Below are 230,686 nucleotides of genomic sequence, written 5' to 3'. Positions count from 1 at the left end.
AGTATTCGTATTGGATAAAGACGATGTGATCCAATATACTGAGCTTGTTCCGGAAATTGCAAGTGAGCCGAACTACGAAGCAGTGATCAACGCTGCAAAAAAATTAGTTTAAGATTTCTTAATGCTGGCCCGGAACGGATGAGTTCGGGCTGGAATTCGTGCTTTAAGGAGAAAGAATTTGGACTGGACCAAGACGATCAGCGTTCTTACAGGTTCCGTTCTATTCTTTCTCTCCTCACTTCATATTTTCTGGGCGTTCGGGGGAAGGATCGGATACTTCTCCGCAATTCCTGAAATCGGCGGCAAGCCCGCATTTACTCCCAGCAGGAGCTTAACTCTTTTAGTTGCTCTGGCTCTTTTCTGTTTCGGAATGGTGGCATTCTGGTCGGGCGGATTCCTTTCTCTCGAAAATTCGAATAGCAGGTGGTTTGCCTTCGGGATCTCTCTCCTATTTTTCGGAAGAGCCATCGGGGATTTTAAACTCGTAGGTTTTTTTAAGAAGATACGATCGACTCGATTTGCAAAGAACGATGACTATCTCTATTCACCAGTTTGCATTTTGCTAAGTATCGCTTACTTCTTTTTAGGTGCTTCTACACTTTTCCCTTGAATTCATCTTTGGATTCTCTAGAATCAAAGCTAACCACAGGTAAACAATGAAAGACTCAAGCCATTCTTTTGAAACAGTAACGGACGCAGTAAACAGCTTAAAGGCGGAAGGCTATTCAGAAGATTATAATTTGCATTGGAATAAGAATAACAAAGAATGTAGAATATACGTCAGCACTTCCGAATTTAAAGTAGATCGGTTTTATCGATTCGAAGGCGATACGGACCCTGCAGACGAAGCCATTGTCTACGCAATTTCCTCGGATACATTCAAAGAGAAAGGGACCCTAGTAGACGGTTATGGGATCTACTCCGAGCAAGAGGTAAGCGAACTCGTTGCAAAGCTGATCCCTCTTTGATTCGAAAAAGATCTCATCGCCTGAATTAGTTCCATTCTTACCAAGCTTTCTGCTGTCGCATAAAAAAGCCCTCTCTCGACTCCGAGAAAGGGCTCCTCTATTTCTAAGAAACTTCTGATTAAACGAAGAACTTCTTAGTCAATTGGATCATTCTATCCACGAATCCTGTATAAGGAGGATAGAGCATTTCTATCGAAGAGAAAGCGGCTTGTTTAAATACCGACTTCTCATGAGAGAATGTCTTGAATCCCCACCAACCATGATAACTTCCGTGGCCGGAGTGATTGATCCCTCCAAAAGGAAGATTCGGGTTTGCAAGATGAATGATCACATCGTTCACTGCTGCACCGCCGGAAGAAGTTTCTTTCAAAACCTTATTGATGGCTTTAGAATCGCTTCCGAAAACATAGAGCGCGAGTGGTTTCGGTTTAGAGAGAACTTTTTCGACTGCTTCATCCAGATTCTTATAGGTAAGAATCGGCATAACAGGTCCAAAGATTTCATCTTCCATGATCCTTGCATTATCAGGAATGTTTGCGATGAGAGTAGGCTCGATATAATTCTCAGAAGAATCTGTTTCTCCCCCCATTACGATCTTACCGCCCTTTTCAACTGCTTCGTGAATGTATCCGGAGACTCTCTGGAAATTTCTTTGGTTCACTAAACGGCAGAAGTCCTTATTGCTTTTTATATCTGCAGCAGAATCTCCATAATAAGACTTAACTGCGTCCTTAGCATGCTTCACGAATTCTTCGGTCTTTCCTTCTGGCAAGAGAAGATAGTCAGGAGCAACACAGGTCTGGCCTGCGTTCATGATTTTTCCCCAAACCAATTTCTTAGCAGCCTTCTTGAGATTCGCTCCAGGAACTACGATAGCAGGAGATTTTCCTCCCAGCTCCAAGGTCACTGTAGAAAGATTCTTAGCGGCAGCAGCCATCACAATCTTACCTACATGAGTACTTCCTGTGAAGAAAATATGATCGAAAGGTAACTCCATCAGAGCGGTAGAAACAGTATGATCTCCTTCGAATACGGCAACTTCTCCTTCTTGGAAGGTTTCTTTCACTAACTTGGAAAGAAGCTTAGAAGTCTCAGGAGTAAACTCGGAAGGCTTGATGATCGCGGTATTTCCCGCAGCGATAGCCGCAGTCAAAGGAGCAATCGCAAGATAGAAAGGATAGTTCCAAGGAGCAATGATCAGAGTCACTCCCTTCGGCTCGTATACTACAGTGCTAGTCGCTCCGAAAAGTGAAACTGGAGTTTTTACTCTCTCAGGTTTCATCCAACTTTTTAAGTGGCGGATCGCGTCTTTCAATTCCGCAACGGAAGGCATGATCTCGGTAAGATCAGTTTCATGAGGAGCCTTTCTGAAATCCTTTTGCAAGGCGGCCTTGATCTCCGGAGTCAATCTTTCGACAGATGCGAGAAGTTTCTTCAAGAGTTTGATTCTATCATTTGCCTTAGAAACTTTTAACACCTGATGAAAATGGCGCTTTTGAACATCGAATACTCTCTGCATTTCTTTTGGATTAGCAGAAGGGAACGCGGTCACTCCGGCAGAAGTGGGAGCTGTCGCGGTGGATTGGGTAGCTGTACTGGACATTGGATCAATATCTCCTAAGTTCGAACGATTTCTTCCGGAGTCCGGGACGAGTCGGGAACCAGGGTATTATTCCATAGGATTTAGGATTTTGCTGCAACCTTTTTATTGAATGATCATTCCGTAACTTTTTCCAAAAAAAGTCCGAGGCTCAAACCATTTTGGTTTTTCTCCAACCCGTTATATAAAGAAAATTTACACTTAAACAAGGGATAAACTAATCCATAAGGGTTAGCCTTTTCTCGACGCGAGTATGAAATTTTTTCTTACAGGTTCTTACGGATAAATAAGCCTTTCGGTTTTTTTTTGTCTCTTTGATCCGTATAATTCGCTTAGTAACGACTTATTTTTAACGAAGAAGTCGGAGCAATTTCTTGACATAGACCGCTAACGTTTTTCAGAGTTATATAGTATGAGCCAAGGGAAAACCCTAGAACTTTTCCATCACAAAGATCTCGGTTTATTCAGTAATCTAAAGGATCTGAACCAGCCGATCACGGAAAATCTTCCGTTCCATTTTAAATTTTTCAATCTTACGGAGAATGTGGACAATATTCTCGCAAAGACTCTGGACCGCTATCTTCTTCATTTGGATATCATTTTTGTTCGGGATTCAGTTCTTGCGGCTCTCAAAGAAACGATCACTAACACGATAAAGGCGAATATCAAGCGCATCTATTTCAGGGAATTGCAGGCGGATATCCAAAATCCGAGCGAATATCGCAGCAAGATCACCGGCTTTAAAAAAACATACCTGGACAATAAGGAAAAATACGAGGACCTACTCTTTAAGAATAATTATGTGGTTCTGGTTTCCTTCATTCATAACAAGGATACGATCCGCATCCGGGTCATGAACAATGTAAAACTCAGTCCCGAAGAAGTGACTCGGATCAACCAGAGGATCGAAAAGGCAAAAACCTACAACGATCTAGCCGAAGCCTTCATGGAAGAAGGGGACGAAACCGAAGGCGCGGGTCTCGGACTCATCATGACTCTCATGATGCTCAAGAACGACGGACTCGGTGCGAGTTCTTATCGAATTGAAAGTCAGGGCAATAACACTTCCGTAATTATAGATATCCCGATCCAGATCCAAAAAGAAAATATTCAGATCCAAAAGGCAGAAGAGATCATCAAGGAAGTCGATCAGCTTCCTACCTTCCCTAAGGCGATTCAGGATATACAACTAGCGATCGACAAACCGAACTCCAGCATCGGTCAGATCGCAGAGATGGTAAAAAAGGACGTGGCGCTTTCTGCAAACATCCTGAAATTATCCAACTCGGCAGCCTTCCGCAGAGGTGGAAAGGTGGAATCTTTGGACAGAGCGATCCAGCTCATCGGTCTGAAAGAGTTGCAAGTTTTATTATATTCTCTTGGAACCAAGCAGATCCTGGAGAACAAGTTCCCAGCCTTCTTGACAATCTGGGAAAAGTCCAACCAATGCGCATACTATTGCAAACTGATCGCTCAGAAGTTGACCATGCCTAAGGACGTGATGAGTAATCTGATGTCTGCGGCCCTTCTTCATGATATAGGCGAGATCATTCTTCTTTCTTTGGAAGAGAATCGTATGAATAAGATCCAATCCTATTCTGCGTCCAAGGAAATCGCTTCTTCTATCTCTATGGAAGAAGCTGCATTCGGAATTACTCATACTAAGATCGGTGCATTGATCGCAGAGAAATGGAACTTCCCTGAACTTTATTCCAGAGCAATGGAATACCATCATAGACCTCAACTTGCAGACGAGCAGTACAGAGATATTATCTATCCGATCTATCTCGGAGATATGATGATCAAGATCAATAACGAAGAAGCTAAGTATTCTGAAATTCCTGACGAAGTCTTGAAGTTCTGTAAATTTTTCTCTTCGGGCGATTTTCATTCCTTCCGAACCAAGGCTTTAGAGAGTTTCCAAGCGACTGTGTAATTCGCCCTGCTACGGGCAATTAACAGTTTTTACCTCACAAACAATCAAAAATATACCTAACCGAAGGTTGTAGTAATCTACACCTTCGGGCGTATTGCCTATTCATGGGATCTCTGGTCATAATCAAGTCACCGTACGGTGCTTATATGAACCAAACAAAGAAAATCCTTTCCAGCTTGTTACTCGCTCTTGGCGTTACCTTCTTCTCTTATTGCTCCTCTTCGAGTGATCCGAACTACGCATGGCTTATGAGCCTTGCCTCGGGATCAACCGCAGTGACGGCCCCGACCGGAACAACGGACTTCGGAGTGGACATTAACGACGAAACTACTCCGGTAGATTTTGTTTTCGATACGACTCGGACAATTACTGTCAACATACAGGTGTTAGATCCGGTTGCTCCCGTGGACGGAAGCATGGTGCAGGTCACAGTCCCTTCTGCCACACCTGGCGCGGCTAATAATAAATCGGTATTTAAGGCTTACTCCAATACAAGTGGAGAGGTCACAGGAAGTTTTACGATCGATGGAGATACGAACACCGTCCATCTCCAAGTAGAAGCGTATGGAAAATTCTACGACGCTGATATCAATATAGTCAGTGTGACTTCTATCAGTAGAAGGATCTCTATCAGCTTCACTGCGAATGTGACACAAATCGTAGACTCTGACGGAGACGGAGTTCCTGACTCGGAAGATCTATATCCTTTGGATCCAAGTCGTGCGAGCACCATTCGTATTCCCGCCGAAGATTATTATACGATCTCATTCGAAGACTTATTCCCTAAACAAGGCGACGCCGACTTCAACGACTATGTAGTCCGTTCTTATTTTGAAGAAGATTTGAATGCTGCAGGCGAGGTAGCGCGGATCCGAGGATACTTCACTCACGTAGCGAAGGGAGCCGGCTATAACCACACTCTTCACTTCGGGATCCCAGGAGCTAGTGTTACTTCCTATTCACTCATCCATATCGGATTTGATGGAACCACTGTGGAAGAAAATCTGAGCGGCGTCGGTCCTACGATGACTGATCTGCAAGTATTGGGAAATAGTTCTACAACCATTCCTTCTTCTAACGCATCCAGATCGAATACCACTTTTGTTAAGGGTAAGACTGCAAAACTAGAAGTTATCCTAGCGAGCCCTATTTCGAAACTGATCCTTGGCTCGGCTCCGTATGATACATATCTAAGTGTGATCAATACCGGTAAGGATATCCATGCGGCAGGCAAATACTTCGACGCAAACGGCAAGGATATCTATAGAGATGCCACCGGATTCCCTTGGTATCTACTCGTCCCAGGCAATTTCCAATGGCCTTATGAGGCGACCGACATTCGCAAGTCCTATACTCAATTCCAGCCTTGGTATCAATCTCTCGGAACCGTAGACACAGACTGGTTCCGCAATCCGATAACTTCGGAGGTTTTTCCATCTACGCCCTAATTTGGGACTCCTGAAAGAGTAAAAGCAACCTCACCCTTCCCCCATTCGGCCGGGGGAAGGGGTTTTTTTCCTTTTCGGAACATGAGTAGAAATGTAGTCTTGATCATAAGGTGTCTAGCGGACTACTCAAACGAAAAGACAATAAACTGAGAGGCTCGTATTCGGAAAAAGACAAAGCCTCGATGTATTTCCTCTCTCTCGTCGAAGAGATCTCCCCAATTGTAGCCTTGGACGAGAACAATATCGTATTATTCGCAAACGCCTCCTTTAAGAAAGAATTCCGTCTTCGCTTCCAAAGCCCAGTCGGCAAGAATCTATTCACCCTATTAAAACTGGATTCCAAAGAAGAAGCGAATCTAAGAGAGAATCTCCACAAGGCTCGCAAGACCAAACTCCAGAACCAGGAGTTTAAGAAAGAAAAGAAATTCTACGGTTATTCCATCTTTCGTGTCCAAGATAATTTGGGAATGATCATGAAGGACATCACCGAGAATAAAAAGCTGGAAAAGAAGATCGCAACTCTGCATACCCAAGTGCTTGCCTCTCAGGAAGAAGAAAGATCAAGACTTGCCAGAGAACTTCACGACGGTGTAGGACAATTGATCCTGGCTGCTAAATTACATTTTCAAGCTCATCAAAAATCGGAGAAGGAACATCCTGAATCCTTCTCCTCCGGCCTCGGGCTCATTGATAGAGCCAGCCAAGAACTAAGGGAAATTTACACAAATTTGCAACCTTCTTCATTGAAAGAACTCGGTTTGGAGGCTGCTCTCAGTTCTCTCGCGAACCAGATCTTTCCTTTACAAAAAATAAAAGTGAAGTCTGAATTCAAAGTTCCCGAAAAACTTCCACAGGAAATCCAAAACCAAGTCTTTAGGATCCTTCAGGAAATCTGCGCGAATATTCTGAAGCATTCCCAGGCAAACAAAGTCGAGCTGCGGATTTATTCCGAGAAAGATACTTTGATTGTTTCCGCCAAAGATAACGGAAAAGGATTTAAAGAAAAAGAAGCCAGAATAAAATCAACCGGATACGGCCTGGAAAACATCCGTAGAAGAACGGAGGACCTAAATGGAACTCTGTTTTTGGAAACGGAACCCGGTAAAGGCACCAAGTATGTGCTTAGGATCCCTCTGAAGAAACGTTCCAAGGAGAATGTATGAACGCAACTGTTTGCAAACTCTATCTAGTAGATGATCACGCAATTTTAAGGGAAGGTCTGAGATTAATCATCTCCGGCCAAAGCGATCTGCAGATCATAGGCGAGAACGGAAACGCAGAACAAGCATTAGACGAGATCGGTAAATTAGAGCCTGATATTTTGATCACTGATATTTCTATGCCTGGCGTAAGCGGAATAGATCTGGTCAAAGGTGTGAAGCGCTATTATCCGAAAGTTCAGGTCATCATTCTTTCCAGACATGATAATGAGGAATATATCCAAAAGCTCGTGGATCTGGGAATCAACGGCTATGTCCTAAAGGACGATGCAGGAGAAGATCTACTCAGAGCCATCGATGCGGTTCGTAGAAAGGAAACCTATCTTAGCCCTAGAATTGCTACGAGAGTACTTTCCGGAATTGGCAAGAAGAAGAATGGAGAACCGGAAGACGGTCCTTCTGTTTTCTCTGTGCTTTCCGATAGAGAGAGACAGATCCTAAAGCTTATCTCCGAAGGAAATTCCAACGAGAAGATCGGAAAACTTCTGCATATTTCCCCTGCTACCGTAAAAGTGCACCGAGCAAATATCATGAAGAAGTTGGATCTACATAAGGTAGCCGATTTAGTAGTCTACGCTATCCGCGCCGGGATCGTAGAGAGTTAATTTCTTACACAAAGAAGATTCAAAGTAGTATCGCAGGTATTTGAGAATCCCTGATTGAATGCACCAATCGTGGGATCGCCTGTGACTCCGTAATCCCCTCCGCTAGGATCAGTAAATAGCCCGCTTGTCCAACCGGCGCAATTTCCACCTCCAGTGGAACTGAGAGTGCCATCCATTCCAGTCCAATACGTTCCCGAACCAGGGATCCCTGAACCACTGTCCATTGGAAATACTGGGGTGGCAGCTCCGCTTGTGTGGAACACCAGAGTATTCGTTGCGGGTGTATTTGTGTAATACTTCGTATTTCCAAGCAAGGGCCAACCGAATCCTCCCGGAACTCGACCTGGGCCTTGTATCAATGCAGCATATTCAATCCCGATCCCAGGAAGTGTAGGAGCATCCGTAGCTTTAGAAGCAGCGCATTTTGCATCCGCTCCGCCAATTCCGCCTAACGCGCCATCGTATGTTGCGGTTGTTACGAAAACATAGCGCATCTTTCCAACCAGCCCCAGAAGTATAACTTCATCTGAACCAGGAAACGGAATGGAGCAAGAGCCGAAGAGCAGACTAATGCAAAGAATTAGAGTTGAAGAAAATTTACGATATCTCATAAGACCTCCTCAAAAACTCCTAGAGTATTGCAGATCCCATCTGCTTTGAGAAAGTCCTGTGAACATGGAGCCGTTCCCGAGTCCCATGATATCCGGCCGGACCTTGACTTGCACTGTATCTCCCTGAGGCAGTTTATTTTCCAGCCATAGAGAAATAGCTACGCCTATGATTGCGAGTCCACCCAACATAACCTGGTTCTGCTGGTGGATATCATACTGATGCTTGTCCTTTTCTCTAGATTGCCAGAGATAAACAGTCGCCTGGGTGGGAAGATTGAATGCAAGTATGCCGATCATCTTGGGATCATTCAAGGACTTAGAGGCAAGTTGATTCCCCGCCACTCTTTCCGAATTTCCAAGGTAGGCTAGGGCAAAAAAACCTGCCCAGATCCCGTAAGCAGTCCTACGATCCCCCTTAGAATAATAACCCGTTCCGGGAATCCAAACATATTGAGAAGTTTGCTTAGAGATCTTAGCTGCTTCTTCCTTCTCCGCAAGTGCGACTGCCTTAGGTCTATCCTGCTCTACTTTAAAGTTCGTCCAGACTGTATAAGAGGAAGGTTTACCGAATCGATTCAAAGCAGCAATCCGATACTCGTAAACTCCCGCTTCTAAACTGAATTCTATTTCGTTCTCTGTGACCTTCTTTTCTACTACGAGGTCTTGGGGAGGTTCTGACTTACGTACTTCGACCACATAACCTCGACTCCCCTTCACTTCGGTCCATTCGATATAGTAAATAAAGCTTTTGCCTTCTGCGAAAACACTTCCGCCGACGGAAAGGAATAGTACATTAAAATAAAATAATATATAAGGAATTCGACCGTAGAAACGGGACATGATCTCTCCTTAAGGGCGAGCGCCGCTGGCCTTAGTTTCAGGCGCAGCCAGATCTTCCCTAAGTTGTATTCTAAAATCCGCTTCCGATTTTAAATTGGGCTCTAAGTCTGATTCTACCACCCAATGAAAGGTTCCTACATCCAATTTTTCCAAATCTCTAAAATACAATCGGTCGCCCTTTGTTTTCTTTTCGTAGATTAATTCGTCGGAAGATCCCTTCCTAAATAAAAGACGAAATTTCCACTCGGTTTGCTTCCGTTTGGCGGAAATTTTCCAGCGAAAAGAGATACCTTCTTTTCCTGTCATGTCCACCAAAGTGCCGTTTTTCGGATATTCCAGAACTAAATCAGGATTATTTTGCGACTCCGTAGTCGAAGCGTTTGGTGTTTCCGTCTTCGCGGTTGCAATCTGCTCTTGAGCGACCGAGATGGAAAATTTTCTCACCTCCGAGAATGTTTCCGTTCCAGGTAGATTCGTATAGGATTGAATTCTCCAGTAATAGGTGCCTGGTGAAAGAGTAAGGGAAAAATTCGTCCGGAACAATTGCGTCTCTGACACAGAACCAAAATTTGGATCTGTGGAGATCTGCAATTTGTATCCGCTTGCAATCTTTTGTTTTACCCAAGCGAAGGAAACGGTTCTATCTTCCTGCATGAGATCTCTCTTAGGATATTGTAACTCTACTGGAAAATTTGGAAGCACTCTGAACTTTCTAACTTCGGAGATCTTCTTTCCATCTTTAGAATTGATCCTCCAGAAGAATATTCCCTCATGGAACTTTTGCTTGTATTGCATTTCTCTGATAGCTCTCTTAGTGATCGGACCGGAAAAATCTCTCTTGGCAGAAATTTCCAAGATACCGTCCTCTCCTCCTTCCCAACGAAAATCTATAAGCTGTTCCGGCTCTTTTGGAAAATATCTACTAGAATCCTCAGGAGAGATTAGATTCCAATTTGCAGGTATCTTATGCGCATTGAGCGCAACATCCCTCTCGCCTAATACTTGTTTAACGGTACCATCTTCGTTCCACTCTACTTCTCCTCTTTCCACATTCACTCTGGTTCCATTCTGATCTCGAGTGACTTGGAATTTGGAATCGGATCCGGCGTTCAAACCCACGGTTCCTGCGATAACGGATAGTACCTTCTTACCGCTTTCTACTAGAATATTTCCTTCATTCAGATCCAGGTTTTCCTTACTCTCTTTAAGTTGTAAGACTACCATGGACTGAGGATCCAATTCAATCTTGGTACCTGATTTTAAGAATACGATCGCTTCCGAGGCCTCGTCGGTTCTAATAGAATCCCTGTCATAAACCGGCATTCCCTGCTCAACATCTTCCCAAAGCATTCTGTCCGGAAATTTTCTTTGTGCGGTCTTATATCGAAAGGAAACAGTTCCCATGATTTCCTTTCCGCTTCCACCACCTGCCCTGGATTCATAATACAATAAGTACAAGGAGAAGAAGAGCACGACGATGCACGCCGTTCCCACCTGCCATTCTCGTTTGTAAACTCTCCAATCCATTCTATTTTTCTAATGTGCAATCGACTTGGAAGGAGCTTCCGGTTCTGCGATCCCGCAAATTCTGCGGACTTCGGCAAGGCTTGTAGGACAATCCGGATCTTCCAACCAACCTAATACCGCATAGAGCTGTTGCGGTTTTTCTTTTCCCCGGATCCAAACAGGAGGAAGGTTCTCGAATCTGTAATGATCCTTTACTTGCTCATAAGAAGATTCCGAAATCAATATATCCGTCCCAAATTCTTTAGTAAGATATTCTATCCTAGAAGCAAGGTTGACTGCATCTCCGATCACAGTGAATTCCAGTTTTTTTTCGGATCCAATTTGTCCCACAACCACAGGACCTGTATTGATTCCGCATCCGAATCTTGCCTGGGGCCTTCCTATTTCTATTCCTACCCGATTGAATTCTAAGAGGGCGTTTCTCATGAGAAGAGCAGAATTCACTGCATTCCTTGCATCATGTCCTCCTGAATACAGAGCACCCCAATGCGCCATGATCGCGTCCCCGATGAATTTATCTACGATACCTTCCGTTAAATAAATGCATTCCACCATCTCGGTGAAATAAGCGTTTAAGAAATCCACTACCTCGCTAGGTTTCAATTTCTCGGACATTCCGGTAAAGTTTCTCAAATCGGAGAAGAAGACTGTGATATCCTTAGTGACTCCTCCCAAGGGCATATCTCCGGCCAAGGCTCTTTCGGCGATTTCTTTGTTTACGAATTTACCGAATGTATCTTTGATCTTTTCTCTTTCTTCTAATCCGTGAGCCATTTTTAAGAAGGAATTGGTTAGAACCCCTACCTCATCTCGAGTGACAGGCTTGATTCCTACCTTATAATTTCCTCTTTCTAACTGCCTAGTGGCACTTAAGAGATTGATCAAAGGAACGGTTAACGTTCTAGAAAATAGAAACACTACAAGAAAGGCCACACTCAGGACGGAGACAAGAATGTAAAAATTCTGCCTTCTAATCTTATACACCGCTTCAAAGGCCTTATCCGCTTCTATCGAAGATACGACTGCAAGATTTCCATCCTCCAACTGTTGGAAGGAGCCTAGAGTTTCCTTTCCTTCAAACACGGACGTTTGGGAACCGTTGTCTGCAGGGTTTCGCAATAGAAATTGCACTAAAGGGTTCTTGGAATAATCCTTTGCCGAGAGAGTCTCGTTTTCATCCGTATGAGCGACAAGCCTTCCCTGAGAATCTACTACCCAGATCGCAAACAATTCCGTCTGCAATGCAGAACGAGCGGATTCCCAAAGATCATGAGGAGAGATCAAAAAGAATCCCAAGGTCTTATTTGTTTTACTCGTTTCTGTGAATAATACCACAGGAAATCCGAATCGGTAACTGATATTCTTGAGCTGCAAGGACTCGAATTCGGAGGAGAAGAATTTTTCCTTTTCTTCTTTAGGTATAGAGGCCCAAGACTTTCTGACCTCTTCTTCTTCTTTCTTTAAGTCTCGAATAAACCTAGGGTTATAGAAAACTATAGAATTTCCTTTTTCGTATTTTCCCCAAGCGAGTATCTTAGGTTGAGACTGCAAGTAAGAGGAAAGGTAAGTCGGAAGATTTATTTTCTTCAGATCGGATCCTTCTGACACAGGATCTCTAGACTTATCCAAGAATTCTTCGGACTTAGAGGACAACTCTTTGATCCGGATCCCTACTTGTAGCCCTGTAAGTCTCGCCAAACTCAAGTTGTATTCTTGGATCAAGGAGACGGAATAATTCCGGAATAGATTGGTTGCGAGCCCGATGACGAGGCCCATACTCACCACTACGATTGCACTTACGATTGCGAGAAGTTTTACTCGGATTGTGATTGGAGAAGCCTTGAAATCTTCCGGATGATTTTTAGGACTCTCTTGTTTAGGCTCTTTTTTAGAAGAAGAGAGATCCGGAGAATAAGGAACGTACGGCTTGGGCTCTTCTTTCTTAAAGCTTTCTTGCAGTAATTTTAAAAGACCAGCTTCTTCGTTCTCCGAATAACATAGCATTACGGAATTCGTATACGAACTCAGAAATCTCTTTAGCTTTCTTGTGGAGTCGAATGAAGATCTGAATTTCGCTCCATCCATCGTGGAGAGATGGATCCTGGCTTCTTGGAGTTTTTTCACCAAATCCACGAAGGCGGGCTCCGATTTCCATCCAGCTGCTTCGGATTTAGTTCCCCAAAAAATTACTTCTTGGATCCCTCGGGTATGAATTTCCTCCAAGAGCAGCGTAGGAACTCCTACAAAAGGAGTAAGCCTCTTGGCGTAGACCGACATGGAGTTCGTCAAAGGAACTTCTAAAATCTGATTCGGAGAAGGCTCCTCGTCCATGGGGATAGGAGTCTCCTAAAACAGTCTAGTTTGTCATTACAAAATCCATTTTTCCTCCCGCAACCTGCAGAGTTCTTTTCTGATCTTGCCGCGGGTTTGACACATAATTCAGGTCGCATCATTTTTTCTTTTCATCGAATTCCTAAATCTTAATTTGGAGTCCATGAGCGAACTCAGATTGATTTTAGAATCTCATTGGATACTCGGACTCGCATCCGTCGCGTCCGGAATACTTCTGGGTTATCTCTTCGGTGGTTTCATCGTCCCTCGTTTGGCCAGATCTCTTACGAAAGATGCTTTAGATACCGAACATCCTTTGTATCTGGCCCTTCTTTCCTTTGTGAGACTCTTGTTTTTAATATTCGGTTTATATACAGCTCTGCGAGTCGTTCCACTAGGACCGGATACGAAGGAAAACTTTTCACTCTATCTGAAGGTATTCTCTATTCTGATCTTCACAGTGTCTTTAGCTAGAGTGGGATCGGGAGCATTTGCACTCTATTCAACTAAGACAGAGGGACTTCTTCCATCCGCGTCTATTTTAAACAATATAGTTCGGATGCTGATCTTTTCCACTGGAGCATTAGTCGCTCTTCAAACGTTGGGAATATCGGTGACCCCAGCATTAACTGCATTGGGCGTCGGTGGTCTTGCGTTTGCCTTAGGACTACAGGAAACATTATCCAGTTTATTCGCAGGCTTAGGAGTTCTCTTAGGAAAGAAGGTCTCGGTAGGAGATTATATTTCGTTAGAAACAGGAGAAGAAGGTCTGGTAGAAGATATCAACTGGAGAACTACTTCTCTCAAGAAAGGAAACGGAAGCACGATCATCATTCCTAATGCAAAGATGTCCAAGACAACATTTACAAATTATAGTCTTCCTAATTCGGGGCTTTGGATTACGATAGAGTTCAGTGTGGATCCGAGGATTGAAACGCCGAAATTAGAAGAAGTGGTCTTGGATTCCGCAAGACAAGCTTCCGATCAAATTTATCCAAAGAAAGAATTTGGATCTCAAGTGAATCTCATTTATAAATCTTTAGGATCGACTAATATGGATTTGGCGGTGAATATCTCGGTCCAAGATATAAAACATTCTCAGCAAATTAGATCCTTCTTCATAAAATCCTTGCACTCTAAATTCAAATCGGAGGGAATCGGTATCGTATCTCCGGAAACTTCCAAAATAAAAGCAAAGGGAAGCTAATCTAACCTACAGATTTTGTCGTAAAGTAAACGTATGCTCCATTTCTTCGAAAACAGGGTTTGGTTCTATATCCACGTTCTTAGTCTGGATATTTGCTTAGGAGTGCTCGGCTCAGGAGCATTGGCGACTGCAGTCACCGGCGCTCGTATGAAAACCGCATGGTGGCTTCTTCTTCCCTTAAGCGTTTGGGTAATCTACACTTTGGACCATCTCTTGGATGGAAAGAAGGTAGGCGCAAATTCGGTGAATCCTCGTCACAAATTTCACTACGACCATTTTAGGATCCTAAGCCTTCTCTGCGGGATTGCCGCAGTCGTCTCCTTGGTACTTGCCTTCTTACTCTTAAGAGAGATCGTATTGTTGGGAGGAGTACTACTCTCTATATTAGCTTTTCTGCATCTAGGTTTAGCTCGTTGGGGGAAGGTCCGCTTCGGAAAAGAATTCTCCGTAGCTCTGATCTATACCTTGGGAGTTTGGTTCGGCCCTCTTCTAATCGTAGGATTTCGTTCTTGGACGGTCCCCATTCTTCTCTTCCTATTCTTCTTAGGAACCATCTTAAATCTGATTATGAATTCTCTAATGGAAGCAGAGTTAGACGCTAAGGAAGGTCAGGTCTACTTATTAGGGGCTCTTTCTCCCAAGCTTGCCAGAGAATGGGTATTACGATTGTCCTTGCTTGGATTCTTAGTCGCATTAGTATTGGCCGCCGGAATACGAAAGCTTGCGCCGGGAGGTTCGATCACCTCTGCCTTAGTGGTCGCCTTACTCTGCGCAGTCCCGGGCTGGATATTACGTTATGCGGATAAATTCCAAGATTCCTCCAAATACAGAATCTTGGGCGAGGGAGTTTTTATCCTCGGGCTGATCCCTTGGCTCTTGAATTGGTAAGATTTTCCGGGAAATAGAATACGGTTCAATTTCTAATATTGGAGACTGACATGTCAGATTTTTTTAAGGACAAAGTAGTTTGGATCACTGGAGCTTCTTCCGGGATCGGCGAATGCTTGGTAAAAGAAGCAGCAAGAAGAGGAGCGAAACTAGTTCTTTCCTCCAGAAGAGAGAAGGAGCTGAAAAGAGTTCGAAAAGATTACGGTCTGACGGACTCGAACAGCATGATCCTTCCTTTAGATCTGCAGGAATATAAAAAGCTCGGAAAGGTCCCTACTCAAGTAATCAAAAAGTTCGGGACCATAGACGTTCTGATCAATAACGGAGGGATCAGCCAAAGATCCTTGGCCCATGAAACATCATTAGAAACTTATGAAACTCTAATGAAGGTGAATTATTTCGGAAATATCGCACTTACATTGGCCGTTCTTCCTTATATGAGAAAAGCGAAGAAGGGATGGATCTCTTCTATCGCAAGCGTTGCGGGTCTTATCGGAGTTCCTCTGAGAACAGGATATTCTTCTACAAAATTTGCACTTACAGGTTTCTTTGAAGCACTGCGTGCAGAAAACCATAAAGAAAACATTAAGGTTACCTTAGTGTATCCTGGTTTCGTGCGCACGAATATTTCGAATAACGCTCTTAAAGGAGATGGAACTCCTCAAAAGAAAATGGATAAGGTGATCGAGAACGGGATTGATCCGGACGAATGTGCGCGCAAGATCCTAGACGCGATTGCCGCCGAAGATTTGGGAGTGATTATCGCCGGAGGCAAAGAAAGATTCGGATTATTCCTCAGACATTACTTCCCGAATTTCTTTGCGAAGTTTTTAGCAAAGACCTCAGTGACCTGAGCGAGTTGAAATAAAATTTTCGACCAAGCACGGAATATTGATTCCGTTTGAAATTCGCGGAGGGTGTTCCCCACCCTCGTTTGGGTGGGGGCCGGTGTGGTGGTACCCCAAAAGCCTTACCACAAATCCACTTCTTTGACAATGAATTTTTTCAACTAAGCCTTTCTGTGGGAACTCTTGCAGAAAGGCTTTCTATTATTTTCTCATCCGCCAAACGGAACGGATCTTCTCGTTCCTAAAATCTTCAGGGTGAGTTTGTTTAGTTAGATCCACTAGATCTTCCCAAAGGAGTTCGTCGGGATCTATTTTAAATTTTCTGAAATTAGTGGAAAAGAAGAGAATCGCTCCCGGTTCCGAAAAATCCTTAAAGAGAGAATTCAATAGAAAAGGGTAATCCCTTTGTATATCGAATATATCTCTCATCTTCTTACTATTTGAAAATGTAGGAGGATCCACCATAATAAGATCATACTTGTTACGACTCGGGTTCGTTCGTTCTCTCTTCAGCCATTCCCCGATATCTTCTCTTAGAAATTCATGCTCATCGGGATCGATCCCGTTGAGTCGAAAATTCTCCCGAGACCAATCCAAATATTTCGGCGACAGATCTACGCTTGTGACTTGCTTAGCTCCTCCGGAAGCGGCATACACGGAGAAGGAGCCGGTATATGAATATAGATTGAGTACTTTTTTACCGAGAGCTTCCTTTCTAAAAAGTTCTCTCGTTACTCTATGGTCCAGAAAAAGACCCGTATCCAAATAATCGCTTAGATTCACCTTAAATGCGAGACCTCCCTCTTTGACTTGCAGGGAAATCTCTTCGCTACTTAGTTTTTCATATTGCTGGTTCCCTTTTTTCTGTTCTCTTTTCTTCCAAAACAGTTTTTCTTCAGGAAGTTGCAGTATTTCTAATATAGAATTTCGAACTGCAATCCTTTCCGTTTCTCTTTCCTCTTCGGACAGGGGATAAGAATTCAGGTATTCGGAAACCTGGCAATAATCCTCATAGAGATCTATAGAAATAGGAACTTGGGGAATGTCCCGGTCATAGATGCGAAAGCAGGTGATTCCCCTTCTTCTCGCCCATTTTTTCCAATGCTTGCTCATACGTGCCAAGCGATTGGAAAACATTTCAAGATGCTTCATTGATCCCGTTCTTTCGGATTCCAAGCATTGTTATGCAAGACATTCCTGATTTCATCTCCGATCATTTCGGAGCCCAGGAGAAGAATGTCAATCCTTAAGAAGTCTTACAATCTGCCGGCAGATACGAAACGGGTTTTATAGTAGGGCTCGTCGAGAGAATTGACTGTGACTCCTCTGACTACGGAAGCATGCACAAATTTTCTATCCTTGAGATAAACTCCTACGTGGCTGATCTTTTCTCCGTAAATATTGAAGAAAACAAGATCTCCTTCTTTCAGATCTGATTCGGAGATTTTCTTGGCTTGCTTGGCTATACTTTCGGAGGAACCGGAAACATTCTTGGAGTATGCTCTTTGCACGAGCTTAGAAGTCAGAGTGGAACAGTCGATCCCTGATTCATCTTTGCCGTTATCCTTATGAGGAGTTCCATACCAATAGTAAACTCCTCTGAAAAGTTCTTCATTATCGGAAGAACTGATCTCTAAGTTCCATTTCTCAGTAAAGAATCTATTTAATTCTTTGGGGGAAGGATGATTGGACTGTTCCGCGACAAGCACTAAGGCAAAGAACGGAAGGGCTATAAATGTAAGCCCTTTCGTCTTCGCACTGACAAATTCTAAAATCTGGATTAGTCTTGCCTTGATCGCGGACATGCGAATGAGACCTGCAATGTCCGGATCGGTTTCCTGATTACGAAAAAATTAACCGATCTCCCAAACGAATTCTCGTATTCTTTCGCTCACTGTATCAGGCATGGTTCTTTGGATCCAGTGATTGCTATCATAAGAATATTCCTTATACGAATCACAGATCCTTTCGTGTAATTTGTATAACTCCGGTCGGATCGCAAAATCTTTCAGCGGGATCAGCACCTGCACAGGAGGCTTAATATGCAGAGGCTCAGGATACTTCTCTCCTCTTAATAACTCTCTATACAAATTGATCGTATGAGTTGAAGAGTCTATGATCTCCGACTTAGTCTTGTTTCTAAGAATGTCTCCCTTGGGAACTCCACCGATATTCATGGTGAACTTCCAAAAGAATTTTGCAAAGGTCTTCCAGATCCATTCCGGAAGGAAAGGAATTTGGAAATACAAGATGTACCAAGATCTTCTTAACTGAGAGAGTGCCTTAAAAAGAGAGATTGGATTTCCAGAAAGAGCCAATTGGAACGCGCTGGATCTTCCCAGAATAGGATGAGGTCCTCCCATTGCAGTATACGATTTCGCCCAAACAGATTTCTGTTCGTCCGCAACAAATGCCCAACTGATCAACGCTCCCCAATCATGGGCAACAACATGCACAGGCTTGTCATTCCCCACGAATCGGATCACTTGTACCAGGTCCTCAAAGATGCGACGAACGTTATACGCCTTTTGCTGAGAAGGCTTACTGGACTTACCGGAACCTCTCAGATCCAAAGCAGCAACATTATAATCTTCTTTCAAAGATTCCAATTGATAGGACCAGATCCTATGATCATCCGGATATCCGTGAACAAAGAGTATCGTAGGACGATTCGGTCTTTCCTTTGAAGTGTGATTGTACTTCACATACAGGGAAATATCTCCGTTGGATACGAATGTCTCTTTGAAGTTTTCCGTTTTGGTTTTTGTTTCTTCCGTTTGGGTCGCAGTCATATTTTTCGCCTCCTTTGATGATCAAGAAAAGCTTTGGGCAAGCCTTTCCATTCCTCTTAAGAACCCTGGAGAGAGCCTCGTTAGAAAACGAAGCATCTTCGCAGTGAATCCAGGGAATACGTGCATCTTTCTCTTTTCCATTCCTCTAACGATCGCGCGCACTACCATCTGAGGACTGTCTAAAATGGCAGAAGGCACTACCTTCTGTTTATCCGATCCGAATTGTTCCGATTTTAAGATATTCGTATCCGCAAAGAAAGGATACACGTTAGTCGTGTATACACCCTGTCTTCTATAGCCTGAATCTAAGGCTTCGCCTAATGCCCTAATACCGAATTTAGAAACGGAATAATAGACCAATTCGCCAGGAGCAGTAATGCCTGCGCAGGAGGATAGATTTACGATCTGGCCGTATTTTCTTTCCAACATTGCAGGAAGAAATAAACGGCTTAAGTAGATAGGAGCGTATAAGTTCACATCCAGGATCAATTTCCATTTTTCCATAGGAACATCCAATAATCTTCCCATGAATGCAAGGCCGGCGTTATTCACCAGAATATCGACTTTCGGATTGATCTTGGTCGCTTCTTTGAATGCCTTACTACAACCAGCTTCGTTACTAAGATCCGCTGCAAAGGATCCAAGGATTTTTCCGGATACAGTCTTTGCATCTCCGAGATAAAATTCCGCCTTAGTTTCAGGAGCCTTCATATCCGTGAGAATGAGATTTGCTCCCTTCTTCAATAATTGTCTGGTTAACTCTTTTCCGAAACCACCGCTTGCTCCGGTGATTAAAATATTTTTACCGCTTAATCTGCTCATGCAATTTCCTTATATCTATGTTCAGGCGCTTCGAATATGGCCTTACTCAATTCCAAATTGTCTTCCTGTTCCGGATGAAAGCCGGGACGGAAGTATCTGAAGAATGCCCCAAGCGCATGAAAGAAGACCTTTTCATCTATGAAAATAAAACGGAAAGCGTCTTTTCTAGTTTTCCATTTAAAAGTCAGGCCTTCTTGCCATAGAAGTATCTCCGCACCAATAAATGTTGCGGCCCAGAAAACCACCGTAACTCCTAAGAATGCAATGATCCTTCTGAAATAATTACCGCTTATATCTAAGAACACATCGTATGCAGCTGACTTATGCTCAATCTCTTCGGCAGCATGCCATTCCCAAAGACGTTTCATCTCGGACTCTGCCTTATCCAATGCACGGATCTGAAGACCGATCGTTGCCACGAGAGAAGTATAATGCTCCGCGCCGGCAGTGATCGCCAAACACATCTTAGAGGAAGAGAATCTTTCTACGAAGTTTATAAAGAAGGAATTCACAAAATCGGTAAACGCGCTGATCTTGAAACCTTGATCCTCCAGGATCTTCCAGGTTTTCTTATGCTCCCCAGCATGCTGCGCTTCCTGACCGATGAATGCTTTCGCATTTCTAAGAACTCTAGGATCTTTGATGCTTGGTAGGAATTTTTGGATGCTTCTGATAAAGAACCTTTCTCCATCCGGAAAGAAAAGAGTCCAAGTATTCAATACATGGGTCTTGTATGCAGAATGGTCCATCCAATGTTTGCTCGTACCATTCTCGCTAAATTCGAATTTAGGCTTTCTCACCGGATAAAAATGAAAATCCTTATCCTGTAAAATTTCACTCTTCATCTTTTTAACCTTTAGATTTTTATAAAATACGATTCTAAGGATTAAGCGGGCACTTTTATCTTAGAAGCTTTGGCGTTTGTCTTTCCGGATTTCTTTTCTTTCCAAAGACGAACATGAGGAAGATCCTCATCCAACCAATACGCAGTGGATTCAGTAACTACTAAGATCTCTTCCCATTTGGCACCGAAGGATTGAGATTCCTTGCTTCCGGTATAGATCTTTCCGATATGAGGCTCCACTGCCCAGAGTCCTGGCTCTGCTCTGAAATCGGAACCTTCTCCCCAAAGAGGAGAGTGACCGGAAACTCCCGGGACTAAGTCTCTTAACATTTGTGGGAACAGATAAGCGAAGGTTTGGAAAGGGAATCCGTTGATCCTTCCCCCTGGAATATTGTAAGCAGGCAGTCTTCCTACCTTGTGACCTAGAACTCCTTGGGGATAGATCGCATGACAATTCACATAACCGGAAGCACGAATACGAGCATCCACTTCCAAGTAGATCTCGGATAAGGTTCTTTCTTCCAAGACTCTTCTTAGGATCAGCTCTCTATATTCTTCTAGATGAAGAAGTGCTTGATCATGTTCCTTATTCTCTCCGAAAGAAAACGCATAACCTACGTCAGCTGCTCTTCCTGCGAATGTGGGAGCCACATCTAGGATCACCGCCATCCCTTCTTCCAGTCTGCGATTGGATGGTTGGAACTTTCCTCCGAAATGAGGAAGTATCCCTTCTCCCTTTCTGAGATAGTTCAAGGAAAGAGGTCGTTTGAATCCTCTGAATGCGGTTCTGTCTCCAAACCAGGCAAAGCCGTAATGAAAGAAAGAAGTGCCGCCTGCGCGTAGAACGTACTCGTCAATCTTCTTTGCTGCTTGCTTCTCCGTAATGCCGGGAACCAATTCTTTTCTCACAGCTTCTACTGCTTCGTAAGCAAGAGCTTGGACTTTTCTGTAGGATTCTAGTTCTTCTTTCGGATAGGTTTCCACGGACATACTGTCTTCTCCGCAAACCCGCTAAATTGCGGGGAAGGTTTTATCCTAACCGATATGTGAAAACGGATCGTCCGAACTTATAGTTTGCTACCCTTTTTTCTCCATTCTAAAGGAGTCATGCCTGTGATTTTTAGAAATTGAGCGTTGAATGTGGACTTAGTATTGAAACCTACATCGTACGCGATCGAGAGAACTGTCCTTTCCAGATCCTCAAGTAATAGAACTTTTGCTTCTTCCACCCGATACGAATTCAGGAACTCGTTGAAATTCTTTCCGTAAGTTTCGTTCAGAATCCTAGAAAGTTGATGAGGAGAGATCAAAAGTTTCTCCGCAAGATCTTGGATCTTCAGAGCTTCTTCTCTATAAAGCTTATCCACTTCTACCAATTCCCGAATTCTGGTATGAACTCCGTCCAGATCCAATCCGTGGATCTGGGTCTTCTCGTATCTTTTCTGACGGATCTCCGATTTGAGAGAAATAAAGAAGTTCGGATAGCGAGCTGTGAATAAGAAAACCAGAACAACGCCAAGAGTCTGGAAAGAAGAACCCGTCGCGAGAAGCACCTGGCTCTTTAGAAAATATCCGAACCAACAGAGCTGGATCGTCGCAAAGATCACAAAAAGGATGGTATATACCAGAGAAGAAAGAGGGATCTCAGTCTCTTTAGAGATCTTACGAAAGAAAAGCCAGATGCCGATCGAGTAAACAGTTTGGTGAATGGAACCCAAGATAGTGACCCCGGTCAGAATATCCACCTTGGAGCCTAACATCGCATTTCGAATGTACTCTCTCAGAGTCTCTGCCGGAAGAAATATATAAGAGATGATCTCTCCCAAAAGCAAGATACCCGCTGGAAGATAATGAAGACGGATCTCTATCTCCCGGTCCAAGGCGAACTGCACCATATTTCTAGAGACTAGCAGAATCGTCGGCCCGACAGCCCAGACTGCAGGAAAGAAAACCGGCCAAGCCCAGATATATTCTGCCGACTCCGGCACTAAACTTAAGCCCAATCGACTCTCGACCAAGGCGAGAATGACTGCTAAGAAAAAAAGTCCTCCCGGTAAAACGCTATCTCTCTTTTTCGCAAGCTCCATTGCCGCGAGAAGAAGACAAAGACCGGTCCCAAACTGGATCCAAAAATGAAGTAAAAATGTGGGAAGAAGCTGCAAGAAGGAATTCCCCGAAACTGCAGGAAAGAAAAACCTTCGCACCTAGTTTTGTCCAGTCGAAAGGGAAAATTCATAAGAACGCCGGAAGGAAGGTTGACTCTTCTGCCCTTCTCAAGTTTCCTAACGGTATGAGCGACTTCGTGGAATTGAAAGTTGGGGACCAGGTCCACCGCCTTCCCTTGATCACCGGAACCGATGGCAAGAAAGGCATCGATATCAGAGAACTACATAATAAGACCGGGCTTACTTCCTACGATCCCGGTTTCTTTAATACGGCTTATGCCCAGAGTAAAATTTCCCGCAGAGATCCTTTAACCGGAGATCTGCATTATAGAGGCTACGATATAGCCGAGCTAGTGCACTATTCTTCCTTTGTGGAAACCAGTTATCTTCTGATCTATGGAGAACTTCCAACAGAGAAGCAACTCAAAGAATTCTCCATGAAGCTTTCTAAGCACAGCTTGATCCACGAAGACATGATCAATCTCTTTGACGGATTTCCGGGCAAGGCTCACCCTCTCGCAGTTCTTTCCGTAATGGTTTCCTCTCTTTCTAGTTATTACCAAGACGAGTACGAAGAGTATCTGGATAGAGGGATAGATCAAGCAGCCAGGCTTCTCGCAAAGATCCGCACGATTTCCGCATTCTCATATAAGAAGATGATCGGACAACCTTTCGTATATCCTTTGGATCGTCATCCTTACTGTACGAATTTCTTATACATGTTGTTCTCCCTTCCTTCCTTAAAGTATCAACCTACGGAAGACCATGATAGGATCCTAAATCAGCTTTGGATCCTGTATGCGGATCACGAACAGAACGTTTCCAATACGACTGTCCAGCTCATCGGTTCCACTCAGGCAAATATTTTCGCCTCGGTATCTTCTGCCATCAATGCTCTCTGGGGTTCTAGAGAGGGAGGAAGACAGGTCGCAGCAGTTGAATTGATCGAAGACATCATCAAGTCCAAATTGAGTGTACCTGAATTCTTCGAAAGAATGAAGAAGGGAGAACTCGCGTATCATTCTACTTGCTTTGGTCATGACGCATACAAGGTAAAAAGCAAGCGCTCCACTATCGCTCAAAAGCTATTCGTTGATTTCTACAAACAGAAGAAATTGGATCCGATCGCAGAGATCGCATTGCAAGTAGACGAGTATGTAAGCAAGGATCCTTTCTATCTAGAAAAGAATCTGTATCCGAATCTGGAGTTCTATAGCGCTATCTTATTTCATAGTTTAGGAATTCCTAAAGAACTCTTTACCGCTATGCAGACGATCGGAAAGCTTCCTGGTTGGTTGGCTCACTGGAGAGAGCAAAGATTGACTGTAGATTCTTCGAACAAAGTACGTCCGAAACAGATCTATACCGGCGAAACTCCTAGAAAGTACAGACAGATCTTAGAAAGATAATTCGAATCGAAAGAAATAACGCGAAAGCAATCTTTTCGCGTAACTCTTTTCATTCATTCCGATCGAGCGCGGGAGATTTCCGAAAGAAGAAGTCACCGCGCTTTTTCTATTAGAGCGTCCAAACAGGTAGGCAAAAAAAAACCGATCCCTCTCGGAATCGGCCTGAATAGGTTTCAATTCTGTAAGTTCGATTGTATTCGATCTATAATTAATTAGACCGATTTTTATCCGATAATGCCTTCAAGAAAGATACTATCGAACCAGCCTCTTCGGAGGAAAGCTCTTTTCCGAGCTGCAAATATGCCATTTTTTTCACGGCATCCTCTAAAGTAGCTACCTTTCCATCATGGAAATACGGAGCAGTAAGAGCAATATTTCTGAGAGAAGGTACTTTGAAGAAATAGAGATCTGCATTATTCTTAGTAACTACAAACCGACCCTTGTCTTCTGTATTCTCATACGGATGAACTTGTCCAAGTTTGCGGAAGCTATTTCCTCCCAAAAGTGGTCCATTATGGCATTGGATACATCCGGTATTGATAAAGGTCTCTAATCCTTTTTGCTCATCGGAAGTTAAAGCGCGATGATTGCCTGCTTGGAACTCGTCAAAGCGATCCTTTGTGATCAAGGTTCTTTCGAAGGAAGCAATCGCTTCTGCCAAATTGTCGTAAGTGATTTTCTTTTCCTGATCCGGGAATGCCTTAGCAAATGCCTCTACATACTCAGGGATTTCGGAAACCTTCTTCTCGACTGCAGCCTCGGAAGGCATTCCCATCTCCACCGGATTGAGGATCGGACCTTTTGCTTGCGCCTTCAGGTCAGCCGCTCTTCCATCCCAGAACTGAACGAAATGAAATCCTGCATTGAGAGAAGTAGGAGAATTCCGATCTCCATTCTTACCCAAGGCTCCGGGAGAAGTCGGTAGATTATCCACTCCCGCAGACTTGCCTTGGATCCCATGGCAGGAACTACAAGACTGAGAGTCATTGATAGAAAGACGTTTTTCAAAGTAGAGTTTCTCTCCTAAAGCGATGCGCTCAGGAGTATCCTTTTCTGAACCTGGCATTTTAGCCGGAAGGACTCCGAAGGTCCTTTTTGCATCTTCCATTAGCTGTTTTGTCTTCTCGGAGGGGCCACAAGCCACCAATAGAGCCAGGAAAACCAGGCCTAAGGGGAATAATCGTTTTGGATTCATTGTTATCACCACAGATTAGAATGATTCTAATTCTGTGTAGAATCTACTTTTTCGGCACCGAGGCAAGTCTTTTTCCGAATTCGTTCGGGAGATGGACGAAATTTAGACAGGAATCGGTGGAATCCGAAGTTCAAACTCGAATTTCGACGACTCACTCAGTAAAAAGAACCGCGCACCTAACTTCTCTGCCCTGTTTTTCAGATCCGCCTCGAGTTGCTCCGGAATATCTTCTTTAGATTGGCTTGGCCCAGACATAAAGATACGAAGAAGAATAGCGTCCCCTTCCTTTCCCCAAAAGATCTTAGATTCACCTTCTCGAGCCGAACCGATGCGGATCGCGTCCTTGAAAATCCTCTGCATTTGGAGACACTGATCTATTCTTAAAAACTGAGAAACGGAATGGATCTCGGAATGAGCAAAGTTCGGAGTTCTTTGGATGAAGCGTTTCATCTCCAATTCCACTAACTCTTCTTTTCCACCCTGATGATGCATTAGATCCAAAATATCTCTTACACCTGTGAGTGTTTGGCTGAGTTCGTTCTTCAATTTTCCAAGAGATTTATCGGATCCGTCCTTAGCTTCCAATTGATTCATGAGGGAATGAAATCCTTTATCCAAGGATTGATCGACTAACGCAGCATACTTAGATTTTTCTTCAGCGTTTAATCTCAATTGTTCGTTGTACTTGGATTGGAGCTCTACGAATTCCTCCGCTTTTTCCAGATCCTGAGTGAATCGCAAAGATATAATATAGGAGTTGAATGCTATAAAACCAACGAGAGCGATCGGAAAACTATAAGGGATCAAGAAGTAAAACTCGGAGATCCCATAGATCACATCATTCATCATAGAAACTGCGAGAATGATCCCGGAAAGGAAAACAGTTCTTGCTCTGGTCTCATTTGCTTTCCAAGCAAATCCTAAAGGGATCATCAGTGCTAAACTATAAAAAGGAGGAACATGCATGAAGAAGGAATACACGTAGATCAGATTCTCTTCGTCCAAAACAAAAATGGAAAGCAAGAAGACAGACATGCTGGACATGAGGATTGCGAGCCACTTATGACTGAATTGTTTCGGATACATGATCCTCAGGATCAGATAAACGGAAGGAACGAGCATCACCTCGCAGAAATATTCCAATCGGATCCTTAAATCCAAGGAAAGTTCCGGGGTTAGAAAATATTGCAATCCGGAAGTAACAAAAGTATAAAAGGAAACCAGAAAACAAAAGAACGCAAAGAATAAGGGAGTGGTATCCTTTCGATACGATGCGAAGAAGATCAGATGGTACAATCCTACCGCGAAGATAATCGTAATGAGTGCAGTCTCATAGATATTCTCCAGCTTGATCTTATTCCGGACAGTATCCAGATCGCCTAATATGAATTCGTTACGTATCCCTCCTTTGAGGAAATTTCCCTTATAATTAGAAACATTTACTACAAGTTCCGAATTCGTTCCGCTTTCTACCGGATAGATCTGTGAGCTTGGATGAGCAAGAAACTCAGTACCATTTCTATCTGTTCCGTTGATCCCATTCGCAAAGATCAATTTCTTATTTAAATAAACAGAATATACTCCTGGAAGCCTAGGCACCAAAATTCCTAAACTACTTTGTTCAGGAGAAGTGCGAATAAAAAGACGATAGGTTCCGTGCCCTTGTTTGGTAAACTGAGGAGAATATTCCCTCCAGATCCCAGGAACGGGAAAATATTCTCCGGTAGAAGGATAACCTTTTTCGGGAGAATACAAACTTGCCCAATGGAATTCCCAATCTCCCTTTAAGGGAAAGGCCTTTCCCCAATGAGGAATAAAGCGAATATCGAACTCACCTTTGTAAGCTCTGGGCATCTCTCTGCCTTCTTGCCTACAAGAAATAAGGATCGCGAAAAGGCAGATCAAAATAGGAAATAATTTATACCTGTATATTCGCACGGAAAGTCCACTCACAAAGTATATTCAAAAAATTCTAATTAAGGAAATCAAATGAAAAACATCGCCTAAGATCCACTATACTAGGTTCTGAATCGATGCAAGAACTTTAAGCAGATTTAATACTTAAGGGATGAGGATCACTTAACTGACTTTCTAGATCTTTCAATCTTGAAAGCGATCCCTTGTGCATTGATCTGTGCATCGAAGCCTATAAACCTTTCTTCCTTCTCACCAAAAGGAAGTTTACGAATCCGGATCTGATTTTCCAAATAAGAACGAACTCTAGTTTCGCAAAAAGCAACCAAGGTCTCTCCCTCGAATCCAGTCTTGATCGCAGAAGTCCATATATTCTTCATCGCGATAATCCCTTCCTTCATTTGAGAAGCTCCTGACCTGATATCTTCCCAGACTCCGAAATGAGTCAGATACGCCTTATCCGCTCCCGTACCCAAGATTTTATCAATGGAGAGCAACGCTTCTTCCGCATCGAAATCAGTGGGCGTGGTGGAAGGATATAAAAGAGAATCCTTATCCTTTCTGAACAAAGTGTATCCTAGACCGAATGTATCTCCGGTAAAGATACCGTTCGTAAGAGAATCATATATACAAAAATGATGATTTGCATGTCCTTTTGTATGAACGAATTTGAATGTTCTTTTTCCCCAGGAAAGTTCCTCTCCGTCATTCATGTTTCGAACTCTTTCTTTCGGAACAGGTTTGATCTCTCCGTATAACTTATAAAAATTCTCTTCTCCATAAACTTGGATGGAGCTTTTGATCAGTCTGCTCGGATCTATGAGATGAGGAGAAGCTTTCGGATGAGAGAGCACTGTCGCGTTCGGACAATGAGAGAGCAATTCTCCAGTTCCTCCCGCGTGATCCAAATGAACATGAGTGATGATAATATAGTCGACCGCGTCGAAGCCAAGACCTTCTTCTTTCAAAGCGTCCAATAATAGAGGAACCGCAAAATTCGTATTATTCTCCACAAATGTGGCACGATCTCCGTCTATCACAAGATAGGCGCAGGCAAGGCCGGACTCTACATATCCGCAATCAATGGTCCGAATTTTTTCCAAGGGATTCTCCGAAAGAATGGTTCGAAGAGTTAGACGAGAAAGCTACAATCAAACCACAGATTCTAGGGCAGTAAGAGAAAGAGACTCTTCCGTTTCCAATCTTTGATCCATATATTCAGGAGAAATGGACTCCAATGCCTCGAGCAAAAGCTTAGGACCAGGATTAGAATGCATCTTTTCGGTAAGGATGCGGCGATAAGAACGAGCCCCACGGACCTCATGGAAAGCGCCTAATAGATGTTTTAGGATCCGACTCGGCTTTTCTCCTTGCTCGGTCTTTTTAGAGACGTATTCCTGCATGGTATCGAAGACTTCTCTTCTCGTGATCATACGAGGGGATGCTTGGTAAAACAAACGATCCACATTCGAGAATAAAAATGGATTCTCATACGCCGCCCTACCGATCATGATTCCATCCACTTTCGTTAGGTGAGAAGAGATATCCTCGAGGGTCTTCACTCCCCCGTTCAATTCAATGACTAGATCGGGATATTTTCTTTTGATCTCGTATACGTCTTCATAGCGAAGAGGAGGAACACTACGATTCTGAGCTGGACTCAAGCCTTCTAATATTGCGATTCTTGCATGTACTGTGATCCGTTTTGCCCCTGCCAGACTCACTTTTCGAACAAACTCGGAGAGGTCCTCAATGCTTTCTTTTCCAGGAACTCCAATCCTGCACTTTACTGTGACAGGCAGAGAAGTTTTGGAATCCATTGCGGATATACAATCTGCAACACGATCCGGATCCTTCATCAAGCAAGCTCCGAAATTCCCTTCCTGAACTTTATCGCTCGGACAACCTACGTTTAGATTGATCTCAGAGTATCCGTACCCTTCTCCTATGCTGGCACATTCTGCCAATGCATTCGGATTATCTCCACCTAACTGTAGAGAGAGCGGAGCTTCTTCAGGAGAAAATAAAAGATGTCTGTCCTTATCTCCTCTTAAAATGGCTCCCGTTGTAACCATTTCAGTGTACAATAAGGAATACTTGGAAATCAATCTGAGGAAAAAACGAAAATGCTTATCCGTCCAGTCCATCATAGGAGCCACGGAAACGGGATACAGAATAGGCTTTTCTTTCTTTGAATTCATGGAAGGCCGGATAGTACGATCCTCAGTTTTGGGCTCAAGCAGTCAAGCCCCATGAAATCGACTTGGTTTGATTTGCAAAGATTTCATTTTGGTCCTGCGATGTATCTTAAGAGACGAAATACGTCTATCCTGCTTTCGATTTGGATTCTTGGGTCCGTATTCTTTTCATTTTCCTGCAAGAGTGTGAGCCAGGTATTTGATACGATCGTAATCAATGCCGGAGCGGAGTATACGGCTCTTAATTTCTTCACTCATCCCGCAACGGTAGAAGGAGCTCCTGTTCGTAAATTTACGGATAGAGCCTCCGATCCAGAAAGCAATGTAGTGAGTAGGGATTCCAACGTTACGAGAGCTTATTACTCTATAGGTTCGGTCCCAAATAGGATCCCCGGCACCAAGGATATAAAAGGATTCTTTTCTTTTTTGAGCGGACTTGCCTGGTCCTTTAACCTGACTTCTCCTCGTACTTATCGAGGTAATTTAATCAACTATCCTGACGACGGAAGACATTATAAGACTCCCGAAGAATATTTGATGAATCAGTTATTTCCTCTTCCTTCTCAACTTGGAAGGAATATGGAATATGTTTATGAAGATTATCAGATCTATTTCACTTTGTATCTAGGCTATTACGAAGGACAAAATGTTCATTTCGGGGTTGGACCAGTTTATGGTCTCGCCTTCTATCGGATGGATATACTTCAGAATGATACTAGAATATCTAGCGTAAAGAATGAGGTCCAGGATCTAAAGGGCCTTAGAGTATTATTCGAATATAATATAGGTCAGTATTTTCCGGATACTATTCTATACAATGCTTACTTCTTCGCAGAGATCACAAGCTTAGGTAGCATGGATGGAAGAGGAATGCAGATCAGAAACCAAGTTACTACAGCGAACAATCTTCCTGCACCTTCTCTCTATATGACAATGACAACATACAGATTCGGTGTCAGAAAGGAATTACAACTTTCGAAAGAAACTCCCAAAAAGGAAGAAGGACCTGCCTACCCTCCTCTCAAGAATCTTCCCTCTGCAGGATTGCCCAAGAAAGAAGGGGATATACAAACCACTTCCTCCGAAACGGAAAATCCAGGATGATACATTGGAAGGACAACGGGACTCCTGTCTCGGCCCAATTTGATGATATCTATTTCTCTCCGGAGAATGGACTAGAAGAGACCAGACATGTTTTCTTAAGCGGAAATCAATTAGAAGAAAGATGGTCCTCTTTTACTTCGAATTCTCATTTTTCTATTTTAGAATTGGGTTTTGGCACAGGCTTGAATTTTTTAGCAGCATGGCAGCTCTGGAGAAGATCGAGAGAAGGTTCCGCCATTTCCGTTCTTAGATTCGTTTCTTACGAACTATATCCATTAGAAATCCATGAAATTCAAAAAGCAATCGAAGTATTTCCTGAACTTTCGGAGATACTGGAACTTTTTTTAGAAAAATATAAACTACTCGTTCCTGGCTGCAATTCCTTTGTCTTTGAAAAAGAAAAACTAATACTGGATCTTTGGATTGGAGACGCAAGAGAACTTCTCCCGGAAACATCCGGAAAATTCGATGCATTCTTCTTAGATGGATTCGCTCCTTCCAAGAATCCGGAACTTTGGGAGGAAAAAATAGGAATTGAGATCGGAAGATTAGCAAATCGGAATGCTACCCTCTCCACATTTACCGTAGCAAGAGCGGCCAAAGAAAGCCTTACCAACGCAGGATTCACTCTCAGAAAAGAAAAAGGCTTCGGAAGAAAAAGAGAAATGCTAGTCGGGAGTTTCGGGTCCGAAATCGTTTCGGAAAAGAAAGAACTTCCATTTTTACATCGCAACTTCGATCCGATTCGACCTAAGAAAGTATTGGTCGTAGGAGGAGGATTAGCCGGCGCCGCAGTTGCAAGAGCTCTTGCCTGGAGAAACATCCAAGTAGAAATCTGGGACGAAGAAGATGAGATGCGTGCTTCTTCCATTCCAAATGCAGTTTCTCATCCTCATCTTACAAAATATCCTACACCTACCAGCCTCTGGACTCTTAGAGCACTCGGTCATTCCCTACGTCGCTATCCGGATCTATTAGACAGTCATTCCTATTCTATTTCGGGAACAATCCAACTTGCAGGAGAGGATCTTCCTTGGGATCGATTGGAATCAGGGATCAAGAATCATTCTCTTTCCCAAGAGATTGCTCAAGAATTAGAAGAAGACTCTCCTCAGATAAAGCAGAAACTTCCGGAAAACTCCAAAAGCGTTCTGTATCCTTCCGGATTCTGGACAAACACACCGGATCTAGTGAAAAGTTTATGCAAACATTCTAATATACTTTTTCAAAAAGGAAAGGTCGCCAAGATCTCTCGCAGAGAAACTTCTTGGTCCTTACTCGATTCCAATGGGAACGAACTTGCCTCTGGAGATGCTTTAATTCTTGCGAACTCTTTCGGGATAGAACCGTTACTATCCACTCTCTGGGAAAATCTTCCATTCTCCCTCACCAAAGTACGGGGACAATTGGAAGTATTAGAAGATCCGAATGTGATTTCTCAAAACTCTCCTATACTCGTAGGAGAAAAATATCTGACTCCTAATGTAAAAGGCAAAAGGGTTTTAGGCTCAAGCTTTGACGAATTCCATTTGGATCCGAATCCTAGCGAAAAGGACAAGGAAGAACTTCTAGAATACGCTAAAAAGACTTTCTTGGATACTGAATGGGAAAAGGTGAAAGTGAGCGCAGAATTTGTAGGCTTACGTTCCCAAACAAAGGATAGATTTCCGATCTTAGGCCCTGTCCACGAAACCGCAACTTTTGAAAAAACATATTCTGGCATCGGACTCCCTAAAAACCAAAAGAAAGAATTCCCAATTTTAGAGCCGGAAAAGAACCTGTATGTGTTCGGCGGTTTAGGTTCTAGGGGAGTATTGACTTCCTTATTGGGGGGTGAGGTCTTGGCGGCAATTCTTTTGGGAGAACCATTACCGATCGAAAATAGCTTGTACTCTTCCTTATCTCCTGCCAGATTTCTATACCGTAAGATCCGAAACTTGGAAACAAAGGGAGAAGTCTAAGTTTGCCTTCCGAAGTAAGAAACGCATTCTCTTCTAAAGAAGAAGATTGGAAAAAATTGCTACTAGAGCATTTCGGATTTTCTAGTTTCCGAAAAGGCCAATGGGAATCAATCCGAGCAATCGCTTCCGGAAAAGATGTATTGTCCATCCTTCCCACCGGAGGAGGAAAATCACTCATCTACCAACTTCCTTCCTTCTGGAACGAAGATAAACTTACCATAGTGATCTCTCCACTCATCGCTCTCATGAAAGACCAAGTGGACGGACTAAAAGCAAGAGGGGTACAAGCAGCCTATTGCAATTCCAGCCAAGATGAATTGGAGCAGGTCAGGATCTTATCCGCTGCCGCCACCGGAAAGATTAGAATTTTATATATTTCTCCTGAAAGAGCAGTCTCTCGTTCTTTCTTAAACCTTCTTCCTAAATTGCCTGTAGCACTTATCGCAGTAGACGAAGCGCATTGCGTCTCTCAATGGGGACATGATTTTCGTCCGGAATACAGAAAGTTGCATAGCCTTCGTTCTTCTCTTCCCGAAGGAACACCCTGGGTAGCGTTAACCGCCACAGCAACTGATAGAGTAAAAAAAGATATCTCGGATAGTCTTGGGCTCAAGGAACCTTCTCATATACAAGGAACCTATGCCCGTGAAAATCTAAAATTCTCCGTTCTTTATCCGGAGTCCGAAAGAGACAAAGAAAGCACTCTATTATCCATATTAGAAAAAAATCATTTTCAAAAATCCACTTCAGGAAAAGCAATTATCTATTGCGCAACCAGAGCTAAAGTAGACGAGCTATACGATCTACTTCGAAAATCCGGCTATAAAGTGGGAAAATACCATGCAGGCAGAACGGATTCCAGTCGAGAAAAGGCGCAAGACGGATATAGTACCGGAAAAACAAACGTGCTTGTGGCAACTAACGCGTTTGGAATGGGATTAGACAGTCCGAATGTAAGGCTGGTCTTGCACTACCAAGTCCCTTCTTCCTTAGAAAGCTATTACCAAGAAGCGGGTCGCGCAGGAAGAGACGGAAAGCCTTCCGATTGCGTCTTATTCTTTTATCCGGCAGATCTAAGCGTTCAAAGTTTTTTACTCTCCAAAGAAGCCAACTATAAAGGCGGAGAAACATTACTCTCTCATGTAAAATCGTATGTAAGCTCTTCTGATTGCAGACAAAAGATACTTTGCAATTATTTTGGAGAAGAAATCCATTCTTGTGGATCCTGCGATGTTTGCCAGGACTCCAAAACTTCTTCCGTGGGTCGATTGGCTTATATGGAAAGAGAAAGGATCAAATCCGAGAAGAAGAAGGAGAGAGAATCTCATTCTTTCAGCTCCGATGAACAAAGATCCATAGAGGGATTGATCGCAGAGTATCCTGCGAAATTCGGAAAGAAGATCCTGGCCAGCGCGCTCAGAGGTTCAAAATCTAAAGATGTTTTAAGAAGAAGGCTAGACAGATCCGAATTCTATTCTTCATTGCAACATGTTCCTGAAGAATCCATCCTCAAACTATTAGAAGATTGGCTCCAAGCCAAGAAGCTCTCCATCAAAGGGGACAAATATCCTAAGATCTATCTAACTTCCGTTGGAAAACCGAAGCCTAATAAAAAAGATACGGAATTCGCTCCTAAGAAGAGCCCATTATCGGGAGACAAACTTCTTCTGAAAGAATTGAAGAACTTCCGAGACAAAATCGCTCGCAGAAAAAAATGGAAGAAGTTCATGGTATTACAAAATCCTGTTTTAGTTCGTATCGCCTCGCAAAAGCCTGAAACTTTAGAGGATCTCATCCTAATCAAAGGAATGGGAGAATCGAAAGTGCAACAGTATGGAAAAGAGATCTTGGAGATTTTAGAAAAATTCTGAGAGCAAAACTTCTTTCAAAAGAGAGAAGGAAACAGATCCTCTTCTTCCGATTTGAAGATTGCTTTAGAGTTCGTTTCTGGATGAGAAAGACTTAAGCCAAGTAAACGGATAGGAAACACTGATTTACCGGTATCGAGTAGAAATTCTTCTAACAACTTACTTCCGATCCGATACAATTCATTCTTGTCCAAGTAAGAATAATCCGCAGTGATGCTTCTTGTCTTTTGGGAGAAATCGGAAAATTTTACCTTCAGAGTGATTGTCTTTCCCGCAAACGGTTTCTTGAGAAGTCGACTTTCCAATTCTTCTGCGATATCCGCGAGTTCTCTTAGCAATTCGGAACTGGTCTCCAGATCGCTTGCAAAAGTAGACTCCGCTCCTAAAGATTTTCTTTCTCGCAAAGGCTCTACAGGCCGATCATCCAAACCTCTGCAAACATAGTAAAACCATCTACCCGACTTTCCGAAATTTCTTTCTAGCGTTTCCAAGCTCTTGGACTTGAGATCCTTGCCGCTGCGAATGCCAAGTTCATTCATTTTTTTTAATGTAACCTTGCCCACTCCGGGAAACACTCCCACATCCAAGGCTTCGATAAACTGATCCACTTGCTCCGGACGCACAATCGTCATCCCATTCGGTTTGTTTTGGTCGGTGGCAACCTTGGCTAAGAACTTATTGATGGAAACTCCCGCAGAAGCAGTGAGTTGCGTCACTTCCCAAATCCTTTCTCGGATCTCTTTGGCAACTACACTCGCATACTGGATATTCTTTTTGTTTTCGGTAACATCTAAGAATGCCTCATCCAGAGAAAGCATTTCGACTAAGTCGGTGTATTCTAAGAAAATACTCCTGATCTGCGATGATACCTTACTGTATGCTTCGAATCTAGGAGACACAAAGATCCCGGAAGGACAAAGTCTCGCAGCCCTAGAGCAAGGCATTGCGGATCGAACTCCAAATTTGCGCGCCTCATAACTGGCTGCAGATACGACTCCCCTAGAATCAGGAGGACCTCCTACGATCAAAGGCTTTCCTCTATAATCCGGATTGTCTCTTTGCTCGACCGAAGCATAGAATGCGTCCATGTCTACATGTAGAATCTTTCGAAGCATCCAAGATCTATACTAAACGGATATATAGATTCGTCAAGTTCAATCTACCGTTCTAAGGTAGGTCAAAACATAGACCGACTTGGCCCCGTTTTGCTTTAAGACCCTACTCGCCTCATTCACACTTGCACCGGTTGTGAAAACATCATCTAGAAGAAGGATCCGTGAAGGACATCGATTCTCCCAACTTGGATGGATCTTCCAGGACCTATAAGCATGAAAGAATCTCTCCGAGAAACTCTTTCCAGCCTGCTTTTCTGCACTCGATTTTAATAGAGGTTGTATAAAAGGAATTCCTAATATATCCCTTGCTTCTTTGCAAAGCCTGGAACTCGCTAAAAATGGTCTTTCCTTTCCAGAACTCCAGCTTCTCTTCTTGAAGGAAGGAAGAATCACACAGGCGTCAAATTCCAATTCTTTCAATTTCCTTAATATCTTTCTGGAACCTGAAGAGAGAAATATCGAAAGAGTGAACTCTTTTCTGGACTTTAGGCGGTTTAGAATTTCGCTTAACAGATCATTTCGATCCCGAATACTGAGTGCCCTATCAAAGAATATATTACGAGAATCGCAAAAAACACATGCCTCTTTTCCCTTCAATGGGGAAGAACAAACATTGCATCGGGAGAAGGCACCGATTCCTCTCGTTTTTCGAATGCATTCCCCGCATAAACCTAATCTTAAGGAAAAGAAATCCTCCTTTCCGCAAATCCCGCAAAGGATCGGGAAGAATATATTGAGCAAACGTTCTAATACTTTTATCTTCATGCACAAACAGGTAGGAGAGAAATAAGTCTGCTCGTCTTTTTATTATATATAATTAAATAAATTATTGAGATATTTATAATATCTGTTGCGATTTGGTCCAATGTTATCCTCTCGAGTGAAGCTAACTGTAATTGTAATATTCTTTCTTCTTCCTTTTATAGGATTAATAGCTGAGTTGCAAACCATCTATCTGAGAAACGGCCAGATACTGAGAGGAGAAGTGATCCAGCAAACTGCGACTTCTATGCAGATCAAGTTAGAAGACGGTAAGATCCTTAAATTAAATAAATCTGAAATACAAAGAATTAGCTTCAAAGAACCGACCGCTAAAGAAAAGAAAGACGCTGAAGAAAAGACAAAGCAAATCGCTCCGACCCAACCGGAAGTAGTACAGGAACCTTTGCCTACTCCATCTTCTTCTCCTGCAATTGCAGCGATCCCGATCACAGAAAGTCCATACTATATTGACCAAGCCAAAAGAAATGATCTTGAGCTCTATTTCGGAGTCGGAATGGGAAAATACCAGCCCGCTCCTGCTGATTTCTTAGACAAGGTGCAGAGCGTCGTGAATCTTATTTCGGGAGGCGGCGCTACCGTGGTGGGAAATCCTTCCATACATGCGATGCCTGCTGAAGTATACGGAGCGAATTATACTTGGAAGAGATTCAGCGGAGGATTGAGCGGGATGCACGTCCAAAGCAAGGGATCGCATCGAACTACAAGTTACACCTCGACGGATACAGTGGATATTTATGGAAGTTATCCGGATAAACAAAGTTCCTTAAAGGGAGATCTTTCCTTTTTGGCGTTTACAAGTTTGCGCGTGGATCTTCGGCCAACGATCGGATACCAATATTTTTGGGCCAAAAGCCAAGACCCTGGTTCTACTGTACAAGATACCGATGCAGCGGGCCTAAGTTTTTTCGGGAACTACCAGCAAAACTTTACCGAACATCTTAGAGGATATTCCTACGGCTTAAAGGCTTCTGTGCGTATGAGAGAAAGATGGGAAAATAGATTTGAGGTCAATGCGCTCTCACTGAACGGAGACCAGAATGGTAATGTGACCATCACCCTTCTACATCCAACCAATCCCGCCGCCAATGATATCCAGCAATTAAACCAACCTGCTTTCTGGAAGGCGAAAGGATTCCAATTCTCTTATAGACTTTATTTTAAATACACTCCTACGCTTTCTTTTTGGACGGGGTTCCAAGCATACGAATGGAAATACAGTTTGGATTCTTATACCTTGAATATTTACAGCGCTGCGGGGAGCGGATCTTCTCCTCCCGACCAAGTCCTTCTTCAATATTTCATAATAGGCCAAGCCGCCAAAAGTGTGTCCGCTTCTAGCAAGACAACCATTCTGGAGTTCGGGATTACAAAGCGATTCGAATTCTCTTCAAAATAATTCCGCTAGTTTGCTTCTTGAGAATTTTGATTAGATTATTTCTTCTCCAAGGCTCTGCGAATAAAAGATAGAATTCCTTTCACGACCTTCTCATCGTTATCCACATCCTTACCTAAATAGATATTCATTCTTTCTCTATAATATTCAGTAGCATAAGAAAATTGAAGTGTCATAAAAAGATTATCGATACAGAAGGCAAAGACTTTCTCGTCAACTTCCTTCCCAACGACTCCTGATTTCTTAGCATTCGCAATCAAAGAAGTATAAACTTTTGCGGAAATACTTTCTAACTCCGAAGAGAGTCCACGGATCAGATCGGAATTTCCTTCTGCGGTGATCTCATTGTATAATCGAATGATATCTTGATTTTCTCTGGAATGCTTTTGGATGATTCGAAGAATGCTTTCAATCTTTCCAAAGAGATCATTCTCATCGTTTAAAACTTGCTCTAAGGTTTTTTCTAACTGATTGATCCCGTATCCAACTGCAGTGAGAAAGAAATCCTCTTTCGTATCGAAATACTTATAAAGAGAACCGACACTGATGCCTGCCTTCTTCGCAATAATATTCGTATTCGCGTTATTAAATCCGCGGTTTGCAAATTCAGCAATCGCCACGGATAAGATCCGAGTTCTTTTTTCCTCGGGGATTTTATCGAAAGTTTCCCTATTGTATTTAGAAGGAGTAAATTCTGTCACAGTTTGTGCCTATATACTGTCATTGAGTGACCGATCTCCTGGGAAACGATGGAAAATTTCCTCGCCTTCGCCTTTCAGAGATTTTCTAGTTGACAGTGAGTGAGTATTCACTCACTGTCAACCTATATTCCCGAACGAAAAGGAAAAATCGCATGTCTACCGGCTTCTCAATCAGCAAATATCCAGACGTTAAAGAAATCTATAAGCAGCTGCATGATCTGATCCATCAGCCTATACGTTCTATCAAACCGGTAGAAATGGAAAAATACCTGAAGGATTACTATGAGAAGAAATGCGCAAAATCCAAAGTAATGATCGCAGAAGCTTCGGAATATATTCCGGGTGGAGTGCAGCATAATCTCGCATTCAATTATCCTTTTCCTTTGGTGTTTACAAAGGCTTCCGGCGCCTATCTGAACGATTTAGATGGGAATAAGTACATAGACTTCCTACAAGCGGGCGGTCCTACAGTTTTGGGAAGTAACCCTCTTAGTGTTCGCAAAAAGGTAATTCAACTCTTGGAAAGCACCGGTCCTGTAACTGGTCTCTTTCATGAGTATGAGCTCAAACTTGCGGAGAAGATCGTGGAGCACATGCCTTCCGTGCAAATGTTCCGTATGTTAGGATCCGGAACGGAGGCATGTATGGCTTCTATCCGTGTTGCAAGACTCGCTACCAAGAAGAAGAACGTAGTGAAAATGGGAGGGGCTTATCATGGCTGGAGCGATCAACTCGCTTACGGACTCCGACTCCCTGGCACTAGACATTTCGAATCCCACGGGATCCCTAAACATGTATTTAAATATACCCAAGAATTCTATCCGAACGATTTGAATGCTCTCGAAAATACTTTAAAAAGAAATCGTTGGAGAGGAGGCACAGCTGCGGTCATCTTAGAACCAGTTGGCCCTGAGAGTGGAACTCGTCCTCTGGATTTCGACTTCAACAAAGGAGTCAGAGAGCTTTGCGATAAGTATGGAGCATTATTAATCTTTGATGAAGTCGTTACCGCATTTAGGATCGGACTGAGCGGAGCCCAAGGATATTTCGGAGTCACTCCTGACCTTACTGTCTTCGGAAAAGTCGTAGCAGGCGGGTATCCATCTGCCGGTGGTCTCGGAGGTAAGAAAGAGTATATGAAATATCTTTCTGCAGGTCTTCAAACCGGAGTGAAGAAGGCTCTGATCGGAGGGACTATGGCCGCTAACCCACTCAGCTCAGCTGCTGGATACTATACCCTTCTCGAAATCGAAAAACAAAAGGCCTGCGAAAAAGCAGGAAGAGCCGGAGATAGGATCACTGCCGGTTTACAAAAATTAATTAAGAAGTATAATCTTCCATTCGTAGCCTTTAACCAAGGATCCATCTGTCATTTGGAAACAGTGGGAACTATGCTTTTGGAAATCGATATCAAGAAATTCTGGAAGATCAAGTCCACGATCAAAGAAGCTCATTTACGTAAAAAGGCAATGGAAGAAATGGGAGCGGCTTATATGGCAGAAGGGATCGTAACCCTGGCAGGAAGCCGCTTATATACAAGCGCTGCAGATACGGATGCAGTTGTAGACGATGCATTGAAAAGATTCGAAAGAGTCTTCCAAAAAGTAGAAGGCGTCGCTTAAACCGAATAGCGGAGAAGAGAATATGGAACTGGAAAAGGCAAAGAAAATTGTAAGAGATACTGGAATTCGTTTATTAAAATCCGGATTGATCGCTCGCACTTGGGGAAATATAAGCCAGAGAATAGATGAGGACTACTTCGCAATTACTCCGACCGGTAGAACATACGATGATCTAACTCCGGAAGAGATTGTGCAAGTGAATCGACACGATCTCACCCATATCGGAAAGATCAAACCGTCCTATGAGAAAGGATTACATGCAGCGGCCTATGCTCTTCGCTCTAATATAGGCGCCGTCATCCACACTCATCAATTGCAAGCAGCAGTGGTCGCTGCCGCAAGAAAAGATGTGCCTGTACTAAATTCTCAAATGAAGAAGATCATAGGTGGGCCTGTTCTTTGCACAGATTATTCCCTTCCGGGAACCAAGAAGCTGATCCGTATGGCGATTGAAGCCTTGGATAAATCAGGAAGCAAAGCAGTCCTACTCGCTAATCATGGAACGTTGTGCGTCGGCAAAGACATGGAAGATGCATTTCAAGTTGCTTTAGAATTAGAAAAAGCCTGCCAAGCGTTTATAGAGAAGGAATTCGTCCGGATCTCTGGTGCCAAGAAAGGAGACAGAGAGTCCATCCGAGCCTGGTATCTTAAAAATTATTCTTTGGAGAAAAGCGCATGAAGGCACCGGAAAGCCCTCTCGAACTTCAGAAATTCCTTCCTCAATTGGTGAAAGAAGGTATCTTAACGAAGAATGGATGCGCAAGCGTAAAGATCGGCAAAAGCATTTGGATCACTCCTAAAAAAGTAGATCTGAATGCGATAGGAAAGAAATCCAAAAATGCTCTATTAGAAATTCCTTTAATAGCGGATCAGATTTTTCCTAAAGACGTGCCGGATGAAGCAGCAAAGCATCTTTCTCTTTACTTGGCAAGACCGGAATTCAACGTTATCCTTCATTCTACTCAAGAAAATGTTCAAACCTGCTCTATGGCGGGAGAAACCGTTCGCCCCTTCTTGGACGATATGGCTCAAATCGTAGGACCAAATGCAAAAGTAGTCTCCAACTCTAACGATGAGAAGTCCCTCAAGAAATTAATCTCAGCGATCGGAAGAAGGAATGCAGTCTATGTGAAAGATGCAGGAGCTCTCTGCGCTCACAAGAGCCTGGATGATGCCCACGCAGTTTGCATGGTACTCGAGAAAGCGAGCAAGGCTTTTGTCGAATCAAGAATCCTAGGTGGTGGTAAACCGGTTCCTTGGTTAGAAGCCGAAGCGATCCGATTCGTTTACCAGAGAAAATATTCCAAGCAAGCAGAGAAGAATCGCTAAGAAAGAAGCTCTGCAAGTGCACACCCCGCCCTTTCGCAGCGACAATAGGAGCTATAAAACGACCGCAAGGCGAGTCGATGACCGAAGGTCAAACGAGTCTGTTATCCAATTGATAGGCTAACTCTATCGAAAGAAGTCATCTAAGTGCACACCCCACCCTTGTGGGTGGGGGCCGGAGCGAAGCGGTGGTACCCGCCCTGCCGTTCAACAAAATCCCCATACCACAATCTGCCATCTCTCACAACGAAAATTTTCATCGAACTATGTGGGAACTCTCATGTAGATACCCTTCGCACTTCGAAATTATCTAAGTTGAAAATAAGTTTCTTCAAACTCTATCCATTATAAATCACTTTCAAAAAACTTAATTCGTCTTAAATTATTTTATATCGAACAAAATATAACACGCTTCTTTTGAACATGTTCAAAGTAAATTCTATATTTAACGCTTGGCATATAAAAGAATTTGCATATTCTTTTCGCCGATGAAGAGAACACAAATATATATCACTTACTTGCTCTTACTTATATTTAGCGCATGTAGCCCCGATCAAAGCAAGAATTGGGCTCCTACATTGCAGCTTATTACTCCGCATGCGTCCGAATTCGGTAACCAAACTCAATTCCATGCGTTTTCTACGGATGCTTCTATAATTCACTCTCTGGATTATGCGAATTCAGATTTAGAACGTAAAATCTTCACCGGGGACAAAAACTATAACGGTACCGTGGATAAGATCTTTTTAGACGGCCTTGGTAGAGAGGTCGGTTTCCGAGGCTTTAATATCTCCGGAAATACCAAACTTGCTCAACATGGGTTCAAACCCTTCGCCAACGATTCAGATGCAGATGTAGCATTTGCAAGACTTGCAAAAACGAACGGATCTAATTTGGTCCGATTCACAATCGCGTGGGAAGGAGTTCATACAGCAGTTGACACGATTAACTATGCGTATCTAGACGCAATCATCGCTCAGATGAGAAAGGCAATCTCTAAGAGAATGTATATCCTAGTCGACTACCATCAGGATCTTTTCTCCAGAAATCTTTTCAATAAGAGCTCTTGGTATACTGGCAATGGAGCTCCTGCTTGGATTATTTCCGGAGGCTCTTATCCTTCCGAATATTGCGGGATTGTTTGCGCCAACTGGAGCCAAAACAATCTAACAAATGAAGCGATCCGTCGAGCCTTCAGAAATTTCTGGAATAACGCAAGCCTTTCCACTTCTTCTGGGACTCGATATATGCAAACAGAATATCTTTGGCAGGTAGGAAAGGCAGCGGCATATATCAAGGCTAATCTAAGCGATCAGGAATTCGATTATATCGTAGGATTAGATCCTTTTAATGAACCTGTAGATGGGGGAATGGAAGGACTCACTGCTGCGCAATGGGATAACCAAAAACTCTGGCCATTCCATTATAAGATAAGAGATGTTCTCAATCAAAATGGCTGGGACAATAAATGGGTCTTTGCAGAACCTTTGGTATTTTGGAATACGAATGTAGGCTCTGCAATTGTTCCGGCTACTGGAGGAGGACATTTGTTAACGCAGCCTGGCTCCGGATTCGTATTCAATTCTCATTTCTACGATGCTGCAAGAATGGGGACTGATCTCACCGGCATTGATAACGCGACTTATTTCAAATACTTGGATGATATCCGAACCGAGGCCCGCTTCTTAAATATTCCGGTTTTCTTAAGTGAATTCGGAATGTGGTTAAAAGGAACCGGAGCGAAGGATACTCCTCGAATGATCAATGCAGTCTATCAAGCCATGGAGATCTCCGATAAAAGCCAAAGTAATAAAACTAGATTTGCTGATCTCTATAATCCGGCAGTTTCAGGGACTCAATGGCATTGGGATTACTACTATAACAATCACAAAGAATACATGAACGGAAACACGTCCAAACTGATCACTACGAAAGATGCCTGGAACGACGAAGACTTTTCCGTAGTTGGGAATTATGGAGCAAACTTTAACGTAGACTATCATGTAATCCAGAGAGCTTATTTCAGAAAATCCCAAGGAAGAGTATTCAGCTCTCATTATAATGCAATCGGCTACGATACTTGGAATAATATATTCAAGTGGGCGGCAATCCGGACGACAGATACTGGAACTAAATATTTCGGAGACCAAAGATTCTTATTCATAGTTTGGAAAGGAAGGAATTCAGAAGCTCCGACCGAGATCTATCTTCCTCCTCATTTCAGCAAAGGCGATACTTTACTCATTACGGAGAAAAAGATTTATAACAAGCTGATCCCTTCTTCCTTAAATCAAGATCCGAACGAAGCAATACTTATCGACGACAGAAATAGAGACTCTGGATCGGGAATGCTTACATTAATTTGGGACGATCTCGACTCTGACGAAGATGCAAACGATTCAATGCATTACGCTTTGCTTGTGGATGGACAAGGAGTTTCGTTTGATTCCCAAGTATTACAGACAATACAATCAGGATTAAACCAAAGGATCAACATAGATAAGAAAAGCCCGATCTACTTCACAGGAAAAATGACTTACTCCGGATATCCGGCCGAACAATAAAATATTGTAAGAAATTACCAGAGTGTTTTTAAAATGATTACTTACTTTTCTCTTATATTTCTTCGTCTTAACTAGTATTCCCTTAATTTATATTTTCATAAGACATTCCAATTTAGTAAAAAATTTGTGGATGATAGGTTCGAAAATATATTCACTAATCCAAATACTATAATATAGGGCGATTTCCAAAAGAGGCCGGATAAGGGATGGAAGAAAAAAAAGAACTCATCACGGAGAGAATTATAGCCTCCGGTCCACTGACGATCAATCGGATTCGATTCGGTTTAGCAGGATTATTCCTGCTTTCCCTCGCTGCCGCTTGGACCCAGAGTTCGGCAGTTCAAAATGCAGCGTATTTGATTGGAACAGGCTCGATGCTTGGTTACGCTTACTATAACCATTATTGTAATAAGAAATATGGAAAGATACCGGCTATGGTCGGCAAAGTTTCCGTATTGGCGGACATTACCATCTTATCAATAGTCATGTTCGTCGCTTCCTGGACTGATAGGAACATGGCTTCTGGAGTCATCCGCCAGATCATTCTATATGCAATCAACATGATCTTCATCGTGTATTCAGTATTACTATTATCTCCTACAGTCGCAAAGCTTTCCGGAATATTCAGCGTAGTTGGACAAGGACTCGTGATCCTAAATACAATCTTCAGAGGAGTTGAATTCACTGAGGATGAACTCAAGGTTATTTCTCCGGGATACGCCTCCATTTCGGAACAGTCCTTAAAACTGGTCTTTTTAGCGGTGGTATCCTATATCACTCAAAGTGTGATTTTGATCTTCCGCAAGATAGGCGCGGTAGAGGAAGAATACGCCAACACACTAGAACAGAAAGTCGACGAAAGAACGATAGAAGTCACCAAGAGAATGGAAGAGATCCAGGCTCTCAAGGTGCAACAAGACGGAGATTATTATCTAACTTCCTTATTGAGTAAACCTTTAACTACGAACTGGAATACTTCTCAAGATGTTAGCACCTTATTCTATATAGAACAAAAGAAGAAGTTCACCTTCAAGAACCGAGAGTCGGAGCTTGGAGGAGATATCTGTATTAGCGGGAACCTTCTCTTCGGGAATGAGAAAACAAAATGGACCTTCTTCTTAAATGGAGACGCGATGGGCAAATCTCTGCAGGGCGCGGGAGGAGCGATCGTACTCGGGACGGCAGTGAACAATATCATGACACGTTCTGCAAGTCATGGAAGGGTAATTGACATTACTCCTGAAGCTTGGATGCTCCAAACTCATAGAGAGTTGGACGATATCTTTCGCACCTTCGATGGAACAATGATGGCATCCGCTATCTTCGGCTTAGTGAATGATAAAACGGGAAGAATACTGATCTTAAACGCGGAACATCCTTGGCCCGTATTATTTAGAGACGGGACTGCTTCCTTCTTAGCACCCGAACTTTCTTCTTGGAAACTTGGTTCTCCTTTCGGAGCAAATCTAAAAGTTCACGAATCTCTTCTACAGCCTGGTGATGTGATCTTTTTAGGATCCGATGGAAGGGACGATATCAATATCTCCAACGATGGTTCTCACTGGAGAATGAACGAAGACGAAAATCTATTCGTTAGAATTGTAGAAGAATCGGAAGCAGATCTAGACAAAATCGCAGACAAATTGCACTCAGTAGGTGCGATCGCTGATGACCTTTCTTTGATACGTATCGGATACAAAGAAGTCATAGATCCGGAGCATCCCAAATATACACACGCAATCGAAAAATACAATGAAGCAAAACAATATCTTTCTAATAAAGAATTTGCAATCGCAACCGAACTATTAGAAACATCTTGGAGCCTTGCACCTAACTTTAAAGAATCCGCAAGACTATTAGGCCAAATCTACTACGATAAAAAAGAATATGCCAAGGCATCCAAATGGCTAGAACGTTATTTGAACTTGGATCCAGGATCTCAGAACATTTGGTTTCTATTATCTCTTTGTTATAAACATCTGAAAGACTTCAAGCGCGCAGCAGAAGCCGCAGAGAATGTTCGTAAAACACAACCTCATCGACTCGCCAACCTGATCAATCTCTCGGATAATTATAGATTGTTGAATAAATTCGAGGATGCCCGCTCCGTTCTTGAAAAAGCAAAAGAGATAGATGGAGAGAGCGCTCTTGTAGAAAAATTGGATGAATATTTGAAAGCCAAAGGATTTTAAGATATTCCCTTCCTAAATTATTTCTTGACCACCTCCAAAAGATAGCTGCAGATACATTTCAATGTTTTCGCTAACGAAAGCATGATCTTACTTTCTATATACGTTGGGAAATTCTTTCTATGTTTCGAATCAATTGGGTAAAGTTCGCGATGGGGCTATCTATATTCCTAGGCTTCGGTGCCTACGCAGTTTGGACTGGTTTACGTTGGATGCACTGGCCAACCACACCGGTAGATATGACCATCAGCGAAGCAATCATGAAGTCCGAGGAAAATCCTTGGATTCGTTTGACTGATGGAGAATGGCATTGTAGGTATGCGTATACGGAGAAGACGTTTTCCTATATCTCTCTTACTGATGGAAAGGCAGTCGTATTAGTTGGTTATGAAGACGAACCAAAATGTCCTCCCTCAGAGCGACCTTCCGGTGCATTCCGAGAGATCGCAAGTCCGTTATTAGAACAGTTAGTCTCGATAGGCTTCAAACGAGAAGCATTGGTTGCACCAGAAACAAAAGAACAGAGAATCTTTGTACTTTTCACTCACGAAGGACCTGGCAATTTCATGATCACTGTACCGGTCTTAGTAATTCTTTCCCTAATAGGATTAGCTTATCTTCGCACCGGCATAGAAAGAGTAAGCTAAGCGCAACTAACGTAGTAACTCGAAATAAACCTACAAATAAAAAACCCCGATGCTGTTTCCAACATCGGGGCCCATATTCACCCATCTCTAAGGGGAATTTATATTATTTTTTCTTAGGTTTCGCTGCAGTCTTCTTCTTAGCTGGTTTTTTAGGAGCAGCTACTGCTTTCTTAACCGGCTTCGCTTTTGGAGCGGCTACTTTTTTAGGAGCCTTTTCTTTTTTCTCCGGAGCTGGAGCCGCAGACTTAGCTTTCTTAGAATCGGAAACCGCTTCTCTCTTATCTTGGATTTCTTTCAAGAGAGTAGGACGATCTTTTCTGGTGGTTAATTCCAGAATCCCGACTTCAGAATTATCAGAAGGACGATTTACCTTCTTCAAAATACGAGTATATCCACCGTTGATGCTTGCGTAACGAACAGCGATATCTTCGAAAAGTTTAGTCACGATATTACGATCCTTAACTCTTTTCAAAACTTCGCGTTTGTTATGAAGAGCAACAGCTGGAGCGATATCAGTCGCCAAATTTCTTTTTGCTCTGGTGATGATCTTTTCCGCGTGAGAACGAACCACTTTCAATTTAGCTTGAGTGGACTCGATTCTCTCATACTTGAAAAGGCTGGTGATCATGTTATTGATCAACGCATCTCTATGGCCTTTTTCGCGGTTGAGATGTTTTACTTTATTTCTCTTATTCATATTAGAAATCTCTCATTCCGAACGAAAGACCCAAACCAGCAAGTTTGGACTTCAGTTCTGCGAGGCCTTGCTCGCTATAATGTTTAGATTTGGACATCTCTTCTTCGGATCTCTTAACAAGGTCTCCAACGAAATCGATTTCCAAACTGCGAAGAACGTTCAAGGAACGAACAGAAAGCTCTAGCTCTTCCACGTGCTTGGAAAGAGAAGCTTTCAATTTCTCGTCAGCTTCATCTAACTCGTCTTCTTCTTCCTCTAGTTCTTCTTCAAAGTTAATGAATACCGTGAGGTGCTCTTTCAGGATCTTAGCCGCTTGCGCAACCGCGTCCTCAGGAGAAATGGATCCGTCTGTCCAAACTTCTAAAGTCAGTTTCTCGTAGTCAGATCTTTGAGCCACGCGGGTCTCGGAGATCTCGAAAATGACTTTTTGAACAGGAGAGAAGATAGAATCGATAGGAATAGTTCCTAAAACTTCGATATCTTTCTTCTTATCTTCTGCAGGAACGTATCCTCTTCCTCTTTGGATCTCGAGATCCAGGACCAGATTCGCATCTTCGTTCAAAGTTGCGATATGAAGATCCGGATTCATGATCTCGATAGAAGAATCAACTGCAAGGTCTCCGGCTCTAAAATAACCAGCACCTTTCAATTCAAGGTGAATGACTTTGCTTTGGTCCTTGTCCTCAGGCTCGTATTTAATACGAACTTGTTTGAGGTTTAGAATGATACGAGTAACGTCCTCAGCAACTCCTTCGATATAAGAGAACTCATGATTCACTCCTTCGATACGGATCGCGGAAATAGCCGCGCCTTCGATGGATGACATAAGAGTTCTACGAAGAGAGTTTCCGATCGTGGTTGCAAAACCGCGCTCGAAAGGTTCCGCTACGAATTTTCCGTAATTCGGAGTATTCGCTTCGGTCGTAAATTCGATCTTTTTGGGACGTTTAAATCCTTTGAGTAAGCTTTTTAGAGACACTGGAAAACCCTTCCCAATAAATTACTTGGAGTACAACTCCACGATCACCTGCTCTTTTACTGGAATGTCGATATGATGACGTTCCGGCAAAGACAGAATTTCTCCCGAGAACTGAATGAAGTCGGAAGACAACCAAGAAGGAATATTGTTCAAAGACTGAGCCAACTGGATGTTCTGAGTGATGAATCCAGAAGTCCTGAATTTAGGTTTGATCTCGATCTTATCGCCTACTTTCAAACGGAAAGATGGAATATCCACTTTGTCTCCGTTCACTAGGATATGATTGTGAGCGATGAAGTTCCTAGCTTGACGTCTTGTCACCGCGAAACCGAGGCGATACACGACGTTATCCAATCTTCTTTCCAGAAGTTGAAGAAGGATCTCACCGGTTACACCGTGAGCGTGAGAAGCTTCTTCGTACAAGCTACGGAATTGTTTCTCTAACAGACCGTACGCTCTTTTCAGCTTTTGTTTTTCACGAAGCTGAGATCCGTACTCGGAAATTTTCGGTTTCCGTTTAGGCTGCATTCCAGGAGGTCCCTTTTTGTGGAACTTATCCCTATTAAAAGTAAAACTGGATTTGAGGTAGAGGTTAACTCCCTCTCTCCTCATTAGTTTAACGACAGGTCCTCTATATCTTGCCATATTATTCCTACCTTAAACCCTTCTTCTCTTACGGGGACGACAGCCGTTATGCGGTAAAGGAGTAACGTCCTTGATCATTTTAATGGAAAGTCCGCGTGCTACCAGGGAACGGATCGCAGATTCACGTCCGATACCAGGACCGGAAACGAGAACATCTACTTCTGCAAGTCCTGTGGAATCAATTGCCTTCTCGGCAGCGTTTCCTGCTGCGATCTGAGCAGCATACGGAGTGGACTTTTTAGATCCGCGGAATCCCATAGCTCCCGCAGTAGACCATGCTAAGGTATTTCCCGCAAGGTCGGTGATTGTGATAATCGTGTTGTTAAAAGAAGCGGTGATATAGACCTTTCCGCGAGGAACGACCTTCTTTTCCTTCTTCTTAACTTTTTTCTCTTTTTTGCCTTTCTTATCTTCTGCCATGATTACTTAGTCACCTTCTTCTTATTGGCAACGGTCTTCTTAACACCCTTACGAGTGCGGGCATTGGTTCTAGTTCTTTGACCACGAACTGGAAGACCCTTTCTATGACGCAGGCCTCGGTAGCATCCGATATCCATCAATCTCTTGATGTTCAATTGGTTTTCGGAGCGAAGATCTCCTTCCACCTTGATGCTTTCTTCAATCGCCTTTCTGATAGCAGCTTCTTGAGTATCGGAAAGATCCTTTACTCTCACCGCTTCAGGAACTCCTGCTTTCGCGAGAAGTTTGCGAGAAGTGGATCGGCCGACCCCATAAATATAGGTCAGACCGACTACGATTCTTTTTTCTCTAGGAAGATCGATACCTGCGATACGAGCCATGATTATGCTTGCCTTTGCTTGTGTTTAGGGTTGGTGCAGATCACTCTGATCACACCTTTTCTTCTGATAACTTTGCAGCTAGTGCAGATTTTTTTAACGGATGTTCTTACTTTCATAACGTTGTCCTATTTTTTGCGGTAGGTAATTCTACCCTTGGTCAAATCATAAGGAGAAAGCTCCACGGTGACTTTGTCTCCCGGAAGAATTCGGATATAATGCATTCTCATTTTGCCGGAAATATGAGCTAAAACCTTATGCCCGTTTTCCAGCTCAACGCGGAACATTGCGTTTGGAAGAGGTTCCAGAACGGTACCGTCCACGGTGATTGCATCTTCTTTTGCCAAGTTAAGCTAACTCCTTCTTTATGAGTTCTGTGACTTGCTCCAGGTTCCCTACTCCGTTTACACGAGAGAGATTTCCTTTTGCAGAATAATAGTCCAATAGCGGAAGAGTCTTTTTGTTATACGTTTCCAAACGACTCTTGATGGTAGTCTCATTGTCGTCGGAACGTCCTTCGATCTCCGCGCGTTTCAGCAAACGCTGAAGAAGCTCCGCATCCGGAACTTCTAAATTGATCGCTCTCTTAATCTTAACGCCTTCTCCGTTAAGGATTTTGTCTAACGCGTCAGCTTGCTCTACGGTTCTTGGAAATCCATCCAAGAGGAATCCGTTCTTGCAATCCGGTTCGACGAGACGATCTTTGATAATGCCGATCACTACTGAATCCGGAACTAAATCTCCGGCATCCATGAATTTCTTCGCTTCTAATCCCATTGCAGTTCCATTCTTCACTGCTGCGCGAAGAATATCTCCCGTAGAGATCTGAGGGATACCCAATGTATCGCAAAGAATCTTAGCTTGGGTACCTTTTCCAGCACCCGGTGGCCCCATGAAAATGATAGAATTCATTTTCTTAAGACCTTCCCTTGATCTTGGATTTTTTCAAGAAACCATCATAGTTTCTCATTAGAAGTTGGGATTCTAATTGCTTCAGAGTTTCCAGAGCTACCCCTACCATGATCAAAAGAGAGGTACCACCGAAAGTATAAACCAAGGATCCGCCACCAGAGTTGGTTCCGAGATCCAAGAAGCGAATAATGATATAAGGAGCTAACGCCAACCCAGCCAAGAAAACCGCACCAGGAAGAGTAATCCTATTCAACACTTTCTCGATGTATTCCTTAGTGTGAGAACCTGGGCGAATACCCGGAATGAATCCGTTGTATTTACGAAGATTTTCAGCAAGCTCAGTCGGATTGAATTGGATCGCAGTATAGAAATATGCGAAGAATACGATAAGAGCGATATACACGAAGAAGTAGAAAGCTGCGTGATACCAAATCTGAGAGAAAGGATTCAAATAATCTAATAGAACAACCCAGCCCGCCCAGTTCGGAAGCTCCGCAATCTGTTGAATGATAGTTTGCGGGAAAAGCAACAGAGAAGAAGCGAAGATGATCGGCATTACGCTCGCACCGTTCACTTTGAAAGGAATGCTCTGAGACTTGGCTTGGACCATTCTTCTTCCGACCATCTGCTTTCCGTATTGCAGAGGCACCTTGCGAACTCCTTGGGTCAAAAGAACAGTCAAGGAGATCAAAAGAATGAATAAGAGAAGAAGGATGATAATGTTCAGTCCGTCTACGAAATTCTCGCGGAACAATTGAGCCACGGAAACTGGAAGACGTCCTACGATACCAGCAAAGATCAAAAGAGAAATACCGTTACCGATCCCTCTCTCAGTGATTTGCTCTCCGAGCCAGATCAAAAGAACGGTCCCGGTAGTAATAGAAAGTAATGCAATAAAGAAGAACCAAGACTCTACAGAAGAGTGGATGAGTCCCGGGTGAAGAGCAGGAGTATTGTCCGCTCCGTAAGACCAACGTTGAGCTAAACGGATCACAGCCAAAGACTGAACTCCGCAAAGAAGAATAGTTCCGTATTTAGTGTACTGTCCGATCTTCTTACGACCTTCTTCTCCTTCTTTTTGCAGTTTTTGCAAAGAAGGAACAAGCACCATGACTAACTGCATGATGATGGAAGAAGAGATATAAGGCATGATCCCCAATGCGAAGATGGAGAAGTTCAGAAGAGCTCCACCGGCAAACATGTCGAACATTCCGACAAGTCCTTCGGCAGCGTTAGCATCCAGAGCGATTGCAGAAACTACCTTGGGATCGATACCGGGGATGGTAATATGAGTTCCAAGACGGAAAAGCAAAAGCATGCCAAGAGTGAAGAAAACCTTGTTTCTTAACTCTGGAATTTTGAAGATATTTGCAATCGAAGTCAGCATGCGGCTTTATTCTCTGTCCTTATTTCCTAACGGCCCTAAGGCCTTTTTCGGGCAAAAGGGACCCAACATTTGAGTCCCTCCTGCTAACACAAAATCGATTCAACCAAACAAAGGCTAAACGATCCGTTTATGCCTCTTTGGAAGCAATTTCGGAACGAAGTTTGACGGAACCGCCCGCTTTCTCTATTTTCTCTTTAGCGGAAGCGGAAAAGCCGTCTGCCACGATATGAATGGCTTTAGTGATTTCCCCGGTACCTAAAATCTTGAAAAGAGTGCTCTCGTTATCAAGAATCTTCGATTCAACCATAATTTTGGCATCTATGTTGCCGGTCAATCCGCTTTTCTCAAGGTCTCTCAGGTTGATTGGGAAGAAGTCCTTGTGAAAAATAGAAGTAAAACCGCGCTTAGGAAGTCTTCTGTGGATGGGCATCTGACCACCTTCGAAACCTCTGCGAACGGTATTACGAGCATATTGCCCTTTGGAACCACGACCTCCGGTCTTACCGGTCTTAGAACCGATACCGCGACCAAGGCGCTTTTTGTTCTTAGTAGAACCAGCAGGAACAGGGATAATGTTTTCTGCAGGCTTGTTACCCTTTTCTGCGCGCTCTTTTCCGAATGCGAGAGCAGTTTTAATTCTTTCTTTAGCCATCTTCCCTTTCCTTAGGCCTTATCCACTCGAACCAGGTGTTGAACGTCATTGATCATTCCTTGCACCTGAGGGGTAAGAGTATGCTTTCTTTGTTGCCCGGTCTTGCGGAGCCCCAAAGCAGCCAGAGTCAATTTCTGGCCTTTCTTGATTCCGATATTACTTTTGATCTGAGTAACGATTACGGTTTCCATGTTCTTATCCTACGTCGTTTCCGAAGAGGCGAGCGAGGGTAATTCCTCTCTTGCGAGCTGCAAGAACAGGAGTCTCTAACTGCTGGAGAGCGTCCAGAGTCGCCTTTACGATATTCACTGGATTCGAAGAACCCCAGGATTTACTGAGAATATCTTGGATCCCTACTTTTTCCACAACAGAACGGACAGATCCTCCGGCGATGATCCCAGTTCCCGCAGTGGACGGTTTCAAAATCACTCTTGCTGATTTGAACTTTCCGATCACTTCGTGAGGAATGGTATGACCTCTAAATTGGATCTTAACGAGATTCTTCTTAGCAGACTCGATAGATTTACGGATCGCATCAGGAACCTCATTCGCTTTACCGAATCCGATTCCTACTTTACCCTTGGCGTCTCCAACCACGGTTAGAGCGTTGAAGGAGAAACGACGTCCCCCTTTTACCACCTTGGCAACGCGATCGATCTTTACGACCTTCTCGTTAAACTCTTTTTGTTCTTGTTCTTGTTCGTATGCCATTATTAGAACTCCAATCCAGCTTCTCTAGCTGCGTCCGCGAAAGCGGCAATCCTTCCGTGGTAGATCATTCCGGAACGATCCAACATAACCACTTTAACGCCTTTAGAAGCGGCTCTTTCTCCGATCGCTTTTCCCAAAGCCTTAGCAGCTTCTTTGTCTTTACGGCTTTTACCTGAGAAAGTTTCTTCTAGGGTAGAAGCAGCAACCAGAGTAATTCCTTTAGAATCATCTACGATTTGGCAGGAAAGATAACGATTTGATTTGTTGAAAACCAATCTTGGACGCTCTCCAAACTGTCTCAGTTTGAATCGAGAACGTTCCGCTCTCCTGTTTTTGGCTGCGATTTTTTTCAGTTTATTAATCATGGCCTACTTCTTACCGGTTTTTCCGGCCTTTCTCTTAATGAATTCGTCGTTGTACTTAATTCCTTTACCTTTGTAAGGCTCAGGAGGCTTCTTGGAGCGAATATCCGCTGCAACTTGTCCTACGAGTTGTTTGTCGATCCCAGTAATCTTGATCTTTACTTGCTCGATTACTTCGATCTTGATCCCTTTCGGAGTCTTATACACAACCTCGTGGGAGAATCCTAAGTTCATCACTAAGTCTTCACCGCGTTTTGCCGCACGATAACCAACCCCTGTGATCTCCAGATTCTTTTCCCAACCGGCGGTAACACCCTTTACGCTATTCATAAGAAGAGCGCGGGTCAATCCATGAAGAGCTACAACGTTTTGCTCTTCGCTAGATCTTTCTAATTTTACGGTTCCACCCTCGTTTTTCAGAGAGATTCCCGCAAAAATAGGAGTTTGTAACTCGCCTAGAGGACCTTTCACTTTGATTACGGTGCTGTCCTGTTTTACTTCCACTTTATCCGGAAGTTTGATCTCTGCTTTTCCAATCCTGGACATAGGTCTTTATAAGTTTTCCTTAAACTACTCTTAAGAGAGTTTGCAGATCACCTCTCCTCCTACGCGTAATTTCCGAGCTTTTTTGCCGGTCATAATTCCTTTGGAAGTAGAGAGGATCATAGTTCCCATATTGTTTTTGTATGGGCGGATCTCTTCACTTTTCATGTAAACCCTACGACCAGGCTTGGACACGCGAACTAACTCGCGGATCACTGGTTTTTTGGTTACATCGTATTTCAAAGCTACTTTGAAATCTTCGAAACTTCCATTAGTCACCGGCTCATAGCCGTTGATGAATCCTTCTTCTTTTAATAATTCCAGAATAGAACGTTTGATCTTACTTCCTGGAATCACACAACTTTCATGTTTCGCACGACCAGCGTTACGAATGCGGGTCAGCATATCACCTATTGGATCAGATAAACTCATATTATATATCCTCCTCCCTTACCAAGATGCCTTAACTACTCCCGGGATCTGTGCTTGGCTAGCAAGCTTCCGGAAGCAAATTCTGCACATGTCAAATCTTCTTAGGTAACCGCGAGGGCGTCCGCAGAGAGGGCAACGGTTGTGAACCCGTACTTTGAATTTCTTTTTTTTCTTATGTCTTTCGATTAAAGAGGTCTTAGCCATGATTACGGGCTCCTTATCTCAGGTTCCGGAACGGCATACCGAAAGCAGCGAGAAGGCTATAAGCTTCTGCGTCCACCTTGGTGTTCGTTACGAAGGTCAGGTTCATCCCGTAGAGAGTGTTGATCTTATCCACTTTGATCTCTGGGAAAATGATTTGTTCTTTGATGCTGAAGTTGTAGTTTCCGCGTCCGTCGAAACCTTTTTCGGAAACTCCCTTAAAGTCACGCACCCTTGGAAGAGCCACGTTCACTAAGCGATCCAGGAACTCATACATATAGTTCCCACGCAAAGTAACTGTGGTTCCGAGGCTCATTCCCTCGCGGAGTTTGAATCCTGCAATGGATTTCTTCGCCTTTGTTTTAACCGGGCGTTGTCCGGTGATTAAACCTAATTCTTCCACAGCTGCTTCGAGAGCCTTAGGGTTGGTATGAGCCTCGCCCATTCCCACGTTTAGAACGATTTTTTCTAGGCGGGGAACCTGCATAATGGACTTGAAGCTATATTGTTTTTGAAGAGCGGGAACAATTTCCTTCCCGTATTTTTCCCTCAGTCTTGCTGCCATGGCTTAGATCTCTTTCCCGTCCGCTTTTGAAACACGGACTTTTTTACCTTTATTCTCTTGGTATCCCAAGCGAACTCCCTTCTTCTTCTTGGAGTCGTAAAACATTACGTTGGAAATATGCATAGGAGCTTCTACTTCTACTACGCCACCTTGCGGATTTTCCTGAGTAGGTCTTAAGAAACGTTTACGTTTATTGAGTCCTTCGACTACGACACGATCTCTCTTCTTATCGATTACTAAGATCTTGCCTTTCTTTCCTTTCTCTTTGCCTGCGATAACGATAACTTCGTCATCTTTGTGCAAACGAACGGATTTGAATTTTGTATATTCGGATCCCCGATACGTCAGCTTGGACATTATAGAACCTCCGGCGCTAGGGAGATAATTTTTGCGTATTTCTTATCGCGAAGTTCGCGAGCTACTGGCCCAAAGATACGAGTTCCTTTCGGATTTCCCTTATCATCGATGATTGCTACTGCGTTATCATCGAATCTGATATAAGAACCGTCTGGACGACGAATCTCTTTCTTAGTTCTAACGACTACTGCGCGTTGAACGGCCTTGTTATGGACCTTCTTCCCCGTGGAGTCTTTCAACCCGTAAGCGGGCTGTGCATCTTTAACGGCGACGATGATCTCGTCTCCTACGGAAGCGTAACGTTTCTTAGAGCCTCCGAGGACCTTGATACACATAACTCTTTTAATTCCGGAGTTGTCGGCGACTTGGAGGATGGTTTCCTGCTGGATCATCTTACTTTGCCTTTTCTACGATCTTAAATAGACGGTGACGCTTTTCACGAGACAGAGGGCGAGTTTCAATCGCGAGGATCTTGTCTCCTACTTGGCATTCATTTCTTTCGTCATGAACCTTCATTTTAACGGTTCTACGAACGATCTTCTTGAACTTAGGGTGAGTCTTGCGTGTTTCCACGATCATCACTAAGGTTTTATCCATAGCGGTGCTTACGACTCTACCTTCGCTAAGAAGGGATTTCTTTATATGCTTCTTTGCAGTTTCCATAATCAGTTCTTAGCCTTCGCAGCTTTCTTAGCGTTAGCGTTTACTTTCGCCAAAGCTTGAGCTTTGCGAGTAGCTCTAGAATAACGCTTGGTCTTAGTGGATCCCGGTTTTGCCGCCAACTCTCTGTTTTTTTGAATGGTGAGAAGGCGAGCGATCTTTCTCTTAGCGTTAGCGATGATCTTAGGATTTTCCAAAGAACGAGCTACTCCATATTGGAAGCGAGCCGTACGGATAATCTTATGAGCGTCTTCTAACTGCGCTAAAATCTCAGCGTCTTTCAATTCTGCGAGTTTGATCTTTTTCACAGTGCAGACCTCTTCACGAATTCGGTTTGGACAGGAAGTTTATAAGCTGCCAGATCCAATGCTTTCTTAGCAGTTGCCTCATCGATTCCGCTCATTTCGAACAGAACGCGACCAGGTCTGATCTCAGCGATCCAAAACTCTGGGTTTCCTTTACCTTTACCCATACGAGTTTCCGCAGGTTTCTTGGTAATAGGAAGATGAGGAAAAATCCTGATCCACAATTTCCCGCCTCTTTTTACTTGGCGGTTGATGGTGATCCTTGCTGCTTCTATCTGTCTTGCAGTCAAGCGACCGGAAGTAACGGCCTTAAGACCGAACTCACCGAAGGAAACTTTAGAACCACGTTCGTCGGTTCCTTTCAGTCTACCCCTTTGTCTCTTTCTGAACTTAACTCTTTTAGGTGATAACATCGTTTTTTACCTGTGGATCATCAAAGACGATCAGTTGGTCCTTCTCTTAACGGCGTATTTATCTTCTTCGGATTCTTCTTTATTGTTAATAAAGTCACCGGTATAGGTCCAAACTTTCACTCCAATCTGTCCGAAAGTAGTGCTAGCTTCGCGGAATCCTAAATCGATTTTCGCTCTTAGGGTATGAAGAGGAATTCTTCCTTCTCTATAACCTTCGCGACGAGCCATATCCGCTCCATTCAAACGTCCGGAGATTAGGATTTTGATCCCTTCTACTCCACCTCTCATCGCACGACGAAGCTCTTGCTTCATTACACGACGGAACGGTTGACGCTCTTGGATTTGGATCGCGATAGATTCTGCGATACACTGAGCGATAGTCTCAGGCTTCTTAACTTCGATAATGTTAAGATTAAGAGGCTTCTCAGTCATAGTTTTAAGAACTTTTTTAACGGCTTCGATATTCGCACCGTTCTTACCGATCACAACACCTGGCTTAGCAGTATGAAGGTTTACATTGATCTTCTCTGGGAAACGCTCAACTACGACTTTCACTACGCCAGCTTCTTTGAAACGGCCTTGGATAAATCTGCGAATTCTAATGTCTTCGTGCAGATTCTTTTTGTAATCCGCTTGCGAGAACCAGATGGAATCCCATCCGCGAGTGATCCCGATACGAAGTCCGATTGGGTTAACTTTCTGTCCCATGATTTCCCCTATTAATCCGAGATTACCACGGTTACGTGGCTGGTTCTCTTACGAATCCTTGCAGCTCTACCGCGAGCACGAGGACGGAAGCGTTTTAGAATTGGGCCTTCGTCCACGAGGATTTTCTTGATGAACATTTTTCCAGGATCGGCACTCTCACTTTTCACGACCGCATTTGCAGAAGCAGACTTGATCAGTTTGAAGATAGGCTCAATCGCTCTCTTGTTCGTATATTTAAGAATGTCCAGAGCTTCTGCTACTTCGTAACCGCGGATCTCATCAGCGACGAGACGAAGTTTACGAGGAGACATTCTGATGAATCTTGCTATCGCTACGGCTTCCATTATTTTTTCGCCGCCTTCTTATCCGTATTTCCGTGACCACGGTAAGTACGAGTAGGAGCGAATTCTCCCAACTTGTGACCAACCATATTGTCATTGATGTAAACCGGAATGAACTTGTTCCCGTTATGAACCATGATGGTGTGACCGATCATGTCCGGGAAAATCGTACTTCTACGAGACCAGGTCTTGAAGGGTTTCTTTTGATTTTCAGAGTTCAGTTTGATCACCTTGCTCATGAGGTGACTGTCGATGAACGGACCTTTTTTAGAGGATCTCATGATGATTACCTGCTCCTATTTCCCTTTCTCTTCTGGATGATGAACTTGTCGGAAGGTTTAGCCCTACGACGAGTCTTGTAACCTTTGGTAGGAATACCCCAAGGAGTCACTGGGTGACGACCTCCGGAAGTACGACCCTCACCACCACCATGCGGGTGATCCACAGGGTTCATCACGACCCCTCTGACTTTCGGGCGCTTTCCTAACCATCTGTTTCTTCCGGCTTTACCGATAGAAACCAGGTTATGATCTTTATTACTGCAAATCCCAACGGTAGCGTAGCAGTTCTGGTGAACTTTACGAACCTCAGAGCTTGGAAGCTTGAGAAGAACATACTCTCCGTCTCTACCTGCGATAGTAGCGAAGGATCCTGCAGTTCTTGCGATTTGCCCGCCTCTTCCAATTTTCAATTCCACGTTATGCACGTTAGTGCCTGGAGGAATTTTTCCGAGTGGAAGTGCGTTTCCAACTTTGATTTCAGCGGCTTCTCCGTTGGAAACTTTGTCTCCAACTTTCATGCCCTCTGCATTTAGGATATAAGCGTATTCTCCGTCAGAATAACTAACGAGAGAAATAAACGCTGAACGGTATGGATCGTATTCTACAGTTTTTACTGTAGCGGTAATCCCTACTTTGCGGCGTTTGAAGTCGATGATACGATATTTACGTTTTACTCTTCCGCCTTTTCTACGAACTGCGATCTTACCACCTTCTCCGCGACCAGCTTTGTAGTTTAAGCTGATAGTTAAAGGGCGATACGGCTCTGTTTCGGTGATCTCATCAAAAGTAAGAACCGATTTGAAACGGCTGGCGGAAGTAACGGGTTTAAACTTTTTAATTCCCATTTCTTATGCTTCCTTTCCGAAGTCGATGCTCGCTCCGTCTTGGAAAGTCACGATGGCTTTTTTCCAATGTGCTTTCGGAGCAGGCAAATGACGGAATCTTTTCACCTTTCCACGGTAAACTTGAATGTTTACAGAAGAAGGAGTTACATTATAAATTTTGCGGAAAGCTTCCTTCACCAGAGTCTTGTTCGCTCTAGGATGAATTTCCACAGTATATTTTACGGTTCTTTTACCGGTCTTTTCGCCGATAGTCTCAAGATCTTGAGACTTCTCAGTGATGATCGGAGATAAAATTACTTCGTTCAGGTTCATTTGCTTTCTCCGTAATGCTTAAGAATTTCTCCCAAAGCTGCTTCGGTGATCACCAGATTTCTATTATAGAGAATATCACGAACCGCGATACGTTTAGAGTTGATGTATTTTACAGTAGGAATGTTGCGAACCGACTTCTTCAGTACTTCGTTCTCTCCTCCTACCAAAAATCCGATCACTCCAGTGTTCTTTAATCCGATATTATTGAATAGAGTCGCGAAAGCCTTAGTGCTGAATTCTTTCGGATCCAGATCCTCAACTACTTTGATGACAGCGTCTTGCGCCTTTTTGTTCAATACGGATAAAACCGCTCTGCGTTTTACTTTCGGAGAAACATTGTACGAATAATCTCTCTTGCGAGGTCCGTGAACGGTACCACCGCCCACCCAGTGAGGAGCGCGGATGGAACCTTGGCGAGCGCGACCAGTTCCCTTTTGGGACCATGGCTTCTTACCACCGCCCGATACTTCGGAACGGGTCTTCGTATGATGATTCCCGGAACGGAGGTTCGCGTTCTCCGCCTTGATGGCGTCGTAAATCGCGCCACTGCTATACTTGGATTCGAACAACGCTGCAGGAAGTTCGATTTCCGAGAGCAGTTTTCCTTCTTTTGAGTACTTCTGTGCTTTCATGACTCTACCGGACTTTATATCTTCTCAATAGTTATGATGGAGTTTGCAGGTCCTGGAACGGAACCGCTTACAAAAACCAAATTCTCAGCTTCGTGGATACGAACTACTTTTAGATTCAATACCGTCTTTGTATCGAAACCGGTACGTCCTGGCAGCTTGCGACCTTTGAACACTCTACCTGGAGTAGTGTTGGATCCCATGGATCCAGGGTGTCTATGGAAACGAGAGCCGTGAGCTCCTGGTCCACCATGGTGTCCGTATCTTTTGATAACACCTTGGAAGCCTTTTCCTTTGCTAGTTCCCGTAACTTTTACTACGTCAGAAACCGTGAAGACGTCTTGCGCCTTTAACTCGGATCCAGCCGCCGGCTGATCGCCGAAATTACGAAATTCCTTCAACACTCTTTTAGGTTTCAGCCCGGCTTTTGCCAAATGGCTGGTTTCAGCCTTGGTCAGGTGTTTTTCTTTATCGTCCTGAAAAGCCAATTGAATCGCGTCGTAACCGTCCGTAGATACGGACTTGACTTGGGAAACTGCGCAGGGACCTACTTCTAAGACGGTTACAGGAATGATATTTCCTTGTTCGTCGAAGATTTGGGACATCCCTATCTTTTTACCGATTAATCCCTTTGCCATTTCTTCTTCCCTTAGGATTTAATATCCACGGACACACCGGCTGGTAGTTGCAATTTCATTAATGCTTCTACCGTATCCTCGTTGGTGTCTAGGATGTCGATAAGCCGTTTGTGAGTTTTCATCTCAAACTGCTCTCTTGATTTTTTATTTACGTGTGGAGAACGGAGGACTGTGTATATTTCCTTCTTCGTTGGAAGAGGAATCGGACCGGAGACAGTAGCTCCGGTCCTTTTGGCAGTCGCAACGATCTCGTAAGTTGATTGGTCGATCAACTTATGATCGAAAGCTTTAAGCTTTACTCTGATCTTTTGGCCAGCCATTCCCTTTCTCTTACTCGGTGATCTCAGCCACTACGCCAGAACCGATAGTCTTTCCACCTTCGCGGATCGCGAATTTAAGACCTTTGTCCATAGCGATCGGGTGAATCAACTCGATGCTCATAGTAACGTTGTCACCAGGCATTACCATTTCCATACCGTTAGGTAGGTTACAGACGCCAGTGATGTCGGTAGTTCTAAAATAGAACTGTGGACGGTAGTTATTGAAGAATGGAGTGTGACGTCCACCTTCGTCTTTGGTAAGAACGTAAACTTCCGCGTTGAACTTTCTGTGAGGAGTGATTGATCCTGGCTTAGCAAGAACCTGTCCTCTCTCGATGTCTTCTTTCTTAGTTCCGCGAAGAAGAGCACCGATATTGTCTCCAGCTTGTGCAGAATCTAAAAGTTTACGGAACATTTCAATTCCGGTAACAACAGTCTTAGTAGTAGGACGAACACCAACGATTTCAACTTCGTCGTTGATTTTCAAAGTTCCTTGCTCTACTCTTCCAGTTGCAACAGTTCCACGACCAGTGATAGAGAACACGTCCTCTACTGGCATTAGGAAAGGTTTGTCAATAATACGCTCAGGATTTGGAACGTAAGTGTCCAGAGCTTCCATTAGTTTCACTACAGAAGGAGCTCCTAACTCAGACTCATCGCCTTCAAGAGCTTTCAAAGCGGATCCGTAAACAATAGGGGTGTCGTCGCCAGGGAAATTGTATTTGTTCAAAAGATCGCGAACGTCCATCTCGACCATTTGAATCATTTCCTCGCGCTCGTCAGCAGCAAGCATATCAGCTTTGTTGATGAATACGATGATATAAGGAACACCAACCTGACGTGCGAGTAGGATATGCTCTTTAGTTTGAGGCATTGGTCCATCAGTTGCAGAAACAACTAGGATCGCTGCGTCCATCTGAGCCGCACCGGTGATCATGTTCTTAACATAGTCAGCGTGACCTGGGCAGTCAACGTGTGCGTAGTGACGGTTCGCAGTCTCATACTCTTGGTGAGAAGTAGCGATGGTGATACCACGAGCCTTTTCTTCAGGCGCGTTATCAATTTGGTCGTATGCTACGGCTTTGTTTTTTCCACCCAATACTTTTGCAAGCGTAGTGGTGATTGCTGCCGTTAGCGTGGTTTTTCCATGGTCAACGTGTCCGATCGTACCAACATTCAAGTGCGGTTTGGACCTGTCGAATTTCTCCTTAGCCATAGCGTTTTAAACTCCTTACTTTATTAACAAACCCGAATACGGGTCGGTTTCTTAAAACAATACAGAATGGTTATCAAAGTCAAAAAGGGAGTCCAAAGATAGGACGCCCCTTCCCTGAGCCATATTTCTAAGGACACCGCTAAAGCCAAGCAAGTTTTGCGTCGCAGCGCTTGCTTGGATCAATTGGCGTCCATCAGTCACCGAAGTGACCTTACGAATCCTCGCATCTCTCTTGGCCAAACTTGCCAAGATATCTCCGAGATAAAGATCAGGTGTAAGTATCTCTAACTCGGATCGAGGACCAATGAGTTCCGAATAATCCGGAATTATGTCTTTTAAACCCTTGATGACAGCTACTTTGATCAAAGAAGACAGTTCATCCACGTTTGCTCCCGGAGGAGATTCGTAGGATTCGATGATCATGGAAAGACCGAGAACTTCTTCTCCATCTTTTCCCCTCGCCATCACTTCATCAAATGCGGAAGTGATCGCTTCTTCAACTGAACTGGGTAGCTGAACATTAAACCGCACTCCCTTAGAAAAGCTGTGAGAGCTTTCCAAGGACGCGAGCACCTGTCCGCTCGAGATTTTATGATCGAACGCGGTATGCTGAAATGCGACCTTTTGAACCAAATTTTTCCATAGAGCGAATCTTGCAACCTTGATTCCACTTGTTTGAAAGCTTTTTAGAAAACTCTCCTTTAAGCGTGAGAGTGAGATCTCTAAATGCAATTCTCCGGTGCCCGATAGACGAAACTGCCCCGTTTCTGAGAGAATATCCACGGCAACCGATTCATCGAGCCAGGCCAAATCTTGTAGTGCTCTCCAGAGTTCTTCTCTATCTTCGCCCTTCTCCGGTTCGAGTAGGATCTGGAACTGTCTTCTGATAGGAGACAATAAGCTGGCTTTTGGTATATTATGTCTTGTAAGAAGATCTCCGGGCCTAGGAAAGAAGAAGGAATCGGTGGCGAGTAATTCTCCAGCCTCCACCTTGGTTGTTTCTTCATAGTCTCTTGCGGAAATTCGATAGAGGTTCTGGATTTTATATTCTGTTTCTCCAAAAAAGATAGAATCCCCTGTTTTTATGGGCGCCAACGCTTGGAAATGAAGAAGCTTGCCCAGATCCGGATGAACTTCTCTTTTGAATACGATTGCGATCCCTTCCTTGCTTTGAGAAGAAGCCGGCTTCTTTCCTTTTGCTAATATTTCAAGAAGAGTGAGAAGCTCATGAACTCCCTTACCTTGCAGTGCGGAACCGCCGAGCACAGGGAATAAATTTCCGGACCAGAAACCCTTTAGCAATCCCTGAAGAGCAAGCTCCGGAAGAAGAGAATGGTCCTTTAGATATTCTTCGGAAAGTTCAGGATCCCATTCGATCAAAGGCAAGAACTCCCCTTCTTGTCCTTCTTTCTGTAAGATGGGAATGCTGCCGTCTTCTCTAAACAGAAGGACCGGTTCCTTTCCTAAAGCCACCTCAAGATCCACGAGAGAGGTGAGTATATCCGCGCCAGGCCGATCCAGTTTATTCAGAAAAAATAATATTGGTTTTCCTGATTTTCGAAGCGCTTCCACGTTTTGGAAGGTCTGAGATTTGAGTCCCTCGAATGTGTCTATCAGCACAAGCCCAAAATCGCTTACGAGCAAGGACGCATTTGCCTGAGATTGAAAATCCAAATGCCCAGGATTATCCACGAATTGTAAAAGCAGCCTTGCCTTCTCCGAGTTTGGATAAGGAATACAGGCCACTGTGGATTGTATGGAAATCCCTCTCTCTATCTCCTCAGCAAGATAATCGGACTCAGTGGTCCCTTCTTCTATCCTTCCGGGAGCACTGATCTTTCCCGTCTCGAAAAGAATCCTTTCTAGAAGAGTGGTTTTTCCTGCGTCTATATGCGCGAAGATTCCAGGGTTTAAATGAGGAAGGGACATGGTGGATTGCGCTTAGGTTTGCGGCGAGGGGTTAGGAGGCAAAGTTTTTTCTCCCCACCCTACTTAGGGTGGGGGCCGGTGCGGTGGTACGCGACACCCTTACCACAAAATCAAAATTTCTACAATCAGGAATTTCATCCGAGATTTATGTGGGAACTCTTCTGAATGACCTCAGATTGCCACTCGAAAATCCGAGAAGAAGTCCCTAATAAGTCTGGACTTCGCAAGTATTCTTAATAGCCGGCGATGATCGCACCCATCACTGCCATGACAAGAAGGGAACATCCACATTCGAACAACCAAAGCGCACGCTTTCTGCCCATCCAGATCACTTCCATAGAGGTCGAGGTCACGATGAAACCTAACCAGACCCAAATGCCGCAGATCACTCCTTTCCAAATGTCGCTACCGGTTAAATAAGGAGAAGAGGACGCGAATAAATATACGACAGCAAGTACGTATGCAGTCACGAAGTTCGCAACTAGGTTCCAAAACAGGTTCGGGAGCATATCCGAGAACTTTTCATTTCCCGTGGGCACGATATTCGCGAGCCTCATCCAAGCCTTACCCAGAATGGGTCCGTGCAAAAGAAACCCTAAAACCATAGCGGCAAGTGTAGCCAGCAAAACTGAAATTAAATTGATAGGTAACATACTATTATCCAGTAGATTTTTCCGCCGACCAATATCCTGGCCGACGGATCATTTGATTAACATACCATTTAGTATGTTACAAGAAAAATATTTCCTTTTATCCTTTTTTGTTGCAGATCCGGCATAAAAGCCTCATGTAGTAAGAGAGTTCCCACTGATTGGAAGATGAAGAAAGCAGCAAAACAACCCGCTAAGACCAGGGATCTGCAAAAAACAAGAGAGCGTATTCTCTATACCGCTTTTAAGAAATTCTTCATGTACGGATTCCAGGCAACTAGCATGGACGAGCTAGTCAAAGAAACAGACCTGAGCAAAGGAGCATTTTATCACCAGTTCCCAACCAAATTCCTTTTGGGTTATGCAGTAGTGGAAGAAGTGATACGCCCTCTGATCTTGGATCGATGGATCCTGCCTCTTAGAGATTATGAAAATCCTTTGCAAGGTATACTGGACTTGATGCAAATGCATATCTGCGATACAAAGCCGGAGTTGCTTCGTTACGGATGTCCGTTGAATAATTTTATGCAGGAGATGTCTCCTGTGGACGGAGGATTTCGTACGCGACTAAGATCAGCGTTAAGACTCTGGGTGAAAGGATTAGAAAAAGAACTTCTTAGAGCAAAAGAAATTGGATTCGTCCGCAAAGATGTAAATGCAAAGGAAGCGGCCTCATTTATAGTAATGTTTCATGAAGGAGTCTACGGCTTCTTGAAAGGCTCTGGAAATCCGGAATTGTCCCTATTCTTTCGGGAGAAGATGAAATCTTATTTGGAATCCATCTCTAAGGAAGGGACACTCTTGGCCTGAAACATGTTTTTCTCTTAAGCGTAAAAATAGCAAGTATCGGGTTTTTCGAAACCCGGTTTTATCTTATTATCATTCGTATGAAAGACCAAGAAATTACAGACTTCAATCGGATAGAGAAAGCGATTTCCTTTATTCGCAAGAATTTCAAATCCCAACCTTCTTTGGATAAGGTTGCCAACGAGCTGCATCTCAGCCCCCATCATTTCCAAAGAATGTTTACCGAATGGGCGGGAGTAAGTCCTAAAAAGTTCCTACAATACACTACCGTTGAATACGCGAAGAAAATTCTGAAAGAGAATAAGTTCTCTCTTTTGGACACTGCTTTTGAATCGGGGCTTTCCGGGACGAGCAGGCTTCACGATCTGTTTATGAATATTGAAGGAATGACTCCTGGCGAGTATAAGAACGGGGGAACGAGCCTCTCAATCAATTATAGCTTTGCGGAAACTCCTTTTGGCAGACTGTTAGTTGCCTCGACTACTAAAGGAATTTGTTATATTTCGTTTTCTGAAAATGATACGAAGTCGTTCAAGGACCTCCAGACAATTTTTCCGAATGCAAATTACACTCAGACCGTGGATATGATCCAGCAAAATGCTCTCTTCATTTTCACTCACGATTGGAAGAAGCTGAATAAGATCAAACTCCACCTGAAAGGAACTGATTTCCAAATCAAGGTCTGGGAAACACTTCTTAAGATCCCGATGGGAAAACTTTCGACTTACGGAGAGATTGCAAAGAGACTAGATCGGCCAAATGCATCTAGAGCAGTTGGTACTGCAATCGGAAGCAATCCGGTGGCGTTTCTCATCCCTTGCCATCGAGTGATCCAATCTTCGGGAGAATTTGGAGAATATCATTGGGGAAGTTCTCGCAAGGTAGCAATGATCGGCTGGGAAGCAAGTCGTATGAATTTGAACGATGCGGATCAAAACGATCTATGATTCTGAAAATCGACCGAATCGACTGGCGAGATTCATTAGATATTCTGAATGAAAAAGGTTTTGCTTTGATTCCGCAGATCTTATCCCATCCCGACTGCGAGCAACTGATCAGGGATTACGGATCTGCTGAATTATTTCGTAAAACAGTTTCCATGGAACGATTTCGATTCGGCTCCGGTGAATACAAATACTTTCATAAACCGGAGCCGGAGATGATAGGATCTATTAAAGAACAATTCTATTCGAAACTGGTTCCGCTTGCAAATCACTGGATGGAACTTCTGAATTCGGACATTCGATTTCCGAATTCCATCGGCCAACTGCAAGAGCTTTGTGAATCACACGGGCAAACTTTGTCGACCGCATTGCTTTTAAAGTATCAAACCGGTGGATTTAATACGTTACATCAGGATTTATACGGAGAAGTATATTTTCCTTTCCAATTGGTTTTCTTCCTTAGCGAACCGGAAAAAGATTATACGGGAGGCGAATTTGTCCTGACCCAAACCAGACCCAGAGCACAATCGAAAGCTATCGTTTTAAAACCTCGAAAAGGTGATATGCTGATCCTTACTACGAATTTTTTACCCGTCAAAGGAAGCAAAGGATTTTATAAATCGCAAATGCGACACGGCGTAAGCGAAGTTCTGAGCGGAAACAGATACGCAATGGGTGTCATTTTTCATGATGCAGTTTCGTGATATGATTATACATACCGATTTGGACCGATTGCATCTGCTGAGATTGATCCGCACCAAAAAGATCATATATGCAGGAAACTTAAAATTAAAAATATACGGGACCTTGCGTTGCAAATCCGGGAAAAGAATGAAAATTGGAAACCGTGTCTTTTTCGAATCAGAGAGAGAAGCCTTAAAAAACGGCTTTCGTCCCTGCGGCCATTGTTTAAAGGAAAAATACAAGGTCTGGAAGAATGGAATTATTTAAACAAGATCATTCTACAAATCTTTTACCTTACGACGGGATTGTGAATTATTATGGATCGATTCTCAATCCTGATCGATCTGATATTTTTTTGAAAATCCTTCTTCAAGATATTGTCTGGCAAAACGATGAGGCCGTTATCTTCGGCAAAAGGATCATTACGAACAGAAAGGTTGCTTGGTACGGAGATTCAAGCTACGAATACACATATTCGAATTCTACAAAGAAAGCGCTTCCATGGACGGAGAGCCTTATATTCTTAAAAAATCTCGTGCAAGAAAAATCTGAATTCGTTTTCAATTCCTGTCTTTTAAACTTATATCATAACGGGAACGAAGGAATGGCCTGGCATAGCGACGATGAAAAATCGCTGGGGAAAAATACCATAATCGCATCCTTAAGCTTTGGGGCAGAAAGAAAGTTCTGCTTCAAACATAAAAAATCGGGCGAACAGATATCTTTGTTCTTAGAACATGGAAGCCTATTAATTATGAAAGGAGAAACTCAAACGAATTGGCTGCATTCCTTGCCTAAATCTAAAAGAATTCTTACGCAAAGAATCAATCTTACATTTAGGACCATACTCGATCCTTATTAAAGAATAAAACTTTGATAAGGATCGAAAGCTGAAATTAACCTGGTTCTTATATTATCTTCTTATTAAGTAGATGATTTGGCCTTAAACGCATCCAAGGCTCGAGTAGAATAAACGAGTGCTGCACCAGCGTTTACCGTAATTGCCACACTGAGTGCTTCGGTAATTTCCTCCTTTGTGGCCCCGTGTTTCATAGCGGCATCCACATGAGTTACGATGCATCCATCGCATTGACGAGTGACCCCAACTGCAATTGCGATCAATTCTTTCGTTTTTGGATCTAGTAAGCCGGTCTTTGCGCCAGCCTCACTCAAGCCTCTATATCCTCGGATGATTTCAGGATTCAGATGAGCTACTTCGGTCATAGCCGCCTTGAGTTGAGTTTGGTAATCGTTCCAATCGAGCATCATATATAAGATACCTTCCTATGAATATTAGGTTGGACATCCTACAAAGCCTCCTTGGAGAATTCTATAAGGATTTCTTTGTAACCGATGTAAAGAAATGATTAAAATAAGAGAATACTTCCGAATCCCCTTAAGATATTGAACTGGATCCCATCTTGGGAGGTTCGTCGGATCATATACTCCATTCCCTTCTTTACATCGTCGCCTATGCTCAAATTCGGCTCCAATGGTTCGGTAAGCGGTTTGAAAAAATTATCCCAGTGCACTGGAACTACGATCTTAGGATGAACAGTTCCTACCGTTTCCGTATAATATTTGTCCTGAAAATCTTGGTCTAATTTTCCGAGCATTGCGACTCCCAAAAAGAGAACATCTGCTTTTAGGTCCTTCCATGCACCTTCGATATAGTTTGTGCTGCCCTTGATCAAAATTGAATTCTTTCCATGCTCGACAAGAAAATCGTAAGTCCCTCCTTCAATATAATCTTCTGCCTTTACAGGTTGCTTTAGAGGCTCGGTCAAGTGAGGTCGATTCGGGTCGGAAGCATTTGTTTTTCCTAATATACGAAAAGGAGGAGTGTGCCTGGATTCTAAAACCGTGATCTTAAACTTTCCGATCTGAATCTTTTGTCCCGGCTCGAAAAGGATTAACTGCTCTTCAGGAACACCTTCCCCTCTACCAATCATTAGAGTGGAAATAGAACCGTATAATTTTGCATTCGTTTCTTTCGCGATGAAAGGAGCGTCCATAGAATGATCATAATGCGAATGACACACTAAAATTCCCTTTAGCTTTTTTATGCCTGCAAGAAGCATCACATATTTTATCTCACTCCCATTAGATGAGATCTTTGTAAAGGCGGTTCTGAATAAAGATGGTCTAGAAAAGAACCCGTCGGTTAAGACTTGAGTTTCTCCATCGTCCAAAAGAAGAGAACTCGTTCCTAAGAATGTAACTCTAACTTTTCCTAAGGGAATCTTAGAACTTAAGATCTCCGGATCATTTGCCGCAAAATGTTCTTTGTAATCTAAAATGTTTCCGGAAGGAGTTAAACAATTTTGTAATAGGAGTAGAGAGATGGCAGGGATCCAGAAAAATCGAATATAAAATTTACGCCTCATTCTTCGGACACCTCTTGTAAAAACTCCCACAGGTTGATAGTAGGTAGCAGTTCTGCCAAGTAGAATTCAAGAATGCATTTCTTTGGATCGACGGATCAGTTCGATTCCGAATTTCCGGGCAATGTAAAATAAAAAGTAGTCCCCTCTCCTTCTTTGGATTCTGCCCAGATCCTTCCCCCGTGACGAGATACGATCCGTTTAACAATCGCTAACCCTACACCTGTGCCTTCAAAATCCATATTGGAATGCAATCTTTGAAAGACCCCGAATAGTTTATGGTAATATTGCATATTGAATCCGGCCCCGTTATCTTTAACAAAGAAAATCACTTCTCCTTCCTCTTCTTTGTAGCCGATCTCGATCTTAGCGTTTTCTTTCTTGCGAGTATACTTGATCGCATTTGAAATGAGATTCACCCATAATTGCCGAATAACGGATTGATCCCCTTTGATCGCAGGTAAATTAGAAATTTCGAATTCTATCTCTCTCTTAGATTCTGCATTCTTTAATTCATTGAATATGAAAAGAGCCAATTCCTTCATCTGAATGTCTCTCTGGGTCAATTCAGTTCTTCCCAATCTAGAGAATTCCAAAAGATCATCCACGAGTTGGCCCATTTGCCTTGCATTCTCTATGATCTTTCCGATAATCCGTAAGCCCTCCGCATCTAATTGCGGACCATAATCTTCTAACAAGATCTGAGTAAATCCGCTGATCCCTCGGATGGGAGCACGTAAATCGTGAGATATGGAATAGGAAAAAGATTCGAGTTCCTTATTCGCTAGCACCAACTGTTCAGTTCTTTGCTTCACTCTTTCTTCTAGATCGTTATTTAGAGAACGGATTTGATTTTCTGCCTCTTTGCTCGCAGTGATATCTTGTTGCACCGTAATCACTTCTAGCAAGACACCTGCAGTGTTCTTAATTGGATGAAAGATCAACTGTAACCAACGAGGTCTTCCGCCCTTCCCAATCCCTTGAGGATCGTAAACAAATGGTTCAGAGACAGCCGGCTCCCCATTAAACGCCATTTCTACCCAGCGAAGTAAACCGGAAGATTTTATTTGAGGATCATTTATTATATTATAATCTACTAAATTATCTCTTCTCGCCTCCCACATGTCCTCCCAAGCAAGATTTGCGCCAGTACAAACTCCTTCAGGAGTATAAGTTAGAACCGGATAAGGAAATTGTTCTATGATTGTACGAAAGCGATTCTCGCTTTTATAGAGATCCATAGTCCTTGTTTGGATCATTCTTTCTAAGTCCTGGTTCAAACTTGAAAGCTTCTCTTCTGCAGTTGTCCTAGCTAAATCGGTCTTATTTAATTCCGAAGAAATAAACCAAACTAGAGTAAAAAAGGAGAGAATGATCCCGGTCATTAGGATCCCTACTCCAAGCTCCACGCTTATCGGATGCAGATGCTGCAAATAAATTCGAATGAAACCGAAGATGACAGGAACAAGGATCACGAAAGGAGCAAGGAATCTTGCGATCCTTCCCCCAGAATAAGTACTCGTAAATACCCGCATGAACCCGTAATCCCCATTCTGAAACAAAAAAGCAAGAGAAGCTACGATAAAGCAAATCGCAGTATGGATCGCCATAGGCTTAAAGGAAAAAATTCCGTAGAATTCTTTTACCTGGTACAAATATCCCATAACTGAGAAGACGCCTACCAACAGAGCTACGAATGAAAAATAATTTGCCGTCGATTTAAGATAACGACTATTGAAAGAGGCTAATAGAAAAGAGAATCCTAATAAACAGAAATCGAATGCAGTGTTTGGTGCCATTCGATTCGGGACCCCACTCATAATATCCTTTGCTAATTCCTTTGAGAAAAGGATTTGATCGATTTCTAAATCCCAACCTCCTAAAACGGCGATCAGTCTGCTCAAACCGATTCCAATCAGAAAAAGAGAAATAATCCGCAGAAGAAAGGCATGTCTCTTCTCAGCCTTAAATTTCGAAAATAATAATAAGATCAGGCTAATCACAATGAAAGCGAAAGCCGACATAGGGTTCATGGCTGCCCAGGTTGGCCTTGGTCTCTTTAAAAGTTCCAAATCGAAGGCCCAACCGAGAATTACAAGAATCCCCACAAGGGCAGGAACGGAGAGAATTGCTTTATGCCATTTTTTTAGAGACAATCGAGAGGAACCGATCCAAAGAATAATTGGATTTTCAATTGTAAGTTTCGATTTAAGAAGCGAAGAAAGATCCGAAAGATATAACTTCGCCTCTTTGATTTTCAGAAACTATTTGGCCAAATGGCCAAAAGAATATACGTTATGCTATTTTAGGCAGGCCAAACTGCAAGTATGAAACTCATTGCAGAAAGAGAAACCAGATAGTAGAAAGCGTTGATAAAAAACAATTTCCATGATTTTCCTTCCCAGGTAACGGATCCTAAAAGCAAAGGAATATAGAAACCGATCCAAGTAAAGACTGCTGCATAAGCTCCGTAAATCCAAGCCGGCGCATCTGCTTGTAAATTCCAAGAGGATGGTTTCCAAACTAAAATACTATGAGACAATACGAAAGCAGTTAAGAAGGAACCGAAAATCATAAAACCTAGAGACTTAAACATCTCTTTAGTATTCGGTTCCATATTCTCTAAACCCATTTCCTTCATCCATGGCTTACCGAAAAGCGGTCCATACCATAGGAATCCTATGATAACATTGGAAACAATACCCGCTGCAATAGCTAAATAATTTATGTGAATTACGGGAAGCATACATTCTCCTTTTTATAAGCCCGAGTTTTTAGCCTGTAAAAGGAGAAGGTCAAGTATTTTCGATACTCCAAGATCGAATTGTATTTTAAGAATGCTTTTTTATGCTCGAAACCGACTTCTCTATCGCCGAACGAAATTCTGGAAACAGTTCGAGAGACCGATTAAAATCCATTTTATTCAGAGTATAGATCTCACAGATTGAATTCGTTCGAACCGTAGCTGCCCTCGGTTCTTCTGTAATCAATGCAAGTTCTCCGAAAAACTGCCCTTCTATAAGAGTTAGGAATATAGTGTTGTCGTCACTCATGATATCCACGGAGCCTTCGCTTAGAATATATAAGCTATCTCCCATATCTCCCTTTCGAAAGATAGTGTCCCCCTTCAAATAGATGGCCGGTCTTAATAAGAAGATGAGATTTGTGACCAACGCGGGATCCGCTCCTTTCAAGAAAGGCACTTTCTCCAATAGACCTCTATGCAACCGGATCTTTACTTCTCTCTTTAACGAGATGGGAAGATCGTTCAATAGATGATTTTCATCTTCTCCCCAGCCCCTGTCGATCACGTACATATAATAATCTCGAACCTTGCGTCGCAATTCCGACGATACCCCTCTTGCCCTTAAGAAAGAATCCACCTGAGCCATTTTTTTAAGTTGAGCCGCTTTTGCCAGATCAAGATTTCCTAATATACTTGCTATATTACCGATTACGGTCGCGTAAACACCAGCTCCCAAAATCATTACAAAAATAGTATATATCCTTTGCACCGTATTCGCAGGAGTGATATCACCGTAACCCACAGTGGCGATCGTTGTAACCGTCCAATACAAAGCCTTGATATAATCTTCCGTTCCTGTTTGGTAGTCCGCTCGATCGTCCACGAATAGCCATCCAACCGCACACCAATGCGCGATCACAGTCGCCCAAAAAGAGAATAGGACCAAACGTAAGATACCGGGAGTAGGCTGAAAGGCCAGATTGATCCTATGTAAGATATCCGATATTCGGAATATCTTTAAGATTCGAGTGATCCCGAGTACGAGATAAAGATAAGGATGAGTGGATTGTTGGATCCCGAATATCTTGAAAGTTGCATATTCCAAAGGAAGAGCTGCAATCAGATCTAATAGAAACCAAGTCTTAAAATAATCTTTTAAGATCTGAGGTCTTGCAAAGATCCATTTTCCTTCCTTATATTCCGGAGTGAAACAGTTCCATAATATATCTAAGGCAAAGACTGAATCTACAAAGAAGTAGATTCCTGTGAGAACTATATTCTGGTCGTAAGATAAGACGATCCTTAATGGAGATTCCAGAGAAGCCCAGAATATGCAAATAAATACAAGTATATCCCAGTAGACTCTGACTCTATTATTCTCACTTAACATCTTCGGATCTCCGAGGGCTAAGTAGAATATCGGAAATGCGGGAGGTCCTTCTACAGAACTTTCCTATTTTAATAAGGGAAAGAAGAAATTAACCTAAATATTCTAGGACGACTAATGCCATATCGTCGTGAGAATTTTGCTCTTCTTCAGTGAAGTCTTGGATCTTACGGATAACGGTAGTGCAGAAGCGTTCCGGCTCAAATTGGGAATTTTCCTTGAGTAAGGTCCAAAACCTATCCTCTCCATAAAACTCTCCGGATTTAGACCTCGCTTCCGGCAATCCATCCGTATATAGGACAAGTTTATCTCCTGCCGAAAGATCAGTTTGCACGGTTTGGTAGCGAGGCGTTGATAGAAATTCGTTGATCGCCACTCCGGAAGGTCTATACATTTCGTGATTCCCAGTGGACTTGCGGATGATAATCGTCTCCGGATGCCCCGCATTTGCAATCAACAGACGACCCGACTCAGGAAAGACAGTGATCATGGTTGCAGTTAAGAAATTCCCGTTTAACTTTCCTACTAGCTGCGCTCTCATTTTAGAAAGCATGTGCCCAGGATCACTTAGATAATCCACCCATTCTGCAAGTGCCATCTTGACCATCGCGGCAACCATAGCCGCTCCAGTTCCGTGACCAGTAACATCGCAAATAAAAATACCGAAGGCCCTACCAGTTCGATCCGCAATCAATTCAACAAAGTCCCCGCCTACATGAAGCATAGGGATACAGCGATACGCGATCCGAATATTACGAGACTTAGGAGGATCCGAAGGAAGAAGGGAGATTTGGATCTTTGCCGCAATCGCTAGATCCTTTTCGATCATCTTAGCCTTTCTTTCTATTTCCAACTTTTGTTCTTCAATCGTCTTAGTCCGTTCATGAACAAGTGTTTCTAAAGAATCATTCAGGGTCTTTTGGATCTGCAAGGTCTTGGCCTGAGCCTCTTCTTTTTCCTTCTCAATCATCTTGATCCGAGAGGCCAAGGCAAAGGAAAACAATACCGCTTCCAAACCGGCACCGAGTTGCCATCCATAACTCGTCGCAAATATATCCGGAACGATCGCAAAGGACTTCAATCCGTATAGAAGCGCGCCCACAAGAAGGGTCAGCCAGCCCACCAAATAATAAATAGCAGGCTTATAACCTTTTCTTAATGTATAAACTGCAAAGGCAAGCAAAGTTGGAACGATATGCATCGCATACAGAGCGATCAACCAAAGTATAGAAGATATTTTAGCGAAAACGGAAACGAAAGTAAGAGCAAATCCGAATATACTATCGATCAAAAGGATCCGATTGACTCTCGGCATATACTCCGACATGGTCAAGAAGTGACGAGAGAACATGATCGCGAGCGCAGTCACAAGTGGGATTAGAAAAGTAGGAGCGTAACTTGCCAGCCAGATCGAATTGGGCCAAACATATTGAAATGCAAGACCGTTCAAGCTCATCTGCAAAAGTCCGAACGCAGTGATATAAACTACGTAATAAAAATAACTCAGATCTTTTACGGTAAAGAAGATGAATAAATTATAGAGAGCCATTACGAAGATGAGCCCATAGTAAATCCCGAATATGAATTGTTCCGTAGAATTCAGATTAGAAAAAGTCTTTTCACTTAGAATATGAATGGGCAGAGAGACAGTGCTTTCCGACTCGGAGCGGATATAAAAAACAGTCTCGCCTTTTCCTCCATCATTCTTAAGAGGAAGTTCGAATATAAAATTTCTATGATTGATTTCTCTTTTTCGGAATGGAACCTTATCGCCGGAAAGTTTCACAGAGTAACCTTCCGTTTCAGGTGAATAAAAATCCACATGATCAAGAACAGGATGACTAACTTCTAAATACCAATTGCGAACATTTTTGGAATTATTCCGAATTGGAATACGGACCCAATATGCAAAATTCGTAATTCCAAAATTGGTCTTTTCTAATTTTTGAAACTTCTTCTCCCCATCTAAACGAAGAATGTCTTCGATCTTCAGTGTCTTCTCCTTATCTATATAAAAAGAAACAGAATGGGTTATATCATATTGCTCTTGCTCATCTGTCAGATGGATATCGCTCAACTCTCCCTGGTCTGAAAAACTAGGATGAGCCAAAAGCATGAGAAGAGAAAGTAGAAGGATCCGAAAGAGATGGGCCATGTGATTACAACCCAACCTCTCCACAGAATAAGAGAGAAGCGTTTTGAAAGCTCGACGCGGAGGAGAAAACCGATGAAAATTGCGTTAGAAACATCACCATGATAGCCACGTCTGTGTGCAGGATTTACATATATATTCCTTGGGAAAGAACAAAATTGCTCTTTCTTCGGAACATAAGAGATTTCACAAAGACGAGGGCCGATCCAAGCCCACCAAACGGAGGATCGCTTATTTGAGAATCAGTCTTCGATTTCTTCTACTGCTTTTGCAGTATGAGTCACCGGGAATAGTCTTTTTAAATAGAGTTGAGTGGCCTTATCATCCGGAAAAAGGGAGATCACTTTCTCGAATTGGATCTTTGCCTCGTCGAAAGCGTGAGCATAGAATGCCTTCACACCTTTTTCATACGATTCTCTGGTTTTAATTTTCAGGTCCTGTTGCTCAGGCTCGTCTCCATCAAAGACTTCATAAACCGAAACAGGCTTTTGCTTTCCCTTTACCTTCACCCGATCCAAGAATCTGAAATTAAACCTTCCCTCTTTTTTAACCTCTTCGATGGTACTTTCACTCACCGCTATCCTAGATCCATAGACCTTAGTTAAGCTTTCGATCCTAGAGGCTAAATTCACAGTATCAGAGATAACAGTTCCTTCTAATCTTTCTTCGGCGCCTATTGTACCGAGCATCAAAGAACCCGAATGTATCCCCACTCCGATCTGAATGGGCATATAGCCTTGTCGATTACGATGTTCATTATATACCTTTAGGTATTTTTGCATCTCCACTCCGGCAGAAACGGCGTCTATTACATTTCTTTGAAATAGAGCCATGATCGCATCACCGATGAACTTATCTATAAATCCGTTGTGACGCTGAATGATCGGGCTCATTCTACTTAGATAAGAATTGATGAAGTTAAAATTCTCCGCTGGTGTCATCTGCTCCGATAAGGTAGTAAAGGAACGAATATCGCTGAAAAGCACCGCCATTTCCTTTTGGATCTGGTCTCCCAACCTTACATCCAGAATGGATTCCTTTCCCAAGTTCGCTAAGAAATCCTTGGGAACGAATCTAGCATAAGATTCCGTCAGGATCTTTTGCATCTCTAAGGTCTTAGCTTGTGCCTCTTCTTTCTCCTTTTTGATCATGTTGATACGAGAAGCTAACGCAAAAGAGAGAAGGATTACTTCCAATCCGGCACCAATCTGTAAACCGTAGTTCGTTAAGAAGATATCAGGCAAGATACCAAACGCTTTGAGACCGTAAAGAACCCCTCCGAATAAGAGAGTCAGCCAGGCTGTCAGATAATAGATCGCAGGTCTATAACCTTTTCTTAATGTATAGATAGCACAGCCCAAGATCAGAGGAATATTCAACATTGCAAAGACTGCAAGGATCCCCAAGACAGAAGATATCTTAACGAAGATAGAGATGATAGTCAGTATTAATCCGACCGCACTGGAAAGAAGAAGAACCTTATCCATTCTAGGCAGATATTCGAATGTAATCAGAAAATATCTGGAGAACAAGATCACAAACGTGGGCAAAAGAGGAATGAGGAAGGTAGGAGCATAACTCGCCATCCAAACCGAATTCGGCCAGATAAATTGAAATGCGATCCCGTTCAAACTCATCTGCAAAAGCCCAAACGTGACAATATAGAACACGTAGAAAAGATAACTTAAATCCCGAACGGTAAAGAAGATGAACAAATTATACAGTGCCATCACGAAGATAAGCCCGTAATAAAGCCCAAATACAAATTGCTCCGTAGAATTTCGGTTAGCAAATGTCTTCTCACTTAATATCTCAAGAGGAAGAGAAATCGTACTCTCTGATTCTACTCTTAGATAAAAAACTCCTTCCGAAGACTCGTTCTCGTCATGACCAAAAGGCAATTCGAATATAAAATTACGATGATTGATCTCTCTCTCGTGAAACGGCAATTTATCTCCCGAAAACTTCGGAATGTATCCTGAGGCAGATGGAATATAAAAGTCAACGTGATCTAAAACCGGATGGCTGATCTCCATGTACCAGTTTCTGACTTTCTTGGATCTATTCATGACTGGAATGCGCACCCAATATGCAAAATTCGTAATTCCGAAATTCGTCTTTCCGAACTTCTGAAATTGATGACCTTCGTCAGCCTTTAAAACGTCCCGTATAGTTAGATTCTTTTCCTTATCCACTAAAAAGGACACAGCATTTCGAATATCGTACTGGTCCTGCTCATCCGTTAAAACTATGTCCGAGGACGTATCCGGCTCGGAAAATATAGGAGAAGAAAGTAGAGCTAAGGAAATGAACAAAAGTATACGGGCCGAGTAAGTCATATTAAGTATGAATTCCTAATGCTTTTGAAATTAATTTATCGAAGATCCGAGTCGGAAGGAATTTGGGCAAAAAGGTGTCGGTAAGGAAACTACTTTTTAAAAAATATCGAGTTTTCGGATGAGAGCTGTGAAGCGCATGTAATATTGCTGCAATCACCTTTGACATTGGCACTCCCGAGTTCGCCTTCTTCTCGTTCACTCGAATAAAAGCCAAAAGTGAGTCTCTGTATACTGAACGATTCGCTAATTCTCTAACTGTATCGTTGATCTTATCCGTTAAGGGGGTCAAAATCGCTCCAGGAAGAATAGAGATCACGTCCACACCATAAAGACTCAACTCTCTACGAAAACCATCAGTCAATGCTTCGAGCCCATGCTTTGAAACCGAGTAAGCAGATAAAAATGGAAAGGTACGAACTCCGCTCAGCGAACTCACGTTAATGATCCGACCGGGAGGAAACTTGTGATCCTTAGCCGCACCTAACAGAGGAAGAAATTTTTGAGAAATAAGAAAGGGAGCGATCAAGTTGATCTCTATCTGTTCTCTAAAAGAAGAGACGGGCATTTCCATTAAAGGACCCGGGACAACTACTCCCGCATTGTTCACAAGAGCGTTTAAGCTTTTTCCATTTAATACCTTCGCAACTTCTTGGACTGCATTGCTGATAGCAGCCTCATCAGTTACATCAAAGTATAAAGGATAGAATGATTTTCCAAATTTGGTAGCGAGAGCCGCTCCCTGATTTTTCGAACGTACGCTGCCGAATACAAAGGAACCTTCTTGGATTAACTTTTCGGTTAACGCAAGTCCGACTCCTGAGTTCACACCCGTAATAAGTATGTGTTCCATGGCCAAATTTTTCAAACTTTACATACTTAAGCAAATTATTTATTGCATATAATATTGTTTTTAATATCTTTCGTCACCAATGACAGGCATCGGACACTTATCATCAGCGTTTTTAGTTAAATCAAAATTCAAAGACGTTCCTCTTTGGATCTTATTGATCTCAGCAGAAGTAGTGGAGTTGGTTTGGATCGTATTGAATCTAAATCCTTTCGGCTTCTCCCCTCCTTTAGAATTTATGAAAGTAGAGTTACCTTTTCTTTACATCGGTAATATGAAACTACTTAGCCAACAATACTCTCACTCTCTCGGCGGTGGGATCATCATCGGCATCATATTCTTCTTACTTTTGAAATCACTGAAAGTATCCACGGCAACACGTTATATCGCGATTGCACTTGCTGCAACAGGACATTGGATTCTAGACCTGCTTGTTCATGACCATGACTTAAAGATCCTTCCTTTATCGAGTGCTCCTATCATCGGACCAATCGTATCCTTGGATCCTGCAAACCCAGAATTGGGGATCAGTGCCGCAGCTCCTTTGTTAGGCTTTGCTATCCAAGCGGCTCTTTCTGCAATCGGTACTTATATTTTCTTAAAGAACTTCGAGTTCCCTGCTCCAAACGGAAAGAGAAACTTCGTGATCGGGATCATTGTTCTGAACCTATTCTCTCTTCCTATCTTTGTGAAAGGAATGATGACTTTCGTGATCCGATCCGAAGCATGGATGGCAGGTCTCGTATTTGCAGACATGCTATTCGCTGCAATCGTGATCCTCTATCTCTCCAAATCGGTGGTAGCAACGGAATCGAGCCGATAATCGGCTCGATCCTGGATCGCCAAGAGCGTTAAGAGTGTTTCTTTAGGAATTCAAGAATTCTCGGAAAAATATCCTTATCGCTCTTCTTGCCCATCAAAGTATCCTGGTGACCATACCCCTTCGCAATAAAAAGCTCATTCTTATTCCCTGGATTTAAACGACCGAAGGTTTCATAAGCTACAATATTAGAATCTTTGAATACTTTATTCTTGTCCCCTGTCATGAACAAGATAGGCGTCTTTACCTTGGAAGCCCCATCTAAATAAGTATTAGGAAGAGATTCATATCTCTTATCCGTAGGTTCATACTTAATCATAGATTTTCGGCCTACTGCCTTGCGAATATGCCTATAATAGTTCAAAGAAGTCGCTCCAAACAAATCCCCTACCCTTCTATGAGTAATATCAGGTAGATTCTCATGTTCGTAGCAGGCAGGCCAGCCAGTTCCCCACATTAAACTGAGCATATGACAGGCAGGCTCGTCGCATTCGTGGTGAAATAGGCTTACAAATTTAGCCAAAAGTTTACCAGAAGCGAAGCCGGGAAGATAATGCCAGCGAGGATTTACATTCGGAAATCTTAATACTCCTTCCATCAAGAAAGGTGCGAAAGACAATTTGATCCTGGACCAAGTAGGAACATTCGGGGTCAAAGAAACACTATTCGAAACCACACTAGTGATTCCTTCTAATTTGCCGGCAAGCAAACTCATGAAGAATGAAATAGAGCCCACGCAGTGAACCACAAAATGGATCCTTTTTCCAGGACCTACCGCTTCTCTGACTAACTTCAACGCTGCAGGAACATCATATAGAGCGATATCATCTAAATTATATCTATGGGGGAATAGATTGTAGCTGAAGCGCATACTTCCTCGCCAATCGAAACTCCATACATCTCCATAGCCGTTCTCATGTAGATATGTAACTAGATTCTTATGCTCCGGCATAACAAACATATCAGTCGATGTAGTAAGGCCGTGCATTAAAATAACTACGTCCTTACTTTCCTTTTTCTGAAAGCGGATCAGTCCCACCGAGATCTTATCTTCCGTAACGAAAGGATGATGAGAGATCTTAGCTCCTTTCACTCCTTCTAGAGTAAATACAGGAATGTCTCGTTCTCTCCACAGTTCAGGTTCTGCACCTCTGAATTGCGCTCCGTAAATTTCCCAAAGATTTCCGAGGAATAATTCTCCAAATCGGAGAGCTGCATCCTTTCTTTCCGAAAATGTCCTTCCGTTCGAACGGATTGTGGTCATTTGCTTGATAAAATCTTTTTCAAGAATTCTTAATATACCTGTTCCAAGTATCTTTGCCTTAGGCTCGGCCTTTTCTTCCACATAACCTTCATACACAGTAGTGTATAAAGTAGAAGTGTCTCTCCAGATATTCAAGAGACCGTCATCCACGACCTTCTTGAATCCGTTTAGAGTGATCTTAGTACCCGCCTTGTTCTTTAGGAACAGACGGTATTTCATGTGCTTCTCATTTGCAGAAGGTTTGCCGGAATCCACAAACAGATTGAAGACTCCCTTCTCTACTTCAAATCTTCCACCCAATGGCTGACATTCCACCCAACCGATCGCCTCACCCGTTTCATTCGGATCATAAACGAAGAACTCGGTATCAGGAATTCGGATCGTGAGGTGGAACATTAAATAATTGCCGGCCTTCTTACCCGCCTCGTAATCCTCATGATAAGAAGAAGTGCCAGGTAAAGAGATAAAACCCTTCATCTCTTCGGTGAATTGTATACTCACCGGATGAGGCTTTGGCCCAAATTTTACTTTGCTAGTTTTGCTAGGACGCGCAGATGTTTTCTTTTTAGTCGCAGTTGCCAATCGATCACCCTACCTTAAATTCGAATTCGGTTTTCTTCCTGTTATTCCTTCTGCTACCATCTCAGAAAGAGCGGAGATGGTCATGGACGGGTTCGCTCCTACGGCAGTAGGAAGAAGACTACCATCCGCAACGTACAGACCCTCGTAGCCGAAAACCCTACCGAAAGTCTTATACTCCGAAGAACAAACTCCTTTAGATGGCGAAGGTCCCAAGACGCATCCTCCTAAAGGATGCACTGTCACATTATTTCGAACAGGCCAAGAATAGGTTGGCATCGGAAATCTAGTCGCTGCATTCGTGAACTTAGCAAAACGCTTATTCACATCCATTATGCTATCATAAAGCGTGTTGTTTTCAGCCTGAGGCCAATTGATCTGCAAATTGCCTTTCTTATCCAGATACATCTTTCCGTCTGAAGTATCAATTCCCATACAAAGGAGGACTGCAGAAGTATAAGAAAGATCTCCTTTCAATGCTTCGCTTAATAGAAAGCCCACCTTACCGAAAATCTTTCCATCAAGGATACTTTTAAAGAATTCTCGAATGACATGGAAGACAAACTTCAACCTGAAAATGATAGGCAAGGCGCCAGATACAAAGTAGGACGCGAATACAGGATAACTTGCATCTTCCAACAAGAAGGCTTTCTTGCGATCGAAGCCTTGGAACAAATTATAATCCGTATATTGAGTGATTACAGGACCATAATTCGGGTCTGCAGGCTTCGTGCCTTTCGCAGTAAAGGATAGAAAATCACCATTTCCGGAGAACTGAGTTCCTATCTTGTCCGAGATCTTGGGCAGGGTCTTGTATTTGGTCTTACATCTTAGAAGAAGTTCCGTACTACCCAATGTTCCTGCAGAGACTATGACTCTTTTAGTATCCGCATACGTAGCATTGCTTTCACCATTCTGCAAATTCAGTATATGGACCCGATATCCATATTCTCCATTTGCATTCGGATCTTCTTCGCCCTTTGGCCCGAGAGGAACGATCTTAGTAGCAAGATGTTCCGTGCGAATCTCGGCTTTATTCGAATTCTTTGCAACGAATAGATAATTTAAATCTAATGTATTCTTAGAGTGAGTATTGCAGCCTACATCGCATTCTGCACAGTATGTGCATGAAGTTTGGATCGCACCGAAGCGATTCTTTTCCTGCACTCCGATCGGAGTAGGTTTCTTAAAATCATTTCCGAAGAATACGTTGATATCCGCTCTTTTGGAAATACGAGTCTCTTTAACCGCGAATTGTTCGTACAATTCAGTCCTAACGACTCTTCTCCTTTCATCTCCGTTGTCAGGAATTGGACGAGATCCTAAAACATCTTTTACGATTTTATAATAAGGTTTTAAATTACGTTTCTTACATGTATCCGGCCAACGATCATCGAATATATGTTCAGGAGGCTCCAAGAAAACGTTTGCGTAGATTAGAGATCCGCCACCTAAACCTGCAGATAAAACGACGTCTAACTTAGGATAATTCCGAATATCGAATAGTCCGGTTTGACGACCACTCTTCTTGAACTTAGAAGAGCGAGGAATGGAACCTTCCTCAGGAACATTCCAAAAATTCTTGGACATTCCTTCCGGAGAGCGAGGAAAAGATCCCTTAGGATACTCTTTGCCTCGTTCAAGCACTAAGACTTTGCCTGGCCATTTTTTAGACAGCCTACACGCGTTAATCGAACCGCCGAACCCTGTACCTATAACGATGGCTTCATAGAACTTCAAGAAGATCCCCCTATCGCCGAAAAATCTACTTATTTGCAGCATTTGCCTAAAAATAGCAATAATTAATTGATTTTATTAACGTTTTTCGAATGATTCACAACCCAAATGGCTACTAGTAAAATCAAATACGTAGTAATATCGGATGTTCATTTCGGAGCATATAACAGTTTACTTACATACATTGAAGAGTTCCCCGATCCAGTACGGAAAGAGGATAAATTCAAAGTAAATTCGCAAAAAACTTCTCCAGCATTGATAGAGCTGTTGGCTTGTTTAAAAATTATCGTCCAAAGCGTTAATGGAGCAAGCAATGCTCCCCAATTTATCTTATTAGGTGACATTCTAGAATTAGCGTTAGGAGATATCAACGAAGCGTCCATGACCTTCGAGCGCTTTTTAGAAGTTGCTTATAAAGAAAAGAAGCCAGTCTTTTCGGATAAGATCATCTATATACCAGGCAATCACGATCATCATCTCTGGGAAACTGCAAGAGAAAGACAATACATCGACTATATCGCCGGTCTTAAACCGAATCAGTATATCGAGGATGCTTGGTATACAACCAAGATGGTGGATCCCGACTTCGTAGAATCTCATCTGTTAACCGGCATTCTAAGAAGAAACTCAAAACTAAAGAAGGGTAAAGCTGTCATTGCTTATCCGAATTACGAAATAGTCAGCAAGAAAGGAGATCATTCCGTTTTCCTTTCTCATGGAAATTATTTAGAGAATATCTATGCTCTTATGAGCACGATCCAAAGGATATTGCTTCCTGAAATAGATGAGGATAAGAAGAAGCCGAAACCAAGACCAAATTTCTGGCAAAGACTTTTGAGCCTAAATCCATTCCAATCTTTTACAGTAGTACCGAATTCTAAATCCATCACTGTTCTAGAGAAAGAGAACTTTGCTTGGATCGACTTCTTTTGGTCCACTTTAGGAAGGTCCGGAAAAGTAGGAAAAGGCATCGGGTTACTTTATGATATGCTGCAAGATGAAAAGGCTATGGGTAAACTAACTAGCAACATCACTAGTTATATATTCAGTAAGATCAAAACGAATATGTTCCTGAAATCTATTCTCTTCTGGCCAGTGAGCAACACTCTTAAGAATATTGTTTTAAAAGTCGGACAGGACGAAAGAGGAATGTCTGACAATATTCTAAGCGAAGAAGTGATCACGAATCTAAACACTTACTTAGAAGATACCATTCCCCACCAATGGGAAGAAGAGATCAAAAATAAAAAGCGAACCTTTCCGAAGGACTATACATTCATCTTCGGTCACACTCACAAACCCTTCGCTTCCCTTTCTCAGAACATTGGATTAAGAATCCAAGATAAGCTGATATTCAATACTGGAGGCTGGGTAGTAGATACCATCCAGATCATGAAATCGCATGGAGGATCGATTCTACTCATAGACGATGATGCAAACGTGGTTTCTTTCCGCGCCTATATGGAGAAGGATATAAAACCTAGCTTTATCGTTCCAGAAGGAAGAACCAATCCTCTTTACGAAACAGTTACCAAGAAAGTAAACTTCTCCGATCGTAGATTTCAGGCCATGACGAAAGCCTTCGAAGACGAGATCCGCTTACGAAGACAAGTCCTAAAAGTACGAGTGCAAGAATAGCGCTAAGCAGACTTTTGTAAAGAAGCCTCCGGACTCGTAAGATTAGAAGTCCGGAGCTCTCTCGCAATCACACCTTCTTCAAACTTTTCGGAGTAGTCCGTAAAATTCGTGCCCATAATCCTATCCCAGAAATTAAAATACAAACTGTAGTTCCCATGAAATTTCTGATGATGAAGATTATGATGAGTAGAAGTGTTTAGCCATTTCAGAACCGGATGAGTAGTCCATCCTTTTGGAAAGAACTCATATCCAAGATGCCACCAAATATTCATGATCATCGCATAAAAGGTGTGAAATAAAATCAGATAGGTATACAAAGGAAGAAAGCAAACGATCGGAACAATATACACTCCTTCAATGAACGCCTCCAACCAATGAAAATTATAAGCAGCAAGAGGAGAAGGGTTCGTAGATCTATGATGCACCGAGTGCACATACGGATAGATCTTCTTATGATGCATGAATCTATGAAACCAATAGAACCAAGTCTCATGCCAAACAGTAAGAATTGCGAAACTGAATAAAATATAAGGCCATCCACCATAAAGAGAAATGTCTGAATAAGTTTTAACCGGAAGAATATGCAATCTTCTCAGAACAAAGACAGACATAGCAATAGAGCAGAACATCAAAAGAGTTACAGCAGATTGTTTGATCTCAAAGATTACTCGATCTCTTTTCGGAAAATTCTCTTGGATCCTAAACCTCTGGAAGTAATTCTTCTTCCAAAACCAAAAGATAAAAAATGCGAGACCGGCAATCGGATAATATCTCACAAAATTCATTTTCAATTGATACAAAAGCAAATCGAAAAGGCATTGTTCCCAACTCAGCTCGCAGACAAATCTCATCCCGGATCTCCTTGGCCTAATAATATCAGTGTTTTAGGTTTCAGTCTTCCAAAAAAATCTGCAGATCATTGAATACTTCAGTCGTTATATGATTTATGTGGGTGTCATTCTCGCAATAATTCCCTTATACGCCTTGCTCATGTATTAAGAAATAATAAATTACCAAACACGACTATACAGACTTTAATCAAAGTCTTTCTTAGCCCAACCTACTTGACGTTTTGCGAGCCTTTTAAATACGGTTAAAGTAGAAGGTAGACCACTGTATGGAACAGGAAATCGAATCCGAAACCCAAGAGTTTATAGAGAAAACAGATTTAAAGGAGCTTCTAAGTCAGTACAAAGACGCAATTGATAAAAGTACGATCGTATCGATGACAAACTTGCATGGAAAGATCACGTATGCAAACGATGAATTTTGCCGCCTCTCTAAATACAATCGAGATGAATTAGTCGGCCAACCGCATAATATTGTAAGACATCCGGATATGCCCAAGGAAGCATTCCGAAATATGTGGGCTACGATCAAGGCAGGCAGAATCTGGAAAGGAGTTGTAGAGAATCGAGCTAAAGACGGAAGCAAATACATAGTTAATACAACAATCATTCCGATAAAAAACCCTGACGGAACCAACAAAGAGTATATAGGAATCCGCAGCGATATATCCGAACTCGTCTTTTCTCAGAACAAGGTTCGCTCTCTATTAGAGGCAAGTTCCAAATTCGTACCATCTCAATTCCTAAACGAATTAAAATCCACCGACTTAACTTCGATTCATCCTGGAGAAGCGACCAATCTTAAATTGACAGTATTGTTCGCAGACATCCGAGGCTTTACTTCCATATCCGAAAAATTTTCTTCCGCTGAGATCTTTCGAAACTTAAACAGATACATTGCTCATATGGAACCTGTAGTAACAAAGAATTCGGGATTCATAGACAAGTTCATCGGAGATGGGCTCATGGCTCTCTTCCATAATGGAGAAGACGCTGTCCGTGCTGGAAAGGAAATGTTAGAAGAGTTAGAACAATTTAATAAAGAATTTACCAAAGAAGGGAATGATAAAATTCGCATAGGGATCGGGATTCATACTGGACCAGTCGCCTTAGGAACTGTTGGAACCGAAGCAAGAATGAATACAACGGTCATAGGAGATACGGTAAACGTCGCCGCTAGAATGGAAAAGCTGACAAAGAAAGCCAAGGTGCCATTGCTATTTACCGAAGAGACTTTCGGTGAACTTTCTTCTACATTTTCAGCAAAGAAGGTTGGTAGATCGGTTCTTCGAGGAAGGATAAACGCGACTACTCTCTATACTTTGGATTAAGAATATATAAAATAAAAAAGGGATTCTTTCGAATCCCTTCCATCGCAATTCCGTCTTATAAAATCCAAGACGGTTGAAAAAAGATGCTGATTACCAGCGATAGTGACTGAATGCCTTGTTAGCATCCGCCATTTTACGGATATCTTCTTTCTTCTTAATTGCTGCTCCAGTACCTTTTTGAGCTTCGATGAATTCGGCAGCCAACTTATTCGCCATGCCTTTTTCATTTCTATCTCTAGAATAACGGATCAACCATCTGATTCCCAAAGCAAGACGTCTTTCTGGACGAACTTCTATAGGAACTTGGTAAGTCACCCCACCCACACGACGAGATTTCACTTCCACTTGAGGCTTCACATTTTCTAATGCCTCAGTAAAAGTTACATAAGGATCATTGCCTGTCTTCTTTTGGATCAGTTCCAATGCATCGTAAAACAATGACTCAGCTACTGATTTTTTTCCATCCAACATCAAGCAGTTGATGAATTTAGCTATGTTTACGTCTCCGTAAACTGAATCCGCTTGGATCTTACGCGGTTCTACTTTTCCTCTTCTTCTAGACATCCCTAATCTCCCTTACGCCTTAGGTTTTTTCGTTCCATATTTAGAACGACTCTTACGACGTTTATCGATACCTAGAGTATCCAAAGTACCGCGGATAATATGATAACGAACCCCTGGTAAATCTTTTACCCTTCCACCGCGGATCAATACCACGTTGTGCTCTTGGAGGTTATGTCCCTCTCCCGGAATATAAGCAGTAACTTCGATACCGGTAGTTAAACGAACCCTTGCAACTTTTCTAAGAGCAGAGTTCGGTTTTTTCGGGGTGAACGTGGTCACCTTTGTGCATACTCCTCTTCTTTGAGGACTGCTTTTTAACGCAGGAGATTTGGATTTGTTTACCTGTTTCTTCCTGCCATGTCGTATAAGTTGGCTAATTGTAGGCATGAGTTTCTTCTTTCTTTAGCAGGTTGGTGACCTATTTTACCAGTTCTCCCCAACCTGCTCTATTGTAAAGCTTTCCTTTAATTCTCGTTGTCTTCCGGTATGGCCATCGGAATTTCTTCTTCTTCCACTTCCAGAGGACGGTCTAGATCCCCGTAGGTTTCTTTGAATACCGCGACGTCGCGGTATTTTCTCATTCCGGTTCCCGCAGGAATCATGTGACCGATAATCACATTTTCCTTAAGTCCCATTAGGTTATCCGTTTTACCTTTGATAGCAGCGTCGGTTAATACCTTCGTCGTTTCCTGGAAGGAAGCGGCGGAGAAGAACGACTCCGTGTTCAAAGATGCTTTTGTTAAACCTAAAAGAATAGGAACGCATTGAGCGGGGGATCCACCTTCCGCTACCACTCTCTTGTTCTCTTCCAAGAAAGCGAAGCGATCGACTTGTTGTTGGTTCACGAAGGAAGTGTCCCCGGAATCGGTGATCAAAACCTTACGCATCATTTGGCGAACCACAACTTCGATGTGCTTATCGTTGATATGCACCCCTTGGAGTCTGTAAACCTCTTGGACCTCTTGCACCAGATACACTTGAAGAGCGGTTACACCTTTTACTCTCAAGATATCGTGCGGATCTAGATTTCCGTCGTCCATCTGGTCTCCGCGTTTTACGAAGTCTCCATGACGAACACGTAATTGTTTACCGATTGGGATCGTTACTTTTACTTTTTCTAGTTCGTCGTTATCCGGAACGATGTACAGAACTCGTTTTTCTTTTACGATTTCTCCGTTGTCCTCGATCTTTCCATCGGTTTCAGCCAGAGTGGTTGCATCTTTCGGGCGACGTGCCTCGAAGAGCTCATCCACACGAGGAAGACCTCCGGTAATGTCTCGAGTTTTCTCGGCTACGGTTGGGATCTTGAACAGAATGTCCCCAGCCTTCACCTTGTCTCCGTTTTGAACGGAAATGATCGCGTCCACAGGAACAAGATATTCTTCTTTGCTTCCGCCAGAAGATACTACGATCCTTGGGATTAGTTTCTCCCTACGTTGTTCGATCACTTTATAATTAACGTTAGACGTTTTTACGTCCTCGTCGCGTCGGACGTTCTTACCGACTTCCAGATCTACCCAAGCAGCAGTTCCTTCTACCTCGGAAACTCCGATCTCGTTGAACGGGTCGAATTCTCCCAAAGCTTGGTTCGCCTCGGTGATCTGAGCAACTTTCACATTCAGGGAAGTTGCAGTTTTCACTGGAACAACTGCTTCTTCTCCCAGGATCCTGAATAGACCGTCAGCGATCTTGATGGTTCCTGGTGCTTCGGAAGTTACGTTCTCTCCAGACGCAAGAGTTGCAACCAACTCTCCCTTATCCACTTTCTGTCCGTTCTCAACACGAAGGTTGGTCAGTTCAGAAGAATTGAATTGTTGGATCAACCTTTGGACCACGATAGATCCACGGCGAGTGAAGATCAGACCTCTATCAGAAGTTTGTAAAGTTCTACCGTTGATCGCGTTAACTACCGCGCGGTATCCGACTTTGTGTTCCTTCTCTTGTACTTTTGCAGAAGCGGCACCACCGATGTGGAAGGTTCTCATTGTTAACTGAGTTCCTGGCTGACCGATGGACTGAGCTGCGATAGTTCCCACAGCTTCTCCGATCTCCGCAGGAGTCAGACGAGCCATGTCCATACCGTAGCACTTAATGCAAATTCCCCAACGGGATTCGCAAGTCAGAGGAGAACGAACTTTGATTTTTTCATAACCAAGGTTCTCCAGTTTTTGTCCTACTTCGCGAGTAACCAGAGTTCCTTTCGGATACACTACGTTCTCAGAAACAGGGTCGATGATGTCCTCAGCGGTATAACGTCCGAATACTCGATCAGAAAGAGAAACGATAACGTTCTCTCCTTCTTTCACGGTTCCGAGAGTAATATGCTCTTCGGTACCGCAATCTTCTTCAGAAACGATAACGTCTTGGGAAATATCCACTAAACGACGGGTTAGGTAACCTGCGTCCGCAGTTTTCAAGGCGGTATCCGCAAGACCCTTACGAGCACCGTGAGTGGAGATGAAGAATTCAAGAACGCTCAATCCTTCGCGGAAGTTCGAACGAATTGCAAGTTCGATAATCTCTCCGGATGGTTTCGCCATCAGACCACGCATCCCTGCCAACTGACGGATCTGTTGTTTAGATCCGCGGGCGCCGGAAGCGGCCATGATGAAGACAGGGTTATATCCACCCTTGTCTTTTTCCAATTCCTTGAACATGGAATCAGTGATGAGGTCGTTGGTCTTAGTCCAGATCTCGATCACCTTCTTCTTACGTTCTTCGTTGGTGATAATACCTTTGCGATACTCTCCATCGGCTCTTTCTACTTCTTTGTTAGCATCGCCAACAAGAGTGACTTTACCCGGAGATACGCGAATATCTTCGATGGAGATAGTCGGGCTAAAGATGGTAGCGTAACGGTATCCTAATTTCTTGATATCGTCTAGCATCAGAACGGTTTGAGCCGGTCCGTATTTCTCATAAACTTCCGCAATGATCCTGTTCGTCTCTTTGTCAGAGAGAGCACGGTTCACATAAGGATATCCTTCCGGCAGGACAGTATTGAAGATCAAACGGCCCGCAGTTGTTTCCAGGATCTTACCTTGGTGAAGTACGGAGATCTTAGTTCTATACTCGATCACTCCTCTATCGATCGCGTAAGTAACCTCGTCCAGGTTCGCGAAAGACTTAAGAGGAACTCCAGGCTCGGTAGGAAGCTCAGAAGTTAGATAATAAATTCCTAATACGATATCCTGAGTAGGCCCGCAGATCGGGTGACCGTTCGCAGGGTTTAAGATATTGTGAGGAGAAAGCATGAGCATCCATACTTCCAACTGAGCTTTAGGAGTCAGTGGAACGTGGATCGCCATCTGGTCACCGTCAAAGTCCGCGTTGAATGCGTGACAAACGAGAGGGTGAAGCTTGATCGCTTTACCTTCTACCAATACTGGCAAGAAGGCTTGGATCCCTAAACGGTGAAGGGTCGGAGCACGGTTCAACATGACCGGATGCTCTTTCACTACTGTTTCAAGAACGTCGAAGACTTCTTTTTCTTCTGCTTCTACTTTCTTCTTAGCGGATTTGATGTTAGGAGCCAAGTCCAGATCCACCAAACGCTTCATTATAAAAGGTTTAAATAGTTCGAGAGCCATCTTCTTAGGAAGACCCATCTCGTGGTATTTCAACTCGGGACCGACTACGATCACGGAACGACCGGAGTAGTCCACACGCTTACCAAGAAGGTTTTGGCGGAAACGTCCCTGCTTTCCTTTCAGCATGTCTGAAATGGATTTAAGAGGTCTGTTACCTTTACCTTTTACGGTACGTTTGCGGCGGCTATTATCGAATAACGCGTCAACCGCTTCTTGGAGCATACGTTTTTCGTTACGAACGATGATCTCAGGAGCTTTTAACGCGAGAAGACGTTTCAAACGGTTATTACGGTTGATGACTCGGCGATAAAGGTCATTCAAGTCGGAAGTAGCAAAACGTCCACCTTCCAACTGAACCATTGGGCGAAGTTCAGGAGGAATGACCGGAACTACATCCAATACCATCCACTCTGGACGGTTTCCTGAATCACGGAATGCCTCGAGAACTTCGAGACGCTTCAGGATTCTTTTATCGGAGATTTTTTCTTTCTCTTGGATTTTCTGACGAATGATACGAGCTTCTGCATCCACATCGATACGAGAGAGAAGTTCTTTAATCGCATCTGCGCCGATACCAGCTACGAATTTGTCGCCGTATTCGTCTAGGTATGCGTGGTATTCTTCTTCGTCGATAAGCTCGCCGCGGTTTCTTCCGGTATCAGCCGGATCGATGATCACATATTTCTCGAAGTAAAGAACGCTCTTGAGCTGATTGATGGTCATGTCCAAGAGAAGTCCCATTCTGGAAGGAACGGAACGATAGTACCAGATATGAGAAACAGGAGCTGCGAGTTCTATATGACCCATACGCTCACGACGAACTTTGGAGTGAGTTACCTCTACACCGCATTTGTCGCAAACCACGCCCTTGTATCGGATGGACTTGAACTTACCGCAGTAGCATTCCCAGTCCTTTGTGGTTCCGAAAATTTTCTCGCAGAAGAGACCGTCTCTTTCCGGTTTTAGAGTACGGTAGTTGATCGTTTCCGGCTTTTTAACCTCTCCGTAAGACCATTCCTTGATCCTTTCTGGAGATGCCAGTCTGATTGTGATTGATTCGAAGTCGTTATTGGATCTCATGCTACCTTTCCCTTAGGCGTTTTCGATTGTCTCGAATTTAATCTTCTTCTTGCTCTTGGAATATTCATCCTCGTAGTCGGAGATATCAACGCTGTTACCTTCCGAGTCGGTGATGACGATATCCAGGGCAAGTCCCCTGAGTTCCTGCACCAATACGTTGAAGGATTCCGGAATTCCAGGTTTAATGGAATGGATCCCTTTAACGATGGCTTCATAAATTCTAGCTCTTCCCAACATGTCATCCGACTTGATGGTAAGAAGTTCCTGAAGAGTATGAGAAGCGCCATAAGCTTCGAGAGCCCAGACCTCCATCTCTCCCAAACGCTGACCACCGAATTGAGCCTTTCCTCCCAGAGGTTGTTGAGTAACCAAGGAGTAAGGTCCGGTAGAACGAGCGTGGATCTTGTCGTCCACCAAGTGAGCGAGTTTCAACATGTAGATGTAACCGCAGAATACCTCGTTCATGAAAGGTAATCCGGTACGTCCGTCGTATAATTTGAATTTAGAGCTGAGTGGAAGGTTTGCTTCTTTGCAATACTTCTCAACATCTGCTTCGGTTGCTCCGTCGAAGACCGGAGTTTCGAAATTGATACCAAGTTTGCTTGCAGCAAGTCCCAGCTGAGTTTCGAAGATCTGTCCCAGGTTCATACGAGAAGGAACGCCTAACGGGTTCAGAACGATATCCATCGGAGTACCGTCTTCCATGTAAGGCATGTCTTCTTCTGCCATGATACGAGCGACGACACCTTTGTTACCGTGGCGTCCCGCCATTTTATCTCCGACCAGAAGCTTACGCTTACGAGCTACGAAGACTTTTACCATTTCTTCAACGCCCGCAGGAAGTTCGTCGCCTCTTTCACGAGAGAAGCGTTTGATATCGATTACGGTTCCTTCGAATCCGTTCGGCATACGAAGAGAAGAATCTCTTACTTCTTTCGCCTTCTCTCCGAAGATGGAATGAAGAAGTTTGTATTCCGGAGTCAGGTCAGTTTCTCCCTTCGGAGTTACCATTCCCACCAGGATGTCTCCCGGTTTCACTTCGGCACCAACACGGATCACACCGGTTTCGTCCAGGTCTCTGAACGCTTTGTCAGAAAGGTTCGGAATATCTCGAGTGATCTGCTCTTGTCCCAATTTGGTTTCACGAGCTTGGATCTCGAACTCTTCGATGTGAATAGAAGAGAAGATATCGTCTTTGACTACTTTTTCGGAGATTAGGATCGCATCCTCGAAGTTGTAACCTTCCCAAGGCATGAAAGCCACGAGAACGTTACGTCCGAGTGCGAGAGTTCCGTTGTCCACAGCAGGACCATCAGCGAGCACCGTACCCTTCTGAAGGATATTTCCGTTCTCGTCCATTCTCTCACCGAGAACGATTTGTCCTGCGAGAGTAGAACCTCTGCGAACTTCTTCTCCGTTATTCACGATCGGCTGGTATTGTTTGAGGCCGGAAACAAGAGAATATTCTCTTACGTTTCCATTGTCTGCGGTCACTTCGATCTTCTCTTTGCTGACCTTGGACACTCTTCCGTCGATCTCGGAATGAACTACTCCTACAACAGGAGTTTGGTTGAAACAAGTACCTTGGTTGGTCTTCTTGAATTTCGTAAGATCGTAAGTGTCGGATTCTTTTCCGCCCTTACGCTCGATAATCACCTTCTCCGCATCCACGTATTTTACTACACCATCATGTCTGGAGATGATGCAAATACGGGAATCGTAAGCGGCACGAGTTTCCATACCAGTTCCCACATAAGGAGCCTCTTGGCGAAGAAGAGGAACTGCCTGACGTTGCATGTTGGAACCCATGAGTGCGCGGTTCGCGTCATCATGCTCCAAGAATGGAATGAGAGCAGTAGAAACGGAGACTACCTGCATAGGAGTCAAGTCCATGTACTGGATCTCGTTCGGGCTACGGAAAGGATAATCAGATCTATGACGAGTAGAGATCAGTTTGCTTTTGAACTCACCCTTCTCATCCACAGGAGAAGAAGATACTGCGATAGAATGATATTCTTCTTTGTCTGCAGTTAGGTATTCGATGTGATTTCCGACTCTGCTGTTCTTAACAGTACGATATGGAGTCTCTAAGAATCCGTAATCGTTCACTCTCGCATAAGAAGACATGGAGAGAATGAGTCCGATGTTTGGACCTTCAGGAGTTTCGATCGGGCACATACGACCGTAGTGGCTGTAGTGAACGTCACGCACTTCGAATCCTGCTCTATCTCTGGAAAGACCTCCAGGTCCGAGAGCGTTCAGACGACGTTTGTGAGTGAGCTCTGCCAGAGGGTTGGTCTGGTCCATGAACTGAGACAATTGGCTGGAACCGAAGAACTCGTTGATCACCGCTGTGATCGGTTTGATGGAGATCAGAAGTTGAGGGGTTTGAGTTCCCACTTCTTGTACTGTCATTCTTTCTTTGATGACTCTCTCCACACGAGTGAAGCCTACTTTCAATTGGTTTGCGATCAACTCACCAACCGAACGGATACGACGGTTTCCTAAGTGATCAATATCATCCGGATAATAGTTCTCTGTTTCAGAGATCAAATTGAGAAGGTAACGTACAGTCTCGATGATATCTGCAGGTCTTAAGACTCTTTCTTTCGCACTAGAGAATTCTTTCGGGTTATTGAACTCGAATTTGCTATTGATCTTATAACGACCAACATCACCTAAATCGAAAGTCTTAGGAGAGAAGAAAAGGCGATTCAATTCCGCTTCTGCGTTCTCAATAGTAGAAGGCTCGCCTTGGCGCATAATGCCGTGGAATTTCAAAACTGCGTCTTCGTAATCGTTGACGCCGTCTTTCTCCAAGCAATTGACCAGAACAGGATTATCCTTATCACGAGGATACTCTACCAGTTCTACTTCCTTCACTTTCATCTCTTTCAAGATGGAAATATTGTCTTCGTTGATCCTGGAACCGGCATCGAGCATTACCTCTCCGGTTTCCATATTGATCACGTCCGCGATCACTCTGCGTCCGATCAATCTCTTGAGTTCTTTAGAAGAAGCTCCGCCGATTTTTGATTTGGAAGATTTGTAGAAAAGACGAAGAACTTCTTCGTTAGTTCCGTGTCCTAAGGACTTAACAAGAAGAGTAGCAGGGAATTTTTTCTTACGGTCGATCTTCGCAACCAGAATCCCTTTATTGTCCATCTCGAATTCCAACCAGGATCCACGATACGGAATCACTCTGGCAGAATAAGTATCTCTCTCTTCATCATAGGAGAAGAAGATACCAGGAGAACGGTGGAGCTGAGAAACAACTACGCGCTCTGCTCCGTTGATGATAAAAGTCCCCTGCTCGGTCATCACAGGAAGGTCGCCCATATAAACGACCTGCTCACGGATCTCACCGGTTTCTTTGATAATGAGTCGAATAACTGCTTTTAAAGGAAGCGCGAAGGTTGCATCGGTATCTTTGCACTCTTGCGGGTTTTTCTTAGCCTCTCCCAAAACATAGTGGCTGTATTCCATCACCATGTCGTTGTTTGGGCTCTCGATCGGGAATGTTTCCCTGAAAACCGCTTCTAAGCCTTGGTTCTTTCTTTTAGTGGGGTCCTTAACTTCAGATTGAAGAAACCAATCGAAGGACTTCTTCTGAATCTGAATCAAGTTAGGAAGGTAATCCAGATTGGTGATCTTACCGAAGTTTACCCGTTTTCTCTCTACTTGACCGTACATTCGTGTTGCCCCCTAGGGTTGTGGAAAATAATTACGCGAGCGGAGAAAATACAATTAGGCAAGGAAGTCCGCTGGCCTCCCTGCCTGAGTGAAAGGATTGTAATCAGATATCGAGGAGACAAAGCCTCGGCTCCTGATTAGACTGCCTTAAGTTCGATTTGAGCGCCGACAGCTTCTAATTTCTTTTTAAGATCGTCAGCTTCTGCTTTCGCAACGCCTTCTTTAACGGATTTTCCGCCAGCTTCAACTAAGTCTTTAGCTTCTTTCAAGCCAAGACCGGTGATCTCGCGAACAACCTTAATAACTTCGATTTTCTTGTCTCCGAAGCCTTTCAAGATTACGTTGAAGGATGCAGGCTCATCCGCTGCTGCCGCTCCGCCAGCTGCTGGTGCCGCAGCTGCAACTGCTACTGGAGCCGCTGCGGAAATTCCGAACTTCTCCTCCATTTTTTTGACTAGGTCAGCTGCTTCCACGAGGGTAAGTTTGCCGAGTTGCTCTAATAACGCTTCAGTGGTAGACATTTTGTGCTCCTTGATTCCGTTTGGTCCTTTAAACTACTTACTAAAATTGGTTCTACTGATTGTTCTTTTCTGCGACAGCTTGGATAGCTCTTGCAAGTCCTGCGATAATTTGGTTCATACCGGAAGCGATGCTTCTTGCTGGACCGTTGATACCGCCTGCGATCTGAGCCAAGAGTTGCTCTCTTGACGGAAGACCTGCGATTGCTTCCACTCCTTCTCCGTTCAGGACGGATCCGTCTAAGTATCCTGCTTTCAGAATAAGGTTCTTATTCGTCTTAGCATACTCTTTCAGGATCTTCGCTGCAGCGGGAAGGTTCGAGTCTGCGAAAATTGCCGCTAAAGTTCCCTGATATTCGGGACCAAAAGCGATGTTCTTATCCTTATGCTTCTCGGATTCCTTAAGTGCGAGAAGAAAGAGATTGTTCTTGATCACTTTCATCTCGGACCCTTCTTTGCGAAGTTTCGCACGAAGGTCGGTGATTTCAGCCACCGTGAGTCCGCTGTAGCTGGCTAGGATGAAGTCGCTACGTTTTTCTAATCTGCCTTTAAGATCGGCTACTGCTTCAAATTTTTCCTGGCTGGGCATTGTTCCTACTCCCGTCTACTACGGCCCTTAGAGGGACGTGTTGACCAGTTCCTTAACGTCTACTTTCACACCGGCACCCATAGTAGGAGACACGGAGAAAGTTTTCAGATAATCACCCTTAGCATCCGAAGGTTTGTCCCGGAGAAGAGTTTGAACTACTGTGCGAATGTTTTCCACGAGTTTGGTTTGATCGAAACTGACCTTGCCCACTCCAAGATGCACGACACCGCCTTTATCTGGGCGATATTCGATACGTCCTGATTTTAACTCTGCAACCGCTTTCGCTACGTCATTGGTAACGGTTCCGGCCTTAGGCTTAGGCATTAAACCTTTGCGTCCTAAGATCGGTCCGAGCTTACCTACTTCCTTCATCATGTCAGGAGTAGCGACGCAAGCATCGAAATCGGTCCAACCACCGGCTACTTTCTCGATCAAGTCGATATCGCCCACGAATTCAGCTCCCGCATTCTTCGCGTCGTTCTGTTTGTCTCCTTTGCAGAAAACAAGGACTCGAACCAGTTTACCGGTTCCGTGAGGAAGGGAAATAGTCCCTCTCACGTTCTGTAGAGATTTATAATTTACTTTGGTAGAGATCTCAATCGTTCCATCAAACTTAGTGTAAGAAGTAGCCTGAGCTAATTCAACAGCCTTCTCGATAGGATACACTTTAGTTGCGTCGACTTTCTCTTTTGCTGCGCGATATTTCTTTCCGCGTTTCATAATTAACCCTCTACCGTAACGCCCATGGAGCGACAAGTTCCCGCGATGATTTGAACGGCTGCGTCCAGATCATTTGCGTTTAGATCTTCCATTTTGGTTTTAGCAATTTCTTCTAATTGCTTGCGAGTGATCTTCCCAACCTTAACGGTGTGAGGAGTTGCGGAGCCAGACTCTAAACCGATTGCCTTCTTAACAAGAAGAGCCGCCGGAGGAGACTTGGTGATGAATGTAAAACTCCTGTCGGAGAATACTGTGATTACAACAGGAAGCTTGTACCCGATTTGGGATTTACTTCTCTCGTTGAACTGCTTGCAGAACTCCATGATGTTCAATCCTGCCTGACCGAGAGCCGGTCCGACTGGAGGAGCAGGGTTGGCCTTTCCGGCTTCAACCTGGAGCTTAATCTGCTTTACTACTTTTTTTGCTGCCATTGGCGAAACACCTTATTTGTTTCTCCCGGTTTCCCACCGGTCAGGGTTCGGTTTTAACCTGTAGATAATCTAGTTCTACAGGAGTGGAGCGACCGAAGATCTCCACTTTCACTCTGAGTCTTCCTTTATCAGGGAAGATCTCATCTACGACTCCGGTAAAATTAGCGAAAGGCCCGTCGATAATCTTCAGGTTGTCTCCCACTTTGAACAATAAACGAGGGCTTACAGGCTCCTCGGATTTGTATTCACCAGTTTCCGCGAATAGGTTTTTTACCTCGTCTACGGAAAGAGGCTCTGGCCCTCCATCTTTCGATCCCACAAAAGTGGAAACGGAAGGAAGACTCTGGATCATGAAGCGAAGGTCCTCGTCCATATCCATCTCAACAAGAACGTAACCCGGCATGAGTTTCTTCTTAGTGACCTTCTTCTTGCCGTTCTTCATCTCGGCGACTTCCATGGTTGGAATACGCACTTGAGAAATCTTCTCCTCCAGCTTGCGCTGTTGGACTAGTTTCTCCAGATTTTTCTGGACCTTATTCTCATGACCGGAATAAGTCTGTAACGCATACCATTTCAAATCACCCATAGTTACCACACTAGTCCTCTGCCCTTACAGATTCCAGAATCCGGTCAGGAGTTTTACAAACGCAGTATCCGAAAGAAAAAGAAATGCGGAGAAAAATAATACGGTGCCCAACACTACAAAAGTAGATTGCATCACTTCTTGTCTGTTCGGCCACTGAACTTTCTTCAGTTCCTCTCTACATTCTTGTATAAATGCGCCTAACTTCACTTAATAAATCCTTCCTACATTCTAGGTTCCGGAGAAGAGCTCCAGGTCTGGAGAGAATCGAACTCCCACCAAGGACTTTGGAGATCCTTGTTCTACCATTAAACTACAGACCTATTAGAACTAAGCCCTCTACCAGGCTTGAACTGGTGACCCCTTCCTTACCATGGAAGTGCTCTACCGCTGAGCTAAGAGGGCATGTCTCACTACCCGGCTCCCGGAAGAGGAGCTAGAAATACACAGTATTTTTACCCAGGGTCCCCGGTCAAGGTTTTAGCCAAGATGTCGAGGAAGATGGCATTATTTATGCAAGGGGGAAGTCTTTTAGAAGGATTTTTTCCAGGTCCCGAGAATTTCAAACACTCATATGCGACATAAGTTAATGGCCCAAGCTTCGAAATTCTGTCTCTTCTTCTAATTTGTAAGATAGATAAGAAGTGAGAAGCCATTTCTATTTCTCGGAACCACTTTTCCGGCCCTGGAGCTTGACATTACATCCATATTCACCATATAATACCATATATGTTAGCTGTCAAAACCACTCTTTATATTCCGGACGAGCTGATCCATAGCGCTCAAATGTACACCGGCATCCAAGAAAAAACTCGTCTAGTGCAGGAAGGTCTACGCGCCCTGATCCGAGAAAAATCTGCGGAAAGACTAGCCCTTTTAGGAGGAAGTGATCCAAAAGCGGAAGGACCGACTCGCAGAAAAGGCGTTAAATGAGCGGAGTGCTGGTAGACACTTCTGTTTGGATCAATCATTTTCGTAAATCGGACCCAAAGCTCGTCGAACTACTCCAATCGGGTTTGGTTCGACGCCATCCCATGGTGGAAGGAGAACTGAGCCTGGGAAATTTTAAGAATAAGAGTGCTTTTTTGACCGAGTATTCCCAATTGATAGAAGTTCCCACGGCGAATCACCAAGAGGCCATGATCTTTTCCGAAAGAAATTCCTTAGCGGGAAATGGGATTGGCTGGATAGACGCTCATCTTTTGGCAAGCTGCGCATTAGGTAGCGCCAGATTGTATTCTGCAGATTTGTACTTAAACAAGGCCGCAGAAAAGATCGGCATCGGCGAAGTTTGATCTGATATGGCGAATTTTTCACCTACATCCTTATTCCTGGCTTTCTCGATCGGTCTCGCTTTTCTATTTTCTTTAGGGGAGATCTTCTCCTCTCCCAGAGGAGAAAAACAAAATTTACTCGCTTTCATTTTCTTCTTAGTCGGGATCTTTCTCACTCACGCATTCTTACTTACTTGCAAGATGATCGTATTCTTTCCGGGTCTGTATCTGACCCATCTTCCTATCTCAGCATTGATGGGCCCCTTTCTAGAACGTTATCTTCTTCTTGCCATGGGAAATCCTCCCGAACCTAAAAAGATCCTATATCTAAAGACGCTTCCTGCACTCGGAGTATTACTTTGGATGCTTCCGTTTTATCTTTCCAACGGCCCCGAAAAGATCGCGCTCTTACAAAATATGCAAAGCACTGGTCTTCCATTATTCTTAAAGATCCCAGTGCTCAGCACCATGGGCGTAATGTTTACTTTCTTGTTCTCTATATTATTCAAACTGTTTACAGAAGTTAGATACTGCGTCGTCTATAAGGACGCCAGAATGCTGACGATCTTCGGAGTTGCTTCTTTTACTCTATTTATTCTTCTCTATGGATTCTTTTCAGTGCTTATCGGATCCATAAGAGGATTAGAAGGAGTCGGCTCTCTGATCGGGATCTTTTTATGCGCTCTCTATATTCTTCGCCAAGGATTTCCAGAATTCTTTTTGGAAGTCAGAAAAGTGGTAGAAGAAGAGAAGAAATACAAAGCTTCGCAGTTGAACGGATTGGATCTAGAGAGTATCAAGCGCAATTTAGAGAATCTCTTCCAAAACGAAAAGGTTTTCCTAAAGGAAGATCTTACCCTCGGATTCTTAGCGAGCAAACTCGAGATCAGCACCCACCAACTTTCCGAATATCTGAACAATGAAATCGGAAAGAATTTTTTTCAATTATTGAACGAGCATAGGGTAGAAGAGGCAAAACAAAGAATAGAATCTGATCCGCAGGAAGTTTTGCTTTCCATCGCCTACTCTTCAGGATTTCGCTCCAAATCCACTTTTAACGATGTTTTTCGCAAGGAAACCGGCTTCACTCCTTCCGAATACCGAAGTAAAATCCGTAAAAAAAAGAGCAAATAAGTCCGGTTTGATCGGTCCGGACCTTTATTTCCTTCCGATCCGATCGGAGAGGACGACTCTTTTCAAGACCCGAGATACAATTTCCTCGATCATTCGGAGGAAGCATGAGTATCAACGCTTGCGATTTTGGTTGGGAATGTGTCCGAAACTTCGGGCTTTTTCAACTTAGTATGAATTTTATTAGGTATTACCCTCTTGCGGGACTCGCATTTTTTATCTTTTGGGTCTGGAAGAAAGGATACTTCGATAAGTTCAGGATCCAGAAAAGTTTCCCTAAATGGGAAAAGGTAGTCTTCGAGATCAAACAGTCCGCTGTGACTATGGTAATGTTCAGTCTGGTTGCAGTGATTTCTTTCAGTCTTCAAAAGTTAGGATATATTCCTAAGGCCTTATATTTTAAGATTTCAGATTACGGTTGGGCTTACGCGATCTTGAGCTTTGTTCTGATCACTATCTGGCACGAAACCTGGTTCTACTGGGCTCATAGACTTATGCATCACAAAAAGGTCTATACCTTCGTACATGCAATTCATCATAAATCGGTAAACCCTTCTCCCTTGGCAGCTTATAATTTCCATTGGGCTGAGGCGTTTTTAGAAGCAGTATATGTAGTCCCGTTTATCAGTTTGGTTCCGATCCATTTCGGAGTCTTCCTGTTCCATACATTCTATGCGATGGTCATGAATATCTGGTGGCATCTTGGATATGAATTCTTGCCTAAAGGATGGGCAAGTCATCCGATAACCAAGTGGATCAATACCTCTACCCACCATAACCAACATCATCAGAAGTTTCATGGAAATTACAGTCTATACTTCAACTTCTGGGATAGGATCATGGGAACGAATTTCCCGAATTACGAAACGTACTTTGATGAGGTAGCGGAGAGAAAAGAAGAAAAATTTGAAGCAAAAGCCTCCCAAATTGGCTTTGCAAAATAGCTCTTTATATCTTTAGAAGAGACCGGTATTTTCGGTCTCTTCTTTTTTTCATTCCAGGGTCTTGTGAGTAATCTATGGCTCTTATTTTCAAAAGAGTTTTAAGAAAATCTAAAATATAGTTCCTTCTCCGTGACCTCCTCCCCCATGGCCGCCACTTTCTCCACCGTCCCCTCCGGATCCTCCGCCTGAGCCTCCTCGAGAACTTCCTCCACGATAAGTTCTAACGTTCGTGCCGGAATAGTAGCATGCATTTACGCAAGAAGTATGAAAGGTTTCGCATATATAGTAAACTCCGAGAGGACTTTTAGATCCCTTTGTTAACAAAAGACAAACGGAAAGGTTATTATTGCAGCCTCGATCGCAGGCAGAATCATTAGAGCAAGATCCTAACGCGATCCAAAGAAAGGCAATAATAACGAAGGATTTCATTATCTGGACTTAGCACCGAAGGTACTAAGCAACTCCTTAACTCGAACGGAATCATCCAAGGTAACTTCAGAATAAGCAGTATGGCCCTGTATGCTTCTTACATTCACCTTTGCTCCGTTCCTTAGCAATAACTCCACGAATTCCGGATTTCGATTATAAGCCGCCATCATAAGAGCAGTATGACCATCCCTCGTCTTTGCATTTACATCCGCTCCGTTCTTGATCAAGAACTCTGCAATTGCAATTTCTCCTTCTCTCGCGGCAATCATCAGAGGAGTGTAGTTCTGTGTATAAGGATCCCTTGTATTTATAGAATGTCCTTTTGTGAGAGTAACCTTAAGGCCTCTTAGGTCCCCTTTATAAACATAGTCGGAAGGATATCCTTGGCGAACAGTAGAAAGGGTGCATCCGAAGAGGCCGCAACTCAATAAGAAAATGGCCGATACCAAGATCTTCTTGGCTGATCTAAACTCTTCAATAAATGGATTTTTTTTGTTCTTTAGGTAACTCACGGTCTATTCCTCCACGCTGATACACACAAGACCCGAGAGAGTTCCCGTTTTTTTCCCGAGATGGAAATTTTATGTTTTTAGTAGTTTAAAATTTCTGAATGTACAAAAATCAAGCAGCGCAGAGTTAGTAGATCATACAAACTGGATATGTCTAAAATTTATTTCTAAATGATAAGCGGACTCAATCTAAAGGTGAAGAATCCGGCATAGATATCAAAACACTTCCATCTTCTTCCATTTTTACTTCGGATAAAGAGAGAGTCTTGCGATACTGGGCAAAAGAGAATTCAAAGGGAGAAGATTCATTCTTATCCTGCAAGAGTATCCTGCCTTGGTGGACTTGGATCCCTCCGAAGAGAAGCTTCCCCCCGAGAACATAGATATAGTTCTTGGAATTGGTCTTAGGAAGCGGCAGTTCTTGTTCCTGAACGAAGCCTATCTGCAATGTCTCTTCGTTTAACTTAATTTCGGCGATCCTTCCTTCCACAGCTGGATCGGGAAAAACGGAGAATGGTTCGAAGAAGATCCGATTTCCTGAGATCACAAGACCCTTTCCTTTCGGGAAACGAATCAGATCTTCAAAAGAAACTCCTACAGTATTTAACAGTTCTTTGGTATACGGATTGAGCAGGGCCTGAAGGGATTCATTTTCGAGAAGTATCCTTCCCGATTCGGAATCGATCTTCATATTTGCTATTCCTTCAAAAGCTACCCAAACAACCAGTTTGACCTCTCCGCTCATTTTGAGTTTCCAAGTACCTTTATGAAAAATCGGAGAGATATGTATTTTGCGAAGAGGAGAATCCGCAAAGGCGAGCAACCTGCCATTGATCAATTTCTCCAAACTTCCATAAGGGATCCGGATCTCTCCGGAAAGAATTTTTAAACTAAAAGATTCTGGTCTATCAAAGGCGAGAATGTTTCCCGATTTCGAGATCGCCTCAAGGGCGAGCTTCTCCGCATCCACATAGATCCCTTTTTGCCAATGAAAACGGACATTTTTAAGAAGAAGATGGGGTCTTAAGAAGAGTGCCGGGGACTCAAAAACTTCTGAACTCGAAAAAGGATCAGCAAGTGAAGATTCGATCTTGTCCAAGCTGAGTCTGCCCAGAAAGAAAAACAGGATCGCAGTGAATACGATACTCGCCCCATACGTCCAAGGAGCTAAGGATTTAATTTCAATTCGTTTCATTTCGCATAACCGCAAAAGCGGATGCTTTCTTTTAAATTCCGGTTTACTGATGGCTACTTCTTTTCTACTGAAAAGCCGATTAGTTTGGCTCCCAAGAGAATGAAATGCAATTGATAAAGATCAGGATCTGCTCTTCTTCTTAAGAGAGCTTGCGGCTTTGAGAGATTTTTTCTTGGGCTTGGATTCTAATTTCTCTTCGAATCGGAAGAAGAAGTCGTAAGGCTTTTTATACAATCTTGCCAATCGCCAGAATTCTATCACATCTATCCTTCTATCTCCGGCCTCTATCTTAGAAACAAAGGATTGTGGAGCATCTAACGCCTGAGCGACTTCGATTTGGGTCAGGCCAGACTCCTCCCTCGCCTTCTTTAATAAGCGTTGAAAGATCTTGTATTCTTCTGTATAGATCGTCTTGGCCAAACATAGGAATTGTACTTCCTATTTTAGAATATCCCAAATTAGGATATTAAGATCTGTAACAAACAAAGGAAGAAGGAATTTTGCTCCGATATGCCGGAACTACACGCAAATTCGATAATTTCAACTTGCAGAACCCTTTCCGAAACTTCTTCTTTGATCATGTCTTCTGAATTTCATATTGGGATCTTAATTTTTCCGGATCTGACCCCTCTGGATATGGTCGGCCCCTACGAAGTATTTTCTAGAATGAAAGGTGCCAAGGTTTCCCTGGTGGCGGAATCCAAGGATCCAATCCGCTCTGAAAGAGGAATGTTTTTCATCCCCGATCTAAACCTGGAGGAATCTCCTGATTTCGATCTAGTATTGGTTCCTGGAGGCCTCGGGGTCAACCGCCTCATGGAGAATCAGAAAATTCTCTCTTGGTTGAAAGCAAAGGCAGAAAAAGCAAGTTATCTCACTTCAGTTTGCACTGGCTCATTGGTACTTGCTTCTGCTGGATTATTGAAAGGCTATCAGGCCACAAGTCATTGGCTTTCTTTAGATGTGCTAGAGCTCTTTCCTGAAGTAGAAGTGAAAAAAGATAGAGTGGTCCTCGATAAGGATCGTGCCTCGGGAGGAGGAGTTACGGCAGGGATTGACTTTGCACTTTCTCTGGTTGCTGAACTCCAAAGCAAGAAAGCAGCTGAAGAGATTCAGTTGATCTTGGAATACAATCCGGCTCCCCCATTTTCCGCAGGACACCCGAGCACCGCACCTGCAGAAGTCTTGGAAGAAACAATAACTTCGAGAAAGAAGGCTCAGGATCTCCGCAAAGAGATCGCAGGCCGAGCAATACAAAACCTAAAGAAGCAATAAGAGTATCTCTTATTACACTTTTACAATTAACGCAAATATCCCGGTTAAAGCCACCATGGTTGCCAAAGACCATTTGATCTGCATGGAGTTTAGCCTGTACATATCTGCGCGTAGCAAACTGATCTCTCCTTTGAGCTCACCTTTCATTTCAGCCATTTCGGTTTTAAATTCCGAACGAAGATTGGCCATGTCGGTTTTCATTTCGACGCGAAACGTATTGATCTCTTCGGACAATCTTCTTTCAAATCTCTCGAATACTTGCTCCACAACATTCTCCTTGCTATAAGCAAACGCCTTGTTTAGAAAATCCGTAAAATTTTCAGAACCATCGTGGCCCAACAATTCCTCCAGTTTACGAGGAATTTTTTGAAACATCGGTGCTGGCATTATCATAACACTCCTCAGTTAGAGGACAGTATATTTATCCTCTAACTTTAAGATTCAGGGCAAAAAAGAAGAGCGGTGAGCGAATTTTTTAAAGAAAGATGACGGAATTTTAATTCCACCTTACTCGCATAAAGTGGAACAGAAATTCATTATATTCTAATTAGAATTTTTATTCAGAGAGACTTCTTCGACAAGTGCATTCACACAATTTTGGAGTTCTTGCGCAGTGCCATCATCTGAAATATTTCCTTCGGAATCGATCTTCTTATTTACGGAAGCGATATTCAGGACAGCCTTATCTACAACTTTAGCAGTTAAGACTCCAAGAAGTTGGATCAATGCTGCCTGAGCCTTGGCAGCTCCTCCATAGCTTGGAGAAGCATTAATTAATGCCACAGGTTTATTATACAATTCGGCGCTGGAAACGATCCAATCCAATGCATTCTTCAATACTCCAGGGATTGCGAAGGCATATTCCGGACTAGAAAAGATAATCCCGTCCGCTTCTCTCAATTCGTCTCTCCAAACTTTTACAGATTCGGGAGGAGTCTCCGTATCCAAGTCCGGGTTGAAATGAGGAAGGCGATCTAATGGAGCGGCTAACGTGATTTCTATATTTTTTTCTGCACTCTTTTGAGCTGCGAGTAATATGGCGGTGTTGGAGGAGCCTTTGCGAAGACTTCCAGATATAGCGAGTAGTTTCATTTTATTTCCAGAGACAATCCGTATTCATTTAGACGGGTTTGAGGAAGGAAAGATCGAAGAAGAAAATAAAGTTAGAGCCTATCTACTAAGTAACCCTACAAGCTCTCCTATACTACGAATATCTCCTTCCGGATGCTTGTGGAAAGCAGTCCATCCTCTTGAGCGAGTAGGAGTAATATCTAATTCTATTTTATCTCCGCAATAGACGATCTTATCTGGAGAAAGGCCGACAATATTTTCGGCTTCCTTAAAGATCAGAGGAGAAGGTTTTTCATAACCGAATTCGGCAGAAACGATCACAGGATCGAAATGATCCAAGACTCCTACACTCGCTAATAATTCTTTGAGACGATGATCCCAGTTCGAAATGATCCCGAACCCAAATTTATTTTCTCTTACAAACTTTAATAGGTCTGTGAAGCCAGGATCGATCTGCCAAACGCTTGGTTCATCAAATTTTTTGAATATAGATTGGAAGATTGGATCAGGTTGCAGATCCGAGCCTATTTCTTTTAAGAAATAACCGAGTAATTCTCTCCACCAACCTTCGCTTCCATCCGTGTGAGCGTAAAATTTGTCCTGATAATCAGGCAGAGGGTGCCTGGTCATATGAGAATATGCCTTGCGAAAGGCTCTCTCCATAAAGCCTTTCGGATGCTTGGTAGCATCAAGGCCGAATTCATTGAGCACTTCGAAGTATACTTCTCCAGCCGGCTTCTTCATTGTAAGAAGAGTGTCGCCTACATCTAAAAAAATATATCTTTCTTTCGAACTCATTTTCTATTTAAACCGCATTCTATCGTTGAAAACGTATATGCAACAGATCTAAAGGACAGATTGTTTCTGCTTCCCTTTCGGAAAATCAAAATCCTAAGATCATCCGAAGAATAAAGGCAGCTCGTTTGCAAACTTATGAGCATCTCCAGGCCAGCGAGCCGAGAGATAGTTTTTGTCCAAAACAGTAAATCCAGGTTTGAAGTTGTTAGAAGTATCTCTGGACACAGGCATCGGCCCTTCCTCGAAGTCAGAAGAAGACGCGAGAAAGGAAATAACTTCGTCCTGCAAAGGAGTAGGATACGTCCTATAATAATCTCCCAACCAAGCCCTGGTTAAATTCCAAGCTAACAATTCCTGAGAACGAAGCAGGCCAGTCGTTCTATATCCGGATAAGGAAGATTTCTTTGTCTTAGGATTCTTAGATCTGGCTGCAAGAAGGACTCCGTGGCAAATCGCCGCTATAGGTTTTCCTTCTGCAAAGGTTTTTCCTACCAAGCCTTGCAAGCTTTCGGACTCCAGATAGGTTCTCATTCCCTTGGCGTGGCCTCCAGGAAGTAATAATACGTCGAAAGAATCCGGTTTGATCGATTCGTATTTTTTAGGAGAAAGGAATTCATTCGATTTTTCTAATTCTCTATAGAATTCTACATCCTCTTTTCTTGCCTTTAAAACAGGAGATAATATTCCGAGCCCTTTGCCGGTTACCATTCTAAAATCAGCTTCACCGGGAGTTCCAGAAGGTGTCGCGAATACGATCTTGTATCCTTTCTGGCTGAGAGTTTTCCAAGGTACGGAGACCTCGGTAGGATCGAAATCAATCTGAGGAATTGGAATTAAGACGGTCTTCATTAAGGATGATTCTGCTTCATCCCTGGTTCCGCTGCAATTCTTGTTTCGTCTGCGCCTTCTTTTAGTTTCGGATCCAGTGAGGTCTTATGAGCGGTCTTTAGCTCTTTCAATACAGCCTCCTCTCTTTCTAAAGAAGCAGTCTTTTCTTTGGAATGCAAGGACGACTTAACAGATTCCAATACGGAAGCTAACACATTATCCGGAGCTTGGTCCCAGATTGCGCTAGTCATTACGATTACTATCTTGCGATGAGGAATTACATAAATGAATTGCCCGCCCTTTCCGTTCGCCATAAAGGTAGGCTTGCCTTCGAACTCATGCAGCCAAAATTGCAGACCGTATCTCTTGTCTACTCCTGGCTCCAAGGTCCAAGCAATCCATTCCGGACGAAGCACTTGGCGGCCCTTCCATTTTCCACCTTCTAAATAAAGCTGTCCTATCTTGAGCATATCGATCGCTCTTAAACGAAGTCCGAATCCGGCAGTTTGTCTTCCGGAAGAAGATGTATACCATTCTTCTCCTTTGATGCCTAACCAAGAGAAAGCAGTATTCTTAGAGTATTCGTACAAGCTCTTTCCTGTCTTGGCTTCCAAGTATCCGGCAACAAGCTGAGTGTCTCCATTAGAATATTCGAATTTTGTTCCAGGAGGAGCGGAAACTGTTGGAGTCCAGGCAATCGCAAGAGGATCCGATTCGGTTCTGATATCTTCCTTCTTAGCGAAAGAATCCCAGCCCATTCCGGAACTCATGTGCATGGCGTCCTTTAAACGAATGGATTCTTTTCCGCTCAACTCAGCGGGCAATAGGCCAGGTAGTCCAGTCTCGACGGAGGCAAGACTTTCGTCCAAATCCACTCCGCAGGAATTCGTATAACAAATCCCTAATAATAGAGAGGTCACCGATTTGGTGACAGAATACATATTATGATTGTGTTGCCTGGAGACTCCGCCTGCGTATCTCTCCCAAACCAGGTTGCCTTCTTTCAATATAAGAAGGGAACGCACTTCTGTTTTATCCTTCCGGAGTTTCTTAGATAATTCTATGAGAGGTTTCGAATCCAGACCAGCCTCTTCTGGATATAGTACTGAGAATCCTTCTGCAGGACTGCGATCCAGAATCCCAACCTGGTCCTGATCCCATGCGAATCCGGAAGGGACCTTAACCCATCCCCAGGCGAAAGTGCTACAATTGGATATAAATAGGAAAACTAAGGTGAAAAGAAAGAGACGACGACTTACCGATTTGCTTGAAAAGGATCTACTCACTCGAACCTCCTATCCATGTTTTCGGGTCTTAGCATATAGTAGGACAGGCGATTTGCCCTTCAATACTTATGAGACGCGTTTCGGAAATTTTTTTCCTTCAAAATTGGGATGAAAATACGCAAAAAACGTCATCCTTCTTTGTTAAGCGACGAATTAAAATCTTCTAATCCTAAGGGTCTAGTTTTTAAAATCGAGCTTTTCTTTCCTTGCGAGAAAATCGAAGGGAAGTTTACTAATCCGAGAGCTTTCTAGATAATATCGACCCCTTCCTTATGAAAAATAAATCGCAAATCCTGATCCTTCTCCTTTTGACGAACTGCTATTTTGCAGTGGATTGGAGTAGAGGGAGCGCGCCGAAGGGAAGCGAAAGAGCTGTCCTAGAAGATGTGCCTACGGTAGACGAGGCTAATCTAAGCAAGGCGGAACTTGCTCGAAAAGGAAAGAAGCAAAACTTCAAGACCAAAGAAGAGCAAGAGCTCTTTCAGTTGATGACAGAACAGAATCGTAGCCCTTACGACGCTCGTAATTGCACTAGCCTGTACAGCGATTGTAAGGATAAATGCTGGAAGGAATATCCGAGTCCTGCAGTAGAAACGGTAATCACGGCAGTCACATTGAATCGTAAAAGAGAAAACTGCATCGCTCAATGTAGAAATGTCTGCGATAATTTTGAACCTTCTAGCTCGGGTGGCTCCATGCCGAATTCTGGAAAGGGAAATTATTCCAATCCGAACGCACCAAGATACTGATCAAAACAGATAGATCCTCGGACGTACGCAAGAGATCATCAGACTAAGACTTCTTCTGATGCCGAAATTGTATGGCAAGAACAGGAAGAAAGACTGGACAAACCATAGAGATCTTCTATCTTCCTTTCTCTTGGAGGAAATGAATGGCTTCATCGCAAGAAATTCTTATATTTACTACCTTGGCGGACCGAGATCTGGCAGAAGAATACATAGCGGAAATGCTCCAGCTTGGAATCATCACTAGCGGTACTATTTTTCCGGAAGTTTCTCTATTGTATCAATGGGAAGGCAAACTTACCATCGATTCGGAAAACAAGATCCTATTAAAAGCAAAGGCGGATCAGTACACAGCGATCGAAGAATATATCATGAAGAAGCATCCGTATCTTGCTCCTGAGATCATTAAAATGGATGTAAGCTTCGGATCCGATAAATTCAAAGCGTTTATCAAAGATAAGATCGCAAAAGGGGGATGATCCCTTTTGCGAATTCCTTACAAGAATATTCCTGTTATATAATGTAAGAAAGCGATTGCAGAACCGGGCTCCACAAGCATTGCCACTGCGAGTCCGGTCAAAGATCCGTAAAGATGCGCATCATGATTGATCCCATCTCTATTATTCTTAGAAGCATAATAAGAATACGCTAGATACAATACCGCATATAAAGGCCCAGGGATCGGAATCGGAATGAAGAAGAAATAAATATGAGAATACGGATAAAATAATACCGAAGCGAATACGATTCCTGAAGTTCCTCCAGAAGCACCCAAGCTTCCGTAATTCGGATCATTCTTGTACTTGTTAAAAGTGATCAAGTTCGCAATGATGATACTCGCCAAATAAAGTCCCATGAAGCCCATCGGGCCCATGATATGATCCACTACCCCACCAAAGAAATAGAGAGTCAGCATATTGAACAATAGATGCTGCAAGTCTGCGTGGATAAATCCGCTGGTCGCGAGAGTGTAATAGTTCCCTTCTCTCGAGTCCCTAAACGGACGTAAGATCAGTTTATCTAATAGATTCTGATCCGAATACAAAGTGTATAAGCTAAGGATCGTAGTGATGGCTATTGTGACTATGGTAATACTAAAACCCATGAATTCCTCGATTATTTAATGGAAAGCATCTTGTCCCGGAGCATCGCAGCCCTCTCGAAATCGAGTTCTTTTGCTGCTTTTAACATTTCCTCTCGGAGCCTTTCCTTCATCTCTTCTTTAGAAGAGAAATTCTTTTCTCTGAATTTCTTATCTATCTCTTCAGAAGCTGCTTCTTCAGGAGTCAGATCTTTTTCAGTTCTTTCGATGATATCGCCGATCTGCTTCTTGATTGTCTGAGGAGAGATCTTATACTTATGATTGTGTTCTTCTTGGATGCTTCGTCTACGCTTGGTCTCTTCGATTGCCTTTGTCATAGAATCAGTCATCTTATCCGCATACAGCACTGCAGTTCCGCTCACGTTCCTCGCGGCCCGTCCAATCGTTTGTATTAAGGATTTATAATTTCTAAGAAAACCTTCCTTGTCCGCGTCCAAGATTGCGACGAGAGAAACCTCCGGAATATCTAAACCTTCTCTGAGTAGATTGATCCCGATTAGAACATCGTAGATTCCCTTTCTCAGATCTCGGATGATTTCTACCCTCTCCAAAGTATCCACTTCGGAATGCAGATAAGATACCTTCAGTCCTAGTTCCTTATAATAGTCGGTGAGATCCTCAGCCATCTTCTTAGTAAGAGTGGTAACTAAGACTCTCTCCTCTTTTTCAATCCGTTTGCGGATCTCTACTAGAAGATCTTCGACTTGGTTTTTGGTAGGACGAACTTCTACCATCGGATCCAAGAGACCGGTAGGACGAATGATCTGCTCTACTCTTATCTTACTTTTTTCAATCTCATATTCGGCCGGTGTTGCAGAAACATACAATGTCCGAGGAGTTAAGGATTCAAATTCCGTAAAGTTCAGAGGACGATTGTCCAATGCGGAAGGAAGTCTGAACCCAAAATCCACCAGAGTCTGCTTTCGTGCCTTATCGCCTGCGAACATTCCCCCAACCTGAGGAATAGTAACATGAGACTCATCTACGATCAGAAGGAAATCTCCTCTGAAATAATCGATCAGACAAGCAGGCCTTTCTCCTTCTTGTCTACCTGTAAGATGACGGGAATAATTTTCGATCCCGTTGCAGTATCCCATCTCTTGGAGCATTTCCATATCATAATTGGTTCGAGACACTATCCTTTGCGCTTCAAGAAACTTATTCTCCTTAGTGAACTTTGCCTCTTGTTCCGCCATCTCATCTTTGATCCTAAGGATCGCATCCTTGATAAGAGGAGCCGCCATGATAAAGTGTTTTGCAGGATAGATAAAACATTTCTCCTGCTTAGCAATGACCTGAGCAGTTACAGGATGGATCCTCGCGATCGAATCCACCTCGTCTCCAAAGAATTCGATTCGAAATGCCTCGGTATGATAAGCCGGATAGACTTCAATGCTGTCTCCTCTTACCCTAAAATTTCCCCGAGAGAAATCAGTATCATTACGATTGTATTGTATATGAAGAAGTTTGCGAATGACTTGGTCTCTATCGATCACATCTCCTGTCTTTAAAGAGACCACTGAGTTCACATATTCTTCAGGAGAACCGAGACCATAGATACAGGAAACGGAACTCACGATGATCACGTCATCCCTTTCCAGAAGAGAAGAAGTAGCTCTCAGTCTGAGTTTATCTATCTCCTCATTCATGGACATGTCCTTTTCTATGAACGTATCCGAAGAAGGAACATAGGCCTCAGGCTGATAATAATCATAATAAGAAACGAAATATTCTACAGCGTTCTCCGGAAAGAATTCCTTAAATTCCCGGAATAACTGAGCCGCCAAGGTCTTGTTATGTGATAATACCAAGGTAGGAAGACCCAGATGAGCGATTACCTGAGCCATGGTATAAGTCTTTCCAGAGCCTGTAACTCCGACTAGAGTTACCTTCTCTTCTCCCTGTTGGAAGGAAGTTGCGATCTTTTCGATCGCCTGGACCTGGTCTCCGGCGGCTTTATATGGGGAATGTATTTTGAAAATTGCAGACATGGCTTTGGTTCAAAGACCCGCTATCTTGGAAGAAGGCTAGATAAATCCGATTATTTCGGAAGTCGTTTCTCTGCCATAAACAGAGCTTGTCGTTTGTCCTCTAAGATCTCTAGATCCAGTTTATCGAATAATTTTTGCATGACCATCATCCCTCTCATCAGGGTGGCAGTGGAAGAAAATTTTCCTCTTTCTATATCTTCTTCGATATTCAGTTCTCTTAGATTGTTCACCAGTCGGATCTTAAAAACATTCTCTTTTTCGATGGAATAACTGACTTCGACATTTCCGCCGTCTCCGTACTTGACTGCGTTCTCCACTGCCTCGATCGAACCGATTGTTAGGTCTACGATCAGGTCCTCGTTGATCCCATTTGCGCGAAGAAAGGATTCCATTCTGCTACGAACATATTGCATCGGTTGGAACTCCGTCCTGCCCAGGATCAGATACTCTTCTTTTTTGGAGGGCTTTTTATGGAGAGTAGATTCGGTAGAAAGAGCATATTCTCTAGGATCCAATTTGCCCTTGGCAGCTTCTTTCTTAGAAACTAGATCATCTAGGACTTTTTGGACAGAATCAGGAGGAAATACTGGCTCTTCTCTAAAACGACGAAGAGTGTCCATACGAATCCACGCATGGAAATCCTGGGAATTTCCTGTTAAACCGTTTGCTAGGAGCTCCCGTACTCGGGTCTCTATCTCTCCTAGGGAAAAGGACATTCCCATATTTTTCCATAGGACTTTTTTTTTCGAGGGGTGTAAATCCGATTTTTTTTAGAAGATAAGTTCCGTTTCACCAGCTACGAATCTGACGCAACGCTTCATACGCGACAACGGCCACGGCGTTACTCAGGTTCAAGCATCTGCAATCTTCTTCCATTGGAATTCGAATGATCCCTGCAGGAATGTCGGAACGAAAAATTTCTTCGGGCAAACCGGAAGTCTCATTCCCAAATAGAAAAATATCGTCTTCTAAATATTGCGGCTTTGTATAAGAAACGCTGCCTTTTGTGGAAACCAAATAGATCTTGGAATCAGAAGAAACACTTTTTGTAAAATTCTCCCAATCGGAATGTAAAGTTAGACTCAGCTTATCCCAGTAATCCAAGCCTGCTCTTCTCGCCGCCTTTTCGGTCAGTTCGAATGCAGGCTCTCCTACGATATGAAGTTCTGCTCCCAAGGCGACGCAGAGTCGGGCGATATTTCCAGTATTAGGAGGGATCTCGGGCCGATACAATGCGATCCGGAGAGCCACTATCCCTTCTTCTGTCCTTTGTTTAAGGATTTTGCAAGAATGGCACCAAAGGATCCGGTAGAAGAAGTTTCCTCCGAAAGATATCCGCTGTAATCCAATCTTTCCTGCACTTCTTTTGCCTTCACGAGAGAAAGAGAGATCTGTCTTTTGGAGAGATTCACTTCAGTCACGAATGCGGAGACCTGATCTCCTAGTTTGAAATGTTGGGCCGCAGGAATTCTGTTCTGGAGACCGGTTTCTCGATTCGGAACTAGGCCTGAAAAATTCTCATTCAATTTTATGAATACTCCGAAAGGCTTCACGCTTTCCACGGTTCCGGAAACCACATCCCCTTCTTTGAAAGGAACATTTTGGGCCCAAGGATCCTTTAGAAAATCCTTAACTGTGAAACTATGCTTGTCCTCTTCCCAATCTAGCTTGAGAACCTTGGCGCGAAGCACCTGACCTGGATGGAATTCCTTGGATAAGTCCGGATTCTTTCTGAAGGTCGCTTCGGAAGTAGGAACAAGTGCCGTGAGTCCGTCCGCCTCTACGATCAGACCGAAAGGATGAACCGATTTGACCCTGCAGGTCACGAACATTCCAGGCTTCAACTCTCCTTTTAAAACGGAGATCTTTGCCTCTCTCTCTTTATCTGCGATCTTCTTTTGGGAAACGATGATCTTTCCCTTATTTCCTACTTCTGAAACCAGAAAGCGAACTCGCTTTCCTACTCCATTGCCTTGTTTTTTAAGCTCAGGATCCAATTGGGAGAAGGGACAAAAGCCTGTGGACTCGCCTAACTTGACTTCTACGCCGGCATCGTTCTCTCCGATGATATGACCCAAAACAGGGATCTCAGCAGTGTGAGCCACAGAGATCATATCCTTAGTGATCGTATCTCCATTCAGACAAGTTGTGAAATACTGATCTCCGGAAGATTCCTGAAGAAAATATGCCTCTATCGTCTGCCCTTGTTTAGGAGCCTCGGTGAATTCATCTGCGGAGATGATACCAGAAAGACCTGCCTCTTGAACCTTTATAAAAACGTAATCCGATTTTGCGCTGGTGACGATCGCATTCACTTTGGCTCCGGGTTCTAAAGCCGCCTTCTTTCGGAAACTCTCATCTAGTAATTTTTGGAATAATTCTTTTTGCGTGTCTTTCATGGTTTCAGCCCCTCTAGATTGGATGTTTAACGGCTACAAGCCGACCGAGATTTTTGGAAAGAAAGGATTTAAGTCTTCTTGCCGGACTTAGACTTCTTCTTTTCTTTTTTCTTTTCGGGAGAAGAAGGAGCTGCAATCTCGGTTTTCACTCTCTCCGTCACCACTGTTTTCAGAGTCTTCAGTTTATCCCAATTTTTCAAAGGGTCTTCTCTAAAAATCAAAAGATGCGCCGGTTTTCCGACTCTGATCTTTCCCTCATGAGCCGCTCCCAGATAAGAACAGGTAGTTTCCGTCGCAGCCCGTAACGCTTCTTTCGGACCGATCAGATCGGATAAGATCCTAAGTTCCTTCCAACCAGAAATCCCAGGGAATAGAAATTGGTGTCCCGAACCTGAACCCAATAAGATGCGTAAGGACAGATTCTTTCTAGCCCGTAAGAAAGCAAGATAGGAATCATATTCTCGGTCTGCTTCTTGTTTTTCCGATTCGGAAAGAGGAGTAAATGTAGAAAGTGCTTCTTTGGACATGGCTCTCTCTTTGAAAGAAGGACTCCATTCCGTCCACTTCTCCCATTCTTGAGAGAAGGAAGAAGTCCCTATTTCCTTCTGCGCATAGTAAATGGAAAATAGAGGAGCCCAGATTTGCTTGATCAAATTACCGGCCACAGGTTGTAGAGAAGGCATTTCAGGAATCGGATGATAGAGAACCTTGACTTCTGAAGAGAGTGCTTCCCAATTTGCGAACTCTTCTCCGAATGTGGAAACGGAAAGTTCCAGTCCCACCTTCTCCGCTTCGGATCTCATTCTATACAAAAGTTTTCCGTCAATGGTGAAGGCTTCTCCCTCGTTATGCCTCAGGAATAAATGAGCCCTTCCCCTTCCTCTAGAAGAAACTGCAGCGATAGCTTCTTCCGGAGATTTTAAGATCTTGTATCCGGTTGGCTTTGCACCTGCGACTTCCTTTGAATCCGCAAGAAGGACCGGAGGAAAAGTTAGGATTTTAGGAAATGCAAAATTCTTTTTTCGCGACTCTGAAAGTTCAGTAGCCCAGGCAGGATCTGCGACACTCTGGATATGAGTGAAGCCGTGAAGTAGGAATTGTTTCAGATCCAATTCCAACTCGTTCTTATCCTTCTGTCCTCCTAGAGAATTTGCGCCTAGAGTCACATGAGAATCGCAGAAACCGGGCAAAATATAGAGAGGTTCTTTTCCTGGGGAAGAAGGAGAGATCTTTTCGACCAAGCCGTCTTGGACCTGGATCTGGACGGGACCGGAATACTCCAAAGTCTCGGGCTGGATCAGGTAAACACCGTTCCACGACCAAGATTCAGCACTCAAGCTCCCTGAAAAAAAAACGAGTCCCAGAAGAAGGGGAGAAAATCGCATACGGACCTTTTTTAGTCCTATTAAAATGAGTCTCTTGACAAACAAATCGAGTTCCGAAAAGTTCAAGGTTAAATGGGTCAGGAAATCCGGGATATATCAGACAATATCCGGCTTACGGTAGAGAACGGAAAAATCCTGTCTCTAAAGACCCATAGGATCACAAGATCCGTCGAAGAACATATCCAACAAGCCATAGAGCTGATTTTGGACAAGGTTACTTATCCGACACTCGTTCCGACCGTTTACACTATCGTAAAAGAATTATCAATCAACGCCTGCAAGGCAAATCAAAAAAGGATCTACTTCGAGGAAAAAGGCTACGACCTAGAAAATTTCACGGAATATAAGAAAGGAATCTCGGAATACAGAAAACTTTTCTCCGAAGCAATGGCAGAAGAATACGGTCATAAATCCAAGAAGAAAGGTTTCTTTTGTCTGATCACATTCGATTATTCCATGGATGGAATTCGGATCGAAGTCACGAACAACACTCCAGTTACCGCCGAAGAAGAAAGATCCCTGAGAGAAAAATTAGAAAAGGGAATGCAGTACGCGGATATTGCTCAGTTCTATTTGGATAACGAAGATAATTCAGAAGGCGCAGGACTCGGACTCGCACTCATTTTAATCATGCTAAAGGGAGAAGGGATTGATCCTTCTTATTTCCGAATCCTGATCCGTAAGGATTCTACGATAGCGAGATTGGAGATTCCTTTGACCCCTAATTTCAAGTCGGTACGAGACAAGGATTATTCTCCCGCATAGATGTCTTTACCAATCTCAGCCTGCATCATCACCTTAAACGAAGAAGATAATATAGAGAGATGCCTTTCTTCTCTGGATTTCGTAAGCGAGATCATAGTGCTGGACTCCGGCTCGCATGATAATACCGAAATCCTAGCAAAGAAGAAGGGAGCAAAAGTAGTCCTACGAAAATTCGACGACTACGTTTCCCAAAAGAACCACGTTATCTCACTCGCGCAATTTCCATGGATCTTAACCTTAGATGCAGACGAAGAAATGTCCGCTGAATTGAAAGAAGAGATCCAGGCACTCTTTCGAAAAGGAGAGCCTGACGAAGATGGATTCCTGATCCCAAGACTCACCATGTACATGGGAAAATGGATCCGACACGGAGGATGGTATCCTAATTATAGGGTTCGTCTCTTCCAAAAATCCAAAGGGAAATTCGTGGGAGGAAAGGTCCACGAAGCCGTACAATTATCCGGAAAGAAGAAGAAACTAAAAAGCCCCGTATTGCATTATTCCTATAAAAATCTTCATGATCATGTGAATTTCATAAACAAGTATTCAGAACTAGCTGCCACGGAGAAATTCGGAAAAGGAAAACGCACCGGCTTATTCCTGGCTTTGCTCGAAGCTGGATATAAATCCTTTTGGATGTTCTTTGTGAGATTCGGATTTTTGGACGGTCGCAGAGGGCTTATCCTCGCGATTATGGGGTTCTATTATAATTTCTTAAAGTATATCAAGATTTTTGAAATGAACCTGGCAGAAAAAGAAAAGCAGAAACGAATATAATCGCTTCTGCTTCTTTGTATAAAGCCGGACCACTTACGATCCGGATTGAAATTTAATCTCTTCTTTCTTTATTGTGATTGATGCGGTTCATGATATAGAGAACTGAATATCCTCCGATGATCACCGCGATCAAATTCACATTTGCAACTTGGTAAATTCCGATCTTAGGAGAGATCAGCCAATATACTACTTCTCTAATAGGATCTTGGAAGAGAGAAAGAATGATCAAGGAGCCAAGCAAGGCCACCAAGAAGGCAACCCAATAGCCGCCTAAGAGATCTTTTCTCTTATAATAATAAAAATACCAGGCCAACCCACCGCTGATAGATAAAACAAAGAGGATATCAGTGAACGTAGTCCACCACCCCGATGAAGACGCTAAGACTAAAAAGGGTTGAGTGCCAATGAAAGGAAGAAAATCGTTGAGCGAGGCCAGGATTCCCATCTGCTTTACAGGTTTTCCGGGTTTTGGGATAAAGTCGAGAATTTTAGTAAAAAAGAAGCGGGACGCGTTGAAAATCTTTCGAGACAGTTCAAAATACTTCGGGATCGTGGGAAAACCACTTTCACATACCTTGTCCCCCGTTCTACATACGTCCTGGTATGAAGATCTAAATTTAGATTGCGGGTATCTGGTTTTTCCAGTGGATACGCTGGAAAAAAAGGAACTTTCTTCCTTAAGCAAATTCGGAGTCAGAGGACTCTCAGTCACCATTCCTCATAAGGAAGCCGCGTTCCAACTCGCCGATCAAACCGACGAAATATCCAAAGCAGTCAAAGCGAGCAATACATTGGTCTTAGAAAACGGATCGATTAGCGCGTATAATACGGACGGAAAAGGTGCAGTCAGAGCGATCTTAGAAGAATATCCAAAGTCTTTGCAAGGCAAAGTGCTCTTACTCGGAAGCGGAGGAAGTGCAAGAGGGATCTCCTTCTCTCTTTTGAAAGAAGGAAACGTCCAAGATCTCACGATCGCCGCAAGAAATTCAGAAACATCCAGAGAATTATTAGAATTATTATCCAAGGTAACTTCTTCCAAACTCAGATCCGAAAGCCTTGTTGAAGTGCAGAAAAACTTTTCAGAGTTCTCGCTCATTATTCATACCACACCGCTTGGAATGAAGGGCAAGGAACCTGGTCCAGCAATACCGGAAGACTGCTTTCAAGAAGGACAGGTGGTTTTTGATATAGTGTACAATCCTTTAGAAACACCTTTAGTCTTAGCTGCAAAGAAGAAGGGAGCAAAGATCATCCCTGGAACAGAGATGTTGCTCTACCAAGCAGTGGAACAGTTCAAGCTATTCACTGGAGTTTCACTTAGCCCGGAACTCATCCAAAAAGGAAGAGAGAGACTGCTGAAAAGCTTAGGCTACGTTTAAACCGAATTAGTTTCTAAATTTATAATAAAGAAATACAATAGATCGATCATATAAAAATGGAAGCTTTTCGTGCAATTTCCTGATTTCTTAGAATTCGGATCTAGTCTGACCAATTTGGAGAAGACCCGAAATTTCAATGTATTCGGGAATTATACCTTAGAACCGTTTCGCAATCTATTGGACTCTCACGGTTGGAGAGAAAGAAAAAAGCCTAGGCTTAGAATCTCCGTTGTTGGCACGAACGGCAAAGGGTCCATTTCTCATTTTCTAGCATATCGATTCTCTAAATTAGGTTATTCTACAGGGCTTTATACTTCTCCTCATCTATTAGATCCAAAAGAAAGAATACGCCTAGGCCCGAAATTCGATCCGGTGACCGAAGCGGATCTGCAAGAAGTCTCGGAGATCCTATTCTCTCAAGGCACAAAGGAAGAACTCTCCTTTCTATCTTGGTTTGAATGGTTTACTTTAGGGGCTTATTCTCTCTTTGAAAAAAAAGATGTCTCCATCCAAATCTATGAGGCGGGCTTAGGGGGAAGATTGGATGCCACCAAACTATGTGAACCGGATATCTTAGTCGTCTGTGCAATAGGAGAAGATCACAAAGCAGTCTTAGGAAACACAAAAGATCTGATTCTAAAGGAAAAACTAGGAATCTTATCTGAGAGAACGAAGCAAGTGTTTGCCCTCCATCCCGGAGAAGAATTGTTGCCTATCCTAAAGGAAGAATGTGAGAAGCGAAAGATCCAATTGCATCTATTCCCTTCTCTTCCATTAGGAAAACCGTATTTAGAACATAACCGAGAATTCGCAGATCTGATCACAAAACAGATCTATTCGAATATATTAGAAAAAGATCATGCAATAGAAAAATCAACGTATGCATCTTCAGAATTACTTTCCAACAAAGATAACTCAGACGCGAGTCCGGCGAACCAAGGATCGGAAATTCCAGATCTACCACCGGGACGCTTAGAGATCGTCTCTAAAAGTCCTTTCATCGTATATGATCCAGCACACAATCCGGATGCAGTCAAAGTAACCTTAAACTCACTTGAGTCTCTCTTTCCTAAGAAACGATTCTCCGTGATTGCCGGTTTTCTCCCCGACAAAGAAGGAGAAAAAATGGGAGAAGAGATTCTTACTCTTACGAAACGCTTCGGAACGGAGACACACTTTGTGCAAGGAGCAGGATTCTTACTTCCCAAAGGATTTGAATCTCTTGCGATTTCCTCAGATGAAATTTCTTCTAAGATAAACGAGCTTCCAGGAGATGGAGTACTAGTGCTAGGAAGTTTTAGATTGTACGGTTATTTAAAAAGCTAAAGAGAAAACATTAACTCGTCATAGCAAACGGATAGCATTGGAGTTAAAACGCATCTAGCACTGAAATGATTCTATTCTATTTCTTAGATTGCTTCTTCCAAGATTTATAATCTTTAGGAATATCCAATTTCTTAAGTTGCTTCCAGGCTTGGAGCGCCTGGTCTCTGGTTGCTTCCTTTTCGCTCTTTAGAAAATCTGAAAGAAAATTAATATAGCGAACCGATTGTATCTTCTCGAAAGAACCTTCAGTTTCATTCAATTTTATGTATTGCTTCACAAGGTCGCCATAAGTGATCTTTTTACCGGATTGAATCTGCTCCTCTCTCCAACGGTTCAAACGATATCTCGCACCAGATTTTTTCTTCAGGCTCGGGTTGATCTTTAAAGCTTCTTTTTCCAAGAATTGCTTCGTTTGTTTATTGCTAGTATAATTGCGGATCGGCATAGAAAGAGTTAGTCCCAACTCAAAATCTTTTGCTCCGGTTTTGACTAAATTTTTTCTCTGAGAATTGGTTACTTGGCCGGTGCGTATAAAATGTTTGATCAGCTTTTCTAATTCGTCCTTTCGTAACTTAGGAACATTCTCAATGCCTATCTCTTTTGCAAAGGTCTTGATCTCTTCTGCATACCAATATCCGTTATCAAACTCGGTCTCAGTTATATTCTTTGTGAGCTTGGAGGAGGACTTCATTTACGCAGAATCTTATCCATAGACTTGCCTTTCGCAAGTTCATCAATTAACTTGTCCAGATACCGAATCTTACGCATCAGTTCGTCTTCAATTTCTTCTACGCGTACTCCGCAGACCACCCCTTTTATCAGGGAAACGTTATCATTAATATGTGGCGCGCTTTCGAAGAATTCTTCGAAATTAGTACGCTTGCTTAATTGTTCTTCTAATGATTTTGCATCGTAACCGGTTAACCAGAAAATAATCTGGTCCACTTCCGACTTACTACGCCCTTTCCTCTCCGCTTTTTGAAGATAGAGCGGATAGACACTAGCAAACGACATTGCAAAGATTTTTTGTTTCTCCATATAATGTTCTCTAATATTAAAGTTTGTTTATTAGAAGTGTTTAACCGAGTTGCTGGTAATACTACGGAGATTGCCCGTTCGATTAAGCTTCATTTTTTCCTAATAATGAAATACAAAAATCATTAAACTTTTTCGGCTCCTCGAAATTCGGAAGGTGACCGGAATTGTCGAACCATACGATCCTTTTTTGCGGAGCTTCCAATACTTTTATATATTCTTCCGCTAGCTCAAACGGAACAGTATAATCGTATTTTCCTTCACAGAAATACACCGGTACAGTAACCCTTGGAACTTCCTGCATCAAATTAATATTCATTTGCTCATTGTCTAAACTTTGCAATGAAAACATGATCCCTTTAACAAATTTTAAAATATAAGAAATACTTACATCGGATAAGGTCATGTTCGCCAAGATCGTTTTGTAAATATTTCCCTTTCGCATTGTTCCTTTAAATATAGATAACCATTTCCTTTGAATTCCCGCAGAGTTTAAATCAGGATAAGGAGGCAACCCGATTCGTTTCAGCTCTTGGATCGCCTTATTGTTATTGGATTTGATTGCTTGTTGAAGAGTATAATTATAGGATACAATCTCCCCCTTTTTCATATCCACTATTTGGCCAATTCCAATATAAGCAAATATAAGATCCGGCCTTGATGCTGCCAGTTTCATCCCCAGGATACTGCCCCAAGAATGTCCCACTAGAAAGATCTTTTCTTTATTGAATCTCTTAGTCAAATATTCGATCAACTCTTGCGTATCATGCAAAAAAGTGTCGATTGTCATTTCAGACTGCTTTATATTTTTATTATATGATTTACCGGAGCCTCTTTGGTCCCAGTTGACTACAATAAAATGATGTTCTAGCTCTCTCTGAGGTTTTCTAGAAAAGAAAATTTGAGCCGTGCCAGGACCACCATGCAAGAATAATAGAATCGGACCTTCCGGCTGCCTTGACCGAATCGAAATCCATTGCTCGCAGCCCCCAAGTTGAATTTTTTCAAGAGAGTCGATACAAGAAGCCAGTGTACGCATAAAGTAAAAGTATAGTCTGGAAACTATAAACAATCTCCTTGAAAATCGTATAAACTATTTGGGAATCCAATAATCTTTCCCTGTAAAGGTTTATACGTATTCAAGAAAAATGCTTCTTGAAAGTTACAACCTGAAAGAACAAGGGCAACCCAAGCGTCAAAATTACTTCCATTCGGTGGGCAAGAAACAAAGGTTATCAGGTTAACACATGAATCGACCGCTTTTCTCCAAACGTATTTGCCTTTGTTTCGATCAAAAGTATCAGAGTTACACATAGCAATCCCAGGAACACCATCTGGCGAGGTTGTACCTTGATAACTGTTACCAAGCGATCTACATTCATAATTCCTAAATAGAACGCTATTAATAATTCTCGAATACGCTTCATTCGCTTTAATGACGTCGGCAGTATCAAAGCCAAAATCTATGCACCTGTAATGAATAATTAATAACAAGAGAATTACTCTTCTCATAATTTTGAGTTTTCCGACTCCTAAATTTATAAGGTGCAAGATATGCAAATATCACACTTTATTTTCAGATCTTAACAAACGTATCACTCTCAGCAAACCGGAAATTACAAGAATACCTAAAATCGGAGCAGCCAGAATCGCAGCCCAATATCCAAATTGCTCATACATAAAGGCAACTGGGGCCCAAATCCGAACAGACTCCACACTCCCCGATTCAAGACTATTTAGATCTAATATAATAATAATGGAAAGTAACGGAAAAATAACGACGCTCAAATACAGTATCTTCTTATAGTATGTAATTTTTTCTTCAACCGTTGCATCCAAAGGAGGAACATACGCCTGCTCTTCTTCTCTAATGTTTTTGAGATTCTTAAACATCCTATATGAAAAAAACGCAAAAGCTAACCCAATGACAATGGAAAGTATTAGCCCAGTTTGATCCAGCTCCTCCCATAAAGGTAAACTTAAGCAGAACAATGCCATGCCGGCAGTTAAAATAGATCTTAGAAGAGTATAATCTTTGAGTTTCATTTGTTCTTTGTCCTTGTAGATTTAATTACACTGTAAACGATTCTTCTTTCAATAGAAATTGAATGATCTCTATACGAAGGCCTGAATGATTTAGTTCGAAATAGATTGAAAATAAAGCTTCTGCCATTCACGAATCAGAGCCAATATAGAAAGTATATAACCGACGTATACAGTCATTAAGATTAAGTTATAGACTAAAGATGGCGGACCAGAAGGTTTCGGAGAAATTAGCGGTTTACCGAGCTCAATCAAAATGTTCAAAGCTACTACGATACTCATAATTATAATGGTTGATTTATTGAAGAATAGAATTTTCAATTTTGCAGAAATTGAATCCAATGCTCTCGACCCAACTACAATAACAAACCCCATAAGGAAGAAAAATTCTGCAATTTGTCGAAATATTATGAAAATTGGACTATCATAAACTGAAGATATCCCTCCAATTTTTTCTGCAGATTCCGCCACACCGAAACCAGAATAATTAAATAAATATAATATAGGAAGAAAAAGCAAAACAATGATTAATCCGAAGATGATTTGATATTTTAAAGTCAGCCAAATGAAACTGAACAAGGATATATCAGTTTTATATTGGTTAACCGAAGTCAGATCATACAATACCCGATAGAACGAGAAAAGAATATAAATTGATACTAATGCAAAAATTGCGGAGGTACTTCTATAAACCCAAACACCCATTCCCAATTTTTCTGCTATAACCATAAGTGTGGCTAAAGGCAAAAGAACTACGAGTGAAATGCATAATTTCCATACGAATCTATTTCTTCTAATTTGATTGACTAAATCAATGAGTGACTTCATCCAATTTCCCTTGTTTCATATATATTGCTTTCTAACAGGCGAACACACAGATTTGTGTCGAAACCGATAATGAAGCTCTGTTTATATATGGAACTCAATATTTTTCTATAAAATTTTATCCAAGGACCGTGCGATTAAGTTCGCAAAACTAATTGCATGATTCTATAACAACGGATTGCACCTAAACTTGACAATGTTTAGAAAGAAGCATTAGTCATTTATCATGTTGGTCCGTTCTTGGTAATACCTTACCTGCTGCAAGAAGCTGAATCGCCGACAATAGGGGATCTTCACTTTCAACAAGACCCAGCCGACTGTGATAGCGGAATCCACTATGCTGGACTTCGCTAACAGATAGAGCCTGGTTTGCCAAATCGATGGCTTGCTCCAGATTTTTTGTGTCGTTAGCAAAAATCGCTCGCGAGGCAAGTGCAGTGAATTTGTCGGCAGGAAATACTGTAGCTGCGCCTTGCTTCTCCCATTCACTAAGCAACTCGAGTGCGCGACTATATAGATTTACAAGGCGGTTGACGGCAATGTATTCGGGAAAGTCCAACAGCACACGGGTCTGAAGGTTCGGATAGAATCTCTGTGCGGAGATACATTGTTCAAAGGATTCTATCGCTGCCTCTTGTTGTCCAAGAGCTGCATGGCACTGCGCCATTTGGAGATAGCACATCGCCATTTCTGAAGGCTCTGGCCATTCGGCCTCCACAGTTTTCAATAGCTTGAGGGATTCATTAATTCGCTCCGGGTCTCCAGATTCAAAGAGACCATGAGCCTTGATGCGTGCGTATTGAGCCTTGTGGAAGGAGCCTCTACTGCGAGCTAAGCGCTGGAAAAATTCTAGGCGAGTTTGCTCATCCCAAACAGGACCACGAAACCAATCATCATTCTTAGGCAAGCGAATACCTCCAACAAGACAATAAAGCGCGCCTAACGGCCGAGATGTTCCGACGCTGAAGCCTTATGCAGTTGCCTACGTTAATAGTAGCCTCCGCAGCTCCAGCCGTTAGTCGGAGAATAAGTACAATGATTTATACCAGGGCCAGTGTATCTGAACATTAACTCATAACTCTTCCAATTGTTTTGGGCTTCATAATGATCGCATTTGACATCGCTTTTGGCTGCATTAACAATCTCCGGTGTTGTGGGCAAGAGCGACAGAGAGATTGGGTACTTTCCCGTATTCTTTCGATAGTTTTCCAAAGCAGCAATAATAGGTGCGCATGCAGCATATCCTCTTTCTGCCTTCGCCCCTTTGCCAGGAGACTCAGCAAACCATGGCAGAAAACAGGCTTCAAAGAAAATCATTGTGCAAATCATGAAGAGTAATATCTGTTTTCTCGAAATTGGATTCATTTTGTACCTAGCGATAGTTAAGCTCCGTTTATCTATCGAACTCAAGATTTTTCTATAAAATTTTATGTAAGGACGACGCGATTGGTTCGCAAAACTAATTGCATGATTCTATAACAACGGACTGCGCCAAAACTTGACAATGTTTAGAAAGAAGCAAAGGAGTTATTGAAAGATACTTGAATAACCCATCTCTTGCAATTGGTCTTTAATTGCAGCATCTACTTTGGATCTTCCTGAATGGAATGTAAACTGCTTAAGAGAATCGGGAAACTTTTGCGAAGCCAAAGATTGAAAGTCAACCTGAGTGCGAGAGATGAGAAGCCGAGAAAGATGCGAAAGATTCTGCAACCTGAATATTGTTTTAAGATTTTTGCAATTGGAGAAACGAACATCCTGCAACGATGCCATTTCCTTTTCGAAAGCGATAGAACGAAGCTGAATTTGGTCCTCAATCAAAAGACTACGAAGAAGTGGAAACCTTGCGATGTTCTTAAAATCATCGAAACCTCGCACGCGAACAATATGCAAATGTTCAATCGAAGCATTAATCACTTCATTGATATTCGACCTACCTCCAAGGATCAGGTGAAGAGTCTCTAACTTTGACAGTGGGTTTACAAAATCTAAAGAGACTTTGCTAATTGAATATAAACCAAGGAAGGATAGATGTTTAAGAGAGGCAATGGCATCGATATTCTTTAAATGGCCAGAATTAATGAGAATCCGAAGGTTCGAAAAGCGAGATAGATACTGAAGATTAAGAGCCTTGCTTTTTGTGTCTCCAAGAAACAGCTCTTCAAGTTGCGTGAGATTATCGGCAGCGAGAATCTCCGTATCAGTAAGATTGAAAATTCCAAGAGACAGCTTCTCTAAATACTTCAAGTCCGAGATTTTTTCGAGATTTGTAACATCGTGCATAGAATCTAAATACAGGCATTTCACATCAGGGAGTGAATCCAAAGCTGAACAATCAAAGTAGCTCATTGGGAAACCAAAGAAACGCACCCCGAAACTACGATTATTCGCCGCACACAGATCGTTTAATACTTTGAGTTTTTTTGCATCATAGTATTTCTCTGAAAATTGCACGATTACATGATGACCGGCCGCGAGCTCCATGTTTATATGCTCGATCGGGATATTGACAGGGTCGGTAATTATTTTTTGGGTCATCTTTATATTCCTATCTCCCCTATTAATGATCGTAGCACAAAGTCTTTCCCCACCGAAAGATTACTTTCCCATACGCAAGCTGGCTGTTCTCGAGCGAAAGCTGATGTTGGATATGAGTTAAGCAGGCAAGGCGCATCGCCTTTATCCCAGAATGTATGATAAACAAAATACTCTTTTTTGACTTCGTACTCGTCGATCAATACTAAATATTTATCGTAGATAGAAAAACTGATGTAGGAATATTGTCGATCAACGATAGGAGAATAATTTAAAGTAAAGAATGCAATAAAATAGGATCCAAACTGAAGAAAATATCCCCCGATAGTACTTCTCTGAAAGACAGGATAATTTTTCATTACTACATAATAATCAATGTCTCTATCATAAAATCTCCCATACTGATCATAAAAATAACCGACTTCATAAAAAGAAGATTGTTTAGTTTTCAAAAGATAATCGCTCTCCATACTTAAATAATTCTGCATAAGATAGAAATTTAGCGAATCCTCTCTAAGCCCCTTAACCGGAAAGTCAGCGATCCCCTTTCCGATTCCGAATTTCTCAATCAAAGTGGGATCTTTTACAGCAATGCCAACGCGATATCTGCGACTATTGTCAAAGAAAGATCGACTATAACGGCTTATTATATTTGCATTCTTGGGAGCTTGACCGATTTGGAAATAATCTTCATAATATTGATATGAATTGAATCCTATAAGAGCGATATTCTTACCCGATATTTGTTCTATTACTTTAAATTTTGGATCCTTAACCTCATTCGGCATCGTTACATCAAAATAGGAATAACAATCAGTTAGCAAAATGATAAGAAAAATAGATATTCTCAACTGAATCATGTGTATTTCAAGTTATACGAAATATGACCTCTAATCTTAGCTAAAGTATTCGATTCGAGAAAATAATTTCCCTCTAAATATCTCAAAAGGTCTTTCGAGTCCTTTTTAATGCCATAGAGGCACAGCAAGAAAATTAAAATTTCCTCGACCAAATCAGCTACCTACGATCCAATACTTTTTCTGAATAACTATCTGATAGAGCATCAACAATGAGTAAAAAGAATCCCAAAGTCGATATATTCCTAGCAAAGACAGATAGCTGGGAGAAGGAATTTAAAAAGTTAAGAGAGATTCTTCTCGAATGCGGGTTAACCGAAGAATTGAAATGGGGACAACCTTGTTATACATTAGAGAAAAACAATATTGTTTTGATCCACGGTTTTAAAGAATACTGCGCACTGCTCTTGTTCAAAGGTGCCCTACTAAAAGACCCGAAGAAAATCCTTATCCAACAAACAGAGAATGTGCAATCTGCGCGCCAGATCCGTTTTACCAGTTTGCAGGAGATCACTAAGTTAAAGGCCGCAATTAAGACATACGTTCAAGAAGCCATAAAAGTCGAAAAGGCTGGCCTGAAGGTAAAACTAAAGAAAACTTCCGAATATGCAATGCCGGAAGAATTCCTTAGTAAATTGGATGATGTTCCTAATTTGAAGGCTGCGTTCGATGCTCTTACACCGGGGAGACAAAGAGCTTATATTCTACATTTTTCGGCGCCCAAACAATCTAAGACAAGAGAATCGAGAGTGGAGAAAGCTATTCCGATGATCATGAAAGGAAAGGGATTAAACGACTAGCTCTCTTGGAGGTACATCGGGCCCTTAAACGAGCGAGACGTACTAAAAAAAGCTTCAAAGACAAACGCACGTGTCTTCAAAGCTAAAATTTTCAGTTATGGCTTTCTTTTAAGTAATTCTTTTATAAGATTTAGATCGCCCTGAGAAAAGTTTGCGTCATACGGAAAATCTCCGGAATAAAATCTGATAGAAAAAGTTTTCGAATTCTCGATTTCCTTCTGCAATTCTTTGCTAACTATGAATTCTCCGGATTGATTTGCCCAATGAGCGTTTGGATTTGGATTTGAAAGAATCTTAGTGCTGGTTAGTTTTACTTTAATCTTATTATCATCGGTCTTAATGAAAATGTAGTCGACCAAAGGTTGATCAAGTTCAGTAAATTGAGAGTAAAAATAGCATTTAGCCACTTCTTGCGAATTTTCATTCAATGTTTTTGAGAAAGTGGAAAACAAAGTCTTTCCTCCTTTCTCTGTGCGTTCTGTATTTGTATAAAGATCTAAGCTTAAAATAGAAACGTTCCTGTAATCGTCCTTCGTCGCCTTAATCACTCCAAAATATAGAAAGCAATTTAAGGGAATCAAGGAGATCGCTAATAACATGAGTTTTTTCATCATTCCTCTTTGGTTTTGTTTATAAATATAATTTAGTTTTCTTTCGATGCGAGAACCACTCAGGATCAATAGCAGCCCCAACTCGCGTCTGGGAATTCCTTTTTAATCTTCGCTACTTCCGAATCGCCTAAATAGAAAAATCGATTTTTGTTCATCTGGTCTTTTGGATAATTTTCAAAGAGTGCAGTAATTATCTCCGGCATTACCGCATTCAATTCCCCACACTGCGCCTCTTCTTCTAAAGCACTTCCCGTCCAGAGCACCGTTTTGTTCTTATCATTTATTGTTATATTCAATGATTTCGTGTATCTTGGGCTTGAACTTGAGTTCATCATTACCATGTTGTTTCCGATTGCATTCGCCATAATATGCTTAATATTACCTCTCGGGAAAACAAGTGAAGTTAGATTGAAGTAGTAATCGGGCTTGCCTTTAGTTTCCGTAAATCCGATTTGCTTTAACTTTACCGACAATATCTTCGCAGCAAGACTTTGCTGTGCATCTGTGACTTGGTAATTGATTTGAAATTTCCCGTTCAGGGGAGCATTTGTATTTACGGTAGTCCATCTAATTTCTGACGTTATGCAGTTTAAAAAAGCTGCATGAACCCAAACCAAAAGTATAGCCAATTGAATCTTCTTTGTCATATTTCCATGATTTTTTTCAGACCCTGTCGAGAAAGCATAAAAGCAAATAGACAACCACCTTCAAATCTTAGTGAGAAGGAATAGCCAAAAGAGAGCTCCTACTTAGTCCATACGCATTATGCAAAGGAACAATAGTTTTAATTTAACTGCGACGTTGAGAGTTTTAGGAAAATTGTTAAGCTCAGAATCTCATCTTGAATTTAGCAAATGATTCAGTCTCGTACTGATTATCATATACTTTCACATAAGAAGGGACCGTTTTGACAGGCGCAGTTCCCACTTCTACCGTTTCTGAGTCTAAGCCGAGAGCATAGAATGTGACGGTTAACGCGAGCATCAAACCCATGCAATCCAACATGAGTCCGCCTTGGATCCCGGTATGCCTTGCGAAGTTTCCGCCTAGAGAACGATAATTATTGAACTGGTTACGTGCATGTTGATATACATGTTCTTGGTAAAAATAGGACATTAAAAAAGTCTGTTGGCTGGGAGAAGACTGAGCCAAGTTCTGCAAAGCTACAAAATTTGTGATCGTGACTGTTGGACGTATACTTTCGAAGGCTTGATCGGCGCGGTAATTGAAATAATAATAACCTGCGTAAAAGAACAAGGTCCCGTAAAGGGAATAGATCGCAAAATCATCGTAGGTATGATCCAAGAACAAATACTTTCTATTTTTATAATAGGTTACTGAGTCGCCCAATCGCAACTTTGCAAATACCTCGGCAGTCTCGCCCTTCTTTACTTCTACTCCCTTAAATTTATCTACATGGTCCTCCATGGTTAATCGAATCCGATTCCAGCCAGTTTTGACAGGAATCTTCGCCAGTGGTGTCGTTCCCAGATATTCGGAACCGAGATATACTTTTGCCCCAGAAGGCTCAGAAGTAATCGTGACGAATCCTTCTTTTTTATCTTTTTCTAATGGAATATTTAACTCTTTAGGTCCGTCTCTCAGATCCACTTGTCCGATCCAATCTTCGAATCCGTTTTTAGTCACTCTTACGTCGTGGACCCCGGCCAAAATATCCGTTCTTCTGAGCGGAGTCTTACCTATATAATTCCCATCCAGAAAGACCAAGCTATCATAATGCTGGCTCGTCTTAACACTAAAGGTTTGGGTCGTTTTGCCCAAAAGGATCCTTCGAATTTCCTCTATAATTGTCCCTAATTCTTGATAAGAACGTCTAACGCTTGTTTTATGTGAGAATTCCTTTTTGGACCCGTCTTTGGAGGATCTAAGCCGGATGCGGATCTGGATCTCATCCTTTCCCTTCTTCTCGAATTCTCCATAGATTGCATAAAAGCAATCGAACTTACGTGAGACAGGTATAATGAATCCTTCGTCAGGAGCAACCTCTCCTTCGTACGGCTGTACTTTCAAAGAGAGATATCTAGGATCTCGAGAAGTGGTTAGATTATATTCTCCCCTTCTCAACTTCTCCAGTTTCTTTGCGTCCCATTCTCCTTCTCGAATCCTTGTACTCTCTCCTTGCGCCCCATACGCGTACTGTATGCTTTTAGGAATTAAGGATTCATCATAGATCTGAACGAGCGACTTTAAGCCTGAATAAACAACGGAAGCGTATCCTGCAGAATAAAAATCTATATTCTTATCTCCGGATAAATTACGAAGAGGAAAGATGCATAACTTTCTTTCCTTCTCGAATTGAATTCTTTCAGGAGAAGAAAGTTCCTGAAAGCGATAATACTCATCAATACCGTAAATCGGCCCGACGATCGCCAATGGCAGCAAGGAAAGTAAGACCGCGAATGCGGAGATCTTTTTTGGGAACCTGAATCTCAAGATCTCTTTCCTCCTACTGTGATTACAAGTCCTAGTATTCCTAGAGTTGGAAACACTAAGGACCAAGGAGCAGTCTGTGCATAATCCTTAGAAAAGGCAATCTGTTCTCCCAAGCCAGGTCCGAAGGTCTCTCCTCCGACAGAAATCCCCAAGAATCCGAAGATAGCTAAAGTCATCACCACAGAAGGCAATCCGGTGGTCAGCAAGACTCTCAGAATTTGAAAAGTCTGAGGAAGAAGATGTTCCCTAAATACATAGCCCTTGCTCGCGCCGAAGCAAGAAGCGACTAACGCATACCCACTACTACTCACCTCTTCTATTTTCGCTCGTACCGTTTCGTAGGCCTGTGCCCAGTCTCCGAGCAGAATAGCAATGAACAATGGAATTGGTCCTGAACCGAATACCTGCACTACTAGTAAGGCCAAAAGCAAGGAAGGAAGAGAAACAAACACAGAAGACAATGGAGTTAGAACATTCCTCTTTGCAAATGGACTGGAATATGCAAAAAATGCGATGAGAGATGATATAGCGAGAGTCAGTATTCTTGCAGGAAATGCGAATAAGAAAGTAGCCAAACTTCCATAAGCAAACATAGAAAACACATCTCTTCCTAATCTATCTTTTCCAAAGGGAAAACTCAAAGAAGGAGAAAGAAAGGAATCATCTAGATTCACAAAGGTAGGAGCTTGGGTTATAAAAATTCCCAAAACAACTAACAAGAGATAGGTGGAAATCGCGGCCCAACGCAAATAATCGGTTATACTCAAGCTGCCCCCGTTTCCCAACCCAAAAGTCTATCCCGAACTCGTTCGGAGACCCTAGTCAGAATATAGAAAACAGTCCCGCTATAAAAAAGCAATGCGGCAAGCAAACCAGAGTCCATGGTGCGAATCGCGTGATACATGGACTTGCCAATTCCTGGAAAGAAAAAGATCTCTTCTACAACGATCGCACCTGAAAGAAGAGAACTCAGATCCAAGAGAACCAAGATCAAAAGCACAGGAGAGATCTTAATCAATATATGCTTGAATAATATTCGATTTTCCGAATATCCTCTCGCCTTTAAAACGTTTACGTAGGCGGACTTTTCTTCCGTATCCGCAAGCTTATATGCGAATAAAAAGATTCTTGCGAACACTCTGGACCCTAAAGCAATCCCTGGCAGGATCACATAAGCGGTTTCCCCTGGCTCATATCCTCCCGGAGGCAACCATCCCAAAACCAAGAAGAATAAGATCAGAAGAAAGACAGCCACCACAAAGATGGGAGTAGATAAAATCAACTGGCTCGTCAGACTAAACAAACCGCCTAAGAACGCAAAAGTTTTAGTCTGAGAAAGAAGGGCGAGACTCACAGAGAAGAAAGTTCCCACAAAGATCGCAAAACCCGCCAAATGCAGAGTCGGCCAAAAACGGGAGAGCAAGTGAGAAAGCACAGAATCACCTGACTCAGTCTTCCCCAAATCGAAGGTAATCAAACCTTTCCAAAAAAGAAGATACTGAGTTGCGAAACCTTCGCGCTGCGAAAGCTCCGCGGAATCCTCTTGTCGGATCCCTGAGTCGGCTTGCAAAAATTCCTTATTCACAGAGCGAAGTTGGGAAAAGAAGACTGCGACTGCGGAAAGAAATACCGCAAAGATCAAGAATCGCTTGGCTTCTTCCAACAAAATCTCTTCCTCAAGCCGAGAAAGCTTTCCGGATATCTTCGAAATTTTGAGAGAGGATCAATTTCTCCCTGTCCTCTTTTACGTTCAGAGTCTTAGCGATCTGGGCCAGGGTCTTGATATGTTCTTGGAATTTGGATTTGGGAACGATTAGAAGAATGAAGATATGAACGGGGAGATGGTCGATTGCGTCAAAGTCGATGCCCTTTCGCGAGAGCCCCATCACGCATTTGAGTTCGTCCACCAGGTTGACCGAACAATGGGGGATAGCGACACCGCTTCCGATCCCGGTCGACATGGACTTCTCTCTCGCCATCAAAGATTCATACACAGGTTCTCTGTCCTCCCCGGAGATGAGTCCGGAGTCGACGGCCTTTTGGAGAAGTTGATTGATCACTTCTTCCTTCGAGGAACCTTCTATTTCAAAAATTACAGTCTCGGGCTTAAGTAAAGCGAGGAGCTGGTTCATGCCTCTCTATCCTATCTCCTAGGAAAATACGAATCAGGAGGGATTCAATGAAAAAAAACGAAGATACCCACAGGAATGTAGGAACATAAGAGGTGGGAGTAAAAAAAATCCCGAGCCCAATCGGAGCCAACGCCAAAAAAGAAAGAGGCAAAAGTGTGCCTGTATTTCTTCCCGGTAAATTTAGAAGAAGTAAGAACGCAAAACTTCCCGACCAGACCGGTCCGGAAACAGTTTCCCATCCAGGAATTCCCGCAGAATAAAGCCAGAAGGAAAGAAGAAGTCCGAAAACCAAAGGCAAGAAGATCGCCAAATTGCGTTTTAATAATAAAGGAAGAAGAAATAAGATCCCGAAGCCTCCGCTCGCTTCTAAAGCGGAGAATCTAAATGCAGGAAGAAGTTCCGATGCGGAAAATCCAGCAGTGTACAGATCCGGATAAGAATTTCCTCTGAATCCGAAGCCTGGGTAGGAGATCCAACCGTCGATTCCAGGCAGAAAATATAATATTAAGAAAATCAAAAATTGCAAAATAGAAAGAGGGAATCTGACTTTGATCCGATTTTCCCAGATCCACCAAACTCCCAGCCCGATCCCTTGGGCAAGGATCGCATGTAATAAATATCTAGAATCTCTGGGAAGAAGAAGAGAAAATGCAAGCGCATGATTCAGCCAGTACAGAATGTAAGACTTCCCGCCTGCTAATAGAAAATATGCGAGAAGTCCGAAAGAGATCCCTGCAAGAACGGGAGCCAGAAGATAATAAGAGCCTCCCGAGCCGATCACGAGCAAAAAGCCCGAGATCAACGTGAATAGAATGTCCGGAAATAAGAGATCCTTGCGTCGAAAGAACCCGTTTTGGGTAGAAAGCACATAACTAAAAGCCATGGTTCGCCTCCTTCCAATTTCGGATCTGATCCCGAAGAGAGATGCTGGATGGGCAAAGAAAGGTGCAAATCCCGCATTCCATACAAAGCCCAGCTTGGAAATTCCCGAAACTCGAAACGAGAGCCATTGGATTTGCCTTGGTAGGACAGTTTAAGGAACATTCCCCGCATTCTACACAAGGAAATTCCTTTCTTTGCGAATCATATCGAGTGAGAAAGATCAAAGAATAATGCTGTCGAATATCCCAGTAAAACCCCTTCTGAACATCCCGGACCGGATGCTTCTCATAAAAAGAATTCACAGTAAAACTAGAATACTGAGAGCCCAAATCTTCGAATAAGAATTTCAGACTCTGTCCGTTGCGGATTCGGAGAGTAGACTCCGACTTACGCAATCCTCCGTTTTTCCCTAAGAAATAGAGACTGATCTCTCTTTCAATAAAAGGGAAATCCGCAAATAATGCTCTATAAAGATTATATAATGTTTCTGGACCGATATATAGTACGTCTCCGATCCTAGAAAAGGAAAGCTTCTCCGTTTGATTCGCGAAGTATTCAGGAATTCCCCAAGGATAAGAGTACGTCTTAATTGGTGGTTTCATGCCGAAGATATAATCTTTGATCTTCGCTTCGGGAAACATTGCCTTCAATACTTCTAAAAAGGAAGAATGACAATCCGAATTCTTTTTCAATTCAGGAAGGAAATCCACATCCTGAGTTTTCGTAAAAGGAGAAAGAAGGATTAGTTTGGTCTTTGTCTTGGATCTGAAATAAGAAGAAAGAGAATGTTCCGGAAAATCCAAACTCACCAGACCCAACCTATCCATGGTCTCCAGAACTTCATCTTTTTGTAATGTTCTAAAAACCCAAGGCTTGGAGCCCACGAAATTTCCGTCCTGCACGATACGGATCTTGGACCCTTCTTCGCTATGTTCTAAGGATGCGATCCCGTTTACAGGAGAGAGTACTATGCCGGAATTTTGTTTATAGAGAGGATCCCCTACTTTCACCCGAACCGGAAAATCCTTGAGTAATAAGGCGTCGCGGTCCGGGAAAAGAGTGTAGGGTTCGTCCAGGACCGTTTTGCGATTTCCCGTCTCTTTTACGGTCCTGGGTTGGAGGAGGAACGGTTTTGCGAACAATGCCCTTTTTAGTTAGGCGACTTAACCATGTAGATTTCGTCTTTGATAGGAAGTTCTTTCTTCAGATTTTTGATATAAGGAAGAATTTCTCCCATCGGCTCGTAGAATTCGCAATCAGTTTGCATACGGCGAGCCACGGTGAAGTATTTATATAACTTCTCTTCGCCGGAACGTTTGGACCATTTTTTCTTGGTACATTTGACCCGGAGGATGTATTTGTCCGCCTCGGATTCATACTGCCTAACGGTTACGCAATGCAGGCAGTTGGCGCAATAGACTTTCTCGCTCATCGGTTATCCTGTTTCCTGGGGTATTTGACAGATTTAGGCGAGAACGCAGGGAGTCAACCCGTTTCTCGCCATTTGGAAGCCTGTCAGGCTTCCTGAGGGATCTCTTCTTGAGCCGCGTTTCTTGATTCCTTGTATTTCCAAGAAGCCTCTTGGAAAGATTTGAAGGAAACGAAGAAGAAGCCGATTCCGTAAATCAGCAGGAAGCCTACGATATAAGGACGTCCCACTAAGAAGGAGAGCGCAACGGAGAACACACAATAACAACCGAGTAGGAATTCCAACACTACGTGGAAATCCAATGGAACGGTATATTTCAACCTTTCTTTCAGGGAATCCGAATCCTTCTCAATTCTGAGTTTAGGAGTTCTCTTGAAAGAAGATTGGATCCCAAGAACTGCTTCTAACCAAGCTCTGGTGTTTACGATCGCAATCCCGGTCCCGATCATGATCAGAATAGGAAGATAAACTAATCTCTTTTTCCAATCCTTGTATAATGTCTTTTGAGAATACGCATAGAAGAAGAGAGGTCCGACAGATCCTATCGAAAGAACCGCTGCGGTTCCAGAGAGAACTTCCAAAGGAAGATCATAGAAACTGAATCCAGACCAGTACTCCATAAGAAGAAGAGGAGCGCTGAATAGAATGTTCACGATCATCAAAGGGTGAACAGAATAATTGATCAGGTGAGTCACAGCCTCTGCCTTGGTTTTCCAAGGAAGATCTGCCTTCCAAATACGTGGAAGAAGTTTCACTGCAGTTTGGATGGAGCCCTTGCACCAACGGAACTGTTGGGACTTATAAGCGGACATCATCGCAGGGATCTCAGCAGGGCAAACCACGTCTTTGAAGTAACGGAATTTCCAGCCTCTTAGCTCGGCTCTGTAAGAAAGATCGAAGTCCTCAGTAAGAGTATCGTGCTCCCAACCGCCTGCGTCTTGGATGGTTTTCTTTCTCCAAGTACCTGCAGTACCGTTGAAATTCATCCAAAGTTTGGCTCCATTTCTCGCCACCTGCTCGATCATGAAGTGACCGTCGATACCGAAGCTCTGAGCCTTTGTAAGAATATTATAATTTGCGTTAATATGACCCCAACGAGCCTGAACCATTCCGATCTGAGCATCATCGAAATAAGCCATGGTCTTGAGAAGAAAGTCAGGATCAGGAACGAAGTCCGCATCGAAAATAGCGATGAATTCGCCTTTAGAAACAGCCATTCCTTCGTCCAAAGCACCTGCTTTGTGACCTACACGATTCGTTCTGTGTAAGTGATGGATATCGAAGCCTTGCGCCTTGTATTTTGCGACCAAGGAAGCCGCTTTCTGGATGGTTTCGTCAGTAGAATCGTCCAGAACTTGGATCTCGAGTTTATCTTTAGGATACTTGAGAGCGATTGTAGAGTCGATCAAACGATCCACAACGTAGAATTCATTAAAAATAGGAAGCTGAACGGTAACGACCGGAAGGTTCGGGTCATCTAAGGAAAGATTTCTGCTCGGATCAGTGTCGCAATTGGCGTTGTACTTCTTATACAAATACACCATGATATACGTATGAATCCCAAAAAAGAATAATCCCAGGATATCCAGGGCGTAGATTGCCAAAAAGAGAAACGTGACGACTGTGAGCATTTGGGACAAAAATTTCAGGAGGGGTCAAAAAGTCAATGGATTTTGCAGCGCATCATTCCTGGGCTCCCCCTTCCTCCCCGAAATTAATCGGGACTCAAACGGAAAAAAATCGGAGCCTTCCCTAAGGTCCCAATATTGAAATCCGATATTCTAAACCGGATGGACTCCAAGCCTCCCTGGCTAGAGTACTTCCACTGCGAATTTTCACTTTCTTACAAGGGGATGGGACGGACCGTCCTCTATTTTTTTCTGGGGGAGGTTTCCCCCTCGCTTCAGCCGCATTCGCGTCTTACGCTACCCCCTCTCCGGGAAATCTACCCGCTTCGAACCCCGGACCCGATCGCGATTAAGACTTGTCCTTAAGACATAATTTACCTAATGTTGCACCAATGCGTTCCGCTATCATCGGTATCATTGCAGCCTTTGCTTCCGTATTGCTCGCCATCTTATTAGAAGAAGCGCATTTTCTCTCTTTCGTCAAATTCTCCGCACTCATTCTGATCTTAGGTGGAACAGCAGGCGCAACCTACGCAAGTTATACACCCGAAGAATTTGCAGGACTCATCCTTCACTTAAGAGAATCATTATTTCCTAAAAGAGAATTCTCTCTCTCCGATCTATTCTTAGATTTCGCAGAGAAAGCTCGCAAGAACGGACTCTTATCCCTCGAAGACCAACTCACAGGAGTACCCGATTCCTTTTTACGAAAAGGGATCCAACTCATCGTGGACGGAACGGATCCAAGAGCGGTAGAAGAAATCCTATTCGAAGCCGCAGAAGGAATGGAAGAAAAAGAGATCCGCTCCGCAAAAATCCTAGAAACCGCGGGAGGATTCTCTCCAACGATAGGTATCATCGGAACAGTGATGGGACTCGTAAGTGTTTTGGAAAATCTGAATGCAGGAACGAGAGCCCTGGGAGAAGGGATTGCTACGGCATTCATCGCAACCTTTTACGGGATCGCATTCGCAAACTTAGCTTACTTTCCTCTGGCAAACAGACTGCGCACCTGGGCATTCGCTCGCAATCGAAGAAGACAAGCAATCATCCGAGGGATCATCTCCTTGCAAACTGGAGATAATAGAAGGATCCTTGTGGAGAGAATGGCACCTTTTCTTTAAAAGTTCCTACTTAATCTAGGAAGAGTTCCTACGAAGAAGGTTCTCGAATAATTTTACTTGTTAGAATGCGATTTTTATGATATAGGGAACACGGCTTCTCCCACAAGCCCACCTCCTCCACCCAACTCGGGTGGGGGCCGCGACTCGAAAAATACGATTAGTTCCTACATTTCTCGAATCTTCTAGATCTCGTTAATCCCCTGATCCTTCTTTCTATTTTCATCGGCCCACATTTTCTTTTCTCTTTCCTGATCGACCGCATAAGGCTCTACATACTTTCTCTTAGAACCGAATTGAAACTCCCAGAATGCACCCAGTCGTCTCGGGTCAAATAGGTTGCCTCTCGTAAGAAGAATAATAGAATCATAATATTCTTTCAGATTCGGATCGAAGATCTCATTCTCATTCGCGCCTACACTTTCAAAATATCCCAGAGGAAGATGACGGATCTTATGACCCACTCTCCCCTTTCCTTTGATACGAGCGAGTAGCGGATCCCCGAGCGCCACTATATCGATGATGTATTGGGTCGGAAGAAAGAAGCCGATCACTCCAGTATTGTATTTGATAAATACTTTTTCTGGCGAAGGAGGAAAGAAAGGCTTCTTCTCCGCCAAATTAGAAAGAAGAGAATCATTCTTTTTGTACCAACTTAGACCTGTGGCAGGATAGTACCAAAGTTTCTCATCTGCGATTTCTTCCCTTCCCAAAAGCCAAGGATTCAATTTTGCCTGTTGTTTGATCGTATGGATCGGAGTGGAAGAAAGTGCTATATTATAGATAATTAAAACAGAAGAAAGGAGATAGATCTCTCTTTTCCCAAGATTTTCCATCCGAACAAAGGCGATACCGAATAGAAGGATCACATAGGTAAAGAACCTTCCCGCCATGAAGTCCCCGCCCACAAACACTATATAAACCAGATAGGGAATCGAAAATGCAAGAGCCGCCCAGAGAGGAGTCACCTTCTTCTTTAAAATAGAGCGGATCAATAGCACGGTCGGCAAGAAGAGAAAGACTATAGAATCCCATTTCGATTCAAAGAAGTAATACAGAAATCCCTGACGCAATGTATGAGCAAGAGTATCTTCCACATTCGTTTTAGAATAATAGGTATTAGGCAACAAGGATCCGTAATATACTGCGGAGAAGAGAAACCATAAGATCGCAGGAGATGTGCAAACAAGCAGTCGGATCAATAGGACCCGATCTAATTTCTTCTGTTTCCATTCTTGGACAAGGGCAATGCAGAGGGGAAGAATAAAGATCAGTACGAAATCGATCCGTGAGACTAGTCCCAGACTCGCCAGCAAGACCAAAGACGGAAGCCTGGACTCACTCGTATTTTCCTTCTTCTTAAAATACTGATAAAAGAATATCGCTTCGATCAAATAGTTCAGAGAATTCTCTAATCCTGAATAGGAATAATCCACAAACGACTTAGAAGAAAATAAAAATCCGATCCCGATCCAAAACGCCGCAGAAGAAATTGCCATCTTTCTTAAAAAATAGAGCGCGGACAAACCGAAACAGAAAGAGCTTAAAAAAGACCAAAGAACTATGTTTTGATAGGAATAATAAAAAGGAGAAAGAATTAGAATCAAGAGAGGATTCGTAAACGCCTGGACTCTCTCTGCAATATTCCAGCGAAGTCCGAATCCATTTACAAAATGATCCAGAACGCGAAAGCTGATAAAGGAGTCGTCACTCAACCAGGCATTATGAAAGGATAAATAACTAAATATTATAAAAACAGCAAGCGGCTCAAGAAAAGATCTTTGGGTTAGGCCCTTCTTCCAATCGAAACCAAACATTTACTAGGACATGAAAGCGGTTAAGCCTCCCTTCTTTCTCCCATTCGAGAAAGTATCTCTCTGATCTTTTTTTCGGCTCCGTCAGGAGTTAGGACAAGAAGTACATCCCCATCTTCCATCTTGGTCTTACCTGTAGGAACCAGGTGAGAATCGCCTCTATAGATAAGAGTGATCAAAGAGCTTTCAGGAAAATCCAATTCATATACGAACTTACCAACAGATGCTGATCCGTACGGGACAATATATTCTAGGAGTTGGGTATCGCTCTGTTCTTTGTTCTCAAACTCGAACGGATAAGAAGCTCTTTGCTCTAACGCTGCCTGCAGTCCGAGAAGTTGGACCGCAAATGGGATCGTGGTCCCTTGCAATAATAAAGAGGTAAGTACGGTAAAGAATACCAAGTGGAAGATCATTTCGGATTCAGGCAGTTGCTTTGCAAACGGAAAGGTCGCCAAGATAATCGGAGCGGCTCCTCTCAATCCCACCCAAGAGATCAAAAGTTTTTCTCTCCAATCCACTTTGAATCCGATCAGAGCAAGAAAGACTGCGGCAGGCCTTGCGACAACTATTAGAAAAACAGAAAATGCAATTCCTAAGATCGCCACAGAAGAGATCTTGGACGGAAACACAAGAAGTCCCAAGGTAAGGAACATCACGATCTGCATCAGCCAAGCGATCCCGTCCATGAATCTAACGTTACTTCGTTTATGTACGAAAGACCGATTTCCTATAATAATCCCTGCGATATAAACGGCTAAGAACGGGTTTCCTCCGATCAAGTCGGTGGATGCATACACAAACAATACGGAAGCCGAAAGAAGTACTGGATACAAACCCTCATAGTCCAATTTGATCCGGTTCATTCCACGATAGATCCAATACCCAAGAAGAAGTCCGAGTATGATCCCTAAACTGAATTGTTGCACGACTGTCCATGCAAGAACTTCCCAAGAAGGAGCCTTTGTTCCTACGAAACCTAAAACGGAAGTAGTCAATAATACCGCAAGAGGATCATTGCTTCCGGACTCCAGCTCCAATAAAGAAGTCAGTCCTTTTCTCATTCCAGTATTGCTAGTACGAAGTACATTGAATACTGCCGCTGCATCTGTAGAAGATACTACCGCGCCTAAAAGAAATCCAATAATAGGATCGAAGCCTAGAACATAGATCGCAAAGAGTGCTACAATGAAACAGGTGAGAAGTACTCCTAAGGTTCCGAGTGAGATTCCTTTCCAGAGTACTGGTTTAACCTTTTCCCAATCCGTTTCGAGACCACCGGAGAAGAGGATAAATGCCAAAGCGACCGAACCAACTTTTCTTGTTAGGTCTGCATCATTGAACCAGATTTTTAAGATACCATCGGAACCTGCAAGCATCCCGATGGTGAGAAAGATAAGTAGAGAAGGAATACCAAATTTTGTGGAAACACGCAAGAGGCCGATGCTGAGGATGATCAAACTCGACAGCGCTAAGATCTGAAACTCGAAATTAAGAGAATGCAGCTCCACTACGATAGATTCTGACGTACCGAAAATTATGCGAATTCTTTTTTAGAATTCGTTATACAATTTTATAAAAGAAGAAAGCGTTTTTTTGCAACTAGACTACGTCCGAATTCAATTCATAGAGAAGATCTTCCAACTCTCTGGGATCAGTAACTTCTACCAAGCGATCCTCTCCGAATTCATCCGCTTCCATTTTCACTGCGAGGTATCCGAAGCTTTCTTCCCCTTTTAAAAAACCAACATCCAAATTCACTAGGTCCTTCTCTTCTTCTGAAGAAGGAATAAGTAAGAAGTATTGGTTCTCATCCAACTCTACAACTTCTCCCACAACGAACGAATATGGATTTCCATCCTCATCCAATAAATGTAAGATCTCGTCTCCAAGCTCCTCATGTTCTACAGACTCGGATTCTTTATCGTAGGATTCCAGCAAGGATGTTTCCTCCAAGATAAAGATCGGCAGAATCGTCTTTCGGAAACTTCGTTAAAAATTCATCAAGTTCTCGTAAAGGGTGGACAAAGAAAAAAATTTCACTTTTATAGGAGTAACTTGCCGTGTTTTCGGTTCTATACTTGCAGAAAACTCGATGATGCCATATTAGGTGATACTTCGTAAGCGAATTTTTATGCATTTTAGGCGTCTTCTTTTCCTACTCATTTGCTCCGTTGTGTTCCTTTGGAACTGTGCTAGGCTCGAATTAGCTTCGAGTATGGTGGCAAAAGGCGTTTTTGAAGGAAAGAATTGGAATGTCGAAAATCCGGTCCTTCTTACCGGTGAGTGGGAAATTTATCCAGGCAAGCTTCTAGGTTCCGAGCCGGAGCTAAACCAATCTCAGCCTCCGTTACTCACCTCGGTCCCGAATGTATGGAATCAGATCGAAAAGAATGGAGCCCTTCTATTTCCGGAAGGAAAAGGATTCGCCACTTACAGACTGCATCTTTCTCTTCCTGAAAATTCTCCGAATCTAATGCTCCGAGTTCCTGATCAGGGCACTGCCTATTCGGTATATGTGGACGGACATTTGACTCAAACCGTAGGACAGGTCGGAAAAACTGTCCAAGGATCTATTCCTTTTTTAAGCACAAGCCTCATCTATATTCCCGGTCATGCTAAGAGATTGGATTTCGAGATCTCCAATTTCAAACATATCTATGGTGGGCTCTGGTTCCCTCCTAAAATGGGAACTCCTACAACAATATTAAAAGAACATCATACAGAGATCGGGATAGAGATTGCTACTGCTTCTGCCATGCTCGTACTCGCAATTTACCAGATCATGGTTTATATACGGACTCGCAATGAGAGAAGTTCCATTTACTTTGCTCTCTTTTCCATTATGGGAGTATTGCGTTTCTTCTTAACAGGCAATCGATTGTTCAACTCCGCATTTCCGGATGTGCCTTGGGAGATCAGTTACCGCTTAGAATATGTCAGCACATATCTGATGTGCTCTGGATTCTTAGCATACTCTGCTACTTCTTATCCGAAAGATTTTAACAAGAGAACAGAACTCTTTTCTCTCATCATACTTGCTATTTTCGCTATTCCCGCATTGATCATGCCTGTCTATATTTATGCAAATTTACTTACAGCATACCAGATCATTACTGCAGTCAGTGGAGCGTACGTATTCTTAGGCTCCGCAAGAGCAGTCCTACACAAAAGGCCTGGTTCGACACTGTTCCTGATCGGGATCGCCTGTATTTTAGTAGCCGGCGCGAACGATATACTTGCGTCGAGATACGTATTAAATAATCATTATATTCTTGCTCCTGCGATCCTATTATTCGTCTTTTCCAGAAATTTAGGATTCTCCTCCTCTTTTACACATGCCTTAGAGGCTTCTCATAAGGCCCAAGAAGAGTTGCAGGTCGCAAACCGAAATCTGAATGAATTAAAGATCGAATTGGAGAAGAAGGTCGAGTCCAGAACCCAATTGTTGGTAGAAGAGAAGGAAAGAGCGGAGTCAGAGGCAAAGTATAGATACGATTTCTTGGCAACTATGAGTCATGAAATCCGGACACCTCTGAACGGTCTTTTAGGAACCTCTAATCTTCTCTCGGAGTCTCCTTTAAATCCGGAACAAAAAGAATACGCAGATATTATCCAAACTTCCGGCGAAAACCTTTTACATCTGGTAAACCAATTATTAGATCTTTCTAAAATAGAAAACCAACGTTTCTCTTTAGAGATACTTCCCTTCGATCCTTTTGCGGTATTGCAAAAAGCGGCGAGAGTGGTCAAGGCCAGAGCCGAAGAGAAACGCATCTTTTTAAACATAGATTATCCGGAACATCACCCGGGCATCTTTATGGGAGACGAGAGCAGGATCCAACAAGTACTCTTGAACCTTCTTAGTAATTCCGTAAAGTTCACTAGCTCCGGAGGAAAGGTTTCTCTTGCAGTCCGCTTTTACGGAGAAGATAATTTCTCCCGCATCCTAGAATTTTGGGTCGAGGACAATGGGGTAGGCATCGAGAAGGAACAGACAGCTCTTCTGTTCGAGCCTTTCATCCAAGGAGACAATTCAGTCGCAAGAAAATTCGGAGGCAGCGGCCTAGGACTCACCATCTCCAAGAAATTGGTAGAGTTGATGGGGGGAAGCATCCGACTGACTAGCAACCCAGGCAAGGGTTCTAGATTCTCCTTCTTGCTCCCCTTCCCTCAAGAAGAATTAGAAAAGCAAGAATTAGAAGAAGAGCCTGCGCCGATTCCGAACTTCCCGAGTATCAAAATACTATTAGTAGAAGATCAAGAATTCTGCAGAAGAGTCGCCCAAGACACTCTTACTAAATTAGGAATGAATCTAGAAAGCGTGAATTCTGGAAAAGATGCGCTCGCAAGATTAGAAGAAACGGAAACCTTCGAGATCGTATTCTTAGATATAGATTTGCCGGACATGAGTGGAACTGCGGTCGCAAAGAAGATCAAGGATATGTTCGGAAAGAAACCGTACCTGGTGGCCTGGACTGCTCACGCATTGCCAGGCTCAGAAGAATCCTTTAAGTCCATAGGATTCGATTCCTATCTCAAAAAGCCTACTCTCTTCAAGGATTGGATCAAATTCTTCGAAACGTATATGAAGGTAAAACGCAAATAGCCTTATATAGCCAATGAATGTTTTAAGAAAATTGAATATATATATAATTCTCGGACTGATGGTAGCCTTTCCACTTCTCTATTGTAATGAGGGAAGGCCGGATTGCAGCCATGCAACCGCAAGCGATAGAAAGATCTCTCAGCCGTTGGAAATGGCTTGTATTGCGGACAAAAAGAATTCCGACTTTTGCGATCTATATATTCTGCAAATGTACTACCATTCTCACTGCTGGTAGAATTAAAATTCTTCGAAAGGAAGTTTGTTCTTCTTAGCGTTATTGCATTCCTTGCATGCAGGTACAAGGTTCGCCTTGATCGACTTCCCGCCTTTGGCTAATGGGATCAGATGGTCCATAGTCAGTTCATCAGGGGAAAATTTCTTACCACAATAATGGCAGATGCCGTCCGCCTTTTTCTTTTTCCACCAGGGAGTCTTGCGCAGATCCTTTGCGATCTGTCTCTGCTTTTTTATCTCCGCTTCGCCTACCCATAGCAAAGGTTCTTCCGAAAATTCTCCCGGACCGTTCATACAGTAGAATTATCCGACCAATCCGTCCCTGGTCCGGACCAGGCCAGTCTTAATTTTGGACTCTGAGGTTTGCATTCTATACCGTTCTTGATCCCGAAAGCGGTAATAAGAACTGTATCTCCTTTTTGTAATACAATTCCTTCTAAATCGCATTTGCCTTCTATAACCATCAAAACATGAAAGACAGGCTCTTCTGCAAAAGAAGGCAGAGAAAATCCTTCGTTAGAATTCGTTTCTAAGATCTCCATGCGGAACTTATCATTAGAAGTTAGCACGGATCTTTCATAACCGGCGCTTTGGATTTTTTTAGGAATCAATCTATCCTTAGGATCTGCAAAAGAATAATCCAAAACATCCAGAGCCTTTTTTAAGTGAAGTTCTCTAGGACGACCATAATCGTAGACTCTATATGTAGAATCAGAAGATTGCTGCACTTCCATGAGAAGAATGCCTCCTCCAATTGCGTGGATCCTGCCTGGATTCAAAAGAAAGGAATCTAAAGACTCCACTTCTACTTCGTTTAGGATCTCTTCTACCCGATTGGCTTCGACATACTTAGAAAATTCTTCTCTATCGGTTTGTCTTGAAAAACCGCAGACCAACTTGGAACCTGGATCTGCCTGGAGCACTGTCCAAGCTTCTTTCTTTCCGGAACTTTCCGGATCGAATTCTTCGGCATACGCATCATCCGGATGTACTTGTACGGATAATTTTTCCTTCGCGTCTATGAGCTTGATCAGAAGAGGGAACTCTTTTCCTTTAAAAGCTTTTCCTAATATTGCATCTGGATTCGCAAGATAGACCTCTCTGAAAGTCTTTCCCGCAAATTCTCCGTTTGTAATCACTGAAAGATCGGAGCCATAATCAGAAATCTCCCAGGATTCTCCGATCTCTCCGGCTGGGATCTTGCGTCCCAGAACCGTTTCCAGTTTTCGACCGCCCCATACTTTTTCCTTATAGATTGGCTCGAACTTTAAAACCTTCTGCATAAGCCTATTTTTTGTGCCCCTGAAAGAGTTCAATTTTAACTTTCAAGGTCCTTTTCTTGAAATGAGTGAATACATCCGGCCTAAAACCGGAGAGATCCAACGTATAGATCTTACCTGGCACGAGACTACCAGGCTCAGGACTCCATTTTAAATAACGAAAACTCTTATAACTTCCCTTTCCTCCGCAGGAACCGCAGTTCAGATCGGAGCCCATACATTCGGGACATATAGAACGGACCACGAGAGGAATAGCAGCGAAGATCCTTCCGAGAAGTTCCTCTTTCTTTAAACAGATCCGAATATCATGATAGATACCTGTGTATTTTTTCCGGGCGCTGCTTCTTATTCCCGCTCTTAAGAGTCCTCTTCTTGCGAACTCAACTGCTTGAGTCGCAAATAAAATACGGGAAGGAGGAATAACGTACATTCCCGACTTGTATCCCTCATCTCTTTTCTTTCTGATCTGGAATTCAGTATCGAATCTAGTACGAGCGTCAGGCTTCGAAAGGATCTGATAAGACTCTACTACTTGCAAGAAAACAGGTTTAGAACCGGTGATCTTATTATCAGGATGAAAGATCTTCGCGAGCTCTCTATATCTATGTTTAATAGATTCTTGGCTCGCGCCGAAATTAAGGCCCAGAACTCGATAATGATCTATCCAGGCCGAATTCATACTAAGCTTTTAGACCGGAATTCGGAACCGTAAGTTTAGCGGTTCGAATTATATTCTTGGAAGGAGCCTCCGCTATCCAATCCATCCAGCATAGTATCCACATCTTTTGCGTCTGCACGGATGGTACCTTCCACATACTTATCAATCGCCTGAATTACTTCAGCAAGATTGTCCCTATAGGAACGGACAAACTTTACTCTTTGGTCTGGATTTCTGATATTGGAAAGACTATATACTTCCTCTTTGGTTCCCGCATCCGTTTTTTTCTTCACAGTAAGCACTATGGTAGCCGGATCGGAATTTGACACGCTCTCGTTTTTCAATTCGCCGATCTGATCGTCTATCGGACGAAGTTTAGTCACGAGTGATTTTCTAGTAATAAATCGGACTCCATCTAATTTCAGAGCGCTTTGGCCTCCGGAGACTCTGAGATAAAACTTTTTATCTATCAAGTACCTGTCACGGACAGGAAAATTGAAATTCTCGAGCGCTGGCACGAATTGAAAATATTCGTTATCAATAATTTTCTTTCTTTTGTTCAAGAAAGGAAGCATCTGTTCGATTCTCTTGTGAAAGAGTTTAATATCTTTGGTCAATCCCTCTATATCCCGGACCTGCATAGGCTCGTATGGGAGGATTTTAATTTGTCCATCCGCTTCAAAATCCTGAGCAAAGGATTCCCAGCAGAAGAATAATAACAGAAGAAAGAATAAAATAAGTTTCTTCATAAATAGTTAGGAAGCTTTCCTGATAACTAGTGTCGTCCATTCCTTCAAAAAGCCCGGATTTTTCCTAAAAATTCGTTGAATTCCGATCGGATTCTACGAAAAGGGAAGGGACGGACATGGAAATCAATATTAGAAAATCCGGCGATACTAACATTATCGGGCTCTCCGGGAGTCTGGACATTTATACGTCCATCGATCTAAAAAACTTTTTCGAACAGAATATAGATCGAAACAACAATAACGTAGTAATCAACCTAGAGAAGCTGAATTATATAGATTCTTCCGGCATCGGAATGCTGATCAAACAGCTAAATTATGTCCAAGAATTGAACGGCAAGTTTTTCATCGCGAATATGAAGGCTGCGATCGAAAAGGTCTTTAAGGTTGCCGGACTTACTTCTTACTTCCAGACGCTTTCAGAAGCAGAGTTCACAAGCCAGTTCCCTTGATCTATTCAGGATACTCGGGAGCCGTGTAGGACAGAAAAACGTCCCAAACTCCCCAGAATCTTCCCTTATCCCCCGCCATAGGCAATAAGCTCAAAGTCAGTCTTCCTTGGACCAATTCCGAGGGATCTACTCGAATATAGACTGGCGGGGTTCCAGAATACAATGCCTTAGAATATAACCTGGAATTGGGAAAGCGAACCCTTCTCTTCTCTACTCCGTTTGCGAGTATTCTTAGCTCTCTGTCCGGGAGAAAATTGGCATGCTCCGTTTTTTCGAATAAGGTCAGGTCTATATACACGTAGATCTCGTCCTTTCGATCCGGATCTGCAATCAGTAGAATGTCCAAACCTTGTTCCGGCACCATTCTACACTGATTGTCAAAGAGTCGCCCCGTTCCTGCTCCAGGGGCTGGGTCTTTTCTATCCGGAGCCAGTTTCAATCCGTTATGCAGGCCCCAGACGGAAAGCTCAGGAAAGGTTTTATAATCCTCGGAAATATAGGATTCTCCACCCATTGGTTTGGCGAAATTCTCATAATTTTTCGTTTTCCGATTTTCCTGACCGATCGGACTCTGTCCGGCAGTGGTCGAAATCAAGAATAAGAGTATTGCAAATCGGAGCCGGTCCATCTTTTTAGAGTATCGACCGTCCTTCGGAGGGAAACTTGAAAATTCTTAGAAGTCTGGAGAACTTAAAAAGCAGCTTAAAGACTTCCACGGTTGTGACCTTGGGGAATTTCGATGGAATTCATTTGGGCCACCAGGCTCTTTTGGAAAGGACCAAAGAGATCTCTCTCGAAAAGGGTCTTCCCTCTTGCGTAATCACCTATTACCCAAATCCCGCAATGGTCCTCGGAAAGGACAAGGATCTAGGCGGCATCACCACCCAAACAGATAAAGAAAATCTAATAGAATCCTACGGGATTGACTGGTTGATCGTAGTCCCATTCACTCTCGAATTTGCGCAGATGGAAGCGGAAGAATTCCTCAAGAATATTCTCATCCAGGAATTGGGAGCAAAATCCATACTCATCGGTTTCAATCATTGCTTCGGTAAGGGAAGAAGAGGAGATTTCGAATTACTCCAAAAGTATTCTTCCGAGTTTGGATACGATCTGGAAAAACTGGATCCTGTCTTTCTAGGCGGCATGAAACTTTCCAGCTCCTATATTCGCTCCTTATTGAGAGAAGGAAAAGTCGCCGAAGCAGAAGAATGTTTAGGAAGAGAATTCTCTGTCTCCGGCACAGTAGTAGAAGGTCACAAAAGAGGAAGAACCATAGGGTTTCCTACTGCAAACGTGAAACCATTTCCAGAACTCATATTGCCAGGAGTAGGAGTCTACGCAGGCAGAACAGAGATAGATGGCAAAGCCTATCCTTCTATGATCAATATTGGTTACAATCCAACCTTCGGTGAGAATGCGATCACGTTAGAAAGCCATATATTCGATTTTTCCGGCGATATTTACGGTAAGAAGGTAAGAATACTCTTCTCAGAAAGGATCCGCTCGGAGATCAAATTCTCCGGAATAGACGCGTTGGTGGATCAACTCAAGAAAGACGAAACCGTTTCTCGCAAGATCCTTGCGGAAAGATAATCAGATCACGCAGCGGATCGGAAATCCCCCGAATAGCGAAATTCCTTTTCTCCCCAATAAGATGCCTTCTAAGTCTTTAGGAGGGGTATAACGTAATATATTCGTAAATAAGGTTATTGGAATATGATCCGCCCAATTCGGGACTGCGTGAAAAAAAGGATCCCATCTCAGGTCCTCAGTATCCCCGTCTTCTGCTAATGGAAGAGGTTGGCCCGAAAATTCCTCGAACCAAGAAACCATCGCCTTGAGTAGATTCGATTTATTTAATGTGATTGTTCCTTTTGGGAATTCTAATAAATACCCTAAAGTAAAATTGGCCATGCAAGATTCGTTCGTGCAAACTACGAATCTAACTTCTTCCAAAAATGCCGCCCAATCCCTTAAGCGACCTCTGGACTTTGCCCATGGAGTTTTGTTTTCGGACCCGCATTGAGGGCAGACGCAAATCGGAGTAAGTGAAATCCCCTTCAGGGATAATATGGGAGCCTCTTTCAAAAGTGGAAGGCCGGACTCTCGCGTGAAGTAGGGAGATTGAGTTTCTATAGCTTCCAAAGAATCCCCTCCCCCATATTCACTTTGATTTAAAGCCCGTGTTTCGAAGCGTTAGTCGCGCCAATGATAGACTCAATGTCGTCTAACGCAAATCATTTTCCGAAAACCGCGGACGTCTTTTTTCAATAAATTCTAGCCTATCCAAACGCTCTTTTTGGCCCTCAAAAAGCCCCGTCGCCAAGTCATTCGGGATTGATCCGTAATCAGGATTCGGTTAGGATGCCCCGGTGCGTTCGGGTTTATGAATTATTACCTATTTCTGCCAATAAGCGCTCTAATCACGAATACTCTTTTAATTTCTTACGTTTTTGCAAGGAGGTTCAGAAGCGCCGTTATCCGGGATTTCCTTCGCTTCGTATTCTTCTTAAATCTCTGGCAGATTTGTTTTATTCTCTATTGGGGAATGCTTCCTCCCGAATGGATGACTGCGATCTTCAAGCTTACCTGCTTTACTTGGCTGCCTGTAGGACTTTTATTATTAGAAACGGTTTATAGATTTTTAAACATTCGTTCGACAATAGCCCTTCCCTTCTTCAGATTCTTTGTTCTGGCGACGATCTTACTCACCGCTTCGACTGATCTAGTCATCAAAGGCTCTGTCTTGTATGACTGGGGTTATGAACTTCTACCTGGAATCCTATTTGTTCCCTTAAGTACGATCGCTGTTAGCTTTCCTGCAATTTGGGGACTAGTACTTCTCATCCGAGAAAGATCTAAGACCAGACAGAAAAAGATCAAGATCCAATTGAATCTTTGGATAGCTGGTTCTAGTTTCGCTCTTGCGATCAGCGCTTACACAGAATTATTTAATCTGGATGAGCAAGGTAGATATCTTTTCGTTCCCTTGACACCGATTTCCATTACCATTCAAGCAATCTTCATCTTCGTTGCGATCACTCGGTATGGATTTCTCAATATCAGTCTAGAAAGGATCGCGGTTGAATTGTTCAGAGACATTCATGATGGGATCGTTCTCACCAAAGAGAACCACGAATTCTTTTTTGCTAACCAAGCTGCGATCTCTATTCTGGATGGTTCTCCTTCTAAAGACGGATTCTTTCGTCCGGAAGAATACTTTGGAGGTTATAGAGAGGACCAAGATCATTTTCCAAGAGATTATCAGCTTTCGAAAAAGACAGTACCTCAATTCGTAGAACTGACTCTTTCCGAAATCAAGATCACTGACGAAGAATCTGGAATTCTTTACCTACTTAGAGATATCACAGAGAGAAAAGCCTCGCAAGAAAAGATACATCAGCTCTATTCTCAGATAGTAAACGATTTAGAGATTGCGAGAGTCACTCAGGCTTCTATCATCACTCAGAAATTTCCGGACAAGGACTCTTATAAGATCCACTCCTTCTTTCAGCCCATAGACAAAGTGGGAGGAGACATGCTAAGAGTGATAGAGCATGATTCGGATCGAGTGGATATATTATTTGCAGACGTCTCCGGACATGGGATCGCTTCTGCGATGGTCGGGGGAATGCTCTCCATAGCCTTTCAGATCGTATCGGATAAACTTCTCTCTCCCGCGGAAAGTCTATCAGAAATTCATGATATGCTTTCTAAAGTGGTATTGCATCACCATATCTCGGCGGTATATGCAAGCTTTTATCCTAAAGAGAGCAGAGTGAAATTTTCCTACGCAGGCCACCATCCGATCCTGATCTTGAGAAACGGTAGCGTGCTCCCATTAGAAGGAGAAGGAAGGATCCTACTTGCAATCAAAGAATTGCACTTGAACGATTATAGTTTCGATTTGACCCACTCGGATCGTCTCTTATTCTACTCAGACGGTCTATACGAAGTGAAAAATCAGCTAGGAGAAATACTCGGTTACGAAGAATTTCTATCTTGGATCAGCACGATGGCGGACCAAGACACCCGTTTCTTATTAGAAGCAGCACATAAAAGAGCCTTGGATTTCGGGAATGGAAAACATAACGACGATCTAGCCATGCTGGCCCTGGAGATCGGTTCCGAATGAATCCGTATCTGATCGTTCCTCTCTTAGCCCTGTTCTTAAATCTCTCCTTATTCACCTATGTGCTCGCCTTAAAAGGAAAGCACAGAGTAGTTCATCTCTACCTACTCTACGCGGGAGATTTAAGCCTTTGGATCATTTCCATTGTTCTGTATTGGTCCTTCTTGCCCATTCATTGGATGCCTTGGATCTTCAAGATAAGTTCCATTTCCTGGTTACTGGCGGGAACACTTTTCTTAGAATTCGTATTCGCATTTTTATCAAAGAATCCTAATATTCTTCTCTATCTATTGAGAGGACTGGCATTAGCTATCTTTCCGATCACTCTCACTACTGACTGGATCATCGGGGGAGTAGAAAGAAAATATTGGGGAGACATGCTCCTTCCTGGTCCTTTGTATGTGTACGGAGTAAATGTTCTTATCGTCACTCCCGCAGTTTATGCGATCTTTCTTCTGCTTTATGAATCTAGAAAAGAAGAGATAGGTTTCAGAAAGCAATGTTATCTCTTGGCCTTTGGTACATTTCTCACGTCTATACTCGGTTTCTTGACTACAATCCTACCTAGGATCCTTTCTCAAGGAGATCTGCATTACCCTCCTCTAAGTGGAAGCGCGAGCGTAATCCAATCTCTCTGCGTATTTATAGCGATTGCAAAGTACGGTTTCTTGGAAATCCGATTAGAAAAGATAGCTCTACAACTCTATTCGAAATTAAGAGAGGGCGTGATTCTACTCTCGACAGCGGATGAATTATTGTATTGGAATGAAAGCGCAAAGGAAATATTAGGATTTTCTAAATCTTCTTCTGCTCCTGAGAAATTGGATCTCGGAAACTTTCTGGATGGATTTACAAGAAAGCCTTTCACTCGCATGGACTTCAAGAAGAAGAGCGAGTCTCCTGCGAAAGAGATCCGGATCGATGACGAAACCATCTATTCAACCGGCCCAGTATATTTGGAAGTGTCCAAGTCCGAGATCCCTATTTCAGGAAGAGATCTGGGCAAGGTCTACGTCCTGAGAGACATTACTGAAAAGAAAGAAGCTTCGGAAAAGATCAACATGCTCTATTCCAGAGTAGTCAGAGATCTGGATATAGCGAGAGAAGTGCAAAATACGATCACTACTCGGACTTTTCCGGATTCGGAAAAGTTCAAGATCTTCTCTTATTTCAGGCCGTATGATCATGTAGGAGGAGACGTTCTCAACTGCGCAGAAAGTGTAGATGGAAAGATCGAGATCCTTTTTGCGGATGTTTCCGGTCACGGGATCTCATCCGCTATGGTTGCAGCGATGGCCTCCATCTCTTTCAATGTAGTCTCCAGAAAAGGCAGTAAGCCCAAGGAAGGCTTATTGTTTACGAACGATCTTCTTTCGTCCGTTGTCACCCAGCATTTCATTTCGGCCATGTATCTTAGGTTCGATCCTAAAACTCTAATATTAGAATATAGTTATGCAGGTCATCACGCTGGACTCTTGCTTAGAAAGGGAGAGACACTGGATCTACCGGGAAAAGGAGGAGTTCTACTCGCAGTAGGAACTCCAATCCTAGAGGATTATCAGATCCAATTGCAGGCGGGAGATAGAATCTTACTTTATTCTGACGGATTATTCGAGGTAAGAGGTTCCAAAGGGATCCCCATGGGCAATACAACCCTGGTAGAAGCAGTCAAGAAACTCTCCTACCAGGATTCTGACGGACTCATCCGTTCCCTAGTTTCCTATTCGGAATCTTTTGGGGACGGGATCATGACGGACGATCTAACTCTGTTCTGTTTAGAGATCTCCGAATCGGCTTAAACTGCCAAAGAATCCGCTTGTTCTTTTACTTTTTCCAAGAATGGAAGAAGCTCATCTAAAACTGCAGGGATCTCGTATTCGATGATATCTCCGGCACGAATAATATCTTTTTCTTCTAAGGCAAGAGCTACCGAAGCAAGAGTATCATTCAGATCGTTTGTCTTCTCTTCAAAAGTCCTTTCTGCAATCTGGATCTTGGAGAAGTCCATGCCAGGAAGCTTTTGTCTAAGAGTGATAAACGAAGTCAGTAATACGTTGATCTGAGATACGGATTGGGTCAGAAGATGAGTAGCAACCTCATCCTTTCCGGATTGGTAGCTTTCATTTACTTTTACGAAACTTTCCTTCAATGCAGGAAGAGCCTTAATGAAAGTATCCAAGATCTCTCTTAAGATAGGAAGATCCAGATCCAGTACGGAAGCCCTTGCAACCAGATCCATCACGAATAATTTCATATCTCTCAGATATTCCAAAAATTCCTCGATAGCTGCAGTTCCTTCTAATTTTCCTGCTTTGGATTGAAGAGCGCTCATGATCTCTTCCACCGTGTTTCCGGTACCCATTGGCTTGATCTGATCATACTTCAATTTCAAGAGCTTGCCCGCAGAATCCAGAAGAGTCTTGATCCAATACATTCCATCTGTGAGTTCTTTTGTTTCTTTTTCGGTAAGGCTATCTCTGCCTAACAAGGTGGTCCCAACCTTGTCCACATAAGAATCTAATTCATTCAAGGAGCTGATCAGAATATCCAACTCTTCTCCTACATAAAATTCCATCTTATTCGCTTTCGCGATGGAAGAATCACGCATTGTTCCCGCTTGGAATTCTTCTCCGTCTACTAAGCAGGAGAGCAGGAATTTACCGTTTGATTCCACCCAACGGCCTACTGCATCGAAAACCTCTCCTAGGTTTTTCTCATTCTCGAAGGCACTTTCCAATTTCTGATCGTTTACGAATATTTCCACGGTGATTCCTCCGTTTATCCTTATGATTTCTTACTTACCGTCGTCTCCGCCCTGGCTTCTCAGGTTATTGCTGAGATAAGAGCCAACGGCTTTGTTCCTTCCGACACCTTGTTCCATGTACAAGAATTTCTCTTTTAACTTCTTCTCATAGCTTAGAAGGTGAGATTCAAAATTCTTAATTTTCTTATTATTATCCGAGACCTGTTCTTCTAAGAGTTTGATCTTGCTCGTGACCAAACCACCTGCATACTGAGTATAAGGCTTCAGATGCTCAACAAGGTCGATCCCGACACCCGTATCCATTCTTGCATCCGAGTTCGTGTCCTGCGCGAATAGATTTCGAACTGCATCCGGATTCTCAGCCAATTTAGCCGAGAGCTTTGCTTCGTTTAATGCGAGATATCCTTCCTGGATATCGGCCCATTTACTTCCTACTTCTCCAGTGGAAATTCCTACGTCCGCAAGTGTCCTGATCTCAGAGTTCCCCAATGCAGGAAAAGAAGAAGTGGTTATGGTTTTCATTCCAGCAATCAGTCGAATGACAGAATTCTCTCCTGCAAGAATTCCAGTTTTACCTTTTCCTTCCCAAAAAGACCGAGTAATATCCGGATCCTCTAGCTTAGCGTCGGAAGTACCGCTTTCCTTATTGACTGCGGTTGCATCCTTAGAGTATTTTAGTACATTATTATATGCTTCTATGAATTCCTTGACCATCTTGATTCCTTTTGCGGAATCCACTTTGATGTCGACGGTAACCGGTCCTTCACTCTTCTTATTTAAGTTTAGCAGCACTCCGTCCAGAACGTCGGTCAGTCCTTCGTTCTTAGGGCGAGTGACCTCTATCCCGTCCACTGTAAAGGAAGCGTCCTTTGCTTCCACTATAGTCTTTGCGGGCTTCGCTCCGTTGAACTCTGCAGGAAGAACAAATCTGAAACTGGAGAATTCCTTCTCTTTTCCGGTTTGATTGACAACGATCACCTTATGGATCTTTTTCCCTTCCATAGATGATTTCAAAGTAATTCGGACCTTGCCTTCCTTATGATATGCGGTCTCTAATAAGATCTTGTCTTGTTCATCTTGGTCGTAGAGAACTCCTAGAGAGATCGTCTCTCCTTCTTCCAATGGTTCGGAAAGAGTGGCTTCTATTCTTGCTCCCTTCTTTCCTTCCTTAGCATCCACATGGAACTGAAAGGCTTGCTTGGCGCTTAGTTTTACCTTGGACGGTTCCTTCTTCTCTGCGTTAGCCGGAATAAAGACAGGCTTTGCAGTCGCATCCATTCCATATTTCTCGGGTTGAAATGCGTTCGTCTGTCCAGGCTCCCAAGGCAAAGGAAAGACTTGAGGAGGATCCTGAGGAAGCATTCCTCCCACAAGAGCGGCGGCCTTTAAGACACCGTTCGGATCATCGAACTTCAATTGATTGTCTTTGCCTGATTGAGAAGCAGCGAGAGTTAATACTGTTTTATCTTGGTCCACTTTTACAGTGGTTGGCTGAACGATTCCTGCAGCGCCGGTGCGGATGGAAAGATATAGATCGCGGATGGTTCCACCTGGAAATTCGATCTCCTTCTCATTTTCTCCGGAAAGGATCTTGAAAGTTCCTGCAGGGATCTTTCTCTCGGAGTCGATCGGATCTCCGGAGATTTGATGGAAGGTGGCGAGCTCCTTCACTTCTATCTTGCGCTTTCCGCTACTTGCAGAACGAGCCGCGTCGCCCGTAATTACGCCTTCCGGATCGGATACAATTGCCTTGGTCGCAAATGGCGCGGTAAATGATGTGATTTCTCTGGTCTTATTTTGGAGGTCAGTGGTCAGGGTCTTGAGATCGTTCCAAGCCTTTACTTGGGCCTGATTATATCCGTTCTGTCTTTCCAGACGACGGATCGGCTTGGATTCCAATTCCACAAGCTTCTTTACGATCTGGTTTGTGTCCTGGCCGGAACTTAATCCCGGTATCGAGAATGCGGGCATAGTCCCCTCCTGTTATTTCCATCGACCAATTCCCAAAAAGTATAAGTGTTTCCATGAAAAAAAGCTCGCAGAAGTCGGTTTCTACCCTTCATCTGTTCGATTGATCTATGCTCCGTTTTCCTTTAAAAACTCACTCCTTTCTTATTATCGCTCTGGTTTCCAGTTTGTTCATTTTCTCCTGTGCGGATTCCTCTAGGCGGCACTTTCCGACCGCAAAAGACGGCATCCTAGATTTGAGGGATTGGGATTTTCAGAAGGATGGGAGCGCAGAGCTCAACGGAGACTGGCAATTCTATTGGATGGAACTCATTCCGGCTCATATCTTTGAGGAAGAAGAAGTCCCTCATCCTACAGGACTGATATCGATCCCTGGACTTTGGAATGGTTACGAGGTGGATGGAAAGCCTGCAAGCCCGATCGGGCAGGCGACATATCGTCTAACGTTACTCTTGCCGGAGAATTCACCTAATTTAGCGATCCGAGTAGATGACGGACAAGGCTCCGCATACGATATTTATTGGAACGGGCAGAGGGTCGCTGGCAACGGAATCGTAGGCACTTCGGAAGCCGAGGAACGTGCCGAATATCTTCCTCAAACCTCTCCTGTTTCTCCTCGTACGGAAGTACAGGTGGTCGTGCATGTCTCTAATCACGTCCATAGGAACGGCGGATTTCAGATGCCCATAATCTTGGGAGAAGCTACAAAGATCTTTGGAGCAAGAGATAGATTGAGGTTAACAAGCGCATTTCTTGCTGGGGCATTACTCATCATGGGTCTCTACCACATGGGCTTATTCTTTTACAGAAAAAAAGACACTGAGACGCTTTGGTTCTCTCTCATTTGCCTTACGATCACAATGAGAGTTCTTCTAAGTGGAGAAAGATTCTTGGGAGAGGCCGTACCCTTTGTCCCTTGGGTCATCATGATCAAGGCTGAATATTTGGCCTTCTATTTGGGAGTGCCTATCATGGCTCTCTTCGTCCGCAGATTATTTCCGAATCGTTTCCATAAATCCGGAATCATCGCAATTCTAATCCTGTCTTTGTCTATTTGTGTGTCCGTAATAGTACTGCCGCCTGCACTGTTTTCGCATACTCTTCCATTCTACCAGATTTTGATCGCGACAGGTGGATCATACGCGATCGTTGTTCTGATCATAGCTTCCTTCAAAGAGGAAGACGGTGCATTGCTCATGTTATCAGGATTGGTATTATTCTTTGCATCCGTTATCAACGACTTCATATTCTATCTTTATCATATAGGTCCGGGATATCTTACTCCAGCGGGTCTATTCTTACTAACGTTCTCCAACGCAGCGATGCTTGGAAGAAGGGTCGCAAAGGCCTTCAATACGAGCGAAGAGTTATCATTGCATTTGGAAAAAAAGGTCATCGAAAGAACGAAAGAATTATCGGAAGAAAGAGACCGCACTGTAGAAGCTCGTAACGAAGCAGAGATACAAAGAGCCAAAAGTGATCGATTGCTTTTGAACATTCTTCCAAAAACAGTCGCAGAAGAATTAAAGGAGAAGGGAACTGTTTCGCCAGTGTATTATGACTCTGCCACTATTCTCTTTACCGACTTCGTAGGATTTACAAAGACCGCAGAGGAAATGTTACCTGCTGCTTTGGTAGAGAATCTACATGCTTGCTTTTCTAAATTCGATTCGGTGGTTTCCGATCGAGGATTGGAAAAATTGAAAACCATCGGTGATTCGTACATGTGCGCTGGAGGGATCCCAAGCGCAAACTTCTCCCATGCAGTGGACAGTTGTTTGGCAGGTTTAGAATTTCAGAATTTTATGAAGCAAATCGCCGAGAGCAAAGCGGCCCAGAGTCTTCCTTTCTGGGAATTAAGAGTAGGCATTCATACTGGTCCGGTAACCTCCGGAGTCATAGGATCAGATAAATTCGCGTATGACGTTTGGGGAGATGCAGTCAATACTGCGAGTAGAATGGAATCCTCCGGCAAGGCAGGCTATGTCAATATCTCCGGCGCAACGTATGAAATAGTAAAAGATTTCTTCGTGTGCGAACACAGAGGAAAGATCCAGGCTAAAGGAAAAGGAGAAGTCGATATGTATTTTGTACTTTCGATCCAACCTTCCCTTTCTGAAGGCGGAGAAGGTAAATTACCGAACGAAAAATTCCATTCCTTAAAAGGATCCCTTACTTTAAAATAAGGCGGAAAAGAATTTTTCGGATTCGTAAATTACTTTAAACTGCTTGTATGGATGCGGCTTTGATCTTCAAGCGAGCTCTTAGCCCTTCCATATAACCTAGACTATCCAAATTGTATTCGTCTACATGAGATAGTCTTTCCGTTCTTGAATCTTCCGGCATCCTCAGAGTGGATCGATAGAATAGAAGTCCTGAAAGTAATCTTGCAGTAGCCCAAACAATCTCATCCGCAGTTTCTTCCTTATCTTCGGAAGCAGGAAGATCCTTATGAATTCCCATTAGATCTTGGTAAACATCCCATGCATCTGAAAGTAGTTTGGTTTCTTCGGTAGGAAAATGAGACCATTCATTCTCTATGTATTCTCTCAAGAATCCATGATTGCTCATTCCTGTGGTAATTCCACCGATGCTCGCATTGACTTGGATCTGAGAAGTACCGTCATAGATGGTAGTAATCCTTGCATCCCTATAGATCCTAGAAACATCATAGTCCTCAGTGAAGCCTGCGCCTCCGTGAACTTGAACCGCATCTCCTGCGATCTTCACACAACTCTCGGAACAATAGAACTTGGAAATTGGAGTAAGGATGCTTGCGAGTCTTTCCCAATATTTCAGGACCACATCTGACTTAAGATCCCTGTCCGTGGCCCCCTTCTCTTTCAGATGCTCTCCTCTGAAATAATAGAGGTCCATCGCACGAGCACCTTCTAGCATAAGACAACGCATCGCCATGGTCTCTCTTTCCATTCTGCGAAGTATTTTTCGAACAGCGGGAATCGTCTCTATCGGTTTTCCGAATTGGATCCTTTCCGCGGCGTACTTCTTAGCTTCGCCTAACGCTGCCTGTGCGATCCCAACGCCTTGCTGGGAGATTCCCATTCTTGCGCCGTTCAACATTCCCATAGTATGCTTGACTAGGCCATGCCCTTCCTCGCCGATCAGAATGCCAGGCGTATTTTCTAGGACCACTTCGCAAGTAGGAGAACAATGAAGTCCCATCTTCTTTTCTATTCCTGCGATCTGTATGTCTTTGGATTGCACTAAGAAGAAGGAAAGACCTCTCGCGCCACTTCCTGGATTCCCTGTGCGCGCAAGTAGTAAGAGTATCGCAGGGATCTCTCCCGTGCCGCAACCTTGCGTGATAAATCTCTTGGTCCCGTTTAGAAGGTAGGTATTTCCTTCCTTAAGAGTCGCTCTTGTCCTAAGCCCTGGAAGATCGGAACCATGATCGGGCTCGGTAAGCCCCATAGCACAGGCGAATTCACCCGCAGCCAATCTAGGAAGCCAATCATCTTTTAATTCTTCGCTTCCGTTCTTTTCAATGATTTCAGCGAGATTCACACAACCGATCGCGATACAGACAGAAGCATCCACTCTATATAAGATTTCGCTAAAGAATGCTCGAACAGACCAAGGAACTCCCAGGCCGCCGTATTTTCGGGAGAATCCGGTAGGTTGTAATCCCGCATCCCTTGCCTTGCGAACGATCTCTAATAGTTTTTCGGGGAAGATTACCTTTCCGTCTTTGAAACGGACTCCCTCTCGATCCAACTCTGCCACGAAAGGAGCAATCTCCTTTCCTGCAAATTCGCCGACGGACTCTAACAGAGTTTTATAATATTCTTTCGCTTCATCATAAGAAGAAGGAGCAGTTGCGAATCTTTCGTCTCCGGCTCTATACTTGGCCGCATCCGTAAATCCGTTTTCGTAAGAGTCTATGATCTCTTTCCAATTGATAATATGATCGAAATGAAGCTGTAGATCAGCCACGTCGCTGAAGTAATTGTTTTGTAGCATCTTAAAGAGATTCCCTTGGGAAAATCAGTATCTTCCTCAAAAAGGAAAGGTCAATTCGTTTTCCAAAGAGAAGACTTGCTCCGAACAATCGTTCGTTTGATGCCCAAAACAGTTCATTTACTGCAACAAAAGCGGACCGCATCCATAAGCTTTTTTACATCCCAAGGCTTTGAGATGACTGCATACGTGCCGGCTTCTCTCTTCACTCTATCTGCCGCCTCGGCATCTATATGCCCGGTAACTAATATGGATTGTATATGAGGATATTTTTGATGGACTATGGCTAGGAATTCGTCGCCCTTCAATCCAGGCATTAACCAATCAGACAAAATCAAAATTACATTCACTCCTGCAGAAACCAAGTCATCTATGATCTCCAGGGCTTCGTTTCCGCTCATCGCGGTCTCATAGAGATACTCGTCCCCTAGCTGTCTTTTTAATTCCTTCTGCAGAGTGATCAGGATGATCGCTTCGTCATCCACGCATAGGATTGCTTCTTGTCTAGTCTTGGTTTCCAATAGGCTCCCCTTTCTCCGAATTAACGGATTTTAGCCACACGCTAAATTTAGTTCTTCCCGGTCGGGATTCAAATTCGATTTTTCCGCCTATCTTTTCTACGATCTTTTTTGAAATATCCAAACCGAGTCCGATCCCTTCCCCCGGTTTTTTTGTGGTAAAAAACGGATCAAAGATCTTGGCTTGTATCTCTTTAGGAATGCCCGAGCCAAAATCAATAAAGGAAACGACCACCCAGTTCTCCGTCTTTTCGATTGAAATCTCTATTTTGCCTTCGTAATTAATGGCTTGCAATCCGTTATTTAGTAAGTTGATCCAAACCTGATTGAGTTTATTTGCGTCACCGAAACATTTTTCCTTGGTTTCGTATCTTTTGACGATCTCGACTCCGAATTTTATTTTATTATGATAGAGAGTCAGGATAGTCTCAATTTCCGCCTCTATATCGATCGGAGAGATCTCATCCTCTGGCTGCTGTTGCTTATCTCCAGGATTCAGATAATGTTTTAGGGCATCCACTACGTAAGAAGCTTTTCCTGTTGCAATCGAGATCACATTACTCAATCGAACCACCGATGCGATCGAAGAGACAGCATTCAATGTCTTGAGAGAATTTCTTCCTCTCAATAGATCGGGAAGTCTATTTCCCAAACTATGCAGTCCCATTTCCAGGATCAGGTTCGACACACTTTCTGGATTTGGAATATTCCATTCTTTTAAATTAGAGATCATCTCCTTTCTCAAGGAGCGATTCGGAAGGATCTCCAATTGCGAGGTCTCTTTCAGACTTTCATCCAGAAGTATCTTAAAATTCGCCCTCTCTTCGGTATCCAAGTTCAGGATCAGGTCCGGGATCTCTTTGATCTCGGTATAAAGAATATCTATAATTGCTCGATTCGAAGAAACGATGGCGCCCAAAGGAGTGTTCAATTCATGAGTCATTCCCGCAGCCAATTGACCTAATGCAGCCAATTTTTCGGAAAGAAGAAGCTGCCCCTGGGTTTCTCGCAGCTCCTTCATTATACTTTTCTGATATTCTACCGCTTCGACCAGATCTGAATTGGATTTCTTCAACTCTTCTGTTCTAATGTCGATCCTCTTCTCCAAATTTGCATTCAGATCCAGGATCATTTCTTCTGCTTGCTTGTTCTTTGTGATATCGTTCGCAATCCCGAAGATCTGGATCGGAGTCCCGTCTGGCTCTCGGCGATAGATCAAGGCTCTGGAAACCAGCCAGATCCAATGCCCTTCCAAATGTTTCAATCTGTATTGATATTCGATAAGATCCTTATCACTCGCAGAGAAGTATCTTGGGAAAATATTCTTGCTATAATTCTCGAAATCCTCCGGATGCATGAGTCGAGGCATTATATTGGAATCCATATCCTTAATGTCTTCCATAGTGTAACCGAGCATTCTATAAACGCTGTTGTTGCTATAAACGTTCTTTCTCTCTTTCAGGTCGTAGATATAAAGTATATCCGGAGTAATATCCAGAATGGATTCTATGAATTGATTTCTCTCGAGCAATTTCTCTTCGATCAATTTCATTTGGTGAAAGGCGTCCTGCAATTGTTCCGCCATGTGATTGAAAGAAAGGGATAAGGTTCCCAATTCCTCCAATCGACTAGTCGGAACCCTTTGCGTTAGATCTCCTTCTGCCATTGCCTGGCTAGCGACCGACATCCTGCTGATCGGCGCGGTGACCACTCCGGCCAAGAAGACCGCCACTAACAAAGAGAGAAGCAATGCGATCGCAAATACTTTTGCAGATTCGCTATTTCCTAATCTTACTCCTTCCAAATAATAAGAAGCGGGCATCGCAGTGATTACGATCCATTGTATATTCCCGCTCAAATCCTGATAAGGAGTTACCTGAGCGAGCCAAGTCTCTCTTGAAACAGGCTTAGCAGTTACGACATCGAATCTGAACTGGAAGGCCGACTTGATCCTCTTCAAGTCCTTTGAATCCAAAAGTAGAGCCTGCACCGCATCTCTTGCCACTTGATCGGAACTCTCTATAGAAGGAGTATCTTCTTCCTTAGAAGCAAATGAAGTAGCGATCTCTTTTCCTTCTCTATCTATGATGAATGCTCTTCCGCTACGTGCGATATTCGTGCCATGAAGTAGTTTTTGTATCTTCTGAAAATCCAAAGAAGAAGATCCTGCAAGAGCAGCATCCAATTGAAGATTTATATTCTCCGAGATCTCTTGGTGTAGCCTAGAAGCCATCTTATCCGCCGCGATCTCCGAACTTCTGAGAGTTAAGTAAGCAGTGGATCCCACAAGTATCAATACCAAAAGAATGAAAGGCCCTACTAAGAACATTCGGATCGGCCAACCGTAGCCGAGCATGTCCTTATGCTTCTTTCCGTTCTCCCAATACCATTCCTTATAACTCAGAACAGACTCTTGGATATGTCCCGGGATCTCCGCCCAGAATAAATTATATTTTCTTGATACAGGATACGCGATCAGAACTGCGAAAGGAGCAAAAGCCCAAGTAATCCCAGTAGTAAAGAAGAGTGCAGGCGTAATGTTTCTATATGAGATTTCCGGAGTGAACTTATCCGAGCAGATATAGCCCCAAAGCTGAGGCTCGATGCTCATAAAGATAATTACGAATAGAAAGTATAAGCTCCAAGTTTTAGGCCTTCTAAAATCGGGATCCCTTCCGATCAACTGGTATGCTACCCAGAAGCAGGAAGGATTGATGAAGTAACCTAAGAACCAGTCCGCTAGAAAATTTGGAGGAACTCCCTCGATCAGATCCGAGAGTCCATAAGCAAAAGGCACTGCAATTAAAGCGGGATATCCGAATAAAAGAATGCAAACAAAAACGGAAAGATCCTTGAGCGACTCAAAGGTCTGAGCACCGGGAACTAGTACGATAAAGGATCCGATATAACCGGTAACAAAGATCAGAACGAAGGTAAATGCAACGCTGAGTAACGCCGGCGCATCCCAGACTTGTCTCTGACGGCCAAAATTCCAATTTCCACCGGCACGGAATGTGAATCCGCCAAATGCGGAAACCATCAGAAAGATCCCGACTATATAGCCGAACCTTCCCCAGATATCCAAAAGCGGAAGGGGAATAGACGCGAAAATTTCTTCAAGTCTTTGGATTACGAGATTCATAACCGGATTTTCCTATAAACCGTTCCCGAAAACTTGTCCCCGAGCAAAATGCTGGAAAATTTCACTCTTTGATTTTTAGAAAGTCAATCCGGTTACTATATTCCGAATTCTTTCCGGAGGGAATTCATCGGATATGATTATGGGAATGCAAATGATTTTCGCAATACTCATGATCGGTGCAATCTACGCAATAACGAAATTCCAAATAAGGATTCGTAGCTTCTGTCGCTCCGCAAATATAACAGCGATGCACCGTAAACACATCTTGCTCTTTCTTTTTTACGGCCCAAGAATTGGCTCTGGCGTTTTGTCGAAAAGAGGAGAATAGATCCTTTCCGAAGAATAAGACTAAATTCGAAAATCCGAAGAGAAGTCCAGCTAAAGGAAGATAAGAACCGGTCATTTTTACTTCCTCGAACCTTCCTATCACTAAGAAGACAAAAATCGCGGCCCCGATCCATTTCATCCGGATTGGAAGAATGAATAATTCTGCATTCGGCATCCGGATCGCAAGTGCGATCAACAAGCATTCATAGATCAGCCTGGTATTTACGTACAAAGGATAATAAATAGAGAGAACTGCCCCTATAGTGATATGAATGATCGCAGACCAAAGATATAGATTGAATTTAGGAGATCCCAAATCCTCCTCTATCATTCTTCCTACAAAGAAGATGACATACGAATAGATCGCCATGGAAATCCAAGGCATAATACTTCCGTCAGCGGATTCGCTCGGAGAATATAGACGAAAGGCAAATAATGCCACGTCCCACCATTTTCCTTCCTCAATAATAGAAGCATTCAGGATCCCGAAGCTTGGATTGACTAGCAAGGAATAGGTTGTGATTAGCGCTGTGGCCGCAGCAAAATATCCGGCTGCATTCTCCAAATAGAAATGATGTAAGAATCGATTTAAAAAACGTTTCAATAGAATGACCTTAATAATAGGTAACTTCTGCCAAGACAAATCGCGGGAAGGAAAAATCCACGAATTATTTTATGTGCACGGATTCTAGAAAACCTCCGAACACATACCCTTCTTTTTTCTTCCATACTACTTTGACCCAACGGCCTTGCTTTCCGTCTTGGATTTCAACTTCTCCTACTTCACCAAAAGTCTCGACCGCATCACCATCGGTGACCACGTCTATTTTCTTGGCCTGAATATTCGGAGCGACTCTGAGTCGAAGCCCTCCCCCGGCTCTAACTCTCATGATCTTTTCGATCTTTCTATTTTCTTTGACTTCCTCGGAGGCGCAGTCCCAAACAAGAAATGCAAAAAGAAACACTAATAAATAAGCGATCTTGTTCATAATTTTTTTCTAATATATCTAACACCGAAAAGTAGACCCTTATTCGATACGAATCTTCCGGGCCCGCATTTCACGGATATATCCAATCAGGGTCCATCCCAACCGACCCAAGTCAATCGTTAAACAAATGCGTATAAATGAAGCAAATTTGTAAAAATTGAAATGCCTCTCTTGCGGTTTTAAGATTCGACTCCGTGCAAAAAATGAATTATAATGAACCTGTAAATTCTAGGTCAGGTCAAATTTTTAATGATCTCCCGGTTATTATTCGGACTGTTTATACTGAGTTTCTCAGTCTCTGCTTCTACGAACGAGACTGGGTCCTACGAATACCGTTATTTTAAGAAGCAATTAGACCAAGAGATATACAGAAGCATAGACTCCTTAGGCTGCCTCGCGCTTTTAGGCACGGCAGAAAAAGAAGCCGAAAAGATCGAGACAGATCCTTCCCAATTCCATTCCGAAGGAATTGGCTCATTCTTTCGGCTTCAAAATATAGAGGCTTATTCCATTTCGGAACAACAACACTCCGAAAGTACATTCTATTCCCCGCTCAAGAAGGTTCGACTGCTCATTTAAGATTCTCGTTAAAGAATATTCATATTTTTTAATTTAGGAGAATTTTATGCGCAACGTATTCGCTTATATCGCCACCGCCTCCGTAGTTTCCGTAGCAGCACCTACTACGATAGAAACTTCAGAATTACGACTCTTCCAACGCTTAACAGTGTTTCACGAACAGCTTCTTTCCAGCGACGAAAAGAGAACGAATCCTAAGGGACTCGTGAATCTGATCCGAGATGCAAAAGATAAGGTGCAAGTAGCAAGAGTCCTATATGCAAAGGCTCTTACTTTTGCTGAGCTCTTAGAGAAAGCAAGATCCAGAGAAGAACAGGAGTTTTTATTTGCGGAGTTATGTTATACTCTAAAGGACATCGCTCCGAAATTCGAATTTCATGCCTTCTATTGTCCAAGCACTCATAAGACTTGGATCGCAAAAGGAGAGAAGGTGAGAAATCCGTATCTTTCGGACGCTAGGGAATCCGGAACCATATTAAATTGATGGAAAGAAGAAGGAAACGAAACGCCTCCGGGCTCTCGTTTCCTTCTGCCGATGGAACAGAATGTGCTTTTTAAAGCCGACTTGACTCTTGGCCCGGCAATTTTAAACCAAGAAGAAAGAAGGATAAATCTGTGGCTCAAAAGACTAAGTCCGCCGAAACAGGGACTCAAACCAACGGGGGGAACGGATCCAAGGGTCCGATCCAAATAGGGAACCCGGATATATTCTTCGATAGAGAACTTTCTTGGGTAGATTTCAATAAACGAGTATTGGAAGAAGCCAAAGATCTAGAAAATCCTCTCTTAGAGAGATTGAAATTCCTTTGTATTACTGAGACAAACCTAGATGAGTTCTATATGGTCCGCGTCGCCGGACTAAGAAATCTTGTAGCCGAAGGAAACGACGAGAACAGCTTAAACGGCCAGAGAGCATCCGATATCCTTACTGAACTTTCAGACAAGGTTCGGATTTTCGTACATGAACAGTATGATATTTTAAACAGAACTCTTAAGCAAATGAAAGAGAACGGGATCCATCTTATCTTGGATCCTAACGAATTGAATATTGATGAGATCGAAGATATCAGACAGTATTATAAGGATGATGTCTCTCCGATCCTAACTCCTCTTTCCATCGATCCTTCTCACCCATTCCCTCATATACTTAATAAATCCTTAAACTTAGCGATATTGCTATCTACAGATGACGAGAAGACTGGACTAAAAAAGGACTTATTCGCAGTGGTTCAAGTGCCTTCCGTTCTTCCCAGATTCATGCAACTGAAAGGAGACGGCAAGGTACGAAGATTCTTTCCTTTAGAAGAGATCATCAAGCTCCATGTCGGAGACCTTTTCTACGGAATGACTGTAAGAGAAATCCATCCTTTCCGGATCGTAAGGGACGCTGATATCTCCATCGATGAGGAAGCATCCGTAAAAGACCTTCTCATCACAATGAAAAAGGAGATCCGAAATCGCATCTGGGGCGACGCAGTCCGCATGGACATCTACGAAGGAACTTCTCCTTTCGTACGAACAACTCTTAAAGAACTGTTAGAACTACAGGACCATGAGATTTTCGAAGTATCCTCTCTATTAAATTTAAGTGATACGATGTATTTCTATGGTTTGGAGCATACTTCCAAATTCAAGTATCCTTTCTACCAGCAAAAGACCACATTAAAATTCGAATCGTCTGAAAAGATATTCGAAGCGATCAAGAAAAAGGATCGCTTACTCCATCACCCGTACCAATCCTTCGGCGCTATCGAAGATCTGCTTCGTATCTCCAGCGAAGATCCAAAAGTACTCGGGATCAAGATGACACTGTATCGCACGAGCGGGGACTCCCCTATCATCCAGTATCTAGGCCAAGCCGCCGAAAACGGAAAACAGGTAACCGTTCTTGTGGAATTAAAGGCAAGATTTGACGAGGAAAGAAATATTAAGTGGGCCCAAAAGTTGGAAGAAAGAGGGGTCCACGTTGTTTACGGAGTCGCAGGACTCAAGATCCATTGCAAGATGCTTCTAATCGTAAGAAGAGAAGAGGAACATCTAGTGCGTTATGTGCATTTAGGAACCGGAAATTATAACTCCACTACAAGTAAATATTATACCGACCTTAGCTTCTTTACGGTAAACAAAGAAATCACCGAGGATGTTGCAACGATCTTTAATACGATCACAAGTTATGCAAAGATGCCTTTCTTAAATAAGTTAGCTGCTTCTCCTCACAATTTGAAATCCGTTTTCTTAACGTTGATCGAAAAAGAAACCGAGAACGCAAAAGCAGGCAAGCCGGCAAGAATCATCTTCAAGATGAACAGCTTGGTGGATCCTCATATCATTCTGGCGATGTACAATGCGAGTAGAGCGGGAGTGATCATCGAATTGATCATTCGAGGCATCTGCTGTTTAAAGCCAGGTCTTCCTGGGATCTCCGAAAACATCACTGTGATCTCTATCGTAGGAAGATTCTTAGAGCATACACGGATCTATTATTTCCTTTCCGGAGGAGAAGAGAGTATCTTTCTCGCTTCGGCAGATTGTATGCCTCGAAATTTCGAGAGAAGGATCGAAGTCTTATTCCCTATACTGGACGTAAAAAACAAAGAAAGGATCAAGAAGATCTTAGACGTTCAGATCAGAGACAACGTAAAAGCCAGATTGCTTTCGTCCGACGGGATCTATCGCAAGAGAGAAAGAGTCGAAGGAGAGAAGCCCGTAGACAGTCAGATCGAAAGAATGAACTTCGTAGAGTAAAGAATGAGTATTGCCCAAGATAAAAAAGATACATTGATCAAAGTTTTAGGAGAAGACAGAGTCTTCTTCAAAGGGGAAGACAAGATGGACCAAGCCACCTTTCTTTCCTTTGGAACGGACAGGACAAAGGTTTATCCTCCTGATTATGAAATTTTAACATTCCCTAAAAACACCCAAGAAGTTTCTGAGATCGTCAAATTCGCATTTCAAAACGATCTGAAAGTTGTTCCTTCCGGAGGAAGAACAGGTTACGCAGGGGGAGCAGTTGCAAAAGCAGGAGAAATTGTGATCTCCCTTTCTAAAATGGACCAAGTCTTGGACTTCGATCCGTTCTTCGGTTCACTTACAGTGCAAGCAGGAATGATCACGAAAAATCTACACAAAGAAGCCGAAGAGAGAGGCTTTTACTTTCCTGTGGATTTTGCAGCAACAGGTTCTTCTCATATTGGCGGAAATATCGCAACAAACGCTGGCGGCGTTCGAGTGGTCCATTACGGACTGATCCGCCAATGGGTCTTAGGACTGAAAGTAGTCACTGGAACAGGAGAGGTCCTGGAATTCAATGGAGAGATCCTAAAGAATAATACCGGCTACGATCTAAAGCATCTATTTATCGGCTCAGAAGGAACCTTAGGGATCATCACCGAATGCACCCTAAAATTGACCAAAAAACCTTTGGACAATCGGATCTTATTTACTGCCGTTCCGGACTTTCCTTCTATATTAGAATTATTTAAAGAAACTCATAATATGACGGTTCCTATCTTGGCCTTCGAGTTTCTCACTCAATATTGCTTAGGAAAGGTAATGGATCATCTTCATGTGCCTGATCCATTCTCCGCTCCCAGTCCATATTATGTTTTAATGGAATTCGAGATCTCCGAGCCGGCAGACGAAGAAAAGCTATTCTCCTTCTTGGAAACCATTTTAGAAAAAGGATTCGTAAGCGACGGAAGCCTCGCCCAAAATTCCAGACAAGCAGAAACTTTCTGGAAATATAGAGAAGGGATTAGCGAATCCATTTCCATGGATTATACCGTACATAAGAACGATATCTCTCTTCCTCTAAGGAACATGAATCCGTTCTTGAACGATATGGAAGCATTGCTTTCTTCGAAATATCCTGGATTCGAGGTGGCTCTCTTCGGACATATCGGCGACGGAAATCTTCACCTGAATATAGTAAAGCCTCAGGGATTGTCGGATGCGGACTTCTTTTCTCAATGCAAGAAAGTCGATCCGTCCATGTTCGAACTATTACAAAAACATCATGGATCTATCAGTGCAGAACATGGGATCGGCCTCTTAAAAAAAGACTTCTTACATTACTCAAGATCTCAAGCAGAGATCGAGGTGATGCGAATGATCAAAAAGGCACTCGATCCCAAAAACATACTAAATCCAGGAAAGATCCTGCCTTAAGAATCTATGATTTCTTTTTTTGCGGATTCGTTTCGGATCGGTACAGTTCTGGCCTGGATTGCGCTCGCAGCATTACAGTATGACGAGCCTGATTCCAGGGTTTGGATCTTAACCTATCTAGTAGTAGGTCTTTTATTTTCAACAGAATGGTTCTTATTCTTTAGAGATACAGGAAGAAGGATCTTGATCGCAGGGCTTGGAAAGGCAATCGCAGCAGGATATTTTATCTGGGCGATGTACAATTATCTGGATGATCCCAGACCAAATCTAGATTCAAGGATCTTTCGAGAAAGCTTGGGACTGATTGTCTCCGCAATTTGGCTTTTTCTATTGCCCGTCTTTCAAAGGAGCAAAGCGACTTGAAGATCCGATTTATGGCCTGGATGGCTACTCAATTCCTAAGATTGATCTATTTTACGGTTCGTTGGGAAAGGATCGATCTTCCTGAAAATACAAAGCACTATCTTGAGGAAAGAAAAGGGTTTCTATTAGCGCTCTGGCATAATCAGATCCCGAATATTATAGATTTCACATATAAGTTTTATATTAAGCGTTATGATCGAAATGTAGCTCCAATGGCCTCTCAATCCAAGGACGGAGAATTGGTCACCAGAGTAATCGCTAATTTCGGAATGAAACCGAAAAGAGGTTCGAGTAGAAGGGGCGGAGCGACCGCTTTAAAAGCCTTAATTCAACATTCTAAAAGCGGAAACATAAGCTTAATCACACCCGATGGCCCGACCGGTCCAGTATACGAATTAAAACCAGGGATCATACAGCTCGCTTCCGTAACTGGCTATCCGATCATCTCTTATTGCGGAGTTTATACCAAATTCTGGATCGTTAATAGTTGGGATCGTGTCTTCGTTCCCAAGCCATTTTCTAAAGTGACCTTCTATGTCTCTGAACCCTTCTTCATTCCCAAATTAAAGGGAGAAGAAGATCTTGAAGTTTGGAGAAAGAAATTCGAAGCCTTTATGTTGGCTCAAGTAGGAGTAAGCGCAGAAGAAGCGGAGAATTTAAGAAAGGAAGTCCGAGAAGCCGCAGAGGCAAAGAGAAAAGCGAGAGAGAATTAAAACAAACCGGATTAAACCAGTTTCATTCTATAAAAACTCCAATGTACGATTAAAATCCTGGAGATAAGAGGGTAAAGAGCTTCTTCATAGCCGGAACTTTTGGTCGCGCCTAATTCTTCAAAAGCAGAAATCAATTCTCTCAGAATCTCTCTTTCTCCCGGATCCTCCACCTGATCCAAGTCGATGTCGGATAAGTTCTCATCTTCCGGAAATCTCAAGCCGTTCGATTCTAAAAGGATTTCTAAAAGTTTTTCTGCCTCGATAAAGACAGAGTCGGATGTTTTTTCACGGGATTCAGGACCGTCTAACAAAGAATAAATGCCGTCGGTCAGTTCTAAAATAAGTCCACCTAAAACCGAATCGTCTCCGTCCTCAAAGATTAGATTTACATTATCCAGTTTTTCACGAAGAAGAGAACGTACCTGGGTGAAAGACTCAGCTGCATATTGCATCTCTCCCTCGTCCATCGATTCTTCAAAGCCTTGCAACCAATCCGGTCCGGTTGGTTCAAAACCACCCCAGTCCGCCCATAAGGATTCGCAGGCAAGAAAAACCTGATCCGCAGTCGTTCCAACATGTTTGTAGGTGGAAATCACCACGGCGAGACGAGCAAGAGCTTCGGACCATTCCGTTTCTCTAATCCCCATCATACCGTATACCATACACTAATAACAAACCTGAGAAAGCAAGTTTCCCTCTTATTTCAGTGGGTTGACATTTTTATTCTCGAAAGAGTATCGTTTACTCTTTCGAACGACTAGAAACTAGTGTTTTCTGTTACAGGCAAATTATACCCTTTGGGTTAGTCGCTCATGGACCCGAAAATTTACGGACCAAATCGACTCTCGAGTTCACTTGCAGCTTTTTGAAAATACTTTTGATCTGGATGCGAACTGTACCTTCTTTCGTTCCGAAATGTTCTGCAATTTCCTTGGTCTTTGCACCATTTACGATCTGATGTAAGATCTCTCTTTCTCTAGGAGTAAGAGTTTCTGTTTCCTTTCGTAAAGGTTTTCTAAAGAAGGAGATGACCCTCGCGGCAAGTCCTGGAGAAAGAATGCCTCCTTCTTGCAGAACAATTTTAGTGACCTCGGTGATATCTTTCAGATCCTTTTTCAGAACGAATCCGATCGCTCCCGCCTGCATGGCTTGGAAGAGTGCGTCGTCCGAATCCACAGTGGATAGCATGACATACTTGGGTACATCTTCTAAGGCTCTCTGCTCTCTCAAGAAATCTATGCCTGATTTTCCTGGAAGAATAATGTCCAAGAATACCAAATCGAATTGCTTCGAACCTACTTTCGAGAATTCCTCCACGGAGGAGAAGATTTCAGCTTTATCCACCTCCTCCATTCCGATTAAAGAATCCGCACAAGACTTAGCGAATCCTAGATTATCCTCTACGATTGCGATTCGAACCTTATTCATTCAATTTTTCCGACCGATCGGCCCCTACTTAGCGGCAGTGTTAGCTCTCCTATATATATTCCTTTTTCAAAAGATTCAGACCATAAAGCCCCGATATTTTTCGCTCTTTGCAAAATTGTTTTCTTGCCCGAGCCTTCCTTTGCAGTCTTAAGATCGTACTTCGATCCCGTTCTAAGATAAATGCGAATGGAAGTTTCACTTCCGGTATCCATTCCCCAGATAGACTTATCCTTTCCATACTTCAAATCGTTCGAGCTGAGCTCGGTGATGATGCCTAGAAAGTCTTCTCTATCTTCTTCTGCCAGACCGAATATGGAATCTCCTTCTCTTTCAAATCCTATCTTTCTTTGAAAAAATTCATATCTCTTCAGAAGAATAACACGAAGAGCCATCCAAACATCTTCGCTTAACAATTTAGAGTCTTCCCAGAGGGAGATGCTAGTCCGGATCCCGAGAGAAATTTGTCCTACTAAGGATTCCAAATCTTTTGCAGAGCTTGCATTCCATTCGGAACTGTTTTGCAACTTCTCCGCGAATTTTCTCAGGTCCATGATCCTTGCACCTATATGATCATGAATATCCCTGAATACAGACTCTCTCTCCTGCCCTACTCTTTCTTGCAGAAGTCTAGACTTGCGAATGCTATCGTATCTATAATAGAACCACCAACGATTCAGTAGAATAGAGAATCCATTGATCGCAGTCATATCAGCGAACACTACCCAGATCCCTCTTTCTCTAAAATCTTCGGGAGAGATTATTGCAGCCCTTCCCAAATAATACGCAGTGGTCATGCTTACGAATGCAATGAATAGAGAAGGCTTTGCCGGCAAAAAGAATCCGATCAGAAGAAGAATGACTGGATTGAGGACCCACATCTCCGGTTCGCTAAAGCGAAACTCATTATCATGAAATTGGGTCTCCACTTCGATCAACATGATAGTGGCTAAGATAAGAATGATCCAAACTCTTTTGTTGAAAACAGAGATCTTAAGAAAACTCGCTCCTAATGCAAGACCGCAAAAGAGTACTGTAATCAGATCCAAGCTAAGTAATAAGGAATTATCTCTTAAGTATTCTAGGCTTGCTCCATGCAAACAGATCAAAGCTACGATAGAAAAGAAATATCTAGAAACCGCAATTCCCTGATCGAATACTTCCTCTTTAATAGAAAGGGAAGAAGAGGATTGTCTGGAGAATAATCCTGGCAATTTCATACGTAACCCGAAATCATTTCAGGGAAACGTAATCTGAAACCTCCTCTAGTCAATTGGATTTCAGAATAGAAGAATTCTGAAACTATTCTGACTTAAAACTGAAAATAATTTGGATCAGTTTTGCCAATATTAAAGCCAAGCGTTGATCTGTTCTGAAACTTCTTTGGGCTTTTCCATATGAAGTGCGTGTTTCACATTCTGGATCCAGACCAATTTGCTATGCGTTATGTAACTATGCAGTTTCTTCACCATAGGAGGATCTGTGATCGGATCTTCCGTCCCGGAGATGATCAACGTCTTTTGTTTCACTGCGGATAATTTCCGACCGATAAAAATCTGAGTCTCTCTATCCAAAGTATTTTCGGTCAGAAATTGATGTGCCTTATTATTCCATTGGCTGAGTAGAGCTTTCTTTGCCAACCAACCTAGCTCAGGGACATTTTCCTTGTATAAGGCAAAGAGCAATCTTTCGATCTCTTCCGACTTGGATGGAAAAAGAAGCTCCTTCATCTCATCTCTTTTTGGATGAGGAATTCCTCCAGGAGCGAGAAGGACGAGTCTTTTTACCCTCTTCTCCCAATTCGAATCCTGGATGGCGATCAACATAGCGATCAAACCTCCCATGGAATGACCACCTAACACCAATTCATTGAGATCCAATTTACGGATCGCATTGTAGAGTAGCTGAGAAAATAGATCCACCTGGTACAGGAATTTGACCGACGGAAGGGGGCTCAGACCAAAACCAGGAATATCCGGCATCAAAATGTCATAATCATTCCTAAGAAAGGGCGCCATCCTCCGGAAACCAGTTGCAGAATCCAGAAGTCCATGGATCAAAAGTAGGGATTTGCCTGAATTCGATACAGATCGTCTTCTCAAGAAGAAGATCTGATTGCCTCCCAGGTCCACAGTAAGAGGTTCGAAGCCTAATTCCTTTCTCATAAATGAGATTTTTTGCCTGGTATAATTCTTCAGAAAAAGTTCGTATAAAAAATCCATCGCTCGGGCTATGATCCGGTCTCGGCAGGAATCTAGCAAGGAATCCAAATCAATTTTGCGAGTCGAAGATCCGATATTAATTACAATATTCCATGGATACTCAGGAATTAGTTCTACTCTTAGAAAAGGCATTCTTTCCCGCGCAGGAAGGAATCCTAATCCTAGAACCGGGAACCTATCAGATCTTGGGAGGAAATCCTAAGGCAAATTCCATCTTAGGCTACAACAAGGACGAACTCAAAGGACTTTCCTTGAGCGGCCTTCTTTCCCGACCGGACAGCATAGGTGATCACAATACCGGAGCAGAAGAATTAGGGATTTCACTCCTCTGGAATTTAAGAAGGAAGGACGGGGTCCTTCTTCTCGCAGACTTTACGATCAACGCATTCTCAGACTCACCTAACTCGCCTTTGATCTTTCATATTTACCAGAGATCCGAGATCAGAGAGATAGAACTTAGACTTTATTATCTGCAAAGCATCCTGAGAACACTTCGCTTATTAAAATTGAACTTAAGATCTCTACGATTAAGTTCCGAAAGCACTCTCTTTCAGAAGATCTGCGATACTTTGAAAGAGAATCCTCACTACAGTTTGGTCTGGGGTTTTTATAGGCGGGAAGACGGCACGGATCAGGTACTCATCCAGTCCGATCTGGATACCAAATGGAGAAAGCCTCTCGAATCCGCGTGGGAAGAAAAGAAATTGGTCTCTCCGTTTGCGAGTCTATTGGACGGCTCAGAACAATTTCATATCTACGAATTCGGAACGAAGATCTATCCGGATTGGGAAGAAGCCATTATGGCCAAGGATTTCAAGAGATCCTTGAGTCTAATCATCCGAGAAGAAGGCAAGATCATCGGAGGAATACAGATCATCTCCAAAGAAAACATGGCCTTCGATTCGGGAGAGAATTATCTCTACTTCGAGATCGTAGAAGATCTACTGTCTTCTCTTCAATATCTAAGGATAGAAAAGCAAAGAAGAGAAACCGCAAAAATCCTGCAATTCCAAGGAGCCTTGTTGAACTCCTTAGAAGTTCCTCTTCTCTCCACAGATGACGAAGGATTCATCACTTACGTTAACAATAATATCAGTTCTCTATTAGGAATATCTAAAGAAGAAATCACAGGTGTCCAAGTAAGAGACCTTCTTAAATTGGATCCGGAGGCGATGGACACAATCCTTCTGGGCTCCAGAGCGGAAACAAGGATCACAATCCGAGGCAGACATGAAGTCCCCTTTCTTCTCGCATCTTCTTCTCTAAAAGATGACTACGGTAACAGAATCGGAACGATCTTATTACTTTTGGATATCACCGAGCAGAAGAAAAACGAAGAATTAATACGTGCTTCCGAAATGAAATTGCGGAACTTATTCGCTTCCATGAATAATGGAATCGTAATATTGGATCCGAATGGAAAAGTTCTGGAAGTAGCCCCTATTCTGAAGTTCTTCTTATTCCAATTCCTGAATGTAGAAGCGCAGGATGATTTTCCTAGATTATTCCCTGAAGAAGCGGATAAGGGAATCCGAGCCAAGCTAGACGAATGCATCAGAACCCAAAGAGCCACTTATTTCGATTTCTCCATGATACTCTTAGGCGAAGAAGAGAATTATTTTTCCATAAAGTTCCTTCCTCTGAAGAAATACCAGGACCTCCCAGTGGCTGCAATGTTGATTTTCTCCGACGTTACTCAAACTAAGATCCTGGACAGACAATTGTACGAGACTGCAAAATTTGCATCCATTGGAGAGATTGCGGCAGGAATCGCACACGAAGTAAACAATCCACTTCAGTCCAGCCTACTCTATTTAGAAGATCTAGTGGAGCATGAAGACCCGGATCCTATCGAAAGAAAGAAAGTCTACAAGAGAATAGAAGGCGCCGCATTACGTATTCGCGACCTGATCAAAGGACTCCTGGACTTGGGAAGAAGAGCACCCAGAAAAAAAGAACTCGTCTCTCCTTACTTCATTCTTCTGAGAGCTTGCGAACTGATAGAAGTCAGTTGCAAGAAAAACGGAATAGAACTCAAAAGAGTCGCAAATCCGGAACTTCCTCAGATCTCCGTTGCTTGGCAGGAGATAGAACAGGTGCTCATCAATTGTCTGGTGAACGCAGTAAACGCGATATCCGAAATGGAACATAAGCCAGCGAGCCCTTTGATACAAGTTTCTGCGCGAAAAGAATTATATTTGAACGGAGAAATGGTGAGTTTTACCATTCAAGATAACGGCCCAGGAATGAGCGCCGAAGTTGTAGAGAAGGCATTCTTACCTCTCTACACCACAAGAAGAACAAAACAAGGAACCGGACTCGGACTGACGATCTCGCAAAGGATTATCACTGATCACGGAGGCTCCATTCATTTAGAATCGAATCCAGGCCAAGGCACCAAGGTCACGGTTCGAGTTCCAGTAGGTAAGGTATGACGTATTCTCATTGCAGGACCGCATGACGACTCGGGGAAATCCCAATGTTCTTATTATAGACGACGAGGCAGAGATACGTACTGCCTTGGAAAGAGTCATTTCCAGAGAAGGATATCATGTTTTTCTCGCAGAAGATTTCGACTCGGCAATGAAGATAGTCAGGGACTTTCAAGTCGATATAGTGATTTCCGATATCCTGATGGGCGGAAAGGACGGGATCGAAGTTGCCAGAGAGATCAAAAAATATAATTCTAATATTCCAGTTATCTTAATTACCGGAAATCCTCAGCTTCATACCGCAGAAGAAGCTCTTAGAAACAGGGTTTTCGACTATATCTCCAAACCTGTGAGCCGACAGAATATTCTGACCGCTCTGGAAAATGCAAGACGAGAGAAGGAAGAGAGAGACCGCAAATCCAAACGGATCCTCAGAACAGTTCGCGAAAAATCCCATTTAGTCCAGCAATCCAGAGATTTAAATTATCGTAATAGTCTTATCTTAGAAACAACAGGTGACTGCGTCATTACTCTGGACGAGGATCTAACGATCAGAGGAGCAAACCAGGCAACCGTACGTAATTTCGGATACGAAGAAGCCGAAATCGTAGGTCATAAGATCACACTTCTGATCTCCGATGAGAACAAGGATCCTTATTTAGAAAGGATCTCTCACCTGATGAATCGAAAATCGGATCACCAGATTGCAAGGCTCCATAATGCTGAACTAGTCAGCAGGGACGGAGGAAAATTCAATTTCGATATTTCAGTATGTAGATATGAATTGAATGGAAAAACGTACTATACCGGAATCGCAAGAGATATCACTCAAAAGAATATCATCTCCGAAAAGCTGGTAGATGCAGAAAGAAGAGCATTCTTAACTACGATCGCCTCTAGCATAGGACACGAGATCAATAACGCTCTTACGGCTGTGCAAGGATTTATAGAAGTCGCGAGGCTTCCAGATGCGGACGAACCTATCAAGGATAAGGCAATCCAAGTTACTTGGAACCAGATCACAAAACTCAAGAACCTTACATTCAACTTATTGCAACTAGGAAAGCCAGGCGATTTAGGAAGAGATCGGGAGATCCTAGACCTAAACGATGTTGTAGAATCAGTGATCGAAGTGTTTCGCAAGACCTCTCGCTTGAAATACTGTGAGATAGTCTTTCAAAAGGCAAAAGAGAAAACATTCGTACATTCAAATGCCGATCAATTGAGCCTTCTGTTCTCTAATATATTCCTAAATTCGGCGGATGCTACCTCCAACAAGGGAAGGATCGAGATCTCTGTCTCGGAAAGAAATCGTCATCCTGTAGTTCATATCAAAGACGATGGAATCGGAATGACTCAGGAAGTACTTGTAAAGATCTTTCAACCCTACTTCACCACGAAGAAAACCGGACAAGGCACAGGCCTCGGAATGTTTGTCGCAAAGGAAATAGCAGACCATTTCGGAATACGTATCGAAATCGATTCAGAGCCGGAAAAAGGCACAGAATTCCGCTTGGTCTTTCCGGACAAATTGTAGAACTAGCCCATAAGTGGCTATGAATAACGTATTGGGAGAAGCAGACCTTCTCTTCTTAGCGGAGGGAGGAAGCTTCCCCGACAAAATAGAACTCTTAAATCCGGAAGCCTCCGCTCGAAGATACTATCGAATCCATTTCTTGGACAAACCAACAGAAATCCTATGCAAGGACCAAGTCTTTCAACATGACTTCGTAGAAGTAGGAAATTTCTTGGAGCATTATGGCTTCAAGGTTCCTAAGGTCCATAAGACAGATATACTCAATAAACTTATTTTACTCTCCGACGAAGGAGACAAGGATCTAAGCACAATACAAGACGATTCCGAATACAGGGATTATCTTGTTAAATGCATTCATATACTCATCTCTCTACAAAAGGTACATGCGGACCCTCCTGTTTCTGCAAGAGAATTCGATTACGAAAAGTTAAACTACGAGAACCAATTCACACTCTCTGCTTACCAAAGGTTTTCGGAACTATTCCGCACCAAGACTAAGCTCAGACCCGAAGTTATCTTCTTCTTAGAAGAAGCCTCCGGCTTTCTCGCAGAATACAAAGAAAAAGTATTTTGTCATAGAGACTTTCATTCCAGAAACATAATGCTTTCTCCAGAAGGAGAATTGACGCTGATCGATTTCCAGGATGCAAGAATGGGGACTCCGTTCTATGACCTGGCAAGCCTCCTCTATGATGCATACAGGCCTATTCCTTTTGCGATGAGACAAGGACTATTATTATTATTCCTAAAAGAGAACCAAGGTCGTTTTCATAGACCGAAAGAATGCTATTATCTGCAAGCCTTGCAGAGGTCCTACAAAGCATTGGGCTCATATTTCATGTTGGTCGCGGACAAGAAGCAGGACAAATACAGAAAAAGCGTATTGCAGTGCCTGGATAATCTGCTAGAGATCGTGCAAGTCGGTCTATTTCCGGACCAACTCTTCTTATTCTTTCATCTCTTAAAACAAGAATTACTCTCAAGCTCTCTCTTCTTGGAAAAATTAGAAGGATAGAATGACAAGAAAGGCCTTCTTTCCTTGTGCCGGTTTTGGAAAAAGAATGGGAGAATGGACTGCATCTCTCCCAAAACCTCTTTTAAAAATACATAATATTCCTCTAATATACTATTCCTTATTTCATGCCAAGACTTGGGGAGTGCAAGAAGGGATCGCAAATACACATTATTTGGGAGAAAAGATAGAGAAGACTCTTGGGAATTTTTCCGAATTCAAACTTCAATTCTCTCCTGAAAAACCGGAGATCCTCGGAACAGGAGGGGGAATACGCACCGGCATCGAAAGATACTGGAGCCTAAAAGATGAATTCTTAGTTTTAAATCCTGACTTCATTCTCTTTCCGGAGCCTTCCTTCTCTCCTTGGCCAAACGAAGAAGAAAAGAAGAATTTCGATTGTATCTTGTACCTAGGAGAAGTTCCGAAAGGTGCCGGCTATACGGGCCTCAGCCTAGCAAACGAAAGAGTCTATTTCGAACCGGGAGGCTATTTCTATTTAGGTCTTTCTTGGATGAAGGCAGAATCTCTTGCCGAGCTCGAACCGAATCGATCCTACGATCTCGCAGACCTATTCCGAAAACTTTCCAAACAGAATCGATTGGGAGGCAAAATCTTTCCAGGAACCTTCTTAGATCTCGGAGAAAAGGAATTCTACGAAGCAAATAAGGACAGGGATTTTTCGGACAGGCTTTCGGCTTCTTGGTTGGATTTTTCACGGGATAAAGAGAGCTAAAGGGCATTCAGATCCACAGATCTTTTATTTCTTCTTTTTAAGTCCGATTTCTTTCCTCAAAATCTTTCTACTTTTGAGCTAGACCGAAGTTCTAAGACATCCCTCGAGCGGAAAAATAGTTTCGATTCGTACACTCCAAAATAGAAACTGGGACCCTCTAACAGATATGCGCGATTTTAAAGTACTAGTCACGGAAGCCTCTAAGGGAGAAGAACCTGCCTTCAACGAACTGATGACCCGTTTCGAGAAATACGTCAGCAGCCAAGCTGCGAGACGGATCAGAGACCAGTCCAAGGCAGAAGACTTAAGTCAGGAAGTCTTCTTAGAAGCATGGAAGGTCCTGCCTTCTCTTAGGCAACCCGAAGCATTTCCCTTTCTCTTGAGAAGATTGGTGCTCAAGCACTCCGATCGGATCCTAAGAAAGAAAGATCTACTCGGAACAGAACTCAATCCGGAGATCACTAAGGCCGCGCCGCATTCCGGTGACAGTTGGAGAAAAGAAGTCCTCGACGCGTTAGACGAATTACCTTCGGAAGAAAAAGAATTATTGGATCTGAGATATTTCGACGGAATGAGCTACGAGCAAATCACCGAGAAGACAGGCATTCCCATCGGCAATCTAAAGAATCGTTTGAGAAGAAGCAGAGAGCTACTTCGTAGACAATTATTGAACAAGTCCGATCGGAAAGAATGGCTCGAGGTCCTCCATGGGCCTATGGCAATGGCATCCTAAAATGGAGACTCGAATGGAAGATACAGTAGCGGAAATTGCTCAATTGCCCGGCTTGCGTCTGGAAGACAATCATCTAAAAGAAAGAAAGGTTTTTCTCTGGGGACAGGTGGATGATAGCTCTTCCAAATACGTGGTAGAACGTCTATTATATCTTTCTAATATGGACCCAGAAAAAGACATTACTCTAGTGATTAATAGTCCTGGAGGAGCGAATACCGCAGGAATGGCGATCTTAGACACGATGGATCTGATTCCGAATGACGTAAAGACCGTCTGCATGGGACTCGCAGCGAGTTTCGGTGCGCTTCTTCTTTTATCAGGCACAAAAGGAAAACGATCCGCATTTCCTCATAGTAGGATCATGCTCCACCAACCTCATGTCCCGGGAAGATTCGAGGCACAGGCGACCGATATCGGCATCTTTGCATCTATGATCGAAAGAGATAAGAAAGAGATCAATCGAATCGTCTCCGTAAGAACTGGTCAGCCTCTTGAAATCGTAGAAAGAGATACGGATCGAGATCTTTGGTTAAACCCGTACGAGGCAAAAGAATACGGAGTGATCGATTTCGTCGCAGAGAACTGGGGTTAGATCCGAATCAGTTTCATCCGAGTTTAAATTGTAAATTCGATTTAACCGTAGGCCATTCTGATTGGATAATGCTGTACACCGCAGTATCTCTCAGAGTTCCGTTCTTGCTGATCCTATGATTTCTCAAGATGCCATCCAATTTGGCGCCTAGTCTTTCGATGGCTTTGCGGGATTGAGAATTAAAGAAATGGGTCCTAAACTCTACCGCAATGCAATCCACTACTTCGAAAGCATGCTGCAATAGTAATAATTTACACTCTGTGTTGATAAGAGTCTTCTGAACACTTTTACAGTACCAGGTCGCTCCTATCTCAAGCCTTCTCGCTTCCTTTTCAATATTCATAAAACGAGTAGAGCCCAAGACCTTGCCGTCCGATTTTCGGATCACTGCAAACGGAACAGAAGAATGCACCTTTTGTTCATCCAAGGCCTTCTGTATCCAAGATTGCATTTCTTCCGGCGGAGCAATATTTGTGAACCAAAGCTTCCAGAGCTCGCCATCTTTGACCGCTTCCGAAAGAGCTTCCGTATGCGCCAATTGCAAAGGAACTAACTCCACAAGATTTCCAGAAAGTGTAACTGGCTTTGGAGGATAATTCGGATCCAATATAATATTTCCTTTATGTATTTAAAACTACAGGGTCAAGACCAAAGATAACCTGAGAGACACCAGGCACATACATCTTGAGTAGAAGGGATTTCCTTAGCTCTATCAATCACATCCTCTGGCAAGGTTCTGAAGAAAATCCGATCATCCACAGTTCTTCCGCAGATAGTGCAAACGGAAAGCTTCCAAGGTTCGATGGTTTCTCCTTCCTTCTCTTTGTCGGAATGAAAACGAAAAGGCCTCAGATCCTCGCCATTCTCTATCTTCTCTCTTAAGGATTGATGTCCTGAATCAAATGGGATCTCCACTCTGAATACATGCTCCCCTTCCATAGTATCGAAGCGGAGAAGATTCGGATTCAGACCTATCTCTTGGAATTGCAAAAAGGAAAGAGCGATATCGATCTCACGCCCTTCCTCATCAAAAGGATAATCCTCGTAATATTCGGATAGATTGCTGTATGATTTTGCTCGGGACAAATACTCGGTTAGCTCTTCTTCCGATTCGGAAGTAATGACTGCTTTATTTGCAAGCTCGACAGTGATCCCGCTCGGACCGTGGAGTATTGTGGTCCTAAGAAAGAAACCTTCTTGCTTGAGTTTAGGTTTGAGACCGAGAGGATCCGAGAAATCCCAATCCTTTTCGAATTCGGCCTCTCTCTCCGTCAAGGATTCCGGGTCGGAAGGATCCCAGCCTTTCTCCTTATAGTAGGAGTTCCTACAATTTTCTCTATAAGTTCTTTCCAAGAGGGAATATAGGAGGCAAAGCCCGGGAGGAAGAATGTCCGTCTTCTTATAGAATTCTAAGCAGAAGCGGAGATAATTCTCTAGATTGGATTTATAGAATTCGGAGAGAACAACACCGTGAAGAACGATCTTCTTTCCGAGTTCAATCCCTCGCGAAAGACGATCCATTTTGCCTTGTTCCAATTCCATTCGCTAGGAGTCCTAAATCCCACAAAATATCGGGATCATTATAACCTCTGTCGCCTTTTTTTTACCTGAATGGAATCGAAAAAAAAACCGGCCCGCATTTTCAAGCGGAGGGCCCGAAGACACGGACCGGTTAAATTGGTGCTATATTGGATGGGAAAAAAATAACGAAAAGTCTCCTAAGTTCTGTTTTGTTTATATTTCTCTTTTTTCCAAAGCCGGAGCAAACGTAAGAGTACGCATACTGAGGTTCGGAGTTTACGGACCAAGGGCCCTAAGACTCGATTAGACTAGAGATGGAGGGGGTATATTCAACAGATGTTGAGATAATAGTTTTGTGTGTTGGAATTGAAACCTATCCTGACGGGAAGGATTTAATTCAGAGAGACCTGGTTTATGTATTCTCGAAGAATAAGCTAACCCGAGGAATAGTTCCGATACTTCGGAATCCTCTGCTGCTAGGCTGCTTAGCTTTTCGACATCGGTCTCTAGCCCTACGATACTTTGCGTAGTTAAAGGCTTCTTCCCGGGATAAGGGCTGGAGGATGGCCCGGAATGTAGGAAAAAGATAAGAGTAAATAATGCTAAGGAAGCCGAAACGATCCTCAGTTTTTTTCCTCTTTGAGCCATACTAACTTCTAATCCGAATCCCGAACAAAGGTCTGTCAAGCTTTTAGGAACTCCTTTCGAAGGAATTGTGGAAAAAAATTCCATCCAACGATTTCAGAAATTCCAAACTTATAAGCTTAGACCCCTTTCTTTTTTAAGGTTTCCCGTAAATTCTCGAAACCGGGTTTTCCCAGCAATGCGAACATATTTTTTTTGTAGGCCTCTACCCCAGGCTGATCGAAAGGATTTACCCCCAATACGTTTCCCGAGATCCCGCAGGCCAACTCGAAGAAATACATGAGCTGTCCCAGGCTTTTCGGCCCATTGTCCGAGAATAGTATTTCGAGACAGGGAACCTTTCCTTCGGAATGTGCCACTAAAGTGCCAAGCAATGCCTGCTCGTTCACCTCGCTCATCGTCTTCCCCGCCAAGAAATTAAGACCATCCAAGTCATCGGGATCCTTTGGAATTCGAATCTCTTCTTTGCTTTGCTTAGGATAAAGAACGGTTTCGAAAATATTCCTCTCCCCTTCTTGCAAATACTGACCCATAGAATGCAAATCCGTAGTCAGGTCAACCGAGGCGGGAAAGATCCCGAGTCCTTGCTTGCCCTCGCTCTCTCCGAAAAGCTGCTTCCACCATTCTGCAAGAGTATGAAGTGAAGGAGTATAACTTGCCATGACTTCCAGCTTCTTGCCGGAACGATAAAAACAATTTCGATAAGTCGCATACAGACAGGCAAGATTCGTTTCCGGAGAAGTGTCGCTCAATAATGCATCCGCTGCTTCTTGGAATCCTTCCCAAAAAGAAAAGATATCCACTCCTGCTGCGGCAATCGGAAATAATCCCACCGGAGTAAGGACAGAGTATCTTCCGCCCACGTTATCCGGTATCGTGAATGTTTCGAATCCCAGCTCTTTGGACATTTGCAAGAGAGCACCTTTGGATCCGTCAGTTGTCGCTACGATCCTTTCCTTCGCAGCATTGCCATATTTCTTCTTGGCAAGATCCCAGAGTAAACGCAATGCCAATGCAGGCTCGGTTGTTGTTCCTGATTTAGAGACTACGTTGACGGAGAATTCTCTTCCCTCTAAATACTTAAGAAGTTCGGAATGATAACGGGCATCTAATTGATGTCCTGCATAAATGATCTCCGGAGAACCGATCTTAGGAGAAGAAAAATAAGATTTCGAAGAATCGATGACTGCTCTGGCGCCTAGATAAGATCCACCGATCCCTACGACCACGACTGTTTCGGATTGAGCTCTGATCTTAGAAGCTACGGACTGTATCTTTTGAAGTTCGGCTTGGTTTTTGTTTTGGGGAAGACGGACCCATCCCAAAAATTCAGAGCCTGGTGAGGTCCCGTTCAAAAGTTTTTGTAAGGCAAGGCCGGATTCTTTTCCGATCGCCTCTTTCTGTTTCGGATCCACATACTCCGAAGCAAAGCGATCCTTTAATTCTAAAGCAAAGGCCATCGGCATTCTCCAAACCCGGACATCCGCGACAGATTACGGAGATTAGCCGGAATAGCAAGGAAAAACGCTGCTTTTCAAAAGTTACATTTTCCCAAAATCCCTTGTAAGTTTGGATCGAAAGTTTTTATTTTCCAGAATGACTCTGTCCGTAAAAGAGATCCTTGCACAAAGTTTAAGCCGAACATTTCAGGATCTTCCGGATCAATCCTCTCTTCGATTTTTTTCCGCTCCGGGAAGGATCAATATCATTGGTGAACATGTAGACTATGCAGGAGGCACTGTCTTTCCGGCTGCGATAGACTTCAGGGTTCATTTGGCAGCACGCAAGAATGGAAGAGATTACTTTAGAATCTATTCGCAAGACTTTCAATCCGAGTTGAATACCAACTCTTTGGAATATTCCGAAAAGGAAACCTGGGCCAACTATATTTTAGGAGTCGTCTCAGAGGCTCGCAAAAAAGGCCTCACCGTAGATGGGTTCGATCTAGCGTTTACGGGCAATATTCCCCAAGGAGCGGGACTTTCTTCTTCTGCGGCGGTAGAAGTGGGAACTGCGTATGCGCTTTCTCAAATTTTCTCCTGGGATCTTTCGAGAGAAGAGATCGCTCTTTTATCTCAATCTGCGGAGAATCATTTCGTAGGAGTGAATTGCGGGATCATGGACCAATTCGTGATCGCGACTGCGAAGCATTCTTCCTGTATTTCTTTAGATACCGCAAGTCTTGCGTATTCGTATCATTCTTTGGATCTTCCCGGCTTCGAATTCTATCTCATCGATTCTAAGGTTAAACATAATCTTAAAGAAAGCGAATACAATGATAGAAGAAGAGAAGTAGAGTCCGCCACGGAGAAATTCAAAAAGATCTCTCCGGAATTGCAAAACTTAAGCGATGCGGATTCTGAAAAGCTGAACTCGGTCGGATTAACCGAAATCGAGAGAAAAAGGGCAGAACATATCCTGGGGGAAAGATCCAGGGTTCGTAACGTTATCCGCTTCTTAGAAGCAAAGGATCCAATCGGACTTGGTCGGGAATTGTATCTATGCCACCAATCCCTTTCTGAAAAATTCGAAGTCTCCTGCGCAGAAACTGACTTTATAGTCAGGGAACTTTATTCCAGAAATGTGTTAGGGGCCAGAATGATCGGCGGTGGTTTCGGAGGTTGCATTCTCGTTTTAGATAAGGAAGGCAGATCCGAATCAGTATTCTCGGAGTTACAAAAAGAATATTTTAGCGCATTCGGTTTGGAAGCGAAGATCTATCGTTTTCGTATTTCAGAAGGAGTGCGAGAAGACACTTAAGAGATACAACAAACAAAGAAAAAACGGATAAAATCCTTGCAGAAACCGGAAGACATTCGATAGTCTTCGCATTCGGTCCGAACGGATCCATTGAAACTATGGCAGAAACTCCCTGGAATTTGGATAGCAATGAATTCGATCATGATGCTCCTGAACTAGGAGTTTTTTTAGATCCGAACAATATCCCAGCGGGACTTCCTCAGGACGCAGTCGTCGTCAAGATCACCGGAGAGATCAATTTATACTCCGCGCAGATCATGAAAGAAAGATTCTTTCATTTATTAGATAGAGGCTTCATTTATTTACTAGTCAATATGGAGAATGTTAAGTACATAGACTCCTCCGGATTAGGAGTTTTTATGGCGACCCATTCTAGATTGGTCAAGAGTGGCAAGGGCGGGATCGCGGTATTCTCTCCTTCTTCTCAAGTAAACAAGATCTTAGAACTCACCAAACTCAAGAGCCTGATTCGAGTCGGATCCACTTCTTTAGAAGCCTGGAAACTTTTAGCACCTTGATCCGTTTCGGATGAGATTCAGCAAAGAATTCACAAAACATCTAGATACTCTAGTTCATTGCAGGCTTTGTCCGAATATGCAAGGCAATCCAGTGCATGGAAGTGTTCCAGACGCAAAGATCATGAGCATTGGCCAGGCTCCCGGCATTCACGAAGAAAAATTCGGCAGACCATTTGCTTATACTGCTGGAAAGACTTTGTTCAAGTGGTTCGCATCCATCGGAATAGAAGAAGAGCTCTATCGTTCCAAGGTAAATATGTCAGCGGTTTGCAGATGCTTTCCGGGCAAGGCAAAAAGCGGGGACCGAAAGCCGGACGCAACAGAAGTGGAGAATTGTTCCCGTTATCTTAGATTCGAAGTAAGTTATAATAAGCCTGAGTTAGTGATTCCTATCGGTAAACTGGCCATAGACCAACTGATCGATAATAAGAAATATAAACTAGACGAAGTAATCGGAAAGAAATTCAAAAAAGAATATTACGGAGTGGAATTGGATTGGATCCCTCTTCCCCATCCTTCCGGATTGAACGTTTGGAATCATACTGCGGAAGGAAAAATTCTGATCGCAAAATCCTTGGATTTGATCCGAAAACATCCCACAGTAAAACGGGAATTATTAAATAAGAAAAATTAAGAAAGAAATTTGCTGCGTAAGGGAACGAGATCGAATCACATATACTTTCTAAAATAGAAAGGATATTCGGATTTTGTAATGAAAGATACCCTACTTAAACTAACTCTTTAGAGAAGACCACTTTTTAGGATTCACTCCGGTTTTCTTTTTGAATTCTCGAATGAAGTGAGCCTGATCATAATATCCTGATCCGTAAGCAAGCTCTGTGAGATTGCTCGTCTTTCCTAAATGCTCTAAGGCCTTTCTGAAACGAACCAAACTTGCAAATTCTTTCGGATTGACTCCAATCCTGGACTTGAACCCTCTTTCTAAAGTACTTTGGCTGACCCCAAGATCTTCTGCCAAAGAACGAATTCCTATCTCACCAAAGCTGGCTCTGATCCTTTGCATTGCTTCCGACAAATATGAATCTTGATCTTCTCTCAAGGATTTAGGTTTCCAGAATTTCTCGAAAACAAAAGAGGCATCTAGATCGGATACGTTCGCTTCTTCACAAGCTTCCATAAGTCGTGAAACTTCGGACTTGGTAAACAGGTCTTCTAAAGACAAGCTAGCATCCCGAATTTCGCTCATAGGAACTGCAATCCTTCTAGAAAGAAGTAAAGGAGAGATCTGGATAAGTAAGGATTTGGTATTCTGCAAGGAATGGAATTTTCTAGGCCCGGTCAGTATTCCTGTAATTCCGGCGATCCTCAGCGGGTCCGATCTTTCTCCTTCTACCCGATGGATCCTACCACGGACTTGGATCCCGATCACACAATTCTCTCCCGGGACCACTGTGTAGGTCTCGGAATTGATCCTTGTGTCCCAGAAAGCTTTCATAATATTTTTTGAATATAAACGGATCTTAAAAACGAAGAGGGTCCTTCCAAGACCACCATTTCATTTTTTCGGGCTCAGGATCTTTTGTGCCTGAAACATAAACAGCGCATCGGAACACATAGAGCATACAGCGGTCCACTTTTGTTCCTTGGTATTCGCAGATCTGCTCGTACAATTTTTCGGGATCCAACTTGGACAATTCCGCTTTGCTTCTGATCCCCAGATTCCAAAGATCGAGGGAGATACTTTTACCTACTCCAGGCAAGGTTTGGAATTCTTTCAAGACTAAGGATTGGTCCGAGCTCATGCGCTTTAGAATACGAAAGAAGCGGGAAAAAGCAAGCCCATCCCGCTCTTAGATCTATAATTTCAAGCAAAAGCTGCGAGCATTCCCTCGAATTGCTTTCTTCTTTCCTCCGGTAAATTTGGCAGAATGAATTTTGCCCAAAGACAGATATCTTCCTTATCTAAAGAGGCCATAATCTCCTTTTGATGAGCCTGTAGTTCCTCGTCCGTAAAATGCTCGTGGATCTTTGCCTGTGTTTCCGTTTCTTCTTCTCTCATGTGAAGAAAATACTGAGCCTGAAAGTCGATCAGATTTTCGTAAAATTCTTCTCCCATCCAAATCTCTTTTCCTTCTCCTAAGTGAGAGCTTGTCTTGATATTTCCTGCAAGAAGAGAGAGCTCCTGAATTTTCTTTTCCAATCTAGAATGTGTTTCTTTATCTCTCAAAGAAGAATTCGGAAGCTTTGTCTCCAAATGACGCAGGCTTACCGCTTCTTCATCCCTGGCATGGATCTCAAGAATACGGAATACTTCAGAACATAGAAGAAAGAATGTATCTACTTCTTCACGATTGGAGAAGTCAGTTCTTCCTGTTTCTTGTACTAATTCAGAAAGAGCATAACGAATGGCTCTATGTGGGATATCATATACTTTCCAGCGATTCTTTTGCATGGTTCACCTCTTACGTTTGAGATGAGTGTAAATGAAAAGGAAACGGAAAAATTGTATAAAATCGTCAGGGCGATATTATTTGGAAAATCCTTGGTACGGTTTCCAATTCGGGATCCACCTAGGAACATTCTGTTTATAGTGGGTGTATTCCTGTCCGAATCTCAATACCAATCCAGGTTCTTCTATATAGATGAAATAGATCGTGTTGATCAAAATGAAAACAGCTGCTAATGCAAAAAGATAAGGAGAAAGTAAAATCAATGTCTCTCCCAATAGAATGAAAAGAACTCCGCTAATCATAGGATTCCTGCAATAGCGATAGGGACCGATGACGATCAACCTTTGCGTAGGTTCCCAAGGAGCGATTGTGCCTTCTCCTTGCTTGCGAAAGAGAGAGATGGTTTTGTATAATAGAATCATTCCGAGTACGATCAGAAGAGCACCTAAAACTCGGATTGGTAGATCATTGGAGAGATATATCGGATACGGGCGATATACAAAATACGGAAGTATAACTGTAACCGTAAACGGTAGAAGCAGAATATCTCGGATATGAGCAAGACTAGCGATCGGTTTTTTAGGACTTACCATATCAAGGGTCCATTCTTAAACTTTGAATTAAGATCTCTGCTCCTTCATAATCCTCTTCTCCCACATAAAAAGCGATCAATGTATCATTGGGAGGCAAGACTCCTCTCAATACATTAGCTTCGTCTCCTTTCTTTATGTAAGCGATATCTTCCGAAGACAACAAGGACTCCATAAGTCCTGCTTCAATCGGATCGTTGGTTTCGAATAACTTCTTCAAAGGATTTATTTCTCGCTATAACCTAGCACTTCCCAGCACCAACGTTTTTCCAGATCCCTATCCGCAAAGGTGACCGATTCAGGATCCGCATTTTCTAACAGGAGTTTCCAAGCGGAACGATTTTCATTTTTAGAAATAATCCTGGCTCCGGGAAAATCTCCTCCTAATTCTTCCGCTTTTTTGGAAGCTTCTTCCCATTCCATTTCTTGGAAAACCGGAATATACTCTCGTATTTCGGCGATCCATTCCAATGGAAAAGAAACACCAATAGGAAGAACAAGCACGATCCTGTGCATCATATTCTCTCCTCTATGAGCTAATGTCCTAGAAAGATAAGATGCGGGGACTTTTTCGAATTCCTCCATGATCTCTGTGACTAGCTCCGGATCAAAAGGTGTTCCTGGATACAAGACCAAGTCGGTTACTGCAAAAGGATCTCTCGCAAAACGAGTCCTTAACCTCGAAAAGAAATCTTGTTTAGAATTTTCTAATACTTCTCCTCTCCACCAGATAGACACATGACGAGCTCCGGCGAGACTGTATTCTTCTGAGCCGAATTTTTCGGATCTTCCCGGAGAAAAAGAAAATACATCCAAGGTATTCGGATCAGGATCCGAGAGAAGGCTGCGAGGAGTTTCATCCAATCTTCTATCCAATCTGTCTTCGGAACGGAATAAAGTGGAGCTCAAACTTTCTGCGGTAAAATTAGGAGTACGGATCACTCTATATGGAGGTTTAGGAAGATAGATCAACCCTTCGGTCTCTGCATCCTTTCTCATCGCTGTTCCCGGCAATATGGAAAGAGGAAATACCTGCACCCATTCTCCCAGACCATGTCCATAAAAGAATTCGATCCCTTCCATCACATCATCCGGAGTGTCTCCCGGCAATCCGATGATCAGATCCAGAAGAAGTTCGATCCCTCTGTCAGCAAGCATTCTCGCCGCCTCGGCTACCTTTTCCGGACTCCCGAAACGTTTTACTCGCTTTAAGGTTTCCTTATTGATGGATTGCATTCCTAATTCGATCCGATTGAAGCCAGCTAACGCGAGTTTATCGGCGATCTTTTCTGTGATTCCTTCGGATCTCAATTCTCCGAACATTGTCATCGTTCTATCGCTATTTACTCGAATGATCGCATCCAGAAAATCCTCGAAGCCAGGCCTATGATTAAAGGTAGGATCCAAGAAGACCAGTTCCTTTGCGCCCTTCTCCTTCAAGTCGGTGAGAAGACGGATCGTTTCAGGAATATCAAGAGTTCTTAATACATTGCTGCTCTTAGGATAAAAGCAATATGTGCATTGGGATCTACACCCTCTCACTGTTTCCAAATAAGTAGAACGAGAAGGATCCACAGGCACGAAACCTTCCAAATAAGGAGAAGGATAACTCGTAAGTGGAAAAGAAGCGTTTTCTTCCGGAGAGAAAGGACCCATTTTTCCATCCGCACCTCGAACTGCAAGATTCGGCAGTTTTCTTGGGTCTTCTTTCTTGAGCAGGGTTTCTAGTAAGGCAGCAAAGGTATGCTCCGCTTCTCCAGAGACTGCGATGTCATAGCCTTGTTCGGAAAGAACGAACGGATTGTCCGGATTTACTTCCGGACCTCCAATGAGTATTTTTGTATGAGGAGAACGTTGTTTAACTTCTCTTGCGAGATATAAACTTCTTTCTGTATTCCAGAGATATAAGGAGAAGCCGACAAACTCAGGCTCATCCTTTGCGATCCGATCCGCAAGCTGGCTATCCCCTTCTCTGTCTGTGATAGCCGGATCCAGAACTTCTAGATCCAGTCCCTTCTTTTCCAGACCGTTGATCCTAGCAGAAACAGCCAAGCATCCCGCCGCCAATGGCACATTGCCAGTGGCCGCGAACGCAGTCGGAGGCGGAACGGGAAGTTGGACGAGTTTCAACTTAGCCATAGGATCTAGATCTACAAAACTTTAGACGTTTTAGGATACCATACTTATTTGGCTAAGGGTTCGCTCTTTTCTGGAGCAGATCCGACAGGTTCGGGAATTCCGAGCTTCTTGCATTCCTGCAACTCGGAGAACTTCTGCTTGGAAAGCTCGCATTGCACTTGGAGTAGAGTCTTATTTTCCACACAGCTTCGAATGATTGCCTCGCTTGTTTCCGGTTTTAGCACCGACCTAAGCATCAAGGCCTGGACCTGTTTGGACATGGTCTCATCATTTGCGATCAATTTGGAAATATGGATATGGGCGTCGGAACATTCTTCCAGACTCGGCTTGGTCCGTCTGCAATTTGAGACCAAGAACAAGGCACATAAAAGAAAAGCGGACGTTAAACGCCCGCTTCTCCCTATTCTAAAAGAATTTCCGAATCGCTTACTTGTCAGCGTTGTCGTCAACGGCAGCAACCGCTTCCGCACGCTTACGCAATTCTCTTACGTAGTTTTTATCTACGCCGGAAATCTTCATAGCGTCTTCGTAGTATTTGATAGCCTTATCGAAATCACCAGCTTGGAAGTAGTAAGTTCCAATATTGGTTTTTGCTCCCCAAGACTTTCCACCGGCTTTTTTGTCGGCTTTTTCCCAGTTCTCTTTCGCTTTTTTGAAGCTTGGAGTTTCACCAGTAATCTCTTGGTATCCGTCGTTCAGAAGGTCAGCAACATCCGGATCTTCGTCTTTAGTGAATACGCGGATTTTCTCAGTATTAACTTTTGGAGAAAGTCTGTCTTTGATATAAAGAGCAGCTTCGTCTAGAGCTTTTCCGAAAGAGTCAAGAACGGAAGGACATACGGAACCGCCCACTCCACCGTCTACTTTCGCAGGGTTGGAAACGACAGCTTTACGAACTTCTCCAGTCTCTACTTTGATCAAAGTAGCGTCCAAAGGAATGAGCATATAACGCACTGCAGTTTGTTTGGAAATAGAACCACCACCGGTGTTTACGTTTCTACCGGTTGCCATAGAAGCGATTGCTCCACCTACTTGCATAGCAGCTGCGCCGTAATCGGTCATCATCTCGCTACCGCACTCGGTATAAGGTTTTTGGTATCCGATGTGCAGGATCGCTTCGGCTCCCAACTGATTTCCGAGTTTCACGCGGCTCTTAGTGATCCCAGTAAGGGTAAGAGTAGCTTCGTTCAGAGAGTCAGCTCTTTTGCTCAAGTCGATTAACTTATAGTATGTTTCTTTATCGAATGCTTCGAATACTTTAGAAGGCATTTGGTCGATGAAGCTGGATCCTGCGCCAAACACAGTTTCCCAGAGACTTTTTTGAGGTTTCTCAACCGCAAGTCCTACCACGCGAATGGTTCCGAGGAATTGCTTCAATTGGCGACCTTCTTTTGATTTAGGGAAAACTGGATATTCTACGTCTACGGTTTCTCCGCAGTTGGAAACCGAGAAAGCCAGAGCCCCTGCGAAAAGCAGAGCAGCGATTTTTTTCATTGGGTTAATACCAATCCTTTATGGATGATTTTAGGAATAACTTCGTATTGATCCGAAGAATTCTTTTTCTGTCAATTTATTTTAAGATACGAACGATCCGAGGGGGTTTGTAAATATTTTGTCCCCCTCTTCCTCCCGGTTTTGGAAAAAGAGAACAATATAAACACTTGCAAAACCTAGTTTCCTACTGGGATTCTACAAATAGGTTCAAAATCGGTTTCTATTCCGCCAGGAAACGTCAAAATAGAAAAGGATGACCGCCAAAAACCGATTAGGGGGACCACATGAAAACCATAGAGAATATCCGAAAAGCCCTGGAATCCACCTATATGGAGCACGAGATCGAGGAGAAACTACCTCTGATCCAGGAAATCAACCGGCTGAAAAAAGAGAAGAATGCCGTTCTTTTGGGACATAATTATATGACTCCTGACGTTTTTCATGGAGTTTCCGACATTTTGGGAGATTCCCTGTATTTGAGTAAGGCAGCAGCCGAGACGGACGCAGACATTATTCTGTTCAATGGGGTCCATTTCATGGCGGAGACCGCTAAGCTTATGTCCCCGCAAAAAAAGGTTTTGATCGCGGACTTAAAAGCGGGTTGCTCTCTCGCAGAAAGCATTACTAGAGAAGATGTAAAGAAGCTAAAGGCCCAATATCCGGGAGCTCCGGTGGTGACCTACGTAAACTGCACTGCAGATGTAAAAGCAGAAACTGATATTTGCTGCACCTCTGCGAATGCTGTCCAGATCGTAAATTCCTTGGACAGTGACACAGTTATCTTTCTTCCGGACGAGTATCTAGCGGGGAATGTGCAAAAGCAGACGAATAAAAAGATCATCTCTTTTCCGGGCAGATGCATGGTCCACGAGATGTACACTGCCGAAGACATTCATAACGTAAGAAGACAATGGCCAGGTGTCACAGTTATCTCTCACCCGGAATGCAATACGGACGTGGTCGCAGCTTCTGATTTTGCAGGCTCTACTTCTCAAATGTCCAAATTCATTCAAGACTCGGGAGCCAAGGATGTATTCTTAGTTACCGAATGTTCTATGGGAGATAATCTCAGATCCGAATTCCCCGAGAGACAATTCGTTTCTTCTTGTAGGACCTGTCCTCACATGAAACGGATCACATTAGAAAAAATTAAAGATGCTCTTTTGTACGAACAACATGAGATCCATCTAGATCCTGAAGTCATCGAAAAGGGAAGATTGGCAGTCCAAAGAATGCTGGATGTGAGTTACAGATAACTCTGATGTACAGAATCGGACAAGGACTAGATTTTCATAGATTGGAGATTAACCAAGAGCGCCCTCTCATTCTGGGAGGTGCCTTGTTAGATTCCGAATACGCTCTTGTAGGACATTCGGATGCGGACATAGTCATACATGCGTTAGCCGATGCTATCTTGGGTGCCATGGGCCTGGGAGATATAGGACAGCATTTTCCGGACACAGATCCTTCTCTCAAGAATATGGATTCTAGCATTATCCTAAAGAAGACCTTGGACCTAAGCAAGGAGAAAGGATTTCAGCTAGTCAATATAGATTGTACTCTAATGGGAGAAAGACCTAAGATCGCTCCTCATAGAACCAAGATACAGTCTTCTCTTTCTTCTCTCTTAAATTTGCCGGAAGACTGTGTGTCCATCAAGGCGACTACCACCGAAAAAATGGGAGCATTAGGAAGAACGGAAGGCTTGGGAGCAAGCTGCGTGGTTTTAATGGAGAAGAAATGAGTCGAGAAAGGATACTCGCTCTACAAGTACTCTCCTGCTTTTTGATGCTTCTTTCTCTCTTCTTCTTTTATATGAGAGATCCTTTCTTGGAACAATCTGCATATTCTATCCGTGCTTCGGTATTAGAAGAAGTGCCGATCCATTCTTCCAAGCAAGCAGTGATGAGATATCTGAAGTCCAAGGGAATCTCCAGAACCTTCGAGGAAGAGAGGCCTTATATAGCGGAGCCTTCTTACGTAGCCGATATATTAATTTTTAATAAAAAAGGGGTCATACAATCCAATCCCTATTTTATGTTCCAGCAGGATAACAATCATTTGAGAGCAGAGTTAGGATCGTACATAGATCTGACTGATTCTAGATTTTGGCTAAGACCATATCCGGTTCGGGTCTTTCTGTATTTTCAGTTTTGGAACAACGAACTAGTCCAAGTCAGAGCGATCAAAGCATTCTGAAAAAAATCTCAGTCCTTCTTTGTCCATTCCATGAGGATGGCATCTTCTCCAGGGCCATAGTATGATTTACGGATCCCTAATTCTTTGAATCCTAGTTTGCGATACAGATTCAAAGCAGGAAGATTTCGATCGGAAACTTCTAACAAGACTCTCGGAGAAAATTCGCAGAGAGTTCTTAGGATTGCTTCTCCTTCGCCCGATTTTCTTTTTTGGGGAAGGATACCTATCCTCAATAGTTCGAAAGAATCGCCTAAGTCCATATAGAACAGATATCCTATACCTTCCTTGAACCAAGCGAAATGATGAGTGATATGACTTTGTATGGAAAATCTCGCCCAAGCTGACCGCTCGAACACTGCCTTCTCCATTTCTTCCAACAGACTGATGTCTTGGATCTCAGCATGTTTCCAACCGCTTGGAAGAATCTTTTTTTTTCCAAAATCCAATCCGTTTTCTCCTTGCTTGCTTCCTAAAGATTCATACTAATTAACGGTCGCTTTGCGGAGGAGAAAAATTTTTTATGAAGAACATAGGGAAATATATCTATGCCCTTCCCATCCTGATCTCTGGAATTTTTCATTTATTGAAAGGACCGGATATGGCAGGAATGGTTCCGAGCTATATTCCGTTTCCGGTTGTTTGGGTTTATGTGACCGGCGTAGCGTTGATCGCGGCTGCCGTAAGCATTTACATTAACAAGAAAACGAAACTGGCTGCAACCTTGCTCGCAGTGCTTATAGGGATCTTTATCGTACTCGTTCACTTCCCTGGTGCAAGCGCGGGCAACCAAATGTCGATCGGTATGCTTTTAAAAGATCTAGGTCTTTTAGGTGGCGCATTGGTCATCGCAGGTATTTCCAAAGACAATACCTGATCATTGTCAGGGAGGACATTCGTCCTCCCGTTTCCATTCCTCTTTTCCACCTTCTTCTTCTTAAAAAAAACGCCATTTCGCGGATTTTCCGTCGACCATACTCTCGGTTTTCCGACATGGTACTCATCAAAAGCAAACCTTTGCAGAGGGATCAAATGAGGATCAAACTTCTCTTTCTTACACTTTTCTTATTCTTAATCCTGGATTGTAAGAACCTGAGCAAATTTTCTTCCAAAGCAGCAAAGCCTCCGACGGTAGAGGATCTAGACTCATGGAAGCGTCGTTTGAATATGGACGAGTCCGAGATCGTGGAATTAGAAAAGAAGATCCGAGAGATGGCTTCTAAGACCAGATCTGCAGGAGCCTTGAGCTGGAAGATCGCCCAAGGATACATGAAGATAGGCGATTACGACCTAGCATCAAAATATTATAATAAAGCAATTCAAGAAGAAGGGTCCGGCAAAAAGGCCGAAATCGTTGGCGCCGACGTACACTTCTTCGAATCGGCTCTACCTTATTTCGATAAGGCTCTTTTGCAAATGCCTGTAGAGCAGCAACTTCTCTTCGAGACAGGACTTTCTTATGCGAATGCTTCTAAAGATAGAGGTTGGGAGCCTAAAAGAAGAGAAATTGCGATCGAGATCTTTCAATCCTTAACCAGACAAGATCCCAGAGATTCTAGATTTCCTTACCAACTAGCGCTTATTTATTTTGATTCCTCCATGGCAGATTCATCTTGGGAAGGAGTGAATGCAGGCTTCCATGATCAAGATAAGGCATTTATTCTTTTGGATTCCGTTCTGAAGAAGGAACCGAGAAATGTTCCCGTGTTGTTCGCAAAGGCAAACTTTCTATTTAGATTCGGCAAAACAGAAGAAGCTAAAGAACTCTATTTGCATTTAAAATCCACCATCGAATCTCTTAAAAAAGACGGCTTTATCAAAGAAACATTAGAAGAGAATGAATCTTATAAAAACGTAATCAACAATCTGAAGAAAATAGATTCAAAGGAAAACTGAGTTTCGTTTTCGGGAATATTGTGGATTTTCTAGCCCTTACTTCTCCTAGCATTTATAGGATTCTAGTTCGATCCGGTTTCCTCACTTCTTCTTTCTCTAAAGAAGAAGTTCTAGAAAAGATGCTTTGGATCCTGCCCAAGGATCTAAGAGAAAGAGCCGAATTCGACTCTAAGACGTATGCAAGCTCAATCCGAAATCTGGGAGTTTCGGTCGTTAGCTTTTTTGATCCTGAATACCCTCCTCTTCTGAAAGAGATCTACGATCCTCCTCCCAACCTTTTTTGTTTAGGCAATATTTCCATTCTGAATCAGAAATATACTGCAGTTGTAGGAACTCGAAAGATCTCTCCAATTACATGCGTTTATTCTAAAGCGATTCCTTCTTTCATTCGTTCTCTTGGATGCAATGGAATGGTTTCCGGTCTGGCCCTGGGAGTCGATGCAGTGGCGATGGACCAAGCCTTGGATCAGGAAATGTTCGTGATCGGAGTGATGGGCACTGGACCCGAGACGGAGTATCCGTATGCAAACAGAGACCTGTATCGCAGAATGAAACGTTCTTCGAATGCATTGATCCTAACGGAATGTCCTCCTGGATTTCAAGTTCGTAAGTACGCATTTCCAAAACGGAATCGTATCATCACAGGGATTGCACCTTCTCTTTTAATCATGGAAGCTCCGAAGAAAAGCGGAGCATTATCTTCGGCATCCAGCGCCATTTCTCAGAACAGAGAGATTTATGTATTCGATCATCCATACCAATTCTCCAACCAAGGAGGAAAAGATCTCATCTCCGAAGGTGCGAACCGGGTTTTATTTCCTGAAAACGAAGGAGAAGACGTCAGAATCTTTCATACCAATGAAATTATTCCGGACCGTTTTGAAGAAGTCCCGGGAATGCTTGCTCTATTGGGAAAACAAAGATTGAATGGTAATTGGATCGAGCTGGGGAACGGATTCATTCGATCCATCGGGCATGGCAATTGAGAATGGATTCGATCTCTGTCTTTTCTAAAAATCTAAGATCTAAATTGAATGCAAACTCTCCTGCCTGGTCCTTAGGCGCTTTTCGTTTCGGATTCGGGATCTTATTATTCGTAACCGCAGCCAGGTATTTACATTACGGCTGGGTGCGAAAATATTTTATAGAGCCATCTTTTCATTTTAAATATTTCGGATTCTCTTGGGTTCCTGTTTTTCCTGCATGGATCCTATATCCTGTTTTTATAATATTATGTATTGCTGCAATCGGAATCTCTCTCGGAGTCCTATATCGCACATCCCTGGCAATCTATCTGGTCGGATTTCTCTATTTCAATCTACTGGACGTATCCACTTACTTAAACCATTATTACTTCATTACTCTTTTATTATGCCTTTTGTTTTGGATCCCTGCAGATTGCTGTTTTTCTTTGCCTCATTTTCTGGATACTTATCGAAACGGTAGATGGTCCATTCCCAAAGTTCCGAACTGGTGTATTTGGATCCTAAGATTTCAAATTGGTTGTGTATATTTTTTCGGAGGACTCGCTAAGTTAGTTCCTGACTGGCTCTTTCAAGCTCAACCTCTGCGAATTTGGCTCGTTAGAAATACTGACTTCCCTGTGCTCGGAGGTTTCTTTACCTATCCGATCGCCGGATACTTATTCAGCTATGCTGGATTATTCTTCGATCTGTTTGTCCCGTTCTGTCTATTGAGATCAAGGCTGAGACCTTGGGCATATGGTGCAGTCGTAATATTTCATTTACTGACTTGGAGATTATTTCCGATCGGAATGTTTCCCTGGATCATGATCTTTTCTGCGTTGCTTTTCTTTTCTCCCAGTTGGCCTCTAAAAGCTCGAAGGTTTCTTAAGAAAAGAGGTCTCTTCCCTTATGGAGAATTCAGGAACTTGCTTAAGGTTATCTGGCTGAAGTTTCCAGTTGCACTTCGTTTCTTTTTAGCCGAATATTTTTTCAAACTTCTATATATATTAGAAAATCCGAATACTTGGGGAAGTCGCCTTGAATCCTCTATCTCCCGCTTTACTTCAGGATTTATATTTCGATTCGGCGCCTGGGCAGCCGGGATCTATATTTTTCTCCAAATCGCCTTGCCTCTTCGCCACTTTCTATATCCGGGAAACCATCTTTGGACGGAGCAGGGATTTCGATTTGCCTGGCATATTATGCTGATCCAAAAGAACGGGATCGCATCTTTTAGAGTTACGAACCTCCGGACCGGAGAGATTCAATATGTATTGCCGGAATCATACCTAACTGAGTTGCAAAAAACAATGATGAGTACTCAGCCGGATCTCATCCTACAATTCGCACATTTTCTGGGAGAAAAGGAAAAGACCCGCACGGGAGACGAAATATCAGTCAATGCAGACGTTAGAGTCTCTTTAAACGGCAAAAAAAGCCGGGTATTCATAGATCCGAATCGAGATCTTATGAAGGTGAAAGACGATTTTTCCCACAAAGATTGGGTCCTCACAGATACTAAATAACTCCTAAATATTCTAATATTCTAAAGTATTCAGCCTTTGTTCAATAATGGGACATAACCCAGACGTTGCGCGATAACCCGCCAAACAAAGTGTGCTCCTCTTCTTTTGGAGGAAGATAGAGCCGCCAGAATGTTCTTTTTCGCCTAATGTGTTATAAATAAATTTTTTCCAGTTAACATTGTCAAATTAGTGTTTTTTCCTTGCTTTCAATAGAAGCGGATGTATATCCATTTTCTTTCTCAAAGGCGCACAACGTTTATCCCGAACGGCTCGAAAGAGGATTTTTTGGATAGAGAACATGAGTGGTTTAGTTTTTAAAGTCACGTTCAGATGTATTTGTTCTCTCTGTTTAATTTCCGTTTTAGAGAGTTGCTCTGCCTGGCCGCTCTTGTCCGGTGCTGCAGGTCTCGCTGCTCGAAAAAAGGGAGGACCTGGTCTCTTCTTCTTACCGGGTCCTAATGATAGCCCTGCCGTTTTACAAAGAGTAGAGATCTCCGCTCCTTCTACCGCTTTTGCAAAGACGAGTAGCATGCAGTTGAAAGCTACTGCAATTTATTCTAACAACACAACTCAGGATATTACTCCGGACGCAACTTGGTCTGTTACGGACAATTCTATCGTTCAGATGACCGCGACCATTACTGGACAGGCCAAGGCGATAGATGTAGGAAGCACCGATATATCCATAGACTATCTAGGATTTTCCGATCAGATTGATTTGACGGTTACTGCTGCTGCAATGACAGGGATCACAATCGTATGCGATAATTCTAATACGCCTCTTCCCCAAGGAGCAACGAGACAATGCAATTTAGTAGGTAATTTTGCAGACGGAAGTCATAATGATTTAACCAATGATCCGGATGTCACCTGGGATACTTCGAATCATTCCGTAGCGACCATCGACAATACTGCCTCCGTATTCGGAGTCGCAGCAGGAGGACCGATTCAGATCACTGCAGACTTTAATACTTATAACGCAAGCCTTCCTCTCACAGTAAGTGCAGCTACTCTGAACTCGATATCCATAACGCCGAATAATTCATCTTATGCGCTCGGCCAAATGCAACAATACACTGCCATAGGTACTTACAGCGATAATTCAACTCACGATATCACTTTGCAAGTGGGATGGTCCTCTTCGGATACGAACGTGTTTACTGTCGGAAATACAAGCAGTGACAAAGGAATGGTGGATACCCAAGGCAAAGGAACGGCTACTGTTACTGCCAATCTAGGTGCCGTCAATGGACAGGCGACGATCACAGTAACGGATGCAGTCTTAAACAAGATCATCATTACTCCTGCAAACCCGAAGGTAGCTAGCGGCAACATATTGAATATGACTGCAACTGGAATCTTTTCGGATGGCACTTCTTCGGATATTACCTCTCAAGTAACTTGGGCAAGTAAGGATAGTACGATAGCAACAGTAGATAACGGAGCGGGCTTGCAAGGTAGAGTCACAGGAGTCTCCGTTGGAAGTACAAATATTACCGCAGCTATCGGAGGTATAAGTCAATCCATTCAGCTACAAGTGACTGCCGCGGTTCTGACTTCTATCCAAGTGATCCCGGACCAAACTTCCATTCATTTAGGCACGGTCACCTATGTATTGGCTACCGGGATCTATTCGGATGGAACATCTCAAAATATCAGCGACCAAGTCGCTTGGTCCGTGGCAGATACTACTATATTACAATTAGGTAATTTAAATTCTATACCGGAGCAGAAAGTCCAGTCGCCGGATACAGGCAACCAAGGCACGGTCTCTGTTACTGCAACCTTAGGTTCTGTTTCCGGTTCAGCAAATATTACAGTGACTTCTGCTGCCTTAGTTTCGATTCAAATCAGCCCGACAAATCCGACAGTTGCCAACGGGCTCTCTCAGAATTTCACCGCGACCGGGACCTTCTCCGATAATTCTACTCAAGATCTTACAAATTCGGTTACCTGGTCTTCTTCTGATATTACGATCGCAACGATCAGCAATGCATCCGGAGGTAAAGGGATAGCTTCTACTCTAAGCGCTGGAAGTACGAATATTTCTGCCACTTTAAGCGGAGTGTCTTCGGATACTTCCGTGCTTATGGTTACTGCTGCAAGTTTAGAATCCATCACGATCACTCCAGGCAACCCAACTACTCCTAAGGGAACAAGCATCGGACTGACTGCTACCGGTATTTATTCGGATGGTACGAGCTCCGATCTTACTATGCAAGTAACTTGGTCTAGTTCAAATGCTTCTATTGGAACCGTAGATAATACCCCAGGAAAACAAGGAACTGCTACTGGAGTTTCTTCAGGTTCGGCTAATGTCTTGGCTATGCTGAATGGGGTCAATGCCTCGGTCACATTCAAGGTGACTAACGCTATACTCACTTCTATTCAAGTTACTCCTGACAATACCTCTATTCCATTGGGTACATCTACATACGCCATGGCCACGGGAGTTTACTCAGACGGATCCTCTTTGAATATAAGTGATCAAGTAATCTGGACTAGCTCGGATGGCACTGTCCTTCAGATCGGGGTCTTGACATCGACTCCTAAGATAGAACTGGATTCACCTGTTGGAGGAAACCAAGGCACTGTTAATATTACTGCAACTTTAGGAAGTACGAATGGATCAACGAGCATTACTGTCACTTCTGCGACTCTTTCTTCCATTCAGATCAATCCTACAAATCCAAGCATCGCTCTGGGATTGACTCAAAACTTTACTGCGATCGGAACATATTCGGATACTACGACCAAGGACCTGACGAACCAAGTAGCTTGGAACTCTGCGAATACGAGTGTAGCAACGGTTAGTAGTGCCTCCGGATCTTCGGGACTCTCAACCAGTATTGCAGTTGGAACTTCGGATATATCCGCTTCTTTAGGTGGAGTAACTTCTCCTGTAAGCACTCTGACTGTGACAGCAGCGACCTTGCAATCCATCACGATTACTCCAGGTAATCCTTCTACTCCTAAGGGAAGAAGTATGAATCTGACTGCGACTGGTATCTTTTCTGATGGGTCTTTTCAAAATCTCACTACGCAAGTAACCTGGTCCAGTTCTTCCAATTCTACGGTCACGATGGATAACGCTAGTGGTTCCGAAGGACAGGCTACAGGAGTGAATACTGGTACTGCCACAGTCTCCGCCACCCTGAACGGAGTAATCGGAAATAGTCCATTCAAGGTGACGAATGCAATATTGAATTCTATCCAAGTAGCTGCGGATGAGAATCCCCTTCATGAGGGAACATCTACTTATGTCCAAGCAACAGGTGTCTATTCGGATGGAACGAGTTTGAATATTAGCGATCAGGTCACTTGGAGCACATCGGACAATACGATCGTTCAACTTGGTACTTTGAATTCAATTCCTAAAAAGAATATCATCGCTACTGGAGGAAGTTTAGGTACTGCAACGGTGAGTGCTACTCTAGGCGCAATCACTGGATCTTCGGATATTACTGTCATAACCGCCGCTCTAGTCTCTATCGCAATCACTCCTACAAATCCTAGCGTAGCATTGGGACTTACTCAATCCTTTATGGCAACCGGTACTTATACTGACGGAAGCACACAGGACTTGACCAATCTTGCAACATGGAACTCCGCTTCAACGAATGTAGCTACGATTAGCAACGCAAATGGATCGCAAGGAATTGCTTCTACTGTATCCATTGGAACGTCGGATATCTCGGCTACTTATAATAGCATTACTTCGGCTACAAGCACTCTGACTGTGACAGCTGCAACCTTGGAGTCGATCACGATCACTCCTTCTCTTCCTACAGTTCCGAAAGGAAGATCCACAAATCTAACTGCGACAGGAACATACTCCGACGGTAGTTGGATAGATCTAACGACTCAAGTAACTTGGGGAAGCAATAATACTTCCGTTGTTACCTTGGACAACGCGACCGGTCGACAAGGTAAGGCGAGTGGAATCACTGTAGGACAAACAAATATTACCGCTGTATTAGGTTCCGTATCTACTTCTGCAACCTTTCAAGTCACGAATGCAGTATTGACTTCTTTAGAAGTTTATCTGAATCAGAATACGATTGCTCTCGGAACGTCGACCTATGCTCAGGCGATAGGAACTTATTCCGACGGAACTACATTAAATATTAGTGATCAAGTTTCTTGGGGAAGTTCCAATACTTCCGCTGTTCAACTAGGCAATCTTGCAGCAGGACCTCAAAAGATCCTGAACTCTGCTCCTGGTAGTAGTCAGGGGACTTCTAGTATCTCTGCAAATCTGGGTTCTATCAGTGGAAGTTCCAATCTAACCGTGACTGCAGCTTCTCTGGTCTCTATTCAAATCAATCCTACAAATCCAAGTGTCGCTTTGGGATTACCTCAGACGTTTAAAGCCACTGGAACGTATAGTGATGGAAGCACTTTGGATATCAGCACCCAGGTCACCTGGGTCTCTTCTGCGACAAACATTGCAACGATCAGCAATGCGAATGGATCCCAAGGCCAATCTTCTACATTGCAAACGGGAAGCACGAATATTACAGCTTCTTTAAGTGGAGTAACTTCTCCCGCGAGTATATTGACTGTAACTTCTCCAACTCTAACCTCGATCACGATCGCACCAAATCCGACTCTCAGCATTGCTAAGGGAAGAAGTCAGAATTTTACGGCAATAGGAAATTATACGGACGGATCCACTCAAGATCTGACCATCCAAGCTACCTGGACTTCTTCGGATCCGAGTAAAGCAACAGTAAGTAATGCACAAGCGACCAGTGGACTGGTTACAGCCATCCAGATCGGCTCTGCTAATATCAGTGCAACCTATAACTCGGTTACAAGCACCGCAACTGCAGTTACTATTACGGCAGCAGTGTTGACTTCTATCCAAGTGGCTCCTGTGAATTACAGTCTACCAAAAGGGAACACGGCCAACTATACTGCGAATGGAGTCTACTCAGACGGAACCACTCTGGATATCACAACTCAAGTCACCTGGGCCTCCTCAGTTATAACTAGAGCGGTGATCAGCAATGCATCCGGAAATAACGGTTTGCTCACTGCGACAGGAACAGGAGGGACCACAATTTCGGCTACGTTAGGCTCCATTTCAGGCTCAACTAATCTTACTGTGACAGCGGCTCAGTTAGTCTCCATTTCTGTCTCCCCTACGGCGCCTTCTATCTATCAAACCCAGACCCAAAACTTTGTAGCTACCGGAACGTATACGGATACAAGCACCCAGAATATAACTACTTCGGTTACTTGGACTTCTTCTAGTACAAGTATAGCTACTGTAAGCAATTCTTCCGGGACGGAAGGAAAGGCCACCGGTGTAAATGCGGGAACCGCCACGATCACTGCGACCTTGGGTGCGTTAAGCGGTAATACTACTCTTACTGTGAATGCTGTGGATCTGACTCCTCCTATTCTTACGAATGTGGTCTCTTTGACCCCTACTTCGATCCGAGTCACATTCTCCGAATCCCTGGCCACTTCGGGAGCAACGACCGCATCTAATTATAAGATTGCATTAACTTCAGCGTTATCCGGAACCTGTTCGGACAATAGCAATTTTACTTCGTCCAGTTCAGCATTAACTGTTTCTTCTGTTTCCGGTAGCGGTGCAGTATATGTATTAACACTCTCTTCTGCGCAAACCAGCGGAGTAGGCTACACATTAGTAGCAAATAAACCGGGCATAACGGATCTTTCTCCTCTTTCAAATACTCTAAGTTGTCCGAATTATGGAGACTTCGTAGGCCAGGAGCAATTAAAAGTTACTTCCGCTGCTTGTGCAAGTGTCACCTCGGTAATCGTGAGTTTCTCCAAGCCGATCAAATCAGGAACCAATACGACAGGATCCGCGGAGTGCAGCACTACTACTGAATGTGCAAAACGTTATTCGTTCATTGGAACAAGTAGCTTAGGAACAGTAAACTCCGCCAAGATCCTAGATGGTATTGTATGCGGCGGAGCAGCAGCCGATTCCTCCAAGGTATGTGTAACACATAACCTAATACAATCCGGATCACAATATACTGTAATGGGAGCAAATAATGTGGATGGAGATGGATTCGACAATAGCAGTTGGGGATCCATTCGAAACTCTTTGGATACGGAGAATATGCAATCTTCTCCGAGAGATAGAGCCTCCTTCATTGGATGCGGAACTTCTCCAGTAAACTTCTCGGATGGTCCTATTTCTGTGGATCCGAATTCTTCAACCTTCGGTTATCTAGTGGATTTCAATAATAAACTGTATAATGGCCCGAATAATGCGGGAAGTGGAGCACTTAGATTCAACTATGACGGGACTTCTCCTGAAAACGTTCAGTTCAGTTTCACCAAAGATACTACGGCTCAGAATGGCGACTCTACGAATGTGAGTTCAAATACCGCGACTTCGAGAGAGAATAGCATTCCTGTTCCGCCTTACGTTACATTAGGTCATTCCTCTTGCACTGTGAATAACGCCACCCTCGCTTCCGGTTGTGGACCGGATAACGAAAACAGTAGAGGTGTCTTCGTGAACGGAATTCTAAACGGTATTCCGTATATTTTTGTGGGCGGAGCGAGAACCACTCCTGATGCAAGTGGAAATTATCTCTTCGACTACTTGTATTATTCTTCTGACACTTCTACCAACTTGAATTATAAATACATTGATATGAGTACGATTACAGGCTCAGTTACTGCGACCGCTACTTCGATGGTAGTCCAGAACAACAGAGTTTATCCAGGCTTTGCAAAGACTAGCAATTCAGGGGGACCGGTCCTTGGCGGATTACTAGGAGGTTTGAACGCACCTGACTTAGGTTATATCAGTTTCAACAGCGCAGATACGACCAAAGGCTTCTGTACTTCCGGATCAAACTGCGATGCGTATGATGGAAGTCACGGAGCAAGATTCTTGATCAACTACATGTCTTATTTCGGAGGTCCTACCTTCCTATCAGGAGTCGTTTCCAACAATGCCTCTCCAAACTGGGCATACTATATCGGTGTTGATTCCATGTTCGTATTTAATGACAGGATCTATGCTGGTAACGGAGGATTGCATGCCGTCGGACATAACGGATCTATTATACGTTCCACGACTGCAAGCCCAGTCACTCCTTGCTCTGGTCCTGATACTTGTTCGGACTGGACAGAGATCGGACCTAGAAGCAATTCAAATTGGCATGGAGCTTCAAATACTTGGTTCTCCCTAGAGCTTTCCAAACTTTACGACCTGGTTCCCGCTGACAAAGCGATCGCTCAATTTGCAGAATTCAATGGGAACCTTTATATGACTCGAACGATCTGCATTCAAAGTACTCAGGCCACTACGATTAGAACGTCAGCCGGAACCGCTTCGGGTTGCACGGATGGAACCACCACAAATCGAAGAGCTCAGCTCTGGAAATGCGATCCTACTAACGGAGGAGCCGATAGTACTAATCCGACAACTTGCGAATCGGGAGAATGGTCCGTTGTAGGAGACGATGGAAGCGGAATTACGAACTTCGGAGATTCCACTAATAGAAGCATGACCATGGTCGTTAAAAACGGATCCTATCTCTATGTAGGTTTTGATAATACCGCGGGAATTAGGGTTTACCGTACGAATACTGCAAATCCTGGATCAGCCTCCAGCGCATGGACACAGGTAGCAGGTGCGGGTTTGACAGATCCTACGAATGTGCAACAGATCTTCTCCGCTGTATCCGTATCAACCGGAGGAGTGAATTATTTATATGTAAGTGTGGGTAAAAATAATACGCCTGTAAGGGTATTTAGGCAGCAAAACTAATGAAGAAGAATCATATTTTAATTATATATATTTTTTTAATATCTTTAGAATGCAAACAACCAATTAGGCATGAGCCTCTTAGGTTCGAAAGAATACAGAAGGCAGAAACTTCGATCTTTCAGGCACAGACAGATAGTAGTCTGTCTTCTGGAGCTTGGGAATACAGATTTAAACTGACCGAAGCCAGAGAAGTTAAACTTTCCGTTAACTTAGAAACGAATAGATCCGGGATCACTGCAAGGTTGACCCGTAAGGGATTTCCTTTCCCAAGTAGTTTTCCGTGCAAGAAATCAAAAGAGGATTCGAATCGTTGCGAAATAGAGATTAAGAATCCGGAGTCAGGTGAATACTCTCTTGTCCTAGACCGAGGAATCCAGGAGAAACCGGAGCCAGTTTCGTATCGAATCTTCGCAGCAATATACGGCCCCGGACATGCTTCCATTGCATGGGAGGAAGAAATTGTACATCGATAAACGTATCCTGCTCCTTCTATATCTTTTTGCCTGTGTATGCATCCTCTCGAATTGCAGACATGCTTGGGTCAATTATCCGCAAAGAACTCCCGAGCCTTGCAGATTGTATCAGGATTCCAAGGAATGCAGATTGGCTATGGAAGAAAGAAACGGAAAGAAGTCCCAACAAGGCGAGGTCCATTCTATCTCACAGAAATATTACTTATTCGGATTATACCCTTCAGACATCATCGTAAATGTAGCTAAGTACTGCCCTGCAGGGCCCAAATCCGCACACCAATTCCAATCTTTTTGGGACGGGTTTTGGGAACAAGTCACCCTTACCATATATTCCCCCAGAACGCTGGAGATAGAATGCTATCCTATATAAGAATTTTCTTATCTACTTTCGGCTTAATTTCTCTACACCTGGGTTGTCACTCCACCATCTTGATCCATAAAGTAGATACTCTACCCGTAGCTCACATGGAAAAGCCTCCTAAACCAGAGAAAGACTTAAAGCAAAGCAGCACTCTTTTCGGAATCTATTTAATCTCGGAAAAAGAAGAAGCATCCTGCAAGAATCAAATTCCGGCAGAGGTACGTTTGGTGACCGGCTTCGGAGATTCCATCATTCATTTCCTGATCGGTCCTTTGTATAATACTAAAACCGTGATGGTTTATTGTAGATCCTTGCTTATCCTAGACGGAAAAAGCAATTGGGGCGAATAATAGGACATAAACTTAGGAATAATGATCTCTTTGTTATGTGTTAAAAGAAGGTCATTTCGGACTCACAAATAACCTCGATCCGAAGCATAAGCCTTACATACGTTATTCGGCCTTCGTCAAACCGAGAGCAAACGTTAGATCACTTTCCAATTTTTGAATATTTAAATTTCTCAGTGGGCTTTTTTCGATTTTGGGAGTAGATATTTGTAGAGACCGAAAATCCGAATCCGTTTTATTTCTTTGTTCACCCACTTGAGTAACGGATTTTCAGGAGTACAGATCGGTTCCGTCTCTTCTTCCGCATCGAAGAATTCTCTTCGAGCTAAGTAATCACACACTTACTCAAGTAATCCCTTTTATTTACTTTTAAATGAAATAGTGTATAGTTTTTAAGCGTCGATTAGTTTAGTTCGATATAAAAAAAATCGATCTAAGATATATAGAAGTAGCACGATGCCAGGAACCATCAATAGAAAGCGAGCTCTGCTCGCATTTATCACTGTATTATCTCTCCTTTTCCAAGGGTGTATCGCTTGGCCTATGCTCACAGGAGTTGTCGGTCTCGCTGCAGGAAAAAAAGGAGGAGGACTCCTATTCTTCCCAGGTGGATCCAAGGCGGAGTTGAGCAAAGTGGAGATCAGTTCTCCTTATTCTAGCTTTGCAAAGACTACTAGCATGTCTCTGACTGCGACTGCTCTCTATTCTAACGGAACTCATAATGATATCACTTCGGATGCAACTTGGAGCTCCAGCGATTCTTCTATCATTCAAATGGGAAGCGGAGGACAGGCCACCGGTATGGGAGTCGGTTCCGCAAGCATCAGTATTTCTTATCAAGGAATGACTGCTCAACTTTCTCTTGGTGTTACTTCTGCTCCTTTATCTACTCTTACTATTTCATGCATCAATCAAAACACAAGTCTTCCGAAGGGAACTACTAGACAATGCAGTTTAACCGGAAATTTTGCTGACGGTTCCTCTCAAGATCTTACGAACGATCCGAATACTTCTTGGAATACCGGAAATTCTTCCATCGCTACGATAGACTCTACCGGATTAGTAAGCGCTGTAAATGCAGGAAGTACTTCTATCCAAGCAAGTTATAACGGGATCAGTGCAAATAATTTAAGTTTAACCGTTAGTTCCGCGACTCTTGTTTCTATTGCAGTAACTCCTACGAATCAATCCCTGGCTCTCGGAAAGAATCTACAATATACTGCGACAGGAACATATTCGGATAATTCCAATCAGGACATCACAACCTCCGTTACCTGGACTTCCTCCGATACGAGCATCGCTACGATAGGCGACACTTCCGGCTCCAAAGGATTTCTATCTACAGAAGCGCAAGGTAGTTCTACAATTACTGCTTCTTTAGGTTCTATTAGCGATCACACGGATATTACTGTCACTGCAGCTGTCTTAGAAAGCATTTCGATCACTCCTTCCAATCCAAGCACTCCTAAGGGAAGGAATACAAACTTAACCGCAACAGGGATCTTCTCTGACGGTTCTTCTTCTGATATTACCGATCAAGTCACCTGGTCTAGTTCAGATTCGAATACTGCAAGCGTGGATAACGGTTCTGGATTAGAAGGAAGGGTCACCGGAGTTGCAGTAGGAAGTGTAGATATTACTGCAGGTATTGGTGGTGTCAGTGAAACTGTTTCCTTCAGCGTTACTGCAGCCGTTCTAGATAGCATCCAAGTAATTGCGGACGATACTTCTATCGCAAGAGGCACAAGCACTTATGTAACCGCCACCGGAGTTTATTCCGACGGAACTTCTCAGAATATCAGCTCCAGTGTTTCTTGGAGCACATCCAATTCTTCTACTCTGCAATTGGGTACCTTAAACAGCGTTCCTGAAAAACAAGTTCTCTCTCCGAATAGCGGCAATATCGGCTCTGCTCGGATTACAGCTACTTCGGGAAGCATCAGCTCTTATGTAGATATCACTGTGACTGCGGCTAAATTGGTCTCCATAGCGGTGACTCCTACGAATCCTAGTGTTGCAAAAGGACTGACCAAATCATTTACTGCTACCGGAACATATACGGATGCGACTACCCAAGACTTGACGACTCAAGTGACCTGGGCTTCTTCAGATACGAGTAAGGCTACCATCAGCAATGTTAGCGGAAGCGAAGGTGTCGCAACGGGTGCGGCTGTGGGAACTTCGAATATCACAGCGACTCTCGGAACGATCACTTCTTCTGCAAGCACTTTGACAGTAACCGCAGCCACACTGCAGTCCATCACCATCACTCCTTCCAGCCCAAGCGTTGCGAAGGGGAAGAGCCAAAATCTGACTGCTACCGGAACCTATTCGGATGCAAGCACTCAAGATCTAACTACTCAAGTCACTTGGACTAGCTCTGATACTACGATTGCAGGTGTGAGTAACGCTTCCGGAACGGAAGGTAAAGCGACTGGAGTAGGAGTCGGAACGAGCACGATCACTGCAACCTTAGGATCGATATCCAATTCAATTACGTTTACGGTAACTTCTGCCGTTTTAGTTTCGATAGAAGTACATATCCATGATTCTTCCATCGCGAAAGGAACTTCTACTTGGGCAGAAGCAACAGGAACGTATTCGGATAATTCCACCCAGGATATCAGTGATCAAGTAGTTTGGTCCAGCTCTCTTACCTCGGTAATCCAATTAGGCGGATTGAATGGAGCCTCTAAAGAAGTATTAAATTCTCCTAATACAGGAAGCCAAGGAACTTCTACGATTACCGCAACCTCTGGAAGTATCAGCGGATCTGCGAGTATGACAGTAGGAGCTCCTACTTTGGTTTCTATCCAGGTAGATCCTACAAATCCGAGCGTGGCCAAGGGATTGACCCAAAGCTTTACGGCAACTGGAACATATACCGACTCTTCGACCCAGGACCTGACCACTCTAGTCACCTGGACCTCTTCGAGCACAAGCAAGGCTACCATCAGCAATGCGAGTGGAACACAAGGGATAGCGACTACTCTCCAAACTGGAACCACGAATATCAAAGCACAGTTAGGAAGTGTCACTTCTCCTGCGAGCACACTTACGATCACTGCTGCTACTCTTTCTAGTATTACAATCGCCCCTTCTCCGACCTTGAGCATAGCTAAAGGAAGAACCCAAGACTTTACAGCGACCGGTCATTATACTGATAGCAGCACACAAGATATTACCACTCAGGTTACCTGGAGTTCTTTCGATCAGACCAAGGCTACTGTCAGCAATGCGAGTGGAACACAAGGTAGATTAACGGCTCTGCAAGAAGGCAGCACTCAAATCTCGGCTACGTACAATTCGATCACGAGCACGGATACTGCAGTAACTGTCACCTCTGCGGTCTTGGATAGTATTTCGATCACTCCTACAAACTATAGCTTAGCAAAAGGTTATACTACGAACTTTACAGCAAATGGAGTGTATTCCGACGCGACTACTCTAGACATCACTGCGCAAGTCACTTGGGCATCTTCGAATACTGCTTCTTCTACCATTAGCAATGCAAGCGGCAACCAAGGTCTTGCTAGTGCAGTGGCTACCGGAGTGAGCACGATCTCTGCGACTCTTGGTTCTGTTTCGAGCACCACTAATTTTACCGTGACAGCTGCGGTTCTGGTTTCTATTTCCGTTTCTCCTACAAACACTACGGTTTATACAACCAAGACTAAGAACTATACAGCAACTGGAACATATTCGGATACCACGACTGTGGATCTGACAAGCACTGTGACCTGGGCTTCTTCAGATACAAGCATAGCAACCATCAGCAATGCAAGTGGAAGTAACGGCTTAGCAACTGGTGTAGCTGCAGGAGCGATTACCATCTCTGCGACAAGCGGCTCTGTGAGTGGAAATACGCAACTAACAGTGGTGTATTTGGATACTACTCCGCCGATCGTTTCGAGCGTGGTCTCCTTAACGGCAACTACTGTCCGAGTTACCTTCTCCGAATCAGTGAACACGACTCAGGCAACGACTGCATCCAACTATAAATTGGCTCTGACTTCTGCAGTAAGCGGAAGTTGTTCCGACAATAGCAACTTCTCTTCTTCGTCTTCAATCTCCGTTTCTTCAGTGAGTGGAAGCGGAGCGATTTATACTCTGACTTTGTCTTCTTCTCAGACTTCGGGAACAGGCTACACTTTGATCGTGAATAAAACTGGAGTTCAGGATCTTTCTGCAATCCCGAATAATATGGGCTGCGCGAATTACGGTGACTTTGTAGGACAAGAGCAGTTGAAAGTAAGCTCCGCGAGTTGCGCAAGCACGAGCACTATCATTATTAATTTCTCCAAACCGATCAAATCCGGAAATAACGTAAGCGGTTCCGGGGAATGTAGTAGCACTTCCGAATGCGCAAATCGTTATGCACTTTCAGGACCTACAAGCCTAGGTAATATTTCTTCCGCTAAGATCCTAGATGGAACTGTCTGCGGAGGAGCGGCTGCGGATTCTGCCAAGGTCTGTATCACTCATAGTTCTTTGCAAACAGGAGCTCAGTTCACGGTCATCGCCGCAAATAACGTAGACGGGGATGATTTCAATAACTCTTCCTGGGGATCCATCCGCGACTCAGGAGATACAGAGAACGTTCAATCTTCTCCGAGAGATAGAGCTACCTTCTTAGGTTGCGGAACTTCTCCTATCAATTTCGGGGATGGACCTATCTCAATCGATCAGAACGGATCTACATTCGGATATTTGGCGGACTTCAATAGCAAGATCTATACCGGCCCGAACAACCTAGGAAACGGTGCATTACGTTTCGCTTATGATGGTTCTTCTCCTGAATCGGTACAGTTTGCATTTGCCAAGGATACGACTGCTCAGGCAAGCGATGCCACAAATGTAAGCTCGAACACTGCCAGCACTCGTGAGAATAGTATCGCGGTTCCTCCTTACGTTACATTGGGACATACCGGTTGTACCGCGAACGATGCCACACTTGCAAACGGTTGCGGACCGGACAATGAGAATGGAAGAGGTATCTTTACCACGGGATCCTTAAGCAGCAATCCGTACATATTCATCGCTGCGGCAAGAACGACAGCGGACGGAAGTGGAAATTATCTCTTCGATTATATCTACTATTCGAATGATACTTCTACGAACCTGAACTATAAGTATATAGATATGGGAACGATCACCGGAACTGTGACTGCAGGAACTTCTTCTATCACAGTATTGAACGATAGAGTGTTCCCAGGATTTGCGAAACCGAGCAATAGTGGAGACCTAACGAAAGGATTGAACGCTCCTGACTTCGGTTATATCTCCTTTAACTCCGCAGATACCAGCATCGGAAATTGTACCGCGGGTTCCAACTGTGACGCAACAGACGGTACAAACGGAAGAAGGATCCGTATCGATTATATGCCGTACTTCGGAGGACCTTCCAGTGGAGGAAGCGGCTCCGTGAACAGCAGTCCTAACTGGGCTTATTATATAGGAGTCGATTCTTCCTTCGTATTCAAGAATAGGATCTATGCTGCGAACGGAGGTTTGCATGCGGTCGGGCATAACGGCTCCATCATCCGTTCCAACTCTGCCAATCCTACGACTGCATGTTCTACTAAGAACACTTGCAGCGACTGGACAGAGATCGGACCTAGATCCAATACTAAATGGCATAAGAGCGATAATACATGGTTCTCTCTGGAACTTTCCAAGTTCTACGATCTGATTCCTGCTGATAGAGCCTTTGCCCAATTTGCAGAATTCAATAATAATCTCTACGTGACTCGTACGATCTGCGTCCAAAGCTCTCAGGCCTCCGGACTCAGGAGTTCTGCGGGAACTGTGGCCGGATGTACCGACGGAACGGATACGAATCGCAGAGCTCAGCTCTGGAAATGTGATCCTACGAACGGAGGATCGGATACCACCAATTCTACAACCTGTGAATCGGGAGAATGGTCTATGGTGGGAGACGACGGAAACGGGATCACAAACTTCGGAGATTCCACCAACAAGACAATCACCATGGTGGCTAAGAACGGATCCTATCTCTATGTGGGATTCGATAACCCTGCGGGAATCAGGATCTATCGTACCAATACATCGAACCCTGGATCTTCTTCCAGCGTTTGGACGCAGGTGGCAGGTGCAGGCTTAACAGATCCTACGAACGTGCAGCAGATCTTCTCTGCGGTATCAGTGGCAGTGAACGGAGTCAATTACCTTTACGTGAGTGTGGGCAAGAACGGAACACCAGTGCGTGTATATAGGCAGTGGAATTAATGATCGAAGCTAAGGATCGACAACTCGAGTCGACTGAAGGAAGAATGAGAAAGAAAGCGAGACTCTTTTTGGCCTTCGGACTCTTCTTCTCCATATTTGTATTGGGTGAATCTTGTCGTCATGCGATGGTCCGCTATCCTCAGGCTCCTCCTGAGGCATGTAGGATCTATCCTAGCTCTAAGGAATGTAAGAAGGCTCTGGAGCTTCGAGCAGCCCATCAGGAACAAGGAGGAGAAGTGTATAAGGTACATCAGACCTATTACTTCTTCGGACTCTATCCGGGAAATTTGGTCTTGGACACCGCCACGTACTGCCCCGAAGGTCCCAAGTCAGTCCATCAGTACACTTCTTTTTGGAATGCTTTTTGGGAGCAACTCACCCTCAGTATTTATTCCCCGCAAACAGTGGAGATAGAATGTTACAGATGATTCGGATCCTTCTTCCCTTATTATTAATTCTCGGATTAGGAGTGGGCTGCCATTCCACCACTGTGGTTCATAAGGTAAACGGAACACCGTACGCTCTCGCAAGCGAGGCTCCTTCTCCGGACCAAAAATTCAAACAAGGAAGTATGGTATTCGGGATCTATCCGGTATCGCATACTCCGGATGTAGTCTGTTCCAACTCTTCTCATCCAGAAGTAATCCTGGTCAGCAAGTTCACGGACCTTCTCATCCATTTCTTCATCGGCCCCTTCTATACCACTAAAACAGTAGAGATCTATTGTAAGAAATAAATTGCTGGCCAAGCAGTAAGCTTCTCTTGCAGAATAGGAGCATGCCTAGCTGGGCCTTTGACTATATACTTTTACCCTTAGGGATCTATCTTGCCAGAATGACGGACGTGAGTATAGGAACTCTACGTATCATTCTAATCTCCAGAGAAAGGAAGATAATAGCAGCATTGCTTGGTTTCTTTGAAGTGCTTCTCTGGCTCATAGTGATCACCCAGATCATGAGAAATCTAAGCAATGCTCTCTGCTATATCGCCTATGCGGGAGGATTCGCCACAGGCACCTTTCTAGGAATGGTGGTCGAAGAGAAGCTGGCGATCGGCCATTCTCTCATTCGGATCATAGTACCTGAAAAAGGAGAGGAGATCTCGGAGAACCTGGTCCAGGCAGGATATCGAACCACAAGTTTGGAAGCCCAAGGAGCGAGGGGACCGGTCAAGGTCATCCTCTCCGTTTTAAGAAGAAAGGACATTCCTATCGTTCTATCCATTCTGAAGAAGACGGCACCAGGAGCCTTCTATACCATCGAGAACGCGCGTAAAACCAGCGATCCTGAGCTCTGGAAGGGTGAAAGCGGAGAAGGGGAAAGTTTTGCCCGCATCCTTTGGAGAAGGCAATCCAAGATCCGGAAATAATCGCCCGGGAGACCCCGGGCTAACAAAGATCTTAAGCTGGTACTTTGACCAGGATCTTTTTGATTTCTTTATGCATGAAGGTTGGGAAGTTCAAATTGTACTGAGGCAATAGAACTTTCCAGTCGTCCTTGCGGATGAATTTGCGGCAGTTGGAAGACCCGCAAGCGCATTCGAAGGTCTGGTCGAAGTTCACTACGAAATTTCCGTAGTCGATGGTGAGCTCCTCTCCGACTTCAATATCCCTCTTAGCGATGATATTGTCCGACTGATCATACCACATGTTCGGCTCGCAGGAGTGGTTCATAAAATTGGAGCTATTGATAACATACTCAGGTCCGGAAGGTCCGGTAACGAGGCCGAAATCGACATCATAGCCGTATTTCATGAAGATTTCCTTCTCCTCTTCCGGAAGTTCATCGGCTTCCGATACGGAAAGTACCTTCCAGCCGAACTCTTCATCCTCGATCCACTCGCTGTAGCTAAATAGAAGCGTTCCCTTAGCGATTGGTTGAGAGGCGAAGATCCCGTTTTCCCCGAATTTGTTCGTGCGTCTTTCGATCATGCAAGATCAACCTGCTCTTCCCCATTAGGGGCAAAATTTTTATCAGTCAAGTCCGAGATCGAAAAAACTTCAATTAAAAATATGAAATACCCCCTAGCTCAGCCCCCAAAAAAGAATCGGGAGCCCAAACATGTTCTGATGAGAGGGAGGAAAAAAATTTCCTAAAGATCGATCTCAGCGACTTGGACCGAAGGATGAGTCGGGCGAGTTCCACATTAAATTTTTTTTGAGAACCCTTTCGGGTCCAAGAAGAAGGTCGGCTTTCAGACAAGTCCTAGTCAAGAGAGTCTAGGCTCAGTCTTTCTCGGGTAAGAGTACGTAGATCAAGTCCTCAGTCCAGTCTTCGGACAGGGAAGGAGCCCTTTCTTCTTTCAGGCGCTTCCATATTCCCCCCTTTCTCTCCAAGACTAGAGAGGAAATTTGGAAGAGGCTCGTACGACCGCTTGCCTCTCCAAGTCTAGTGCTGTCTCTACCGATCTCTAGGAAACAAGTCAAGGGGAAGAAGCTTGTCCATTTTTCTCCCAAGCCTTGGATCATCTCTCCCAGGTCCCGGTCCTCTCTTGAGTCTTGCAAGTGAGTGATGTCTATAAAGATAGGAAGCTCTCTTCCTGAGGATCCTAACTTACCCGAGCCCAACTCAGTGCAAAAACGTACCGCCTGATGAAAGCTTTCCGCAAAGGTAAGTAGCACTTGGGTCTCTTCAGTCGAGATCTTAGAGATCATTCTTCCTAGAGCGAGGCCATCTTCCATGCTCACACTCGTTTTAGGTACGATGAGTACTGGCCGGATGCCTTTACGGACCAAGCGATATAGATACTTTACTAGTGCGAAAGACTTACTTCGAGAAGGATGGAACAGAGTCAGATACATCTCTACTCGAGATATCGAACCAAACTAATCTTTCGTTTAGTATAATTTTCGTTCATCTATGTCTCATAAACGCATGCAAAGTTTGTAAAATGTATAATTCAGAAAAACGCTTGAGTACATTTCGCGTATATGTAAGTTACGGAATTACTTTTTGAGCGTGATGCAAAGGGGGCATGATGTTATGAGTGTAAAACGTTTTCTTTCTAAGAACGATCATCAAAGAATTCTTTCCGCTCTGCAAGGCCCCGAGATATCCGAAGCCGTCCAACCCAGCCTCTTAGAAACCATCCGAAGAACCCTTTCCAAGGCAAAGAAGCTGGATCCAGCCCAAGTTCCCCAAGATCTGATCACTATGAACTCTAAGTTCGTGCTAAAAGACCTCGGAAATGCGGAAGCATTTCAGTTCACTCTGGTTTATCCGGAAGATTGCAAAGACAGCGCAGTTACTTCCCAAGGAAAGCTTTCCATTTTGTCTCATCACGGTTCTGCAGTGCTCGGAGCAAGAGTGGGAGAAGTGGTTCGCTGGCATATCAATGGCAGCGAGAAGTATTTAAGAGTCCAAGAACTCCTATACCAGCCCGCTGCTATCTAAACTACTTATCTAGAATATCCGTACAAGCCGCCTAGCTCTTTGGCTAACATCTCCTTGTACTCCACCTCGCTGATCTGTCCTGTCCGAATATCATAGACCCAACCGTGGATCTCCGGAAATCCGTACTTGGCCAATGCATTCTGGATCATTCCGGTTTTGTAAAGATTCACCACTTGCTCTGCGACGTTTAGCCGGATCATCCTCTCTTCTCGTTTATCTTCCGGAAGAGAATCCAATTCTTCTCTGTGTTTTAGATACACGTCTTTGATATGAGTGATCCAATTGTCGATAAGACCGGATGCCTGACCCTTTAATGCGGCCCTCACTCCCCCACAACCGGTATGTCCGCAGACTACGATATGCTTCACATTCAATACTTCGATCGCATATTGGACCACGCTAAAGAGGGACATATCATCCACGGAAACCACATTGGCTATATTCCGAGTCACAAAGATCTCTCCAGGATTCGTCTTAGTAATCACATTTACTGGAACCCTAGAATCGCTGCACCCGATGAACAATACCTGAGGGGTCTGCCCTTCTGCATGGCGAGCGAAGAATTCAGGATCCACATCCGTCATCTCCTTCACCCAAGTTTCATTATTAGAGAGAAGTTTCTGATAGGACTCGCTCATTTCCTTTTTCAATGATTCTACATCGTTCTCCATATTCGGTATCCCTCCCAAAATGACTTTGATCCCCTTTCGCTCTGCGCTATTTCTGAATTCGTGGATCAGCTCTCTGATATCCAGATCCAGATGCAATGTCCTAGTACCATCAATCTCTAATGTAATCCCGCCAGGTTGGCTTTCCAAAACGCTTCGGATCTTTGCCTTATGAAAGAAGCCTAGATTTTCTCCCAGAATGATCCTTCTGAATTTTCCATGATTCTCCACTCGGATCACTGCAGTTCTATGGTCCTCATACAAAACAAAGAGCAAAGAAGCCAAGATCCCGCAGAATGTGCCGACAAGTACGTTCGTGAATATAGTGGTAAGCACGGTCACTAAGAAGGGAAGAAAATGAGAATACCCCTTTTGCAGCATCATCTTGAATATAATCGGCTTAGAGAGTTTAAATCCAGTCACCACTAAGATCGCAGCGAGAGAAGCCAAAGGTATGGTGTTCATAAATTTAGGAAAAAGTAATACACTGATTCCTATCCATGCTCCATGTAATACTGCGGATGTCTTTGATCTAGCTCCGGATGCTGCGTTAACGGAACCTCTGACCACGACACTCGTGATCGGGATGCCTCCTAATAACCCGCAGGCCATATTCCCGAATCCTTGGGCCACAAGTTCTCTGGACATGGGGGTCTTACGATTTTCCTGGTCCAATTTATCCACAACCTCTATGGAAAGAAGAGATTCCAAAGAAGAAGCGAGTGCAATCGTAAGGGCAAGAGTCCAAACGCCTGCATGATCCCAAGCATAGAAGTTCGGAAAGTCCAATTGACCCAAGAAGTCAGAAGGATTCTTGAACATAGGAAGAGTGACCAAGTGATCCTGGCTCAAGCCTCCTCCCGGAAGAAAATCCCCTAAGAATAAATTCGCCGAGATCCCGACAGCGATCGCGATCAAAGAGGCAGGTAAGAACTGGAACTTCTTCGCGAAATATCTATCCCAAACAAAGAAAGAAACTAAGGAGAAGATCCCGATCAATAGCACATTCGTTCTTAGATTCGGAATGGCATGCAATAAGACCGTGAAAGAGTTCGTTTCTCTTCCTTCATGAGGATCATGATAGGTCTCATTGATATCCTCTTTTGTTAAATCGAATTCTTCTACACCGAACTCTTCTATATCGTAACCGATCAAGTGGGGCAATTGTTTGATGATGAGAAGAAGACCGATCGCCACCGACATTCCCAATATCGTAGCCGAAGGAAGATAAGCGGATAAGGCTCCTGCCTTCAAGATCCCTAGAATGATTTGGATCATACCTGCGATCAATAATGCTAAGAGAAAGATCTCGAAACTTCCTAGATTTCGGATCCCCGAGAGAACGATGGCTGTTAAACTTGCGGTTGGTCCGGAAACGCTTAGAGGAGACTTGCTTAATGTTCCTACTAATATTCCTCCTACAAAACCGCCGATGATTCCAGAAAACAGAGGAGCCCCGGAAGCGTGTGCAATTCCCAGGCAGAGGGGTATCGCTACCAAAAAGACGGAGATACTTGCAGGAAGATCGTAAGTAATTCTCTCGCCTAGATTTTTTATTTTTTTCATTTCAATACTCATTCAGTTTTAATTTTTTTTGGTTCTCTAGAGAAATTCCTCCTAAATCGTTACGGATCCTACCGTAACTTTTTCTAACGTTTATCGAAGATATTCATAAGCAATTGAATCGAATTCTTCTTTCGTTACCATGATTTTTTATAGAATTACAAAGTCTATTTCGAAGAAGATCGAAGACGTTAAGGACAGAAAAAATGATTAACAATAAGACCTTTTTAAAACGAATTCGTTTCGCACTTTTGATTTTTATAATATCTTCTTATTCGAATTCCCACTTCGCAAAAGATGCAAACAACACTGAGACCGCCATATTCGCAGGTGGATGCTTTTGGTGTATGGAAGGCCCGTTTGAAAAACTTCCAGGAGTGATCTCTGTAGTTTCCGGTTATACGGGAGGAAAGGAAAAAAATCCAACGTATGAAGATGTAGGTTACGGAAGAACAGGACATAGAGAATCCGTGTTAGTCACGTACGATCCTAAAAAAGTAAATTATGCAGTTTTACTGGATACATACTGGAGACAGATCGATCCCACCGACGCAGGCGGACAATTCGCAGATAGAGGAAACCAATACAGAACTGCAATCTACTATAAGAATGAAAGCCAAAGAAAATTGGCCCAAGAATTCAAAGACAAGATAGGAGCCTCCGGAAAATTCTCCGCTCCGATCGCAGTCGAAATATTACCCGCAAGCGAATTCTATCCTGCGGAAGAATACCACCAAGACTATTATAAAAAGAATCCCGAACACTATCATAGCTACAGAAAAGGTTCTGGGAGAGAAGAATATGTGAACCGAGTTTGGGGAGTTCCCAAAAAATAAGATCGAACTTCTCTTAGTCAGTAGCCAAGGCTTCGTCCTTCTTTTCGACGGACGAAGTATCTTTTCTTAAAAGCAAATCCTTTCTATATGCATTCGGGTTTTGACCGGTGATTTTTTTAAACTCCAGATGAAAAGCCGACTTAGAACTATAACCCGCTCTCAATCTCACCTCATTCGTAGTCATCGAAGGAAAATCCAGTAAGAGCTTCTTAGCCTCTTCGACTCTATATAGATTGATCAATCCTGGAAATGTATTCTTAAATTCCGTCTTAATGATCTCGGAAACCTGATGGCTTCCGATCCCTAGATCTTTTGCCAAATGTTCTTCTTTCAATTCGTGGCGAAGATAAACCTTATCTACTTCTAACAAATGCTTCAGTCTGGAAACCGCGCCTTCCACATCTATGGAAGCAACCTTGCTCTTACGTACGATTGTCTTATTCCCCTCTTGCGCTTCCCAGATTCTAACTTGGATCATCTTGTTCAAGCAGACAGTAACGATCGCGGCATGAACAGGAAGATAAGCAGGAGCGAGAAAGATCGCGATCCAATTGAACGGATTATAATCGAAATGATAGGTCGCCTTTAAGAAGAAGGCTCCTAAGAAAACACACCAAGACGCGAGATACACCCTCGCATAAGAATTCGTGCTCTTGAACAAGGAAGAATGCACATAATAGAAATATAAAACTAAAACGGACATTCCTCCGAGTAAGAGAAAGAATCTTTCCTCAGCCCAAGGATTAAAAAGAGGTACCAGAAGAAATGAGAGAGCAAAGAAACATCCTAACACAAAGAACCAAATCGATTTGATCCTAAGATTAAAGAGTCCCGCCAAATGATACAAATGAGAAAAGAAGAATAGATAGGATGTGGTTAAAAACAAGTAATAGAAATAATAACCTAGCTTGTTTTCCCAGCCGATCAAAGAATGCACAGTCCTAGAGTGCAGTAAGTAAAAACCGGCAAGCTGTACAAGGATGACTCCAGCAAAGGACAGAAATGCAGTCTTCCTAAGACCATACCAATAAGCAAAGGAAAGAAGGACCCCAAAAGAAGAAGACAGAATACAACCTATAATAAGCGAATTCCTCAAAACGGAGACCAATCCGAACACGGACTCATCCATGAGATAAAGAGGAAAATTAATATAGGTAATTTCCTCATACGCATCCAAATGAATGTAATATGTCTTAGTAGTATGGGGCGGGATCCGAATCACAAAGCTTGGATAAGGAGAAATAAAACCGTTTAGGCTCAGTCCTGAATGATCCGAAAGCTCCATCTTCTCCAAGACTCCCTTGGAATCATAAGAACAAAGCTCCGCGTTTGGAACATTCACTGAAAAGAAAACCAAACGCTTTGTCAAATCCCGATCTGAATCGTTGTTTAAGGTGGATCTCAGCCAGGCTCCTTTCGCGGTTTTTCTCACCCTAAGAACATTTTCCATAGGGTTTAAATGCCATTCCTGGCTCTTTAACTCCTGCAGAGCCGCTTCTGAACAAAGACGGATCTTATGATCTCTATGACGATATTCTGCATTGGTGCTTATATTTAAAGAAGGACTAGCTCCTCCGATAGAAATCGGAGTCTCCGAAAGAATAGGATAAGCAGACAGAAAGAATGCAAACGCTAAAGCCCTTGCCCACTTGGTCGGCAGAAACGAGAAGCCGCATTTCATCCTTTTTCTAAGAAAAAGATATATTTTCAATCAAACCCCAAAACCTTTCTTTGCAAATTTGTTCCCACTAAACGGGTAAAAGGTCAAACAAAAATGCTCGAATGGGACTGATATTTGGCTCATATCATTGATTCTAAGTGAATCTATAATCAATAAGCGAAGAAGATGAAATGTAAATTTCCAACAAATACTGAGTCTCAATTTTCCAGATACAGTATCTTTGCCCTTTAGAGAGTTTCTAAACAAGATTCCAAAATTTAAATCTTGGAATATTTGAAAAAATACTTAGGCAACACTCTCTCAACTACCTCGACACAATCATTACTATATTCAAAATTCGGAATACTATTTTCGACCACTTTCGCCTCTTTCCATGATTTTCATCGACCAAGAGCCCTCCTCTCGAGACTATGCCCAACAAAAGGTTGCCCGAAACCGAAGATTTTTAAATTTCTCACCTCAAAAATTCCATTCGTATATTTTTACAAAATATACCGGCTCATTGTGACTTAACGTTTTTATAATATTATAAAAATATAATATATAATAGTAACCGTCTCGTAAAGAGATCGTAACAATCCAATGAAATACTCCTGGGAACGCAAAGAAACAGCTTTGCGTAAGCATATTCCAGGAAAAAAGAATGAAAAAGTGGATCGGACGCGTTATGCTTTTCGTAGCATTCGCTTCTACAACAGAGAACGTTTTCGCTCAGGATCTTTATATGGATCTAACATCCGGCCAAGTCTTTGCGGCTCCAGGACCGAATCGAGTTAAGTTAAAAGATGATGAAAACGATAACGGAAACGGCAAAAAAGATAAACCGGCCGCTACCGACACAAAAGAGAAAGCAGCAGCTCCAGGCGATAAGCATGAAAGCGGGCTTACCCAAGATCATAACTTCTTAAAGGGTTATGAATTTACAGATGTTCCAAATCAATCGGCTCACAGACCTACCGATCCTCAAAAAGAAAAACTTACCATCTATGGTCGCTTGCAATTCAGAGGGGTTTCAGGATCCCAAGACACGAACTTTAGTAATGGCAATAGCGATTTCCAAGCAATAGACTGGAACGTTCGTCGACTCCGATTGGGAGCAATGTATGAAGGTGCAGACTGGTGGGGAGGTGTTATAAACATGCGATTGGAGAACCTGGTTGCGCGTCCTGAACTTTCTCCCGCAAAAACTACGAATGTTTGTACGAACGCTGCTTGTACAACAACTGTCCCGGCAGTAACCACTCCGAGTACTCTTTCTAACAATAGAGGAGCAGTCCAAGAAGCAGTCGGTTGGTTGCAGTCCAAATTTGCAAATACTCGTGTTACTTTCGGACAGATCAACGTTCCATTCAACAGAGAATACATAGGCTCTTCTCAAAACTTAGTCAACGTAGAACGTTCCATGATCACTGCGGCGCTTCCTCAGTTTGATATGGGGGTGATGCTTACAGTACATCCTTTAAAAGAACTCTTAGGTTCCAAATACACCCAATTTATGGCTGTTAACGGTTACGTTGGAAATGGACGCGGTGCAGGTGGAGACTACGGAACTGGAAGAAAAACAGATCTTTATAATACTAGAAATGGTAACGCCACTAACGTTCTCACTTCTCCTACTTATGTATGGAGAGTCACATTCAACCCTCTCGGTGGCTTAGTCAACCAAGTGGGCAAAGAAGTCGGTTGGCATGAGGGAGAAGAAATCTTTCAAAGAGAAACCAAATGGTCCATCGGTGCGGCAGGATGGCAGACTGAGAATTTCGCTACGATCAATAACTCTACTCTGAACAATAGCGTAGATGCTTATCCTCGTGGAATGCCGAACATCGCGATGGTTACTCCACAAAGTACTCCTGATGGAGGAACCTCCGCTCTGTATGGAATTCCTTTCTCCTATCCAGGATCTTCTGCTACAAACTTAGTTCAGAACAATTCCACGACTCCGGGAACTCCTAAGTTTGGACTAGTAGCTCATACTTACGACACTACATTCACTTCGAATGGATTCTATATAAATGGAGCATTCACTAAGATGAGTGGGCCGGCCTCCAATAATACTTCAGGATATCATGTAACAGTCGGATATAATGTTCCGATACTCTCGAGATATTACATTATGCCGGTACTTCGTTATGACTATCTGCAAGGAGATTATAATAGAAACGGTAAGATCGATCCTCAGGATACCTTCAAGTCTTACTGGGCAGGTGTGAACATTTACTTAGATAAACACTTAATGAAGATCCAGGTCTTCTACAATAATTTTCACACTATGTTAGGACAGGATCCTTTTACGGGAGCTGCTAAACCTTTGGACAACCAGGTAATCATCGTCCAGGCACAATTCAGCTTCCAAACAGGAGTTACCACCAGAGAAAAATATTACTCAGCTGCCGAAGGCCGCTATAGAGCCGAGTAATGCGTAAGGGAAAGAACATGAAACAGATCAGATCTATAACGATTTTTTTAAGTATCGCGATCTTCGCAGTATCTTGTGCGAAATCCAATGAAGTAGACAGCGGAGGACTATTCGCTTCCGTGCTTGCAACACCTGTAAACGACGGAACCGTTTCCGTAGTGAACATGAAAACTAACGATGGGATCTCTTACCAAGGAACTTGTTACGATAGTTTCAAGAACGTCTTCAGTGGAACAAGTATATCAGGAACCACATTCTATAACGCAACTTTAGGATTCCTTCATGTTGCTCCTCCTATGGAAAGTGAGAAGTCATCCAAAAGTACCTGTTCTTCTTTGGGATTTCCGGGATCGGGGATCTTGGAAAAGGATTCGAATGATAATTTCGAGTACAGACTCTATTACTGTAACACCGATGTCGGAGCTTGTTCTTACAAAGGAATCCAAGCCTCCGGGATATAAGCCAAATCTTTTTTACAGAGTTACTCATGCGGGGGAGACCCCGCATTTTTTTGCCTCAGAAAAGGAGAGAAGATCTTAAGAGATCATTCTCCTAAGAGGCGAAATAGATAGATGGTGAGTCTTTGTAGTTTGTCTCTTTCAGGACCAGGGATCTCTTTTTCTAGATCGATAGTCTTTCTATAGATGGACTTCAAGTGGTTCTTCATTGTGCCAGGATGGATTCCAAGATCCTCGCTGATCTTGCTCTTATCCTTACCGGAAGCAATACCTGCGCAGATCTCTGTTTCCTTTTTAGTAAGCTTTGTCTTCTCTCTTAAAGTTCCGATCAAGGCTTCGCGATCCATTCCTTCCTGTTTCTTAAAAGCATCCGAAGGCAATCTATTCGCATCGCCTGCAAATGAATTGTTTCTCGATTCTGAAGAAGGTTCTGTATTCGCGGAGATCGTGCTTAAGAAGCTAGAGACTTCTCCGTTCTTATCACGGATCGGAAAAACGTTCTGCTTCCAATCGGAAACTTTTACAAAACCGTTCTTCGAATTCCCGACTGCAACGGATCCTTGTAGAACATTCTCCCAGAACTCATCGTAAAAAAGTTTGGCGGAGCTTCCTGACTGAAAAGCCTTGGGAGTCTTACCGATAAGTTCATTCTCTTTCAAACCGGAAATCGCCTCGAATTGTTTGTTTACTGCGAGGATTACTCCGGATCTGTCTGTTAAGAACATTCCATTTTGAGATTGTTGAAAAGCTTTATAGAGTGCGTCTTTCTTTTCCGATTCAGACTCGGTCTCTTCTTTAAATACAAAGAGAAAGGAAGGATTTTCCTTGGAGTCAGGCATTAGATAAACATGTTGCTTGGTCGAAAGGAAACCGCTGTCTCTCTTCTTCAAGCGAAGTGCTCTTCCTTCAAACTCTCCTGACTTAGTTACGTTGGGAATGATTACTGTTTCGAGATATTTGCGATCCGTCTCTGATAAGAAATCGGAAACGCTCATGGCCTTTGCAGAGTCTCCGGATGCTATTCCAAGTATCTCTCTGCCATTTTCGTTTACGTGAAGGATGCGCCCTTCCGAATTGCAAATGAACAAAATATCAGGCATACTGTCTTGCCTTTGGATTATTTCTTTAACGTTTTCCAAACCTAGCATCCATCCGACTCTTTCGAATCTTAAGTCTCGATCCTATTTCGTAAAACCGAATGAAGTTGGAAGGAACCAAAACTTTCGGAGACGAGGATCGATCTTATAGCTTACTAAGACTTACATTTTCTAAAAAATCCCACAGCCCATAAGGAATTATAAAATGAGAGAAGAA

The 230,686-nt window shown here is 43.1% G+C and carries 227 protein-coding genes and 2 tRNA genes (1 of these 229 only partly in view); 82 read left to right on the top strand and 147 right to left on the bottom strand.

The window, feature by feature from the left end; genetic code table 11:
• The 3 genes from tpx to EHO59_RS06890 form a co-directional block, all read left to right on the top strand.
• A protein-coding gene (tpx, locus tag EHO59_RS06900) for a thiol peroxidase (protein WP_135586031.1) crosses the window boundary here: on the top strand, window positions 1–112 show its end. Its footprint begins 407 nt before the window's first position; 112 of the gene's 519 nt are visible here — the last part of the coding sequence; its start codon lies beyond the left edge, outside the window; its stop codon occupies window positions 110–112.
• A 66-nt stretch (window positions 113–178) separates the two neighbouring features.
• Entirely contained in the window at window positions 179–610 is a 432-nt protein-coding gene (locus EHO59_RS06895) for a DUF3995 domain-containing protein (protein ID WP_135586029.1), read from the top strand.
• Between the two features lie 46 nt (window positions 611–656).
• Window positions 657–968, top strand: coding sequence for a phosphoribosylpyrophosphate synthetase (locus EHO59_RS06890; RefSeq protein WP_135586027.1), 312 nt, complete (start codon window positions 657–659; stop codon window positions 966–968).
• Between the two features lie 118 nt (window positions 969–1,086).
• On the opposite strand, the gene EHO59_RS06885 is transcribed toward EHO59_RS06890, so the two are convergent.
• Entirely contained in the window at window positions 1,087–2,571 is a 1,485-nt protein-coding gene (locus tag EHO59_RS06885; RefSeq protein ID WP_135586025.1) for an aldehyde dehydrogenase family protein, read from the bottom strand.
• A 409-nt stretch (window positions 2,572–2,980) separates the two neighbouring features.
• Here EHO59_RS06885 and EHO59_RS06880 point away from each other — a divergent pair, with 409 nt between their 5' ends.
• From EHO59_RS06880 to EHO59_RS06865, 4 genes are all read left to right on the top strand, one after another.
• Complete coding sequence (locus EHO59_RS06880) at window positions 2,981–4,504, top strand: HDOD domain-containing protein (RefSeq protein ID WP_135586023.1); 1,524 nt, start codon at window positions 2,981–2,983, stop codon at window positions 4,502–4,504.
• A gap of 146 nt (window positions 4,505–4,650) precedes the next feature.
• The gene (locus EHO59_RS06875) at window positions 4,651–5,952 is read left to right on the top strand and encodes an LruC domain-containing protein (protein ID WP_135586021.1); all 1,302 of its coding nucleotides are present in this window, start codon (window positions 4,651–4,653) and stop codon (window positions 5,950–5,952) included.
• Window positions 5,953–6,062: 110 nt separating this feature from the next.
• On the top strand, window positions 6,063–7,115 hold the full coding sequence (locus EHO59_RS06870) for a sensor histidine kinase (protein WP_135586019.1): 1,053 nt from the start codon (window positions 6,063–6,065) through the stop codon (window positions 7,113–7,115).
• On the top strand, window positions 7,112–7,777 hold the full coding sequence (locus EHO59_RS06865) for a response regulator (RefSeq protein WP_135586017.1): 666 nt from the start codon (window positions 7,112–7,114) through the stop codon (window positions 7,775–7,777). Before EHO59_RS06870 ends, EHO59_RS06865 begins: the two co-directional genes overlap by 4 nt.
• On the opposite strand, the gene EHO59_RS06860 is transcribed toward EHO59_RS06865, so the two are convergent.
• The 4 genes from EHO59_RS06860 to EHO59_RS06845 are packed head-to-tail and all read right to left on the bottom strand — an operon-like array spanning window position 7,774 to window position 13,086.
• Entirely contained in the window at window positions 7,774–8,388 is a 615-nt protein-coding gene (locus EHO59_RS06860) for a DUF1554 domain-containing protein (RefSeq protein WP_135586015.1), read from the bottom strand. The two genes, EHO59_RS06865 and EHO59_RS06860, sit on opposite strands and share 4 nt — an antisense overlap.
• Before the next feature lie 9 nt (window positions 8,389–8,397).
• Window positions 8,398–9,228: a fibronectin type III domain-containing protein gene (locus tag EHO59_RS06855; RefSeq protein ID WP_135586013.1), complete on the bottom strand. Its 831-nt coding sequence runs from the start codon at window positions 9,226–9,228 to the stop codon at window positions 8,398–8,400.
• A gap of 9 nt (window positions 9,229–9,237) precedes the next feature.
• The gene (locus EHO59_RS06850) at window positions 9,238–10,755 is read right to left on the bottom strand and encodes a FecR family protein (RefSeq protein ID WP_135586011.1); all 1,518 of its coding nucleotides are present in this window, start codon (window positions 10,753–10,755) and stop codon (window positions 9,238–9,240) included.
• A gap of 9 nt (window positions 10,756–10,764) precedes the next feature.
• Window positions 10,765–13,086, bottom strand: a complete 2,322-nt coding sequence (locus tag EHO59_RS06845; protein ID WP_135586009.1) for an adenylate/guanylate cyclase domain-containing protein — start codon at window positions 13,084–13,086, stop codon at window positions 10,765–10,767.
• A gap of 163 nt (window positions 13,087–13,249) precedes the next feature.
• On the opposite strand from EHO59_RS06845, the gene EHO59_RS06840 reads away from it, so the two are divergent.
• From EHO59_RS06840 to EHO59_RS06830, 3 genes are read left to right on the top strand one after another with little or no spacing between them, the layout of a single operon-like run.
• Window positions 13,250–14,293: a mechanosensitive ion channel family protein gene (locus tag EHO59_RS06840; RefSeq protein WP_135586007.1), complete on the top strand. Its 1,044-nt coding sequence runs from the start codon at window positions 13,250–13,252 to the stop codon at window positions 14,291–14,293.
• Window positions 14,294–14,326: 33 nt separating this feature from the next.
• The gene (locus tag EHO59_RS06835; RefSeq protein WP_135586005.1) at window positions 14,327–15,181 is read left to right on the top strand and encodes an LA_0991 family prenyltransferase-like protein; all 855 of its coding nucleotides are present in this window, start codon (window positions 14,327–14,329) and stop codon (window positions 15,179–15,181) included.
• Window positions 15,182–15,231: 50 nt separating this feature from the next.
• Window positions 15,232–16,035 (top strand): SDR family oxidoreductase, encoded by an 804-nt coding sequence (locus EHO59_RS06830; protein ID WP_135586003.1) that lies wholly within the window; start codon window positions 15,232–15,234, stop codon window positions 16,033–16,035.
• A gap of 195 nt (window positions 16,036–16,230) precedes the next feature.
• On the opposite strand, the gene EHO59_RS06825 is transcribed toward EHO59_RS06830, so the two are convergent.
• The 7 genes from EHO59_RS06825 to EHO59_RS06795 all read right to left on the bottom strand — a co-directional run bounded on the left by EHO59_RS06825 (window position 16,231) and on the right by EHO59_RS06795 (window position 22,649).
• Entirely contained in the window at window positions 16,231–17,181 is a 951-nt protein-coding gene (locus tag EHO59_RS06825; protein ID WP_135586001.1) for a class I SAM-dependent methyltransferase, read from the bottom strand.
• 104 nt (window positions 17,182–17,285) lie between these two features.
• The gene (locus EHO59_RS06820) at window positions 17,286–17,834 is read right to left on the bottom strand and encodes a C40 family peptidase (RefSeq protein ID WP_135585999.1); all 549 of its coding nucleotides are present in this window, start codon (window positions 17,832–17,834) and stop codon (window positions 17,286–17,288) included.
• 48 nt (window positions 17,835–17,882) lie between these two features.
• A complete protein-coding gene (locus tag EHO59_RS06815) occupies window positions 17,883–18,821 on the bottom strand; it encodes an alpha/beta fold hydrolase (protein WP_135585997.1) in 939 nt (312 codons plus the stop codon).
• Window positions 18,822–18,842: 21 nt separating this feature from the next.
• Window positions 18,843–19,643, bottom strand: coding sequence for an SDR family NAD(P)-dependent oxidoreductase (locus tag EHO59_RS06810; protein ID WP_135585995.1), 801 nt, complete (start codon window positions 19,641–19,643; stop codon window positions 18,843–18,845).
• Window positions 19,640–20,488 carry a metal-dependent hydrolase gene (locus EHO59_RS06805; RefSeq protein ID WP_135585993.1) on the bottom strand — a complete coding sequence of 283 codons (849 nt, stop codon included), beginning with the start codon at window positions 20,486–20,488 and terminating at the stop codon, window positions 19,640–19,642. The genes EHO59_RS06810 and EHO59_RS06805 overlap by 4 nt, the downstream gene beginning before the upstream one ends.
• A gap of 41 nt (window positions 20,489–20,529) precedes the next feature.
• Window positions 20,530–21,477 carry a M24 family metallopeptidase gene (locus EHO59_RS06800; RefSeq protein WP_135585991.1) on the bottom strand — a complete coding sequence of 316 codons (948 nt, stop codon included), beginning with the start codon at window positions 21,475–21,477 and terminating at the stop codon, window positions 20,530–20,532.
• Window positions 21,478–21,554: 77 nt separating this feature from the next.
• Window positions 21,555–22,649 (bottom strand): AraC family transcriptional regulator, encoded by a 1,095-nt coding sequence (locus tag EHO59_RS06795; protein ID WP_135585989.1) that lies wholly within the window; start codon window positions 22,647–22,649, stop codon window positions 21,555–21,557.
• Window positions 22,650–22,777: 128 nt separating this feature from the next.
• On the opposite strand from EHO59_RS06795, the gene EHO59_RS06790 reads away from it, so the two are divergent.
• Complete coding sequence (locus EHO59_RS06790) at window positions 22,778–24,061, top strand: citrate/2-methylcitrate synthase (protein ID WP_135585987.1); 1,284 nt, start codon at window positions 22,778–22,780, stop codon at window positions 24,059–24,061.
• Window positions 24,062–24,269: 208 nt separating this feature from the next.
• Here EHO59_RS06790 and EHO59_RS06785 read toward each other — a convergent pair whose 3' ends face one another.
• From EHO59_RS06785 to dusA, 4 genes are all read right to left on the bottom strand, one after another.
• Window positions 24,270–25,256, bottom strand: a complete 987-nt coding sequence (locus tag EHO59_RS06785; RefSeq protein ID WP_135585985.1) for a cytochrome-c peroxidase — start codon at window positions 25,254–25,256, stop codon at window positions 24,270–24,272.
• A 102-nt stretch (window positions 25,257–25,358) separates the two neighbouring features.
• Complete coding sequence (locus EHO59_RS06780) at window positions 25,359–27,110, bottom strand: 7TM-DISM domain-containing protein (protein ID WP_246052678.1); 1,752 nt, start codon at window positions 27,108–27,110, stop codon at window positions 25,359–25,361.
• A gap of 221 nt (window positions 27,111–27,331) precedes the next feature.
• Window positions 27,332–28,273, bottom strand: a complete 942-nt coding sequence (locus tag EHO59_RS06775; protein ID WP_135585983.1) for an MBL fold metallo-hydrolase — start codon at window positions 28,271–28,273, stop codon at window positions 27,332–27,334.
• A gap of 48 nt (window positions 28,274–28,321) precedes the next feature.
• On the bottom strand, window positions 28,322–29,371 hold the full coding sequence (gene dusA / locus EHO59_RS06770; protein ID WP_135585981.1) for a tRNA dihydrouridine(20/20a) synthase DusA: 1,050 nt from the start codon (window positions 29,369–29,371) through the stop codon (window positions 28,322–28,324).
• A gap of 183 nt (window positions 29,372–29,554) precedes the next feature.
• On the opposite strand from dusA, the gene EHO59_RS06760 reads away from it, so the two are divergent.
• The 3 genes from EHO59_RS06760 to EHO59_RS06750 are packed head-to-tail and all read left to right on the top strand — an operon-like array spanning window position 29,555 to window position 34,304.
• Window positions 29,555–30,472 (top strand): LIC10647 family lipoprotein, encoded by a 918-nt coding sequence (locus tag EHO59_RS06760; RefSeq protein WP_210413031.1) that lies wholly within the window; start codon window positions 29,555–29,557, stop codon window positions 30,470–30,472.
• A complete protein-coding gene (gene mnmC, locus EHO59_RS06755; RefSeq protein ID WP_135585979.1) occupies window positions 30,469–32,433 on the top strand; it encodes a bifunctional tRNA (5-methylaminomethyl-2-thiouridine)(34)-methyltransferase MnmC2/FAD-dependent 5-carboxymethylaminomethyl-2-thiouridine(34) oxidoreductase MnmC1 in 1,965 nt (654 codons plus the stop codon). The genes EHO59_RS06760 and mnmC overlap by 4 nt, the downstream gene beginning before the upstream one ends.
• Window positions 32,434–32,435: 2 nt before the next feature.
• Window positions 32,436–34,304 carry a RecQ family ATP-dependent DNA helicase gene (locus EHO59_RS06750; RefSeq protein WP_135585977.1) on the top strand — a complete coding sequence of 623 codons (1,869 nt, stop codon included), beginning with the start codon at window positions 32,436–32,438 and terminating at the stop codon, window positions 34,302–34,304.
• Window positions 34,305–34,318: 14 nt separating this feature from the next.
• Here the strand turns inward: EHO59_RS06750 and dinB are convergent, their stop codons facing one another.
• Window positions 34,319–35,416, bottom strand: a complete 1,098-nt coding sequence (gene dinB, locus EHO59_RS06745; protein WP_135585975.1) for a DNA polymerase IV — start codon at window positions 35,414–35,416, stop codon at window positions 34,319–34,321.
• Between the two features lie 39 nt (window positions 35,417–35,455).
• Entirely contained in the window at window positions 35,456–36,181 is a 726-nt protein-coding gene (locus tag EHO59_RS06740) for a ComF family protein (RefSeq protein ID WP_135585973.1), read from the bottom strand.
• 100 nt (window positions 36,182–36,281) lie between these two features.
• On the opposite strand from EHO59_RS06740, the gene EHO59_RS06735 reads away from it, so the two are divergent.
• Window positions 36,282–37,595, top strand: coding sequence for an LA_0442/LA_0875 N-terminal domain-containing protein (locus EHO59_RS06735; RefSeq protein ID WP_135585971.1), 1,314 nt, complete (start codon window positions 36,282–36,284; stop codon window positions 37,593–37,595).
• 35 nt (window positions 37,596–37,630) lie between these two features.
• Here the strand turns inward: EHO59_RS06735 and EHO59_RS06730 are convergent, their stop codons facing one another.
• Window positions 37,631–38,293: a TetR/AcrR family transcriptional regulator gene (locus EHO59_RS06730; protein ID WP_135585969.1), complete on the bottom strand. Its 663-nt coding sequence runs from the start codon at window positions 38,291–38,293 to the stop codon at window positions 37,631–37,633.
• Between the two features lie 152 nt (window positions 38,294–38,445).
• Between EHO59_RS06730 and EHO59_RS06725 the strand changes: the two genes are divergently transcribed.
• The 6 genes from EHO59_RS06725 (at window position 38,446) to EHO59_RS06700 (ending at window position 46,641) form a co-directional block, all read left to right on the top strand.
• The gene (locus tag EHO59_RS06725; RefSeq protein ID WP_135585967.1) at window positions 38,446–39,915 is read left to right on the top strand and encodes an aspartate aminotransferase family protein; all 1,470 of its coding nucleotides are present in this window, start codon (window positions 38,446–38,448) and stop codon (window positions 39,913–39,915) included.
• A 22-nt stretch (window positions 39,916–39,937) separates the two neighbouring features.
• Window positions 39,938–40,594 carry a class II aldolase/adducin family protein gene (locus tag EHO59_RS06720; protein ID WP_135585965.1) on the top strand — a complete coding sequence of 219 codons (657 nt, stop codon included), beginning with the start codon at window positions 39,938–39,940 and terminating at the stop codon, window positions 40,592–40,594.
• Window positions 40,591–41,244: a class II aldolase/adducin family protein gene (locus tag EHO59_RS06715; RefSeq protein ID WP_135585963.1), complete on the top strand. Its 654-nt coding sequence runs from the start codon at window positions 40,591–40,593 to the stop codon at window positions 41,242–41,244. The genes EHO59_RS06720 and EHO59_RS06715 overlap by 4 nt, the downstream gene beginning before the upstream one ends.
• Before the next feature lie 485 nt (window positions 41,245–41,729).
• Window positions 41,730–43,805 (top strand): glycoside hydrolase family 5 protein, encoded by a 2,076-nt coding sequence (locus EHO59_RS06710; RefSeq protein ID WP_135585961.1) that lies wholly within the window; start codon window positions 41,730–41,732, stop codon window positions 43,803–43,805.
• A 206-nt stretch (window positions 43,806–44,011) separates the two neighbouring features.
• Entirely contained in the window at window positions 44,012–45,997 is a 1,986-nt protein-coding gene (locus tag EHO59_RS06705) for a PP2C family protein-serine/threonine phosphatase (RefSeq protein WP_135585959.1), read from the top strand.
• 119 nt (window positions 45,998–46,116) lie between these two features.
• A complete protein-coding gene (locus EHO59_RS06700) occupies window positions 46,117–46,641 on the top strand; it encodes a hypothetical protein (protein ID WP_135585957.1) in 525 nt (174 codons plus the stop codon).
• Between the two features lie 103 nt (window positions 46,642–46,744).
• On the opposite strand, the gene rplQ is transcribed toward EHO59_RS06700, so the two are convergent.
• The 33 genes from rplQ to EHO59_RS06535 form a co-directional block, all read right to left on the bottom strand.
• The gene (gene rplQ / locus EHO59_RS06695; protein ID WP_135585955.1) at window positions 46,745–47,338 is read right to left on the bottom strand and encodes a 50S ribosomal protein L17; all 594 of its coding nucleotides are present in this window, start codon (window positions 47,336–47,338) and stop codon (window positions 46,745–46,747) included.
• Between the two features lies 1 nt (window position 47,339).
• Window positions 47,340–48,317, bottom strand: coding sequence for a DNA-directed RNA polymerase subunit alpha (locus tag EHO59_RS06690; protein WP_135585953.1), 978 nt, complete (start codon window positions 48,315–48,317; stop codon window positions 47,340–47,342).
• 21 nt (window positions 48,318–48,338) lie between these two features.
• Window positions 48,339–48,962, bottom strand: a complete 624-nt coding sequence (gene rpsD / locus EHO59_RS06685) for a 30S ribosomal protein S4 (RefSeq protein WP_135585951.1) — start codon at window positions 48,960–48,962, stop codon at window positions 48,339–48,341.
• Between the two features lie 12 nt (window positions 48,963–48,974).
• Window positions 48,975–49,382: a 30S ribosomal protein S11 gene (gene rpsK / locus EHO59_RS06680; RefSeq protein WP_016547062.1), complete on the bottom strand. Its 408-nt coding sequence runs from the start codon at window positions 49,380–49,382 to the stop codon at window positions 48,975–48,977.
• Between the two features lie 2 nt (window positions 49,383–49,384).
• Window positions 49,385–49,762, bottom strand: a complete 378-nt coding sequence (gene rpsM / locus EHO59_RS06675) for a 30S ribosomal protein S13 (RefSeq protein WP_135585949.1) — start codon at window positions 49,760–49,762, stop codon at window positions 49,385–49,387.
• Window positions 49,763–49,764: 2 nt separating this feature from the next.
• Window positions 49,765–49,878, bottom strand: coding sequence for a 50S ribosomal protein L36 (gene rpmJ / locus EHO59_RS06670; RefSeq protein ID WP_008594142.1), 114 nt, complete (start codon window positions 49,876–49,878; stop codon window positions 49,765–49,767).
• A gap of 9 nt (window positions 49,879–49,887) precedes the next feature.
• Entirely contained in the window at window positions 49,888–50,106 is a 219-nt protein-coding gene (gene infA, locus EHO59_RS06665) for a translation initiation factor IF-1 (RefSeq protein ID WP_008595303.1), read from the bottom strand.
• Window position 50,107: 1 nt separating this feature from the next.
• Complete coding sequence (locus EHO59_RS06660) at window positions 50,108–50,671, bottom strand: adenylate kinase (RefSeq protein WP_135585947.1); 564 nt, start codon at window positions 50,669–50,671, stop codon at window positions 50,108–50,110.
• A gap of 4 nt (window positions 50,672–50,675) precedes the next feature.
• Window positions 50,676–52,058, bottom strand: coding sequence for a preprotein translocase subunit SecY (secY, locus tag EHO59_RS06655; RefSeq protein WP_135585945.1), 1,383 nt, complete (start codon window positions 52,056–52,058; stop codon window positions 50,676–50,678).
• 127 nt (window positions 52,059–52,185) lie between these two features.
• Complete coding sequence (rplO, locus tag EHO59_RS06650; protein ID WP_135585943.1) at window positions 52,186–52,710, bottom strand: 50S ribosomal protein L15; 525 nt, start codon at window positions 52,708–52,710, stop codon at window positions 52,186–52,188.
• Between the two features lie 11 nt (window positions 52,711–52,721).
• Window positions 52,722–52,901 carry a 50S ribosomal protein L30 gene (rpmD, locus tag EHO59_RS06645; protein WP_135585941.1) on the bottom strand — a complete coding sequence of 60 codons (180 nt, stop codon included), beginning with the start codon at window positions 52,899–52,901 and terminating at the stop codon, window positions 52,722–52,724.
• A gap of 4 nt (window positions 52,902–52,905) precedes the next feature.
• The gene (rpsE, locus tag EHO59_RS06640) at window positions 52,906–53,421 is read right to left on the bottom strand and encodes a 30S ribosomal protein S5 (RefSeq protein ID WP_135585939.1); all 516 of its coding nucleotides are present in this window, start codon (window positions 53,419–53,421) and stop codon (window positions 52,906–52,908) included.
• Between the two features lie 2 nt (window positions 53,422–53,423).
• Entirely contained in the window at window positions 53,424–53,786 is a 363-nt protein-coding gene (gene rplR / locus EHO59_RS06635) for a 50S ribosomal protein L18 (protein WP_135585937.1), read from the bottom strand.
• Between the two features lie 3 nt (window positions 53,787–53,789).
• On the bottom strand, window positions 53,790–54,329 hold the full coding sequence (rplF, locus tag EHO59_RS06630) for a 50S ribosomal protein L6 (RefSeq protein WP_135585935.1): 540 nt from the start codon (window positions 54,327–54,329) through the stop codon (window positions 53,790–53,792).
• Between the two features lie 30 nt (window positions 54,330–54,359).
• Complete coding sequence (gene rpsH / locus EHO59_RS06625; RefSeq protein ID WP_135585933.1) at window positions 54,360–54,758, bottom strand: 30S ribosomal protein S8; 399 nt, start codon at window positions 54,756–54,758, stop codon at window positions 54,360–54,362.
• 18 nt (window positions 54,759–54,776) lie between these two features.
• Window positions 54,777–54,962 carry a type Z 30S ribosomal protein S14 gene (locus tag EHO59_RS06620; protein WP_010513640.1) on the bottom strand — a complete coding sequence of 62 codons (186 nt, stop codon included), beginning with the start codon at window positions 54,960–54,962 and terminating at the stop codon, window positions 54,777–54,779.
• A 13-nt stretch (window positions 54,963–54,975) separates the two neighbouring features.
• On the bottom strand, window positions 54,976–55,524 hold the full coding sequence (gene rplE, locus EHO59_RS06615) for a 50S ribosomal protein L5 (RefSeq protein ID WP_135585931.1): 549 nt from the start codon (window positions 55,522–55,524) through the stop codon (window positions 54,976–54,978).
• A gap of 3 nt (window positions 55,525–55,527) precedes the next feature.
• Window positions 55,528–55,881, bottom strand: coding sequence for a 50S ribosomal protein L24 (rplX, locus tag EHO59_RS06610; protein ID WP_135585929.1), 354 nt, complete (start codon window positions 55,879–55,881; stop codon window positions 55,528–55,530).
• A complete protein-coding gene (gene rplN / locus EHO59_RS06605; protein WP_008596038.1) occupies window positions 55,881–56,273 on the bottom strand; it encodes a 50S ribosomal protein L14 in 393 nt (130 codons plus the stop codon). The genes rplX and rplN overlap by 1 nt, the downstream gene beginning before the upstream one ends.
• A gap of 1 nt (window position 56,274) precedes the next feature.
• Complete coding sequence (rpsQ, locus tag EHO59_RS06600) at window positions 56,275–56,544, bottom strand: 30S ribosomal protein S17 (protein ID WP_135585926.1); 270 nt, start codon at window positions 56,542–56,544, stop codon at window positions 56,275–56,277.
• A gap of 2 nt (window positions 56,545–56,546) precedes the next feature.
• A complete protein-coding gene (rpmC, locus tag EHO59_RS06595; protein ID WP_135585924.1) occupies window positions 56,547–56,849 on the bottom strand; it encodes a 50S ribosomal protein L29 in 303 nt (100 codons plus the stop codon).
• Complete coding sequence (gene rplP / locus EHO59_RS06590) at window positions 56,846–57,259, bottom strand: 50S ribosomal protein L16 (protein WP_135585922.1); 414 nt, start codon at window positions 57,257–57,259, stop codon at window positions 56,846–56,848. The genes rpmC and rplP overlap by 4 nt, the downstream gene beginning before the upstream one ends.
• A 30-nt stretch (window positions 57,260–57,289) precedes the next feature.
• Complete coding sequence (gene rpsC, locus EHO59_RS06585) at window positions 57,290–57,967, bottom strand: 30S ribosomal protein S3 (protein WP_100769635.1); 678 nt, start codon at window positions 57,965–57,967, stop codon at window positions 57,290–57,292.
• A gap of 11 nt (window positions 57,968–57,978) precedes the next feature.
• The gene (rplV, locus tag EHO59_RS06580; protein ID WP_135585920.1) at window positions 57,979–58,311 is read right to left on the bottom strand and encodes a 50S ribosomal protein L22; all 333 of its coding nucleotides are present in this window, start codon (window positions 58,309–58,311) and stop codon (window positions 57,979–57,981) included.
• Window positions 58,311–58,592, bottom strand: a complete 282-nt coding sequence (gene rpsS / locus EHO59_RS06575; RefSeq protein WP_135585918.1) for a 30S ribosomal protein S19 — start codon at window positions 58,590–58,592, stop codon at window positions 58,311–58,313. The genes rplV and rpsS overlap by 1 nt, the downstream gene beginning before the upstream one ends.
• Window positions 58,593–58,594: 2 nt before the next feature.
• Window positions 58,595–59,434, bottom strand: coding sequence for a 50S ribosomal protein L2 (gene rplB / locus EHO59_RS06570; protein ID WP_135585916.1), 840 nt, complete (start codon window positions 59,432–59,434; stop codon window positions 58,595–58,597).
• 3 nt (window positions 59,435–59,437) lie between these two features.
• Window positions 59,438–59,746, bottom strand: a complete 309-nt coding sequence (locus tag EHO59_RS06565) for a 50S ribosomal protein L23 (protein WP_135585914.1) — start codon at window positions 59,744–59,746, stop codon at window positions 59,438–59,440.
• Window positions 59,743–60,378 (bottom strand): 50S ribosomal protein L4, encoded by a 636-nt coding sequence (rplD, locus tag EHO59_RS06560; protein ID WP_135585912.1) that lies wholly within the window; start codon window positions 60,376–60,378, stop codon window positions 59,743–59,745. The genes EHO59_RS06565 and rplD overlap by 4 nt, the downstream gene beginning before the upstream one ends.
• A gap of 14 nt (window positions 60,379–60,392) precedes the next feature.
• Entirely contained in the window at window positions 60,393–61,013 is a 621-nt protein-coding gene (gene rplC, locus EHO59_RS06555) for a 50S ribosomal protein L3 (RefSeq protein ID WP_135585910.1), read from the bottom strand.
• An 11-nt stretch (window positions 61,014–61,024) separates the two neighbouring features.
• The gene (gene rpsJ / locus EHO59_RS06550; protein WP_008593919.1) at window positions 61,025–61,333 is read right to left on the bottom strand and encodes a 30S ribosomal protein S10; all 309 of its coding nucleotides are present in this window, start codon (window positions 61,331–61,333) and stop codon (window positions 61,025–61,027) included.
• Window positions 61,334–61,343: 10 nt separating this feature from the next.
• Window positions 61,344–62,549 carry an elongation factor Tu gene (gene tuf, locus EHO59_RS06545; RefSeq protein WP_135585908.1) on the bottom strand — a complete coding sequence of 402 codons (1,206 nt, stop codon included), beginning with the start codon at window positions 62,547–62,549 and terminating at the stop codon, window positions 61,344–61,346.
• Between the two features lie 51 nt (window positions 62,550–62,600).
• Window positions 62,601–64,478 carry an elongation factor G-like protein gene (locus EHO59_RS06540; protein WP_135585906.1) on the bottom strand — a complete coding sequence of 626 codons (1,878 nt, stop codon included), beginning with the start codon at window positions 64,476–64,478 and terminating at the stop codon, window positions 62,601–62,603.
• Between the two features lie 233 nt (window positions 64,479–64,711).
• Window positions 64,712–65,131, bottom strand: a complete 420-nt coding sequence (locus tag EHO59_RS06535) for a DUF1761 domain-containing protein (protein WP_135585904.1) — start codon at window positions 65,129–65,131, stop codon at window positions 64,712–64,714.
• A gap of 165 nt (window positions 65,132–65,296) precedes the next feature.
• On the opposite strand from EHO59_RS06535, the gene EHO59_RS06530 reads away from it, so the two are divergent.
• From EHO59_RS06530 to EHO59_RS06510, 5 genes are all read left to right on the top strand, one after another.
• On the top strand, window positions 65,297–65,938 hold the full coding sequence (locus EHO59_RS06530) for a TetR/AcrR family transcriptional regulator (protein ID WP_135585902.1): 642 nt from the start codon (window positions 65,297–65,299) through the stop codon (window positions 65,936–65,938).
• Between the two features lie 77 nt (window positions 65,939–66,015).
• Complete coding sequence (locus EHO59_RS06525; RefSeq protein WP_135585900.1) at window positions 66,016–66,882, top strand: bifunctional helix-turn-helix domain-containing protein/methylated-DNA--[protein]-cysteine S-methyltransferase; 867 nt, start codon at window positions 66,016–66,018, stop codon at window positions 66,880–66,882.
• Window positions 66,879–67,583, top strand: a complete 705-nt coding sequence (locus EHO59_RS06520; RefSeq protein ID WP_135585898.1) for a 2OG-Fe(II) oxygenase — start codon at window positions 66,879–66,881, stop codon at window positions 67,581–67,583. The genes EHO59_RS06525 and EHO59_RS06520 overlap by 4 nt, the downstream gene beginning before the upstream one ends.
• A complete protein-coding gene (locus EHO59_RS18370) occupies window positions 67,567–67,830 on the top strand; it encodes an Ada metal-binding domain-containing protein (protein WP_210413030.1) in 264 nt (87 codons plus the stop codon). The genes EHO59_RS06520 and EHO59_RS18370 overlap by 17 nt, the downstream gene beginning before the upstream one ends.
• Window positions 67,817–68,425: an alpha-ketoglutarate-dependent dioxygenase AlkB family protein gene (locus EHO59_RS06510; RefSeq protein WP_135585896.1), complete on the top strand. Its 609-nt coding sequence runs from the start codon at window positions 67,817–67,819 to the stop codon at window positions 68,423–68,425. Before EHO59_RS18370 ends, EHO59_RS06510 begins: the two co-directional genes overlap by 14 nt.
• A 62-nt stretch (window positions 68,426–68,487) precedes the next feature.
• On the opposite strand, the gene EHO59_RS06505 is transcribed toward EHO59_RS06510, so the two are convergent.
• From EHO59_RS06505 to EHO59_RS06470, 8 genes are all read right to left on the bottom strand, one after another.
• Window positions 68,488–68,832, bottom strand: a complete 345-nt coding sequence (locus tag EHO59_RS06505) for a carboxymuconolactone decarboxylase family protein (protein WP_246052676.1) — start codon at window positions 68,830–68,832, stop codon at window positions 68,488–68,490.
• 98 nt (window positions 68,833–68,930) lie between these two features.
• Window positions 68,931–69,950, bottom strand: coding sequence for an MBL fold metallo-hydrolase (locus EHO59_RS06500; protein ID WP_135585894.1), 1,020 nt, complete (start codon window positions 69,948–69,950; stop codon window positions 68,931–68,933).
• A gap of 95 nt (window positions 69,951–70,045) precedes the next feature.
• A complete protein-coding gene (locus EHO59_RS06495) occupies window positions 70,046–72,103 on the bottom strand; it encodes a PAS domain-containing sensor histidine kinase (protein ID WP_135585892.1) in 2,058 nt (685 codons plus the stop codon).
• 149 nt (window positions 72,104–72,252) lie between these two features.
• Complete coding sequence (locus EHO59_RS06490) at window positions 72,253–72,693, bottom strand: DUF1761 domain-containing protein (protein WP_135585890.1); 441 nt, start codon at window positions 72,691–72,693, stop codon at window positions 72,253–72,255.
• An 85-nt stretch (window positions 72,694–72,778) separates the two neighbouring features.
• Window positions 72,779–74,083: an ion transporter gene (locus EHO59_RS06485; RefSeq protein WP_135585888.1), complete on the bottom strand. Its 1,305-nt coding sequence runs from the start codon at window positions 74,081–74,083 to the stop codon at window positions 72,779–72,781.
• Between the two features lie 88 nt (window positions 74,084–74,171).
• Window positions 74,172–76,235 (bottom strand): 7TM diverse intracellular signaling domain-containing protein, encoded by a 2,064-nt coding sequence (locus EHO59_RS18175; protein WP_167882068.1) that lies wholly within the window; start codon window positions 76,233–76,235, stop codon window positions 74,172–74,174.
• Window positions 76,236–76,474: 239 nt separating this feature from the next.
• Window positions 76,475–78,571, bottom strand: a complete 2,097-nt coding sequence (locus EHO59_RS06475; RefSeq protein WP_135585886.1) for a 7TM diverse intracellular signaling domain-containing protein — start codon at window positions 78,569–78,571, stop codon at window positions 76,475–76,477.
• A gap of 1 nt (window position 78,572) precedes the next feature.
• Window positions 78,573–79,421: an SDR family NAD(P)-dependent oxidoreductase gene (locus EHO59_RS06470; protein WP_135585883.1), complete on the bottom strand. Its 849-nt coding sequence runs from the start codon at window positions 79,419–79,421 to the stop codon at window positions 78,573–78,575.
• A gap of 79 nt (window positions 79,422–79,500) precedes the next feature.
• Here EHO59_RS06470 and EHO59_RS06465 point away from each other — a divergent pair, with 79 nt between their 5' ends.
• A complete protein-coding gene (locus EHO59_RS06465; protein ID WP_135585881.1) occupies window positions 79,501–80,241 on the top strand; it encodes a hypothetical protein in 741 nt (246 codons plus the stop codon).
• A 28-nt stretch (window positions 80,242–80,269) separates the two neighbouring features.
• Here EHO59_RS06465 and EHO59_RS06460 read toward each other — a convergent pair whose 3' ends face one another.
• Both EHO59_RS06460 and EHO59_RS06455 read right to left on the bottom strand, forming a co-directional pair.
• The gene (locus EHO59_RS06460; protein ID WP_246052674.1) at window positions 80,270–82,084 is read right to left on the bottom strand and encodes an alpha/beta hydrolase; all 1,815 of its coding nucleotides are present in this window, start codon (window positions 82,082–82,084) and stop codon (window positions 80,270–80,272) included.
• 9 nt (window positions 82,085–82,093) lie between these two features.
• Window positions 82,094–83,821, bottom strand: a complete 1,728-nt coding sequence (locus EHO59_RS06455; RefSeq protein WP_135585879.1) for a GMC oxidoreductase — start codon at window positions 83,819–83,821, stop codon at window positions 82,094–82,096.
• A 105-nt stretch (window positions 83,822–83,926) separates the two neighbouring features.
• Between EHO59_RS06455 and EHO59_RS06450 the strand changes: the two genes are divergently transcribed.
• Window positions 83,927–85,456, top strand: a complete 1,530-nt coding sequence (locus tag EHO59_RS06450; RefSeq protein WP_135585877.1) for a metallophosphoesterase — start codon at window positions 83,927–83,929, stop codon at window positions 85,454–85,456.
• Between the two features lie 2 nt (window positions 85,457–85,458).
• On the opposite strand, the gene EHO59_RS06445 is transcribed toward EHO59_RS06450, so the two are convergent.
• Window positions 85,459–86,307 (bottom strand): sterol desaturase family protein, encoded by an 849-nt coding sequence (locus tag EHO59_RS06445; protein WP_135585875.1) that lies wholly within the window; start codon window positions 86,305–86,307, stop codon window positions 85,459–85,461.
• 266 nt (window positions 86,308–86,573) lie between these two features.
• Here EHO59_RS06445 and EHO59_RS06440 point away from each other — a divergent pair, with 266 nt between their 5' ends.
• The gene (locus EHO59_RS06440) at window positions 86,574–87,635 is read left to right on the top strand and encodes an adenylate/guanylate cyclase domain-containing protein (protein WP_135585873.1); all 1,062 of its coding nucleotides are present in this window, start codon (window positions 86,574–86,576) and stop codon (window positions 87,633–87,635) included.
• A gap of 90 nt (window positions 87,636–87,725) precedes the next feature.
• Here EHO59_RS06440 and rpsG read toward each other — a convergent pair whose 3' ends face one another.
• The 12 genes from rpsG to EHO59_RS06380 form a co-directional block, all read right to left on the bottom strand.
• The gene (gene rpsG, locus EHO59_RS06435; RefSeq protein ID WP_135585871.1) at window positions 87,726–88,199 is read right to left on the bottom strand and encodes a 30S ribosomal protein S7; all 474 of its coding nucleotides are present in this window, start codon (window positions 88,197–88,199) and stop codon (window positions 87,726–87,728) included.
• Window positions 88,200–88,211: 12 nt separating this feature from the next.
• Window positions 88,212–88,586, bottom strand: coding sequence for a 30S ribosomal protein S12 (rpsL, locus tag EHO59_RS06430; RefSeq protein WP_008596375.1), 375 nt, complete (start codon window positions 88,584–88,586; stop codon window positions 88,212–88,214).
• A gap of 77 nt (window positions 88,587–88,663) precedes the next feature.
• Window positions 88,664–92,869: a DNA-directed RNA polymerase subunit beta' gene (gene rpoC / locus EHO59_RS06425; protein ID WP_135585869.1), complete on the bottom strand. Its 4,206-nt coding sequence runs from the start codon at window positions 92,867–92,869 to the stop codon at window positions 88,664–88,666.
• A 12-nt stretch (window positions 92,870–92,881) separates the two neighbouring features.
• Complete coding sequence (rpoB, locus tag EHO59_RS06420) at window positions 92,882–96,562, bottom strand: DNA-directed RNA polymerase subunit beta (protein WP_135585867.1); 3,681 nt, start codon at window positions 96,560–96,562, stop codon at window positions 92,882–92,884.
• A 137-nt stretch (window positions 96,563–96,699) separates the two neighbouring features.
• The gene (rplL, locus tag EHO59_RS06415; RefSeq protein ID WP_135585865.1) at window positions 96,700–97,083 is read right to left on the bottom strand and encodes a 50S ribosomal protein L7/L12; all 384 of its coding nucleotides are present in this window, start codon (window positions 97,081–97,083) and stop codon (window positions 96,700–96,702) included.
• A 52-nt stretch (window positions 97,084–97,135) separates the two neighbouring features.
• A complete protein-coding gene (rplJ, locus tag EHO59_RS06410) occupies window positions 97,136–97,669 on the bottom strand; it encodes a 50S ribosomal protein L10 (protein WP_135585863.1) in 534 nt (177 codons plus the stop codon).
• Between the two features lie 27 nt (window positions 97,670–97,696).
• On the bottom strand, window positions 97,697–98,389 hold the full coding sequence (rplA, locus tag EHO59_RS06405) for a 50S ribosomal protein L1 (protein ID WP_135585861.1): 693 nt from the start codon (window positions 98,387–98,389) through the stop codon (window positions 97,697–97,699).
• A gap of 2 nt (window positions 98,390–98,391) precedes the next feature.
• Window positions 98,392–98,820, bottom strand: coding sequence for a 50S ribosomal protein L11 (gene rplK, locus EHO59_RS06400; protein ID WP_135585859.1), 429 nt, complete (start codon window positions 98,818–98,820; stop codon window positions 98,392–98,394).
• Window positions 98,821–98,860: 40 nt separating this feature from the next.
• Window positions 98,861–99,406, bottom strand: a complete 546-nt coding sequence (gene nusG, locus EHO59_RS06395) for a transcription termination/antitermination protein NusG (protein ID WP_135585857.1) — start codon at window positions 99,404–99,406, stop codon at window positions 98,861–98,863.
• A 24-nt stretch (window positions 99,407–99,430) separates the two neighbouring features.
• Window positions 99,431–99,613, bottom strand: a complete 183-nt coding sequence (secE, locus tag EHO59_RS06390) for a preprotein translocase subunit SecE (RefSeq protein WP_135585855.1) — start codon at window positions 99,611–99,613, stop codon at window positions 99,431–99,433.
• 42 nt (window positions 99,614–99,655) lie between these two features.
• Window positions 99,656–99,726: transfer RNA gene (locus EHO59_RS06385), tRNA-Trp, on the bottom strand.
• Window positions 99,727–99,736: 10 nt separating this feature from the next.
• Window positions 99,737–99,808 (bottom strand) — tRNA-Thr (locus EHO59_RS06380).
• A 324-nt stretch (window positions 99,809–100,132) separates the two neighbouring features.
• Between EHO59_RS06380 and EHO59_RS06375 the strand changes: the two genes are divergently transcribed.
• From EHO59_RS06375 to EHO59_RS06360, 4 genes are all read left to right on the top strand, one after another.
• Window positions 100,133–100,336 carry a type II toxin-antitoxin system VapB family antitoxin gene (locus EHO59_RS06375; RefSeq protein WP_135585853.1) on the top strand — a complete coding sequence of 68 codons (204 nt, stop codon included), beginning with the start codon at window positions 100,133–100,135 and terminating at the stop codon, window positions 100,334–100,336.
• Entirely contained in the window at window positions 100,333–100,698 is a 366-nt protein-coding gene (locus tag EHO59_RS06370; RefSeq protein ID WP_135585851.1) for a type II toxin-antitoxin system VapC family toxin, read from the top strand. The genes EHO59_RS06375 and EHO59_RS06370 overlap by 4 nt, the downstream gene beginning before the upstream one ends.
• Window positions 100,699–100,704: 6 nt before the next feature.
• Window positions 100,705–101,811 carry a helix-turn-helix domain-containing protein gene (locus EHO59_RS06365; protein ID WP_135585849.1) on the top strand — a complete coding sequence of 369 codons (1,107 nt, stop codon included), beginning with the start codon at window positions 100,705–100,707 and terminating at the stop codon, window positions 101,809–101,811.
• Between the two features lie 104 nt (window positions 101,812–101,915).
• Complete coding sequence (locus EHO59_RS06360) at window positions 101,916–102,752, top strand: sterol desaturase family protein (RefSeq protein ID WP_135585847.1); 837 nt, start codon at window positions 101,916–101,918, stop codon at window positions 102,750–102,752.
• Between the two features lie 108 nt (window positions 102,753–102,860).
• Here the strand turns inward: EHO59_RS06360 and EHO59_RS06355 are convergent, their stop codons facing one another.
• The 4 genes from EHO59_RS06355 to EHO59_RS06340 form a co-directional block, all read right to left on the bottom strand.
• Window positions 102,861–103,181, bottom strand: coding sequence for a hypothetical protein (locus tag EHO59_RS06355; protein ID WP_135585845.1), 321 nt, complete (start codon window positions 103,179–103,181; stop codon window positions 102,861–102,863).
• A complete protein-coding gene (locus EHO59_RS06350) occupies window positions 103,181–103,693 on the bottom strand; it encodes an ankyrin repeat domain-containing protein (protein WP_246052672.1) in 513 nt (170 codons plus the stop codon). Before EHO59_RS06350 ends, EHO59_RS06355 begins: the two co-directional genes overlap by 1 nt.
• A gap of 181 nt (window positions 103,694–103,874) precedes the next feature.
• A complete protein-coding gene (locus EHO59_RS06345; protein WP_135585843.1) occupies window positions 103,875–104,885 on the bottom strand; it encodes an energy transducer TonB in 1,011 nt (336 codons plus the stop codon).
• A 120-nt stretch (window positions 104,886–105,005) separates the two neighbouring features.
• On the bottom strand, window positions 105,006–105,305 hold the full coding sequence (locus EHO59_RS06340; RefSeq protein WP_135585842.1) for a helix-turn-helix domain-containing protein: 300 nt from the start codon (window positions 105,303–105,305) through the stop codon (window positions 105,006–105,008).
• A gap of 156 nt (window positions 105,306–105,461) precedes the next feature.
• Here EHO59_RS06340 and EHO59_RS06335 point away from each other — a divergent pair, with 156 nt between their 5' ends.
• Entirely contained in the window at window positions 105,462–106,160 is a 699-nt protein-coding gene (locus EHO59_RS06335) for a DJ-1/PfpI family protein (protein ID WP_425460218.1), read from the top strand.
• Window positions 106,161–106,172: 12 nt separating this feature from the next.
• Here EHO59_RS06335 and EHO59_RS06330 read toward each other — a convergent pair whose 3' ends face one another.
• The 5 genes from EHO59_RS06330 to EHO59_RS06310 form a co-directional block, all read right to left on the bottom strand.
• Entirely contained in the window at window positions 106,173–106,547 is a 375-nt protein-coding gene (locus tag EHO59_RS06330) for an LA_3696 family protein (RefSeq protein ID WP_135585838.1), read from the bottom strand.
• A gap of 156 nt (window positions 106,548–106,703) precedes the next feature.
• Window positions 106,704–107,252 carry an NADPH-dependent FMN reductase gene (locus tag EHO59_RS06325; protein ID WP_135585836.1) on the bottom strand — a complete coding sequence of 183 codons (549 nt, stop codon included), beginning with the start codon at window positions 107,250–107,252 and terminating at the stop codon, window positions 106,704–106,706.
• 78 nt (window positions 107,253–107,330) lie between these two features.
• On the bottom strand, window positions 107,331–108,029 hold the full coding sequence (locus EHO59_RS06320) for an HAD-IA family hydrolase (protein ID WP_135585834.1): 699 nt from the start codon (window positions 108,027–108,029) through the stop codon (window positions 107,331–107,333).
• 99 nt (window positions 108,030–108,128) lie between these two features.
• Entirely contained in the window at window positions 108,129–108,878 is a 750-nt protein-coding gene (locus tag EHO59_RS06315; protein ID WP_135585832.1) for a type 1 glutamine amidotransferase domain-containing protein, read from the bottom strand.
• Entirely contained in the window at window positions 108,878–110,143 is a 1,266-nt protein-coding gene (locus EHO59_RS06310) for a serine hydrolase domain-containing protein (RefSeq protein WP_135585830.1), read from the bottom strand. The genes EHO59_RS06315 and EHO59_RS06310 overlap by 1 nt, the downstream gene beginning before the upstream one ends.
• Window positions 110,144–110,415: 272 nt before the next feature.
• On the opposite strand from EHO59_RS06310, the gene EHO59_RS06305 reads away from it, so the two are divergent.
• Window positions 110,416–110,892, top strand: coding sequence for an LIC_10730 family protein (locus EHO59_RS06305; protein ID WP_135585828.1), 477 nt, complete (start codon window positions 110,416–110,418; stop codon window positions 110,890–110,892).
• A gap of 143 nt (window positions 110,893–111,035) precedes the next feature.
• A complete protein-coding gene (gene cutA / locus EHO59_RS06300) occupies window positions 111,036–111,368 on the top strand; it encodes a divalent-cation tolerance protein CutA (RefSeq protein WP_135585826.1) in 333 nt (110 codons plus the stop codon).
• Window positions 111,369–111,385: 17 nt separating this feature from the next.
• Here cutA and EHO59_RS06295 read toward each other — a convergent pair whose 3' ends face one another.
• The 6 genes from EHO59_RS06295 to EHO59_RS06270 form a co-directional block, all read right to left on the bottom strand.
• Window positions 111,386–111,994: a rhomboid family intramembrane serine protease gene (locus EHO59_RS06295; RefSeq protein WP_135585824.1), complete on the bottom strand. Its 609-nt coding sequence runs from the start codon at window positions 111,992–111,994 to the stop codon at window positions 111,386–111,388.
• Window positions 111,995–112,005: 11 nt separating this feature from the next.
• On the bottom strand, window positions 112,006–113,982 hold the full coding sequence (gene uvrB, locus EHO59_RS06290; protein WP_135585822.1) for an excinuclease ABC subunit UvrB: 1,977 nt from the start codon (window positions 113,980–113,982) through the stop codon (window positions 112,006–112,008).
• A gap of 50 nt (window positions 113,983–114,032) precedes the next feature.
• Window positions 114,033–114,698: an ATP-binding protein gene (locus EHO59_RS06285; protein ID WP_135585820.1), complete on the bottom strand. Its 666-nt coding sequence runs from the start codon at window positions 114,696–114,698 to the stop codon at window positions 114,033–114,035.
• 73 nt (window positions 114,699–114,771) lie between these two features.
• Entirely contained in the window at window positions 114,772–115,233 is a 462-nt protein-coding gene (locus tag EHO59_RS06280) for a tRNA (cytidine(34)-2'-O)-methyltransferase (protein WP_135585818.1), read from the bottom strand.
• Window positions 115,233–116,381, bottom strand: coding sequence for a S1 RNA-binding domain-containing protein (locus tag EHO59_RS06275; RefSeq protein WP_135585816.1), 1,149 nt, complete (start codon window positions 116,379–116,381; stop codon window positions 115,233–115,235). The genes EHO59_RS06280 and EHO59_RS06275 overlap by 1 nt, the downstream gene beginning before the upstream one ends.
• 68 nt (window positions 116,382–116,449) lie before the next feature.
• Window positions 116,450–117,811 carry an amidohydrolase family protein gene (locus tag EHO59_RS06270; RefSeq protein ID WP_135585814.1) on the bottom strand — a complete coding sequence of 454 codons (1,362 nt, stop codon included), beginning with the start codon at window positions 117,809–117,811 and terminating at the stop codon, window positions 116,450–116,452.
• Between the two features lie 27 nt (window positions 117,812–117,838).
• Here EHO59_RS06270 and EHO59_RS06265 point away from each other — a divergent pair, with 27 nt between their 5' ends.
• Window positions 117,839–118,531, top strand: a complete 693-nt coding sequence (locus EHO59_RS06265) for a histidine kinase (protein WP_135585812.1) — start codon at window positions 117,839–117,841, stop codon at window positions 118,529–118,531.
• Window positions 118,532–119,308 carry a glycosyltransferase family 2 protein gene (locus EHO59_RS06260; protein WP_135585810.1) on the top strand — a complete coding sequence of 259 codons (777 nt, stop codon included), beginning with the start codon at window positions 118,532–118,534 and terminating at the stop codon, window positions 119,306–119,308.
• A 52-nt stretch (window positions 119,309–119,360) separates the two neighbouring features.
• Here EHO59_RS06260 and EHO59_RS06255 read toward each other — a convergent pair whose 3' ends face one another.
• Window positions 119,361–119,753: a hypothetical protein gene (locus EHO59_RS06255; RefSeq protein WP_135585808.1), complete on the bottom strand. Its 393-nt coding sequence runs from the start codon at window positions 119,751–119,753 to the stop codon at window positions 119,361–119,363.
• Between the two features lie 67 nt (window positions 119,754–119,820).
• Here EHO59_RS06255 and aroE point away from each other — a divergent pair, with 67 nt between their 5' ends.
• Together aroE and EHO59_RS06245 are read left to right on the top strand one after the other, a co-directional pair.
• The gene (aroE, locus tag EHO59_RS06250; protein ID WP_135585806.1) at window positions 119,821–120,687 is read left to right on the top strand and encodes a shikimate dehydrogenase; all 867 of its coding nucleotides are present in this window, start codon (window positions 119,821–119,823) and stop codon (window positions 120,685–120,687) included.
• 69 nt (window positions 120,688–120,756) lie between these two features.
• Complete coding sequence (locus EHO59_RS06245; protein WP_135585804.1) at window positions 120,757–122,013, top strand: glutamate ligase domain-containing protein; 1,257 nt, start codon at window positions 120,757–120,759, stop codon at window positions 122,011–122,013.
• A 76-nt stretch (window positions 122,014–122,089) separates the two neighbouring features.
• Here EHO59_RS06245 and EHO59_RS06240 read toward each other — a convergent pair whose 3' ends face one another.
• The 9 genes from EHO59_RS06240 to EHO59_RS06200 form a co-directional block, all read right to left on the bottom strand.
• Window positions 122,090–122,704 (bottom strand): SAP domain-containing protein, encoded by a 615-nt coding sequence (locus EHO59_RS06240; RefSeq protein WP_135585802.1) that lies wholly within the window; start codon window positions 122,702–122,704, stop codon window positions 122,090–122,092.
• Window positions 122,701–123,051, bottom strand: coding sequence for a DUF2200 domain-containing protein (locus EHO59_RS06235; protein ID WP_135585800.1), 351 nt, complete (start codon window positions 123,049–123,051; stop codon window positions 122,701–122,703). The genes EHO59_RS06240 and EHO59_RS06235 overlap by 4 nt, the downstream gene beginning before the upstream one ends.
• 82 nt (window positions 123,052–123,133) lie before the next feature.
• Window positions 123,134–124,087 (bottom strand): alpha/beta fold hydrolase, encoded by a 954-nt coding sequence (locus EHO59_RS06230; protein ID WP_135585798.1) that lies wholly within the window; start codon window positions 124,085–124,087, stop codon window positions 123,134–123,136.
• Window positions 124,088–124,110: 23 nt separating this feature from the next.
• Window positions 124,111–124,560: a hypothetical protein gene (locus EHO59_RS06225; protein ID WP_135585796.1), complete on the bottom strand. Its 450-nt coding sequence runs from the start codon at window positions 124,558–124,560 to the stop codon at window positions 124,111–124,113.
• Window positions 124,561–124,611: 51 nt separating this feature from the next.
• Window positions 124,612–125,094, bottom strand: coding sequence for a hypothetical protein (locus tag EHO59_RS06220; protein ID WP_135585794.1), 483 nt, complete (start codon window positions 125,092–125,094; stop codon window positions 124,612–124,614).
• 90 nt (window positions 125,095–125,184) lie between these two features.
• Window positions 125,185–125,919 carry a hypothetical protein gene (locus EHO59_RS06215; protein ID WP_135585792.1) on the bottom strand — a complete coding sequence of 245 codons (735 nt, stop codon included), beginning with the start codon at window positions 125,917–125,919 and terminating at the stop codon, window positions 125,185–125,187.
• 214 nt (window positions 125,920–126,133) lie between these two features.
• Window positions 126,134–126,823: a tetratricopeptide repeat protein gene (locus tag EHO59_RS06210; RefSeq protein WP_135585790.1), complete on the bottom strand. Its 690-nt coding sequence runs from the start codon at window positions 126,821–126,823 to the stop codon at window positions 126,134–126,136.
• A gap of 620 nt (window positions 126,824–127,443) precedes the next feature.
• A complete protein-coding gene (locus EHO59_RS06205) occupies window positions 127,444–128,454 on the bottom strand; it encodes a leucine-rich repeat domain-containing protein (RefSeq protein ID WP_210413029.1) in 1,011 nt (336 codons plus the stop codon).
• Window positions 128,455–128,456: 2 nt separating this feature from the next.
• Complete coding sequence (locus EHO59_RS06200; protein ID WP_135585786.1) at window positions 128,457–129,311, bottom strand: Lp29 family lipoprotein; 855 nt, start codon at window positions 129,309–129,311, stop codon at window positions 128,457–128,459.
• 209 nt (window positions 129,312–129,520) lie between these two features.
• On the opposite strand from EHO59_RS06200, the gene EHO59_RS06195 reads away from it, so the two are divergent.
• Window positions 129,521–130,108, top strand: coding sequence for a YdeI/OmpD-associated family protein (locus tag EHO59_RS06195; RefSeq protein WP_135585784.1), 588 nt, complete (start codon window positions 129,521–129,523; stop codon window positions 130,106–130,108).
• Window positions 130,109–130,203: 95 nt separating this feature from the next.
• Here EHO59_RS06195 and EHO59_RS06190 read toward each other — a convergent pair whose 3' ends face one another.
• The 10 genes from EHO59_RS06190 to EHO59_RS06145 all read right to left on the bottom strand — a co-directional run bounded on the left by EHO59_RS06190 (window position 130,204) and on the right by EHO59_RS06145 (window position 139,247).
• Window positions 130,204–130,800, bottom strand: coding sequence for a hypothetical protein (locus EHO59_RS06190; RefSeq protein ID WP_135585782.1), 597 nt, complete (start codon window positions 130,798–130,800; stop codon window positions 130,204–130,206).
• Window positions 130,785–131,366: a DUF4136 domain-containing protein gene (locus EHO59_RS06185; protein ID WP_135585780.1), complete on the bottom strand. Its 582-nt coding sequence runs from the start codon at window positions 131,364–131,366 to the stop codon at window positions 130,785–130,787. The genes EHO59_RS06190 and EHO59_RS06185 overlap by 16 nt, the downstream gene beginning before the upstream one ends.
• A 181-nt stretch (window positions 131,367–131,547) precedes the next feature.
• On the bottom strand, window positions 131,548–133,173 hold the full coding sequence (locus EHO59_RS06180; RefSeq protein ID WP_135585778.1) for a PEGA domain-containing protein: 1,626 nt from the start codon (window positions 133,171–133,173) through the stop codon (window positions 131,548–131,550).
• Window positions 133,170–133,940: an ABC transporter permease subunit gene (locus EHO59_RS06175; RefSeq protein ID WP_135585776.1), complete on the bottom strand. Its 771-nt coding sequence runs from the start codon at window positions 133,938–133,940 to the stop codon at window positions 133,170–133,172. Before EHO59_RS06175 ends, EHO59_RS06180 begins: the two co-directional genes overlap by 4 nt.
• The gene (locus EHO59_RS06170) at window positions 133,937–134,839 is read right to left on the bottom strand and encodes an ABC transporter permease subunit (protein ID WP_135585774.1); all 903 of its coding nucleotides are present in this window, start codon (window positions 134,837–134,839) and stop codon (window positions 133,937–133,939) included. Before EHO59_RS06170 ends, EHO59_RS06175 begins: the two co-directional genes overlap by 4 nt.
• Before the next feature lie 10 nt (window positions 134,840–134,849).
• Window positions 134,850–135,305 carry a PTS sugar transporter subunit IIA gene (locus tag EHO59_RS06165; RefSeq protein ID WP_135585773.1) on the bottom strand — a complete coding sequence of 152 codons (456 nt, stop codon included), beginning with the start codon at window positions 135,303–135,305 and terminating at the stop codon, window positions 134,850–134,852.
• Window positions 135,280–136,188 (bottom strand): hypothetical protein, encoded by a 909-nt coding sequence (locus tag EHO59_RS06160; RefSeq protein WP_135585771.1) that lies wholly within the window; start codon window positions 136,186–136,188, stop codon window positions 135,280–135,282. Before EHO59_RS06160 ends, EHO59_RS06165 begins: the two co-directional genes overlap by 26 nt.
• Window positions 136,178–137,329: an oxidoreductase gene (locus EHO59_RS06155; RefSeq protein WP_135585769.1), complete on the bottom strand. Its 1,152-nt coding sequence runs from the start codon at window positions 137,327–137,329 to the stop codon at window positions 136,178–136,180. Before EHO59_RS06155 ends, EHO59_RS06160 begins: the two co-directional genes overlap by 11 nt.
• Before the next feature lie 8 nt (window positions 137,330–137,337).
• Window positions 137,338–137,619, bottom strand: coding sequence for a hypothetical protein (locus EHO59_RS06150; RefSeq protein WP_010414765.1), 282 nt, complete (start codon window positions 137,617–137,619; stop codon window positions 137,338–137,340).
• Between the two features lie 83 nt (window positions 137,620–137,702).
• A complete protein-coding gene (locus EHO59_RS06145) occupies window positions 137,703–139,247 on the bottom strand; it encodes a cellulose synthase family protein (RefSeq protein WP_135585766.1) in 1,545 nt (514 codons plus the stop codon).
• A gap of 389 nt (window positions 139,248–139,636) precedes the next feature.
• Between EHO59_RS06145 and EHO59_RS06140 the strand changes: the two genes are divergently transcribed.
• Window positions 139,637–140,368 carry a motility protein A gene (locus EHO59_RS06140; protein ID WP_135585764.1) on the top strand — a complete coding sequence of 244 codons (732 nt, stop codon included), beginning with the start codon at window positions 139,637–139,639 and terminating at the stop codon, window positions 140,366–140,368.
• Between the two features lie 182 nt (window positions 140,369–140,550).
• Here EHO59_RS06140 and EHO59_RS06135 read toward each other — a convergent pair whose 3' ends face one another.
• The 3 genes from EHO59_RS06135 to EHO59_RS06125 form a co-directional block, all read right to left on the bottom strand.
• A complete protein-coding gene (locus tag EHO59_RS06135) occupies window positions 140,551–142,080 on the bottom strand; it encodes an MATE family efflux transporter (protein WP_246052670.1) in 1,530 nt (509 codons plus the stop codon).
• A 122-nt stretch (window positions 142,081–142,202) separates the two neighbouring features.
• Window positions 142,203–143,684, bottom strand: coding sequence for a potassium/proton antiporter (locus EHO59_RS06130; RefSeq protein WP_425460217.1), 1,482 nt, complete (start codon window positions 143,682–143,684; stop codon window positions 142,203–142,205).
• 97 nt (window positions 143,685–143,781) lie between these two features.
• A complete protein-coding gene (locus EHO59_RS06125) occupies window positions 143,782–144,120 on the bottom strand; it encodes a DUF1292 domain-containing protein (RefSeq protein ID WP_135585758.1) in 339 nt (112 codons plus the stop codon).
• A gap of 193 nt (window positions 144,121–144,313) precedes the next feature.
• Here EHO59_RS06125 and EHO59_RS06120 point away from each other — a divergent pair, with 193 nt between their 5' ends.
• Window positions 144,314–146,788: an ATP-binding protein gene (locus tag EHO59_RS06120; protein WP_135585756.1), complete on the top strand. Its 2,475-nt coding sequence runs from the start codon at window positions 144,314–144,316 to the stop codon at window positions 146,786–146,788.
• A gap of 237 nt (window positions 146,789–147,025) precedes the next feature.
• Here EHO59_RS06120 and EHO59_RS06115 read toward each other — a convergent pair whose 3' ends face one another.
• The 4 genes from EHO59_RS06115 to EHO59_RS06100 are packed head-to-tail and all read right to left on the bottom strand — an operon-like array spanning window position 147,026 to window position 149,709.
• Window positions 147,026–147,316, bottom strand: a complete 291-nt coding sequence (locus tag EHO59_RS06115) for an HNH endonuclease (protein WP_135585754.1) — start codon at window positions 147,314–147,316, stop codon at window positions 147,026–147,028.
• Complete coding sequence (locus EHO59_RS06110) at window positions 147,313–148,305, bottom strand: type I phosphomannose isomerase catalytic subunit (protein ID WP_135585752.1); 993 nt, start codon at window positions 148,303–148,305, stop codon at window positions 147,313–147,315. The genes EHO59_RS06115 and EHO59_RS06110 overlap by 4 nt, the downstream gene beginning before the upstream one ends.
• 4 nt (window positions 148,306–148,309) lie before the next feature.
• Complete coding sequence (locus EHO59_RS06105) at window positions 148,310–148,981, bottom strand: J domain-containing protein (protein ID WP_135585750.1); 672 nt, start codon at window positions 148,979–148,981, stop codon at window positions 148,310–148,312.
• 35 nt (window positions 148,982–149,016) lie between these two features.
• Window positions 149,017–149,709: an LIC_12936 family protein gene (locus tag EHO59_RS06100; RefSeq protein WP_135585748.1), complete on the bottom strand. Its 693-nt coding sequence runs from the start codon at window positions 149,707–149,709 to the stop codon at window positions 149,017–149,019.
• A 116-nt stretch (window positions 149,710–149,825) separates the two neighbouring features.
• Between EHO59_RS06100 and EHO59_RS06095 the strand changes: the two genes are divergently transcribed.
• Window positions 149,826–150,158: an STAS domain-containing protein gene (locus EHO59_RS06095; RefSeq protein ID WP_135585746.1), complete on the top strand. Its 333-nt coding sequence runs from the start codon at window positions 149,826–149,828 to the stop codon at window positions 150,156–150,158.
• A 1-nt stretch (window position 150,159) separates the two neighbouring features.
• Here the strand turns inward: EHO59_RS06095 and EHO59_RS06090 are convergent, their stop codons facing one another.
• Entirely contained in the window at window positions 150,160–150,786 is a 627-nt protein-coding gene (locus tag EHO59_RS06090) for an LIC10729 family protein (protein ID WP_135585744.1), read from the bottom strand.
• 35 nt (window positions 150,787–150,821) lie between these two features.
• Here EHO59_RS06090 and EHO59_RS06085 point away from each other — a divergent pair, with 35 nt between their 5' ends.
• Window positions 150,822–151,754: a bifunctional riboflavin kinase/FAD synthetase gene (locus EHO59_RS06085; protein WP_135585742.1), complete on the top strand. Its 933-nt coding sequence runs from the start codon at window positions 150,822–150,824 to the stop codon at window positions 151,752–151,754.
• On the opposite strand, the gene EHO59_RS06080 is transcribed toward EHO59_RS06085, so the two are convergent.
• Window positions 151,755–152,306, bottom strand: coding sequence for a hypothetical protein (locus tag EHO59_RS06080; RefSeq protein WP_135585740.1), 552 nt, complete (start codon window positions 152,304–152,306; stop codon window positions 151,755–151,757). It lies immediately after the preceding gene.
• 241 nt (window positions 152,307–152,547) lie between these two features.
• On the opposite strand from EHO59_RS06080, the gene EHO59_RS06075 reads away from it, so the two are divergent.
• Together EHO59_RS06075 and EHO59_RS06070 are read left to right on the top strand one after the other, a co-directional pair.
• Window positions 152,548–154,296: a SpoIIE family protein phosphatase gene (locus tag EHO59_RS06075; RefSeq protein ID WP_135585738.1), complete on the top strand. Its 1,749-nt coding sequence runs from the start codon at window positions 152,548–152,550 to the stop codon at window positions 154,294–154,296.
• A complete protein-coding gene (locus EHO59_RS06070; protein WP_135585737.1) occupies window positions 154,293–156,092 on the top strand; it encodes a SpoIIE family protein phosphatase in 1,800 nt (599 codons plus the stop codon). Before EHO59_RS06075 ends, EHO59_RS06070 begins: the two co-directional genes overlap by 4 nt.
• On the opposite strand, the gene EHO59_RS06065 is transcribed toward EHO59_RS06070, so the two are convergent.
• Window positions 156,089–157,057, bottom strand: coding sequence for a hypothetical protein (locus EHO59_RS06065; RefSeq protein WP_135585735.1), 969 nt, complete (start codon window positions 157,055–157,057; stop codon window positions 156,089–156,091). The genes EHO59_RS06070 and EHO59_RS06065 overlap by 4 nt on opposite strands.
• A 30-nt stretch (window positions 157,058–157,087) precedes the next feature.
• Window positions 157,088–159,028 carry a flagellar filament capping protein FliD gene (gene fliD, locus EHO59_RS06060; protein WP_135585733.1) on the bottom strand — a complete coding sequence of 647 codons (1,941 nt, stop codon included), beginning with the start codon at window positions 159,026–159,028 and terminating at the stop codon, window positions 157,088–157,090.
• A gap of 107 nt (window positions 159,029–159,135) precedes the next feature.
• Between fliD and EHO59_RS06055 the strand changes: the two genes are divergently transcribed.
• Window positions 159,136–161,211: an adenylate/guanylate cyclase domain-containing protein gene (locus EHO59_RS06055; RefSeq protein ID WP_135585731.1), complete on the top strand. Its 2,076-nt coding sequence runs from the start codon at window positions 159,136–159,138 to the stop codon at window positions 161,209–161,211.
• Window positions 161,212–161,245: 34 nt separating this feature from the next.
• Here EHO59_RS06055 and EHO59_RS06050 read toward each other — a convergent pair whose 3' ends face one another.
• The 5 genes from EHO59_RS06050 to EHO59_RS06030 all read right to left on the bottom strand — a co-directional run bounded on the left by EHO59_RS06050 (window position 161,246) and on the right by EHO59_RS06030 (window position 167,979).
• Window positions 161,246–163,006 carry an acyl-CoA dehydrogenase family protein gene (locus tag EHO59_RS06050; RefSeq protein ID WP_135585729.1) on the bottom strand — a complete coding sequence of 587 codons (1,761 nt, stop codon included), beginning with the start codon at window positions 163,004–163,006 and terminating at the stop codon, window positions 161,246–161,248.
• A 113-nt stretch (window positions 163,007–163,119) separates the two neighbouring features.
• Window positions 163,120–163,524: a response regulator gene (locus EHO59_RS06045; RefSeq protein ID WP_135585728.1), complete on the bottom strand. Its 405-nt coding sequence runs from the start codon at window positions 163,522–163,524 to the stop codon at window positions 163,120–163,122.
• A complete protein-coding gene (locus EHO59_RS06040) occupies window positions 163,508–166,663 on the bottom strand; it encodes an ATP-binding protein (RefSeq protein ID WP_135585726.1) in 3,156 nt (1,051 codons plus the stop codon). Before EHO59_RS06040 ends, EHO59_RS06045 begins: the two co-directional genes overlap by 17 nt.
• Before the next feature lie 124 nt (window positions 166,664–166,787).
• Window positions 166,788–167,594 (bottom strand): hypothetical protein, encoded by an 807-nt coding sequence (locus EHO59_RS06035; protein WP_135585724.1) that lies wholly within the window; start codon window positions 167,592–167,594, stop codon window positions 166,788–166,790.
• A 64-nt stretch (window positions 167,595–167,658) separates the two neighbouring features.
• Window positions 167,659–167,979: an SH3 domain-containing protein gene (locus tag EHO59_RS06030; RefSeq protein ID WP_135585722.1), complete on the bottom strand. Its 321-nt coding sequence runs from the start codon at window positions 167,977–167,979 to the stop codon at window positions 167,659–167,661.
• 249 nt (window positions 167,980–168,228) lie between these two features.
• On the opposite strand from EHO59_RS06030, the gene EHO59_RS06025 reads away from it, so the two are divergent.
• From EHO59_RS06025 to EHO59_RS06000, 6 genes are all read left to right on the top strand, one after another.
• Window positions 168,229–168,558 (top strand): hypothetical protein, encoded by a 330-nt coding sequence (locus EHO59_RS06025; protein WP_135585720.1) that lies wholly within the window; start codon window positions 168,229–168,231, stop codon window positions 168,556–168,558.
• Between the two features lie 46 nt (window positions 168,559–168,604).
• Entirely contained in the window at window positions 168,605–169,042 is a 438-nt protein-coding gene (locus tag EHO59_RS06020; RefSeq protein ID WP_135585719.1) for an LIC13259/LIC11441 family protein, read from the top strand.
• Window positions 169,043–169,173: 131 nt separating this feature from the next.
• The gene (ppk1, locus tag EHO59_RS06015) at window positions 169,174–171,303 is read left to right on the top strand and encodes a polyphosphate kinase 1 (protein ID WP_135585717.1); all 2,130 of its coding nucleotides are present in this window, start codon (window positions 169,174–169,176) and stop codon (window positions 171,301–171,303) included.
• A 3-nt stretch (window positions 171,304–171,306) separates the two neighbouring features.
• Window positions 171,307–172,725, top strand: a complete 1,419-nt coding sequence (locus EHO59_RS06010) for an FAD-binding oxidoreductase (RefSeq protein WP_135585715.1) — start codon at window positions 171,307–171,309, stop codon at window positions 172,723–172,725.
• A gap of 6 nt (window positions 172,726–172,731) precedes the next feature.
• Window positions 172,732–173,088, top strand: coding sequence for a transmembrane 220 family protein (locus EHO59_RS06005; protein WP_135585713.1), 357 nt, complete (start codon window positions 172,732–172,734; stop codon window positions 173,086–173,088).
• Entirely contained in the window at window positions 173,085–173,801 is a 717-nt protein-coding gene (locus EHO59_RS06000) for a lysophospholipid acyltransferase family protein (RefSeq protein WP_135585711.1), read from the top strand. Before EHO59_RS06005 ends, EHO59_RS06000 begins: the two co-directional genes overlap by 4 nt.
• A gap of 11 nt (window positions 173,802–173,812) precedes the next feature.
• On the opposite strand, the gene EHO59_RS05995 is transcribed toward EHO59_RS06000, so the two are convergent.
• From EHO59_RS05995 to EHO59_RS05980, 4 genes are all read right to left on the bottom strand, one after another.
• Complete coding sequence (locus tag EHO59_RS05995; protein ID WP_135586520.1) at window positions 173,813–174,451, bottom strand: hypothetical protein; 639 nt, start codon at window positions 174,449–174,451, stop codon at window positions 173,813–173,815.
• A gap of 160 nt (window positions 174,452–174,611) precedes the next feature.
• Window positions 174,612–175,229 carry a response regulator transcription factor gene (locus tag EHO59_RS05990; protein ID WP_135585709.1) on the bottom strand — a complete coding sequence of 206 codons (618 nt, stop codon included), beginning with the start codon at window positions 175,227–175,229 and terminating at the stop codon, window positions 174,612–174,614.
• Window positions 175,226–176,446, bottom strand: coding sequence for a sensor histidine kinase (locus tag EHO59_RS05985; protein WP_135585707.1), 1,221 nt, complete (start codon window positions 176,444–176,446; stop codon window positions 175,226–175,228). The genes EHO59_RS05990 and EHO59_RS05985 overlap by 4 nt, the downstream gene beginning before the upstream one ends.
• 129 nt (window positions 176,447–176,575) lie before the next feature.
• On the bottom strand, window positions 176,576–177,448 hold the full coding sequence (locus EHO59_RS05980; RefSeq protein ID WP_135585705.1) for an alpha/beta fold hydrolase: 873 nt from the start codon (window positions 177,446–177,448) through the stop codon (window positions 176,576–176,578).
• A 92-nt stretch (window positions 177,449–177,540) separates the two neighbouring features.
• Between EHO59_RS05980 and EHO59_RS05975 the strand changes: the two genes are divergently transcribed.
• From EHO59_RS05975 to EHO59_RS05950, 6 genes are all read left to right on the top strand, one after another.
• On the top strand, window positions 177,541–179,883 hold the full coding sequence (locus EHO59_RS05975) for an ATP-binding protein (protein WP_135585703.1): 2,343 nt from the start codon (window positions 177,541–177,543) through the stop codon (window positions 179,881–179,883).
• A 22-nt stretch (window positions 179,884–179,905) separates the two neighbouring features.
• On the top strand, window positions 179,906–181,417 hold the full coding sequence (locus EHO59_RS05970; protein ID WP_135585701.1) for a hybrid sensor histidine kinase/response regulator: 1,512 nt from the start codon (window positions 179,906–179,908) through the stop codon (window positions 181,415–181,417).
• A 19-nt stretch (window positions 181,418–181,436) separates the two neighbouring features.
• Entirely contained in the window at window positions 181,437–182,432 is a 996-nt protein-coding gene (locus EHO59_RS05965) for a phosphotransferase (protein WP_135585699.1), read from the top strand.
• Window position 182,433: 1 nt separating this feature from the next.
• Entirely contained in the window at window positions 182,434–183,165 is a 732-nt protein-coding gene (locus tag EHO59_RS05960) for an NTP transferase domain-containing protein (RefSeq protein WP_135585697.1), read from the top strand.
• A gap of 166 nt (window positions 183,166–183,331) precedes the next feature.
• Complete coding sequence (locus EHO59_RS05955) at window positions 183,332–183,898, top strand: RNA polymerase sigma factor (RefSeq protein WP_135585695.1); 567 nt, start codon at window positions 183,332–183,334, stop codon at window positions 183,896–183,898.
• Window positions 183,899–183,911: 13 nt separating this feature from the next.
• On the top strand, window positions 183,912–184,490 hold the full coding sequence (locus EHO59_RS05950; protein ID WP_135585693.1) for a ClpP family protease: 579 nt from the start codon (window positions 183,912–183,914) through the stop codon (window positions 184,488–184,490).
• 13 nt (window positions 184,491–184,503) lie between these two features.
• Here EHO59_RS05950 and EHO59_RS05945 read toward each other — a convergent pair whose 3' ends face one another.
• From EHO59_RS05945 to EHO59_RS05930, 3 genes are all read right to left on the bottom strand, one after another.
• Window positions 184,504–185,097 carry a GNAT family N-acetyltransferase gene (locus EHO59_RS05945; RefSeq protein WP_135585691.1) on the bottom strand — a complete coding sequence of 198 codons (594 nt, stop codon included), beginning with the start codon at window positions 185,095–185,097 and terminating at the stop codon, window positions 184,504–184,506.
• Window positions 185,098–185,132: 35 nt separating this feature from the next.
• Complete coding sequence (locus EHO59_RS05940; RefSeq protein WP_135585689.1) at window positions 185,133–186,032, bottom strand: hypothetical protein; 900 nt, start codon at window positions 186,030–186,032, stop codon at window positions 185,133–185,135.
• Between the two features lie 743 nt (window positions 186,033–186,775).
• A complete protein-coding gene (locus tag EHO59_RS05930; RefSeq protein ID WP_135585687.1) occupies window positions 186,776–188,116 on the bottom strand; it encodes a glucose-6-phosphate isomerase in 1,341 nt (446 codons plus the stop codon).
• A 136-nt stretch (window positions 188,117–188,252) separates the two neighbouring features.
• Between EHO59_RS05930 and galK the strand changes: the two genes are divergently transcribed.
• The 3 genes from galK (at window position 188,253) to EHO59_RS05915 (ending at window position 190,568) form a co-directional block, all read left to right on the top strand.
• Window positions 188,253–189,416 carry a galactokinase gene (galK, locus tag EHO59_RS05925; protein ID WP_135585685.1) on the top strand — a complete coding sequence of 388 codons (1,164 nt, stop codon included), beginning with the start codon at window positions 188,253–188,255 and terminating at the stop codon, window positions 189,414–189,416.
• Between the two features lie 98 nt (window positions 189,417–189,514).
• Window positions 189,515–189,934, top strand: coding sequence for an STAS domain-containing protein (locus EHO59_RS05920; protein WP_135585683.1), 420 nt, complete (start codon window positions 189,515–189,517; stop codon window positions 189,932–189,934).
• Window positions 189,935–189,944: 10 nt separating this feature from the next.
• Window positions 189,945–190,568, top strand: coding sequence for a uracil-DNA glycosylase family protein (locus tag EHO59_RS05915; protein WP_135585681.1), 624 nt, complete (start codon window positions 189,945–189,947; stop codon window positions 190,566–190,568).
• A 99-nt stretch (window positions 190,569–190,667) separates the two neighbouring features.
• Here EHO59_RS05915 and EHO59_RS05910 read toward each other — a convergent pair whose 3' ends face one another.
• The 8 genes from EHO59_RS05910 to EHO59_RS05875 form a co-directional block, all read right to left on the bottom strand.
• The gene (locus EHO59_RS05910; RefSeq protein WP_135585679.1) at window positions 190,668–191,390 is read right to left on the bottom strand and encodes an AraC family transcriptional regulator; all 723 of its coding nucleotides are present in this window, start codon (window positions 191,388–191,390) and stop codon (window positions 190,668–190,670) included.
• A gap of 25 nt (window positions 191,391–191,415) precedes the next feature.
• Window positions 191,416–191,697 carry a helix-hairpin-helix domain-containing protein gene (locus tag EHO59_RS05905; protein ID WP_135585677.1) on the bottom strand — a complete coding sequence of 94 codons (282 nt, stop codon included), beginning with the start codon at window positions 191,695–191,697 and terminating at the stop codon, window positions 191,416–191,418.
• A gap of 62 nt (window positions 191,698–191,759) precedes the next feature.
• On the bottom strand, window positions 191,760–192,347 hold the full coding sequence (locus tag EHO59_RS05900) for a hemerythrin domain-containing protein (RefSeq protein WP_135585675.1): 588 nt from the start codon (window positions 192,345–192,347) through the stop codon (window positions 191,760–191,762).
• A gap of 75 nt (window positions 192,348–192,422) precedes the next feature.
• Window positions 192,423–192,938, bottom strand: a complete 516-nt coding sequence (locus tag EHO59_RS05895; protein ID WP_135585673.1) for a methyltransferase family protein — start codon at window positions 192,936–192,938, stop codon at window positions 192,423–192,425.
• Between the two features lies 1 nt (window position 192,939).
• Window positions 192,940–193,155 carry a putative signal transducing protein gene (locus EHO59_RS05890; RefSeq protein WP_135585671.1) on the bottom strand — a complete coding sequence of 72 codons (216 nt, stop codon included), beginning with the start codon at window positions 193,153–193,155 and terminating at the stop codon, window positions 192,940–192,942.
• Between the two features lie 5 nt (window positions 193,156–193,160).
• A complete protein-coding gene (locus tag EHO59_RS05885) occupies window positions 193,161–195,074 on the bottom strand; it encodes a B12-binding domain-containing radical SAM protein (protein ID WP_135585669.1) in 1,914 nt (637 codons plus the stop codon).
• Between the two features lie 44 nt (window positions 195,075–195,118).
• Complete coding sequence (gene lep / locus EHO59_RS05880) at window positions 195,119–195,544, bottom strand: LipL41-expression chaperone Lep (protein ID WP_425460208.1); 426 nt, start codon at window positions 195,542–195,544, stop codon at window positions 195,119–195,121.
• Window positions 195,501–196,568, bottom strand: coding sequence for a lipoprotein LipL41 (locus EHO59_RS05875; protein ID WP_135585664.1), 1,068 nt, complete (start codon window positions 196,566–196,568; stop codon window positions 195,501–195,503). The genes lep and EHO59_RS05875 overlap by 44 nt, the downstream gene beginning before the upstream one ends.
• 284 nt (window positions 196,569–196,852) lie before the next feature.
• On the opposite strand from EHO59_RS05875, the gene nadA reads away from it, so the two are divergent.
• The 3 genes from nadA to EHO59_RS05860 are packed head-to-tail and all read left to right on the top strand — an operon-like array spanning window position 196,853 to window position 198,767.
• Window positions 196,853–197,824, top strand: coding sequence for a quinolinate synthase NadA (nadA, locus tag EHO59_RS05870; RefSeq protein WP_135585662.1), 972 nt, complete (start codon window positions 196,853–196,855; stop codon window positions 197,822–197,824).
• A gap of 5 nt (window positions 197,825–197,829) precedes the next feature.
• Entirely contained in the window at window positions 197,830–198,312 is a 483-nt protein-coding gene (gene ispF, locus EHO59_RS05865) for a 2-C-methyl-D-erythritol 2,4-cyclodiphosphate synthase (protein ID WP_135585660.1), read from the top strand.
• Window positions 198,309–198,767 (top strand): hypothetical protein, encoded by a 459-nt coding sequence (locus tag EHO59_RS05860; RefSeq protein ID WP_135585658.1) that lies wholly within the window; start codon window positions 198,309–198,311, stop codon window positions 198,765–198,767. The genes ispF and EHO59_RS05860 overlap by 4 nt, the downstream gene beginning before the upstream one ends.
• Window positions 198,768–198,775: 8 nt before the next feature.
• Here the strand turns inward: EHO59_RS05860 and EHO59_RS05855 are convergent, their stop codons facing one another.
• Window positions 198,776–199,213, bottom strand: coding sequence for a GNAT family N-acetyltransferase (locus EHO59_RS05855; RefSeq protein ID WP_135585656.1), 438 nt, complete (start codon window positions 199,211–199,213; stop codon window positions 198,776–198,778).
• A 74-nt stretch (window positions 199,214–199,287) separates the two neighbouring features.
• Here EHO59_RS05855 and EHO59_RS05850 point away from each other — a divergent pair, with 74 nt between their 5' ends.
• The 12 genes from EHO59_RS05850 to EHO59_RS05795 all read left to right on the top strand — a co-directional run bounded on the left by EHO59_RS05850 (window position 199,288) and on the right by EHO59_RS05795 (window position 219,723).
• Window positions 199,288–199,641 (top strand): DoxX family protein, encoded by a 354-nt coding sequence (locus EHO59_RS05850; RefSeq protein WP_135585654.1) that lies wholly within the window; start codon window positions 199,288–199,290, stop codon window positions 199,639–199,641.
• Between the two features lie 155 nt (window positions 199,642–199,796).
• Window positions 199,797–200,660, top strand: a complete 864-nt coding sequence (locus EHO59_RS05845; RefSeq protein WP_210413027.1) for a tetratricopeptide repeat protein — start codon at window positions 199,797–199,799, stop codon at window positions 200,658–200,660.
• Between the two features lie 20 nt (window positions 200,661–200,680).
• Window positions 200,681–201,646 carry a DNA-processing protein DprA gene (locus EHO59_RS05840; RefSeq protein ID WP_135585652.1) on the top strand — a complete coding sequence of 322 codons (966 nt, stop codon included), beginning with the start codon at window positions 200,681–200,683 and terminating at the stop codon, window positions 201,644–201,646.
• Between the two features lie 2 nt (window positions 201,647–201,648).
• Window positions 201,649–203,151, top strand: coding sequence for an HTTM domain-containing protein (locus EHO59_RS05835; RefSeq protein WP_167882067.1), 1,503 nt, complete (start codon window positions 201,649–201,651; stop codon window positions 203,149–203,151).
• A 298-nt stretch (window positions 203,152–203,449) separates the two neighbouring features.
• The gene (locus tag EHO59_RS05830) at window positions 203,450–210,925 is read left to right on the top strand and encodes a beta strand repeat-containing protein (RefSeq protein WP_135585650.1); all 7,476 of its coding nucleotides are present in this window, start codon (window positions 203,450–203,452) and stop codon (window positions 210,923–210,925) included.
• Window positions 210,925–211,398: a hypothetical protein gene (locus tag EHO59_RS05825; RefSeq protein ID WP_135585648.1), complete on the top strand. Its 474-nt coding sequence runs from the start codon at window positions 210,925–210,927 to the stop codon at window positions 211,396–211,398. Before EHO59_RS05830 ends, EHO59_RS05825 begins: the two co-directional genes overlap by 1 nt.
• Window positions 211,358–211,768 carry a Bor/Iss family lipoprotein gene (locus tag EHO59_RS05820; protein WP_135585647.1) on the top strand — a complete coding sequence of 137 codons (411 nt, stop codon included), beginning with the start codon at window positions 211,358–211,360 and terminating at the stop codon, window positions 211,766–211,768. Before EHO59_RS05825 ends, EHO59_RS05820 begins: the two co-directional genes overlap by 41 nt.
• The gene (locus tag EHO59_RS05815; RefSeq protein ID WP_135585645.1) at window positions 211,753–212,109 is read left to right on the top strand and encodes an LIC_10461 domain-containing protein; all 357 of its coding nucleotides are present in this window, start codon (window positions 211,753–211,755) and stop codon (window positions 212,107–212,109) included. The genes EHO59_RS05820 and EHO59_RS05815 overlap by 16 nt, the downstream gene beginning before the upstream one ends.
• Before the next feature lie 453 nt (window positions 212,110–212,562).
• Window positions 212,563–218,355, top strand: coding sequence for a beta strand repeat-containing protein (locus tag EHO59_RS05810; RefSeq protein ID WP_135585643.1), 5,793 nt, complete (start codon window positions 212,563–212,565; stop codon window positions 218,353–218,355).
• Between the two features lie 44 nt (window positions 218,356–218,399).
• Complete coding sequence (locus EHO59_RS05805; RefSeq protein ID WP_135586512.1) at window positions 218,400–218,783, top strand: Bor/Iss family lipoprotein; 384 nt, start codon at window positions 218,400–218,402, stop codon at window positions 218,781–218,783.
• Window positions 218,771–219,091, top strand: coding sequence for an LIC_10461 domain-containing protein (locus EHO59_RS05800; RefSeq protein ID WP_135585641.1), 321 nt, complete (start codon window positions 218,771–218,773; stop codon window positions 219,089–219,091). The genes EHO59_RS05805 and EHO59_RS05800 overlap by 13 nt, the downstream gene beginning before the upstream one ends.
• Before the next feature lie 41 nt (window positions 219,092–219,132).
• Window positions 219,133–219,723 (top strand): DUF2179 domain-containing protein, encoded by a 591-nt coding sequence (locus EHO59_RS05795; RefSeq protein ID WP_135585639.1) that lies wholly within the window; start codon window positions 219,133–219,135, stop codon window positions 219,721–219,723.
• 31 nt (window positions 219,724–219,754) lie between these two features.
• On the opposite strand, the gene EHO59_RS05790 is transcribed toward EHO59_RS05795, so the two are convergent.
• Window positions 219,755–220,285 (bottom strand): SET domain-containing protein, encoded by a 531-nt coding sequence (locus tag EHO59_RS05790; RefSeq protein WP_135585637.1) that lies wholly within the window; start codon window positions 220,283–220,285, stop codon window positions 219,755–219,757.
• Between the two features lie 294 nt (window positions 220,286–220,579).
• Complete coding sequence (locus EHO59_RS05785) at window positions 220,580–221,155, bottom strand: hypothetical protein (RefSeq protein WP_135585635.1); 576 nt, start codon at window positions 221,153–221,155, stop codon at window positions 220,580–220,582.
• Between the two features lie 181 nt (window positions 221,156–221,336).
• Here EHO59_RS05785 and EHO59_RS05780 point away from each other — a divergent pair, with 181 nt between their 5' ends.
• The gene (locus tag EHO59_RS05780; protein WP_135585633.1) at window positions 221,337–221,747 is read left to right on the top strand and encodes a GreA/GreB family elongation factor; all 411 of its coding nucleotides are present in this window, start codon (window positions 221,337–221,339) and stop codon (window positions 221,745–221,747) included.
• 5 nt (window positions 221,748–221,752) lie between these two features.
• Here EHO59_RS05780 and EHO59_RS05775 read toward each other — a convergent pair whose 3' ends face one another.
• Window positions 221,753–223,981, bottom strand: coding sequence for a carbonic anhydrase (locus EHO59_RS05775; RefSeq protein ID WP_135585630.1), 2,229 nt, complete (start codon window positions 223,979–223,981; stop codon window positions 221,753–221,755).
• Window positions 223,982–224,184: 203 nt separating this feature from the next.
• Between EHO59_RS05775 and msrA the strand changes: the two genes are divergently transcribed.
• The gene (gene msrA / locus EHO59_RS05770; RefSeq protein ID WP_135585628.1) at window positions 224,185–224,814 is read left to right on the top strand and encodes a peptide-methionine (S)-S-oxide reductase MsrA; all 630 of its coding nucleotides are present in this window, start codon (window positions 224,185–224,187) and stop codon (window positions 224,812–224,814) included.
• 13 nt (window positions 224,815–224,827) lie between these two features.
• Here the strand turns inward: msrA and EHO59_RS05765 are convergent, their stop codons facing one another.
• Entirely contained in the window at window positions 224,828–226,495 is a 1,668-nt protein-coding gene (locus tag EHO59_RS05765; RefSeq protein WP_135585626.1) for a helix-turn-helix domain-containing protein, read from the bottom strand.
• A gap of 643 nt (window positions 226,496–227,138) precedes the next feature.
• On the opposite strand from EHO59_RS05765, the gene EHO59_RS05760 reads away from it, so the two are divergent.
• Together EHO59_RS05760 and EHO59_RS05755 are read left to right on the top strand one after the other, a co-directional pair.
• Window positions 227,139–228,914: a porin family protein gene (locus EHO59_RS05760; RefSeq protein ID WP_135585624.1), complete on the top strand. Its 1,776-nt coding sequence runs from the start codon at window positions 227,139–227,141 to the stop codon at window positions 228,912–228,914.
• 17 nt (window positions 228,915–228,931) lie between these two features.
• Complete coding sequence (locus tag EHO59_RS05755) at window positions 228,932–229,375, top strand: LA_3150 family lipoprotein (RefSeq protein WP_135585622.1); 444 nt, start codon at window positions 228,932–228,934, stop codon at window positions 229,373–229,375.
• An 83-nt stretch (window positions 229,376–229,458) separates the two neighbouring features.
• Here EHO59_RS05755 and EHO59_RS05750 read toward each other — a convergent pair whose 3' ends face one another.
• Window positions 229,459–230,472 (bottom strand): PAS domain S-box protein, encoded by a 1,014-nt coding sequence (locus tag EHO59_RS05750; protein ID WP_246052665.1) that lies wholly within the window; start codon window positions 230,470–230,472, stop codon window positions 229,459–229,461.
• Between the last annotated feature and the right edge of the window lie 214 nt (window positions 230,473–230,686).

Source organism: Leptospira semungkisensis, from assembly GCF_004770055.1.
Classification (GTDB): domain Bacteria; phylum Spirochaetota; class Leptospiria; order Leptospirales; family Leptospiraceae; genus Leptospira_B; species Leptospira_B semungkisensis.
The sequence above is the reverse complement of the archived record's forward strand: the minus strand, read 5'-3'. Positions and strand labels throughout refer to the sequence as shown.

Bases quoted from the DNA above. Each gene is read 5' to 3' on its own strand.
- EHO59_RS06845 (WP_135586009.1), bottom strand. From the start codon at position 13,086: ATGGACGAGGAGCCTTCTCCGAATCAGATTTTAGAAGTTCCTTTGACG.
- EHO59_RS06215 (WP_135585792.1), bottom strand. From the start codon at position 125,919: ATGAAGTCACTCATTGATTTAGTCAATCAAATTAGAAGAAATAGATTC.
- EHO59_RS05775 (WP_135585630.1), bottom strand. From the start codon at position 223,981: ATGAAAAAAATAAAAAATCTAGGCGAGAGAATTACTTACGATCTTCCT.
- rpsH (WP_135585933.1), bottom strand. From the start codon at position 54,758: ATGAGTTTATCTGATCCAATAGGTGATATGCTGACCCGCATTCGTAAC.
- EHO59_RS06345 (WP_135585843.1), bottom strand. From the start codon at position 104,885: ATGAAACGAATTGAAATTAAATCCTTAGCTCCTTGGACGTATGGGGCG.
- EHO59_RS06375 (WP_135585853.1), top strand. From the start codon at position 100,133: ATGTTAGCTGTCAAAACCACTCTTTATATTCCGGACGAGCTGATCCAT.
- EHO59_RS06320 (WP_135585834.1), bottom strand. From the start codon at position 108,029: ATGAGTTCGAAAGAAAGATATATTTTTTTAGATGTAGGCGACACTCTT.
- EHO59_RS05940 (WP_135585689.1), bottom strand. From the start codon at position 186,032: ATGGAATTGGAACAAGGCAAAATGGATCGTCTTTCGCGAGGGATTGAA.
- EHO59_RS05835 (WP_167882067.1), top strand. From the start codon at position 201,649: ATGGATTCGATCTCTGTCTTTTCTAAAAATCTAAGATCTAAATTGAAT.
- EHO59_RS06220 (WP_135585794.1), bottom strand. From the start codon at position 125,094: ATGAAACTCAAAGATTATACTCTTCTAAGATCTATTTTAACTGCCGGC.
- rpsQ (WP_135585926.1), bottom strand. From the start codon at position 56,544: ATGGAAACTGCAAAGAAGCATATAAAGAAATCCCTTCTTAGCGAAGGT.
- EHO59_RS06535 (WP_135585904.1), bottom strand. From the start codon at position 65,131: ATGTTACCTATCAATTTAATTTCAGTTTTGCTGGCTACACTTGCCGCT.
- EHO59_RS18175 (WP_167882068.1), bottom strand. From the start codon at position 76,235: ATGGCCCATCTCTTTCGGATCCTTCTACTTTCTCTTCTCATGCTTTTG.
- EHO59_RS06025 (WP_135585720.1), top strand. From the start codon at position 168,229: ATGATCTCCCGGTTATTATTCGGACTGTTTATACTGAGTTTCTCAGTC.
- EHO59_RS06740 (WP_135585973.1), bottom strand. From the start codon at position 36,181: ATGAAGATAAAAGTATTAGAACGTTTGCTCAATATATTCTTCCCGATC.
- EHO59_RS06370 (WP_135585851.1), top strand. From the start codon at position 100,333: ATGAGCGGAGTGCTGGTAGACACTTCTGTTTGGATCAATCATTTTCGT.
- EHO59_RS06475 (WP_135585886.1), bottom strand. From the start codon at position 78,571: ATGACTTACTCGGCCCGTATACTTTTGTTCATTTCCTTAGCTCTACTT.
- EHO59_RS06205 (WP_210413029.1), bottom strand. From the start codon at position 128,454: ATGACCCAAAAAATAATTACCGACCCTGTCAATATCCCGATCGAGCAT.
- EHO59_RS06360 (WP_135585847.1), top strand. From the start codon at position 101,916: ATGAGTATCAACGCTTGCGATTTTGGTTGGGAATGTGTCCGAAACTTC.
- EHO59_RS06075 (WP_135585738.1), top strand. From the start codon at position 152,548: ATGAATTATTACCTATTTCTGCCAATAAGCGCTCTAATCACGAATACT.
- EHO59_RS05845 (WP_210413027.1), top strand. From the start codon at position 199,797: ATGAGGATCAAACTTCTCTTTCTTACACTTTTCTTATTCTTAATCCTG.
- rpoC (WP_135585869.1), bottom strand. From the start codon at position 92,869: ATGAGATCCAATAACGACTTCGAATCAATCACAATCAGACTGGCATCT.
- ispF (WP_135585660.1), top strand. From the start codon at position 197,830: ATGTACAGAATCGGACAAGGACTAGATTTTCATAGATTGGAGATTAAC.
- EHO59_RS05830 (WP_135585650.1), top strand. From the start codon at position 203,450: ATGAGTGGTTTAGTTTTTAAAGTCACGTTCAGATGTATTTGTTCTCTC.
- EHO59_RS06705 (WP_135585959.1), top strand. From the start codon at position 44,012: ATGGAAGAAAAAAAAGAACTCATCACGGAGAGAATTATAGCCTCCGGT.
- EHO59_RS05985 (WP_135585707.1), bottom strand. From the start codon at position 176,446: ATGAAATTGCCAGGATTATTCTCCAGACAATCCTCTTCTTCCCTTTCT.
- EHO59_RS05980 (WP_135585705.1), bottom strand. From the start codon at position 177,448: ATGGATTTTTTATACGAACTTTTTCTGAAGAATTATACCAGGCAAAAA.
- EHO59_RS05965 (WP_135585699.1), top strand. From the start codon at position 181,437: ATGAATAACGTATTGGGAGAAGCAGACCTTCTCTTCTTAGCGGAGGGA.
- rplN (WP_008596038.1), bottom strand. From the start codon at position 56,273: ATGATCCAGCAGGAAACCATCCTCCAAGTCGCCGACAACTCCGGAATT.
- EHO59_RS05825 (WP_135585648.1), top strand. From the start codon at position 210,925: ATGAAGAAGAATCATATTTTAATTATATATATTTTTTTAATATCTTTA.
- EHO59_RS05875 (WP_135585664.1), bottom strand. From the start codon at position 196,568: ATGAAAAAAATCGCTGCTCTGCTTTTCGCAGGGGCTCTGGCTTTCTCG.
- EHO59_RS05780 (WP_135585633.1), top strand. From the start codon at position 221,337: ATGAGTGTAAAACGTTTTCTTTCTAAGAACGATCATCAAAGAATTCTT.
- rpsL (WP_008596375.1), bottom strand. From the start codon at position 88,586: ATGCCTACAATTAGCCAACTTATACGACATGGCAGGAAGAAACAGGTA.
- EHO59_RS05930 (WP_135585687.1), bottom strand. From the start codon at position 188,116: ATGGCCTTTGCTTTAGAATTAAAGGATCGCTTTGCTTCGGAGTATGTG.
- rpoB (WP_135585867.1), bottom strand. From the start codon at position 96,562: ATGTACGGTCAAGTAGAGAGAAAACGGGTAAACTTCGGTAAGATCACC.
- EHO59_RS06805 (WP_135585993.1), bottom strand. From the start codon at position 20,488: ATGAAGAGTGAAATTTTACAGGATAAGGATTTTCATTTTTATCCGGTG.
- EHO59_RS06500 (WP_135585894.1), bottom strand. From the start codon at position 69,950: ATGAGGCGTAAATTTTATATTCGATTTTTCTGGATCCCTGCCATCTCT.
- rplC (WP_135585910.1), bottom strand. From the start codon at position 61,013: ATGGCAAAGGGATTAATCGGTAAAAAGATAGGGATGTCCCAAATCTTC.
- EHO59_RS05895 (WP_135585673.1), bottom strand. From the start codon at position 192,938: ATGGTAAGTCCTAAAAAACCGATCGCTAGTCTTGCTCATATCCGAGAT.
- EHO59_RS05820 (WP_135585647.1), top strand. From the start codon at position 211,358: ATGCTTCCATTGCATGGGAGGAAGAAATTGTACATCGATAAACGTATC.
- rplE (WP_135585931.1), bottom strand. From the start codon at position 55,524: ATGGCAGCAAGACTGAGGGAAAAATACGGGAAGGAAATTGTTCCCGCT.
- EHO59_RS06785 (WP_135585985.1), bottom strand. From the start codon at position 25,256: ATGAATCCAAAACGATTATTCCCCTTAGGCCTGGTTTTCCTGGCTCTA.
- EHO59_RS05810 (WP_135585643.1), top strand. From the start codon at position 212,563: ATGCCAGGAACCATCAATAGAAAGCGAGCTCTGCTCGCATTTATCACT.
- EHO59_RS06095 (WP_135585746.1), top strand. From the start codon at position 149,826: ATGGAAATCAATATTAGAAAATCCGGCGATACTAACATTATCGGGCTC.
- rplB (WP_135585916.1), bottom strand. From the start codon at position 59,434: ATGGGAATTAAAAAGTTTAAACCCGTTACTTCCGCCAGCCGTTTCAAA.
- EHO59_RS06120 (WP_135585756.1), top strand. From the start codon at position 144,314: ATGCATTTTAGGCGTCTTCTTTTCCTACTCATTTGCTCCGTTGTGTTC.
- EHO59_RS06165 (WP_135585773.1), bottom strand. From the start codon at position 135,305: ATGAACCAGCTCCTCGCTTTACTTAAGCCCGAGACTGTAATTTTTGAA.
- EHO59_RS06255 (WP_135585808.1), bottom strand. From the start codon at position 119,753: ATGGGAATCCTGGCCTCGCTCAACGATTTTCTTCCTTTCATTGGCACT.
- EHO59_RS05760 (WP_135585624.1), top strand. From the start codon at position 227,139: ATGAAAAAGTGGATCGGACGCGTTATGCTTTTCGTAGCATTCGCTTCT.
- EHO59_RS05990 (WP_135585709.1), bottom strand. From the start codon at position 175,229: ATGAATAAGGTTCGAATCGCAATCGTAGAGGATAATCTAGGATTCGCT.
- EHO59_RS06710 (WP_135585961.1), top strand. From the start codon at position 41,730: ATGAAGAGAACACAAATATATATCACTTACTTGCTCTTACTTATATTT.
- EHO59_RS05950 (WP_135585693.1), top strand. From the start codon at position 183,912: ATGGAAGATACAGTAGCGGAAATTGCTCAATTGCCCGGCTTGCGTCTG.
- EHO59_RS06235 (WP_135585800.1), bottom strand. From the start codon at position 123,051: ATGGAGAAACAAAAAATCTTTGCAATGTCGTTTGCTAGTGTCTATCCG.
- EHO59_RS06265 (WP_135585812.1), top strand. From the start codon at position 117,839: ATGGGTCAGGAAATCCGGGATATATCAGACAATATCCGGCTTACGGTA.
- EHO59_RS06020 (WP_135585719.1), top strand. From the start codon at position 168,605: ATGCGCAACGTATTCGCTTATATCGCCACCGCCTCCGTAGTTTCCGTA.
- rplD (WP_135585912.1), bottom strand. From the start codon at position 60,378: ATGAAAGCACAGAAGTACTCAAAAGAAGGAAAACTGCTCTCGGAAATC.
- EHO59_RS05755 (WP_135585622.1), top strand. From the start codon at position 228,932: ATGAAACAGATCAGATCTATAACGATTTTTTTAAGTATCGCGATCTTC.
- EHO59_RS06540 (WP_135585906.1), bottom strand. From the start codon at position 64,478: ATGTCCCTTCCTCATTTAAACCCTGGAATCTTCGCGCATATAGACGCA.
- EHO59_RS06700 (WP_135585957.1), top strand. From the start codon at position 46,117: ATGTTTCGAATCAATTGGGTAAAGTTCGCGATGGGGCTATCTATATTC.
- EHO59_RS06840 (WP_135586007.1), top strand. From the start codon at position 13,250: ATGAGCGAACTCAGATTGATTTTAGAATCTCATTGGATACTCGGACTC.
- EHO59_RS05815 (WP_135585645.1), top strand. From the start codon at position 211,753: ATGCTATCCTATATAAGAATTTTCTTATCTACTTTCGGCTTAATTTCT.
- rpmJ (WP_008594142.1), bottom strand. From the start codon at position 49,878: ATGAAAGTAAGAACATCCGTTAAAAAAATCTGCACTAGCTGCAAAGTT.
- rplV (WP_135585920.1), bottom strand. From the start codon at position 58,311: ATGGAAGCCGTAGCGATAGCAAGATTCATCAGAATGTCTCCTCGTAAA.
- EHO59_RS06850 (WP_135586011.1), bottom strand. From the start codon at position 10,755: ATGGATTGGAGAGTTTACAAACGAGAATGGCAGGTGGGAACGGCGTGC.
- fliD (WP_135585733.1), bottom strand. From the start codon at position 159,028: ATGCCCGCATTCTCGATACCGGGATTAAGTTCCGGCCAGGACACAAAC.
- mnmC (WP_135585979.1), top strand. From the start codon at position 30,469: ATGATACATTGGAAGGACAACGGGACTCCTGTCTCGGCCCAATTTGAT.
- EHO59_RS05905 (WP_135585677.1), bottom strand. From the start codon at position 191,697: ATGAGCTCGGACCAATCCTTAGTCTTGAAAGAATTCCAAACCTTGCCT.
- rplF (WP_135585935.1), bottom strand. From the start codon at position 54,329: ATGTCCAGGATTGGAAAAGCAGAGATCAAACTTCCGGATAAAGTGGAA.
- EHO59_RS06055 (WP_135585731.1), top strand. From the start codon at position 159,136: ATGCTCCGTTTTCCTTTAAAAACTCACTCCTTTCTTATTATCGCTCTG.
- EHO59_RS05750 (WP_246052665.1), bottom strand. From the start codon at position 230,472: ATGCCTGATATTTTGTTCATTTGCAATTCGGAAGGGCGCATCCTTCAC.
- rplJ (WP_135585863.1), bottom strand. From the start codon at position 97,669: ATGCCCAGCCAGGAAAAATTTGAAGCAGTAGCCGATCTTAAAGGCAGA.
- EHO59_RS06330 (WP_135585838.1), bottom strand. From the start codon at position 106,547: ATGCCAGCACCGATGTTTCAAAAAATTCCTCGTAAACTGGAGGAATTG.
- EHO59_RS18370 (WP_210413030.1), top strand. From the start codon at position 67,567: ATGATGCAGTTTCGTGATATGATTATACATACCGATTTGGACCGATTG.
- EHO59_RS05910 (WP_135585679.1), bottom strand. From the start codon at position 191,390: ATGAAAGCTTTCTGGGACACAAGGATCAATTCCGAGACCTACACAGTG.
- EHO59_RS05970 (WP_135585701.1), top strand. From the start codon at position 179,906: ATGACGACTCGGGGAAATCCCAATGTTCTTATTATAGACGACGAGGCA.
- EHO59_RS06325 (WP_135585836.1), bottom strand. From the start codon at position 107,252: ATGAAACTACTCGCTATATCTGGAAGTCTTCGCAAAGGCTCCTCCAAC.
- EHO59_RS06295 (WP_135585824.1), bottom strand. From the start codon at position 111,994: ATGGGTTTTAGTATTACCATAGTCACAATAGCCATCACTACGATCCTT.
- EHO59_RS06510 (WP_135585896.1), top strand. From the start codon at position 67,817: ATGGAATTATTTAAACAAGATCATTCTACAAATCTTTTACCTTACGAC.
- EHO59_RS05975 (WP_135585703.1), top strand. From the start codon at position 177,541: ATGGATACTCAGGAATTAGTTCTACTCTTAGAAAAGGCATTCTTTCCC.
- EHO59_RS06735 (WP_135585971.1), top strand. From the start codon at position 36,282: ATGTTATCCTCTCGAGTGAAGCTAACTGTAATTGTAATATTCTTTCTT.
- EHO59_RS06030 (WP_135585722.1), bottom strand. From the start codon at position 167,979: ATGAACAAGATCGCTTATTTATTAGTGTTTCTTTTTGCATTTCTTGTT.
- EHO59_RS06490 (WP_135585890.1), bottom strand. From the start codon at position 72,693: ATGCTTCCCGTAATTCACATAAATTATTTAGCTATTGCAGCGGGTATT.
- EHO59_RS05850 (WP_135585654.1), top strand. From the start codon at position 199,288: ATGAAGAACATAGGGAAATATATCTATGCCCTTCCCATCCTGATCTCT.
- EHO59_RS06485 (WP_135585888.1), bottom strand. From the start codon at position 74,083: ATGTTAAGTGAGAATAATAGAGTCAGAGTCTACTGGGATATACTTGTA.
- EHO59_RS06240 (WP_135585802.1), bottom strand. From the start codon at position 122,704: ATGAAGTCCTCCTCCAAGCTCACAAAGAATATAACTGAGACCGAGTTT.
- EHO59_RS06050 (WP_135585729.1), bottom strand. From the start codon at position 163,006: ATGCTACAAAACAATTACTTCAGCGACGTGGCTGATCTACAGCTTCAT.
- tuf (WP_135585908.1), bottom strand. From the start codon at position 62,549: ATGGCTAAGGAGAAATTCGACAGGTCCAAACCGCACTTGAATGTTGGT.
- rpsJ (WP_008593919.1), bottom strand. From the start codon at position 61,333: ATGGCTGGCCAAAAGATCAGAGTAAAGCTTAAAGCTTTCGATCATAAG.
- EHO59_RS06890 (WP_135586027.1), top strand. From the start codon at position 657: ATGAAAGACTCAAGCCATTCTTTTGAAACAGTAACGGACGCAGTAAAC.
- nusG (WP_135585857.1), bottom strand. From the start codon at position 99,406: ATGGGTGATTTGAAATGGTATGCGTTACAGACTTATTCCGGTCATGAG.
- EHO59_RS05785 (WP_135585635.1), bottom strand. From the start codon at position 221,155: ATGTATCTGACTCTGTTCCATCCTTCTCGAAGTAAGTCTTTCGCACTA.
- EHO59_RS06780 (WP_246052678.1), bottom strand. From the start codon at position 27,110: ATGCCCAGAGCTTACAAAGGTGAGTTCGATATTCGCTTTATTCCTCAT.
- EHO59_RS06005 (WP_135585713.1), top strand. From the start codon at position 172,732: ATGATTTCTTTTTTTGCGGATTCGTTTCGGATCGGTACAGTTCTGGCC.
- EHO59_RS06140 (WP_135585764.1), top strand. From the start codon at position 139,637: ATGCGTTCCGCTATCATCGGTATCATTGCAGCCTTTGCTTCCGTATTG.
- dinB (WP_135585975.1), bottom strand. From the start codon at position 35,416: ATGCTTCGAAAGATTCTACATGTAGACATGGACGCATTCTATGCTTCG.
- rpsE (WP_135585939.1), bottom strand. From the start codon at position 53,421: ATGGCATACGAACAAGAACAAGAACAAAAAGAGTTTAACGAGAAGGTC.
- rpmD (WP_135585941.1), bottom strand. From the start codon at position 52,901: ATGGAAACCGTAATCGTTACTCAGATCAAAAGTAATATCGGAATCAAG.
- rpsD (WP_135585951.1), bottom strand. From the start codon at position 48,962: ATGGCAAGATATAGAGGACCTGTCGTTAAACTAATGAGGAGAGAGGGA.
- EHO59_RS06110 (WP_135585752.1), bottom strand. From the start codon at position 148,305: ATGCAGAAGGTTTTAAAGTTCGAGCCAATCTATAAGGAAAAAGTATGG.
- EHO59_RS06185 (WP_135585780.1), bottom strand. From the start codon at position 131,366: ATGACAAAGAAGATTCAATTGGCTATACTTTTGGTTTGGGTTCATGCA.
- rplL (WP_135585865.1), bottom strand. From the start codon at position 97,083: ATGTCTACCACTGAAGCGTTATTAGAGCAACTCGGCAAACTTACCCTC.
- EHO59_RS06200 (WP_135585786.1), bottom strand. From the start codon at position 129,311: ATGATTCAGTTGAGAATATCTATTTTTCTTATCATTTTGCTAACTGAT.
- EHO59_RS06090 (WP_135585744.1), bottom strand. From the start codon at position 150,786: ATGGACCGGCTCCGATTTGCAATACTCTTATTCTTGATTTCGACCACT.
- EHO59_RS06800 (WP_135585991.1), bottom strand. From the start codon at position 21,477: ATGTCCGTGGAAACCTATCCGAAAGAAGAACTAGAATCCTACAGAAAA.
- rpsK (WP_016547062.1), bottom strand. From the start codon at position 49,382: ATGGCAGAAGATAAGAAAGGCAAAAAAGAGAAAAAAGTTAAGAAGAAG.
- EHO59_RS06145 (WP_135585766.1), bottom strand. From the start codon at position 139,247: ATGCTCACAGTCGTCACGTTTCTCTTTTTGGCAATCTACGCCCTGGAT.
- uvrB (WP_135585822.1), bottom strand. From the start codon at position 113,982: ATGTCTGCAATTTTCAAAATACATTCCCCATATAAAGCCGCCGGAGAC.
- EHO59_RS06815 (WP_135585997.1), bottom strand. From the start codon at position 18,821: ATGACTGCGACCCAAACGGAAGAAACAAAAACCAAAACGGAAAACTTC.
- galK (WP_135585685.1), top strand. From the start codon at position 188,253: ATGACTCTGTCCGTAAAAGAGATCCTTGCACAAAGTTTAAGCCGAACA.
- rplQ (WP_135585955.1), bottom strand. From the start codon at position 47,338: ATGAATAAGAGAAATAAAGTAAAACATCTCAACCGCGAAAAAGGCCAT.
- EHO59_RS05860 (WP_135585658.1), top strand. From the start codon at position 198,309: ATGAGTCGAGAAAGGATACTCGCTCTACAAGTACTCTCCTGCTTTTTG.
- EHO59_RS05960 (WP_135585697.1), top strand. From the start codon at position 182,434: ATGACAAGAAAGGCCTTCTTTCCTTGTGCCGGTTTTGGAAAAAGAATG.
- EHO59_RS06865 (WP_135586017.1), top strand. From the start codon at position 7,112: ATGAACGCAACTGTTTGCAAACTCTATCTAGTAGATGATCACGCAATT.
- EHO59_RS06070 (WP_135585737.1), top strand. From the start codon at position 154,293: ATGAATCCGTATCTGATCGTTCCTCTCTTAGCCCTGTTCTTAAATCTC.
- EHO59_RS06260 (WP_135585810.1), top strand. From the start codon at position 118,532: ATGTCTTTACCAATCTCAGCCTGCATCATCACCTTAAACGAAGAAGAT.
- EHO59_RS06565 (WP_135585914.1), bottom strand. From the start codon at position 59,746: ATGAACCTGAACGAAGTAATTTTATCTCCGATCATCACTGAGAAGTCT.
- EHO59_RS06880 (WP_135586023.1), top strand. From the start codon at position 2,981: ATGAGCCAAGGGAAAACCCTAGAACTTTTCCATCACAAAGATCTCGGT.
- EHO59_RS06875 (WP_135586021.1), top strand. From the start codon at position 4,651: ATGAACCAAACAAAGAAAATCCTTTCCAGCTTGTTACTCGCTCTTGGC.
- EHO59_RS05915 (WP_135585681.1), top strand. From the start codon at position 189,945: ATGAGATTCAGCAAAGAATTCACAAAACATCTAGATACTCTAGTTCAT.
- rplR (WP_135585937.1), bottom strand. From the start codon at position 53,786: ATGATTAATAAACTGAAAAAAATCGCAGCCAAAAACAGGAGAGCGGAA.
- rplA (WP_135585861.1), bottom strand. From the start codon at position 98,389: ATGAAACGCGGAAAGAAATATCGCGCAGCAAAAGAGAAAGTCGACGCA.
- EHO59_RS06885 (WP_135586025.1), bottom strand. From the start codon at position 2,571: ATGTCCAGTACAGCTACCCAATCCACCGCGACAGCTCCCACTTCTGCC.
- EHO59_RS06440 (WP_135585873.1), top strand. From the start codon at position 86,574: ATGGAACAGGAAATCGAATCCGAAACCCAAGAGTTTATAGAGAAAACA.
- EHO59_RS06450 (WP_135585877.1), top strand. From the start codon at position 83,927: ATGGCTACTAGTAAAATCAAATACGTAGTAATATCGGATGTTCATTTC.
- EHO59_RS06365 (WP_135585849.1), top strand. From the start codon at position 100,705: ATGGCGAATTTTTCACCTACATCCTTATTCCTGGCTTTCTCGATCGGT.
- EHO59_RS06525 (WP_135585900.1), top strand. From the start codon at position 66,016: ATGAAAGACCAAGAAATTACAGACTTCAATCGGATAGAGAAAGCGATT.
- EHO59_RS06470 (WP_135585883.1), bottom strand. From the start codon at position 79,421: ATGGAACACATACTTATTACGGGTGTGAACTCAGGAGTCGGACTTGCG.
- EHO59_RS06835 (WP_135586005.1), top strand. From the start codon at position 14,327: ATGCTCCATTTCTTCGAAAACAGGGTTTGGTTCTATATCCACGTTCTT.
- EHO59_RS06820 (WP_135585999.1), bottom strand. From the start codon at position 17,834: ATGTCCGCGATCAAGGCAAGACTAATCCAGATTTTAGAATTTGTCAGT.
- EHO59_RS06285 (WP_135585820.1), bottom strand. From the start codon at position 114,698: ATGTCCTTTTCCCTAGGAGAGATAGAGACCCGAGTACGGGAGCTCCTA.
- EHO59_RS06790 (WP_135585987.1), top strand. From the start codon at position 22,778: ATGAGCGACTTCGTGGAATTGAAAGTTGGGGACCAGGTCCACCGCCTT.
- EHO59_RS06195 (WP_135585784.1), top strand. From the start codon at position 129,521: ATGAGTAAAAAGAATCCCAAAGTCGATATATTCCTAGCAAAGACAGAT.
- EHO59_RS06825 (WP_135586001.1), bottom strand. From the start codon at position 17,181: ATGAAGCATCTTGAAATGTTTTCCAATCGCTTGGCACGTATGAGCAAG.
- EHO59_RS06160 (WP_135585771.1), bottom strand. From the start codon at position 136,188: ATGGCTTTTAGTTATGTGCTTTCTACCCAAAACGGGTTCTTTCGACGC.
- EHO59_RS06810 (WP_135585995.1), bottom strand. From the start codon at position 19,643: ATGAGCAGATTAAGCGGTAAAAATATTTTAATCACCGGAGCAAGCGGT.
- dusA (WP_135585981.1), bottom strand. From the start codon at position 29,371: ATGAATTCAAAGAAAGAAAAGCCTATTCTGTATCCCGTTTCCGTGGCT.
- EHO59_RS06100 (WP_135585748.1), bottom strand. From the start codon at position 149,709: ATGAAGAAACTTATTTTATTCTTTCTTCTGTTATTATTCTTCTGCTGG.
- msrA (WP_135585628.1), top strand. From the start codon at position 224,185: ATGATTAACAATAAGACCTTTTTAAAACGAATTCGTTTCGCACTTTTG.
- rpsG (WP_135585871.1), bottom strand. From the start codon at position 88,199: ATGTCTAGAAGAAGAGGAAAAGTAGAACCGCGTAAGATCCAAGCGGAT.
- rpsC (WP_100769635.1), bottom strand. From the start codon at position 57,967: ATGGGACAGAAAGTTAACCCAATCGGACTTCGTATCGGGATCACTCGC.
- EHO59_RS05920 (WP_135585683.1), top strand. From the start codon at position 189,515: ATGGCAGAAACTCCCTGGAATTTGGATAGCAATGAATTCGATCATGAT.
- EHO59_RS06445 (WP_135585875.1), bottom strand. From the start codon at position 86,307: ATGAGATTTGTCTGCGAGCTGAGTTGGGAACAATGCCTTTTCGATTTG.
- EHO59_RS06725 (WP_135585967.1), top strand. From the start codon at position 38,446: ATGTCTACCGGCTTCTCAATCAGCAAATATCCAGACGTTAAAGAAATC.
- EHO59_RS06275 (WP_135585816.1), bottom strand. From the start codon at position 116,381: ATGAAAGACACGCAAAAAGAATTATTCCAAAAATTACTAGATGAGAGT.
- EHO59_RS05795 (WP_135585639.1), top strand. From the start codon at position 219,133: ATGCCTAGCTGGGCCTTTGACTATATACTTTTACCCTTAGGGATCTAT.
- EHO59_RS06620 (WP_010513640.1), bottom strand. From the start codon at position 54,962: ATGGCTAAGACCTCTTTAATCGAAAGACATAAGAAAAAAAAGAAATTC.
- EHO59_RS06105 (WP_135585750.1), bottom strand. From the start codon at position 148,981: ATGAATTCGGCCTGGATAGATCATTATCGAGTTCTGGGCCTTAATTTC.
- EHO59_RS06355 (WP_135585845.1), bottom strand. From the start codon at position 103,181: ATGAAATCCTTCGTTATTATTGCCTTTCTTTGGATCGCGTTAGGATCT.
- EHO59_RS06855 (WP_135586013.1), bottom strand. From the start codon at position 9,228: ATGTCCCGTTTCTACGGTCGAATTCCTTATATATTATTTTATTTTAAT.
- rpsM (WP_135585949.1), bottom strand. From the start codon at position 49,762: ATGGCTCGTATCGCAGGTATCGATCTTCCTAGAGAAAAAAGAATCGTA.
- EHO59_RS06830 (WP_135586003.1), top strand. From the start codon at position 15,232: ATGTCAGATTTTTTTAAGGACAAAGTAGTTTGGATCACTGGAGCTTCT.
- EHO59_RS05995 (WP_135586520.1), bottom strand. From the start codon at position 174,451: ATGATGGGGATTAGAGAAACGGAATGGTCCGAAGCTCTTGCTCGTCTC.
- EHO59_RS06040 (WP_135585726.1), bottom strand. From the start codon at position 166,663: ATGAATCTCGTAATCCAAAGACTTGAAGAAATTTTCGCGTCTATTCCC.
- EHO59_RS05805 (WP_135586512.1), top strand. From the start codon at position 218,400: ATGAGAAAGAAAGCGAGACTCTTTTTGGCCTTCGGACTCTTCTTCTCC.
- EHO59_RS06010 (WP_135585715.1), top strand. From the start codon at position 171,307: ATGAGTATTGCCCAAGATAAAAAAGATACATTGATCAAAGTTTTAGGA.
- EHO59_RS06230 (WP_135585798.1), bottom strand. From the start codon at position 124,087: ATGCGTACACTGGCTTCTTGTATCGACTCTCTTGAAAAAATTCAACTT.
- rplX (WP_135585929.1), bottom strand. From the start codon at position 55,881: ATGTCCAAGCTGACGTATCGGGGATCCGAATATACAAAATTCAAATCC.
- EHO59_RS06660 (WP_135585947.1), bottom strand. From the start codon at position 50,671: ATGAATTCTATCATTTTCATGGGGCCACCGGGTGCTGGAAAAGGTACC.
- EHO59_RS06860 (WP_135586015.1), bottom strand. From the start codon at position 8,388: ATGAGATATCGTAAATTTTCTTCAACTCTAATTCTTTGCATTAGTCTG.
- rplK (WP_135585859.1), bottom strand. From the start codon at position 98,820: ATGGCAGCAAAAAAAGTAGTAAAGCAGATTAAGCTCCAGGTTGAAGCC.
- EHO59_RS06225 (WP_135585796.1), bottom strand. From the start codon at position 124,560: ATGAGAAGAGTAATTCTCTTGTTATTAATTATTCATTACAGGTGCATA.
- EHO59_RS06530 (WP_135585902.1), top strand. From the start codon at position 65,297: ATGAAGAAAGCAGCAAAACAACCCGCTAAGACCAGGGATCTGCAAAAA.
- secY (WP_135585945.1), bottom strand. From the start codon at position 52,058: ATGCTGACTTCGATTGCAAATATCTTCAAAATTCCAGAGTTAAGAAAC.
- EHO59_RS05790 (WP_135585637.1), bottom strand. From the start codon at position 220,285: ATGATCGAAAGACGCACGAACAAATTCGGGGAAAACGGGATCTTCGCC.
- EHO59_RS05900 (WP_135585675.1), bottom strand. From the start codon at position 192,347: ATGCAAAAGAATCGCTGGAAAGTATATGATATCCCACATAGAGCCATT.
- EHO59_RS06115 (WP_135585754.1), bottom strand. From the start codon at position 147,316: ATGAACGGTCCGGGAGAATTTTCGGAAGAACCTTTGCTATGGGTAGGC.
- EHO59_RS05955 (WP_135585695.1), top strand. From the start codon at position 183,332: ATGCGCGATTTTAAAGTACTAGTCACGGAAGCCTCTAAGGGAGAAGAA.
- cutA (WP_135585826.1), top strand. From the start codon at position 111,036: ATGGCTTCATCGCAAGAAATTCTTATATTTACTACCTTGGCGGACCGA.
- EHO59_RS06305 (WP_135585828.1), top strand. From the start codon at position 110,416: ATGAAAAATAAATCGCAAATCCTGATCCTTCTCCTTTTGACGAACTGC.
- EHO59_RS06505 (WP_246052676.1), bottom strand. From the start codon at position 68,832: ATGATGCTCGATTGGAACGATTACCAAACTCAACTCAAGGCGGCTATG.
- EHO59_RS06315 (WP_135585832.1), bottom strand. From the start codon at position 108,878: ATGAAGACCGTCTTAATTCCAATTCCTCAGATTGATTTCGATCCTACC.
- EHO59_RS06150 (WP_010414765.1), bottom strand. From the start codon at position 137,619: ATGAGCGAGAAAGTCTATTGCGCCAACTGCCTGCATTGCGTAACCGTT.
- EHO59_RS06720 (WP_135585965.1), top strand. From the start codon at position 39,938: ATGGAACTGGAAAAGGCAAAGAAAATTGTAAGAGATACTGGAATTCGT.
- rplO (WP_135585943.1), bottom strand. From the start codon at position 52,710: ATGGCTAAAGAAAGAATTAAAACTGCTCTCGCATTCGGAAAAGAGCGC.
- EHO59_RS05885 (WP_135585669.1), bottom strand. From the start codon at position 195,074: ATGGCTAAGTTGAAACTCGTCCAACTTCCCGTTCCGCCTCCGACTGCG.
- EHO59_RS05765 (WP_135585626.1), bottom strand. From the start codon at position 226,495: ATGAAATGCGGCTTCTCGTTTCTGCCGACCAAGTGGGCAAGGGCTTTA.
- EHO59_RS05800 (WP_135585641.1), top strand. From the start codon at position 218,771: ATGTTACAGATGATTCGGATCCTTCTTCCCTTATTATTAATTCTCGGA.
- EHO59_RS06715 (WP_135585963.1), top strand. From the start codon at position 40,591: ATGAAGGCACCGGAAAGCCCTCTCGAACTTCAGAAATTCCTTCCTCAA.
- nadA (WP_135585662.1), top strand. From the start codon at position 196,853: ATGAAAACCATAGAGAATATCCGAAAAGCCCTGGAATCCACCTATATG.
- rplP (WP_135585922.1), bottom strand. From the start codon at position 57,259: ATGTTATCACCTAAAAGAGTTAAGTTCAGAAAGAGACAAAGGGGTAGA.
- EHO59_RS06520 (WP_135585898.1), top strand. From the start codon at position 66,879: ATGATTCTGAAAATCGACCGAATCGACTGGCGAGATTCATTAGATATT.
- EHO59_RS06465 (WP_135585881.1), top strand. From the start codon at position 79,501: ATGACAGGCATCGGACACTTATCATCAGCGTTTTTAGTTAAATCAAAA.